Here is a 227,112-nt window from a genome sequence, read left to right on the forward strand (position 1 = left end):
GCAGCCCGACGGCGATCAGGATTGCCCACGGCGGCGTCGCGCGCAGCACGCCTTCGAGCGGCACCAGCACGTAGCGCAACAGCGCGGTGCTGAAGTCGTGGAAGCTGTCGCCGTACGCGGCGACGAACGATTGCACATGGTCGTTCACCCAGTCGGCGATCGACAGATGCAGGAAGATCGAATTCATGTTGAAACCCTCCGGTGCGTCATGACGCGTTGCTGCCGATATCAGCTGGCCAACGCGGCCTGAACCTTTTGCGCGACGTCGGTGGGCACCCACGCCTTCCACATGTCAGGGTGATCGCGCAGGAACTGCTTCGCCATCGTCGGGCCGTCGATCTTCTTGCTCGTCATGTCGAGGATGGTCTTGTTGAGGAAGTCCATCGGGAAGCTGACCTTCGAGTAGGTGTCCATCAGTTGCGGCTCGGCCTGATAGAACGGTGTCGACACACCGACCTTCAGATGCGACACGAGATACGACGATGCGCATTGCGACGTGCTGTTATCCGCGCGCAGCGTGTCCCAGCACTTCTGGTTGAACGCGGGCATCTTCAGCTGGACGAACTTGTACTTCGCCATCAGCGCCGCGGGTTCCCAGTAGTAGAAGAGGATCGGCTTGCCGCGCTGATACGCCGACTCGATCGCGGCGTCGAGCGCCGCGCCCGTGCCGGGGCGGAAGTCGGTGTACGAATCGTCGAGATTCAGCGTCTTCAACAGGCGCCGGTTCACGCGCTCGCAGTCCCAGCCCGACGGGCAGTTCAGGAAGCGGCCCTTGCCCGGCTCTTCGTCGTCTTCGAAGACGCCTTTGTATTTCGGCAGATCGTTCACCGACACGAGGTTCGGCGCGACGGGCTTGATGTTGCGCTTCGCGTCGCCCTTTACGACGTACTCGGGCACGAACCAGCCTTCATTGGTGCCGCCCGGCAGCGTGTCGCCGAGCAGCTTCACGTGACCGTCGGCCACCGCTTTTGCGATGATTTCCGAGCGGCCCGTCCACTGCTCGGACCACACTTGCAGATCGTCGCGAGACAGCGCCGTTTCCGTCGCGGCCGTGTTGCCGGGAATCGTGTCCGTCTTGCAGCCGTAGCCTTTTTCGGTGATGAAGCGCAGCACCTCCGACGTGAACGAACCGCTTTCCCACGTGACGCCCGCAAAGCGCACCGGCTTGCCAGCCGAGCACCAGGTGCCGGCGTGAGCGGCGGCGGGCCATAACGCGCCGGCGGCGAGCGCGACCGTGACGGTGCGCATCAGGGATCTGATCTGCATGGTGTGTCTCCGATTGTGATTGGATGTGTGGCGCTGTCGTCGAGCGCCTTTCGTGCGTTTCGTGTGTGCGGCGTCAGCCGTACGTGCTGCTGGAACCGAGCGTCGCGGCGAGGATGTCTTCGTCGATCGAAAGACCGAGGCCCGGCGCGTCTGACAGCGTGATCCAGCCTTCACTGTCGATATCGATCGGGTTCTTCAGCATGAAGTCACGGCGCGCGATCGACCATTCGGGCGGGTCGTACGGAAATTCGATGAACGGCGCGCTCGCGGCGCCCGCCGTCAGATGCAGGTTCGCCGCGAGCCCGATGCCGTTGCCCCACGTGTGCGGCGTGAAGACCTTGCCGTGTGCCTCGACGGCTTGCGCGAGCTTGCGCAGCCCTTCCATGCCTAGCGAGCACGCCACATCCGGCTGGAACACATCGAGACAATCGCGCGCGAGCAACTGATCGAACTCGTAGCGCTCGCGCGTCATCTCGCCGCCGGCGATACGCAATGCCGGCGACACCGCCTTGCGCAGCCGCGCCATGCCGTCGTAGTCGCCGCGATGCAACGGCTCTTCCATCCAGTAGACGTTGTGCTTTTCCAGTTCGCGTGCGACGGCGAGCGCTTCGTCGAAGGTCCACGGCGCGGCTGTGTCCCATGGCATGCGCCAGCCCTGATTGCAGTCGACCATCAGTTCGAGCCGGTCACCGACGGCGTCGCGCACGGCGGCGAGGACCGCGAAATCGTCTTGCAGTTGCGGACGCCCGAAGCGGATCTTGAGCGCCGGAAAGCCGCGTTCGACGACCTGCAGCGCCATGCGCGCCATGTCATCGGGCCGGCGATGCACGCCGCTCGACGCATACGCGCGAATCCGGTTGCTGCGCCCGCCCGCCATCTGCCAGCACGCTTCGCCGCGGATTTTCCCGGCGAGGTCCCACAGCGCGATATCGAGCGGCCAGGGACGGCCGGCATGAAAGCCGATGTTGTCGAGCACGGCGCTGTGGCGCGCGAGGTCGAGCGGATCGGTGCCGATGAACAGATGCTGATAGTCGGCGAAGCCGTACATCGCGTCGCCGGAGCCGATGCCGACGTGGCCGGCGTCGTCGTGAACGCGCACGATGGTCGCGGGAAATTTGCGGCGCGGCTGGCTATCCCACGAGGCGGGGAAGGGCGGCTCGAGCACCAGCTGATGGTGCGTTATGTCGATCCGGGTGATGCGGGCCTTTTGCGCAGTCCGGCGCACAGCCTCGCTTGCTTCACGATCCATCAGGCGTCTCCTCCTGAATTGACGCAGTGCGGCATTCAATGCGATGCGCAATGCGATTCGAATGGGATAAGAATGACGCCATGCTATGAAGGGGACGCAGGCAACTCAATCGCTTCAATAAAAGTAAATGACTGCATCCAATTCTGGGATATGCGTTGCGTATCATCCGAATGACACAACTCAACAAACTTCCGGAGACCGTCGCAACATGGCGATGAATGCCTGGCTGCCGAGAATCGAGGCGGGCAGCGAACCGAAATATCAGGTGATTGCGCGTGCGTTCGCGCAGGCCATCCTCAATGGGCAGTTGCCTGCCGGGGAGAAACTGCCGCCGCATCGTTCGCTGGCGAGCGAACTGAAGGTGACGACGGGCACGATCAGCCGCGCCTATGCCGAACTGGAGCGCCAGGGTCTCGCGAATGCGCGGGTCGGCGACGGCACGTATGTCGCGCAGGCGCGCTCGCGCGAGTTGCCGCCCGCGACCAGCGGTGGTTATGCGACGCTGCGACCCGGCGCGACCAGCGCGCCGCCGCTGATCGACCTCGGCCAGAACGTGCCGCAATCGACGGAAGAAGCGGCCGCGCTGTGCGCGACGCTCGCCGATATCGCCACCGACCAGCGCCTCGCAGCCGAACTGCTGCAATACGCGCCCGAAGCCGGCTCGATGCGCCATCGGCTCGCGGGCGCCGCGTGGCTCGGCCGTGCGGGCAGTCCGGCGAGCGCCGCGCGCGTGCTCGTCACGCAGGGCGCGCAACATGCGCTTGCGTCGGTGCTGCGCGCCGTCACGCGACCGGGCGACACGGTGCTGGCGGAGGTGGTCAGCTATCCGGGCATCATCGCGCTCGCAAGGCAACTGCGGCTGCATCTGGTGGGCGTCGAGATCGACCAGGAAGGGCTCGTGCCCGCCGCGCTGGAACTCGCGTGCAAGTCGCTGCATCCGCGCGCGATCTTCTGCGTGCCGACCATCCACAATCCGACCACGGCGACCATGTCGGCGGAACGGCGCGACGCCGTCGCGGAAATCCTGCAGCGTCACAGCGTGCTGCTGATCGAGGACATCGTTCCCGCCATGCTGATGGAAGCGCCGCCCGAGCCGCTCGCGGTGCGCATGCCGGAGCAGGCGTTTCTGATTGCGGGGCTGTCGAAGTCGGTGGCGCCGGGGTTGCGGGTCGGCTATCTGCAGGCGCCGAGCGCGTGGTGCTCGAAGATCGCCGCCGTGATCCGCAGCGACTGCTGGATGACGGCGCCGCTGATGGCCGAGATCGTGTCGCGCTGGATCGAAAGTGGCGAGATGGACCGGCTCAACGCGCTGCAGCGCGCGCGCATCGATGCCGAGCACGCGATCGCGGACGAAGCGCTGGAAGGCGTCACGTACCGCCACGCGATGACCAGCTCGCACTTGTGGCTGCCGCTGCCCGAGCCGTGGCGCGCGGCGGAATTCGCGGCGGCGCTGCGTCAGGAAGGCGTGCTCGTGAAAACGGCCGACAGCTTCGTGATCGGCCGCAACGCTGCGCCGCACGCGATCCGCGTGTGCATGAGCGGAGCGGTGTCGCTCGATGCGCTCGAGCGCGGTCTCGCGCTGATCCGCACGACGCTCGATCACGGGCTGGAAAGCGGCATGGCGTCGTCGTATGCGCCTTGATGCTGGCTTGCGGCACGTTGTCGTCTGACGGAATCACAGCGCAAGAAGCGGAGCGTAACGATCGGCTGAAACCGTGACGATGGGCTTTTCGTCATCGCGTCACGGAGGCTGCCGATGCGTTTTCCCTTGCCGTTCTCCTCGTCCCGCGCGACCTTGCCCGCGCCGTTCCAGCAGCTTGCCTGGTCGAACCTGGTCGCGCAATCCGCCGAGCAGATCAGTCTCGCCGCCGCGCCGCTCGTCGCCGTATTCACGCTCGGCGCGACCGCCCGCGATACGGGGCTACTGCAAACCGCGCAGACCTTGCCTTTCCTGCTGCTGTCGATACCGCTTGGCGTCTACGCCGACCGCCGCTCGCGCCGCGCGTTGATGGCGGTGTCGGAAGGCGTGCGCGCGCTGGCGATGGCGAGCGTGCTGCTGCTCGTGCTGGCGCATGCGTTGACGCTGCCGCTGCTCGCCGTGCTCGGCTTTCTCGGCGCGACGGGCACCGTGGCGTACAGCGTCGCCGCGCCGGCGCTCGTGCCTTCACTCGTTTCGCGCGATGTGCTTCCCGTCGCGAACGGACGCATCGAGCTGGCGCGCAGCGTCGCGTATTCGGCGGGGCCGGCGCTCGGCGGGTTGCTGGTCGGCTGGATTGGCGCCGGTTGGGCATATGGATGCGCGGCGGCCTTGTCGACGCTCGCCGCCGCGCTGCTGGCCGGCCTGCGCGAGCCGCCGCGCGCGACGACGGCCACTCGCCACTTCATGCTCGAACTGCGCGACGGCGCGCGCTTCGTGTTCGGCGACGCGCTGCTGCGTCCGATGCTCGCGACAGCCGTGTTCTTCAACATCGGCTTTTTCACGCTGCAGGCGGTGTATGTACCGTACGCGGTGCATCGGCTGGGTTTGAGCGCGTCGGCCGTTGGGGTCACGCTGGGCGCATACGGCATCGGCATGGTGTGCGGCGCGCTTGCGGCGCCATCTGTCGCGCGGCGCGTGACGTTCGGGCGCACGTTGATCGTCGGGCCGTTTTGCGGACTGGCCGCTTCGTTCGTGATGGTGGCGACGCTCGCCGTGCCGTCGTTCTGGCTCGCGGCGGCGAGCTTCTTCCTGCTGGGCGTGGGTCCGATTCTATGGACGGTCGGCTCGACGACGCTGCGTCAGGCGATCACGCCCGCCGGCATGATGGGGCGCGTGTCGGCGCTCAACAGCACGGCGACCTATGGCGCGCGGCCCATCGGTGCGCTGCTCGGCGCAACGATCAGCGCGCGCTTCGGCATGGATGCGTGCCTCGTCGCTGCCGCGCTCGGCTTTGCCGTGCAGGCGTGGATCATCGTCATTTCACCGGCGGCGCGGCTCGCGCGGATTCCGGACGGTGCCGCGGTGCTGTCGCCCTAAGGGGCGGCCTTTACCTTTACTCCTTGCCGAACTCCTTCGCTGCGCGGTCGATCGCATCCGCCGTCGCGCCTGCGTGCGCGACGGGCACCAGATGGCTCGACGGCGTCTCGACGATCGTCGCGCCGATCCGGTGTGCCATCCAGCGCTGGATTTCCGGCGACACGGCGCGGTCGCGCGACGTCACGATGTAGAACGACGGCTTGTAGCGCCACGCGGCTTGGGTCGCGTGTTCGTCGAAGGCTTTGGCGGCGATCGGCTGCTGCGCGGCGACGAGCACGCGCGTCAGGGTTTCGGGCACGTCGGCGGCGAAATCGCTGTGGTATCGCGCGGGGTCGAGCCACAGAAAGCCCGTGCTGTCCTTGATCATTGCCGAGCTGATGGGCATCTGCGGGCCGCGTTTGAGGATATCGACGGCCGACTCGCCGACGTCCGGCGCGATGGCCGCGACGTAGACGAGGCCGACCACCTTCGACGCGTCCGGTCCCGAGCCAGCCTCCGTGATCACGACGCCGCCCCACGAATGCCCGACCAGCACGGTTGGACCGGAAAGTTGAGCGAGCACCCGTTTGGTCGCGGCGAGGTCGTCGGCCAGCGACGTCAGCGGAATCTGCACCGACGCGACCCGGTAGCCCTTCTTCTGCAGCTTTGCGATCACGCCGTTCCAGCTCGAACCGTCGACGAATGCGCCGTGCACGAGCACGATGTTCTGGACCGGGCCGCTCGGTGGCGCGGCGACGGCGGCGGTACGGGGCGTGGGCGCAGGCGCTGCCGCGGGCGGCGGCGGTGCGGGTTCGGCCGCGGAAGGTGCGGGCTCGGCGGCTGGCGCGGGCGGCACATCCGGCGCCGCCGCTGGCGCAGGCTGTGGCGCGGGTTGTCCCGTCTGCGCGAACACGCCGGTGGTGGCGACGCAAGCGCCAAGGAGAACGGCATAGAGCAGACGTTTCGGCGACATGGCGACTCCATCGGCTGGACGGGATTCTGGGAACATACCGAACGCAAGCCAGGGTGACAACCGCTATCACACGGAGTTTTCGGACACGTTGCGCAACGGTTTGGCGGTTACGTGGAAATGTGTCGTGGCCGCGTCGATGCGGGCGCGGCGCGCTGCGACGCAGAATGCGCCGGGGCTGCCCGATAGGTGGGCACTGTGTCGAAGGGTACAATTTACGGTTTTTCCGGGCGGGTTCTGCCCGGGCAGTGCGTATTCAATGCAGTGGAGTGAGACATCTTGAACAACGGACAGCAGCATGACGGCCTGAAGCGTGGCCTGAAAAACCGGCATATCCAGCTGATCGCGCTGGGTGGTGCGATCGGCACGGGCCTTTTTCTCGGGTCGGCGGGCGTATTGAAGTCGGCGGGGCCTTCGATGATTCTCGGCTACGCGATCGGCGGCTTCATCGCGTTTCTGATCATGCGGCAACTCGGCGAGATGGTTGCGCAGGAACCCGTCGCAGGCTCGTTCAGCCACTTCGCGTACAAGTACTGGGGTGATTTCCCCGGCTTCCTGTCAGGCTGGAACTACTGGGTGCTGTATGTGCTCGTCAGCATGGCCGAACTGACGGCCGTCGGCACCTATGTGCACTTCTGGTGGCCTGAGGTGTCGGCGCTCGTGTGCTTCGTCATCGTCAACGCGATCAACCTCGCGAACGTGAAGGCGTACGGCGAGACCGAGTTCTGGTTTGCGATCATCAAGGTCGTGGCCGTGATCGGCATGATCGTGTTCGGCGGCTATCTGCTGATGAGCGGCCATGGCGGCCCGCAGGCGTCGATCTCGAACCTGTGGAGCAAAGGCGGGTTCTTCCCGTTTGGCTTCCACGGCCTCTTCATGATGCTCGCCGTGATCATGTTCTCGTTCGGCGGGCTGGAACTGATCGGCATCACGGCCGCCGAAGCCGACGATCCGCAGAAGAGCATTCCGAAGGCCGTGAATCAGGTGATCTACCGGATTCTGATTTTCTATATTCTCTCGCTGGTGGTGCTGCTGTCGCTGTACCCGTGGAATCAGGTGGCGGAAGGGGGCAGCCCGTTCGTGATGATCTTTTCGCAGATCGGCGCGGGTTTGACGGCGAACGTGCTCAACGTGGTAGTGCTGACGGCGGCATTGTCCGTGTACAACAGCGGCGTCTACGCGAATAGCCGCATGCTGTACGGCCTCGCCGAGCAGGGCAATGCGCCGCGTGCATTGCTCAAGGTCGACCGCCGCGGCGTGCCGTACATGGCGATCGGCCTGTCGGCCGTCGCGACGTTCGCTTGCGTGATCATCAATTACCTGATTCCAGCAAAAGCGCTCGACGTGCTGATGGCGCTGGTCGTCGCTGCGCTGGTGCTGAACTGGTCGCTGATCAGCCTCACGCATCTGAAGTCGCGTCGCGCGATGCTTGCGCAGGGCGAGACGCTTGTCTTCAGGTCGCTGTGGTTCCCGGTCGGCAACTGGATCTGTCTTGCGTTCATGGCGATGATTCTCGTGATTCTCGCGATGACGCCAGGACTGAACGTGTCGGTGCTGCTGGTGCCCGTGTGGCTCTTCGTGATGTGGGTCGGCTATATCGTGAAGCGCCGGCGCGCGGCTGCGCATCAACTGGCGGGTGCGGCGGGCGGGCGCTGAGCGCGCGCCGCATTTCTGACGCTATCGATGAACCAGAAGCCGGATTGGCCGTAAGGCGATCCGGCTTTTTTACGCGCCTGGCGCGCGGCCAGAAAACACAAAACCCGCGGCATCTAACGATGAACGCGGGTTCGTGTGAAGCAGAATTCTGGTGCCCAGGGCCGGACTCGAACCGGCACGCCTTGCGGCGGGGGATTTTGAGTCCCCTGCGTCTACCTGTTTCACCACCTGGGCTTGTGTTGCCGCCTTTGCAGGCTGTCTCGCACGGCTTTGACGCCACGCGAAGACGCAGATTATGGCGGAAAACCTCCCGGCGGGCAAGCCGGCCTGTGCTCGCGGGCTAGACCGTCCGCGAAAAGCGCTGCATGGCCTGCTGGCCGAGATAGCGGTCGAACACCATCGCGATGTTGCGTACGAGCATCCGCCCGGCGAGTTCCACATCGAGCCGCCGTGCGCCGATCTTCACCAGCCCGTCGTCCTCGAAGGCGCGTAACCGCTCCAGCTCCGGCGCGAACGCATCATGAAAGCGGATGCCGTACGCGGCCTCGAATTCATCGAAGCGCAGTTCGAGATTGCACATCAGTTGCGTGATGATGTCGCGGCGCAGCCGGTCGTCGGCGGACAGGCGCACGCCGCGTTTTATCGCCAGCTCGCCTTTGTCGATTGCTGCCGCGTAGCCCGCCAGGTCTTTCGCGTTTTGCGCATAGACATCGCCGACCTTGCCGATCGACGACGCCCCGAAGCCGATCAGATCGCATTCGGCGCGTGTGCTGTAGCCCTGGAAATTCCGATGCAGCGTGCGCCGCGCCTGGGCGCGCGCGAGTTCGTCGGTGGGCAGCGCGAAGTGGTCCATGCCGATGTACACATAGCCCGCGCCCGTCAGCCGCTCAACCACCAGCCGCAGTAGCGCAAGCCGCTCGGCAGGCGAGGGCAGCGTGGAAGCATCCATTTGCCGCTGCATCTTGAAGAGCTGCGGCATGTGTGCGTAGCCGAACACGGAGAGCCGGTCGGGCGCGAGTTCGAGCATCGTGTCGAGCGTCCTGCTGAAGCTGCTGACCGTCTGATACGGCAGCCCGTAGATCAGATCCACGCCGATCGAATGAAAGCCCGTTGCGCGCGCGGCGCGGATCACGCTTGCTGTCATCTCGAGCGGCTGGATGCGGTTGATCGCGCGCTGCACGACAGGATCGAAGTCCTGCACGCCGAGACTCAGACGGTTGAAGCCGAGATTGCGCAAATGCACGATGGTCTTCGGCGATGCTTCGCGCGGATCGACTTCGATCGAGAACTCGCCTTCGGCGTCGCTGCGCAGCAGGAAGTGCTCATGCGTCGTGGCCATCAGCTCGGCCATTTCGTCGTGCGACAGAAACGTCGGTGTGCCGCCGCCCCAATGCAGTTGCGACACAGGCCGCGCGGTATCGAACAGCGATGCCTGCAAGGCGATCTCGCGTTTGAGCCGCGCGAGATACCGCGCCGAGCGCGCGCGGTTCTTCGTCACGACCTTGTTGCAGCCGCAGTAGAAGCAGACGGTGTCGCAAAACGGAATGTGGAAGTACAGCGACAGGTCCGTCTCCATCGCGCCTTTGTCGGCGGCGGCGCGGCGATAGTCGTCGAGCGGGAAGTCGTCGCGGAACTGGAGGGCGGTCGGATAGGACGTGTAGCGTGGTCCGTTCGCGCTGTACCTGGCAAGCAGGTCGGGGCGGAACAGCGAATCCGCCGAGGGGAAGAGTGGGCCGGAGGGAGCGGTGTTCATCGGATGGGTCTCCAGACGCCCGCCGGACGATGCGCAAGCCGCTTGGGATGCGGCCCGTTCTGATGCTCGCGTCAACAGGGCAGGCGACACGCGAGAGTGGGTTTGAGCTCGAACGAGTGTACGGGAGCGCATGCGCGAGACGTTGCGTAAAAAGGTCACAACCCGTCAAATGGCACAATGTCGGTTGATGTGCGTCAAGTTTTTAGCGATTTGACGGCTGTCTCGAAGATTCGTATTCTAGGGAAGTGCGTTGTGTCCGTCCATTTATCCCAACCGCCGTCCGCCTCTGCGGATCACGCGTGCCGCCCGGATTGCGGCGCGTGTTGCATCGCGCCGTCGATTACCAGCCCGATTCCGGGCATGCCGAACGGCAAGCCTGCGGGCGTGCGCTGCGTGCAGCTCGGGGACAATGAACGCTGCAAGTTATTCGGTGACCCGCGGCGCCCTGCAGTCTGTGGCGGCCTGGCGCCGTCCATAGAAATGTGTGGCGCGAATCGCGACGCTGCAATTCAGTGGCTGGCAAGGCTTGAAGTGTTGACTGCGCCTTAAAGGTGCGGGCGTGTCGAAAGGCCCCAGTAGACCCAGCGGATTTGAACCGTGCGCCTTGCTGCCGATTTCAAGAAACAGGCAGTGGTATTGAATCAATCAAAGCGATTCTTCCAAAGCGCTGCCGCGCCGTGCAAACAATTTCTGGCGTACCCACCTGCTGACATTATCCGTTTGTTGCATGGCAGGTTTCTCGATAAATCGGAATGTCGTATAGCTAACAAAGACCAGGAGTGGGGTTGCCAATGAAATCACGAGCCAGTGTTCCAGAGGCGTAAAAAGCTTCGCATTTTGGATACCAATGACAAAATTAAAAAGTGCAAACAAAATAAATCCATGCAGGAGATAGATGCTGTAAGCGAGTTCCCCCAGCATGCGTGAGAGTTGATTGGTCAATGTGCCGAACAATGTGGCTCCGCCTGCGATCAAGGCAAAACTCAGGGAAAGGAGCGCAAACGGGATACGTGCATATGCCGTCGGAAACAGGATGAGTGCGACCGCGATTGCGGAGATTGCAATAAGCGACGCGCCCCTCGTTTCTGCGATCCGACGAAACCTGGCGTGACGACAAAGAAGTGCGGCAATTATTCCACTGAAAAATGGTCCAACGAATCTTAGATCCGTGTCGAGATGAATAAAATCGAGTGCGCCGATAAATCCGACTATCAGGACGGGAAGAACGGGGATGCTTCCCGTCGCAACCGCCAATAGAGGAAGGGATAAATAGAACGCCCATTCATAGGCTAGCGTCCATGGCACGCCTGCCAAAATGAGTTTGGTTTCCCCTATTCCATTTAAATCTGGTTCGCCAAAGCTTGCAAAACTCATCCATCTCAGGGCGGTGGCTGTCAGCGTTGCAGGTGATTGCGCCAATGTGAAATCAGACATCACAGCGACTGTGACGAAAAGCAGCAGCATGGCAAACAGATACAGCGGCGTAAGCCGCAGAATCCTGGAAACATAAAGTTTGATCCAATCAATTCCTTTTTTCTTTTCATTGATTATTTTTGTGAAAAACAGAAACCCGGTAATCATGAAAAACATGGACACACTTGCACGCCCAATATTTGCCATGAAGTTTGATGGAGGGGAATCAAATTGAGAGGTTCTGAGATAGAAATACCATATGCATGAATGGTGCAGAAAGACGAGAAAAGCCAGATATCCTCTCAGTCCGTCAATGGTGACAAAGCGCCCCTGAACTTTGGGAGCGCCAAATCGCCAGATCAAAACCTTCGACGTAGCGAGTGCCAGGAGTAACGCAAAAAAAACGGGGACGGGGCTGGTAGGGATTATCATCGGACTTTTGACCTGTTCATAAAACCAGTGTTTCGCCAGAGCAAAGTCAGCATAGCCCGTCCTTCCTTTCGAAAAGTCAGAGAGTTGCGGTGAAGTGTTGCCGAACGCTCATTGAATTTGAGCTGTATTCGAGAAACGGACGTGGTTGCCGGAGGCGGGCGAACCGGCAGCTATCCCATACACTACGCACAACGAGCCTGCGGGCGTGCGCTGCGTGCAGCTCGGCGACGATCTGCGCTGCGCGATTTTCGGCAAGCCGGAACGTCCGGCCTGCTGCTCGGGTCTACAGCCGCAGGCGGAAATGTGCGGCAGCTCGCGCGATGAGGCGCTCGTCTGGCTCGCGCGTCTGGAGGCCGACACGCGGCCGTGATCGCGGCGCAGGCTTCACGCAGCGCATCCGCTGAAAGACAGTCACTCGAATCCGTGCGCCGATACAGTCCGGAAAATCAACCGACACCGACGCGGCGCGCGCCGTTTCACAGCGGCCATCGTGCATGGCCGACAGGAGAATCCGCATGACCCGATCCGCTGCGCCCGCACGGCGCCGCTTTCTGATTTCCGCGTTGTCGGTCTGCGCGGCCGCGAGCATCACGGCGCCGCTCGCCGCGTGCGCAACGTCGACGTTTCCGTTTATTCCGGATCACTACACGTTTTCGCAGAAGCAGGTTCAGGAAGCCGTCCAGCGCAAGTTTCCGTATCAGCGCACGGTGTCACAGGTGCTCGATGTCGCGTTGAGCAATCCCGTCGTCGGCTTGCTGCCCGATACGAACCGCGTGTCGGTGCGGGTCGATGCGCGGCTCGCCAGTCCGTTCCTTCAGCAGCCCGTGAACGGCGTGCTCACGCTGTCGAGCCAGCTCGAATACGATCCGCAGAGCCGTTCCGTCGTGCTGCGCTCGCCCAATGTCGACAACGTGAGCGTCGACGGCAACGCGCAGCTCTACTCGCAGCAGATCAACGCGGCCGCTGCGCTGATGGCTACCCAGCTGCTGGCCAACTATCCCGTCTACACATTCAAGCCCGAGCAACTGCAATTTGCCGGAGTGAACTACGAACCCGGTACAATCACGGTCCTTACAAACGGCATACGCGTGCAGATCGTCGAAAAGTGACGCACGCGCGGCCGGACGGCCGCGCCATCCTGACTGACGCGGCCGCGCATCGCCTACCAACTCCAAGCGAAAAGGCCACGGATGGACTGGATACTCACGTTGAAGGCGCTGATTCTCGGCGTCGTGGAAGGCTTGACCGAATTCTTGCCGGTGTCGAGCACGGGTCACCTGATCGTCGTCGGCAGTGTGCTGAACTTCGATGTGCCGCAGGAAAAGACCTTCGATGTCGTGATCCAGCTCGGCGCCATTCTCGCCGTGTGCTGGGAGTTCCGGCAGCGCATCGTCGACGTCGTGTCGGGGCTCGGGACGCGCCCCGAGGCACGCCGGTTCACGCTCAACGTGATCATCGCGACGATTCCGGCAATCGTGCTGGGTCTGCTGTTCGAAAAGTCGATCAAGGCGGTGCTGTTTTCGCCCGTGCCCGTCGCGCTCGCACTGGTGGTGGGCGGCGTGCTGATCCTCTGGGTCGAGTCGCGGCAGCGCAACCGGTCGGACGTCCAGGCGCGCGTGCATTCGATGGACGACATGAGCCCGCTCGACGCGCTCAAGGTCGGCCTCGCGCAATGTTTCGCGCTGATTCCGGGCATGTCGCGCTCGGGCTCGACGATCATCGGCGGCATGCTGTTCGGGCTCGACCGGCGCGTCGCGACCGAATTCTCGTTCTTCCTCGCGATTCCGATCATCTTCGGCGCGACCGTCTACGAGCTGCACAAGGGCTGGCACGAACTGTCGACGGATGCGCTCGGGCTCTTCTCGATTGGCTTTCTGGCGGCATTCGTCAGTGCGTTTGCGTGTGTGCGCTGGCTGCTGCGCTACATCGCGGCGCACGATTTCAGCGCGTTCGCGTGGTATCGGATCGGCTTCGGCCTGTTGATCCTGCTGATCGGCTACAGCGGCGGGTTGAGCTGGGCGGATTGACGTTTCTCGCGCTTCTCTGAGTATCTGGCAGATGTGAAAACGGCCTGCGGTTTCCGAACCGCAGGCCGTTTCTGTTTCTGAAGCCGATGTTGCGCTTCAGCTATTCGGACGCCGTTTGTAAATCAGATCCCACACGCCGTGCCCGAGGCGCAGGCCGCGCTTTTCGAACTTCGTCACAGGACGATAATCTGGGCGCGGCGCGTAACCGTCAGCCGTGTTCTCCAAAACGGGCTCCGCGCCGAGCACTTCGAGCATCTGCTCGGCGTAGTTCTGCCAGTCGGTCGCGCAATGGATATACGCGCCCGGCTTCAGGCGCGACACCAGCAGCGCGACGAACTTCGGCTGGATCAGGCGGCGCTTGTGGTGACGCGCCTTATGCCACGGATCGGGAAAAAAGATGTGCACGCCATCCAGACTTTCCGGCGCGATCATGTTTTCGAGTACCTCGACGGCGTCGTGCTGGATGATGCGGATGTTCGACAGGTTCTGGTCGCCCATCAGCTTCAGCAGCGCGCCGACGCCCGGCTCGTGCACTTCGACGCCGAGAAAGTCGTCGTCGGGCCGGTGCGACGCGATCTCGGCCGTGGTGGCGCCCATGCCGAAACCGATCTCCAGAATACGCGGCGCGCGGCGGCCGAAGACGGTATCCCAGTCCGGCTGCTCGGGCGTGTAGGGCATGACGAAGCGCGGGCCGAGTTCGTCCATTGCGCGGCGCTGTCCCGTCGACACGCGGCCCGCGCGCGTCACGAAGCTGCGGATGCGGCGCAGGTGCAGCGCGTTGTCCGGCGCAGCGGGGTCGGCGGTTTGGGTCGGTTCGGGCAGTTCGTTGCTGGCAAGCCCGGAAGGATCGCGCGGCAGACCGGCTTCGTTCGGATCGTGAATCATCGTGATGAAGACAAGAGTGGCGGCGGGAAACGGCTGCGCGTGAGGGCGCGTCGTTCGAGCGTCGTTTGACATTCGCGGCAGGACGCACGCTATAAAAAAGCCGCCTTCAGGGAGGCGGCTCTCACGCTGGCTTCTCCGCCTGATCTCTCCGCCAGTGCGTGCTGCGGCAGAGGGAGCGGCTGAAAGTGGAGCGGGCGATGGGAATCGAACCCACGGCTCTAGCTTGGGAAGCTAGGGTATTACCATTATACGACGCCCGCAGAGCGCGCTATTTTACGCGGTTTCGGCGGCTTTGGGCAAATCGCCGGATGCGCTGGGCATCCGGCGCACCCGTCCGTTCAGATGCCGAACAGCGTCAGCGACACGGCCGCGCGCGTCACGACCATCAGCAGCACCTGGACGATCACGAACAGCAGTATCGGCGAAAGATCGATGCCGCCCAGGCGCGGCATGATCTTGCGCAGCGGATCGAGAAACGGCGCCGTCAGCTGGTACAGGATCGGCATGGCGGGCGAACGCGGGTTGAGCCACGACAGCAGCGCCATCAGGATGGTCAACCAGATCAGCAGATTCAGCGCCCATTTGATCACGGTCAGCAGCGCGACGATCAGCAGCGACGGCATCAGCCCGAGCGGATCGACGCCGACGATCGCGACCATCAGCACGACATACACGAGCGACGTAAGCAGCGTGGCGACGATGCTCGCCCAGTCGATCCCGCGCGTGCTGGGAATGATCTTGCGCAGCGGCAGCACGAGCCAGTTGGTCGCCTGCATCACCGCGCTCGACACCGGGTTGTACGGCTGCATGCGGATGAACTGGAGCCAGGCGCGCAGCAGCAGCGCCGCGCCGAACAGCGTGAAGATGGTATTGAGCAGAAAACGGGCGATATCGCCGAACATCGTGGGTCCTTTCCTTCAGAAAACGCCCCGTCGAGCGGGACGCATGGCGCCGGCGGGCCGGCGGACGGCTGACAACATCGAGCGCGCGACGTGCATTGCGCGGCTCGCCAGAATGCTTGTGCGTGCCGGTCGCGGCGCTAGACCGTGACCTTGACTTCGCTGATCAGGATCTTGCCGTTGCCGCCGTCCGTGTAATTCGGAATGTCGGCGAGCAATGTGTCGCTGGCGGGTTTGAAGACTTCATAAAACGCGTCGGCGGTATCGAACAGGAAATGCCCGGCCGCGACGAACGGCGGCGGCGAGCCCGGCGGCCCGGCGTTGATGCCGATGTCGACCGACCAGCCCTTGAGCGCCGCGCCGAAGAGCTTCGCGGCGAGCGGCATGTGCGTGCCGCAGTAATAGTCGACGTCGAAACGTCCGCCTTCTCGATACGGATAGAGGATGCTGACCTTGATCATTGTGCGTTCTCGTCGATTGGTCGCGATGCGCAGGAAGGCGTCGTGCGCCTGCTGCGTATCGTTGCCCGCGTGGTGGTCCAGCGTTGCCGGCGGGCCATGCGTGCCGCCGCGCCCCGTAAGGGACGGCAGCCCTAACGGCCTGCTCATGCCGGACGTCACATTATCACGGCTTACTCGGCGCTTGCACCTTTCGCAGCGCCTTTGAGCGTGCGGGTCAGCGAGCGCTCGACCGCCGCGCCGATGGCGTCGACGGCGGCGGGCGGCGTCGCGCGCTGGCGTGCGAGCGCGACCGCTCGCCGCGACATCAGTCCGAACAGCGCGCCATGGTCGCCGCCCAGTTCTTCCATCAGCGACAGTTGCTTTTCCACCACGCCCAGGTCGCCGCGCGAAACCGGTCCCGCGAGCGCGTTGGCGAGCCCCCGATCGCGGGCCGTTTCGAGCGTGCCCGCCATCATCGGGAGCAGCGCGCGCAGCGTGTCGCGTTCGTCGAAGCCGAGCCTGCGCCACAGGTCGACGTTCTCAGCCAGATTGCATAAGGCGAAACTCGCGGCGTAGTGGGCCGCCGCGTGATACAGCAGCCGTCCGCCGGCGGGAATCGACAGCGGATGGCAGCGCAGCGCGGCGGCGAGTGCCATCAGCGCATCCTTGAGCGCGCCGTCGGCTTCGATCGTCACCGAGCAGCCGGCGATGCGATCGACATCTGTCAAATCGCCGCTGAACAGGTAAAGTGGGTGAAAACCGCCGATCGACGCACCTTGGTCCCGAGCCGGGGCAAGCAGTTCGACAGGTGACGCGCCGCTGCAATGCACGACGGCCCAGGCTTCCTTGCCGGGCGCCGCGCGGGCCGGAAACGCGAGTGTGTTCGCTGTCGAACCGATGCTGTCATCGGGGACGGTTAAAAAGAGTATGTCCGCCGACTCGACGGCCCGCTGAGGGTCGTCATACGCGGCGCAGGATTCGATCTGACTGGCGAGCTGCCGTGCCGATTCCGGCGTGCGGCTCGCAATGGCCGTGACGGGATATCCGGCGCGTGCGAAGCCGAGCGCAAGACAGCGCGCAATCCGGCCCGCGCCGACGAAGCCGAGGCGCGGCAAGGAGGGCTGGGACATGGTTCCTGCTCCCGACGGGACTGAGGGCGGAAGCTGGAGTATCGCGCTCCAATAAATCCAGGGCGCGAACTGGCGGTTTTCGCAGGTGGTTTGGGCGCATGCAGACGCGCGTTTCGCGGTCAACTGATGCTTTCAGGGCCGCTCGCGAACGTGCGGGTGTGGCAACACGGGCAGACAGGCGCGAAAACTGCTTCAGCATTTCCGTAGGAGTGGATTGGCAGTCACCTTGGTTTTCAATGTCTCGCAGTCAGAATCGGGAGGTCACGATGAGCATCTTTGCTTACCGAAAGCACTTGCGGTTCCTCACGCATTCCCAACGCCGTCGCTGGTGGGATCAGAAGAAGCGCCTCACCCCACGGGTCAAGATCAGCGGCGCTTATGTGCCGCCTAACGTCACGCGCGAGTTCACGTACGTCAAAGTCGGTTGACGCCCGTTTCATCTCCGATCACGAAACGCCCGGCCACGCGCCGGGCGTTTTTCATTTGTGCGGCGCGTCTCGTTCAGCAGCGTGCTGATGCGCGCCAGCAACGCCAGTCGTGGAATTTGTAAATAAACATTACCGAAGCACGCGAAGCCCGGCGGACAACGGCGGTCAGGACGTCCGATTCGCATGGGATCGGCGGCCAAGCCCTTGATTTTGCCAATGATCCGCATCATCTGACCAATGTGTAATGAACGCCGACTGACGAATCGCTTTACGGCAATTGCAATTTGCAACAAATGCAGACAACGGCGTGCAGGCTTTTTCGTTACATTGAACTCAGAGCATGTCCGTCATGCGACCCGGTCGTGGTGGCCGAGCCGCCAGGAGAAATACAAGTGAAGAAGATCGTTCCGTTTATCGCTGCCGCCGCACTCGGGGTGGGTATGACCACTGCGGCGCAGGCTCATGTGTCCGTTGGCATCGGCATTGGCGTTCCTGTCGCACCCGCTTATCCCGTCTATGCCGCGCCGCCGCCCGCGTACTACGCGCCGCCGCCTCCGCCTGTGGTGTATGCACCGCCGCCCGTGGTCTATGCGCCGCCTGTCGTAGTCGGCGGGTATTACGGCTATCACCGGCCTTATTACCATCACGGCTATTACGGCCGTCCGTACTATCGCTATTGATGTTCTGGCTGCGTAGCGTTCAGGCGCTACGCGAGTCGAATCGAAAAACGGCGCAACGCCGGCATATCGCCGCGTTGCGCCGTTTGCATTTCGCGGGCCGATCGACTCGCGGGTGCGGCTTCTGTCAGTTCGCCGCGTGGGCCGTCTGCACGATCAGATCGTGGTAGCCGTTGGCAATCACGCTGTACGAGAAATAAGCGAACAGCAGTGCGGATAGCACGTGACAGAGGCGCAGCAGACTTGTGCCCGCGCGTTTGCGTCCGTGGCTCGCGAGGCCGCAGATAAACAGCGTCCAGCACAATCCGCCGAGAAAAAAGCCGCCGAGGAACACGGGCGCAGTCGTCACCGTCGTTGCGCCAGCCTTGGCGATCAGCGCGCCGCCGACAGCAGCGAACCACAGGATAGCGCTCGGCGACGAGACGGCGAGCAGCACGCCACGCAGGAAGCTGCGCGTCGGATCGAGATGCGGCGTCGACGCGTCGGCTTCGCCTTCGACGGGTGGTGCCGAGGCCGGAACCAGCGCCTCGCGCGCCATCTTCCATGTCAGAAAAAGCAGGATCGCCGCGCCGCCGATCCATACGACCCAGCGCACCGATTCGAATTGCAGCAGCGCAGCCATGCCCGCGAGCGCGAGCGCCGCATAGATGAGATCGCCGACACAGGAGCCGAGGCCGAGCCAGAATCCGGGCCTGAAGCCGTGTGACAACGTCAGCGAGATGATCGCGACGTTGACGAGACCGATATCGAGGCACAACGACAACGACAGAAAAAAACCGTCCGACAACATCGACAAGCTACGCATCTGTCCAACCGTGTTGATGATTTATTGTTATTGAAACCTGCGCGACTCACAGGCCGAGTTCGTTCCACAAGCCGTCGATGCGCGTCTTGACGGCATCGTCCATCACGATCGGCCGGCCCCATTCGCGGTCGGTTTCACCGGGCCATTTATTGGTCGCGTCGAGTCCCATCTTCGAGCCGAGACCCGCGACGGGCGACGCGAAATCCAGATAGTCGATCGGCGTTCGATCGACCAGCACGGTATCGCGCGTCGGGTCGATGCGCGTCGTGATCGCCCAGATCACTTCCTTCCAGTCGCGAATGTTGACGTCTTCATCCACGACGACGATGAACTTCGTATACATGAACTGCCGCAGGAAGCTCCACACGCCGAACATCACGCGTTTCGCGTGGCCCGGATAGCTCTTCTTCATCTGCACGATGGCCATCCGGTAGCTGCAGCCTTCAGGCGGTAAATAGAAGTCCGTGATCTCGGTGAACTGCTTCTGCAGCAGCGGCACGAACACCTCGTTCAGCGCGACGCCGAGCACGGCGGGTTCATCGGGCGGCTTGCCCGTGTAGGTGGAGTGATAGATCGCGTCGCGGCGCATCGTGATGCGCTCGATCGTGAAGACAGGGAACCACTCCTGCTCGTTGTAGTAGCCGGTGTGGTCGCCGTATGGGCCTTCGAGCGCGTGCTCGTAAGCGGCGCTCGCGCTTTTCGACGGACGCGGCGGTGCGCCATCGGGCGCCGGTGCCGGCGTGCCTTCCTGTGGGTAGATGAAGCCTTCCAGCACGATCTCCGCGCGCGCCGGCACCTGCAGCGTGTCGACGCCGGGCGTGATGCACTTCGCCAGCTCGGTGCGCCCGCCGCGCAGCAGGCCGGCGAACTGGTATTCGGACAGCGTGTCGGGCACGGGGGTCACCGCGCCCAGGATCGTCGCCGGATCGGCGCCGAGCACCACGGCAACGGGATACGGCTTGCCGGGGTTCTTCAGCGCGAACTCGCGGAAGTCGAGCGCGCCGCCGCGATGCGCGAGCCAGCGCATGATGACCTTGTTACGCCCGATCACCTGTTGACGATAGATGCCGAGGTTCTGCCGCGTCTTGTTTGGGCCGCGCGTGACTGTGAGACCCCAGGTGATCAGCGGACCCGCGTCGCCGGGCCAGCAGGTCTGGATGGGCAGCTTCGCGAGATCGACGTCGTTGCCTTCCCAGACGATTTCCTGGCAGGGCGGGGCGTTCACCGTCTTCGGCGCCATGTCCCACACCGCCTTCGCAAGCGACAGCAGCTTGCCCGCGTCCTTGAGGCCCTTGGGCGGCTCCGGCTCCTTCAGCGCGGACAGCAGACGCCCGACATCGCGCAGCGACTCCAGCGCCGCGCTGTCGCTGTCGGCGGCGCCTTGTACGGCGGAATCGATGCCCATGCCGAGCGCGACGCGCCGCGGCGTGCCGAACAGATTGCCGAGCACCGGGAACGCATGCGTCTGCTTCGACTCGAACAGCAGCGCGGGGCCGCCTGCGCGCAGCACGCGATCGCACAGTTCGGTCATTTCCAGGATAGGTGACACGTTTTGCGAGATACGGCGCAGTTCGCCGAGCGATTCGAGGCGGCTTGCGAAGTCGCGCAGGTCTTTGTATTTCATCGGTCCGGTCTGGCAGCCGCGAAGCGGCCATGCAAGGGCTGAAAACGGTGGCGAAGCGGGCGGCGCGGTGACGATCAACCGACCAACAAGCGGCCCGAACGGATTGTCGATTTTACCTGCGTTAGGAAGCGCACGTTGAATACCGAAATTGTCAATCGGCTGGAAAGGCCCTTGTGCAGGGGGATTGAGTGCGCTGAACAGTGTTCATTATTACAATTGGTTATAGATTTGACATCCTATAGTGTTGACGATCTATAAAACCCTGCTAGAATCCGGTCACATTGGTTGCAGGGAATTGATAGTTTTTACCACCGTCCCCCGGTCCTTCAGACGCTACGCGTCGCTCTTACCGCCCCTGCTCGGTATTGACGGTCAAATGTAGTCTCCACCAGCGCATTTCGACGCTGGTTTTTCGCGTGGGAGCCATCGTGTGCGTGCTTTTTTGGCATGCAGGCGGTTCTTTTCGAGATTTTGGCTCCCCAACGGTACTTTTTGCCGTTTCCCGACGTCGTTGTCGCCTTAACCAGAGCAGGCGGCGTCTTGGCTCTTTCGAACAGCAGTCCAGCCGGTCGTTTTTACGGTGTTCGCAAGATCCAGCAACATGGGAGATCTGAATGAACGCCTGGTTATCGTGGCGTCCCAACGAGCGGATCGCGCAAGTCATGCGCGGCGCGCTGCGTCAAGGGACGCGTGTAAGTCATCATCTTTTCAGCGTGGTTGGCGGGTTCGCAGTTCTGTTCGCGCTCACGCTGTGGCTGATGCCGAGCTGGCGCCTGACGCTGGCAACGCGGCTGATGCCCTTCATCACGGCCGCCGTGCAGGCTGGCCCCGCCCGTCTGCTTCAGGGCAACCCGCTGCCGTCGTTCGCGCCGCCACAGCGTAGCAACCCGGCACCGCAAGACGATACGCTGTCGAGCTCGTCCATTTCGTCGAGCCCGACGGACAACCCCAACACGGCGGCTGCCGCCGCTGACGCCGGCTACAACGTCGCCAGCGGCAACAACAGCTTCACCGCTCCGTCCGGCTCGGGTGTGAGCACGGGGCTTTCGTCGGCTGCGCTCAACGGTCTCGATCCGCGGACGCTGCCCAGCGTCGGCACGATTGCTTCGATGATTCCGTCGCAACGCGTGTCGCCTGACGCCCGTGACGACCGCGTGCTGGTTTCCACCCGCGAGCAGGACCTCGTCGCGACGTTCATCGCGCGGCGCTACCGCGTCGCTCAGGAGCCCGTCAGCGAGCTCGTGAAGGCGGCATTCGACACCGGCCGCGAAGTCGGCCTCGATCCGTTGCTGCTGCTCGCCGTGATGGCGATCGAGTCGGGCTTCAACCCGTACGCGGAAAGCGGCGTCGGCGCGAAGGGCCTGATGCAGGTGATGTCGACGGTTCACTCGGACAAGTTCCGGTACTTCGGCGGCCAGAACGCGGCGCTCGAACCGCTCGCGAACATCAAGGTCGGCGCGATCGTGCTGAAGGATTGCATCGCGCGCGGCGGTTCGCTGCCGGGCGGTCTGCGCCTGTACGTCGGCTCGACGTCGCAGGACGACGGCGGCTATGGCGCGAAGGTGATGGCCGAGCGCACGCGTTTGCGCGATATCGCACGCGGCCGCAAGGTGCCGATCAACTCGCCGCAGGCTCCGTCGACGGTGACGGCTTCGACGTCTACGTCCACAGCAGCGGCGTCGAATGGTGCGAACAAGCGCGTGCAGATGACGCTCGACGGCCATCCGCTGAGCGCGGCAACGCCGGCGAAGGGCGCGGAGCAGGATGACGCGAGCGCAAACGCGGTGAAGCACGTGGCGCAGCAGCCTGAACTGGGCGCCTGATCGCGCTTGGATTTGCAGATTGTGTAAAAGAAAAAGGGCACCTTCGGGTGCCCTTTTTCTTTGGGGTGGCGGTTTTTCCTACGACTTGAGGCTAGTTTTCCGGCGGCGCCGCGGCGGCAATCGCCGCCGCGTCAGCCCCCGCGACTTACCCGCCGAACAGCTTCCGCAGACGCTCGACGGCCTCTTCAAGCTTCGAATACGCAGTTGCATACGACAGCCGGATGTATTCGCGCGGCTGATAAGAACCGAAATCCATGCCGGGCACGAGCACGATGCCCGCGTCGTGCAGCATCGCGCTCGTCAGTGCGGCGCTGTCGCCAGCGGCCGGATGCGCGACGCTGCGGCAGTCCGCATACACATAGAACGCGCCGTCCGGCATGACCGGCACCGAAAAGCCCAGCGATTCGAGCGCGGGCGCAATGAAATCGCGACGACGCTTGAACTCCAGCCGGCGCGCTTCATAGATTGCGAGCGTATCCGGCTCGAAGCAGGCGAGCGCCGCGTGCTGCGCAAGCGCCGATGCGCAGATGAACAGATTCTGCGCGAGCTTCTCGAATGCGCCGACGAGCGCGGGCGGCACCACGAGCCAGCCCAGCCGCCAACCCGTCATGTTGAAGTACTTCGAAAAGCTGTTGACCGTGATGACGTCCTCACCGAACGACAGCGCCGACACGGGCGGCGCGTCGTAACTCAAGCCCTGATAGATCTCGTCGACGATCGTGAAGCCGCCGCGCGCGCGGACCGCCTCGACGATACGCTTCAGCTCGGCCGGTTCGATCGACGTGCCTGTCGGGTTCGACGGCGAGGCGAGCAGCACGCCGCGCGTGCGCGGGTTCCAAAGTCGCTCGACGTCGTTCGCCGTCAGCTGGAAGCGCTCCGCCGGGCCGCTCGGCACGAGCACCGGCTTGCCCTCGGCGGCGGCGACGAAATGGCGGTTGCACGGATAGCTCGGGTCGGGCATCAGCACTTCGTCGTCGCGGTCGACGAGCGCCGCGCACGCCAGCAACAGCGCCGCCGACGCACCCGCCGTCACGACGATTCGCGCCGGATCGATGTCCAGCCCGTACGCATGCTTGTAATGACCGGCGATCGCCTCGCGCAGCGGGTGAATGCCGAGCGCGCTCGTGTACTGCGTAACGCCGCTCCGCAGCGCGCGCGTCGCCGCTTCGATCACGGGTTCCGGCGCGGTGAAATCGGGTTCGCCGATTCCCATGTGGATGATGTCGCGCCCGGCGCGTTCGAGCAGCGCCGCTTCCTTCGCCAGTTCCATCACATAGAACGGCTGGATGGCGTCGACGCGGGCGGCCAGTTTCACGAGGGGTTCGGTCACGCTGTTCATTCAATCAGTCCAGTTCAATACAAAAGCGCGCGCACAGCGGCGCAAAAAACAAAGGCGGACCCGCGTAACGCCGGACCCGCCTGCATCGCCAACATCTGAAGCCAGCTACGCGCTTCGCGCGTGCTTACTGCTTGCGGCCGGCCGCTTGCGTTTCCGCCTCGCGCAGTTTCACCGACAGCTTGTCCAGCACGCCATTCACGTACTTGTAGCCGTCGGAACCGCCGAAGGTCTTGGCCAGTTCCACCGCCTCGTTGATGACCACGCGATACGGAATATCGACGTGATTCTTCAGCTCGTACGCGGCGACCAGCAGCACCGCTCGCTCGACGGGCGACAACTGGTCGATCGGGCGGTCGAGGCAAGGCGTGAGGTCCGCGGACAAAGCCTCCGAATCGCGGATCACGCCATGCAGGATCGCGTCCAGGTGTTCGTGGTCGGCCTTGTCGTAACCTTGGGCACCGCGCAACTGCGCGTCGATTTCACCTGCCGGCGAACCCGACAGCAGCCACTGGTAAAGCCCCTGCGTGGCCAGTTCGCGGGAGCGTCGGCGTGCGCTCTTCATGCCCGTTCCTCTTCGTCGTCCTCGTCTTCGTCTTCCTCGTCGTCGCCGCCGTCCAACTGCTCGAGCGCGACCGCGAGGTTTGCCATTTCGACAGCGGTGCGCGCTGCGTCACGACCCTTTTCGGTCATGCGGGCGACGGCCTGCTCGTCGTTTTCGGTGGTCAGCACGGCGTTCGCGATAGGCGTGCCGAAGTCGAGCGCAATGCGCGAGATGCCCGAGCCGCTTTCGTTCGACACGAGTTCGAAGTGATACGTCTCGCCACGGATGACCGCGCCGAGCGCGATCAGCGCGTCGAACTGGCCGCTTTCGGCGAGCTTTTGCAGCGCGAGCGGGATTTCCAGCGCGCCCGGCACAGTGACGAGCAGCACGTCTTCGCCCGTGACGCCGAGGCGTTCGAGTTCTTCGATGCATGCGTCCGCGAGGCCATTGCAGACGGGTTCGTTAAAGCGCGATTGGACGATGCCGATGCGCAGGCCGTCGCCGTCGAGATTCGGTTGGTATTGTCCGATTTCCATTTGAGATCCGTAGTGTGTTGGTTGAGCGCAGATAAGCGGAAACTGAGCGAAAACTGGCCGTGAAAACAGTTGATGCGTTCAGCAGTTCTGCGGCTTTTCGGCCGCGCTGCCCGGCATCGGTACGAAGCCGGTGACTTCGAGCCCATAGCCGGACATGCTGCCCAGCTTGCGGGGGTTCGACAGCACCTGCATCTTGCCGACACCGAGTTCGCGCAGAATCTGCGCGCCGATGCCATACGTCTTGAAGTCCACCGGGCGGCGCTTGAGCGCCTCGGCCCGGCTCTTTTCATCGAATGCCTTGAACACGTCGATCATGTGTTCTTTCGAGTCGCCGCAGTTCAGCAGCACGATCACGCCATGATCGCGCGCGGCGATTTCCTTCATTGCGGCGTCGAGCGTCCACGAGTGCGTGGACGTGCCGACCTCCAGCAGATCCAGCACGGAGAGCGGTTCGTGCACGCGCACCATGGTTTCGCGCTCCGGCGTGGGCGTGCCGCGCACCAGCGCCATGTGCGGCTGGCCGCTCGGCTGGTCCAGGTACATCACCGCGCGGAACGGGCCGTGCACGGTTTGCATGGTGCGTTCGCAGACGCGCTCGACGATCGATTCCGTGCGGCTGCGATAGTGGATCAGATCGGCGATCGTGCCGATCTTCAGGCCATGTTCTTCGGCGAACGTCAGCAGGTCGGGCAGGCGCGCCATCGTGCCGTCGTCCTTGATGATTTCGCAGATCACGGCAGCGGGCGTGAGGCCCGCGAGCGCCGTGAAATCGCATCCGGCTTCCGTGTGGCCCGCGCGAACCAGCACGCCGCCCGGCTGCGCCATGATCGGGAACACGTGGCCCGGCTGGACGATGTCCTCGGTGCGCGCGTTCGCCGCGACGGCCGTGGCGATGGTATGCGCGCGGTCCGCCGCCGAAATGCCCGTCGTGACGCCTTCGGCCGCCTCGATGCTGACGGTGAACGCCGTGCCGTACTGCGTGCCGTTGCGGTGCGTCATCAGCGGCAGGTTCAGCAGCCTGCAGCGTTCCTGCGTGAGCGTCAGGCAGATCAGGCCGCGGCCATAACGCGCCATGAAGTTGATCGCTTCCGGCGTGATGAATTCCGCTGCGATGACGAGGTCGCCCTCGTTTTCGCGATCTTCTTCGTCGACAAGAATCACCATCCGGCCCGCTTTGAGCTCGGCGATGATTTCAAGGGTGGAGGCGAGGGTCATGTTGGCGAGAAGTTTGGGAAAGCGCGTATTTTACGCCACGCCGCCCGGCAAGTCGCCCGTCCGAACGGCATATGCCGTCCGGACGAATGTTCAGCCGCGAAGAGACGCGCGAGACTACTTCGGCGCGTTGAGCATCCGCTCGACGTAGCGCGCGATCAGGTCGATCTCCAGATTGACCTTCGTCCCTTCCTTCAAGGCCTTGAGCGTGGTGACTTCAACCGTATGCGGAATCAGATTGATCGAAAACTCGCAGCCGTCGTCGCGGTCCGTCACCGAGTTCACGGTGAGGCTCACGCCGTTCACGGTGATTGAGCCTTTGTACGCCAGATACTTGCCGATGTCGCGCGGCGCGAGCACCCGCAGTTCGTGCGATTCGCCCACGCGCGCAAAGCGCGTTACCGTGCCGAGGCCGTCCACGTGGCCCGAGACGATATGGCCGCCAAGGCGATCGTGCGAACGCAGCGCCTTTTCGAGGTTCACTTCGCCCGTGTCGCCGAGGCCCACTGTGCGGTTCAGGCTTTCACGCGACACGTCGACGTCGAACGAAATCGGCGTCTTTTCGATCACCGTCATGCACGCACCCTGGATCGCGATGCTGTCGCCCAGTTGCACGTCTTCCATATCGAGGCCGCCCGCTTCGACGCTCAGACGCACGCCTGCGTCCGGCTCGTTGCCCAGCGGCTTGATCGCTGCAATGCGGCCGACCGCCGCGACGATTCCCGTAAACATCGTGTCGTGTCCTCTACTTATTGGTCAGTGCGCGGGCGGGTTCGGCAGCAGGCGCGCGAGAATCCGCACGTCACTGCCAATCCGGTCCACGGCATGAAACTCGAGTTGATGGCGCGCATCCAGCGAGCCGGGCGCGGCGAGATTGAACATGCTCATGGAGTCGTTGCCGAGCAGGCTCGGCGCGAGATAAACCAGCAGTTCGTCGACGCAGCCTTCGCGCAGCAGCGAGCCATTGAGCTTGTAGCCCGCTTCCACATGGAGTTCGTTGACTTCGCGCTTCGCGAGTTCTTCGAGCATGCGGGGCAGGTCGACCTTGCCGTTCTCATTTGCGAGCGGCACGATCTCGGCGCCGCGGTCATGCAGCACGGCGGCGCGTTCTTCGAGCAGCGGCGTGAGTGTGCTGCAGAAAATCAGCGTCGGCGCGCCCGCGAGAATCTGCGCTTCGGGCGGCACTTCAAGCTGGCTGTCGATCAGCACGCGGTGCGGCTGGCGTGGTGTATCGACGGCGCGTACCGTCATGCGCGGATTGTCTTCCTTCACGGTGCCGATGCCCGTCAGGATCGCCGACGCGCGGGCGCGCCACGCGTGCCCGTCGTTACGCGCCGCTTCGCCCGTGATCCACTGGCTTTCGCCCGACGGCAAGCCTGTGCGGCCATCCAGCGATGCCGCGACCTTCATCCGCACCCATGGCCGCCCGCGCATCATCCGCGAGACAAAGCCGATGTTCAGTTCGCGCGCTTCCGTTTCGAGCAGGCCGCAGCGCACTTCGATGCCCGCTTCGCGCAGCATCGTCAGGCCACGTCCCGACACGCGCGGATTCGGATCTTCCATCGCGGCGACCACACGCGCGACTTTCGCCTCGATCAGCGCGTTCGCGCATGGCGGCGTGCGGCCGAAGTGGCTGCACGGCTCGAGCGTCACATAGGCCGTCGCGCCGCGCGTATCGTTGCCGCGGCTGCGCGCGTCCTTGAGCGCCTGGATTTCCGCGTGATCGTGACCGGCGGGCTGCGTAAAGCCTTCGCCGATCACCTCGCCGTTCTTCACCAGCACGCAGCCGACGCGCGGATTCGGGTCGGTCGTGTACAGGCCGCGCCAGGCGAGGGCCAGCGCGCGCTCCATGTGGACGAAATCGTTCTGCGAAAACATCGGGTTCGGGTTATCCGTTCAGTGTTTCGTCGTGGTGGATCAGGCGAGCGACTTGAATGCGCCGCGCGCGGCTTCGATGGTGGCGTCGACGATCGCGTCGTCGTGCGCGCTCGACACGAAGCCGGCTTCGTACGCCGACGGCGCGAAGTACACGCCCGCATCCAGCATCTTGTGGAAGAACGTGTTGAAGCGCGGCACGTCGCAGCGCGAGATTTCCGCGAAGCTGCCCGGCACCGATTCCGAGAAGTACAGGCCGAACATGCCGCCTACGGAATCCGCCGCGAACGGCACTTTCGCTTCGCGCGCGGCTTCCGTGAGACCTTGCACGAGGCGGGTGGTCTGACGCGACAGCGCATCGTAGAAACCCGGCGCCTGGATCAGTTGCAGCGTCTTGAGGCCAGCCGCGACCGCGATCGGATTGCCCGACAGCGTGCCCGCCTGATACACGCCGCCCAGCGGCGCGAGATGAGCCATGATGTCGCGCCGTCCGCCGAAGGCCGCCGCCGGCATGCCGCCGCCGATCACCTTGCCGAGGCAAGTGAGATCCGGCGTGATGCCATACAGCTCTTGCGCGCCGCCCAGCGCGACACGGAAGCCGCACATCACTTCGTCGAAGATCAGCACGGCGCCGTATTCGGTACACACGCGCCGCAGCGCGCCGAGGAATTCCGGCGTTGCGCGCACGAGGTTCATGTTGCCCGCCACCGGCTCGACGATCACGGAAGCGATCTCGTTGCCGAATGCCTTGAACGCTTCTTCGAGCGCGGCGACGTTGTTGTATTCGAGCACCGTGGTGTGCTTGGCGATATCGACGGGCACGCCAGCCGAGGTCGGGTTGCCGAACGTCAGCAGGCCCGAGCCCGCCTTCACGAGCAGGCTGTCCGCGTGACCGTGATAGCAACCCTCGAACTTGACGATGCGGCTGCGATTCGTGAAGCCGCGCGCCAGGCGCAGCGCGCTCATCGTCGCTTCCGTGCCGCTCGACACCATCCGCACCTGTTCCATCGAAGGCACCAGCTTGCAGATTTCCTCGGCAATCTCGATCTCGGCTTCAGTCGGCGCGCCGAACGAGAAGCCGTTCGCCAGCACGCGCTGCACGGCCTCCAGCACTTCGGGATGCACATGGCCGACGATCATCGGTCCCCAGGAGCCGATGTAGTCGATATAGCGCTTGCCCTCGGCGTCCCAGAAGTACGCGCCTTGCGCGCGCTCGATGAAACGCGGCGTGCCGCCGACCGAACGGAAGGCGCGCACGGGCGAGTTGACGCCGCCCGGAATGGTTTTCTGGGCGCGGTCGAAGAGTTCTTGATTGCTGGACATGAGCGTTGGACCTGCTTGGGTTGGGCTCGCGCGTCGAACGGCTGTGACGGCGCGAATGCAGTACAAGGGCGGTATCGATGCGGTGCAAGCGCTCGCCACGAAACGGCGCAGCGTTTGCACGAGCCTGAGAATGACCTCGTGAAATTGTACCGGAGTCGTGTGGAGTCGGCCGCGAGCCGCGCCGGGGCGGCGACGCGCCGACGGTTGCGCTCAGGTGTCGCCGCTATTGCCTTCGCCGTCGCCGGGTGGGCTATTCGGGCGTTTGGGCGAACTGAAGTACATCGCGACCCGCGCCGCGCGCTTGCCGGCAGCGGCCTTGTTCGCGGCGCTCCATGCTTGCGAAGCTTGCTCTTTGGTCGATTTGGCGGGTGCGTCCGCATGCGGCGCGACAACGGGCCGCGCGCGCTTGCCGGTGCGTTCGATCCACAGCTTTTCGAGCGCGCCTTCGGCCATCGGCTTGATGGAGATGCCGGAGGTTTGGGCATCCCATGTCTGCACGGAGAACGGATGCTTGCGCAGTTCGTCGCGCGTGATCACGACTTCATGATGGGCGTCGACCAGATAGTCGTAGACGAAATCGACGCACAGCCGGTAACCGCGCTTTTTGGTCGCGTCGGGCACTTCGTACGGCGCGCGCGTCACGTAGCCCGACGCGAATACGCCCTTCGGCTCCAGCGTCACGCGATGAATGAACACGCGGTCGCCCGGCAGGATGCTGCGCGAGAAGCCGCAGCCCCAGACATCGGCGACGGCTTCGCCGGCCGCGACGCGTTTGGCGACGTCCGGCAACTCGGGCCATGGCCACTTCTTCGGGCTCCAGATCAGCAGAAAGGCAGTCATCTGGGTCGGCAATCGGTATCGAAAGAACGGACGGCCAGCTTAACCGATAAGGCGAGGAAAGCACGGCGAGGGGTGACATCGGGCAGGGCGATTGCGGGCGTCGGGTACAATCGGGGGCCGTATCCGCAGCGCGGCACGGTCCGCTGGGCCCAGCATCGGCCGGTCTTCGCGCGCTGCTTCTCAATGGAATTCCATGTCTCAGGACGTCAGATCCCGGCCGGATGCCCGGCTGATTCTGCTGCTCGGCGCGCTTGCCGCGTGCGGGCCGATTTCAATCGATATGTACCTGCCCAGCCTGCCGTCGATTACGCAGGCGTTCAGCGTCAGCGTCGGCGCAGCGCAGAGCACGCTGACCAGCTTCATGCTCGGGTTTTCGATCGGCATGCTGCTATATGGTCCGATGTCCGATGCTTACGGGCGCCGTCCTGTGCTGCTCGGCGGCATCATCATGTACACGATTGCGACGATTGCCTGCGCGTTGTCGCCGTCGATCGGTGCGCTCATCACGTTTCGCTTCTTGCAGGCGCTTGGCGCGGGCGCGGCATCGGTGCTGGCGCGGGCGATTGCACGCGATGCGCATGGGCCGAGCGACGCGGCGCGCGTTCTGTCGATGCTCGCTATCGTCACGTCGATCGGGCCGTTGCTTGCGCCTTTGATTGGCGGGCAGTTGTTGCTGCTCGGCGGCTGGCGTGTCGTCTTCATCGCGCTGACGATTTTTGGCGCGGTCTGCGCCGTTACTGCGTTCTTGCGTGTTCCCGAGACGTGGCCTCGCGAGAAGCGCGCACACGGCGCGGTGCTGCAATCATTTGCCGCGTACGGCACGTTGCTGAAAGACCCCGTTACGTGGGGGCACATGCTGTGCGGCGGCATGGCGTTCGCGTCGATGTTCGCTTACATCACCGCTACGCCGTTCGTGTATATCGAGTACTTTCATGTGTCCGCGCAGCATTATGGGTTTCTGTTCGGGCTGAACATCGTCGGCATCATGCTCGGGAATTTCATCAACACGCGCGTGGTTGGGCGGACTGGGCCGCTGCCTGTCATTTCCGCTGCTGCGACTATCAGCTTCGTTGCGTCGTTGTTCGTTGCGTTGATGTGTCTGACGGGGTGGGGCGGGTTGTGGTCTATTGTCGCCGGGCTGTTTTTCGTAGTGGGCGTGGTTGGGGTGCTGTCGGCTAATTGCACGACGGATCTCATGCATCGCTATCCGCGTAATGCCGGCGCGGCGGCGGCTGTGTTTGGGGCTATGCAGCTTGCGCTTGGGGCTTTGTCTAGTTTTGCCGTTGGGCTTTGGCATGACGGGTCGCCGCAAGGGATGGGGGTCACGATTGCTGTGGCGGGTACGCTATGCTTTGTTGGGAGGGGGTTGGTTTTGCGGTGGCATTCGCGGGTTTAGCGGCGCAGGCGTTGGTTTTGGTTTGCTCGTGTTTGCGCTGGCATCCGCGTTTTGTTTCTGGTTTGCAAGCGTTGCCCCGCACAGGGGCGACGCTAGCAGACCAAAGCCATAACGCGGATGCCAGCAAAGAGGCAAAAAAACCAACCAAACGCCGCAGGCATAAAAGAAACCTCAATCCCGCGGCGACGCAGCCGCCCCATGACTCAGCCAGTCGAGCACAGCCGACGTATCCTCATCCGAGCCCTTGCGGGCCTTCGTCACAGCAGCGCTGACCTCAGAAGCCGGCGCAGCCCGCCGAATCGCCACCCCCACCGCAAGAATATCGATCATCAACAAATGCAGAACGCGAGAAATCATCGACAGTTGCGACTCGCGAATCTCGATATGATCGGTCTCCAGCGCCACAGTCGCGCGCTTCGCCAGCGGCGTATTGCTCGACGTAATCGCGATCACCTTGGCGCCCGCCTGCATCGCCACTTCCAGCACGCGCAGCAACTCCGGCGCACGCCCGGACTTCGACACAGCGACAATCACATCACCCTTACCGAGCAATGCAGCCGACGCCGCCTGCATATACAGATCGCCGTAGGCAATAGTCGGAATGCCGAACCGGAAGAACTTGTAATGCGCATCCTGCGCGACGATGTTCGAATTGCCGAGACCATAGAACTCGATGCGCCGCGCGCTGTTCAGCAAATCGATCGCCGCCTCGACGTGCTCGAAATTCAAATGCTCGCGCAACTGCAAAATCGCCGACACCGTGTTGTCCAGCACCTTCGCGCCGAAATCCGTCGCCGTATCGCCAAGATGAACCTGGCTGTGCGAGACGGGAATCGTGCCCGTCAAACCCGTCGCGAGCTTCAGCTTGAAATCCGACAAGCCCTGGCAGCCCAGTGAACGGCAGAAGCGGATCACCGTCGGCTGGCTCACGTCGGCCTTGCGCGCGATATCGACGATCGGATCGTTGATGATCGAACGCGGATGATTCAACGCGAGATCCGCGACACGCCGCTCGGCGGGCGTCAGCGCATCGCGCATCTGTCGAATGCGTTCGAACACCGCCGACGAACTGCCGCCCGCGCGATTCGACAACTGCTCCGCGAGAATCGCCGACACACCGAGAAACGCCGGATACTCCGCCGTAATCACATAAGTCGGCACGTTCTTCAGATACGCCTCGAAGCGGCCCTTCGCCTCGAAGCGCTGACGGAACGACGAGCGTGCGAACACCTCGCCCAACCGCGGCACGACGCCGCCGCCGATATAGATGCCGCCCAGCGCGCCAAGCGTCACCGCGATATTGCCCGCGAAGGTGCCGAGAATGCCGCAGAACACATCGATCGTTTCGGCCGCGAGTGCGTCGCCATCAAGACCTTTCTTGACGATCTCCGATACTTCGAGCGTCGCGGGCACGCGCTTCTTGTCGCGCTGAGCCAGCGCGCGATAGATCACTTCGATGCCGGGGCCCGCCGCCACACGTTCGAACGACACATGCGACCACTTCTTGCGCGCGTACTGCAAGACCAGGTCTTCGCGTTCGTCCATCGGCGCGAACGTCGCGTGGCCGCCTTCGCTGCCGAGCGCGATCCAGCGGTCGTCAGCGGGAATCAAACCCGACACGCCCATGCCCGTGCCCGGGCCGAGCAAGCCGATCACGCTGTTCTGCCGGCGCGAGCCGCCGCCCACCTGCACGCGCTGCGCATCGGTGAGACCCGGCAGCGCCATCGCCAGCGCGGTGAAATCGTTGACGACCAGCAGCGTATCGAAGCCCAGCGCACGGCGCGTCGCTTCGATCGAGAACGTCCAGTCGTGATTGGTCATGCTCACCTGATCGCCATCGACCGGGTTCGCGATCGCAATCGCCGCATGATTCACGCGGCCGATCTTGCTGTCCTTCAGATACTTCTTGATGACCTCTGCAACACCCGGATATTCCGCGCAGGGATAAACCAGAACCTGCGTGATTTCGCCGGGACCCGTCTCAAGCGCAAAGCGCGCATTGGTGCCGCCGATGTCGGCAAGCAGCCTCGGTCCGTCGGCGTGCTGCCCCGCGCCGGGGACAGTCTTAGTTTGCACACCAGTAGACATCGAGTCTCACTCCCTTGTCGTTCGCCAACGTCGAGATGGCATTTTTTTGTTGGGCGGCTGCGGCGGCGTTGAGCACGTCGAGCTTTTTCTGACCGGCAATCAGCAGGAACAACCGGTCGATCTTCTTCAAGGCGGACATCGACCAGCTCACGCGCGCATGCGGTGCGGCGCCGGGATGCACGGCGACGAACGGCTCGGCCGTCGAGATCGCGTGGTCCCACTCGGGCGCGTCCGCAAAAATCGATGCTGTGTGGCCGTCTTCGCCCATGCCGAGCACGGCGATATCGGGCAACTGACGATCGCCGCTCGCGACTTCGCCATTCAGCGCGGCAACGTAGGCATCGAGCGATTGCGTCGTATCCACGAGCGGAAGGAAGGCTGCGTCGCGCGCGGCATGCTGCAGCAACGTTTCGCGCGCGAGGCGCGCGTTGCTGGCGTTGTCGGTCTCGGGTACCCAGCGGTCGTCGACGAGCGTCACCGCGATGCGCTTCCAGTCGAACGGCTGCGTGGACAGGGTTTGCAGAAACGGACGCGGACTCGTGCCGCCGGACACGGCAAGCGTCGTCGCGCGGGCGCGGGTCGCGCTCGCACGGGCGGCGAGCGACGCATGTAACGCGTCGCCGACCGCCTTCGCCAGCGCGTCGGATTGGGCGCGCGGGTCGTCGAAAGCGTGAAGCTCGATCACTTCTCCTCCATGCTGCTTTCTTTGTTTGATCTGAATTGCTGCGGGGCGACGACGGTTCTCGATAAAAACCGAGGTCGACATGTCCCGCTGCTGCCGCTACCAGGCCTTTGCGATCCAGGTCCGGTGCGGCGATTCATGCTGTGTTCAACCGGTACTTCATACGGCGCGCTGCGAGCCAGACATCGATCATCGCAGGACAAAACAAAACGCGCCGCTCAAACGCCTATCCGCGTCGGTTCAATTCTCTTCTTCGAGCCAGCAGGTACCGTGCTGCGCGAGCATCGCGCTCGCTGCGGCCGGGCCCCACGTGCCCGCCGCATAAGGCTTCGGCTTGCCCGACGCGGCCCATTCGTTGAGGATCGGTTCGACCCACTTCCATGCCGCTTCCTGCTCGTCGCGACGCACGAAGAGGGCAAGGCGGCCATTGATCACGTCGAGCAGCAGACGCTGATATGCCTCCATCTGGCCTTCCTTGAAGAACTGATCGAAGGCGAGATCGAGGTGGACGCTCGACAGGTTCATCCCTTCGCCCGGCTTCTTCGCGAGGCAATAGAGGCGAATCGTTTCGTTCGGTTGCAGGCGGATCACGAGACGGTTCGCGCCTGCGCGCAACGCCGACGCGCCGAGCGCGGAATGCGGCACCGCACGGAAGTTGACGACGATCTCCGCGACGCGATCGGCCAGGCGCTTGCCCGTGCGCAGGAAGAACGGCACGCCCGCCCAGCGCCAGTTCTCGATCTCGACCTTCAGCGCGACGAACGTTTCCGTCGCGCTGTCGGTCTTCACGCCATGTTCCGTCGCATACGCAGGCACGGACGTGCCGCGAATGACACCCGCGTGATACTGGCCACGCACGGCGACCTTGCTGATATCGCGCGGATCGATCGGTTTCAATGCGCGCAGCACGCGCAGCTTTTCATCGCGGACGGAATCGGAGTCCATCGAATGCGGCGGTTCCATCGCGACGATCGAAAGCAGTTGCAGCAAATGGTTCTGCACCATGTCGCGCAACGCGCCCGTGTTGTCGTAGAAGTCGCCGCGCGCTTCGACGCCGAGTTCTTCCGCGATCGTGATCTGGATGCTCTCGACCCACTCGCGGCGCCACAGCGGCTCGAATAGCGCATTGCCGAAGCGCAGCGCCAGCAGGTTCTGCACGGGCTCTTTGCCGAGATAGTGGTCGATACGGTAGATCTGTTCTTCGGCGAAGATCTCGCCGACGGCGTCGTTGATCGCGTTCGACGAACGCAGATCGTAGCCAAGCGGCTTTTCCAGCACGATGCGCGCGTTTTCGTTCAAGCCGACGGACGCGAGCGCATGGCATATGGGAACGAACAGCGACGGGCCCGTGGCCAGATAGAACACGCGCGTACCGGATTGATCCTGCAGCGCATCACGCAGCTTCACGAAGTCTTCGGCCTTGCCGAGATCGAGCTTCACATACTCGATGCGGTCGATAAAGCTCGCCCACGCGTTTTCATCGATGCCGCTCTTCGCGACATGCGCCTTCACGTGCTCATTGACCCATTGCAGATAACCCGCACGGTCTTCCTCATGACGCGCGACGGCAACGATCTTGCCGCTCGCCGCGAGCATGCCTGCACGGTGCGCTTCATACAGAGCCGGGAGAATCTTGCGCATCGACAGATCGCCAGTTCCGCCGAAGAGAACGAAGGTGAAGCTAGAGTCGGTTTGCATGCGTCTCCGTGGGATATCCGATGGGCCTGTAAGGCGCCCGTAGTCCGATAAAATATTTTTTGACACTGAATTGTAGTTTAACTACAATCCAAATCAAGAGGTAACGTGAATTCGATGAAAAAAGCGTGCGGGGCTTGTGAACAAGCGCCTTTTCGCGGGTGCACGTAGCTTCCCTGCATGTTAACGGACAACGCGTTCCGGCATGCGCCAGAGTGCCCTTTGAGCGCGGCGCAGCATGACGGAGACGGGCGTTTTCATTGAATGACGTGCGCGGACCACCTCGAGTCTGCAACGCGCCGCAGTCAGAAGGCGGAGCAGGCAAAAATCAAAAGAGGAGACAGTTCTTGCATCGCAAATCACTCATCTCTTGAGCGTCACGCGGCCGAACCTCGGCTCGCCGGCACAACACACACCAACATGTGCCTGTCCGACGCTCGACCGTCCAGCGCATTGCCTGTTTGACCAACCATCACACCCTGGTGACATCAGGGGCCACTCGTTTTTAGTTCAGGTGTCTGGAGGAGATAAGCAATGAAATTCCGTGCGATCATGGGCGCCCTGTGCGCCGCAGGTCTGATGTGTGGCGTCGCCACGGCACAGGCGGCCGAATCGGTTGAAGTGCTGCACTGGTGGACCTCGGGCGGCGAATCGAAGGCTGTCGGCGTGCTGAAGGACGACCTGCAGAAGCAGGGATACACGTGGAAGGACTTCGCGGTGGCAGGCGGTGCGGGCGCAGCGGCCATGACGGCACTGAAGACCCAGGTGATCTCGGGCAACGCGCCGAGCGCGGCTCAGATCAAGGGTCCGCTGATCCAGGACTGGGCGTCGCAAGGCGTGCTGGTGAACATCGACTCCGTCGCGGGTGACTGGAAGAAGAACCTGCCGCCCGAAATCGACAAGATCATCCACGCCGACGGCCACTACGTCGCTGCGCCGTTCTCGGTGCACCGCGTCAACTGGCTGTACATCAACAAGGCAGCGCTCGACAAGGCGGGCGGCAAGGTGCCGACCACGTGGACTGAGTTCTTCGCTGTCGCCGACAAGATGAAGGCCGCCGGCATCCAGCCGATCGCGATGGGCGGTCAGCCGTGGCAAGACCTGACGCTGTGGGAAGACGTCGTGCTGTCGGAAGGCGCGGACTTCTACAAGAAGGCGCTGGTCGACCTCGACCAGAAGACGCTGACCTCGGACAAGATGGTCCAGGTGTTCGACACGGTCCGCAAGATCCAGGGTTACTTCGACAGCGGCCGCACGGGCCGCGACTGGAACCTGGCAACGGCGATGGTCATCAACGGCAAGGCCGGCATGCAGTTCATGGGTGACTGGGCGAAGGGCGAGTTCGCGAACGCGAACAAGAAGTCCGGTTCGGACTACATCTGCGCAGCGGTTCCGGGCACGGAGAAGTCCTACACGTTCAACGTCGACTCGTTCGTGTTCTTCCAGCAGAAGGGCCAGAAGGCTGCAACGGCCGGTCAGCTCGCGCTTGCGAAGACCATCATGAGCCCGGACTTCCAGGAGCAGTTCAGCCTGTACAAGGGTTCTATCCCGGTTCGCCTGGGTGTGTCGATGGATAAATTCGACGACTGCGCGAAGAAGTCCTACGCTGATGAACAGACGGCCATCAAGTCGGGCGGCTATGTGCCATCGCTGGCCCACGGCATGGCTCAGCCGGACGCAGCAGCAGGCGCAATCTCGGACGTCGTGACGAAGTTCATGAACTCGAATCAGGACTCCAAGACGGCCGTTGCTGCACTCGCGAAGGCTGCGAAGACCAAGTAAGGCAGTCGTAGCACAGTTGTAGCAGAACGCCCGGCGCGCATGGCCTTGAATGATCCATGCGCGCCGGACGACGATGGTGCGATGCATGGTGCAATGCATCACCGCGCCTCTGCCGTTCCGGTGTCTTCCCCTGATGCCTGACGGCACAGTTCCAGGAGTCAAGTTGTGACTGCTTCTATTAGCGGAAACGCAAAAGGCACGGCGTCAACAGCACGCGTGTCGCCGATGGCGGCATTGGCCGACCGCTGGATGCCGAAGCTGGTGTTGTCTCCCAGCATTGTGATCAGCCTTGTCTTTGTCTACGGTTTCATTCTCATCACGGGTTATCTGTCGCTGTCGACGTCGCGATTGATGCCTCGTTACGATTTCGCCGGTTTCGACCGGTACGTCGAACTGTTCGATAACGACGTCTGGTGGACGTCGGCGGCGAACCTTGGCTGGTTCGGCATTCCGTTTATCGCGATCTGCGTCGGCCTGGGCCTGTTCCTCGCGATCCTGCTCGACCAGAAGATTCGCAATGAAGGCGCCTTGCGCGCGGTGTTCCTGTATCCGATGGCGCTGTCGTTCATCGTGACGGGCACGGCGTGGCAATGGATTCTGAACCCCGACCTCGGCTTCCAGAAAGTGCTGAACGACTGGGGCTGGACGAGTTTCTCGTTCGGCTGGCTGGGCGATCCCGACAAGGCGATTTTCTGCGTCGTGATTGCAGCGGTGTGGCAATCCACAGGCTTCGTGATGGCACTGTTCCTCGCCGGTTTGCGCGGCGTGGACAGCGAAATCTTCAAGGCTGCGCAAGTGGACGGCGCGACGCTGCCCACTATCTACCGCAAGATCGTGATTCCGAGCATGCGTCCGGTGTTCTTCTCGGTGCTGCTGATTCTCTGCCACATCACGATCAAGACCTTCGACCTCGTCGTCGCATTGACGGCGGGCGGTCCGGGCACATCGTCGTCGCTGCCCGCGATGTTCATGTACACGTTTTCGTTCAACCGTGGGCAACTGGGCGTCGGCGCTGCATCGTCGATGATGATGCTCGCAACCGTCGTGGCCGTGCTCGTGCCGCTGATGTATCTCGAATCGAGGAGCACGCGCAATGCAGCCTAAGATGAATTTCAGCCGTGCTGTCATCTACGCGGCGCTGATTCTGTTTGCGTTGTACTTCCTGTTCCCGCTGTACGTGATGCTGTCGACGTCGTTCAAGGACATCGACCAGCTGCGCAGCGGCAACCTGCTGACGCCGCCGACGCATTGGACCTTCGCGCCGTGGATCAAGGCGTGGAGCGAAGCGTGTACGGGCGTGCGCTGCGAAGGCATGCAACCTTTCTTCTTCAATTCGGTGAAGATGGTGATCCCGGCCGTGCTGCTGTCGTCGATCATCGGCGCGTTCAACGGTTATGTGCTGACGCACTGGCGCTTCCGTGGCGCGGATGCGTTCTTCACGATGCTGCTGGTCGGCTGCTTCATTCCGTTCCAGGCCATCCTGCTGCCGATGGCGCGTGTGCAAGGCTACTTCGGCCTGTCGAACACGATTGGCGGGCTGGTGCTGGTGCACGTGGTCTACGGTATCGCGTTCACGACGATGTTCTTCCGTAACTTCTACGTGAGCGTGCCGGCTGAACTGGTGAAGGCGGCGCGTATCGACGGCGCCGGCTTCTTCATGATCTTCACGAAGATCATGATGCCGATCTCGCTGCCGATTTTCATGGTGTGCCTGATCTGGCAATTCACGCAGATCTGGAATGACTTCCTGTTCGGTATCGTGTTCTCCGGCGTCGATTCGATGCCGATCACCGTGGCGCTGAACAACCTCGTGAACACGTCGACGGGCGTGAAGGAATACAACGTCGACATGGCGGGCGCGATCATCGCGGCACTGCCGACGCTGCTCGTCTACGTGATCGCCGGCCGCTATTTCGTGCGCGGCCTGACGGCGGGCGCGGTGAAGGGTTAATTTTTGTGTAGGCCGCTGCTTGCGTGTTGACGTGAGCGGCGGTGCTCAACGGTATTCGGCTCGCGTCGCCAGCTAGCGACGCATCCGCAGTACAGAGACTAGAGGATTCACAGCATGGCAAGCCTTTCCATCCGTGACGTGTACAAGACCTACCCGAACGGGGTGCCTGTCCTGAAGGGTGTCAATATCGACATCGAAGACGGTCAGTTCCTGATTCTCGTCGGCGGCTCGGGCTGCGGTAAGTCGACGCTGCTCAACATGATCGCCGGTCTCGAGACCGTGACGAAGGGCGATATTCAGATCGGCGGCAAGACGGTGAACAACCTGTCGCCGAAAGATCGCGATATCGCGATGGTGTTTCAGTCGTATGCGCTGTATCCGTCGATGACGGTGCGCGAGAATATTTCCTTCGGATTGAATATCCGCAAGGTGGCGAAGAGCGAGCAGGATCAGATCGTGGCTCGCGTTTCGAAACTGCTGCAGATCGAGCATTTGCTGGATCGGAAGCCGGGGCAGCTGTCTGGCGGCCAGCGTCAGCGGGTGGCGATGGGGCGTGCTTTGGCTCGCGATCCGGCGATGTTCCTGTTCGATGAGCCGTTGTCGAACCTCGATGCCAAGCTGCGGATCGAGATGCGCTCGGAAATCAAGCTGCTGCATCAGCGTTTGGGTACGACCATCGTTTATGTGACGCACGATCAGATCGAGGCTATGACGCTGGGCGATCGTATTGCTGTCATGAAGGATGGTGTCGTTCAGCAGTTTGGGGCGCCGCAAGAGATTTATGATTCGCCTTCTAACCTCTTCGTTGCCGGGTTTATCGGTGCGCCGCCGATGAACTTCATTCAAGGTAAGGTTGTTGAGCAAGGCTCGGGTGTTGGCCTTGAGCTTGATACGGGTGTGAAGCGGTCGGTGCTGAATCTGCCTTTCGATGGCGCAGTGAAGTCGCATATCGGGCAGGATGTGATTCTGGGGCTGCGTCCTGAACGTATCACCGATGCGCGTAATGCTCATAATGCCGACGATGCGAAGCTGCAAGCGATCGACGTTAAGGTCGATGTGATTGAGCCTACTGGGCCGGATACTTTGGTGTTCGCTCAGGTGAATGGGAAGCGCATCGTTAGCCGCGTTCACCCGAGTTCGAATCCGCTGCCTGATCAAAACATGGCGCTGATGTTTGATGTTTCTAAGGCGGTTCTGTTTGATCCTAAGACGGAAGAGCGGATTGCTTAATAGCAACGGTTAGCGATTTAGCAGCAAAAAGAAGGTCTCGGAGTAGTGCCCGAGACCTTTTTTGTTTTTTAGGCCAGCATAGAGCTATTGCGAGAACATGCTAGTCCCTTGGAGTATCGAAGAACTTGCGGAAACTTAATTTGTAGAATCGCGCGATCGCGTCGAGTACAGCAATTGGCACCTTAGGATTTCTTGCTGCGGCACGTCCCTCTGATGTCCAGATTCCTGTGTCGGTGACGTAAGTCGACAAAAGTCCCAACGAATCCGTATCGCAGTTGGATTTGAGACGGCCATAACTCCTCGCAATCAGATCACTTGGAAGCATGTCAACGCGCTGTGACCACGGAGGCTCAACAATGCCCGCGTCTGCGTCAACCACTCTCGTCACCAACATTTCTCGCCAGTTTTCTTCGGGACTGGTATCGGACGTGATCAAGTGGGCCAGCGCGCTGTATGGCAAGCCATAGTCGAACAGCGCTTTGCTCTGAGAAAAGCCAAAGTCGTTGGGCGACTTACCTTGCTTTGCAAAGCTGGCTCGCACTACTTTCAGCTCAATCGCCAACGTTTCAGAAATGATCAACTCGTCGTCGAAATATGGGATTACGAGGAGATCGATGTCGCCAGGGAAGGTGAGATCCGGGAAGATTTCTGTTGATGAAACGAAACTCGCAATCATCACTCCACGCTTGTCGTCTACGCGGTCAAAAAAACGAGGGGCAAGAGTGTGATAGCAATCACCAAATAGGCGTCGATTACAGACAAGCTTCGCGCCCATTGCTCTTTCGTCGCTTTTCTCTACAAGCCGTTTCGAAAGCACAGTCGCTATCTCGCCGTCGCGAATTCGTTTTGGACGGACGTTAAGTGGAATACGATATTCGCTCACGGGTGTCATCCTCGCACTTGCACGTTGGGCCGATTTGCGGTCGGTCGTCGACTGCGCCGCGTGTGAAGATGTGGCTCAGTGCGGTAATCTGACATCCAACTTAAACGTCACCAACCGCGCCACGAGAATAAACCCCGTAGCAATCAACACGCTATAGACCGTATCAAAGTTTATGTAATCCAGCAGCAGATAAAACCAACACCCAACCAACGCGCAAGTCGCATAGGGCCGCGAATCACGAAGAATGAGCGGCACCTCATTACAAATCACATCCCGAATAATCCCGCCGAACACGCCCGTAGCAACGCCCATCATCGAAGCCACGAACCACGGCATCTGAGCATCGAGCGCACGGGACGTCCCCGAGATACTAAACAGCCCTAAGCCAATAGCATCTGTGACGAGCAGCACGCGTTCATTGATCACGCGATCAAAAGTCCGAAGCACGAGTGGCGCGAAACAGCACAGCACAAAGATCACGATCGGATACCACTGATGCTCGACCCAGGAGAACGGTCTCCGATCCAGCAAGATATCTCTGACTGTCCCGCCGCCAAAAGCCGTCGCCATAGCGACAAGAAAAGTCCCAACCCCATCAAGCCGTTTCGTACGGGCCTCGACCAGACCAGAAATGGCGTACGAGAGAATAGCGATCGCTTCCATGATGGCAAGCGCGAGAGTGAGACGAGGATGCATCGTTGAAAAGCCTTCTCAGACTTTGCCGGACGACGAAGAGGAGGACCCGGGACCAACCGACCCAGGCTGCAACAACACCAGCACGGCACCTGCGCCACCATCATGCGCACGAGCTTGAGAAAATGCGATCACTTCTTCCTTCTGCACGAGCCACGCTCGAACCTTGCCTTTGAGCACAGGTTCTTTCCCAATCGATCCAAGCCCTTTCCCATGAATCACCCGCAAGCATCGCAATCCGCGCTTGCTCGATTCACGAATGAACTCAGACAGCGCCTCGCGTGCTTCCTCACGACGCATCCCATGTAAATCAAGCTGCGCCTGGACAATCCAGGCACCGCGCCGAAGCTTCTTAACGATTTCCTGGCTCACACCCGGCCGACAATAGGAAAGCGACTCATCGGTATCGAGCAGGACTTCAGGATCGAACTCATCGGAGATTGCCTCATGCAGCACGGCTTCTTCATCGAGTTTCGTCTGAACGGGAACCGGAGCTGGTGGCGTACGAGGCACGGTGGCGCGCGGTTTCGCGCCAAGCGGCGCGACTTCACCGATTTCACGCCGAAACAGATCAGCATCCGCAGCCGCTTCACGCGATGCTTGCGCCGCCGCGGCTTTCTGACGTTGAGCGCGTTGCGAAGCGCCTTTCAACGCATCGCGCAGACCACCAAGCCCAGCCAACCCGGCACCGGAGTCGACCAACGGCTTTTTCGACGAAGACGAAGACAACGACGAACCCGAGCCAGACAACGCCGACGAGTCAGCATTAGCAGGCGCAGCCGCCGCACTACGCGGCCGTTTCGGTTCGCTCGGATGGGGCAGATTCTTGGGCATGGCGATCAGACGTTGATTTGACGCGGACAACAGACAAACACCCTCAGCAAGCCGGGCAAAGAAAAAACAAAAAGGGCCGCCGGCATCCCGCCGCGGCCCTTCGAACTTCAACCATCTCAACAACCGCGGCAAGCAGATGTCTGCCGCTATTCTACCGATCCGCGTCCATCGTTCTACCGAAGACACAACCCGGCAAACCGGGACGCGTCAACAACGATCAACGCTCGGCTTCGGCGCTCATCGCGCGCTCGCCGATCGACTCATGGATGCTTTCCAGATAACGCTGCGCATCCAGCGCCGCCATACAGCCCGTGCCGGCGCTCGTGATCGCCTGACGGTAAACGTGATCCTGCACGTCGCCCGCCGCGAACACGCCCGGCACGCTCGTGCCCGTCGCATTGCCCGTCAGACCGCCATTCGTGATGATGTAGCCGTTCTTCATCTCCAGCTGGCCTTCGAAGATATCCGTGTTCGGCTTGTGGCCGATCGCGACGAACAGACCTTGCAGTTCGATATCGGTGGTGGCGCCCGTCTTCACGTCCTTGATGCGCAGACCGTTGACGCCGCCGTCATCGCCCTTCACTTCGTCGAGCGTGTGGTTCCACTTGATCTCGACGACGCCTTCCTTTTCCTTCTCCAGCAGACGGTCGATCAGGATCGGCTCGGCGCGGAACTTGTCGCGGCGGTGGATCACCGTGACCTTCTTCGCGATGCCCGCCAGATACAGCGCTTCTTCAACGGCCGTATTGCCGCCGCCGACCACGGCGACGTGTTGCTGCTTGTAGAAGAAGCCGTCGCAGGTCGCGCATGCCGACACGCCGCGGCCCATGAACAGTTCTTCCGACGGCAGGCCGAGATATTGCGCGGACGCGCCCGTCGCGATGATCAGCGAATCGCACGTGTACTCGCCAGAATCGCCGATCAGGCGGATCGGCTTCTCGTCGAGCTTGGCCGTGTGGATGTGGTCGAAGATGATTTCGGTGTTGAAGCGCTCGGCGTGCTCGAGGAAGCGCGCCATCAGCTCCGGACCTTGCACGCCGTTGGCGTCTGCGGGCCAGTTTTCGACGTCCGTCGTGGTCATCAGCTGGCCGCCTTGCGCGAGGCCCGTGACGAGCACGGGCGACAGGTTGGCGCGCGCCGCGTAGACGGCCGCCGTGTAGCCGGCAGGGCCGGAACCGAGAATCAGAACCTTCGCGTGTTTGGTCGGGGAAGCTGGCATGATCGAAATCCGTAAAAAGCGTCGGTCGGCGGCGAAAGATCGGCTGCCATGACCGGCGGTACTGGCGTCGAGCCGGAAAACCTGCTTGACACGTTAGTTGGGTATCAGCGCCGTATTATAAAGGGCAGGGCTGGCGGCTGCTTCATGAAGCTTTACGATGAAACCGATAGTCCATGCCAAACGCTTAACCCCATTTCAGCGCCAAAACCGGCCGAAAACGCGCGTGTTTTGCCCCAAAACGTATGGGAATTACGACATTCCTGGCCGTTCGGCCGACGTTACTGTCATTTACAGCCTTGCACGCAACAGTGCGTTTACAATAGTCGCCGACGAACGACAGGCGGCTTGCCGGCAGGATTCGGGTCAACGCGTCGGCACCTGGATTGATCCCGACGGTGAATCGAAGGGCAACGGGAACCGGCCGTGAGACCGGGAACCTGAAACCGCTGCAGGCCGCACACGCAACAGGCTCAATGGCAAAAGCTCCCTATTCCGCGAACGCGCAGGCATTGCCTCATCGCATGTCGCGCCTTTTCACCGAAATCCGCTGGATTCTTCAGGTGGCGCTCGGCGTTTTCCTCGTGATGGCGCTGATCAGCTACAGCCGCCGCGACCCAAGCTGGACGCATGCGGCGCAGGTCGATCACATTTCGAACTGGGCCGGCCGTGTCGGTGCCTGGACCTCTGACATTTTCCTTCTGCTCTTCGGCCTGTCCGCCTGGTGGTGGATCGTGCTGATCGCGCGCCGCATTTCGGCGAACTACAAGCGCATCACGCATCACGAAGAACCCGATGAAGACGCGCCGCGCGACCACAGCTGGCTCGCGGACGTGTTCGCGTTCGTGCTCGTGCTGCTCGCCTGCGACGGCATCGAGGCGCTGCGCATGTGGTCGCTGAAAGTGCAGTTGCCGCGTGCGCCGGGTGGCGTGGTCGGCGAGGCGGTCGCGAAGGGCGTCTCGCATGCGCTCGGCTTCACGGGCGGCACGCTGGCGCTGCTGATCGCGCTGGGCATCGGCTTGTCGCTGTACTTCCGGTTCTCGTGGCTGTCGGTGTGCGAGAAGGTCGGCGACTCGATCATCAACGGTGTCACGCTGGCCAAGCTGCGCCGCGAAGCGGGCCGCGACCGCAAGCTCGGCGAAGCGGCGGCCGTGAAGCGCGAAGGCAAGGTCGTACAGAGCCGCGTGAAGAGCGAGGAACACGAGCCCGTCGTGATCGTGCCGCCCGTGACGAAGCCGGAGAAATCGGAGCGCGTCGAGAAAGAACGTCAGGTGCCGCTCTTCGACAGCTTGCCCGGCGATTCCACGCTGCCGGCCATTTCGCTGCTCGACCCCGCGCCTGCATCGCAAGAAACCATTTCCGCCGATACGCTTGAATTCACCTCGCGTCTCATTGAGAAGAAGCTGAAGGATTTCGGCGTCGATGTGAGCGTGGTTGCGGCTTATCCTGGTCCCGTGGTCACGCGTTACGAAATCGAACCCGCTATCGGCGTGAAGGGAAGCCAGATCGTGAATCTGGCGAAGGACCTGGCGCGCTCGTTGTCGCTGACCTCGATTCGCGTCGTCGAGACGATTCCGGGCAAGAACTTCATGGCGCTCGAACTGCCGAACCAGCGTCGTCAGACGGTGCGGCTGTCGGAGATTCTCGGCTCGGCCGTGTATGCCGACGCCGGCTCGCCGCTGACGATGGGTCTCGGCAAGGACATCGGCGGCAAGCCGGTGTGCGCGGACCTCGCAAAGATGCCGCACTTGCTGGTCGCGGGTACCACGGGTTCGGGCAAGTCGGTCGGTATCAACGCGATGATTCTCTCGCTGCTCTACAAGGCGAGCGCGGATCAGGTGCGAATGATCCTGATCGATCCGAAGATGCTCGAAATGAGCGTCTACGAAGGCATTCCGCATTTGCTGTGTCCGGTCGTCACAGATATGCGCCAGGCCGGTCACGCGCTGAACTGGACCGTCGCCGAAATGGAGCGCCGCTATAAGCTGATGAGCAAGCTCGGCGTGCGTAATCTCGCGGGTTTCAACAACAAGATCGACGAAGCGGCCAAGCGCGAAGAGAAGATTCCGAATCCGTTCAGCCTGACACCGGACGAGCCGGAACCGCTGTCGCGTCTGCCGCACATCGTCGTCGTGATCGACGAGCTGGCTGACCTGATGATGGTCGTCGGCAAGAAGGTTGAAGAACTGATCGCGCGTATCGCACAGAAGGCGCGTGCGGCGGGTATTCATCTGATTCTCGCGACGCAGCGTCCGTCCGTCGATGTCATCACCGGCCTCATCAAGGCCAACGTGCCGACGCGGATGGCGTTCCAGGTGTCGTCGAAAATCGACTCGCGCACCATTCTCGATCAGCAGGGCGCGGAATCGCTGCTCGGCATGGGCGACATGCTGTATCTGCCGCCGGGCTCCGGCTTGCCGGTGCGCGTACACGGCGCGTTCGTGTCCGACGACGAAGTGCATCGCGTCGTCGAAAAGCTCAAGGAGCAGGGCGAGCCGAACTATATCGAAGGGCTGCTCGAAGGCGGCGTGTCGGGCGAAGGCGACGAAGGCTCGGCTGACGCGTCGGGAACCGGCGCGGCCGGTGGCGAGTCCGACCCTCTGTACGATCAGGCGGTCGAAATCGTCGTCAAGAATCGCCGCGCGTCGATCTCGCTCGTGCAGCGGCATCTGCGCATCGGCTACAACCGCGCCGCGCGTCTGCTCGAACAGATGGAGCAGTCGGGGCTGGTGTCGCCGATGTCGTCGAACGGCAACCGTGAAATTCTGGTGCCGGCGCGCGAGACGGATTGATCTCCGGCGCTTCATTCATGCGACTGATGACGGACAGCGGCACGCGTCGAGCGTAGCCGCTGTTTTGGTTCACACGCTTCGGTTTGGTTAAGGGAGAAAACAATATGCTGCAAATCGTTGGGTCTAAGACCCGTCTTGGCAGTCTGATGCGCACGCTGGCTTTCGGCGCATCGATGCTCATCGCGTCGCATGCGTTCGCAGGCGGCACGGATCAACTTAAGCAGTTCGTGTCGCAAGTGCATTCGGCGCGCGGCGAATTCGTGCAGACGGAAGTGCGCGCACCGAGCAACACGCAGCAACAGGCGAGTGGCGTGCTGTCGACGCAAAACGCGACGCAGAACAAGGTGTCGAGCGGCACGTTCACGTTCGCGCGTCCGGGCAAGTTCATCTGGGCGTATGAGAAGCCGTACGCGCAGCTGCTGCAGGCCGACGGCGACAAGCTCTACGTCTACGACAAAGACCTGAATCAGGTCACGGTGCGCAAGCTGGGCGGCGCGCTGGGCGCGAGCCCGGCGGCGATTCTGTTCGGCAGCAACGATCTCGACAAGAACTTCACGCTGAAGGACGCGGGCGTGAAGGCGGGCATCGACTGGCTCGAACTGATTCCGAAGTCGAAGGACACGCAGTTTCAGCGCGTCGGCATCGGCTTTCGCGACGGCAACCTCGAAGCGATGGAACTGCATGACGTGTTCGGCAACGTGACCCTGCTCAAATTCTCGAACATCCAGAAGAACCCGTCGCTGCCCGCCGACGCATTCAAATTCACGGTGCCGAAGGGCGCCGACGTGATCAACGGCTAATTACGTCGTTCACGCCTGAAGGCCGGGCGACGGATGCGCGGCCTTCATATCGTCGATAAACGCATCGACGATTTCCGTCCGATGCTGCCGCATGCGCGTGACCATGTGAAACGCGACGCGGTAGCCCATCTGCTGCGGGTTCAGCGCGGCGAGCAAACCTTCCTTCACATACGGCGCGGCGAAGTGCCCCGGCAGATAGCCGAGGTGATGTCCCGACAGCACGAGCATCGCGACGGCTTCCATGTTGTCGGCGACGGCCGTGACGTTGTGCGGCGTCGCCGACGCTTCGGCCTCGGGCAGCGGATAGCTGCGCCACGCCCATTCATGCTGGGCCGCTTCGACGGGCGCGACATTGCCTGCTTGAGCGAACAGCGGATGTCCCTTTGCGCAGTAAGCGAACTGTTCCTCCGAAAAAATCTCCGTGTATTCGAGCGACGGCACGCGATGCCAAAAATATCCGATGCCGATCTGAATCCGTCCGCTCAGCAGCAATTCTTCGAGTTCGCCCGGCGAGCGCACGAGAATTGAGAACCGCACGGATTCGTCCCGGGCGCGAAAGCGCGCGATTGCATCGCTGATTCGCGCACTTTCCGACACCGGCGTGTGTCCGATCATCCCGATTCCGAGTGTCCCGACCAGCTTTCGTCCGACATTTCGCGCCTGCGCGCCGAACGCATCGACGGCGGAAAGCAGCGCGCGCGCCGCTTCGACAAACTGCTCGCCTCGCGCGGTCAGGCTAAATCCGCTGCGGCCGCGTTCGCACAGCCGGTAGCCCAGACGGGTTTCGAGCGTCGATAGTTGGGTGCTGATCGTGGATTGACCTACATTCAAGGTAGCCTGCGCGGGCGAAACGCCGCCCGCGTCCACGATGGCGAGGAACACGCGGATCAGGCGAAGGTCTAGATCGGTGAGTTGCGAGAACATACGGCAGGATACATCGGTGCAAATCGATGTGAAGTTTTTTCTGTTGGCATTTTATCTTCGCCGGAACTGCACAAAAATAAGAAATGCCCCGGCGTCGTGCGCTTTGCGGCGGCTGGATTCAACGCTTTATCAAGACACTGTGCCTTTCATTGGCGAACCACGATGAATACTTCCTCGAATTTCATTTCCCCGGACCTGACGGAGCGGCCGCAGCCGTTGTCGGGCAACGCGATGCCGCGCTCGGGCGGGATCGCCACCATGATGCGGTTGCCGAATGTCGGGTCAGCGGAAGGGCTCGACGTGTGTTTCGTCGGTGTGCCGTTCGATCTGGGCACATCGAACCGCACGGGCGCGCGCTTCGGGCCGCGTCAGATTCGCGCGGAATCGGTGCTGCTGCGTCCGTACAACATGGCGACGCGTGCCGCGCCGTTCGACTCGCTGCGCGTCGCCGATATCGGCGACGTTGCGATCAATCCGTACAACCTGCTGGATTCGATTGGCCGGATTGAGCGTGCTTACGACGAAATCTTGCAACACGGCGCGAAGCCGATCACGCTGGGCGGCGATCACACGATCGCGCTGCCGATCCTGCGCGCGATTCATCGCAAATACGGCAAGGTAGGTCTGATTCACGTCGACGCGCATGCGGACGTCAACGACACGATGATGGGCGAAAAGATCGCGCATGGCACGCCGTTCCGCCGCGCGGTCGAAGAGGGCCTGCTGGATTGCGACCGCGTCGTGCAGATCGGTCTGCGCGGCACGGGTTACGCGGCAGAAGACTTCGACTGGTGTCGCGATCAGGGCTTCCAGGTCGTGCAGGCCGAGGCATGCTGGAATCAATCGCTGGTGCCGCTGATGTCGCGCGTGCGCGAGCAGATGGGCGACGGCCCCGTCTACATCACGTTCGATATCGACGGCATCGACCCTGCTTTCGCGCCGGGCACGGGTACGCCGGAGATCGCGGGTTTGACCGTGCCGCAGGCGCTCGAAATCATTCGCGGCGCGCGCGGCCTGAATATCGTTGGCTGCGATCTGGTGGAAGTCGCGCCGCCGTACGATCCGTTCGGCACGACGGCGCTGCTCGGCGCGAATCTCGCGTTCGAATTGCTGTGCGTGCTGCCGGGCGTCGAGTATCGGCCGGCGGGGCGCTAAACCCCGAAGCTGAATAAAAAACGCCCCGTGACCTGTGTCACGGGGCGTTTTTTCGTGCTTCGTTTATGCGTAAGCCTGCTTGCGCGGCGACACGAGCGCGAGATAACAGACCGCCCCAATGACCAGCGCCGGCAGCGTCGCGCCGAGATTCGGCAGCCACTGGTTGATGGCCTGATAGGCGGCGATGCCGACCGCCCACGCGATAAATGCGCTCACGTGCCAGCCGCCCGAGAAGCCATATCGGCCTTGCGTATCGGCGAGCGCGGCGGCGTCGATGCGGCGCTTGCGCACGATGAAATGATCGACCAGCACCACGCCGAACAGCGGTGCGAACACCGAACCGATCAGCAGCAGGAAGTTCTGGTACTTCGCCATCGGCACGATCAGCGCGATCAGCGTGCACAGCGCGCCGAATGCGGCGGATAGCAGCGGCACGCTCGCACGCGTCCAGAACGTACCCGTCGAGACAGCCGCCGAGTGCACGTCGGCGAACGCGTTGTCGATCTCATCGATCAGCACCAGCAGCAGCGCGAGGCCGCCGCCCGCTTGCGCGAGCGCCGTCGTCAGCAGCGCGTCGCCGCCGCCCGCCGCGAGTCCGTACACCGCGCCGAGCGCGTAGAACCAGATATTCGCAATGCCGTAGCCGAGAATCGTGCCGCGGAACGTCTCGCCCGCCTTGCGGCCGAAGCGCGTGTAGTCCGCGATCAGCGGCAGCCACGACAGCGGCATCGCAACGACCAGATCCACCGCGCCGCCGAACGACATCTCGCCATTGCCCGGACGGCGCATCAGCGCGCCGAGATCGTGCTGCGCAAGAACGGCATAGGTAAGCCACGCGGCGCCCGCGAGCAGCAGCCAGATGCCCCACGAGCGCAGAAAGCGCCGCACGAACGACAGCGGGCCGCTGATGGCCAGCAGCGTGGCCAGCACGCCGAAAATCAGCGTCCAGACGAGCGGTGCCGAGAAGCCGAATGCCTGTTTCGACAGCGCATCGGCGGAATCACGCATCACGATCACTTCGAACGAGCCCCAGCCGACCAGCTGGATCATGTTCAGCACGGCGGGAATCGACGCGCCGCGCACGCCGAGCGTCGGGCGCAGCGACGACATCGCGGCAAGCCCCGTGTCCGTGCCGATCACGCCCGCGAGCGCGAGCAGCACGACGCCGATCACGCTGCCGATCAGGATCGCCAGCAACGCATGCGGCAATGACAGGCCGGGTACCAGCAGCGCACCCGCCTGCGCGACCAGCAGCCCGATGCCGAGCGAAAACCACAGCGCGAATGCGTCGCTCGTTTTGAACGCGCGGCGCGAGTCCGGTACCGGCTTGAGCGGTGCGTAGGTCGAACCGGCTTCGCCGGCGATTGGTTCCTGAACCATCGAAATTTTCCTGTCTGTCTGTCGTTGTCGTGTCGGCCGTGCGTGCGGCCTTCTTGTTTGGCTCGTGCGGTACGCGCCTTGCGGACCGCTCATCAGAAACAGCCTATAACGTTTGCCGCGGGCCTCGCCGCGCGGCGGCTGTCATAATGCACAACTCTGCATGCGCCGCAGCCCGCCAGATGACGGTTTCGCGCGGTTGCATGCCGTTCAGGGCCAAGCCGTCGCGCGTCCGGTGCTGCATTCTGTGCATCGTGACGGTTTATACCCGAAAAGCCGAGATTATCCCCAAAACGCCATGTTCGAAGAAACCCGCGCCAATGTTCCGCTCGCCGAGCGCCTGCGGCCCCGCACCATCGACGATGTCATCGGGCAGAAGCATCTGCTCGGCCCGAACAAGCCGCTGCGCGTCGCGTTCGAGTCGGGCGAAGCGCACTCGATGATCCTCTGGGGCCCGCCGGGCGTCGGCAAGACCACGCTCGCGCGGCTGATGGCCGACGCGTTTCATGCGCAGTTCATCGCGCTGTCGGCGGTGCTGTCGGGCGTGAAGGATATCCGCGAAGCCGTCGAAACCGCGCAGATCCATCGCGCCAACGGTCATCAGACGCTGGTGTTCGTCGACGAAGTCCATCGCTTCAACAAGAGCCAGCAAGACGCGTTCTTGCCGCACGTCGAGTCGGGGTTGTTCGTGTTCGTCGGCGCGACGACGGAAAACCCGTCGTTCGAGGTGAACAGCGCGTTGCTGTCGCGGGCCGCCGTCTACGTGCTCAAGAGTCTCGACGCCGACGAGCAGCGCGAACTGCTGGACCGCGCGCAGAAGGAGCTGGGCGGCTATACCTTCACCGACGAAGCGCGCGACGCCTTGATCGGTTCGGCCGACGGCGACGGCCGCAAGCTGCTGAACAATATGGAGATCGTCGCGCGCGCGGCGGCGCAGCAGAAGAAAACGGATATCGACGGCGAACTGCTCGCCAGCGCGCTATCCGAAAACCTGCGCCGCTTTGACAAGGGCGGCGATGCGTTCTACGACCAGATCAGCGCCTTGCACAAGTCGGTGCGCGGCAGCAATCCGGACGGCGCGCTGTACTGGTTTTGCCGGATGCTCGATGGCGGCGCGGACGCGCGTTACCTGTCGCGGCGCCTCGTGCGGATGGCATGGGAAGACATCGGCCTCGCCGATCCACGCGCCGCGCGCATCGCGCTCGACGCCGCCGAAACCTACGAACGTCTCGGCACCCCCGAAGGCGAGCTGGCGCTCGCGCAGGCGGTGATCTATCTCGCTGTCGCGCCGAAGTCGAACGCGGGGTACAACGCGTACAACCAGGCGCGCAGCTTCGTCGGCAAGGACCAGTCGCGGGCCGTGCCCGTCCATCTGCGCAACGCGCCGACGAAACTGATGAAGGAACTCGGCTACGGCCACGAGTACCGCTACGCGCACGACGAACCCGACGCCTATGCCGCCGGCGAAACCTATCTGCCCGACGGGATGCGCGACCCGCACTGGTATCAGCCGACGCCGCGCGGGCTCGAAGGCAAGATCGGCGAGAAGTTGTCGCGTCTTGCCGACCTAGATGCGCAATGGCGCAGCGAGAACCGCAAGAAAAGCTGAGCCGCGCGTTGCGCCTGACCCGACAATGCCGCCGGCCAGCCGCGCCGGTGCGCTAAAATCGCCCATTCATACAACGAACTGTCGCCCCTTCCCATGCTTGACATCCAGCTGCTGCGCAAAGACATCGATGGCGTCGCGAAACGCCTCGCCGATCGCGGCTACACCCTCGACGTCGCGGCTTTCTCCGCGCTCGAAGCCGAACGCCGCGCCATCCAGACCCGTACCGAAGAGCTGCAGGCAAAGCGCAACAGTCTGTCGAAGCAGATCGGCGCGATGAAAGGGCGGGGCGAGGACACGTCGGCGGTGATGGCCGAAGTGGGCGGACTCGGCGACGAGATGAAGGCGTCGGCGGTGCAGCTCGAAGACATCCAGAAGCGTCTGTCCGACCTGCTGCTCGGCGTGCCGAACCTGCCGCACGAAAGCGTCCCCGTCGGCAACGACGAAGCGGGCAATGTCGAAGTGCGCCGCTGGGGCACGCCGCGTCAGTTTGATTTCGAGGTGAAGGATCACGTCGACGTCGGCACGCCGCTCGGCCTCGATTTCGAAACGGGTGCGAAGCTCTCGGGCGCGCGCTTCACGATGCTGCGCGGACAGATCGCGCGTCTGCACCGCGCGCTCGCGCAGTTCATGATCGACACGCACACGCAGCAGCACGGCTACACGGAAATCTACACGCCGTACATCGTCAATCCTGAAATCCTGTTCGGCACGGGCCAGTTGCCCAAGTTCGCCGACGACATGTTCCGTGTCGAAAAGGGCGGTGGCGAAAACACGGTCACGCAGTATCTGATCTCGACGTCGGAAATCTCGCTGACGAACACGGTGCGCGAGAGCATCGTCGATGCCAACGAACTGCCTATCAAGCTGACGGCGCACTCGCCGTGCTTCCGTTCGGAAGCGGGTTCGTACGGCCGCGACACGCGTGGCATGATCCGTCAGCATCAGTTCGACAAGGTCGAGATGGTGCAGGTCGTTGCGCCGGACACGTCGTATGACGCGCTCGAGCAGATGGTCACGCACGCGGAAACGATCCTGCAGAAGCTCGAACTGCCGTATCGCGTAATCACGCTTTGCACGGGCGACATGGGCTTTTCGGCGACGAAGACCTATGACCTCGAAGTGTGGCTGCCGGCGCAGAACACCTATCGCGAAATTTCGAGCTGCTCGAATACGGAAGCGTTCCAGGCGCGCCGGATGCAGGCGCGCTTCCGCAACGCGCAGGGCAAGCCCGAGCTCGTGCATACGCTCAACGGCTCGGGGCTGGCGGTCGGCCGGACGCTCGTCGCGGTGCTTGAGAACTTCCAGAACGCGGACGGCTCCGTGACGGTGCCGGCGGCATTGCGTCCGTACCTCGGTGGCGTTGAACGCCTCGAAGTGATGGCGTCGGCCTGATCGAATGGTTTGCTTCAGATCGGTCCAGGTCCTCTTCAAGTTTCTGCGAAAAAGGGCTTGGAATTCAAAAACAGGTGTTCTATAATCTTCGTCTCACGCAAGCAGCGACCCGCTTAGTGTGACGCGACAAGACCACTTGTTGGTAAGTCAAAGAATCTGGAAAGGTGGCAGAGTGGTCGAATGCGCCGGACTCGAAATCCGGTGTACAGTTATGCTGTACCGTGGGTTCGAATCCCACCCTTTCCGCCAGATGCAAGCGAACAGGCCCTTCGGGGCCTGTTTTCGTTTGTGCAGCTTTTTCAGCGTCGGCACTACTGACATCGGCAATACACCAGGTCGGGCTTCGTAATTTACAAAGCGTTCGCGTTACCCCCCACGTCTTTCTGCCTTTTCCGTTTCGCTTGCGAATGGCGCTTTAGCGCATGTTCTTGCTTACATCGCGTGTCAATCAGGCGTTGCGGGCACCTGACCATTCGCGAACGCATGCGCCCGACTTTATTGGTACGGTTGTTGCGCCATAGGGATCATCATCAACAGGATGGAGTCCACGATGACGAATCCCAAGGGAGAAGACAACGGCGACCCGAGAGATCCGGCCGAAATTCCGCCGAACGAGCTCAACAAGCCGATTGGCGACGCGATCCCCACGCCCGTCGAGCCGGGCCTCGATCAGCCATTGCCCGAAAAGCCAAAGACGGACGACAAAGATGCGGACGAGCCAATAGGCGATGACGATCCGCCGCCGGGCGTTCCAGCGCAAGGTCCGTCCGATTTTGCATAGACCTTAAACGCCCAGGTCAGATCTCAACAGAATCTCAAAGCAGCCCGAGATATTCAAAATAAACCGTCGATCATTTCGGGTTGCGCACCAAACCCCGCCATTAAAACGCTTGCTTCAATAAACATTGCCCTACGAGGGCAATGCGAAAACTGACGGTCGCGTGTAGTTTTTCGTGAAGGACCGCCGTGTACCTTTACTAAGCCTTACTTTCTGCATAGGATGAAGTTGCATTTTTTTCCTCCTATTGCTGCGGATGCGTAAAAAGTCGACCGCGATCATTGACTAAAAATGATATTAAATATTCGTAGTCCATATGAAGATTCGAGCGGTTTATCAATGGCAGGTTTATCGTCTTTTGTTTGCAGCAGATTATTAAACCCGTCGGTCGACGAGTTGCATCACAACAAGACGTTGTCACGGTTTCATGCGTAAAGGCAGAGGCGTCGCGCGCCCGATTCCCGCGCCGTCGCCCGGTTGCGTTGCTAACAACAACGAAGGCGCGCGCACGTGGTCGAGGCAGTTCGAGTGCGAACGTCTTGAGGAACGGTAAGCCATGCACATCGCTATTTCTGCTTTGACAGTCGCGGTGGCTGCAATCGTTGTCTGGTGGTCGCTGCATCCACGTCGCATCGCGTCGCAACGCGTAGGGCCTTCCGTGCATACGCGCAACGGCGTGTCCGTATCGATGATGCTCAATCGCGTGACGAATCAGCTTGCGCGTAGCCGAACGCTGCAAGGCGCAAGCGCGTTCTTCAGTTTTGCGCATCGGCGGCACGGCGCGATGAACGAACTGGCCGATGTCTTCGAATGCCTGCCCGTGGCGTCGGTCGTGTTCGACGACCATGGCGTGATCGTGCTTGCCAATGCGCAGGCCGAGCGTCTTTTCGACTATCCGCGCGGCGTGCTGGCAGGCGCATGTGTCGGCCTCGTGGCGCCGGCGCTTTCGCACGAGCACCGCGCGGGCGCCGCGCATCCGGGCCGCCCCGCCGGCACGCGCACGCGCAGTCTGCGCGCCCGCCGTCGCGACGGCAGCGAGTTTCCCGCCGACATCGCCACGAGCGCGATCCGGTATGAAGGGCGCGTCGCGACTGTCGCGTTCATCACCGACATGACGGAGCGCGTTGAACTCGAACGCAATCGCCGGGAACTGGCGCACCTGACGCGCATCTCGACCATGGGCGAGCTCGCCGCATCGCTCGCGCACGAACTGAACCAGCCGTTGACGGCGATCCTCAGTAACGGCCAGGCTGCGCAGCGTTTCATGGATCAGGCGCCGATCGATCTTGCCGAAGTGCGCGACATCCTGAAGGACATCGTCGACGACAGCGGTCGCGCAAGCGAGGTGATCCGCCGGATGCGCGCGTTCGTGAAAAAGGAAGAGCAGCAGCAACTGACGAGTCTCGATGTCGGCGGCTTGCTGCGCGACGTCGCGCTGCTCGTGCATGGCGATGCCGTCGCGCGGGGCATCCACGTGTCGCACGTGATCGACGATGGCTTGCCGCCCGTGCGTGGCGACAAGGTGCAACTGCAGCAGGTGCTACTCAACCTGCTGCTCAACGCATTCGATGCCGTCAGCGAGTGTGGCACGTCCGATCGCGCGGTCGCACTGTTTGCGCGACCCGACAGCGAAGGCGGGGTGCGCATCGCGGTGCGCGACCGCGGACATGGACAGGCGGCGGACAAGCTCGAATGCATCTTCAAGCCGTTCGTCACGTCGAAGCCACAAGGCCTGGGCCTCGGGCTGTCGATCAGCCGCTCAATTGTTCAGATACACGGCGGTCGCTTGTGGGCCGAGAACAATTTCGACCAGGGCATGACGTTCTATGTTGCGCTGCCCGCATCGCGCGATATGAGCAACGCTGGCGCTGCGCAGGTGGCGTCATGAACGAAGCGGCTGCACTCGTCTACGTCGTCGACGACGACCCGTCCGTGCGTCGCGCGCTCACGCGGCTCATCAGATCAGCAGGTCATGAGGTCGAGGCGTACGGTTCGGCGCGAGAATTCCTCGAGCATGCGTGTGGCGAGCGCACGCCAGCTTGCGTCGTGCTCGACGTGCAATTGCCCGATCTGAGCGGACTCGAGTTGCAGCGCGAACTCGATGCGCGTCTGCCCATCGTCTTTCTGACGGGCCACGGCGATATCGCGATGACAGTCGGCGCGATCAAGGCAGGCGCGACTGATTTCCTCACCAAGCCCGTTCGCGACGATGACCTGTTGCGCGCGATCGACCTGGCGCTGGCGCGTTCTGTCGAAGTGTCGAAGTCGATCCATGAACTGGAAGAATTGCGCAGCCGGGTCGGACGCCTGACGGTGCGCGAGCGCGAAGTGATGAATCTCGTCGTGCTCGGTCGCCTGAACAAGCAGGTGGCCTGCGAACTCGGCACGGTCGAGAAAACCGTCAAGGCGCATCGCGCGCGCGTGATGCAGAAGATGGAAGTCGGTTCGCTCGCGGAACTGGTGCGCATCGCCGACAAGGTGGCCGTCGCCAATCACGCCCACGCCGCGAATCATTTGCCCGAACCGCCGCACGTGCATTCCTCCGCCGATGCGAGCGAGCCAGCCTCCGGCCGGATACGGGACCAAGGTCCAATACCACCGACGCCCGCAGTCTCATAGTCTATTGCTGAGACGCCCACGCACCGTTTGCATGGACGTCGCGGCTCAATGGGCTAATCAGAATGGGCACAGACAAACCATTCGTCGTCGTGGTCGACGACGATGCGTCGGTGAGCAGGGCGATCAGGCGTCTGCTGCGCTCCGTTGGGATCGCGGCCGATACGTACACGAGTGGCGACGAGTTTCTCGACGTGCTGTCGGCGACGCCTTCGTATCGTCCCGACTGCGCGATCCTCGACGTGCAGATGCCCGGCGCCAACGGGATCGAGGTGCAGCGCCGGCTGGCCGGCAGCGCCGTGCCCGTCATCTTCATCACTGCCCACGACGACGCTGGCGTGCGTGAAGCCGCGCTCGCGGCGGGCGCCAGGGCCTATCTGCGCAAGCCCTTCAACGATGTGCTCTTCATCAGGACAGTGTGTGCCGTGCTCGGCATCGCTGCGCCGCTATGACGCAGCGACCTCGCTTATCCAGCAGAGCAGTCTCGCACGGCCACGAGCCTGTGTGCTTGCGCAAGATCATTGCCCCGATTGGCTTATTGGACCAAGGTCCAATTGTTTTCGACCAGGCCCGATTCCACACTGGACGCATCGGACTCACCAGGCCGGATGACGCGCATCTGGATTTGTCCGCCGCGCGATGCGCGCAATGAGCGCGACGGACGCAACCGTATCGCTTGGGAAGATTCATCATGAAACGAGCTCTTGGAAAGACGCTGATGTTCGCTACGACGTTGCTGCTGGCAGATGCGGCAGCGGCACAACAACCCATCTTCTATCCCGCCAAGGGACAAAGCCAGCAGAAGCAGTCCGACGACACGGCGCAGTGCCACAACTGGGCGACGCAGAACACGGGTGTCAATCCCGCTGCGCTCGCGCAGAACGCCGCGAATCAGCCGCCGCCGCCGGGACCGTCCGGACAGCGCCTGGGCGGCGCGGCACGCGGTGCAGCAGGCGGCGCGGCGATCGGTGCGATCGCGGGCGACGCCGGCAAAGGCGCTGCGGCAGGTGCGATCGCGGGCACGATGGCGGGCGGGGCGCGGCAACGCCGTCAGGCTGCCGCTGCCCAGGAGCAACAGCAAGCCACGCAACAGCAGGCATCGCAGCAGATGGCTACGTGGAACCGCGCGGTCGCTGCCTGCATGACGGGACGCGGCTATACGGCGCAATGACATGTCGATCGAAGGGAGCCGCGCGATGAACTGTCGATCGTACGTGGGCATGACCGGGACGGGGCCGGCTGCCGTGCTGCGCAGGGGCCGCGCTGCGGCACTTGCGTCACGCTGGCCGCTGGCGGCGGTGCTGGTGTCCATACTGTGCCTCACCGCCTGCAAGAAAGCCCCCACCGAACCCCCACGCCCGACTGTCGAAGTCACCGTCGTCACGGTGCGACAGCAGGAAACCCCTGTCGATTTCGAGTTCACCGCGCAGACGCAGAGTTCGCGCGAAGTGGAAATCCGTGCGCGCGTCGACGGCTTCCTCGAGCGGCGCATGTACACCGAGGGCTCACTCGTCAAGGACGGCCAGGTGCTGTTCGTGATGGACAAGAAGCCCTTCGAGGCCGCGCTGCAGTCCGCCAGGGGCGCGCTCGCGCAGCAGCAGGCCCGGTTACTCGTCACCAAGCAGAATCTCGCCCGCGTGATCCCGCTGGCCGCGCAGAACGCCTTGAGCAAGAAGGATCTCGACGACGCCACCGGCAACGAGAAACAGGCCGAAGCCGCCGTGATCGCCGCGCAGGGCGAGGTGCGTACGGCCGAGCTGAACCTGAGCTACTGCACGATCCGCTCGCCGCTGCAGGGGCTGTCGAGCTTCGCGCGCGTGCAGGACGGCAGCTACGTGACGCCGAACCAGTCGGGGCTGCTCACCTACGTCTACCAGCTCGATCCGATGTGGGTGAACTTCAGCATCTCCGAGAACGAACTGCTGCGCTACCGCGACCAGGTCGCCAAGGGCCTGCTGCGCTTTCCGCCCGACAACCAGTTCGACGTGACGGTCATCCAGGCCGATGGCTCGGTCTATCCGCAGCAGGGCCGCATCGACTTCACGAACCCCGCGTTCAGCCAGGACACGGGCACCTTCCTCGTGCGCGCGAGCTTCGCCAATCCGAAGGGCACGCTGCGCCCGGGGCAGTTCGTGCGCGCGAAGGTGTCGGGCGCGGTGCGCCCCAACGCGATCCTCGTGCCGCAGCGCGCGGTGCTGCAGGGCGCGAAGAGCCACTTCGTGTGGGTGCTCGACCAGGACTCGAAGCCGCATCAGCGGGTGGTCGAGGTGGGCGACTGGCACGGCGACGACTGGTTCGTCAACGAAGGGCTGAAGGCGGGCGAGCGCGTGGTGGTCGATGGTGCGATCCGCGTGTCGTCGGATGCGCAGGTCAAGGTGGTGAGTGCGCCGTCCGGCGGCGCGCCGGGTGCACCCGGTACGCCTGCCGCGCCCGCCTCCGCGCCGCCTGCGGCGAGTGCCGCCGCCGCGTTTGCGCCCGCCGCCACGCTGGCCCAGGCGCGCCCGGCCAGCGTCAGCCATGAGCCGATGACCCGATGACGAGCGACGCCATCCGGCGCACCCCGACCCGATGAACATCTCCCACTTCTGCATCGACCGGCCGATCTTCGCCTCGGTCATCTCGATCGTCATCACGCTGGGTGGCGCGCTGTGCATGCTCGCGCTGCCCACCGCGCAGTACCCCGACATCACCCCGCCGCAGATCACGATCTCCGCCACCTACCCGGGCGCCAGCGCCGACGTGGTCGCCAACAACGTCGCCGCGCCGATCGAGCAGCAGGTCAACGGCGCCGACAACATGATCTACATGAGCTCGTCGAGCTCCTCGACGGGCAACCTGACGATCAACGCCTACTTCCAGATCGGCACCAACCCCGAACTCGCCCAGGTCGACGTGCAGAACCGCGTGAACCTCGCGCTGCCGCAACTGCCGCAGTCGGTGACCAACCAGGGCGTGCAGGTGCAGAAGAAGTCGCAGGCGTTCATGATGGTGATCGCGATCTACTCGCCCTCCGAGCGCTACGACGCCACCTACATCGCCAACTACGCGAACGTCTACGTGCTCGATGCGCTCAAGCGCATTCCGGGCGCCAACCAGTCGAGCATCTTCGGCACGCCCGACTACGCGATGCGCATCTGGCTGCGCCCCGACCGCATGGCGCAGCTGGGCATCACGGCCGCCGACGTGCAGCGCGCGGTGGCCAACCAGAACCAGCAGTTCGCCGTCGGCCGGTTAGGCCAGTCGCCGACGGGCGCTCCCGTCGAACAGTCGTTCGCGGTCACGACCACGGGACGGCTGACCGAGCCCGACGAATTCGAGAACATCATCATCCGCGCGCAGAGCGGCGGCGCGGCGATCGTGCGGCTGAAGGACATCGGCCGTGCCGAACTCGGCCAGAAGGACTACTCGATCCGCAGCCGCTTCCAGGGCAAGCCCGCCACCGTGCTCGCCGTCTACCAGCAGCCGGGCGCCAACGCGCTCGATGTCTCGAAGCAGGTGCGCGCCACGCTCGCCGAGATGAAGAAGACGTTCCCCGAGGGCATCGACTACGAGATCGCGATGGACACCACCGAGTTCACGCGCGCCTCGATCACGGACGTCGTGCACACGTTCTTCGAGGCCGTCGTGCTGGTGGTGATCGTCGTGTTCGTGTTCCTGCAGAGCCTGCGCGCCACGCTGATCCCGGTGCTGGCCGTGCCCGTGTCGATCGTCGGCACCTTCATGGGGATGGAGGCGCTCGGTTTCTCGATCAACATGCTCACGCTGTTCGGCATGGTGCTCGCCATCGGGATCGTGGTCGACGATGCGATCGTCGTGATCGAGAACGTCGAGCGCAACATGACCGTGCACAAGCTCGCCCCGAAGGATGCCGCCAAGCAGGCGATGGACGAGGTGGCGGGCCCGGTGGTGGCCATCGTGCTGGTGCTGTGCGCGGTGTTCGTGCCCGTGGCGTTTCTGGGCGGCATCACCGGGCAGATGTACAAGCAGTTCGCCATCACGATTGCGATTTCCGTGGTGATCTCGGGCATCGTCGCGCTGACGCTCTCGCCCGCGCTCGCGGCGCTGCTGCTCAAGCCCGGGCATCACGAGAAGAAAGGCTTCTTCCGCTGGTTCGACAACCAGTTCGCGCGCATGACGGCGGGTTATACGCGCGCGGTGCGCCTGATCATCAAGCGCTTCGTGATCGCGCTGCTGCTGTTCGTCGGCATGATCGTGCTGGCCGTGCTGATGATGCGCGACATCCCGACGGCGTTCCTGCCGCCCGAGGACCAGGGCTATCTGCTGGGCGCCGTGATCATGCCCGATGCCGCGTCGCTGGACCGTACCGGCCAGGTGTCGGACCGCGTGTCCGAATACTTCATGAAGCAGCCGGCCGTGGGCAGCATCACGACGGTGGACGGCTTCAGCATTCTCGACAGCCAGAACAAGAACAACTCGTCGACGTTCTTTGTCGGCTTCAAGAGCTTCGAGGAGCGTTATTCGTCAGCCAATATCCGCACGCAGAATGCGCGCGCCGTGCTCGTCGATGCGTACAAGACGCTCTCGCAGATCCGCGAGGGCATCGTCGTGCCGCTCAATCCGCCGTCGATTCCGGGCCTCGGCACGACAGGCGGCACCGAGATGTGGATCCAGAGCAAGGGCGATGCGACGATCGCGCAGTTTGCGGCCGTGGTGGACGACTTCGTCGCGAAGGCCAAGCAGCGCCCCGAACTGACGGGCGTTACGTCGACCTTCAACGCGAACTCGCAGCAGCTGCTGGTCGACGTGGACCGCGACAAGGCCGAGACGCTCGGCGTGCCCGTGCAGGACGTCTACAGCGCGATGCAGACGATGTTCGGCTCGCTGTACGTGTCGCAGTTCAACCGCTCGAGCCGGCTGTGGCAGGTGATTTTGCAGGCCGAGCCGTCGTACCGGTTAAAGCCCGACGACCTCGCGCAGATCTTCGTGCGCAGCTCGAACGGCAGCATGGTGCCGTTGAAATCCGTGGTGACCTCGCACTACGTGACGGGTCCGGACCTGATCACGCGCTTCAACAACTTCCCGGCCGTGAAGATCACCGCGAACGCGGCGCCCGGCTACGCGTCGGGCCAGGTGATCACCGCGCTCGAAGAGGTGGGCGCGCAGATGCCCTCGGAGTACGGGGTCGCGTGGAGCGGCGAGGCGTTCGAGGCGAAGCAGTCGGGCGGCACCTCGGGGCTGGTGTTCGTGTTCGGCCTGATCATGGTGTTCCTGATTCTCGCGGCGCAGTACGAGAAGTGGAGCCTGCCGTTCGGCGTGCTGATGGCGGTGCCGTTCGCGCTCTTCGGCGCGCTGCTGGCGATCCTGCTGCGCGGGCTGAACAACGACGTGTACTTCCAGATCGGCCTGACGATGCTGGTGGCGCTCGCGGCGAAGAACGCGATCCTGATCTTCGAGTTCGCGGTGCTCAACCGCGAGTCGGGCAAGTCGGTGTTCGACGCGACGATGACGGCGGCCGAGGAGCGGCTGCGGCCGATCGTGATGACGTCGCTGGCGTTCATCCTGGGCTGCGTGCCGCTCGCGATCGCGACGGGGGCGTCGGCCAACAGCCGGCATTCGATCGGCACGGGGGTGATCGGCGGGATGCTGGGCGCGACGGCGATTGCGGTGTTCTTCATTCCGATGTTCTTCTATGTGCTGGAGACGATGTCGGAGCGCTCGGAGAAGAAGAAAGCCAAGAAGGCGGGGGATGTGCCGCCTTCTGCGCCGGGCTCGGGAACGGGCCCCATGTCTGGCGAGCCGTCCAAAGTGCCGCCGTCCGCGGGTGGTCCCAAGGTCGGCGGCGGCCCGACCACCAACCCGTCCGCACCGCGCGAGGGTGACTGACATGCGCCGCGCCCTCGTTCTCTGCGTGCCATGCGTTCTTGCCCTGAGCGGCTGCCTGCTCGGGCCGAACTACTCGCGCCCGCCGCTCGACGTGCCCGCGACGTACCGTTTCCCCGACAACTACGCGGCCGACATCGCCAACACCGAATGGTGGAAGCAGTTCAGCGACCCCGTGCTCGATGAACTGATCACCACTGCGCTGGCGAACAACAACGACGTGAAGGTCGCCGCCGCGCGCGTCGACCAGTTTCTCGGCCAGTTCGTGACGACGCGCGCGGCACTGTTTCCGCAGGTCGGCGCGGGCTTCGATGCCGAGCGCCAGCGCATCTCGACGTCGTCGTCACCGCTGCTCGCGAATGTGCAGAACCCCGTGTTCAATACCTACCAGCTGGCGCTGTCGGCCTCGTGGGACATCGACCTGTTCGGCCGCAACCGGCGGCTCACGGAATCGGCGCGCGCGAGCCTGCTGTCGACGGAAGAAGCGAAGCGCGGCACGGTGCTGACACTGGTGTCGGCCGTGGCGTCGTCGTATATCAACCTGCGCAGTCTCGACCGGCAGCTGGAGATCGCGAAGGCCACCACGGCCAGCCGCGCCGAATCCGTGCACGTGTTCGAGCTGCGCTTCAAGGGCGGCGAAGTCTCGCAGATGGAACTGGCGCAGAGCCAGTCCGAGTACGAGGCGTCGCGCGCGGTGATTCCGCAGATCGAGGCGCAGATCGCGCAGCAGGAAGACGCGCTGTCGGTGCTGCTCGGGCGCAATCCGGGCGACATCCTGCGCGGGCGTGCGCTCGCTGAACTGGCGGCACCTGCCGTGCCCGCCGGGCTGCCGTCGGATCTGCTCGAACGCCGTCCCGATCTGCGTCAGGCGGAGCAGGATCTGGTTGCGGCGAATGCGCAGATCGGCGCGGCCAAGGCGCTGTACTTCCCGCAGATCTCGCTGACGGGGCTGCTGGGCACCCAAAGCGGGCAGTTCTCGAAGCTCTTCACGGGGCCGTCGCGCGTATGGTCGTTTGCGGGCTCGATCGCGCAGCCGGTCTTCGAGGGCGGCGCGATCGTCGGACAGGTGAAGCAGGCCGAGGCGGTGCAGCAGCAGGCGCTGTACTCGTACCGCAAGGCGATCCAGGTCGCGTTCCAGGAAGTCGACGATGCGCTGATCTCGTCGCAGAAGCTGCGTGAACAGTTCGACGTGCAGGAGCGGCAGGTGGAAGCGCTGGCGACCTATGCGCATCTCGCGAGGCTGCGGTACGAAGGCGGCTACACCAGCTATATCGAGGTGCTCGACGCCGAACGCAGTCTCTTCAACGCGCAGCTGAACCAGACACAGACCCAGGCGGGCGTGCTGGTGTCGTATGTGAACCTGTACAAGGCGATGGGCGGCGGCTGGGTCATCACGGCCGACAGCATGACCACCCAGGCCGCGCAACACAGCGGCGATGCGGCCGCGCAGAGCGCGAAATGAGCGAGACGCCGTCCGCGTATCTCGGCCACGCGACGCGCACGCCAGTGATCGCCTGTCATGAATGCGATCTGCTCCAGCGCGAAAGCACCGTGCCGCCCGAAGGCACGCTGCGCTGTTGCCGCTGCCGCGCGACGCTGTACCGGCGTCACGCGAACAGCCTCGACCGCACGCTCGCCTATGCGCTTGCCGCCTGCGTGCTGTGGATCGTGTCGAACGCGTTTCCCATCGTCGGTCTGGCGGTGAATGGCGATCTCGTCGAAACGACGATGTTCGGCGCGGTGCGCGTGCTATACCGGGACGGTATGTGGCCGCTGTCGGCGCTGATCTTCATCACGACGATGCTGATGCCCGCGTGCCAGGCGCTCGGCCTCGTGTGGCTGCTGTTGCCGTTGCGGCTAGGACGCATGCCGTATCGCGCGGATGCCGTGTTCCGCTCGCTGCGTGTCGCGCAGGAGTGGGGCATGACGGAGGTGCTGATCCTCGGTCTGCTCGTCGCGCTGGTGAAGCTCGCGCATATTGCATCCGTGGTGACGGGGCCGGCGTTGTGGTCGTTCGGCGTGCTGATGCTGTTGCTCGCGGCCGCGGCCTCCGCGTTCGATGTGCGCGATCTGTGGTCGCGCCTCCAGGGCGTGCCCGATGCCGGCCCCGCGTTCGACAGCGACACGCCATTTCCTGCCGAAACAGCGGCGGCCTGCGGCCTCTGCGTATGCCACGACTGCGGCTTGCTGACTCGCCCCGCGCCCGCACAAACACGTGACGAACGCGATTACGCGAACGTGCACGCCGCCGTGCACGTGCCTGCGCATCCCGGGCATTGCCCGCGCTGCGGCGCGCATCTGCATCTGCGCAAGCCCGACAGCCTCGCGCGCACATGGGCCTGTCTGATCGCCGCGATCATTCTCTACATCCCGGCGAACATACTGCCCGTCATGGACACGAGTTCGCTGTTCGGCGCGCAGAAGGACACGATCATGAGCGGCGTCGTGTATCTGTGGACGTCGGGTTCGTGGCCGCTTGCGGTGCTGGTCTTTATCGCGAGCATCGCCGTGCCGATGCTGAAGATTCTCGCGATCGGCTTTCTCGCGATCTCGGCCAATTTCCGCTCCACCTGGCAGCCGGACCAGCGCGCGCGCATCTACCGGATCGTCGAGCTGGTCGGGCGCTGGTCGATGCTCGATATCTACGTGATCGCCGTGCTCACGGCGCTCGTGCAGTTCAATGCGCTGGCCACCGTGCGCGCCGGTCCTGCCGCCATCGCGTTCGGCGCGGTCGTCGTGCTGACGATGTTCGCCGCCATGTCGTTCGATCCGCGGCTCATCTGGGATGCGAGGAAAACGGAATGAGCCGGCCGCCCGACCTCCCCGACGCCGTCGCCGTGCCGCGCAAGCGCTGGCGCATCCAGTGGATCTGGCTGGTGCCCGTCGTCGCTGTGCTGGTCGGCATCTGGCTCGCGGTGCAGGCGGTGCTGTCGCAAGGGCCGACCATCACGATCAGCTTCAAGACGGGTGAAGGGCTCGAAGCGGGCAAGACCAAGATCAAGTTCAAGGACGTCGATATCGGCGTCGTGAAGACTGTTGCATTGTCGAAGGATTACAAGACCGTCGTCGCCACGGCCGAACTGACGCGCGACGCCACCGACATGCTCGTCGACGATACGCGCTTCTGGGTCGTGCGGCCGCGCGTCACGGGCGGCAACGTGTCGGGCATCAGCACGTTGTTGTCAGGCGCGTTCATCGGTATGGACATCGGCCGTGCAAAGCACGAGCGGCGCGACTACACCGGGCTCGAAGTGCCGCCCGTGTTCGCGAGCGACGTGCCGGGCCGCGAGTTCGTGTTGCATGCGTCGAATCTGGCTTCGCTCGATGTTGGCTCGCCCGTCTATTTCCGGCGGCTACGCGTCGGGCAGGTGACGTCGTACGAACTCGACAGGAACGGCGGCGGCATCACCTTGCATATCTTCGTGAATGCGCCGTACGACCGCTACGTGAAGGAAGATTCGCGCTTCTGGGAGGCGGGCGGCATCGATGTCGCGCTGGGCACGGATGGCGTGAAGATCAACACGCAGTCGCTGGTGTCGATCCTCATCGGCGGGCTCGCGTTCGAAACGCCCGCGGCGTCGCTGGCGCAGCCCGAGGCGGAGGTACGCACGTCGTTTACGCTGTTCGAGACGCGCGCCGATGCGATGAAGGTGCAGGACCGCATCATCGATACGTATGTGCTCAACTTCAAGGAGTCGGTGCGCGGCCTGACGGTGGGGGCGCCTGTCGATTTTCGCGGCATCGTGCTCGGCGAAGTGGCGGCGATCTATACGCGCTTCGATCCCGTCACGAAGCAGATCAGCATTCCTGTCGAGATCAAGTTCTATCCGGAGCGCTTCACGTCGCGCTATGCAACGGGCAAGTCGGCGGATGGGCGCGTCGTGCGCGATCCAAAGGAGATTGCAGATTTCCTCGTGTCGCGCGGCTTCCGTGGGCAGCTGAAAACGGGCAGCCTGCTGACTGGCCAGCTGTACGTCTCGTTCGATTTCTTCCCGCATGCGCAGAAGGCCAGCATCGACTGGAGCCGCACGCCCGCCGAGCTGCCGACCGAGCCGAGCGGCCTCCAATCGCTGCAGGAGTCGATCAACCGGATCGTCGCGCGTATCGACAAACTGCCGCTCGAGCAGATCGGCAAGAACACACAGCAGACGCTCGCCGATGCGAGCACGCTGATGCAAAGCCTCAATACGCAGGTGGTGCCGCAGGCGAAGAGCACCTTGTCGGCGGCGCAGGCCACGCTCAACTCGGCGAACAGCGCGCTTGCGCCCGATTCGACGCTGCAGCAGGACACGAGCGATGCGATCCGCGAACTCGCGCGCACGGCGGCGTCGTTCCGCGCGCTCTCGGATTACCTGCAACGCCATCCCGAAGCGCTGCTGCGAGGCAAACAGGAGGACGCAAAGTGAAGCGATCGATGCTCCCGCCCGGCGCATGCGTTTGCGTCGCCGCCGCCATGACCGTGCTGGCCGCGTGCAGCTCGCCGCACTCGAACTTCTATACGCTGAGTCCCGACACGACGCTCGAAAGCGCGGGCGCGCCGCTGTCGGTGTCGGTCGTGGTCGGGCCCGTGACGGTGCCAGACCTGGTCGATCGTCCGCAGCTCGTGACGCGCGTGTCGGGCAACGAGGTGAAGCTCAACGAGTTCGCGCGCTGGGGCGAGCCGCTCAAGAGCGGTGTGGCCGATGTGATCGCGGCCGATCTGGCGCGGCTGCTCGGCTCGCAGCGCGTGTCGGTGTCGTCGCAGACCGTGGCGGGCACGGAAGCGTACCGCGTCCGCGTCGATATCCTGCAGTTCGATGCGATGCCCGGCGAAGCCGTCGCCGTCGACGCGCTGTGGACCGTGCGCGTGACGGGCCGCACGGCCTTGCTGACGGGCCGCTCGACGATCCGCGAGCCGGTGCAGGGCGGGGACGACGCCGCGCTGGTCGCCGCGCACAGCCGGGCGCTCGCCACCGTGAGCCGCGACATCGCCGCGGCAATCCGGAACGCGCCGCCGGGTTGATCCGCCGGGTGGGACGGCGGAGCCGCTGCCGGGTCTGAGGCGGGCGCCCGGGCAGACTCTGTACAATGGCCTGATCGACAACCGCACGCATGGCTGCATGGCTTGCGCTGCGGGCCATCCCGTGCCAGGCGAGCTGCGCCAGATGCGCGCGATGCCCGCCCGGTCGCCCGTCGCACGACGATGTTGAACGCGACGCGCCATGCCTGCCGCCAACGCTTTACCGACATGGCCATCACCTACAAGACTCCCGAAGACATCGCGCGTTTGCGCATCTCAGGCCGGCTCGCCGCCGACGTGCTCGCCATGATCGGCGAGCATGTGAAGCCCGGCATCTCGACGGGCGAACTCGACGCGATCTGTCACGACTACATCGTCGACACGCAGAAGGCGATTGCCGCCAACGTCGGGTACATGGGCTTTCCGAAGACGGTATGCACATCGGTCAATTCCGTCGTATGCCACGGCATCCCCGATCGCAGCGAGATCCTCAAGGACGGCGACATCATCAACATCGACGTGGCCGTCATCAAGGACGGCTACTTCGGCGACACGAGCCGCATGTACACGGTCGGCACGCCGAGCCCCGTCGCGCGGCAACTGATCGACACGACGTATGAGGCGATGCTCGCGGGCATCCGCCAGGTCAAGCCGGGCGCGACGCTCGGCGACGTCGGCCATGCGATCCAGCAGATCGCGCAGCGCGAGGGCTTTTCGATCGTGCGCGACTACTGTGGGCATGGCATCGGCAAGGTGTATCACGAGGACCCGCAGGTGCTGCACTACGGCCAGCCGGGGCAGGGCGTGCGCCTGAAGCCGGGCATGGTGTTCACGATCGAGCCGATGATCAACGCGGGCCGCGCCGGCACGTCGGTGATGCGCGACGGCTGGACGGTCGTCACCAAAGACCGCTCGCTGTCGGCGCAATGGGAGCACATGGTCGCCGTCACCGACGACGGCTACGAGCTGCTCACGCCGTGGCCGGACGGCACGGGGAGCTACGAGGCGCCCTGATGCGCCTTGCCGAGCCATGAAGCGCGGTGGCGTGCGGGAGCGATCTGCAGGCTGACGGGCTGAAAGCGCTGGCGCGGCGCGGCGCAACGCAACGCGAACTGGCTGGGCCTCGCGTGTGCCGGTTTTGTGGATGCATGTCAACCCATGCGCGCTGGGTCGCACTGCGCCGAATTAAAGATTTGACTCACGCGTCGGTTCGGTTAAAGCTACGCGCTAGCGCTTTACCCGGATGACACAAGGGATTTAAGGGATTTTCGAACGCATGAGTCCTTCACTGACCGTTCGCCGTATCGCAGCCGATCAGGGCGTCGTCTTCCGCGAGCTTCGTACCGCCTCGCTGCGCGAAGCGCCTTACGCATTCGGCGAGACGCTCGAAGAAGCGCTGTCGGCCGATGCGTCCACGTTCGAAGAAACGGCCGCGCGGCACGCCGCATCGGCCACGTCGACATCGTTCATCCTGTACACGGAAGGGCATCCCGCCGGTCTCATCGGTGCGTGCTTCGAGGACGCGCCCTCGCATCGCGCGTTCGTCAGCGAGCTGTGGGTCGCGCCCGCCGTGCGGCATCTGCGCGGCGGCGAGCTGCTCGTCAACACGGCGAGCGGATGGCTGGCCGGAGCCGGCGCCACCGAAATCTACGCCTGGATCGCCGACGAGAACCGCAACGCAATGCGTTTCTACGAGCGCCTTGGCTTTGGCCCGACGGGCGAGCACGAGCGCATTGCACGCGCGCCGGACCAGTTCCAGACGCTGCTCGTGCGTCACGTGCCGCAAGAGTCGGCATCCGACGATACCGCTCGCGGGCAGGCCGGTTAAGCGCCCCCAGCCCCTTTTCAGCGTCTCCGATCGTTTCTCCGGGCGCGTGTCTCGCACGCTTTCTTCCCACTTTTTGTCGATCCGTCCAGCCCGGACCAGCACGCACGCGGCATTTTCCTGTCGCGTGAAGACTTATTGGCAAAAATGCTCACCGTTCGCCAGGACGCCTGTAAAATACGCAAAATTTTTTGCCGAACGCTATGTCGCCGAAGAAATCGCCATTTTTTGAACTGCGCAGTGGCGCGGTCGACACATTGCTGTTTGTCGTCAAGACGACCAACCTCGATGAGATGCGTGCCGAGCTGACCCGGCGCTTCGAGGCGACGCCCGAATTCTTCGCGAACGACACTGTCGCGATCGACGTGCGCCGTCTCGCGGAAAACGAGCGCGTGCCGCTCGCGGACATCGCGAAGCTGCTGGACAGCGTGCGCATGCGTCCCATCGGCGTCGTCGCCGACAGCACGCAACACGGGTGGGCGAACGAAGCCGGCCTGCCGCTGCTCGATGCGCGCGACGCTCGGGACGCGCGTGTCAGCAAGAGCAATGCGGACGCAGGCAGCGACGAAGCAAAGGCTGCCGCCACGGCGAAAACAGATGCGGCTCCGGCAGCGGATGCTGCCGAGCCGGAGCAGGCCGGGTCGGGTGCGGCTGAACCCGTGCGCATCGGCACCTCGTCGCAGACGATGGTGGTCGACAAGCCGTTGCGCTCAGGCCAGCGTATCTACGCGAAGGGCGATCTCGTCGTGCTCGGCATGGTGAGCAACGGCGCCGAAGTGATCGCGGAAGGCAACATCCATATTTACGCGCCGTTGCGCGGCCGCGCTCTGGCGGGCGTGCACGGCAATCACGACGCGCGCATCTTCTGCACGTGTCTCGAACCCGAACTGATCTCGATCGCGGGCATCTACCGGACGACCGAGAACCCGCTGCCTGCCGACGTGCACGGCAAGCCGGTGCAGATCTGGCTCGAAGATGAAAAGCTGATGATCGAACCGCTGCGGCTCACCTGACGCGTGCGCCGCGCATGCAGTGCGCGCGCTGCGCGATGGAACTCCCGCCGGACTCAATAGACGAATAGACGAACACAAGGTAAAGGGTAATGGCAAAAATCATTGTGGTGACTTCGGGCAAGGGTGGCGTAGGCAAGACGACCACGAGCGCGAGTTTCGCATCCGCACTCGCATTGCGTGGTTCGAAAACGGCAGTGATCGATTTCGACGTGGGCCTTCGCAATCTCGATCTCATCATGGGTTGCGAGCGCCGCGTGGTGTACGACCTGATCAACGTGATCCAGGGCGAAGCCAACCTGAACCAGGCGCTGATCAAGGACAAGAAGTGCGAGAACCTGTTCATCCTGCCCGCCTCGCAGACGCGCGATAAAGACGCGCTGACGATGGAAGGCGTCGAGAAGGTCATCAACGACCTGATCGCGATGGACTTCGAATACATCGTCTGCGACTCGCCGGCGGGTATCGAATCGGGCGCTCTGCTCGCCATGCACTTCGCCGACGAAGCGCTGATCGTGACGAACCCGGAAGTGTCGTCGGTGCGCGACTCGGACCGTATTCTCGGCATTCTGTCGTCGAAGACGAAGCGCGCGATCGAAGGCAAGGAGCCCATCAAGGAGCATCTGCTGATCACGCGCTACAACCCGAAGCGCGTGAGCGAAGGCGAGATGCTGTCGCTCACGGATATTCAGGAAATCCTGCGCATCGACCTGATCGGCGTGATTCCGGAGTCGGAAGCCGTGCTGCATGCGTCGAACCAGGGCTTGCCCGCTGTGCACCTCGACGGCACCGATGTCGCCGAAGCGTACAAGGACGTCGTATCGCGTTTCCTCGGCGAGCAGAAATCGCTTCGCTTTACCGATTACCAGAAGCCGGGCCTGCTGCAGCGCCTCTTCGGCACCAAGTAAGGGGGGCGCACGTGATGTCCATTCTTTCGTTTTTGCTGGGCGAGAAGAAGAAGTCTGCGTCGATAGCGAAGGAACGCCTGCAGCTGATCATCGCGCACGAGCGCGTAGGCGGCAAAGCGCCCGCCGATTATCTGCCCGCGTTGCAACGCGAACTCGTCGCCGTGATCTCGAAGTACGTGAAGATTTCGGACGACGATATCCGCGTCAATCTCGAACGTCACGACGACCTCGAAGTGCTCGAGGTCAAGATCGAGATTCCGCAGGCTTGAGCGGTCTGTAGCGTCTTTATCGCCTGACGCGCGTCACCATGAACGGGTGGCGCGCTTTTGCTGTGCTCCCGTTTTTCGTGCGCGAGTTCGCTGCGCACTTTCTCCCGTCGATTCCCCCGAAATAATCCGTTGCACTTGAGGGCATGCGGTAACACGTCCGCTGTCAGCCCTTTCGTCACCTCGCGCATTGAACGGACAACGCCGTCATTCGGTGCTGACACAAGAGGTGAAAACATGAACAAGTCGATTCGTCTGCTCGCTGCTTCCGCTGTGCTCGTAGTGTCCGGTCTGTCTGCCGCCGCTTCGGCGTCGGCTGCGGAAGTGATCGTCGTGGCGCCGTCCGCGCCGCCCGTCGAGCGCATCGAAGCCGTGCCGGCTCCGCGCGCGGGCTATGCGTGGGACAAGGGCCACTGGCGCTGGGAACATGGCCGCTATGCGTGGGTGCCGGGTCACTGGCAGGTCGAGCGCGTCGGCTATCACTGGGTGCCGGGCCACTGGGTCGCGCATGGTCCGAACTGGCGCTGGGTGCAAGGCCACTGGGCGTGATGCGAGGTTGAACCGGCGGGCTGGGATGGCGCGTGTTGACGGCATCGCGCGCGGTCATCCACCCGTCCTCCGAACGCGCCCAAGAGCGCGCTTTATCGCAACCATCAAGGGAGTCGTCACATGAGAAAAAGAACCTTGCTCGCGATCGCCGTGCTGGCGGTCACGTTGGCCGGTTGCGTCGTCGTGCCGGCTCGTCCGGTGTATTACCATCCGGTCGGCATCGTCGTGTACTGACGATTGTGGGGAGGTCGGGCGCATCACTGCGGGATGCGCCCGATTTTTTTAATAGCAATGGCGAAAGCCAATCTGCCGCGAGTTCATTCTTTTGCTTCGTTGCGCGTCGTCGGTTGTTCTTCGCTACGACTTTCTTCTTCGTCGACTGAAGGCGCAGCAGAAGCCGCAGGCGTCATATACCGGTTCGCCAGCGCCTCGTACAACGGCGGCGCAAACACGCTCGAAATCCGGCTCGACACGAGCGCCGTCGCCATCAGCGAAATCACGAGCGCGTGGCCGTTGATCATCTCCATCACGATCACGAACGACGTGATCGGCGACTGCGTCACGGCCGCGAGATAGCCGACCATGGCGAGCGCGATCAGCATCGGCAGCTGCATGTCGCTGAAGGCCATGTGCAGCACGTTGCCGAAGCCCGCGCCGATCGACAGCGACGGCGCGAAGATGCCGCCCGGAATGCCCGGCAGATACGAGCCGATCATCGACGCCATCTTCAGCAGCGGATAGAACACCGACAGATGCTCGGTGCCGTAGAGCAGTCCGCGTGCTTCCGCGTAGCCGCTGCCGAAGGTCGTGCCGCCCGACACGAGACCGGTTACCGCAATGACCAGACCGCACAGCGCGGCGAACGCGACAGGGCGCTCACGGTTCAGGCTGAGCAACGGCGCGGGAATCCAGCGCTCGGTGTTCAGCAGAAGCCAGCCGAACACGCCGCCCGCGATGCCCGTGACGATGCCCGTGATGACGACGGCCACCGCAAGGGAATCGGGGAAATGCGTGCCGATGTCGATCGTGCCGAAGTACGTGTAATTGCCGTTCAACCCGAGCGCGATGATGCCGGCAATGATGATGGCCGTGATCAGCACACCGCTGGCGCGCGCCTCGAAGCTGCGGGTCAGTTCCTCGATGGCGAAGACGATGCCCGCCAACGGCGTGTTGAAGGCCGCCGACAGGCCGGCCGCCGCGCCCGCCAGCACCAGTTGCCGTTCGATCAGCGCGTTCGAGCGCGGGTAGAGGCGGCGCAGGTTGAACATCAGCGCTGCGCCGACCTGCACGGTCGGCCCTTCGCGACCGATCGTGAAGCCGCCGAGTATCGCGAGAAACGACACCAGGATCTTGCCGAGCAGAATGGGGAAGGTCAGCAGCCGCATGCCGGCGGCGCTCGTGTTGGAATGCAGCGTCGCGATGACCTGCGGGATGCCGCTGCCTTCGGCGCCGCGAAAGAAGCGCCGCGTGAGCCAGACCGACGCCGCCGCGACGGCGGGCGTCAAAAACAACGTGAGCCACCGGTGCTCGTTCTGCAGATGGAGGAACGCGTTGTAACCGAAGTCGATCAGCCGCGCATAGAAGACGGCGGTGAGGCCGACGGCGATCGCGCCCAGCCAGAAAATGCCGTACTGACGCCACAGACGTCGTACGCGCCGGCCGATGCTCGAGGACAGCAGGAGTGTCCGTGACATGGGGAGTCGGGCTGGGAAATGGGCAAATTATAGTCGTCTGGCGGGCGGCGGCGAGGCGAAAACGGGCCGGATGTCTGCCGGAACGGCCGCGTCGCGCCCGGTGACCTGTCAAGGGAGGTAACGTCTGGTAACGACAGAACAGCTGCCGCAAGATTGGCCACTGCCCATTTTGCGGGCAATTATCGAGATGGTCGGCTAAAATTACAGATTGCGAGCGCGCAGCCAGCGCCGCCACAACCCGGGCCATCAATGAAGCGAATTCTCATCGTCAAAGTCACCTCCATGGGCGACGTGATACAGGCTCAGCCGATCGTATCGGATCTGAAGCGCGCGTTTCCCGGCGTCGAGGTCGACTGGGCAGTCGATGAATCGTTTGCCGAGATTGCCCGCTGGAATCCCGGCACCGACCGGGTGCTGTGCGCGCCGCTGCGCCGCTTCAAGAAGGCGCGCCGCTGGTCGGATTTCAGGGCGATCTGGCAGTCGATCGCCGAACTGCGCGCGCATCGCTATGACGTCGCGCTCGACATTCACGGCGTCTACAAGAGCGCGATCATCGCGTTCCTGTCCCGGTCGCGCAAGCGCCTCGGTTATCGCAACGAGCATCTCGGCGAGCGCGGCGCTGCATTCGCCTACACGGGCCGGTTCGCGCCGACGCGCGATCGCAATGCGTGGAGCGGCATGCGCGAGACGGTCAGCACGGCGCTCGGCTATCCGCTCGACAATCCCCCTGACTACAACCTCCATGTTCCCGCGCCGACTAGGCCGCTCGTCGATACGGGCGGACGCCGTCTGGCGATGCTGTTCCACGCGGCGTCCAAGGACGACAAGAAGTGGCCGGCGTCGCACTGGATCGCCATCGCGCAGGAGTTGGTGAGGCGGGGCTTCCATGTCGTCGTGCCGTGGGGGTCGCAGGCGGAGCGCAGCGAGGGGCTCGAGATCGTCGATCAGGTGGAAGGCGCGGAGCTGCTGCCGCAATTGAGCGTGACCGAAATCGCCCAGGTGATCGCGGCGTCGGACTTCGTGATCGGCGTCGATACGGGCTTCGTTCATCTGGCGCACGCGCTCGGCAAGCGCACGGTGATGATCTTCATCGCGACGTCGCGGGAAACGTTTGAGAACAACGTGCCGTTCCGGTCGGTTTCGATCGGGGACGGCAATTCGGTACCGCCCGTCGCCGAGGCGCTGGCCGCCATCGATCACGTGCACGCCGACCCGCTCGGTCTCGGCGGACAGGGCAAATCAGTCGCCGCGGCCTGAGGCCGGCAGGGAAAGCGGGCGGAGCGGGAGAAAAAAGAAAAGAGGCGCACGCGCAGTTCGCCCAAGTTCGGACGCCGTCGCGAGGCGCCTCTGAAAAGCCCGCGCCTGAAGCGCGCGGACCGAGAGGAAACCTGCAGAACAAACCTGTACAACATCCGTAGAGACCGCGCGGGTGTGAACAAGTTCAACCATTTTTGATTTTTTTCGAATTTTGCGGCGACGCTTCGTGTCGGCCCGGCGTCTGCCGTTTCCTTGTGGCATGCGGCGATAGATTCGCTTGATGCGCTCGCAATCGTCATTGCGTCCATTACACGCCTGTTAAAACTGTCGCTTTTCTTTTGGCTTTCGACGGCGCGTTTCGCACGCTTCGCCGACGCTCGCGGCGCCGCCAGCTCCCATTCTGTCGATGCCTTACCCGCAAAGGCTTGCCGGCCGGCCTTTCATGCGTTTTGAGTCATGTCCTCCCATACGACACGCCGTTCCTGGCGACGGTCCGTCGCGCCGTGGAACGCCTGCTGCCTGTAACACAAGCCCAGTCGATGCTTACAAATTGCAACGGTCGCGCCTGTCGGGTTCGTGTTCAATCGAGGTCATTCGGGGTTCGCTCGAATAAAACGATACTGACTCGAAAGGGAGAAAAAACGTGAAACGCTTGATCCTGGCTTTGGTGACGGGCGCGCTGCTGGCGGCATCGCTGAGCGGCTGTATCGTGGTGCCGGACGGTGGCTATCATCACCACGGCTACTACTACCGCTGATCGGGCAATGAATGCTGGTGGCCTTCAGGCCATCAGCATTTCGAAGGCGACGACGGCGGCGATCGCGGCCAGATTGGCGGCGACAGCTTCGACGACGATCGCCTTCCAGCTCGCCGGCTTGAAGCGCAGTGCGAGCAGCAGCGAGCCAAGCAGCGCCAGCGCGATGATGACGACGATATCCGCGTTGCCTAAATGAAAGTTCATCGATGCCTCCCCGTGCAGCATGGCCGCCTGCTTTGCATTCGAGTATAGGCATGTCAAAAACGGCGGCAAGCAGGGGAGTTCCCTCTTCTCGTTCGTCCGGACTCGAGCTTCTTCGACAGGCTGACAAAACAAAAAAGGCCCCGGCGCAGTGCAGCGCGCCCGGGCCTTTTCGCTTTCGGCTTTCGGCTTACGCCGACAGCCGAGGGATTACATCAGCCGTGCGTCGCGCGTCTCGCGCATGCACAGCACGCCGACGAGGCTCACCACGGCGGCGGCGGACACGTATAGTCCTACCCATGACAGGCCGCCCTTCGCGGCCAGCATCTGCGCGATATACGGCGCCACCGACGCGCCCAGAATCCCGCCCAGGTTGTATGCGACGCCTGCGCCCGTGTAACGCACGTTGGTCGGGAACAGCTCGGGCAGCAGCGCGCCCATCGGCGCGAACGTGACGCCCATCAGGAACAGCTCGATGATGAGGAACAACTGCACGAGCGTCATCGAGCCGCTGCCGAGCAACGGTGCCATCGTGAAGCCCGACAGGATCGCGGCGATGCAGCCGACGATCAGCACCGGCTTGCGGCCGAAGCGGTCGCTGGCCCATGCGGACAGCGGCGTCGCGAGCGCCATGAAGACGACGGCGACGCACAGCATGCCGAGGAAGCTCTGACGCGAGATGTGCAGTGCCGACACGCCGTACGACAGCGAGAACACCGTCGAGATATAGAACAGCGTGTAGCAGACGACCATCGCGAACGCACCGAGCAGCACCGGTCCGAGATGGCGGCTGAGCAGCGTTGCGACGGGCACGCGCACGCGCTCCTCGCGGTCGATCGCGGCCTGGAAGGCCGGCGTTTCCGCGATTTTCAGGCGCACGTACAGGCCGAGCGCAACCAGCACGGCGCTGACGATGAACGGCACGCGCCAGCCCCAGCTGCGGAACTGCTCGTCGGACAGCGACAGCGCGAGGCCGAAGAACAGCCCGTTGGAGGCCAGAAAGCCGATCGACGGCCCGAGCTGCGGGAACATGCCGAACCAGCCGCGCTTGCCGGCGGGCGCGTTCTCGGTGGCGAGCAGGGCGGCGCCGCCCCATTCGCCGCCCAGGCCAATGCCCTGGCCGAAGCGCAACACGCACAGCAGGATCGGCGCGAGGCTGCCGATCGAATCGTAGCCGGGGACGAAGCCGATCAGGGTGGTCGACAGGCCCATCACGAGCAGCGACGCGACGAGCGTCGACTTGCGGCCGATGCGGTCGCCGAAGTGGCCGAACAGGAACGAGCCGATCGGCCGCGCGATGAACGCGATGCCGAACGTGACGAACGCCGACAGTGCCTGAGCGGTCGCCGAGCCGTGCGGGAAGAACACCGGGCCGATGACGAGCGCGGCGGCCGTCGCGTAGACGTAGAAGTCGTAGAACTCGATCGCGGTGCCGATGAAGCTCGCGAAGATCACGCGCGAAGCGCTGCTCTTTCGGTCTGCGCCGGGCTGGGCGCTGGAAAGGGGCGATGTGGACATGCAGGGTCTCCAAATGTCGTGACGCAGCCGCGGGGCGGGCGGCGCACGTTTGTGTGTCTGTTTGTGCGTCTAATGGTGTGGAGCGAAGCGGGTGCCGCCGCAATTGTGCACACATCGTGGCGAACAGCGGTGCGGGCGAACCTGCTACGCGAGACGTTGCATGTGCAACGAGTCGACAGATTGCGCCGTGCCGACGGAGGTGCGCGCGGTGCGTTGCCGTCTGAACGGGCGAAGCGGCGCGAAAACGAGGCACGATGCAAACCGGGCGGACGCGCGCGCGGGTGGCGCGGCAACGTAACGGTCGTGCTGCACGAGGCGGGCGGGTGAGTCCGCGGCACGCAGCGATGGCCGGAGATTCCGGCAGATATTTAAAAAATTATAGCGAGGGCGGGCGGGGCACAGCAAGGCGAGCGCTGCGTGCCGTTGTTTGCGGCTTCGTTGCGGCGGTTCGGCTTGCGGTAGTGCTCGACTGGGTTTCGTTTCGATGCGCTTGGGTTCGCTTCGAAATGCGTTGGCGGCAGGCAGTCGAACGGCGGCGTCGAGCCCGAGCCGCCGCGTTCGCGGAACCCTCAGCGCATCGCGCGCGAATTCAATCGATCGTTTGTGCCTGCGGCGACGCGAACGTGCGCAACTGGAACTTGCCGTTGTCGTTGAAGAGCCAGTCTTCGAACATTTCCACCTGGCCTTTCGCGTTCAGCAGTTTCGGTGGCGGCAGCGGCAAGGGTGCCGAGCGACGCAAGGTCGCGAGCGCCGTGCTCTCCGCTTCGTCATCGCCGTTCGTGCGATAGACGTTCGATGCGACGATCTGGCCATTGCGATCCACTACGAACGACACGACGACGAGCGAGCGCAGCATCGCCTGCGGCGTGCCGCGCAGTACATATGACGGGTTGCGTTCGATGATGCGTTGCGCGACGACCGAGCGGTACTGATCGAGCGTCAGGCTGTTGATCGCCGCGGGCGGTGGGGTGACTTCCACGGGTCGCTGCGGCGGCGTGACGGTGAAGTTGCAGCCTGCGCAGAGCAGCGTGAAGGCGAGTGCCGCTGTTCGCCTGAATGCTGGATTGATGCGGCCGGGAAGCGAGAGGGTAGACATCGCAATAACTCGCACGCGAGATGTATCTTCATCGTAGACGATGCGTGTTGCGATTCAATGAGCGTTGCTACGGATGTGAGAGGTAGCGCGCATGCTCGTGGCATAGGCTCGCGTTTGTCGTGTCTTGACGAAGGTTTGCGAAGCGGTTGTTGCATCCTTCTGGAGCGAGAGACGACGACAGATATGTGCCGGCAAGATCGATGAGCATCCACGAGTCAGGAACGCCGCGATTCGAACCAGCGCAGCAGCTGCTTGCAAAGGCTGAACGATGGACCGATATCAAGCCGGGAGTCATGGTGCAGGATGTCTCAACGTGCGGGGCGAAACTTGTCGTTGAGTTTGACTCTTTGGAGATCGAGTCGCAGGCAAGCTGAAGAGAAAAATCTGGCGGAGGGTGTGGGATTCGAACCCACGGAGGCCGTAAAGCCTCGCCGGTTTTCAAGACCGGTGCATTCAACCGCTCTGCCAACCCTCCGAGCCCGAAATTGTAACCTGGAACGCCACGTCCTCGGGCAACAAACCGAACAAACCGCCACCCCGCTCACGAATCCTTCAAAAACAGCTCTTGAAGATCGTTGAGGAATGCCAAGCCGAGCGGCGTCGGCGCGATCTTTTCGTAGTCGCGCGTGAGCAGCCCGCGACGCTCCGCTTCCTGCAAGGCCGGTTCGATCGATGTCATCGGCAGACCCGTGCGCTCGATAAACCGATGCACCGGAAACCCTTCCACCAGCCGCAGCGCATTCAGCATGAACTCGAACGGCAGGTCGCGCGCACCGACTTCATGCTCCTCCTGCACCGCATTGCCCGAACGCGCTTCTTCGATGAACGTCGCCGGATGCTTGTAGCGCATCTGCCGCAGGATGCGGTTCGGAAACGACAGCTTCGTATGCGCGCCCGCGCCGATGCCGAGATAGTCGCCGAAGCGCCAATAGTTCAGGTTGTGCTTGCTCTGCCGATGCGGCTTCGCATACGCCGACACCTCGTAGCGTTCGTAGCCCGCTTCGCGCGTGCGTTCGTGAATCCAGTCCTGCATGTCGGCGGACGAATCGTCGTCGGGCAGCGGCGGCGGAAACTTTGCGAACAGCGTGTTCGGTTCAAGCGTCAGGTGATACAGCGACAGATGCGGCGGCGCGAACGACAGCGCCGTCTCGATGTCCGCCTGGCATTCGGCGAGTGTCTGCTTCGGCAGCGCGAACATCAGGTCGAGGTTGAAGTTGTCGAAGGTATTCGCGGCGACCTCGACGGCATGGCGCGCCTGCGCCGCATCGTGAATGCGGCCGAGCGCCTTCAGATGCGTCTCGTTGAAGCTCTGAATGCCGACCGACAACCGGTTCACGCCGCTCGCGCGAAACTGCGCGAACTTGTCGGCTTCGAACGTGCCGGGGTTTGCTTCGAGCGTGATTTCGGCATCGGCATCGAGCGGCAGCAGCGCGCGCACGTCTGACAGGAGACGATCGAGCCCCTTCGCCGACATCAGGCTCGGCGTTCCGCCGCCGATGAACACCGTATGCACCTGCCGTCCCCACACGAGCGGCAGCGCCTGTTCGAGATCGCTGCGCAGCGCGTCGAGGTAATCGTCTTCGGGAAACGCGCCGCCTTTCGATTCGTGCGAGTTGAAGTCGCAGTACGGGCACTTGCGCACGCACCACGGAAAGTGCACATACAGCGCGAGCGGCGGCAGCGAGGTCAGACGGATGCTGCCGGGCGATGTGAACGCCTTGATCACGCCGGCTCCCGTCGTCGATGCTTGGCTCACGATTCCTCCTTCAGACGCGCGAACAGCTGTTGCAATGCAATCGCGCGATGGCTGCTCGCGTTCTTCACCGCGGGCGCCAGCTCGGCCGCTGTCGCGTTCAGCGCGGGCAAAAAGAAGTACGGGTCGTAGCCGAAGCCGTTTGCGCCGCGTGGCGCATCGAGCATCTCGCCGTGCCAGCGGCCTTCGGCGATCAGCGGTTCCGGGTCGTCGGCGTGGCGCACGAGCGCGAGCACGCAGAAGTAGTACGCGCGGCGGTCGCTCACGCCGTTCAGTTGCTCGACGAGGCGCGCGTTGTTCGCCGCGTCGCTTTTCTCGCCGCCCGCGAGTTGCGCGTAACGCGCCGAATACACGCCGGGAGCGCCGCGCAAGGCGCGCACGCACAGCCCGGAATCGTCGGCGATGGCGGGCAGGCCCGTCAGCTTCGATGCATGACGCGCCTTCGTCAGCGCGTTCTCGACGAATGTCGGATGCGGCTCTTCCGCTTCGGGCACGTTCAGCGCGCCTTGCGGGATCAGTTCGATGCCCGCCGTGCCGAACAGCGCCGCGAATTCGCGCAGCTTGCCCGCGTTGTTCGACGCGAGCACGATCCTGCCCAGCGGGTTGTCTTTTCGATCAGTCACCCTTCAACTCCAGTGCTTCCTTTTGCTTCTCGATCAGCGTCCGGATTCCGGCTTGCGCGAGATCGAGCAGCTTGTTCATTTCGTCGCGCGAAAACGGCACGCCTTCCGCCGTGCCCTGAATCTCGACGAAGCCGCCGTCGCCGGTCATCACGACGTTCATGTCGGTGTCGCACTGCGAGTCTTCGTCGTAGTCGAGATCGAGCACGGGCAGGCCGTCGAACACGCCAACTGAAATGGCCGCGACGTAATCGTTGATCGGCGACGCCTCGATGCGACCCGTCGCGAGCAGCTTCGCGACGGCGTCGTGCGCGGCGACAAAGGCGCCCGTGATGCTCGCCGTGCGTGTGCCGCCGTCGGCCTGGATCACGTCGCAATCGATGTTGATCGTGCGCGCGCCGAGCCGTTCGAGATCGAACACCGAGCGCAGCGCCCGGCCGATCAAACGCTGGATTTCCTGCGTGCGGCCCGTCTGTTTGCCGCGCGCGGCTTCGCGGTCGCTGCGCGTGTGCGTCGCGCGCGGCAGCATGCCGTATTCGGCCGTCAACCATCCCTGGCCGCGGTCGCGCAGAAACGCGGGCACGCTTTCAGCGACGCTCGCCGTGCAGATCACCTTGGTATCGCCGAATTCGACCAGCACGGAGCCTTCCGCGTGCTTCGTGTAATGGCGCGTGATGCGCACGTCGCGCAACTGATCGGCGGCGCGGCCGCTGGGGCGTTTCGTGATGTCGTTCATCGTCGGAATTGGAGGAAATGAAGGAAGGGAGAGGGCGGAAGGAAACCGCAATTTTACCGCCGATCGTGTTGCCGCCGCCCGCGCCGTTCATTGCGCGGCGCGTTGGCGAATGCGCTGTGTGCCCGCACGCGAGCCGGCGGGTCCGGATCGCCGTCTGCCCGGGCTTACCCGAAGGCCGCTTCCGGCGGGTGTTCCCGGCAAAAATGGGATAATGCGCGTTCTCCGCCTCGCGTCTCGTAAACGCCGGGCGACTCGAATCCCTGGTCGTGCGATGCGATGTTCGCGCGACCACAATCGCGAGACCTATCATGATCTACAGTATGACTGGCTATGCGAGCGCCACGCGCGAACTCGCAGCGGCAACGGGCAATGGCGGCGTCAGCGTATCCGTCGAATTGCGCACGGTGAACTCGCGCTTCCTCGATCTCAACTTCCGCATGCCGGAAGACGTGCGCGTCTGCGAGCCGACGCTGCGCGAAATGCTGATGAACAAGCTGTCGCGCGGCAAGGTCGATATCCGTATCAACCTGCAGCGCAGCGAGCAATCGGCGAACGCAGGCGCGCTCAATCGCGACGCGCTCGCGCAACTCGCGTCGCTGGAACGCGCGGTGCTCGAATCGTTTCCGGATGCAGGCCGTCTGCGCACGGGCGAAATCCTGCGCTGGCCGGGCGTGCTGGCCGAGAGCGGCGTGTCGCCTGAAGTGCTGCGCGATGCCGTGCTCGAATGTGGCAAGCAGGCAATCGGCGATCTGATCGACGTGCGCGGCCGCGAAGGCGCGCAACTCGCGACGATGCTGCTGAACAACGTCAGCGAGATGGAAGCGATCGTCACGAAGATCACGCCGCTCGTGCCGGAGTTGATCGCGAAGCATCAGCAGAAGATCGTCGAGCGTTTGCAGGAAGCGCTTGGTATCGTGGCGCCGGACCAGTCGGCGACGATCGTATCGCGCGAAGAGATCGCCGAGCGCATCCGTCAGGAAGTGACGATGTACGGCATTCGCATCGACATCGCGGAAGAACTGTCGCGCCTCACCGCGCACCTGAACGAAACGCGTCATGTGATTCAAAAGGGCGGCAAGGTCGGCAAGCGTCTGGACTTCATGATGCAGGAGCTGAACCGCGAAGCGAACACGCTGGGCTCGAAAGCGGCCGCGAAAGAACTCGCGGATTCTTCGATGACGCTCAAGCTGCTCATCGAACAGATGCGCGAACAAGTACAAAACCTGGAGTAATACGGGAGTCTCACCAGCATGACCGAAACCAAACACGAAGGCAGCGCGCCGCGCAATCCGTACGCAGGCGTCTATCCCGGCAACCTGTTCATGGTCGTCGCGCCGTCGGGCGCCGGCAAGTCGACGCTCGTCAACGCGCTGCTTGCGCGCGACCCGGCGATCCGTCTGTCGATTTCGTACACCACGCGCCCGCCGCGTCCGAAGGAGCAGGACGGCGAGCACTATCACTTCACGACGGTCGAAGACTTCCTCCAGCGTCACGACGCGGGCGAGTTCCTCGAAAGCGCGGAAGTGCACGGCAACTACTACGCGACGTCGCGCGTGTGGATCGAAGAGCAGATGAAAAGCGGGCATGACGTGCTGCTCGAAATCGACTGGCAGGGCGCGCAGCAGGTGAAGAAGCAGTTCCGCAATGCCGTTGAAATCTTCATCTTGCCGCCGTCGCTCGAAGCACTCGAAGAGCGTCTGAAGAAGCGCGGCCAGGACGAACCGAATGTGATCACGCGACGCCTTCTTGCAGCGGGCAGCGAGATGGCGCACGCGGCGGAAGCGGAGTATGTCGTGATCAACGAAAACTTCGATCGCGCGCTCGCGGAACTGCAATGCCTCGTGTCGGCGACGCGCTCGCGCTTCGCATCGCAGTACGCGCGTCACACGGACCTCTTCATGCAGCTCGGCATTCACTTGCCGCACGCGTGATACGGGCGAGGTCGGAAGGACATAAGGTAGAATAACCAACATACAGAGAAGGAATTTTCAACATGGCCCGCATTACCGTCGAAGACTGTCTGAAACAGATCCCGAATCGCTTCGAACTGGCGCTTGCCGCGACCTATCGCGCTCGTCAGCTCGCTCAAGGCCACACGCCGAAAATCGAAAGCCGCGACAAGCCCACGGTGGTCGCGTTGCGTGAGATCGCGGCTGGCCAGGTTGGCGTCGAAATGCTGAAGAAGGTGCCCGTCTAAGGCACGCTTCAACGTTTGACGTCATGTAACTCAACCCAACGCGTGCAGACGGCACTATCGACACGGAGGCGACCATGAGCACCAACCCCTCGCCATCCGCTACGGAAGTGGACCACGCTGCCCACGAACACGATAGCGACTCGCCATCGTCTGCACGCAAGTACATCGACGCGGTCCTCGAACAATCGTTTCGCCATCTGTTCGGACCGACCGCCACGCCGGAGCAGCCGCGCCGGCATGATGTCGTCTCCATTGCCAAGCTGACCACTGCGCTTTCGGACTACCTGAGCCCGGAAGAGATCAAAGAGGTCAAGGCGGCCTTCCACTTCAGCGACGAAGCCCACCTCGGGCAATACCGTCAAAGCGGCGAACCCTACATCACGCATCCTGTTGCCGTCGCGGAAACGTGCGCGGCCTGGAAGCTCGACGCGCAGTCGATCATGGCGGCGCTGCTGCACGACGTGATGGAAGACCAGGGCGTGACCAAGACCGAACTCGCGGAGCGGTTCGGCCCGAAGGTGGCGGAACTGGTCGACGGGTTGTCGAAGCTGGACAAGATGGAGTTTCGCAGCCGCGAGGAAGCGCAGGCGGAGAACTTCCGCAAGATGCTGCTCGCGATGGCGCGCGACGTGCGCGTGATCCTCGTGAAGCTCGCGGACCGGCTGCACAACATGCGCACGCTCGGTGCCGTGCCGCCGGAAAAGCGCCGTCGCGTCGCACGCGAAACGCTGGATATTTATGCGCCGATCGCGCACCGGCTCGGCCTGAACAATACGTATCGCGAGTTGCAGGACCTGAGCTTCGCGAACTTCAATCCGCATCGTTACGCGACGCTCGAGAAAGCGGTGAAGGCCGCGCGCGGCAATCGTCGCGAGGTGGTCGGCAAGATTCTCGAGTCCGTGCAGCGGGCGATCTCGGACGCGAAGCTTGACGCCGAAGTGACGGGCCGCGAGAAAACCATCTTCAGCATCTACAAGAAGATGCGCGACAAGCAGTTGTCGTTCTCGCAGGTGCTCGACGTGTATGGCTTCCGCGTGGTCGTCGAGAATCCGCTCGAATGCTATACGTGCCTCGGGGCGCTGCATGCGCTCTACAAGCCGGTGCCGGGCAAGTTCAAGGACTACATCGCGATTCCGAAGGTCAACGGCTATCAGTCGCTGCACACCACGCTGGTCGGCCCGTTCGGCGCGCCCATCGAATTCCAGGTGCGCACGCGCAAGATGCACGAGATCGCGGAAGCGGGCGTCGCTGCGCACTGGCTGTACAAGAACGGTGGTGCGGACCTGAACGACGTGCAGAAGCGCGCGCATCAGTGGCTCAAGTCGTTGCTCGACATTCAGAGCGAAGTCGGCGATTCGAGCGAATTCCTCGAACACGTGAAGATCGACCTGTTCCCGGATGCCGTCTACGTGTTTACGCCGAAGTCGAAGATTATGGCGCTGCCGCGCGGCGCCACCGCGCTCGACTTCGCGTATTCGATCCACAGCGACCTGGGCAACCAGTGTGTCGCCGTGAAGATCAACAATGAACTGCTGCCGCTGCGCACGGAATTGAAGAGCGGCGATATCGTCGAAGTGATCACGGCGCCGTATTCGAAGCCGAACCCCGCGTGGCTCGGCTTCGTGCGCACCGGCAAGGCACGCACCGCGATCCGCCACTATCTGAAGACGATGCGCCTGAACGAGTCGGTGCAGCTCGGCGAACGTCTCGTCGATCAGTCGCTCAAGGGCTATGGGCTCGCGCTCTCGGATGTCACGCCGGAAGTGTGGGACAAGCTCGTGCTATGGACGGGCAACAAGAACCGCCAGGAAATCTTCGCGGATATCGGTCTGGGGCGACGCGTGGCTGCCGTGATGGCCAAGCGCATCGAAGTGCTGATGAACGGCCGCGAAGGCCATGAAGGCGACGACGATCATCCGCGCGAGCATGGCACGTCGACTGCGCCGCCCGTGGTCATCACGGGTACTGAAGGCATGTCGGTGCAGTTGTCGGCGTGCTGCCGCCCGATTCCCGGCGACGACATCATGGGCTATATCGGCATCGGCCTCGGCATGGCGATTCACACCACGGATTGCCGCGTCGCGCAGCGCATTCACCGGCGTGATCCGGGCCGCTGGATCGATGTCGCTTGGGCGCCGCAGCCGGGCCGCCTGTTCGATGTCGCGATCAAGGTGCTGGTCAAGAACACCAAGGGCGTGTTCGCGCGTGTCGCGGCGGATATCACGTCCGCCGACGCCAACATCGTCCACATTGCGATGGACGAAGACCAGTCGCAGGAATCGACGGTGCTGCGCTTCGTCATCCAGGTCAGCGACCGCGTGCATCTGGCCAACGTGATGCGCCGCGTGCGGACCAACCTCGACGTGATGCGCATCGCGCGCGAGCGGCCGAGCGAAGAAGGGCATCGTCATCACGACGGCGGCATGCGGATCGATCGCGAGCGCGCCGATTACTGAAATCGAAGTTGGGAGGCGGGCGCGTCGCTTGCACGGGGTTTTGCAGGATGACGCTCCGCCTTTGCCTGTCCACAGGAACAACGCGATGAACGTAGCTGATCTCTCCGATCTGGCGCTCGACTACTGGGTCGCGCGCAGCCTGCACGACTTCGTGCGCGAAATCTACTTTACTGACAGCGGACGCGTGGTCTCGGTACGCGGCAACGATCGCGGCCGTCCGTGGGATGGGCGCTTCACGCCGTCGACATCATGGGAGGCTGCAGCCGTCGTGCTCGAGCGCGCGCAGCGGCTCGAAGTGCGGGAACGCACGCGCGACGGCGCAGCACATTGCGTCGCGGACTTCGAGGGCGGGCATCGGACGGTGTCCGCGCATGGCGAATCGCTGCGTATTGCGCTTCTGAGGGCGTTCGTAAGCAGCCAGTTCGGCGATACCGTCGACGACGTGCTGCGGCAGCCTCAGTCGCTCTTCGGCACACGGGCGACACCGATCGGCGAGCAGACGGCGCCGCTGGGCGTCGAGAACGAACTGCCGAAACCGGACGGCGAGATCGGCGATATCAAGTCGGCGCCGCGCTGAATCGACTGGCTGTTCGTGGTTGGCAGGGAAGCCGCCGAGCATGCGAGAGAAAAGCGGGAAGGGAAAAGACAAAGGGCCTTCCGATTGGAAGGCCCTTCATGGGTGGCGCGGCTGGCAGGATTCGAACCCACGACCCCTTGGTTCGTAGCCAAGTACTCTATCCAACTGAGCTACAGCCGCACGCTAAACTTGAACCGCTCGGGCGACGCACATACCGCTTTGCGTACACCTCGGTGAAACGAAAGGGCCTTCCCGGAGGAAGGCCCTCGTAAAAAAGTGGCGCGGCTGGCAGGATTCGAACCCACGACCCCTTGGTTCGTAGCCAAGTACTCTATCCAACTGAGCTACAGCCGCACGCAGAAATGGGATTATAGCAAGGTCTCGGAAAAAGGGAAGGGGCGCCCGGGAAATTTGTGACAGTAGCCGTATCATGTAGGCTGGAGATCCGGATGTCCGCTTCAATGCTGAACCACCATGAATAAAGCCTTTGTCAAAGAATCAACTGACGAGAACGACGACGATCTCGAAGCCGCGCAACCCGACATGCCCGCGGGCGCGAAGAACTACATCACGCCCGCCGGCTATCGGCGGTTGCGCGACGAGTTGCTGCACCTGATCGACGAGGCGCGGCCGGAAGTGGTGAAACTGGTGTCGTGGGCGGCGTCGAACGGCGACCGCTCGGAAAACGGCGATTACATCTACGGCAAGCGGAGGCTGCGCGAAATCGACCGGCGTATCCGCTTTCTCACCAAGCGCATCGATCTCGCCGAAGTCGTGAACAGCAGCCGCCAGGAGAACACGGACCAGGTGTTTTTCGGCGCGACCGTCGAATACGCGACGGAAGACGGCGAGACGCATACCGTGAGGATCGTGGGCATCGACGAGGTGAATCTGGACGAGGGGCATGTCAGCTGGATTTCGCCCATCGCGCGTGCGCTGCTGAAAGCAAAGGTCGGCGATCAGGTGACGTTGCATACGCCTGCCGGGCCGCAGCCGATCGACGTGCTGGACGTGGCCTATCCGACGCGTGAGGAAGAGGAGGCTTAGGCCGGCGCCCGTCTGGGCGCTCGTCAGCGCGCGCGGCAGGCGCGACGTTCCAGAGAACGCCTCAGCCGAGACGAAAAAAAGGCGCCGCAAGCGGCGCCTTTTTCATGCTGCGAGTACTGCTGATGCTTAGAAGCGGTGACGCAGACCAGCCGTCACAGCAACTTGCTTCTCGTTCGCCGAAGCGTTCAGGCCATTGATGTTGGCGTTGACGATCGAGTTGTCGCTGACTTGCTGGTATTCGCCCTGCAGGTAGACGTCCGTACGCTTCGACAGCGCGTAAGCCGTTTGCAGGTTGAACTGGTTCCAGTGCGGGTGCTCGCCACCCAGGCTTGCCTTCGTGTACGTGTACGAACCAGCGATGCTGATTGCCGGCGTCAGAGCGTAGCGTGCGTTCGCTTCGTAGTTCTGGAAGTGACCGCTGTCGCCGCCGAAACGGTTTTGCAGGCCCTGGTTGCCCGATGCGCCCTGGTTGATGCCAGCCATCTTCGACAGGTTCGTCTGCGAGTACACGAGGCCGACCGTTGCCGGGCCGAACGTGTAGTTGCCGCCTGCGCCCCACGTCTGCTGGCGGCCTGCGAAGAACGTGTTGTCGCCGTTGATTGCACCGCCGCTGTTGAACGCAGCAGCTGCACCCGTCGCGCCGTTGCTGTTCAGTTGCAGGTAAGCAGCAGCGAGGTTGAAGCCTGCGAAGCTGTACGACGCGCCGGCGCTGTACGCACGGTTGTTCGAGAAGCCGTCAGCCTGGTTCGAGAAGCCGTACAACGCGCCGAACTTGAAGCCCGCGTAGTTCGCGCTCTGGTACTTGACCGAGTTGTTGACGCGGAACGAGTTGTTCAGGTTGTCGTTGTCGAACGGGTGGGCGAACTGCGTGCCGCCGTATTGCGTGCCCGTCAGCGACAGCGGACCGACGTAGTCGACCATGCTGTCATATTGACGGCCGAGGGTCACCGCGCCGAACTGGTCGCTTGCCAGACCAACGAATGCCTGACGGCCGAACAGACGGCTTTGCTGCTTGAGCGTGCCGTCATTGATGCCGAAGCCGTTTTCCAACGTGAAGATAGCCTTCAGGCCGCCGCCGAGGTCTTCAGCGCCACGCAGGCCGAAACGGCTGCCGTTCACCGAGCCGCTCGTCATCTGGACGTTGCTGTGACCTTGGCCGGGAGCCGTTGCCTGGTTGTTCGTGTAGGTGATGCCGGCGTCGATCAGGCCGTACAGCGTGACGCTGCTTTGAGCGTGCGCAGCGGTTGCGAAAACGCCCGAAAGGGCCGCGACCATGAGAGTCTTTTTCATCTTTGTAACTCCGAGAACAGGATGGGTTTTGGAAACCCAGGCTTGAAGGAAACTTCACGCGAGTGCTGCGAGAGGCAAAGTCGCGTGAACAACGCACGGTGACCGACGTGCGTTCGTTTCCGGGTAGGCAAAGTGTAGAGACGTGACCCGCCCGATGGCCGTTCCGAAATCAGCAATAAAGTATTACGGGATAGGAAATTATCGAGATGGAGCCTGAAAGCCTTATTGATAAAGGCTTTGCGGCCGATTGGTGCGTGCCAGCACCAGGTGTCAACCTTTGCGCGTTGTTCAATTACGACATGAAATGACGTGCGAAAACAACGCAAAAATAGCTGAATAGCGATTGTTGTCAGCTCTGCAATAGTTGATTGCGAGAGTCGACGCTAATCAAATTGACAACCGAAGCTATACTGAAATCTCTGCTTTTCGAAGCAGACTTTTTCGTTGACGAAAAAGATCTCCAAACCTTTGTCGGCGCGACTTCACAAGAGTCGCGCTTTTTTTTGCCCTTTTTGCTCCTGTTACCGCGCTAACTCATTGATGCTTTCCATCCGGGCCGACGGGGGCGAATTCGAGTCCCGGCGTCAGGGTCCAATCTTCGATCACGTAATGACGTGCGTCCATTGGGGAAGACAGCAGGTTCTGCCAGTGATCGCCGTGCCACATCGGGTCGAACTCCAGCAGGGACGGGCGTTGCGAGGTGGTTTCAGAGAGCGGTTCGCCCTTCGTGGAGTCGAACAGTTGTGCGGCGATGCGGCGAACGGTATCGAACAGCATGGCATTTCTCCGATTGCAAACTGCTGACTCAAATCTTCCGTTTGACAGTTCACCTTAACAAGTCGTGAAAACACTTACGAATGACACGTTTTGTTACACTGCGGTAAAGTTTTCTTCATCTTTTCGTCAGAGATACCGGTTCGGCAATTCAGACCGGTTCCAGTTATGAATCAGCTGAATAATTGCTGACTTTATGTTCGCTTTAACAGCGCATTTGACGTGCATCGCGCTTTCGATTTGAAACCGCTTGACGCCCATATCCGCTTCCCCTTATAAATGCTTTGCTGGATTTTCGATGGCGAAACCTGATTGTGCGTCGCGCATATATTTTCGGTTTGCGGAGTCGTGAATCGTAATCGGCATTAATGGCATTGCCTGTCTTATCAAATTGAGGAAAAGTGGAACATGGAAACTGGTATCGTCAAATGGTTCAACGATGCTAAGGGCTTCGGCTTCATCACGTCCGACGCGGGCGGCGAGGACCTCTTCGCGCACTTCTCGGAAATCCGCGCGGACGGCTTCAAGTCGCTGAAGGAGAACCAGCGCGTGTCGTTCGAAGTGAAGGCTGGGCCCAAGGGCAAGCAGGCTGCGAACATCCAGCCGCTGTAATACACGGCTGAGCCGCTGGCTCTTAGGATAAACCCTCGTTCGCGAGGGTTTTTTATTGCCTGCAATCCGGAGTTAATCCACGCAGTTAGAAAACGTCCGACAGTTTTCGAATGCACATCAATATGTCATATTCGTGTAATCCCTGATTGATGATTTATTTATGGTCAATCATTCGAATAAACATATTCCCGTCGACCTCGTCGACAATGGTGCGTCGTTTGCCGCTGCTCGCGATTGCCCGCGCAGCGCCCGCCGCCGATAGGGCATACTTGTGCAAAGTTATGTATTGCACAGTTTTCTCTCATGTCCGAACTGCTTCTGTCTGAACCGGCCCTCGATGTGCCGATCGTGTTTGTCGACCTGGAAACGACGGGTGGTTCCGTCGGCCAACACCGGATCACGGAAATCGGTGTCGTCGAGCTGGGGCCGGATGGCGCGTCCACATGGACCACGCTCGTCGACCCTGGTCAGCCCATTCCGCCTTTCATCCAGCAGTTGACGGGCATCACCGACGCCATGGTGCGTGGCGCGCCGACCTTCGAGTCGATCGCCGCCGATCTTTTTGCGCGGCTCGACGGCAAGCTGTTCATTGCGCATAACGCGAACTTCGACCGCGGATTTTTGCGCAGCGAGTTCCAGCGCGTGGGCTTCGCGTTCAATCCCGATATGTTGTGCACCGTGCGCCTGTCGCGCGCGCTGTTTCCCGCAGAAAAGCGCCACGGCCTCGACGCGCTGGTGGAACGGCATGCGCTGGTTCCGTCGGACCGGCACCGCGCGCTCGCCGACGCCGATCTGCTCTGGCAGTTCTGGCAGCGGCTGCACGGTCTCGTCCCTGTCGAGGTTCTGCGTGCGCAAATCGACAAGACCATGCGCCGGTTCCGGCTCGCGGGCGATATCACGGAAGATCTGCTCGATACCGCGCCCGCCGGCTGCGGCGTCTACGCGTTCTATGGCGAGAACGACGCGCCGTTGTACGTCGGCAGAAGCGTGCGTGTGCGCCAGCGTCTGCGCACGCATCTGACGGGAGAGCGCCGTTCGTCGAAAGAGTTGAAGCTGGCGCAGCAGGTACGCCGCGTCGAGTGGCGCGGCACGGGCGGGGAGATCGGCGCGCTACTTGCCGAAGCGCAGATGATCGCGGCACTCCGCCCGCCGCATAACCGCGTGCCTCGGATGAGCCGCGCCGATCCCGTCGACGCGCCCTGGCCTTACGACGGCGCGATCGCGTTCGAGGAACGTGACACTGTTGAGGGCTCGCGCGCTTTCCACGTCGTGGATCGATGGCACTATCTTGGACACGCACCTTCGCTGGCCGAGGCCGCGACCCTGCTCGCGGCAAGCGTGCCCGGCGCGTTCGAGTTGTCGACGTGGCGCGTTTTGCAGTCGCATCTCGCGCGCGGCCTGAGTGTGCTGCCGCTCAGCCGCCAGCCCACGGAGCCCGCTGCAAGCGCCATCCCCGCAGCGGCTCCCGTCGACGCAGCCTAACCCGTCGCTCCGACGCCGCCCGATTCGCACACGTGCCCAAGCGCGTGTGTCAGCGCTGCGTTGCGGGTGTTGTCGTAGCGGGTGAGCGACTTCCAGTTGTCGATGCCTCGCGCGACGCGCGTCGGGCAATCGTCCTGCGCACGCAGCGTCTGGACGCGCGCGAGCGCGCTGATCAGCGACTGCGTCAGCTTGTCCAGCTGCGGCCTGAGACTCGTCGCGAGGTCCGGCGCCGGGCCTTCGGGCGGGCGGCCTGCCCGCCACGTGTCGAAGAGTGCGTTCTGCACTTCCTTGCTCGCATCGATCTGATCCTGGAAGAACTCGTGCGCGAACGCCGGGTCCACACCCGCGCGCGCTGCACGCTTTTCGACGTCGGCGAGCAAGGCCTGCTCACGCGGGGTATCGGTGATCGGCTGTTGATGCGCCCACTTGTAGCGCGCGACAGGCTCGGCAAGCGACAGGCGCTGCGACACGAGTGCAATCAGATTCGTCAGCGCGGTGTCGTCGCCGTCGGCGCGGGCGGACACCGGCGTGAAGGCGAGGGCGGAAGCGAACAGGATCGCGCCAAGCGCGCCGATGAGATGCGGACGGGTCATTGAGCTTGATGCAGCACGTGGCCGCATAAGAGATAAAGGAAAAGACAGAAGAATAGACGAAGCGCGGGAAGATGCGCCACGCATGCGCAACCAGCGCAGACATAGCGAAGAAGCGAAGACGAAGAGAAGCGAGCGTTCAGGCGCGAGCACCCGCGACACAATGACGCGTCGTTAAGTGGCGCTCAGCAGAACGAAATCAGCGTCGAGCCAGGCCGGAACATCGGCGCGCGCCGACACCGCGCCTCAATCAATGAGCCGCGTAGTTGGGCATCGGCACGATGCGCATGCATCCGCTGCGCAATTTTCGATGCTGCAGTGCGCAAGTCGACAGTTACTTCGGCTCGCACATCTTGCGTTGTTCGTCAAAGAACGCGCGAACATGCTCGGGCAGTTCGGCGACCAGAAACTCAACGCCTGCAGGTTCCGGATCCGGGCTGAACACCTTGTCGGGGGTCGGAATCTTTGGCGGTCTGCTATCCATGATGGTTCTCCTTTACGAATTCATTATGTCCCTCAGCGCGCGTGGCACACCAGTGCTGCCGCATGCAGCCGATGTTTTGGCGCGTTCTTTGTTGCTTTAACGGCACACGCTCCCAGGGATTGAAGCGCCTTGTTTAAAATTTCACGATTGTCTGTATTGCAGTACGTCTAAAGACTGTCCCGCGGCTGCTTGCTATACTGCGCGCTCACTTTTTCAAGTAGCGATGACACGTTCGACACGCTGGATCAGTCTCGTATGGCTGGCGCTGGTACTCAATGTACTGTCGCCTGTCATCGGCTATGCGCGTGCTCCGGGCGCTCAAGGCCCGCTGTCCGTCGAGCTCTGTCACGCAGGCAGTGCGCAGAACGTCGTCATCGACCTCGATGGTTCGCACGACGACACGTCGAAGACGCACCTCGTCGTTCCCCACTGTGTCTACTGCCCGGGCTTTGCCGCCAACTTCGCGCTTGGCGGCAGCGTTCCGTTCGTTGCGCCTTCTGTCCGCACGCTTGCTTACGCGCAAGCCATCGAGCCGGAGGCCGTCTTTGTGCGCCGCAGCGTACGCGTCGCACAGCCTCGCGCACCACCTGTCCCGTCGATCTGAAGCCAGCTGTCTCAGCCAGTCCGCTTGCCCGCGTCTGACGTCGTCATGACGTAGCGGGCGGCGGGCCGCCATGCGCGCCTCGTTGTCCCGAGTGCTCTGTTCGCCCGCGTTCTTCTCGCGGCGCAGTGCTTCGACATCCGGCTCGGCATGGCGCCTTCGATCACGTCCACAGGATTCATATGCGCATCGTTTCCGCTGCGCTGTCCGCACGCACGCCCCTTTCGTTTGCGTGCGCGGCAGTGTTCGCCGTCCAACCCGCATGGGCCGACGATAGTACGACCGATCGTGCCGTCATCGACCGCTCCGCGTCCGATACTTCGGTCTCCCATCCTTCTGTAACGAACAACTCCGCGAATTCGTTGACGGAACCCGGCACGACATTGCAGGCCGTCAGCGTGACAGCCGCGCGCGCCGCGCCGGCATTCGCTCCCGATACGCCCGGCGTCGTCGAGACCGTCACGCGCGAGCAGATCGACGCACGCAACATCGTCAACACGGAAGACGCGCTCAAGTACGCGCCGAACGTGATGGTGCGCAAGCGCTTCACGGGCGACCGCAACTCGGTGTTCGCCGGCCGTGACTTCAACGAACTGCAGAGCGCGCGCGGCCTCGTCTATGCCGACGGGCTGCTGCTGTCGAACCTGCTGGGCTCGAGCTACGCGTATCCGCCGCGCTGGTCGCTGATCGCGCCCGACGACATCGCGCAGGTCGAAGTGCTGTATGGCCCGTTCTCGGCGCTGTATCCGGGCAACTCGATCGGCTCGACCGTGCAGATCACGACGCGCAAGCCGGAGAAGCTCGAAGCGTCGCTGGATACGCAGCTTTTCAACCAGCATTACGACGACGCCTACGGTTTCTCGAAGAACTTCGGCGGCAATCACGAGACGGCGCATATCGCCGACCGCGTCGGCCGCTTCTGGTATTCGCTGACGCTCGACCGTCTCGAGAACAACAGTCAGCCGATGCAGTACGCGAGTCCCGGCAGCACGTACAACGCCAGGCTCGGCGCGCCCGTCGCGGTGACGGGCGCGGCCTCGGACATCGGTCCGAACGGCCAGCCGCGCGTCATCGTGGGCGCGCAGACGATGGAGCGCACCGAGCAGATCAACGAGAGCGTGCGCATGGGCTACGCGCTCACCGATCACGTCGATGCGACGCTCACGCTCGGCCACTGGGAAAACCACTATAAGGATCGTTCGGATACGTTCCTGACGGACGCCGCGGGCAATCCCGTCTATGCGGGCAATGTGGCGATCGGTGGGAAGAACTACACGATCTCGCCGACGGCGTTCTCGCCCGCCAACGGCGATCAGGAGAACTGGCTCTACGCGTTCGGCCTGAACGGACGGCTCGATCCGGGCTGGAAGCTGTCGGGCATCGTGTCCGCGTACGACGTATCGCGCGACACGCTGCGTTCGTCGACGACCGCGCCGCCCGCCGCATACGGCGGTGGCCCGGGCACGATCTTCTATGGCGACGGCACGGGCTGGCGCACCTTCGACCTGAAAGCGGAATCGCCGTCGTACGCGGGCCATGCGCTGACGGTCGGCTATCACTTCGACAACTACTTCCTGCGCAACGAGACGTACAACACGCCCGACTGGCTGAACGGCTCGCCGTCGACGCTCGCCAGCACCTATCGCGGCGACACGCGCACGCAAGGGCTGTACGGCCAGGACGCGTGGCGTTTCGCGCCCGGCTGGCTCGCGACGCTCGGTCTGCGCTACGAGCGCTGGGATGCGTACGACGGCGCGCTCGGCAACGGTTCGTCGACCCTTGGCTACGCGGATCGCAGCGCGAACGCGCTGTCGCCGAAAGCGTCGGTGCAGTGGCAGGCGACGCAAGACTGGCTGTTCCGTCTGTCGTTCGCGACGGGCACGCGCTTTCCGAGCGTCGCCGAACTGTTCCAGGGGACGATCTCGAACAACGCGATCGTCAACAACAATCCGGGGCTGAAACCGGAAAAGGCGATCGACTGGGACTTCACGGCGGAACGCGACGTCGGCGTAGGCGTGGTGCGAGCGAGCGTGTTCCAGAGCGACCTGCGCGACTCGATCTACAGCCAGACGACTGTCAGCGGTTCGACGACCGTCACGAACATCTCGAACGTCGACCGGGTGCGTGTGCGCGGGGTCGAACTCGCTTTCTCCGGACAAAACGTGCTACTGAGCGGGCTCGACCTCGACGCGAATGTGACGGCGACCCACTCGAAGATTCTCGCCGACGCGGCGAATCCGTCGTATGTCGGCAAGCGCTTTCCGCGCATTCCCGTGGTGCGGGCCAACCTGCTCGCGAACTATCACTTCACCCAGCAGTGGCAGGGCAGCGTGGGACTGCGCTACTCGGGCCGCCAGTACAACACGCTCGACAACAGCGACATCAATCCCGACGTCTACGGCGGCACCAGTTCGTTCTTCGTGATCGACCTGAAGGCGCGCTATCAGGTCGGCAAGCACTGGCTCGCGTCGGTTGGCATCGACAACCTGACGGACCGCCGCTACTACGTCTTTCACCCGTATCCGGGCCGCACGTTCTACGGAGAACTCAAATGGATGCTTTAAGAAAATGGGCGGCCGTGTGGGCCGTCGGCTTCTCGTTGACGCAGCCGCTGATGGCGCATGACGCATCGGGCGATCCGCATGCCGCGCATGGCATGCAGATGGACATGGCGGGCATGAACGTGAGCGCCGCCGCGAAACCCGCGAAAACGCCGCTCGCGACAGGCGCCGCGTTCGATGCGAAACATCGGCTGTGGGTGGCGTGGGTCGAGGGTCAGCACGTCGTGGTCGCGCATTCGGACGATCGGGGCCGCACGATGTCGCCGCCCGTCACGGTCAATGCGATGCCGGAGCCGATCTACACGAGTGCCGAGAATCGCCCGAAGATCGCCGCGAGTCCCGACGCGAAGACGATCTACGTGACGTGGTCGATGCCGCTCGACGCGCCGTACACGGGCATGGTCCGCTTCTCGCGCTCGACGGACGGCGGCGCGACGTGGAGCGTGCCCGCCACCGTGCACGGCGACCGGCAGCCGATCACGCATCGCTTCGATTCGCTGATCGTCGACGGGCAAGGGCGCATCTTCGTCACGTGGATCGACAAGCGCGATCTGACGCTGGCGAAAAAGGCAGGCAAGCCGTACGACGGTGCGGCCGTCTACTTCGCGGTATCGACGGATGGCGGGCAGACGTTCCAGCCCGAGCGCAAGGTCGCCGACCATACGTGCGAGTGCTGCCGCATCGCGCTCGCGCTCGACAGCGAAGGCCGCGTGCAGGCCATGTGGCGCAACGTGTTCGAAGGCCAGATCCGCGACCACGCGCTCGCCGTGCTGCCCGTCGACGCGCAGCGGCCCGTCGTGCCGATCCGCGCGACGTTCTCCGGCTGGCATATGGAAGCGTGCCCCGAGCACGGCCCGGCACTCGCGATCACGCCGGACGGCGTGCGCCACATGGCGTGGTTCAGCGTCGTCAACGGACGCGCCGATGTCTACTATTCGCGCCTTTCCGCCGACGGGAAACCGATCGGCGAGCCGTGGGCGTTCGGCGACACCGGCAAGCCGGATGAGCAGGCGTCGCACGCTGCGATGATTTCCCGAGGCAAGACGTTGTGGCTCGCGTGGAAGGATTTCGACGGCGACACGATGCGCCTGATGCTGCGCCGCTCCGACGACGAAGGCGCGCACTGGAGCGCGCCGCGCACGCTCGCGCAGACGGCGGGCGGCAGCGACAACCCGCAACTGCTCGACGACGCCGGCCGCGTCTATCTGTCGTGGCGTACGCAGAACGACGGCTACATGCTCGTGCCCGTCGAGGAGGCACAGTAAATGAAGCGAATCTTCGTGGTGCTGGCGGCGTGGGTTACCGCCTTCAACGCATGGGCCGTCGATCTCAAGCCGCTGCGCGCGCCCGATGTCGAAGCGGTGCTCGCCGCTTCGCAAGGCAAGGCGCAGATCGTCGAAATCTGGTCTTTGGACTGCAGCTATTGCCGCGAGAACACGGCGCGCATCGTCGAATGGCAGAAGAAGCATCGCGACGTGCGCCTGACGATGATCGCGATGGATCCCATCGACGACAACGCGGCGGTGCTGTCGCAAGTGCTCGCGACGCTGCCGCTGCCGCCGCAAACCGCGCTCTATGCGAATGCCGAGGCGATTCCCGAGAAGCTGCGCCGTGCACTCGATCCCCACTGGCATGGCGAGATGCCGCGCACGCTGTTGATCGACGCGCATGGCGCGCGGCAGGCGTCGAGCGGGCTGCTACAGCCGGCTACGCTCGATGCGTGGCATCGCTAGCGCGCTATGTGAGTGGCGTCGTGCGGCGGCGCTTGCTCGCCGCCTTGTGCGTTTGTCCCGCGCGTTTTGCCAGCGCGGCGTCGACCGCGTCGCGCATGCATTGCGCGACGAGTTCCGATGCTTTCGTGCGCGACGCGCGCGCGGGCCGCGCAATCACGAGCGGCTGTCGAATCGTTTCTTCGCGAATGGGCCGCTCGATCGCGCCCGACGTTGCGGCCTGATCGCCCTGCGTAATCAGCAGCGACACGCCGAGCCCGTTCGCCACCATCCCGCGCACGAGCGCCAGCGACGTCGCCCGATAACGCACTTCGGGCGCGAGCCCGCATTGCCAGAACGGCGCCATCAGAAACTCGCGGCTGTGTGGCAGATCGATCAGGATCAGTGGCTCTTTTGCGAGGTCGTGCAGCGACAGCTTGCCTGCTTTCCTCGCGAGCTTCGATTCTGCTGGCACGAGCGCGTAGGGACGAAGTTCCGCGAGACATTCGCGTTCGATATCGGCGGGCAAGCCGACGTCGTACATCAGCGCAAGTTCGATACGGCTGCTGCGCAACGCATCTTCGAGCTGCATCAGGTCGCCTTCGATGAAGCGTATCGACAGACTCGGGAAACGGGCGCGCGCGATGCGCAGCAATTCGGGCAGATAAACCGGCGCGATCGTGCTGAATACGCCTAGCTGCACTTCGCCCGCTGCCGCGTCGCCGCTGTCGTCGGCCTCGAACGACGCGGCGGCGTTCAGCAGTTGATGCGCCTCCGCCAGCTTGCGCACGCCGAAGCGCGTCAATGTCATCTTTGCGCCTGATTCGCGGGTGAACAGTGTGTCGTCGAACAGCGCTTCGAGTTCACGGATCGCCACGGAAATGGACGGCTGCGATACGTTCAGCAGTTTTGCGGCCGCCGTGGTGCTGCCCGTCTCGGCCGCCGCAGTGAAATAACGCAGAAGCCGCAACGAGACACGCATCAGAAAATCCTATAGGTGCTAGTTTGATTCCATATTTTACTTGATAGGCTGGGCGGCCGAGAATCGTTGCATCTATGCTGAAAGGAGCGTTCGATGCAACGTCCGAATCTGCCGCTCGAAGGCCTGCGCGTGATCGACTTCTCACGCGTGCTGGCCGGCCCGTATTGCGCCGCGCTGCTCGGCGATCTGGGCGCCGATGTGATCAAGATCGAGCCGCCTTCGGGCGACGACTATCGCGGTGTCGGCCCATTTGCGGCGGACGGCGAGAGTGGTCTGTTCGGCGCGATGAACCGCAACAAGCGCAGCATCGTGCTCGATCTGAAAACGGAAGCGGGACGTGAACTGGCGCGCGCGTTGTGCGCGGATGCCGATGTCGTCGTCGAGAATTTCCGGCCGGGCGTCGCGGACCGGCTGGGCATCGGCTACTCGGATTTGAGCGCGGCCAACCCGGCGCTCGTGTATGCGAGCGTGTCGGGCTTCGGGCAGACGGGTCCCGAATCGCATCGCCCTGCCTACGACATCATTTTGCAGGCCATGTGCGGCCTGATGGACGCGACGGGTTCGCCCGATGGGCCACCGACGATGATCGGCGAGTCGGTGTCGGATGTCGTCAGCGGGCTGTTCGCGTCGTGGGGCGTGCTCGCGGCGTTGCTCGGCCGCGAGAAGAACGGCAAGGGTACGCATGTCGACGTGTCGATGTTCGATGCGACGCTCGGGCTGAGCGCGACGCTCGTCGCGCGCTACGCCGCGACGGGAATCGCGCCGCGCCGTGTGGGCAACCGGCATCCGTCGTCGGCGCCGTTTGGCGCGTATCGTGCCGCCGACGGCTTCTATGTCGTCGCAGTGCTCAACAACAAGCTCTTCGCGGCTTTCGCGCGTGCGATCGGCGCGCCTCATCTGGCCGACGATCCGCGCTTCGCCGGCGACGCATCGCGCTGCCTTCACGAAGCCGATCTGCGCGCGACGATCGAGGCGTGGTCGTCGGCGCTGACCATTGAAGAGGTCAATCGCATGTTAGGCGTAGCGGGCATTCCCGTCGCGCCGATTCGCAATCTTCAGGAGGCGCTCGAAAGCGATCACGCTGCGTATCGTGGGTTGCTTACCGAGGTGCGGCGAGACGACGGACATACAAAGCGTGTGCCGTCTCAGCCGGTGAAGTTTTCCGCGTACGGCGCCAATTGCGTATCGCCTGCGCCAGCGCTTGGCGAACACGCCGACGCGCTGTTGCAGCAACTCGGCTATGACGTGGACGACATCGCGTCGTTGCGCGAGCGCGGCGCGTTCGGCGTGCCTTCAACTCGCGAGGGTGAAGTCAGCAACGAGGAGCGAAATCATGCATAAGCGCCTTGGCGTCGAAGACAGTGACATAGAGATCGCCGATGCGATCTCGCGTTTCGCACAAAGCGAGCTCGCACCGCACGCCGCGCAAGTCGATCGCGACGAGCTTCCGACGACGCGCTATGTCGCGCAACTCGCCGAACTCGGCGTGATGGGCATGAATCTGCCGGAGCGGTGGGGCGGGGTGGAGGCGTCGCCGGTGGCGATCGTGCTGTCGCTGGTGGAGATCGCGAAGGCATGCGCGTCGACTTCATCGATGATCGGCGCGCACTACCTCGCGACCGATTCGATTCTGATCGGCGGCGACGATGCGTTACGCGATCGCTATCTGCCCGATGCAGCCAGCGGTAACAAGCTCGGCGCCTTCGCGCTGACCGAGCCGCGCGCGGGCTCCAATCCCGCCGACATGGCGACGCGAGCCACGCGCGAAGGTGACGGCTACCGGATCACGGGCGTCAAGCACTTCATCTCGAACGCCGATGCGGCCGGGTTCATCGTCGTGTATGCGAAGACCGATCCGGAAGCGGGCACGCGCGGAATCAGCGCTTTCGTGGTCGACCGGCATATGCCGGGCGTCGATGTCGCGCCGGCTGAAAAGCTGATGGGCATTCGCGGCGCGCCGGCGCACGAAGTGGCGTTCGACTGCTTCGTCCCCGCTGTGAACCGGCTCGGCGCGGAAGGCAGCGGCTTTCGCACGGCGATGAAAGTGCTCGACAACAGCCGGCTCGATGTGGCCGCAACGGCCATCGGGATTGCGGAAGTGGCGTTGTCGTCGGCGATCGGCTGGCTGAAAGAGCGGCGGGTTGGCGGCGAGCCGCTGTCGAACCGGCAAGGTCTGCAATGGACGATCGCCGACATGAAGACGCGGCTCGAAGCTGCATGGCTGCTGACTTTGCAGGCAGCCGCGAAGCGGGCGGCTGGAGAGCCGTTCACGCTGGATGCGTCGATGGCGAAGCTCCATGCATCGGAGATGGTTGCATTCGTCACCGATGCAGCATTGCAGATGCACGGCGGCTACGGCTTCACGCGTGAGATGCCACTGGAGCGGTATGTCCGCGATGCGCGGATCTTGCGTATTTACGAAGGGTCGTCGGAGATTCAGCGAACGGTGATCGCGCGGTCGGTGTTGGGATGAACCCTTCTTCGATTACGCAGGACACAGGTGAGCGGTAGAGAAAAGCAAAAAGCCCAGTCGCGAGGACTGGGCTTTTTTGAATCTGCTGGTGCCGGAAAGAGGAATCGAACCCCCGACCTTCGCATTACGAATGCGCTGCTCTACCGTCTGAGCTATTCCGGCGCCTTTGTTGCTTTCGTTTAGTTCGTCAGCAACGAAGAAGCAAGATTATAGAGTGCTCTGTATCGGCACGCAAGTGCTTTTCTCAACTTTTCTTTTCGAGATGGTAGCGGGTCACGCGATCGACCTCATTCTTCGAACCGAGGAACACCGCGACGCGCTCATGCAGGCTCTTCGGCTGAATGTCGAGAATGCGCTTCTCGCCATTAGTCGCCGCGCCGCCAGCCTGCTCGACGATGAACGCCATCGGGTTCGCTTCGTACATCAGGCGCAGCTTGCCGGGCTTCGACGGATCGCGCTTGTCGGCGGGATACATGAAGATGCCGCCACGGTTCAGGATACGGTGGACGTCGGCGACCATCGATGCGATCCAGCGCATGTTGAAGTCCGACTGACGCGGACCGTCCTTGCCTGCGTTCAGTTCGCCGATGTACTGCTGCACGGGCTCGAGCCAGTGGCGCTGGTTCGACGCGTTGATTGCGTATTCGCGCGTCTCGACGGGAATGCGCATATCGCTTTGCGTGAGCACCCACGAGCCCAGTTCGCGGTCGAGCGTGAAGCAGTTGACGCCGTTGCCCGTGGTCAGCACCAGCACGGTCTGCGGGCCGTACACTGCGTAGCCCGCTGCGACCTGCTGCGTGCCTTTTTGCAGGAACGACTGTTCAGTCGGTTGCTGGCCGTCGGGGCAGCGCAGCACCGAGAAGATCGTGCCGATCGACACGTTGACGTCGATGTTCGACGAGCCGTCGAGCGGATCGAACACAAGCAGGTATTCGCCCTTCGGATAGTTCGCGGGAATCGGGAAGAACTGTTCCATCTCTTCCGATGCCATGCCAGCCAGGTTGCCGCCCCATTCGTTGGCTTCGAGCAGGATTTCGTTCGACAGGATGTCGAGTTTCTTCTGCACTTCGCCCTGCACGTTTTCGCTGCCGGCCGTGCCCAGCGCATCGCCGAGCGCGCCCTTGCTGACGTGATAGCTGATGGCCTTGCACGCGCGCGCAACGACTTCGATCAGCAGGCGCAGATCGGCAGGCAGATTGTTGTTCTCGCGCTGCTGCTCGATCAGGTACTTCGTAAGGGTGGTACGACGTTGCAAAGACATTGCAGTACTCCGGAGAGGCTTGGGAATTCCCTGATTTTAACCTTTCGATGTGCGGGTTCCGTGACTTTAAAAAATCGATGCCCGCAGGTCGTGCATGACTGGCCGAATAAATGCGTCAACGCGAGGCTGCGACCCTGCGCGTCGCGGCCGCTGCGTCGTCTGCAGCTTTCAGCTGCTCGCGCGACAACTGCGGATGCTTCGGCCGGCGCGACGGCGGCAGCGGCTCGATCTCGCGCTTGATCTGCTCGCCCGATTCCGCAATGGCGACACGCAGGTCGTAGGCGATCTGAAGATTGAGCCAGAAGAGCGGACTATTGTTGAAAAAGCACGACAGACGCAAGGCGGTTTCCGACGAAATGGCCCGTTTGCCGCGCACGATGTCATTGATGCGCGGCGCGGGCACGCGCAGCGCGATGGACAGCGCGTGGGCCGACATGCCGAGCGGTTCGAGAAACTCCGTGCGCAGGATATCGCCGGGCGTTTCTTCGGGCATGCGCTCGCCGGTCGAAACGTCGGAGAAGTCGAGGTTGTCGAGTGCAGAGCGTTTGATAACCATGATGCTTTCCCGTGATTCAGTGATAGTCGACGATCTCGACATTGAGCGCGTCGCCGTCGATGTACTGGAAACAGATGCGCCACTGCGCGTCGATACGGATGCTCCATTGCCCGCTGCGCGCGCCTTGCAGCAATTCGAGCCGGTTGCCGGGCGGCACGAACATGTCCTCGACGCACTCTGCGGCATCGATCAACAGGTGCTTGCGGCGCGCAACGAACTGCACTTCGCGCGGCAGCGACCGCACGAACACGCCGTTGAAAACGGCTGCGGTTTCTTTGTCATGAAAAGTAGAGATCACGGGAAGTGTATAACGTGTCATGTTAAACGTAAACCATCAGATGAACACGTTCAGTGTGCCCGCGGCGCCGACGCGCAACCAGTCGGCGGGGTGGCATAGGCAAAATCGCACGCAACGAAACAGACGAAAAAAAGCCGGCACATGTGCCGGCTTTTTGCATACCGCAGAACCGTTGAGAATCAGGCCAAGGCCTTCTCGACGATTTCGCGCACGTCGCGCGATTTCGCCTGCGCGGCGACTTTTTCCAGCGCCGCGCGCATCTGGTCGCGCAGCGCCGGCGTGAAGCGCCGCCACAGTTCCAGCGCGCGGGCGAGGCGTGCCGCGACCTGCGGATTCAGCGCGTCGAGCGCGATCACCTGTTCGGCCCAGAACGCATAGCCCGAGCCGTCTGCCGCGTGGAACTGCGCCGGGTTAGCCGAGCAGAAGCTGAAGATCAGCGAGCGGGCGCGGTTCGGGTTCTTCAGCGTGAACGCGGGATGCGCCATCAGCTTGCGCACGATCTCGATCACGGGCCGCGCTTTCGTGCCGCGTTGCATTGCCTGCAGCGCGAACCATTTGTCGATCACGAGCGGCTCGTTCTCGAAACGTCGATAGAAGTCGCCGAGCGCATCGGCGGCCTCTGCGCCGCCCTTCGATGCCGCTGCCGTCAGCAACGCGGACAGCGCGGCCGCGCGATCCGTCATGTTGTTTGCCGCGTCGTACTGCGCTTTTGCGAGGCGCACGGCGTCGGCGGGGTCGTCGAGTTCGGCGAGATAGGCGAGCGCCAGATTCTTCAGCGCGCGATGCCCGCCTGCTTCGGGCGTCGGTTCGTAGGCGCCCGGCGTCTGATGCCGTTCGTAGACCGCGAGCCAGTCGCCCTTGAGCGCCGACGCGAGACGCTTGCGCACGAACTGCCGCGCGCTGTGCACGGCGGCGGGATTCGACTCGTCCATCTGTTCGGCAAGGTACGCTTCCGACGGCAGCATCAGCGCGAGTTCGCGGAACGCGGGCGACAGCGTCTCGTCGTTCAGCACGCGGCCAAACGCGGCGACGACGGTATCGTCCAGTTCCAGCGCGTTGCCCGTTGCCGCGTGCTCGGCGAGCGTCAGCAGCTCGCGCGTCGCGAGACGCTGGCCGGCTTCCCAGCGGTTGAACGGATCGCTGTCGTGTGCGAGCAGGAACGCGAGTTCGTCCGCCGTGTAGTCGTACTCGACGACGACAGGCGCCGAGAAATTGCGCAGCAGCGACGGCAGGGGTTTTTCGGCGACATCGACGAACGTGAAGCTCTGTTCTTTCCCTGTGAATTCGAGCACGCGCGTGGTCTGCGGCGACGCCGACGCCTCGCCTTCGAGGCGCAGCGGCATGTCGTTGCCGTCCTCGCCGATCAGGCCGATCGCGAACGGAATCAGCAGCGGACCCTTCTGCGTTTCGCGCGCCGCCGACGCGGCATCGCCGTAGCCCTGCGTGAGCGTCAACGTATAGCGTTTTTGCGACGCGTCATAGTGCGTATCGACGGTGATGCGCGGCGTGCCCGCCTGGCTATACCAACGCTCGTACTGGGCGAGGTCGCGGCCATTCGCGTCGGCCATCGCGTGACGGAAGTCGTCGCACGTCACGGCCTGGCCGTCGTGGCGCTTGAAGTACAGGTCCATGCCGCGCCGGAAGCCTTCGCGTCCGAACAACGTCTGATACATCCGCACGACTTCCGAACCCTTCTCATAGACGGTCATCGTGTAGAAGTTGTTGATCTCGACGTAGCTTTCCGGACGCACCGGGTGCGCCATCGGACCGGCATCTTCGGCGAACTGCATCTGACGCAGCACACGCACGTCTTCGATACGCTTGGTCGCACGCGCCGCCTGATTCTCGACCGTGCTGCCGCCGCTCGCCATATCCGCGGAAAACTCCTGATCGCGGAACACCGTCAGCCCTTCTTTCAGACTCAACTGGAACCAGTCGCGGCAGGTGACGCGGTTGCCCGTCCAGTTATGGAAGTATTCGTGGCCGACCACGGCTTCGATGTTCGAGAAGTCGGTGTCCGTCGCGGTTTCGGGATTGGCCAGCACGTACTTCGTGTTGAAGATATTGAGGCCCTTGTTTTCCATCGCGCCCATGTTGAAGTCGCTCACGGCGACGATCATGAAGCGGTCCAGGTCGAGCTCCAGGCCAAAACGCTCTTCGTCCCAGCGGATCGAGTGGATCAGCGAATCCATTGCGTGACGGGTCTTGTCGAGATCGTGCGGCTCGACCCAGACTTGCAGCAGCTTTTCCTTGCCCGAGCCCGACTTCACGCGCTCTTCCAGCGCGACCAGCTTGCCCGCGACGAGCGCGAACAGATAGCTCGGTTTCCTGAACGGATCTTCCCAGCGCGCGAAGTGGCGGCCGTCGGGCAGGTCGCCCTGTTCGAGCAGGTTGCCGTTCGACAGCAGCACCGGGTAGGCGGCCTTGTCGGCGCGCAGCGTGACCGTGTAGGTGGCCATCACGTCCGGACGGTCGAGGAACCACGTGATGCGCCGGAAACCTTCGGCCTCGCATTGCGTGAAGAAGTTGCCGCTCGACACATACAGCCCCGACAGCGTCGTGTTCGCCGCGGCATTGCAGATGCCCGTCAGCGTCAGTTCGAACGAATCGGGCACGTTGTCGACCGTGAGGCCGTGCTCGTGCGCGTGGACATTGGCATACGGTTTGCCGTCGATCGATGCCTCGACGAACTGCAGTGCCTCGCCCATCAGTTCGAGATGCGTGGCGCGCACTGCGTCAGGATTACGGCGGATGCGCATCGTATTCCTGACGACCGTACGCTCGGGCACGAGATCGAACTCGAGCGCGACGGTATCGATGAGAAAAGCGGGCGGCGCGTAGTCGGCGCGGCGGATCACTTGAGGCGTTTCGGTATCGGCCATGGTGTCGTGTCGGGAATAAGCTCGAAGCCGGCGCGTTATATACATACTGACAGACGTGCGCCGGGTGATCGGACCATTGTACAAAGCCTCGGCCGATCGTGCGGATAGAACTTTTTACCGTCTTGTCCGGTCAGCGTATTATCGGGCCGCTCGCGCGGCAGGCGCGAGCGACGATACCAACGAGGACGACCATGAAGCTCGACCGATTGACCCGCCGCGCCGCACTCGTGCTTGCGGCGTTCGCCACGATGCTGGCTGGCTGCACGACCTATGTGACGTCGCAGGTGACGGCCTTTTCCGACTGGAGCGGCAGCGACGCGACGCGCACTTACGCGTTCTCGCGTGCGCCTGAGCAGAAGAACAGTCTCGAGCAGGCCACCTACGAACAGATCGTCGCAAACGAACTCGCAACGCATGCGTTCCGGCAGACCGACGAGCGCGATGCGCACTATCTGGTCGGGCTCGCGTATGGCATGCGCTCGGATACGGTGACGGTCGCGCAACCCGTCTATTACTACAGCGCATGGCCCGGTCCGTATTACTGGGGCCGTCCGTTCGACCCGTGGGGGCCTTGGGGTCCGTGGGGTCCGTATTCGGGCGGCTACGTGAACCAGAGTTATCCCGTGTACACGCATCTGCTCGGCATCCGCATTACGGATCGCGCGACGGGCAAGGAAGTCTATAACGTGACGGCGCGCAACACGGACGAGCAATCTTCGCTGATCGCCGCGATGCCGTATCTGGCGCGCAGCGCGATGTCCGATTTCCCGATGGGCAACGGTGTGGTGCGCACTGTCAAGCTGCCCGTCGACGGGACGGGCGGGGTCGCGAACGAAGTGGCGGCGGGCAATGCTGCGCCGCCTGTGCCGACCTCGGCTGCCAAGACGGTTCAATAGGCGCGCATCGGGAAACGGTTCATTACGCGTGTCCCACGAAAAACGGCCGCATCGCGTGAGCGATGCGGCCGTTGCTTTTTGCCGTTAGCGATTGCCGGATGACCCGGCAGACCATCAGACGCCGATGCCCATCAGCGCCATCGCGCCGAGAACGACGAACATGACGGCGGCGATGCCGTGTACGAGTTTGGTCGGCAGCTTGTGCGCGAAGCGGTCGCCGAGCAGGATCGCCGGCACGTTCGCGAGCATCATGCCAAGCGTCGTGCCCGCGACGACACCGAAGAAATCGTGGAAGCGCGCGGCGAGTGCGACGGTCGCGATCTGCGTCTTGTCGCCCATTTCGGCGAGAAAGAACGTGACCACGGTTGCGCCGAACACGCCGAAGTGCGTGCGATTGGTGTTCGCTTCGGCATCGTCGAGCTTGTCGGGCACGAGAATCCACAAGCCCATGCCAATGAACGATGCCGCCAGCGCCCAACGCATCACGGTCGGCGTGACGAGCGAGCCGAGCCACGCGCCGAGTGCGCCGGCGCCCGCATGATTGATCAGCGTGGCGACGAGCACGCCGAGAATGATGGGCAGCGGCTTGCGGTAGCGGGCGGCGAGGACGAGCGACAGCAGTTGGGTCTTGTCGCCGATTTCAGCAAGCGCGACGGCGCCCGTCGAGATCAGAAAGGCTTGTTCCACGTTTTGATAGATTCCCCGGGCCGAGATGTGTGCGAGCGACGACCCACAACGCGCCGGGCCCTAAAGCGGCGGTGGTGGATCATCGGTCTCGCCAGGCCAGAGGCTGCGTCTGCCATGGCCATACGGCCAAGTCTGTTGACAGGCGCCCCCGCGGATCATGCGCGCTGCGCTCGCCGGCCAGAAGCTGGGCCGATGCGCGGGCATGAAGCAGGGCGGCTACTCCCCAATGAAGGGCCGGAGTATAGCACGGCAGCTTGCGCGAAAGCGAAGTTTTCGCGCTACTTGCGTTCTCCTTTGGTTCACTTACAGCAGGTCATTGCAAAATCGGGCGCGATTATCGTTTTTTTACGGATTCGTCGCGTGCAACCAACGTGAATGGAAGCGTTACAAACGGCGCGAATATCAGGCGCCGTGGGGCGCGGTCAAGCCGGGCGGAGGCCGTCCCGACGGGCCGCGCAAGGTCTGTGAACGCGTCCGTCGCGCGCAAGAGACGGATACAGATAGATACGTCTTTTCTGGCTGATTTCGGCCAGAATGCTCTGTATCATTTCGGGCGGTCAACGTAATGACCAGACGAAAACCCGTTTTGGCGTCCCGCCCCTAAATAATCACCGCTGCGTGCCGTTATTTGGGTGACTCCTTAAAATAAAAGTGGACTCACCGAACTGGCGTAGCGCCTCGCCCCGGAATTGCGCGCTTCACGTGCTGTCGATGGCGGGCGCGCCTCTGGCGTCAGCAGCCTTCACGCGCGAACACCGATATGCCCGATCTGCACTGGACTATTCCGGTTGCTCGCTGGTCTTCCTGGCCTGCCGTCGCAGCCGCCGCACCCGATATTGGCTTTATCGAGCCGATGGTGCGGCGTCGCCTGAGCACGCTGTCGCGTATCGCGCTCAAAGTTGCGCATGATTGCGTCGCCGACCGGCCGAACGTGCGGATCGTCTTCGCATCGCGGCACGGCGAGCTGCGCCGCACCACCGACATCCTGCGCAACATCAGCGCGGGCGAGCCGGTGTCGCCGACCGCGTTCAGTCTCTCCGTGCTCAACGCGATGACGGGCGTGTTCGGCATTTCGCGCGGCGACCGCACGGCCGCGAGCGCGCTGTCAGCCGGTGCGGAGACGCTCGGCTACGCGCTGCTCGAAGCGCACGCGCAATACGCCACCGACACTTCGACCCCCGTGCTGCTCGTCTACGCCGACGAACCGGCTGATCCCGGCTACGGCACGATCGAAGAAGAAGTGCAGGGCGGCGCGGTCGCGATTCTGCTGGACGAAGCCCCGGTGGGTCGCCTGTCCTGCTCACGCACGGCTGTCGACGACGGCAATGCGTCGCCTGAAGCGTCGCCCGAAGGCGCGGGCACTCTCTTTGCAACCCAGAGTCAGGCTGTGCATCACTGCCTCGACACGCGTGCGGCCGCGCAGTGGCGCGGCGAATATGCGGTCTGGGAATGGAGCTGGGATGAAGGCGTGGCTTGATTATCACTGGCGCCTCGTGGCGACGGCACTCGCATTCACGGCGTTCGGCGTCTGCGGGCTCGGCTTTTCGCTGATCCTGTTTCCGATCGCGTGGATATGGCCGCATCGCGCGTCGAAGCAGCGCGCGATCACGGCGATCATTCACGCATTTTTTCGCGCGCTCGTCGCCGTGCTGAAGTGGGCCGGCGTGATGGAACTCGATGCGCACGGCGTTGCTGCGCTGCGCCGCAAGGACAACGAGCCGGCCATCGTGGTCGCGAATCATCCGACGTGGCTCGACGTGATGGTGCTGCTGTCGCTGACGCCGCGCGCGTGCTGCGTCGTCAAGAGCTCGCACTGGGGCAACCCATTTTTCTGGGGCGTCGTGCGCGCGGCGGAATACGTGAGCAATGCCGATCCGCTCGATCTCGTCGAAGCGGGCGCGCGGCAGCTGGAGAGCGGCTACACGATGATCATCTTTCCGGAAGGCACGCGCAGCCCGGCGCGCAACCGGATGCATGCGTTTTCGCGCGGTTTCGCGCACATGGCGCTCAAATCCGGCGCGCCGATCCTGCCGGTATTGATGGACTGCGATCCACCTGCATTTACGAAGGGCATGCGCTGGTACAACGTGCCCGAGCGCGCGTTCCGCATGCGTGTCAACGTGCTCGAGCCGCTCGGCGCGGACGCGCTCGCGGCACACGACGAACCGCCCGCGCTGGCCGCTCGCACGGTGACGAGCGCCATCGAAGCACATATCACCCAGCACCTGTTCGACTATGGATTCTTTAAAGCTTGAAATCAAACAGCTTCTGATCGAAGCACTCGATCTGGAAGACCTGACGCCCGCCGACATCGACGACGATGCGCCGCTCTTCGATACCGACGGCGTCGGTCTCGATTCGATCGACGCGCTCGAAATCGGCATCGTGCTGCGCAAACACTATCAATTGACGATCGCGGCGAATGACGAACGCACGCGAGAGCACTTCCGCTCGATCAATACGCTTGCGGCGCTGGTGGCGAGCCAGCGCGAGCTTGCGCATGAATCGGGCGATACCACAAAGAAAGGGGAATGACCGTGACCGACACCGAGATCCTTGAGCGCATCCGCGCCATCTTCAAAGAGAACTTCGCGATCGAGCCCGAACGCGTGACGCCCGAAGCGCACCTGTTCGAAGAACTCGATCTGGACAGCATCGACGCCGTCGATCTCGCGATCAAGCTGCAGGAGATGACGGGCCGCCGGATCAAGCCGGAGGAGTTCAAGTCGGTGCGCACGGTCGGCGACGTGATCGCGGCTGTCGAGTCGCTGCTCGCGGCGCAGGGCTGATGCACACGCAACGTTCGCACGCGCAGGGCGCCCCGGACGATAGTCAGGCGCCGGGCGCAACGCAAGCAGCCACGCAGGCTGCGAACGACGGCGAGCGCCCGCGCAGCTGGGCGGGTTTCGCGCTGGGTGTGCTCGCAAAACTCGCGTATCCCGCTGTCATTCTGTGCGCGTGGTTCTGGGACGCGCCGCGTTTTGTCGGCTGCCTGCTGTTCGCGTTGCTATGGCTGCAGCGTTGCGCGGGCACGGGCGCATTCGGCGCGTCGCTGCGCAAGCTGACGCGCGTGGACTGGGCGGTGGCGTTCATGCTGAGCCTCGCTTCCGCAGCCATCGTGTGGACCAATAGCGAACTGCTGCTGCGCATCTATCCGTCGCTGGTGAATCTCGGCCTGCTGATCGCGTTCGGCGCGACACTCGTGCGCGGCCCGACGATGATCGAAAAATTCGCGCGCATCGGCACGCCCGATCTGAGCGAGCCGGCGATCCGCCACACGCGCCTCGTGACGCAGATCTGGTGTGCGTTCTTCCTCGCAAACGGCGGGTTCTCTCTGTACACCGCGCTTTACTGGTCGCGCGAGGCGTGGTCGCTGTATAACGGCGCGATTGCCTACGGCCTGATCGGCCTGCTGCTGGCTGGTGAAATCGCATGGCGGTATCTCGTGATCCTGCCGCGCGTGCGACGCTCGGAGGCGGCATGATCGCGCTGCACGATCTGCTGTCGTGCGAGCGTGCTGGAGACGTCCCTGTCTGCCGTGACGACGAAGCAAACCACACAATCGATTTCTCCGCGTTTCGCGCGCGCGTCTTCGCCATTGCATTGCAACTGCGTGAGACGCCGGCCCAACGGTACGCGCTGTGCATCGACGATCCCTTCGATTTCGCGTGCGCACTGTTCGCGCTGTTCGCCTGCGGCAAGACGCCCGTCATTCCGGCGAACGCGACGCCCGGCTATCTCGCCGATCTCGCCGATGCGTACGACGCCGTACTCACGGACGCCGACGTCCGAGCGCATGCCGCCACGCAGACAAGCGCTGAAGCGCCTTTAAAAATCGATCCCAACGCGCCGCTCACGCTCTACACATCGGGCAGCAGCGGCACGCCGAAGCCGATTCACAAGACGCTCGCGCAATTCGATGCTGAAGTGCATACGCTGGAGCGCGAGTGGGGCGAGTTCGTCGGCGATGCGACGATGCTCGCGAGCGTCCCGCATCATCACATCTACGGCTTGCTGTTTCGCGTGATGTGGCCGCTCGCGGCCGGACGCGCGTTCGATCGCGCCGTCTGCATCGAGCCGCAGCACGTACAGTCGCGCATCGAGCAGTGCGGCGCGGCCGTGGTCGTGTCGTCGCCCGCGCAACTGTCGCGCTGGCCCGCGATGCCCGGCTTCGCGGCATTGACGCCCGTGCCGCGCGCGTTCTTCTCGTCGGGCGGCCCACTGTCCGCCGAAGCCGCCGCTGAATACGCCGCCGCTTTCGGCAGCGCGCCGATCGAAATCTACGGCAGCACGGAAACGGGCGGCATCGCATGGCGTCGCCAGAACGAGACGTCGGCGTGGCGGCCGGTGAATGGCGTCGAGGTTCAGCGTGGCGAAGACGGCGCACTGAACGTGCGCTCGCCGCATCTGGGCCACGACGACTGGCATCGCACGGATGACGCCATCGTGTTCGACGACGATGGCCGCTTCCGTCTGCAAGGACGTCTCGACCGCGTGATCAAGCTCGACGGCAAGCGCGTGTCGCTGCCCGAAGTCGAAGCGCGCCTCGCGTTGCATCCCTATGTCGCGCAGTCGGCCGTGGTGCCGCTCGCGGGTGCGTCGCGCGAACGTCTCGGCGCAGTAGTCGCGCTCAATGATGCGGGTAGCGCGGCGCTGCGGACCGAGGGGCGCGTCGCGCTCGCGAAGACCTTGCGCCGCCATCTCGCCGCGTATTTCGACGTGGTCGTGCTGCCGCGTCACTGGCGCTTTCGCATTGCGCTGCCGTTCGACGCGCGCGGCAAGTTGCCCGTTGCCGCCGTCGCCGCTGCATTCGAGCCGCGCGACGAAGGCTTCGAACTGCTGTCCGAAGCGCGCGACGGCGACGACGTGCATTACGAACTGCGCGTGCCGCCGACGCTCGCTCATTTCGAAGGCCACTTTCCCGGCCTGCCGATCCTGCCCGGCGTCGTGCAGCTCGACTGGGCGATCCGGCTTGCCGCCGCGCACGTGACGGGCGTGCGCGAGATCGAATCCGTCGATCGCCTGAAGTTCACCGCGCCCGTGATGCCGGGCGCCGTGCTCGACCTGAAGCTGTCGCACGATGCCGCGCGGCGGCGCGTGCAGTTCGCGTTTCGCATCGATGGCCGCGACAGTTCGTCGGGCGTGATCGTGTATCGGGAGCGCGCATGAGCAACGCAGGGTTCAACGCGTGCATCGTCATTCCGATCTACAACCACAAGGACGCGATCGGGGGCACCGTCGAGCGTCTGGCCGTGCACGGCCTGCCCATCTTCGTCGTCGACGACGGCAGCGACGAAGCGACGCAAGCGGTGCTCGCGAAACTGGCTTGCCAGTATCGCGAGCGGATGACGCTGCTGCGGTTGCCCGTCAATGGCGGCAAGGGCGCGGCCGTGATGGCGGGACTGCGCGCTGCGAAGCGCGCGGGCCATACACACGCCTTGCAGATCGACGCGGACGGCCAGCACGACGCGAACGACGTGCCGCTGTTCCTCGCTGCCGCGCGCGCCGAACCGGGCGCCGTGATTCTCGGCCGACCCGTCTATGACGACAGCGTGCCGAAATCGCGTCTTTATGGCCGCTATCTGACGCATGTGTGGGTATGGATCGAAACGCTGTCGCTGACGATCCGCGACTCGATGTGCGGCTTCCGTCTCTATCCGCTCGACGCCGCATGCGCGCTGATCGACAGCGTCGATCTGCCGACGCGCATGGACTTCGACATCGAGATTCTGGTGCGTCTGTACTGGCGGCGTCTCGCGTTCCGCGCGATACCGACGCGCGTCACGTACGCGATGGACGGCGTATCGCACTTCGACGTGCTGTGGGACAACGTGCGCATCAGCGCGAGTCACACGCGGCTTGTCTGCGGCATGCTGCTGCGCCTGCCGATGCTGCTCGCGCACAAGTTCATGCCGCGCAAGTCCGCCGCTTCGAATTCGACCGGCGACAATGCGAAATGGTGGCGCATGGCCGAGCGCGGCAGCCGCCTCGGCATGACGCTGCTTGCGCTCAGTTGCAAGCTGTTCGGCATGCGCTTCACCGCGTTGTGGCTGCATCCCATCGTCGCGTACTTTCTGATGACGGGCCGCGCGGCGCGCGCTGCGTCGCGCACCTATTTCACGCATCTCGAACAGGCCGCGCAAGGTGAGCGCACGCCGCGTCCGGGCTGGCGTTCCGCTTACCGCCAGATGCTCGCGTTCGCGCAATCGGGCCTCGACAAGCTCGCCGCGTGGTCGGGCCGCATCGACTCCGACGACGTGGTCTTCGACGATCCGTCCGCGTTCGACGCGCTCGTCGCGAGCGGCCGCGGCGCGCTCGTGATCGGCGCGCATCTGGGCAACCTCGAAATGACGCGCGCGCTTGCCGCGAACGGCGGCCACGCGAAGGTCACGGCCATCGTCTACACCGAGCACGCGAAGCGCTTCAACAGCGTGCTGTCGACGGCGAACAGCGAGTTCGCGAAACGTCTCGTGCAGGTCAGCGACTTCGGACCCGAGACGTCGATGATGATGCAGGAGCGTATCGACGCGGGCGAGTTGCTGGTGATCGTCGGCGATCGCGTGCCCGCGCGCGAAACGGGCCGCACGACCGATGCGCAATTTCTCGGCGCGACGGCGCCGTTCGCGCAAGGACCTTATGTGCTCGCGCATGCGCTTGGTTGCCCGGTGTATCTGTTCTTCTGCCTGAAAGAGCGCGATGAACGCAATCGCGAGCGCTACCGCCTGTACTTCGAGCCGTTCGCCGAGCGCATCGACTTGCCGCGTCGCGAACGCGCGCAGCATATCGCCGCCTGGGCGCAGCGCTATGCGTCGCGTCTCGAGCACTACTGCCGCAAGGCACCTTATCAATGGTTCAATTTCTTCGATTTCTGGGCGCGTCCCCGAAAAACGATAACGGGTGGCATCCCACACGGAGACGCGAATGTCGGAACATGATCTGGTCGACGATGCGCACGCACGCGCTGCGCACACGGCAGCGCCGCGTACGGTGGTGATCGGCGGGCGCAAGCTGTCGATCGAAGAGGTCGTCGCGATTGCGAAAGGGCGCGCGAGCGTCGCGCTGAGCGGCGACCCAGCGTGGCGTTCGCGCATCCAGCGCGGCGCGGATTTTCTGCGCCGTCATCTCGCCGCGGGCGAAACGGTGTACGGCGTGAACACGGGGTACGGCGACGCGTGCGTCGTCGATGTGCCGATGGAACTCGTCGAAGCCTTGCCGCTGCAACTGACGCGCTATCACGGCTGCGGCATGGGCGCGTATCTCGACGATGCGCAAGCGCTCGCCGTGATCGCCGCGCGTCTGAACTCGCTCGCGTACGGCTTTTCCGGTGTGCGCCCCGTGCTGCTTGAACGGCTCGCCGATCTGATCAATCATCGCGTGCTGCCGCGTATTCCGTCGGAAGGCTCGGTTGGGGCGAGCGGCGATCTGACGCCGCTGTCGTATGTGGCGGCAGCGCTCGTCGGCGAACGCGATGTGATGTTCGACGGCACGCTGCGCGACGCCGCTGGCGTGTGGACGCAGCTGGGTCACGCGCCACTGACGCTCGCGCCGAAGGAAGGCCTCGCGCTGATGAACGGCACGGCCGTGATGACGGGCCTCGCGTGTCTCGCGTTCGCGCGCGCCAAACATCTCGCGCGTCTTGCATCGCGTTTGACGGCGCTGTCGACGGTTGCACTCGATGGCCGCGCCGCGCACTTCGACGCGATGATCTTCGAAGCGAAGCCGCACGCAGGCCAGGCCGAAGCCGCCGCGTGGATTCGCGCGGATCTTGCGGGCCGCGACGACACGCCGGGGCATCGTTTGCAGGATCGCTATTCGATCCGCTGCGCGCCGCATGTGATCGGCGTCGCCGTCGATGCCTTGTCGTGGGTGCGGCGCGACGTCGAAAACGAACTGAACAGCGCGAACGACAATCCGCTGATCGACCCGGACGGCGAGCGCGTGCTGCACGGCGGAAACTTCTACGGCGGTCACATCGCATTTGCGATGGACGCGTTGAAAACAGCCGTCGCGAATCTCGCGGATTTGATGGACCGGCAACTCGCGCTGATCGTCGACGACAAGTTCAACAACGGCTTACCGCGTAACCTGACAGGCGCGACCTCGGCGCGCGCGCCGATCAATCACGGTTTCAAGGCGGTGCAGATTTCGTCGTCGGCGTGGACGGCGGAAGCGCTGAAGCACACGATGCCCGCGAGCGTGTTCTCGCGTTCGACGGAAGCGCACAACCAGGACAAGGTCAGCATGGGCACGATTGCCGCGCGCGATTGCCTGCGCGTGCTCGAACTGACGGAGCAGGTCGCGGCCGCGCATACGCTCGCCACCGTGCAGGCGCTGAAGCTGCGCGTGCGCATCAACGATGAGACGAACGTCCCCGCGCCACTGCGTGCATTCGCTCAAGAGGTGGCCGCGATGTCGCCGTTCGTCGACGAAGACCGCGCGCTCGAAAGCGATCTGCGAGCGTTGACGGCGCGCATTGCCGATTGCGCGCTGATCGAAGGAGGCGCGGATCATGAATGAGCGTCACCCGGGCAAGACGTTGAAGGCGAGCGCGATCGTCGAGGTGCCGTTTCATGATGTCGACGCGATGAACGTCTGCTGGCATGGCCATTACCTCAAGTACTTCGAGATCGGCCGCGCCGCGCTGTTGCGCGCATTCGACTACGACTACCGCGAGATGCAGTCGTCGGGTTATCTGTGGCCGATCGTCGAGGCGCATCTGAAGTACGTGCGGCCCGCGACATACGGCCAGCGGATCGACGTGCGCACCGAACTGCTCGAATACGAAAACCGCCTGAAAATAGGCTATGAAATCGTCGATTGCGCGACGGGTACGCGGCTGACGAAGGGCTACACGATTCAGGTCGCGATTGAAGCCGCCACGCAGGAAACGCAATTCGTGTCGCCGCCTGTGGTGTTCGAAAAGCTGGAGCGCGCATGGGCACGTTGAGATTTCGCGCTGCGTTGATGGCTCTGTTGCTCGCGTCAAGCGCGGTGCCTTTAGCAACCGCGCAGGCTGCCTCGCAAGCGCAAGCGCAAGCACAAGCACAAACGCAAGCACAAACGCAAAACGGCAACGCCGCTCTCGTTTCGCAGGTCGCCTCGCGTCTTGCGCAGACCAAGGGCGTGCGTGCGCAGTTCACGCAGACGCAGACGCTGTCCGCGATGAAGCAGCCTTTGGTGAGCACGGGCACGCTGGTGTTCTTCCGTGAGCGAGGCGTGATCTGGCGGGTCGACACGCCATACAAGGCGATATACGTCATCACCGATGCAGGCGTGAGCGAAGTCGATGCAAACGGCAAGCGCGTCAAATCAAAGAGCGCGCAGGGCGTGCGCGGTGTCGCACAGGTCTCGAAGATGATGCGCGCGATGCTCGGCGGCGACCTGTCCGCGCTTTTTTCGCAGTTCGATGTGGACGCGCAGGGCACGACGTCGCAATGGAAGCTCGCGCTGAAGCCAAACCAGCCGCAGCTCGCGCAATCGATCAAGGGCTTGCAGATGACGGGCGGCGAGTTCCTGCAGTCGTTGCGCATCACGCTGGCGAATGGCGATGTCACGCAGATCGAGTTCACGAAGAGCGAAGCGGTCGACGATCTCTCGTCCGACGAGCGCACGCTGCTTGGAGCACAATGATGCTGATGGCGCGACAGTGGACCAAGACGCAGTTGTGGGGCATCCGGGCCGCATGGCTCGTGCTCGCGCTCGTCGCGTCGCTGTACTGCGTCTTTCGTTTCATGGGGCCGTCGCCGCTGGAGACGAATCTGCTCGCGTTGCTGCCCGCCACGGAAGCCGATCCTGTCGCCGAAAAAGCCGTCGATACGCTCGCGAACGCGCTCGGCGATCGCACGGTGTTCCTGGTGACGAGCAAGGACGACGCGCGCGCGAAAGCGGCAGCGAAACAATTCGGCGCGGCGTTGCAGAAAAGCGGCGCGTTCGCGTCGGTGACGGCGGAGTTGCCGCCTTTCGACATGTCGCAGATCGGCGGCTTGTACATGCCGTATCGCTTCGGCCTGTTGACACGCGACGACCGCGACGCGATCGCCAATGACACGGCATCGCTGCACGATGCGCTGATGCAGCGCCTCTACAACCCGGTGCGCGGTCCGCTCGCCACGCAGCTCGCCGATGATCCGTTCGGCTGGCTCGAACATTTTCTGAGCGGCTTGCCGCTCGCCACCTCGAATCTCGATCTCGAAGACAACATGCTCGTCGCGCATCGCGGCGACCTGACGAGCGTGCTCGTCGTCACGACGCTGCCCGGTTCCGCGTATGAATCGCAAACGCAGCGCGCGGTGCTGTCGGCCGTCGCGCAGGCGCAAGCCGCGCTGAAGACAGGCTATTCCGATGCGAGCGTCGCGCGTACGGGCGCCGTGTTCTATGCCGAATCGGCACGCAGCGCGTCGGAGCGCGAGGTGCATCTGATCGGCGTCGCGTCCGCGTGCGGCATCGCGCTGCTGATGCTGTGGGTGTTCCGTTCGCCGCGTCTGTTGCTGTTCGGCTTCGTGTCGACGGCGCTCGGTATTGTTTGCGCGCTCGCCGTCACGATGCTCGTGTTCGGCAAGCTGCATCTGTTGACGCTCGTGTTCGGCGCGAGCCTGATCGGCGAGGCTGTCGACTATTCGATTCAATACTTCGTCGTCTACCTCGGCGCACAGCGTGGCTGGAACGCGCGGCAGGGCGCGCGCTCGGTGCGGCCCGCGCTCAGTGTCGCCCTCGCGACGAGCCTGCTCGGCTACGCCATCCTCGCGTGGGTGCCGTTCCCGGCGCTCAAGCAGATTGCGTGCTTTGCGATCGTTGGTATCTGCACGGCGTTCGCGTCGGTGCTGTGGTTGCTGCCCGTGCTGCTGGTCAAGGGACCGAAGCATGCGCAGCGACGCCTCTTTCTGCGTGCCGCGGTGCTGCTCGAACGCTGGCACGGGGCCATCGGCGGGCGGCGCGCGTGGATCGTCGCGGGCGTGCTCGTGCTGATCGCGATTCCGGGCTGGCTGCGCCTCACCAGCGACGACGACATCCATCTGCTGATCCAGCGCGATCCCGCACTCGTTGCGCAGGAAGATCAGGTGCGCAACGCGATCGGCGTCGACAACACGGCGCAGTTTTTCGTCGTGCGTGGATCGTCGCAGGAAACCGTCCTGCAGCGCGCGGAAGCGCTCGGCGCGAAGCTCGATGCGTTGAGCGGCGCGCAAGCCGTGAATGGCTGGCAATCGGTGACGCAGTTCGTGCCGTCGGCGCAACGCCAGGCCGACACGCGCAACGTGCTCGCGCAGCACGTATTCAATGATCCCGCCGCGCTTCGTTCGATGCTGCTGCAAGCGGGCTTTCGCGACGAAGTCGCCGATGCGTGGCTCGCTTCGTATGCGAAGTCGAATGCAGCGCCTTTGACGGTCGAGCGCTGGCTCGCTGCGCCGTGGTCGCAGCCTTATCGTCACCTGTGGCTCGGTGCGGTCGATCAAGGCTACGCCGCCATCGTGATTCCACAGCGCGTGACGCCGCAAAACGTCGCCGCGTTGATCGACGCTGCGCATTCCGTCGACGGCGTCGTGTTCGTCGACAAGGCCGCGAGCGTCTCGAAACTGTTCGGCGCCTATCGCATCGACAGCGGCATCTGGCTCGCGGGCGCGCTGCTGCTCGTGCTGATTCTGCTGATGGTGCGCTACACGCCGCGCGGCGGCATCGCCACGACGCTGCCTGTGCTGCTCGCCATCGGCGTGACGCTCGCTGCGTTCGGCTATGCGCGCGTGCCGCTCAACCTGTTCAACTGTCTCGCGCTGATGCTCGTGCTCGGCGTCGGTGCAAACTATGCGGTATTCCTGCGCGAAGGTTGCCTGCGCGACCACGCCGATCTCGGCGCGGTGTGGACGGGCGTGCTGCTGTCGGCGGCGACCACGCTGCTGTCGTTCGGCATGCTCGGCCTGAGCGCGATGCCCGCACTGAAGAGTTTTGGCGCCACACTGGCGCTCGGCATTCTCGTTTCGGTGCTGCTCGCACCGATCGGCATGCCGCCTGGAAGAAGGAGAGTCGCATGACATTGCCACCCGTTTATCTGCATGCGCTCGGCATGGTCAATGCGCTCGGCGGCGACGTCGCTTCGATCGTGCCCGCGCTCGAAGCCGCGCAATCGCCCGGCATGGGATTGATGCACACGGGCATCGGCGACGCGTACGTCGGCCGCGTGTCGACGCCGCTCGACACGGCACTGCCCGCCACGCTCAAGCGCTTCGATTGCCGCAACAACCGCATGCTGCTCGCGGCGCTCGAACAGATCCGCCCCGAGATCGAGGCGGCACGCGAGCGCTACGGCGCGCATCGCATCGGCGTCGTGCTCGGCACGAGCACATCGGGCATCGATGCAGCCGAGGTCGCATTCGTGCACCAGGCGCAAGCGGGCCAGTTGCCGGAAGACTTCAACTACCGGCAGATGGAGATCGGCACGGCCGCGCCGTTCGCGGCCGCTGCGCTGAATGTGCAAGGCCCAGCGTTCACGATTTCGACGGCTTGCACGTCGAGCGCTAAAGCCTTCGTGTCGGCGCGCCGTTTACTGCAACTGGGCGTGTGCGACGCGATGATGGTCGGCGGTGTCGATACGCTGTGCGAGCTGACGGTGCAGGGCTTTGCGTCGCTCGAATCGACGAGCGTGACGCGTACCAATCCGATGAGCCGCAACCGTAAAGGCATCAATGTCGGCGAGGGCGCCACCGTGTTCCTGATGACACGCGAGGAAGGCGAAGTGCGCCTTGCGGGCGCAGGCGAATCGAGCGATGCGCATCATGTGTCGGCGCCGGACCCGCAGGGCATCGGCGGCGAGCTTGCGTTGCGCGCGGCGCTGAAGGACGCGGGCGTCGAGCCGTCGGCGATTGCGTACGTGAATCTGCACGCGACGGCCACGCGCAAGAACGACGACATGGAAGCGCATCTGATGTCGCGCGTGTTCGCGCACGGCGTGCCTGCGAGCGGCACGAAGCCGTTCACGGGGCACCAGCTCGGCGCGGCGGGCGCGACGGAACTGGGCTTTGCGTGGCTCACGCTGGCGCGCGACGACGTCGCGATGCCGCGTCATCGATGGGATGGCGAAGCGGACCCGGCGTTGCCCGAACTGGATCTCGTGCAGGACGAGCGGCGCATTCCACGCGACGGCGCGCAATACGTGATGAGCAATTCGTTTGCGTTCGGCGGCAGCAACGTCAGCCTGATACTGGCGCGCTGAACGGGACGGAAGTACGAAGCAATAAACATAACGACATGACGGCCACACCTGAGACCAACGAAGTGTTCCCGCCCATCGACACGATTCTGCCGCATCGCGGCACGATGCTGCTCGTCGACGGCGTGAGCGCATGCGGCGACGAAGCGTTGACTGCCTACGCAGCCGTGCGCGGCGACGCATGGTATGCGGACGAAAACGGCGCGATGCCCGCGTGGATCGGCATCGAACTGATGGCGCAGGGCGTGGCCGCGCATGTCGCGCTGCTCGCGATGCGCGCAGGTGGTCGCGCGCGTCCTGGCGTGCTGCTCGGCACGCGCAGCTACAAGGCACACGTGAGCGCGTTTGTGCGCGACGCGCGGCTGACGATCAGCGTGCAGGAAGTGCTGCGCAGCGACGCCGGCCACAGCGCCTACGAATGCACGATCGATCACGACGGCGCGCGTTATGCGGACGCCGTCATCAAGGTCTATCAACCGGGCGATTTTCAGACGTTCATCGAAGGGAGTATCAGTTCATGAGCCGGCGAGTACTGGTTACGGGCGCCAGCCGCGGCATCGGCCGCGCGATTGCATATCAACTGGCTGCGGACGGTTTTGCGGTGTCCGTGCATTGCCGCACGGGCCGCACGGAAGCCGAGGCCGTCACGGCGGGCATCGCCGCGCAAGGCGGCTCGGCGCGCGTGCTGCAGTTCGACGTGCGCGAGCGCGCCGTGTGCCGCGAAGTGCTCGAAGCGGATGTCGCTGCGCACGGCCCGTATTACGGCATCGTATGCAGCGCGGGCGTGACGCGCGACGCAGCCTTTCCCGCGCTCACCGACGAAGACTGGGACGTCGTGATCGAAACGGGTCTCGACGCGTTCTATAACGTGGTGCATCCGCTGACGATGCCGATGGTCCGCGCGAAGAAGGGCGGCCGCATCGTGACGATCGCGTCGGTGTCGGGCGTGATCGGCAACCGCGGGCAGGTCAACTACAGCGCGGCAAAGGCGGGGCTGATCGGCGCGACGAAGGCGCTCGCCGTCGAACTCGCGTCGCGCAACATCACGGTCAACTGCGTGGCGCCTGGCCTGATCGAAACGGGCATGCTCGACGACATGCCGCTCGAACACGCATTGAAGACCGTGCCGATGAACCGTGTCGGTCAACCGGCAGAAGTCGCGGCGGTGGTCAGCTTCCTGATGTCGGATGCGGCCTCGTACGTGACGCGCCAGGTGATCGGCGTCAATGGCGGGATGATCTGATGAAGCGCGTCGTCATTACGGGCATGGGCGGCGTCACGGCGCTGGGCAGCCGCTGGGACGAAATCGAAGCCGCGTTGAAAGCGGGCCGCAACGCGATACGGCGCATGCCGGAGTGGGACTACTTCGAGTCGCTGCATACGCGCCTCGCAGCGCCGCTGCCCGGGTTCGATCAACCCGCCGACTGGCCGCGCAAGAAGACGCGTTCGATGGGCGCAGTGTCGATGTACGCGGTGCGCGCGAGCGAACTGGCGCTCGCCGACGCAGGCCTCGCCAACGATGAATCGATCAAGGACGGCCGTATGGGCGTCGCGTATGGTTCGTCGTCGGGTTCCGTCGAACCGATCCGCGCATTCGGCACGATGCTCGAAACGGGTTCGATGGCCAATGTCACGTCGAACAGCTACGTGCAGATGATGCCGCACACGACGGCCGTCAACGTAAGCCTGTTCTGGGACCTGAAAGGGCGCATCGTGCCGACCTCGTCGGCGTGCGCGTCGGGCAGCCAGGCGATCGGCTATGCCTATGAAGCGATCGCGACAGGCAAGCAGACGCTGATGCTCGCGGGCGGCGGGGAAGAGCTGTCGGGGCCCGCTGTCGCCGTGTTCGACACGCTGTACGCGACCAGCACGCGCAACGACGAGCCGCATCTGACGCCGCGTCCGTTCGACGCGAAGCGCGACGGTCTGGTGGTGGGCGAGGGCGCGGCCACCCTCGTGCTCGAAGAATACGAACATGCGAAGGCGCGTGGCGCGACGATTCATGCGGAGATCGTCGGCTTCGGCTGCAATTCGGACGGCGCGCACATGACGCAGCCGACGGCCGCCACGATGGCGCGAGCGATGCAGCTCGCGCTGGAAGACGCGAAGCTCGACCCGAGCGCGATTGCGTATGTGAACGCGCACGGCACGTCGACGGATCGCGGCGACATCGCGGAAAGCCAGGCGACGGCGCAAACCTTCGGCGAGCGCATGCCGATTTCATCGCTGAAGAGCTACGTCGGCCATACGCTCGGCGCATGCGGCGCGCTCGAAGCGTGGTGGACCATCGAGATGATGAAGCGCAACTGGTACGCGCCGACGCTCAATCTCACCGAAGTCGATCCTGCTTGCGCGTCGCTCGATTACATCATGGGCGAAGCACGCAGCATCGACGCCGACTATGTGATGAGCAACAACTTCGCGTTCGGCGGCATCAATACGTCGCTGATTTTCGGGCGCGTTCGATGAGCCGTAGCCGTTCGCAAGGCTTGCAGCGTGTCGTCGTCACGGGCATGGGCATCGTGTCGTGCATCGGCAATACGCTCGACGACGTGAGCGCCGCGTTGCGCGAAGGGCGTAGCGGCATCACGCGTGTCGATGCGTGGCGCAAGCGCGGATTCGGCACGCAGGTGGCGGGCGTGGCGTCGGTGGCGGGCGAGCCGCCGTTCGAACGCAAGCTCGAACGCTTCATGGGCGACACCGCGCGCTTCGCCTGTCACGCGGCGCGCAAGGCGATCGACGATGCGGGCCTCGATCTCGCGTCGCTGCGCGCGCCTGATGTCGGCGCCGTGATCGGCTCGGGCGTGGGCACGATGTCGGCGTACGACGACGCAATGACGGTAGCGAATGTGCGCGGCGTCGAGAAAACGCCGCCTTATACGGTGCCGCAGGCGATGAGCAGCACGGCGTCGGCGAATGTTGCGCAGGTGTTCGGCATCGAGGGCGTCACGTATTCGCCGTCGTCGGCTTGCACGACGTCGGCGCTCGCAATCGGCCAGGCAATGCAGCTGATTCAGACCGGGCGTCAACAGGTCGTGCTCGCGGGCGGCAGCGAATGCCTGCACGACAACATGACGCTGATGTTCGACGCGATGCATGCATTGTCGCGCCATTTCAACGACACGCCCGCGCGCGCCTCGCGTCCGTACGATACCGCGCGCGACGGCTTCGTGATCGCGTCGGGCGGCGGCGTGCTCGTGCTCGAAGCGCTCGACCATGCGCTTGAGCGCGGCGCGCGCATTTATGCGGAGCTGACGGGCTTTGGCCATAGCACCGACGGCGCGGGCATGGTGACGCCGCACGCGCAGGGCATCGCGCGCGCGATGCAGGCAGCGCTGGACGATGCAGGCACGCGCCCGGACTACGTGAACGCGCATGCGCCGTCGACGCCGCTTGGCGATATCGAAGAACTGCGTGCGTTGCAAGCCGTGTTCGGCAGCGACATGCCGCCGTTTTCATCGACGAAGGGTTTGACGGGGCATCCGCTCGGCGCATGCGGCGCGCACGAAGCGATCTACACGCTGCTGATGATGCGCGACGCTTTTATCGCGGGGACCACGGGCATCGAGCATCTCGAACCGCTCGCGCAGTCGATGCCGCTCGTGCAGGCGACGCGCGAAGCGCACATCGATAGCGCGTTGTCGGTGTCGTTCGGCTTTGGTGGCAGTTGCGCGAGCCTGATGTTTGCAAGGATGTGACCGCCGCCTGTCGGGCTCAATCACAGGTAAACAGCAGTAGCAGTACGCAAAATAAACGACGAAAAAGGGAAGTCGACACAATGAAAACGAAAATCGCACTGGGGCTGGTGGCCGCTGTTGTCCTGACGCAGGCCGGTTGCACGACCAAGATCAAATCGCTGCCGATGCCGGCGGCAGTCAAGACGCAGAACGGGCAAGATGTTGCGCTCTACTTCGGCGAGCAGACGCATGCGCCCGTCAAGCAGTCGTACGGCAACAAGGAATTCGCCGTACGCGTGCTGCGCAAGGTGGAAAACAGCCCGGAGGCCAACTGCAGTATCGCGCTGGAGAAGGCAGTGCAGGAATTGCGCGACTATGCGCGCGCGCAGCACGCGAACGCCGTCGTCGACATCAGGACGCGCTTTCAGCATAACGAATCGGCTTCTTCGACCGAGTTCACTTGCGGTGCCAGCCTGAATGGATCGACACTCGCCGTGCGCGGCGATGTCGTGACGCTCGAAACGCAATAACAACGCCAACCACGAGGGGAATCACCATGAAGCGTCACCTGATTTGCGCAGCTGTCTTCGCATGCCTTGCCTCGCACGCGTTCGCCCGCGACAGTGTCGAGACCTATCCTGTTGCCAATGCGCTCGCTAGCGAGCCGGGCAAAGTCGGCGACGATATCCCGCTGTATTTTGCGGGGCAGAAGCATCCGATGGTCGTGAAGAGCTACGGCGAGTTCGCGACGAACAAGAAGACCAACGCATTCGGCAAGAGTGACGAGACGGCGTGCCAGCACGTTTTCCTGTCGGCCGTGATCGAGCTTCAGGATCGCGCGCGCAAGGAGGGCGGCAATGCCGTCATCAACATCAAGAGCAATTACAAGAACGAAGTGCGCGAGAGCGCAACGGAGTTCACCTGCGGTGCGGGCGCGGTGATTGCTGGTGTCGCGTTGAAGGGCGATGTGGTGACGCTGAAGAAGTAACGGCTTTGTGCCTGGGGCGGCTGCAGCGCTTACCTGCGATGCAGCCTCGCGGCACCATCAATCTGTCTTGACGGCGGCGACATTGACGAGCGTTTCGCGGCGCTTTCCGGGCTTCGGCGTATAGATGTGCAGACGTTCGAGCAGGCCGAAGTCTTTTGCGCGGCTCCACCACAAATACGGCAGCGAGACGTTGTGCGCGCCGAATGTGAAGCCACCGCGTCGGATCATGTCGAGATAGCCGTCCGCGCTTTTTTGCACGTGCATGGGGTGACGGAACAGCAGGCGGATCACCCACGACCGGATGTAAGCATCCGTCGATTCAGCGAACAGCAGCACGCCGCCCGGCTTCAGCACACGGCGAAACTCGGCGAGCGCGCGTTCCTGCTCGACGAGGTGGTGAAAGGTTTGATGGCAGAACACGATGTCGGCGCTTGCATCGGGCAGCGGCATGTTTGCGCAGTCGCCGTGCAGCACGTCGATTGCGGTTGCGCGCGTGTCGGCGTGCTGGCCGCACACTTGAGCGGACTGTTTGGCGAGTGCGAGCGACGGCTCATGAAAATCGATGCCGATGATGCGTTGCGGCTTGAACGTTTGCGCGAGCAGCCGGAACGAAATGCCCTGTCCGCAGCCGACGTCGACGATCACGGGTGCGGCGGGCAGCGGCGTATCGATCAGGCGGTGGAGGTCGTTGATCGCGACGCGCAGCACGTGATGTTCCCAGGTATAAGTACGCAGGAACCAGACGCCGAAGGCTGTCTCGGGCACGAACGGTACGCTGTCCGTCACGCTGGATGATTCGGTGGACTGCACGTTTTTCCCCGGTCGGAAATGGTCTTTGGATGGTTTTTGATCTTGATGATTGTGCGACATTGTAATCGCTGGTAAGGATGGAAAGCGTTGCGCGCGCAATACGCTATGTGAAGGAAGATCAATGAATATGGATTCGTCGATGAATACGTCAGTGGACGTAGCGATCATCGGAGCGGGACCGTCGGGCGCTGTCGCTGCGGCGCTGCTGCGCAAGGCGGGACGTTCCGTCCTTGTACTCGAGCGCCAGCATTTTCCGCGTTTCTCGATTGGCGAAAGCCTGTTGCCGCAGAGCATGGCGTACCTCGAAGAGGCGGGCATGTTGCAGGCGGTAGTCGAAGCGGGCTTTCAGTACAAGAACGGTGCGCATTTTGTCTATCGTGACCACGCGTGCGCGTACGACTTTCGCGACAAGCATTCGGCTGGCTGGGGCACGACGTATCAGGTCGATCGCGCGACGTTCGACGATCTGCTGATTCGCTGCGCGGCGCAGCAGGGTGCCAACGTGCGCTTCGGCCACACGGTGAACGCGATGAAGACGGGCGATGCGCCCGTGCTCGATGTATCCGACGAAGCGGGCAACGCTTACCAGGTGCAAGCGCGTTTCGTGCTCGACGCGAGCGGATTTGGTCGCGTGCTGCCGCGTTTGTTGAATCTCGAAGCGCCGACGCGTATGCCGACGCGTGCGGCCATCTTCACGCACGTGCGCGACGGGATTCCTGTCGATGCGCATGATCGCAACAAGATCACGGTAGCTGTGCATCCCGAGCATCGCGATGTGTGGTACTGGATGATTCCGTTGGCGAACGGGCGCTCGTCGGTGGGATGTGTCGCGGAGGCTGCGTTTCTCGATGTGCCCGAGGCTGAGCGTGAGGCGAAGCTACGCGCGCTGATCCAGAGCGAGCCGACGCTGAACCGCCTGATCGGCAACGCGCCATTTTTGATGCCTGTGCGGCATATTGGCGGGTACTCGGCGAATGTCGAGCGGCTGCATGGCCCTGGGTTTGCGTTGCTCGGGAATGCGGGTGAGTTTCTCGATCCCGTGTTTTCGTCGGGCGTGACGATTGCGCTGCGTTCCGCGCATCTGGCCGTCAAGACGCTGGAGCGCCAATTCGACGGGGAAACGGTCGACTGGCAGAGCGCTTACGATGTCCCGCTGAGAAAGGGCATCGACACGTTCCGTGCGTTCGTCGAACGCTGGTACACGGGCGAGTTGCAGGACATCATCTTCTATCCGCAACAGACGCCCGGAATCCGCCGGATGATTAGCGCCGTGCTGGCCGGTTATGCGTGGGACGAAACCAATCCGTATGTGGCGGACCCGGTCCGCAGGCTAAATACCCTCCATGAAGCGATTCGCGCGCAGCACTAGGGCGTCTCTGCATCACATGCGCTGAATGGCCAACCGGTCAATTGCTGAAATGGCATTGACCGGCCATTCGCCGCGCATGTCTCTATTGCAATCGTGTGAATGGTGCGCTGTAAAAATGACGAGTCATATTGGCAATATAGAATAATTTTCCGCTATGCAAAGCGCATTGAAGCGCGTTAATAATAAATAGCATGCGGAATTAACATTTTGCCCTGACCTTGTAATTGCAAACTCTATCCGTTTATCTGTACTATTGCGCGAGCGCGAAATGGCGCATTTAAAGCATAACGGGGCGGTATGGGGGCGCAAGACATAATCAGTGCATTGAGTGGAGGGCTGTCGCAACAGGAGCGGCTGCTGAAACTCGATACGCCGTCGTACGACGGGGTTCTATTGGCGCAAAGGCTGGTCGGCCGTGCGCGGCTCGGGCGGCATTACGAATTCACGGTCGACGCCATCTCGCCGTCCGGCGACGTCGAACTGAAAAAGCTGATTGCCCAGCCTGTTACGCTGTGGCTGCAGCAGACCGACAAGTCTTATCTGCCGCATCACGGTTATATCCATACCGCGCGCCGTCTCGGCTCGGATAGTGGACTGACGAGCTATCAGATCGCATTTGCATCGTGGCTGCATTTCCTGCGATTTCGAAAAGACGCCCGAATCTGGCAGGATAAAACGGCCGAAGAAATGCTCGTCGACGTCTTTAACGAACATCCTCAGGCGCACGGCGCATTTCGCTTTGCGCTTTCGAAGCCGCTGCCCGCGCGTTCTTTCTGCATTCAGTATGAGGACGACTGGAATTTCTGTCATCGCCTGATGGAAAGCGAAGGTCTGTTCGGTTATTTCGAACAGGCGAGCGACGGGAAATCTCATACGCTGGTCATCGCCGACGATATCGGCGCGCTTGAGGCGCTCCAGCCGCAGGCGGTGAGCTTTTATCGGGCGGGCACGAGCAGCGAGACGGACGCGCTCGTGCAGTGGAGCGGCTCACGCACGCTGCAGAGCACGATGCTGACCACCCGCACGTTCGACTACAAGCAGCCCTCGTCGACGTTCAATCCGAAGGGCACGTCGGTGCCGACGCATCCTGGCCAGGGCACACTGCCCGCGCAGGCGGAAGTCTACGAATACACAGGCGCCTACAGCTACGGCGACCAGTCGCGCGGCGATCAGCTCTCGACCCTACGCATGGAAGAGTGGGAGTCGCGCGCCAAGCGTTTTCACGGCGTGGGTGCCGTGCGCCGCATCGACGCGGGGCACTGGTTCGAACTGGACGGACACCCGGAGCACATCGGCAGCGTTCGCGCCGAGCGGCAGTTCGCGGTGATAGACGTCGCGTGGTTCATCGAGAACAATCTGCCCGTCGCCGCGCAGCAGCAAGCCTTCCCGCACAGTCTCGCGCCCCAGCTTGCGCAGGCGCAGGCGAGGCAGCGCGCGGCAGGCATTGCCGAGGTCACGCATGCGGACGGCAGTGTCGGCTTCGTGCTCATGGACATCGAGGCGCAACGCCGCTCGGTGCCGTTCCGCAGTCCGCTCGAACACCACAAGCCGGCCATGTCGCTGCAAACGGCGAGCGTCGTCGGGCCGGACAACGAAGAGGTGTACACGGACGAACTGAATCGCATCCGTGTGCGCATGCATTGGGATCGTCGCGCAGAAGACGGCCTGCAGTCTTCGTGCTGGATGCGTGTCGCCTTCTCCGACACGGGCAGCGGCTACGGCAGCGTGCACGTGCCGCGTGTGGGCGAAGAAGTGATCGTCGACTGGGTGGGCGGCGACTGCGACCGGCCCATCGTCACGGGCCGTGTGTACAACGGCGCGAAGCGCCCGCAGTGGCATTCGCACGGACTGTTCTCGGGGTATCGCTCGAAGGAATATCAGGGCAGCGGCTACAACCAGCTCGTGATGGACGACGCGACCGGGCAGAACCGCGTGCAGCTCTACAGCAGCAGCGCCAACTCGATGTTGCATCTCGGCTATCTGATCGACCAGAGCGGCAACTCGCGCGGCGCTTATCTCGGCGGCGGTTTCGATCTGAAGTCGGATGCCTGGGGCGCGGTGCGCGCGGGGCGTGGCCTGTATGTGTCGACACACGCGAAGTCGGCCGCGAGCCAGCCTCTGGACGTGTCGGACTCGCATTCGCAACTGGTGAACGCGCAGAGCGTGGTCGATGCCATGTCGCAGGCGAGCGAGACGCACCAGGCAGAGAACCTGCGCGATGCGCACACGTCGCTCAAGTCGTTCACCGACGCCACGCAATCGGGCGCGACGGGTGCGTCCAGCAGCGGCGGCCTGACGGCGGGCGGCGGCACGGGCAGCGCGAATACGTTCAGCGAGCCGGTGATGTTGTTTGGCAGCCCGTCGGGCATCGCGCTATCGACGCAGGCCACCGCGCAGGTGAGTGCGGACCAGCATGTGAACATCGTCGCCGGGAACAGCGTGCACGTCGCCGCGGGCAAGTCGCTGCTCGCGGGCGTGACCGAGCGCATCAGCCTGTTCGTGCAGAACGCGGGGATGAAACTGTTCGCGGCGAAGGGCAAGGTCGAGATTCGTGCGCATTCGGACAACGTCGAGCTGACGGCGCAAAAGAGCGTGAAGATACTCTCGGCGACGGACGCGATCGAAGCCGCCGCAAAGGAAGAGATTCTGCTGACCTCGGGCGGTGCGTACATTCGCATCAAGGGCGGCAACATCGAAATTCATGCGCCGGGCAACATTGATATTAAAGGCACGCAGCACGCATTTGCCGGACCGGCGAGCACCGCCTATGCACTGCCCGCGTTGCCCCAGGGCGAACTGGCGGGCATGCAGAGCCTGCGCTTCGCGACCTTCGGCTCGGACCAGCTTGCCGAGGACATCGGCTGGGTCGGCAAGCCGTTCAGCATCGTCGATGGCAACGGCGCGGTGGTGCAGTCGGGCCAGATTGCGAGTGACGGCCGCTTGCCGCGCACGATGCACGAGGGTTCCGAGGCGCTGACACTGAAGGTCGGTTCCGACGATTGGGACGCGCACCCTGTCGAATCCGCGCCGCCGGACGAGCCGCCCGAAACACCCGAACTGGCCGGGGACGACAACCCGTACGCGATCGCCGCGGCGGCGTCGCAGTTTCTCACGCAGGACGATCTGAGCGCACTTCTTCCATCCAATGTCCTTGCTCAGACGAGCCAGGGCGAAGCCTGACACAAAGAGCATGAAGCTAAATTTCCTTCGAAGCATCGCCGCAGCGTTGCTGATCGCGGGCAGCACGCTCGCGAGCAGCGGCGCGTGGGCCGAGCAATACGAAAGCGGCGTGACCCGCTGGGACGTCAAGGACGGCAAGCTGATGCTGGTCGCCGGCGTCCTGACCGACAACGCGCGCCTGTACTACCTCAACTATTCGTTCTATCTGGAAGGCCTCGACCACAAGCTGGTGATGATTCCCATCGTCAAGGACAAGGCGAAGCTCAACGACTACAACCTGAACTTCAGCACGTTCAACGGCGGCGACGACATCATCACCGACGCGATGGTGGTCGTGAAGGGCGGCAACACATGGCTCGTGACGGCGCACAAGAACGCGACGCACGGTTATGGCAGCCCGGGCCAAGTGACGACGCAGACCTATCGCCTGTTCACGGGAGAGGAGGTGCAATGGAAGTATTACTTCGCGCCCGTGGCCCACGGCGAATACACGGAGCAGCAGAACTACACGGTCGAGCGCGCGCTGGCCGAAACGGCAAAAGCGCTGCGTTGACCGTTCCGATGTTCATTTTGCTCATGCCTGCGACTGTGGTGCGACATGCCTAGATTCGTTTCCGCGACCCACGACAAGACCACGTTGACCGTCCAATACGTCGCCGACAACGGCGACATTCTGTTGCGCAGCGGCGGCACCATTGCGTGGCGATTCAACAATCCCGGCAACATGCGGCCGCCTTCGAAGTACGTGACGACGTCGATCGGCGTGGGCGATTCGAAGAGCGGCGAGTTCTTCATATTCCCTGACTACGACACGGGGCGCGCCGAGAAAAAAGCGCTGCTGCGCCGCAAGTACAACAACGAGACAATCGCATCGGCGATGGAAATCTACGCGCCGCGCAGCGAGAACGACACCGACGCGTATATCAAGTGGATCTGCGACCGTACCGGTTTTTCGCGCGACCGCCAGCTCAGTTCGATGAACGACAGCGAGCTCGACTCGATGATGAACGCGATGGAAAAGCGCGAAGGCTACTACGCGCGCCCCGAGACGCGTCACGAGAAATGGGTGAAGACGGCGGCTGTCACGCTGTCGAACGGCGCGCAGCCGATCCCGAATCAACCGGTCGTCGTGAAGTCGGGCGGCAAGCAGCAGACCATGCAGACCAACCTGCTCGGGCAACTGCCGCTGCTGCCGTTCGACAAGGCGGGCGAACAGATCCAGCTGCTGATGCACGACACCCAGGACGGCCTGAAAGAGATCGGTTCGATCACCACTCAGGCCGTCTCCTCGGCGCATGTGTTCTTTCGCGATCTGTTCGTCAGCAAGGCGGCGACGCAGACGCACTACGCGAAGGACTCGACGCGCGATGACGCGAAGACGCCGTTTCGCTACAAGATCGTCTCCGGCGACTCGCTTAGCAAGATCGCGACGAAGTTCAAGACGAGCGTCGATCAGTTGAAGCAGGACAATCATCTGAAGTCCAACCGCATTTTTGCAGGTGATTACCTGATGATTCATGGAGCGAAGCCGCAAGTGGCTGCGCTCGCGCCATCACCGTCCTCGCATGACAGCGCGGTGCGGGCGTCGAATACGGGGGCGCAGAGTGGCTCGCATGAGAGCCTTTCTTCGATCGCGCATGATGCTGCTTCGCCGGGTGGGGCTGCGACGTCGAATGCGAGTGGCTCGGGTGCCGCTGCCGCAGTGACGAAACCGATGACGACGGCTGTGTCGAGTGCTGTCCTGACGCCGACGCCCGTTCCAAAACCTGTTCCTGGTCTGGCCGCCCGGCCAGCAGCGGGCAATGCACCGGCATCTGCCGCGAGCGCGCCTGCCTCGGGTCCCTCTGCTGCCGCCGGGCTGCAAGGTGCCTCACAGGCGACCACGCCCGATCGCAGCAAGCAGGGGCAAGGGCATCCCCTCGCGTTGATCCCCGCAGTTTCGCCGCAGGCGCCATGGATGGAAAAGGCGTTGGAGCAAGCGAAGCTCTGGCACGGTCAGAAGGAAGACGTGATCACGAAGACGATCAACTATCACAAGGAAGTGGGTGGCAATCTGAAGTCGCTGGTGGGGAATGGCAATCCGTGGTGCGCGTCGTTTGCGAACTGGTGCCTGATGCAGGCGGGTTATCCGATCACCGCGACTCCGATGGATTCACAGTCGTTCCGGCACAGCAAGAACTTCGTGAAGATCGACAAGCCTGTGTTTGGCGCGGTGGCCGTCTACAAGCACACCAAGGGCGGCCACGCCGCGTTCGTTTATGCGAAGACGAAGGCGGGCAGCCCGATCTTGCTGGGCGGCAATCAGAGCGACGCGATCAACTTCGGCACGCAGAAAGCGACTGAACTGAAGGGCTTTTTTGTGCCGGCTAGCTATCTGAAGTTTGCGCAGGCTGAACTTGCGAAGGGTGCGGTACTCGAAACATCGACAGCCGAAGAATTGAATGACGCCTTCCACATCGAATTCAAGAAAAAGAAAGATCATGCAGATCGTTAAGACGCTGAACCGCGTGATGGTTTTGGGGCTGCTTGGGTGCAGCGTGGGTGCTTTTGCTGCCGGTTCTGCTGCGCCGAAGGCGGGTGAGTGTGTCACGCGTGCCGAGGTGAAGGCACTTGATGATGGCTTTTGGGCGCATTACCCATCGGCCGATGAGTTTGCGAAGTACGCGGCGCACGACATGAAGATTGTGTCGAATGTCGCGGATGTGGCCGATATCAACAACACGGAGAAATCGGGGCCTGCGCGTGCGGGCAAGCTGGCTTCGTTTCTTGGCGATCATCCTGAGTACTTTTCGGCTTTCAAGAGTACGCATGATGTGAGCTTTCTTTATTACCTTGGGCGGGATCGGCATCCGGATGCGGTGAAGGTTGTGTCTTCCTTCCCTGACGGGCAGTGCGTGTCGATGTTTCACTATGATCTGACGCAGGGGCAGTGTGTGGCGGGGCAACGCGTACGGGCGTTGGGCGTTTCGTTTGTCAAGGAGGGGGGGAAGGTTGCCCTGCGGGTGGTGCAGGTGGCGATGGAGGGGTGTTCCTGAGTTTTTCTCGGGGATAGATTTGCTGCGCGGTTTGATTTTGCTTTTTGCTGGCATCCGCGTGATGTTATTGGTTTGCTAGCGTTGCCCCTGTGCGGGGCGGCACCTACTTTTCTTTGCCGCCGCAAAGAAAAGTAGGCAAAAGAAAGCGGCTCACACCGCCAGTGCTTGTGTTTGCCTGAGGGCCCCCAAAGGTTCTTACACTTCACACGGCAACCACGTGACCGACGTTCGTTGCCAGCGCTCTTGCAGTGCGCCTCACCCGCTTCACGCTCCCGCACGACAGCAGGCCGCGCCAGACAGTCCACCGCCGCCCAGGTGGCAAACTGTGTGTAGGTTGTCGCGTCGTATAGGGTAGCGCTCTTACAGTGCGGGACGCGTGCGGTATCGTCCGTAGTGAGGCGTGTGGAGTACTTGGGCCTACACACAGTGTGCCACCTGGGCGGCACATACCATTCGCTGCCGCTTGCCCGAGTACGGGTATTCGAAGGGGGTGAGGCGTTCATTCGAAGCGTTGGCGACGAGCACCAGCCAGGGCGCTGCCGTGTGAAGGGTGGGGACGTTGGGGGGCCGTGGATAGGCACACGTGCTGGCGGTGTTAGCCGCTTTCTTTTGCCTACTTTTCTTTGCGGCGGCAAAGAAAAGTAGGTGCCGCCCCGCACAGGGGCAACGCTAGCGAACCAATGACATCACGCGGATGCCAGCGAAAACAAAAGCAAACCACCCCAGCGTCGCAGACGAAAAAAAACCTCAAGCAGCGATCCGCGCACTCCCCGCAACCCGTTGCCGGACATCATCCCGCCGATGCACGCGCTGCCCAGCCGCATAAGTCTCAAACACCGCGCGATCATCGCCCAGCAGCGCAAACGCGAACAACAGCTCCTCGAGCGTCTCAGTACGCTCAGTCCTACGAGCCAACAACGGCGTAGCCTTAGGATCGAGCACCACAAAATCCGCCTCAGCCCGAGGCTGCAAAGTCCCAACCCGATCGGCAAGATCGAGCGCCTCAGCCGCGCCAGCAGTCGCCAGCCAGAACATCCGCGTAGCGGTCAGATGATGCCCACCCAGCCGCGCAACCTTATGCGCCTCGTTCATGGTCTGCAGCATCGAGAACGACGTACCGCCCCCGACGTCAGTCGCCAGCGCCACAGGCATCCCCGATTCCCCAGCCTTGTCGAAATCAAAAAGCCCGCTGCCAAGAAACAGATTCGACGTCGGGCAATGCGCAGCAACCGCGCGAGTTTCCGCCATGCGTCGACGATCCTCGGCATCGAGATGAATGCAATGCCCATACACAGCACGCGGCCGCAACAGCCCGTAGTGATCGTAGATGTCGAGATAGCTGCGATGCCCCGGAAAGAGTCCCGCGACCCACTTCACTTCGTCATGATTCTCCGCAACATGGCTCTGAATGAACACGTCCGGATGCAGCTTGGCCAGCGCGCCCGTCGCTTCGAGCTGAGCTTCCGTTGAAGTCGGCGCAAAACGCGGCGTCAGCGCGTACATCTGACGTCCCTTGTTGTGCCAGCGTGCGATCAGCTCGGCGCTATCGTCGTAGCCGGATTGCGCAGTGTCGCGCAGGAACTCGGGGCAGTTGCGGTCCATCAGCACTTTGCCGCCGATCATCCGCACATTGCGTCGCTGCGCTTCGGTAAACAAAGCATCCGCCGACTGCTTGTGCACCGTGCAGTAAACGAGCGCCGTCGTCGTGCCGCATGCGAGTAGCTCATCGATAAAAAAGCGCGCCGTGTCCTGCGCGACAGCGGCATCGCTGAAGCCGCGCTCGGTCGGGAAGGTGTACGTGTCGAGCCATGGCAACAGTCCCGGCGCGGGCGACGCGATCATGTCCGTCTGCGGATAATGAATGTGCGTATCGATGAAACCGGGGACGATCAGCTTGTCGCGCATGTCGACCACCTGCGTGGCGGGCGCGAGCTGCGCTGCGACGGACGCATACGCGCCCGCCGCGACGACATGTCCGTCTTCGACGATCAGAAGGCCGTCTTCGTTGAAGACTGCAGCATTGGACGATTGCGCAGGATCGCCGTTGAACGTCAGCAGTTGCGCGCGATAAGCTGTTTGAGTCATGGTGAAACCGTCTCCGAACTATAAGATCAAGCGGGGATCAAGCGGATGCGCGCCAGTGCGCATCGAGTTTGGCGATCATCGCGTCGCGCTCCGCGGGCGTCACGAACGACGCTTCGAAGCTGTTGCGGATGATCGTGTACACCTCGTCGTCGTCGAGCTTGAGGGCATCGATCGTCGCGAGGTAGTTTTCGTTGACGTAGCCGCCGAAGTAGGCGGGATCGTCGGAATTGACGGTGACGGCGACGCCCTGATCGAGCAGCGCCTTCAACGTGTGTTTGGTCAGGTCGTCGAACACGCACAGCTTCAGGTTCGACAGCGGGCACACCGTCAGCGCGACGCGCGTGTCGGCAAGCCGCGCGACGAGCGCCGGATCTTCGATGCTGCGCACGCCATGATCGACACGGTCCACTTTCAGCAGATCGAGCGCTTCGTAGATGTACGACGGCGGACCTTCTTCGCCCGCATGCGCGACCAGCTTCAGACCCTTGTCGCGGGCCTTCGCGAACACACGCTCGAACTTCGACGGCGGATGGCCGCGCTCCGACGAATCGAGACCGACGCCGATAAGCCGGTGCTTGTACTCGTCGAACAGCGGCAACGCTTCGTCGAAGGTTGCGAGCGCATCCTCTTCGGACAGGTGCCGCAGGAAGCACAGAATCAGCTTGCTCGTGAGGCCGCGCGTTTCCGCTTCGGCCAGCGCGCGCTCGATGCCCGCGACCACGGTCGCGATCGGCACGCCGCGCTCGGTATGCGTCTGCGGATCGAAGAAGATTTCCGTATGCACGACGTTGTCCGCGAGCGCGCGCTCGACATAGGCCATCGTCATGTCGTAGAAGTCTTCTTCCTTCAGCAGCACGCTCGCGCCCGCATAGTAGATGTCGAGGAACGACTGCAGATCGGTGAACGCGTACGCGGCACGCAGCGCGTCGATCGAGTCATACGCGAGCTTCACGCCATTGCGTTCGGCCAGCTTGAAGATCAGCTCCGGTTCGAGCGAGCCTTCGATATGAATATGCAGCTCGGCCTTCGGTGCGCCGTTCGTCTTGTGAGCTAGCGGGGAAAGTGTGATTGTCGTCATGGTCGGTCGATGATTCGGGTTATCGGTTGATTTATTCAACGCCCGATGGCTGGTCGGACGTCCCCCAATGCGGAAGATGCGTGGTCGATACGCGTTCGATGTTCAGGCCGTTTATACCGCCTGCACCGCGTGTGCCGCGTTGGCCTCGACGGCCTGCAGCAATTGCGCAGCCGCCGAAATCGCAATGATCTCCGGCGACTTGTCGACGATGCCGTCCACGCCGAGCGGACATTTCATCCGCGCAACCGCGGCAGGATCGAAACCGCGCGCTGCAAGCCGGTGCTCGAACTGCTTGCGCTTCGTATGCGAGCCAATCATGCCGAAGAACGCGAAGTCGCCGCGCCGCAAAATGCGCTCGGCAAGATCGAGATCGAGCGCATGGTTATGCGTCATCACGATGAAGTACGTGCGCGGCGCGGCCTTGTCGATCGCTTCGTCGGGTGCGTCGTTCGCCTCGATCGTCACGTTCGTCGCGCCCAGTGTGTCGGGCGCCGGGAACTGCGCGTCGCGTTCGTCGACCCAGTGCACGTGGCAGGGCAGCGTCGCGAGCACGCGCACGAGCGCGGCGCCCACGTGCCCCGCGCCGAACAGCACGACGGGGAAGTCGCGCGGCGCGATGGTTTCGGTGAGCAGCGCGCTGCTGTCGTCGAAGCCGGCGCCGTCCCACAGCAGACAGTCGGCGCTTTCGACGCCCGGTTCCGGATCGGACAGCATCACCGCATCGGGTGCGGGGCCGAATGATACGCTACGCACCATCGAATGGCCCGCCGCCACGCGCTTGGCCAGCGACGTCACCCAGCCCAGGTCGGCGATATCGAGCCGCTCGAACGCGAGCACGACCGCGCCGCCGCAGCACTGGCCGAGGCTCGGTCCGAGCGCGAAACGTTCGAGTCGCCGCATGTTCGGCGCGCGCATGCCGTCGCGCAACACGCGGCGCGCGCTCTCGATCGCTTTCCATTCGAGATGTCCGCCGCCGATCGTATGGCGCGCGGAGTCGCGCGTGACGATCATCTTCGTGCCGGCATCGCGTGGCGCCGAACCTTCGGCGCGCGCGACCGTCACCAGCACGACGGCGTCGCCGTGCGCGAGCAGTTGCTGCAGATCGGTGAGCCAGGCATGCATCCGGCGGTTCTCCATACGAGGCCGCGCGGGTTGGCCGCGCAGCCGGTTGATCTTCTGTGCGTTGCGGTCGTGTCGCGCGGCACCTTTACACGTGTATCGCTATGCGGTCGTGCCCGCGCCCGCAGGCTCCTGCGACGTTGGACTGGCCGCTGCAGCGATTGTTGCAGCGGGCGTCGCAGGGTTCAGCGCATCGATCGCATCGAGGATGGCTTCGGGCGTCGCGGGCGCGCGTAGCGCCGGCGCGTGCGGTGCATCGGGCGCGGTGGCCGCGACGGCATCGCGGATCGCGAGAAACACCGAGAACGGCAGCAACAACGGCGGCTCGCCGACAGCCTTCGAGCGGAACACAGTCGGCTCAGCGTTCGGGTTGTGGTACAGCTTCACATTGAACGCGGCGGGCGTGTCGCTGACGGCGGGGATCTTGTACGTCGACGGCGCATGCGTCATCAGCCGGCCGTCGCGGTTCCACCAGAGCTCTTCCGTCGTCAGCCAGCCCATGCCCTGGATGAACGCGCCTTCCACCTGGCCGAGATCGATGGCGGGGTTGATCGACTGGCCGGCATCGTGCAGCACGTCGGCGCGCACGAGCTTCCATTCGCCCGTCAACGTGTCGATCACGACTTCGGACACCGCCGCGCCATACGCGAAGTAGTAGAACGGATGGCCCGTCAGCGTCTTCGCGTCCCAATGCACTTTCGGCGTCGCATAGAAGCCGTCGGACCACAACTGGATACGCGCCAGATACGCCGCGCCGACCAGTTGCGCAAACGGCATCGCCGCGCCGTTCGCGCGCACTTCGCCGTTTTCGAAGATCACGTCTTCCGCTTTGCCGCCGAGTTCTTTGGCCGCCAGCACGGCGAGACGTTCGCGGATCGCGTGTGCGGCGGCTTCGGCGGCCTTGCCGTTCAGGTCGCTGCCCGTCGATGCCGCCGTCGCCGATGTGTTCGCTACCTTCGACGTATCCGTGGCCGTCACGCGCACGCGCGAGAGCGGCAGGCCGAATGCGTTCGCGACCACTTGCGCGACTTTCGTGTTCAGCCCCTGGCCCATTTCGGTGCCGCCGTGATTCACGAGCGCCGAGCCGTCCTTGTAGACGTGCACGAGCGCGCCCGCCTGGTTCAGGAACGGCACGTTGAACGAGATGCCGAACTTCACCGGCGAATACGCGATGCCGCGCTTGAGCACGGGGCTCGACGCGTTGAACGCGGCAATCGCGGCGCGCCGCGCTGCGTAGTCGCTCGATTCGATCAGCTCATCCGTCAGCGGCGCGATGACGTTGTCTTCGACGGTCTGGCCGTACGGTGTCACGTTGCGTTCTTCGATGCCATAGAAGTTCGCGCGGCGCACGTCGAGCGGATCGCGCTTCAGTTCGCGCGCAATGCCGTCCATCATCACTTCCATCACGATCGCGCCCTGCGGTCCGCCGAAGCCGCGAAACGCGGTGTTCGACTGCGTATTCGTCTTGCAAGGCAGCGCGACGATATCGACGTCCGACAGGTAGTACGCGTTGTCGAAGTGGCACACGGCGCGCGTCGCGACGGCGCCCGACAGATCCGCCGAAAACCCGGCGCGCAGCGCGATCTCGACGCGCGCGCCGAGAATGCGGCCGTCGTCGTCGAAGCCGGCTTCGTATTCGTAGATCGCGTCGTGACGCTTGCCTGTGATCATGAAGTCGTCGTCGCGATCGGCGCGCAGCTTCACGGGGCGGCGTAAGCGGTGCGCCGCCAGCGACGCCGCGCACGCAAACAGCGCCGACTGCGATTCCTTGCCGCCGAAGCCGCCGCCCATGCGCCGGCATTCGCACATCACGCTATGCGTCGGCCAGCCGAACATGTGCGCGACGACGTGTTGCATCTCGCTCGGATGCTGCGTCGAGCTGTAGACGAGCATGCCGTCCATTTCCTTCGGCACCGCATACGCAACCTGGCCTTCCAGATAGAACTGCTCTTGCCCGCCGACTTCGAACGTGCCCGCGATCCGGTGCGGCGCCTGCGCGATCTTCTCGGCGGGCGTACCGCGCTTCAGGTGCAGCGGCGGCAGCACGTACTGCTTCTTCGCTTTCGCTTCGGCAGCGGTGAGCACGGCTTCGAGCGGCTCGTAGCGCACCACGTCGTCGCTCTTCGCGAGCGCCGCCGCGCGCCGCGCCAACTCATGACTCTGCGCAACGACGATGAAGACGGGCTGGCCGAGATACAGCACTTCGCCGTCGGCGAGAATCGGGTCGTCGTGCAGCACGGGGCCGCAGTTGTTTTCACCGGGGATGTCGTCGACGGTCAGTACGGCGACGACGCCGGGTGCCGCGCGCACGGCATCGAGATCCAGCGACACGATGCGCGCATGCGCATGCCGCGACAAACCGAGCGCCGCGTGCAGCGTCTGCGCAAGTTCGGGGATGTCGTCGGTGTAGGTTGCTTCGCCGCTCACGTGCAGCGTCGCCGATTCGTGCGGCAACGGCACGCCGATGGCAGCTTGCACGTCGTGTGTGGCCAGCGACGCGTGATGCACGAAGGCTTCCGTCTGCTTGTTCATGGCCTCTGCTCCTGCGCGCTCGCGGCTGCGTCGAATGCAAACGCGTTGACGTCGCACAGCGCGAGCGGATTGGCGTCGCGCGTTTCCAGATGGAAGCGCCACAGCAGATTGCGCGCGACTTTCAGCCGATAGGCGCTGGTCGCGCGCATATCGGTAAGCGGTTGATAGTCGGCGGCGAGCGTGTCCATCGCGCGTTGCGTGGTGGCGGCGTCCCACGGCGCGCCTTTGAGTGCGGCCTCGGCGTGCGGCGCGCGCTTCGACTTCGCGGCCACGCCACCGAACGCGATGCGCGCGTCGGCGATCACGCCGTCGGCGATGCGCAGCGCAAACGCGCCGCATACGGCCGAGATGTCCTGGTCGTAGCGCTTCGCGACCTTGTACGTGCGAAAGCGCAAATCCGGCGCGGGACGCGGCACGCGGATCGCCGCGACGAACTCGCCGGGTTCGAGCGCCGTCTTCTGGTAGCCGACGTAGAACGCATCGAGCGGCAGCGCGCGCGTCTTGCGCTCGCGCTGCAGCACGACGAGCGCATTGAGCGCGATCAGCGCCGGCATCGAATCGCCGATGGGCGAACCGTTCGCGACGTTGCCGCCGAGCGTGCCTGCATTGCGGATCGGCAGCGACGCGAAGCGCGTCCACAATTCGGCAAGTTCGGGATAGTCGGCGGTCAGCGCGGCGTACGCGTCTTCCAGCGATACCGCCGCGCCGATCGTGAGCGTCTGCGCATCGCGGTCGATCGTCTTCAGTTCGGCGACGTTGCCGATATACAGGATGTCGCCGAGATCGCGGAACTGCTTGGTGACCCACAGGCCGACGTCGGTGCTGCCAGCCAGCAGGCGGGCATGCGGATGCTGCGCGCGCAGCGCGGCAAACGCGTCGAGCGTGACGGGCGCGAAGAAGGCCGGGCTGCCGTAGTCGGTGCCGCGTGTGTCGGGCGCGCGGTATTCGAAGGTGTCGTTGCGCTGGATCGATTGCAAGGCCTTGACGACGGCGGCGCGGTCGAGTGCGACGCGCGGGTATTGCTGCTCGTCGAACATCTTCTGCGACGCTTCGACGATCGGCCGGTAGCCGGTGCAGCGGCACAGATTGCCGGAGAGGGCGGTGTTGATTTCGTCGCGCGTCGGCAGGCCGGCGCCTGCGGGCTGGTTCTCGTACAGCGCCCACATCGACATCGCGAAGCCCGGCGTGCAGAACCCGCACTGCGAGCCGTGGCAGTCGACCAGCGCCTCCTGAACCGGGTGCAGCACGCCGCTCGCGGCACGCAGGTCTTCGACCGTGAAGAGTGCCTTGCCGTCGAGGGTCGGCAGGAACTGAATGCACGCATTGACGGCTTTGAGCGCCAGTTGCCCGCGCGCATCGAGTTCACCGACGACGACCGTGCAGGCGCCGCAATCGCCTTCCGCGCAACCTTCCTTGGTGCCCGTGCAGTACAGGTCTTCGCGCAGGTGCTGGAGCACGGTGCGCGAAGCGGGCGTGCCGCTGATCTCGCGGACGGTCCCCTGGTGATAGAAGCGGATGGTTTGCGTTGTCACGGCGAATCCTGAAGACATTGCGGACCGGGCGCGCGTTACGCATGGGGTCGCGCCGTAGCCGGCCTCGCGCACGTAGATCGCCATCCATGCTCGAACATAACACCACTTTGTCCCAAAAATATTTCCCTGCGCGAATGGGGGTTATTCGGCGGGGCTCATAAGAGAGGGGGCGCAACGCGCCGAGATTTGCGCGAATTTCGTGCGGAGCCTTGTGGGGCGGGGGTTGGGGTTGGGTTTTTGCTGGCGTACGCGGGTTGATTCTGGTTTGCTGGTCTGCGATGCTGGGTGGTTTGTTTGTGCTTGTGCTTTTGCTGGCATCCGCGTGATGTTATTGGTTTGCTAGCGTTGCCCCTGTGCGGGGCGGCACCTACTTTTCTTTGCCGCCGCAAAGAAAAGTAGGCAAAAGAAAGCGGCTCACACCGCCAGCCCGTGTGCTTGTCCACGGGCCCCCAACGTCCCCATCCTTCACACGGCAGTGTTTTGGCTCGTGCCCGTTGCCAACGCTATGAATGTGCTCATCACCCGCGTCAGACTCCCGCACCAAGGCCAGCGGCAGCGAATGGTCGACGCCGCCCAGGTGGCAAACTGTGTGTAGGTTGTCGCGTCGTATAGCCTGGCGCTCTTACAGCGTGGGACGCATGCGCTACCGGTCCGGAGTGAGGCGTGTGAAGCACCAGGGGCCTACACACAGTTTGCCACCTGGGCGGCCGTGGACTGTCTGGGCCGGCGTGCTGTAGCGCGGGAGCGTGAAGCGGGTGAGGCGCATCGCAAGAGCGCTGGCAACGAACGTGGGTCACGTGGTTGCCGTGTGAAGCGTAAGACCCTGTGGGGGCCCTCAGGCAGGAACAAGGATTGGCGGTGTGAGCCGCTTTCTTTTGCCTACTTTTCTTTGCGGCGGCAAAGAAAAGTAGGTGCCGCCCCGCACAGGGGCAACGCTAGCGAACCAATAACATCACGCGGATGCCAGCGCAAAGCAAAATCAAACCGCGGACCAAATCCATCCCCGAGAAAAACCTCGAAAACCCGCTTACCGAGCGCGGCGATTCCGCCAAAGACTAAACGCCAGCGCAAGAAACGCGACCACGAACCCGATCAACGACCATCCGGGCAAGGAAATCCCAAGAATCGGCGGATACGGCGTCTCGCACAGGCCGGCGACCTTGAACACGCTCGGCAGCCAATGCGCCGGCGGCAAGCCGTCGACGATCGGCTGCAACGCATCGAACCCGCAGCTGAAGTTCGGATGCGACTGCACATACACGTGCCGGGCGGCCGTCAGCAGCCCGCCGAGCGCCGACAGCAGCGCGAGCACTTCGAGCAGCCTGACGCCCGTCCAGCCGCGCAGTCGCGCGCCGAGAAACGCGAAAATCGCGATCAGCAGGTAGAAATAGCGCTGGATGATGCACAACGGACACGGATCTTCGTGCTCGACGAACTGCAGATACAGCGCGCCCCCCACGAGCGCGAGACAGACGAGACCGAGTAGTACGAGCAGACTGCGCTCGCGGCGCAATGTAACGTTATCGATAATCATGATCCTGCTAGCGGTGGAAGTTCGGTAAAAGGGTGCGGCGATTCTAGCCGAAGCCCGCGGCGTATGCCGGTGCCTCCGCAAGCACCACACCGGGTGCGTCAGCGAATCGTATTCAATACCGCTTCGACGGCCCGTCCTATTCCCAGCAGCGCGTCGTCTGCGTGCGGCGCGGCAGCCAGCATCAGGCCGACGGGCGCGCTGCCGCGCGGATGGCACGGCAGCGAGATCGCGCACGCATCGAGGAAATTGAACGCGCTCGGGTTGCGCAGCACGAGGCCGTTGGCGCGGAAGAACGCCTCGTCGTCATCGACCAGGCCGGCGACGCGCGGCGGCACGATCGGCACGGTCGGCGCGACGACGGCGTCGAAGCGCTGCCACATCGTGCGCGCCTCGGCGAGCACGGCGGCGCGTTCGGCGAGCAGGTCGAGATAATCGGCGGCCGTCGCCGGCTGGCCCTTCAGGATGCGCGCGAGCACGCGCGGATCGTAGGCGTCGCGCTGAGCTTCGAGCAGCGGCCGGTGCCACGCGTAGGCTTCGATCGGCGAAAAGCCGAAGCGGTTGATCGTGGCGAGCCGGTCGAGCGGCGCAAAGCGCACGTCGCTGACGATCGCGCCCGCCGCCTCCAGATGCTTGAGGGCGGCGTCGTAAGCCTGCGCGACTTCCGGCTCGATATCGTCCGTCACGTAATGGTTCAGCACGCCGAGGCGCACGCCTTCGAGCGGTCGCGCCGCCGGAACGACAGGCTCCAGCCCCGCGAGAATCCGGTCGACGAGCGCGCAGCACGCGACCGTCGCGCCGATCGGACCGAACGCGTCGAGCGTCGGCGAAAGCGGCACGCCGCCTTGCTTCGGCACGCGGTCGGCGGTCGGCTTGAAGCCCGTCAGGCCGCACAGCGCGGCGGGAATGCGCAGCGAGCCGCCCGTGTCGCTGCCGAGCGCCACGGCCGCCATGCCGTCCGCCACCGACGCCGCCGCGCCCGACGACGATCCGCCCGACACCCGCTCGTCGCCTTTCACGCCGCGCCGGTACGGCGACAGCGGGTTGCCGTAGTGCGGATTGAGACCGAGGCCGGAGAACGCGAACTCGCTCATGTTCGTGCGTCCGACGATCACGGCGCCCGCGCGCTTGAGCCGCGCGACGGCGGGCGCGTCCGAGGTTGCGGGCGCGGCGTTCGCCAGCGCCGTCGAGCCGGCCCGCGTCACCTGGCCTTCGATGTCGAACAGGTCCTTCACCGACACGGGAATGCCCGCGAGCGGCGACAGCACGGTGCCCGCCGCGCGCAGGCGGTCGTGCGCGTCGGCGGTGGCGCGGGCGTTGCCGGCGTCGACCTGCATGAAGACGGCCGCGCCCTGGCCGGCGGGATCGGCGATGCGTTCGAGCGCGGCTTCGACGAGCGCGCGGCTGGTCGTGCGGCCGGCGGCGAGATCGGCGGCGATCTGGGCGAGCGGCGGGAAGGGCGTGGATTCGGGTGACGTGGCGGTGGTCATGGCGTGAGATCGAAGGTCGGCAGTCGGGAACCGTATTGTGACGCGTCGGGCGAGATTGGCGCGACTGCATGATGACCGCGCCGCGCCGCGCAAGTTTCACCGCAAGCTCGGGTTTGTATCCTTTCTTCGTGCTGCGCTAAATCGTTTTTAACCGTTCGTGCGTTACCATCGCGTTCTGGATTACTTTTTGTAAGGAACAAGACTATGCACCACGGCATCGGCTTCATTCAGGATCTGGCAGTCGTGATGGCGCTCGCCGGCGTCGTCACCGTGCTGTTCCATCGCCTGAAACAGCCGGTAGTGCTCGGCTATATAGCAGCGGGCGTGATCATCGGGCCGTACACGCCGCCGTTCCAGCTGATCCACGACGAGCAGACCATCCAGACGCTGGGTGAACTCGGCGTCGTGTTCCTGATGTTTTCGCTCGGTCTGGAATTCAGCCTGCGCAAGCTGTTCAAGGTCGGCGCGACGGCCATCGTCGCTGCGCTGTCGGAGATCGTGCTGATGCTGTGGATCGGCTATGAGATCGGCAGCGCGTTTGGCTGGAGTTCGATGGATTCGCTCTTTCTCGGCGCGATCCTCGCTATTTCGTCGACCACCATCATCGTCAAGGCGCTCTCCGAACTGGGCCTCAAGCGCGAGAGCTTCGCGCAACTGGTGTTCGGCATTCTGATCGTCGAGGACATTCTGGCCATCGCGATGCTCGTGCTGCTGTCGGGCATCGCGCAGACGGGAGAATTGTCGGCGGGTGTCGCGTTCGTCACGCTCGGCAAACTGCTGCTGTTCATGACGGTGTCGCTGGTGGTCGGCATTCTGGTCGTGCCGCGCGCGCTCAATTACGTCGCGAAGTCGCAGAGCGACGAGATGCTGCTCGTCTCCGTGCTGGGCTTCTGCTTCGCGTTCTGCCTGCTGGTCGTCAAGCTCGACTACAGCATCGCGCTCGGCGCGTTCCTGATCGGCGCGATCATGGCCGAGTCGCGCCATCTGCATCGCATCGAGCACCTGATCGCGCCGCTGCGCGACGCGTTCTCGGCAATCTTCTTCGTGACCATCGGGCTGATGCTCAACCCCGCCGTGCTGGTCGACTACGCATGGCCGATTGCCGTCATCACGGTCGCGGTGATTCTCGGCAAGATCGTCTCGTGCGGACTCGGCACCTTCCTCGCGGGCAAGGACGGGCGCACGGCGATGCGCGTAGGCATGACGGTGTCGCAGATCGGCGAGTTCTCGTTCATCATCGCGTCGCTCGGCCTCACGCTGAAGGTGACGAGCGCGTTCCTCTATCCGATCGCCGTCGCCGTCTCCGCGCTGACGACGCTCTTCACGCCCTACCTGATCCGCGCGGCCGACCCGCTCACGCAGCGCCTCGGCCGCGCGATGCCGCGCACGGTCGCCAATGTGTTCGGCATGTACGGGCAGTGGCTCGGCAGTCTGCGGCCGGCGTCAGGCGAGCCGACCGTCTTCGGCCTCACGCGTCGGATCATTCTGCAGATCGCGGTCAATCTCGCGATCGTCGCGGCGGTTTTTCTGGGCGCGTCTTATGGAGCGCCTTACGGCAGTGGATTCATTGAGAAATGGCTGCCGTCCGAACCGATGCAGCGCGTCGTGCTGTGGAGCGCGGCGCTGCTCGTCTCGCTGCCGTTTCTCGTCGCCGTCTACCGGAAGACCAAGTCGCTTGCGCTGCTGCTGGCCGAAATCAGCGTGCAGCCGGCGAAGGCCGGGCGCTTCACGAGCGCGATCCGCTACGCCATTTCGGACCTCGTGCCTGTCGTTTCGATGCTAGGCGTGTTCCTGCTCGTCGCGGCGCTGTCGAGCACGATCCTGCCGCCGACGGGCCTGCTCGTCGCCGTGCTGGTCGTCGCCGCGTTGCTGCTGACGCTGTTGTGGCGCTGGTGCGTGCGGATTCACGCAACCATGCAGATCGCGCTGCGCGAGACCTTCGATGAGCAGCCCGATCCATGAAGCGGTACGTCCGCGTCGGCCGATTGAGACACGTTCGCGCAAGGTTGCATGTTGTGTCCTGATGTGACGAATTGTGTGCTGGTTTGCCCCGCTGGGGCGCGAGGCGGATAATGAGATATGTCTAATCGTTCGCGCGCGAAGACGCGTCTGTCAAACAGTCATGAGCGAGAACAACTCCGATAACGCCGGCACACCCGGCACACCATCTCCTTCGACGAGCCAATCCGGCGCAGCCGGGTCGCCATCGTCACCGGCCCCTTCATCGATTCCCTCGGGCGCTTCATTGGGCCCAACGCCTACGCCCACTCCCGCACGCGAAGCCAAAGAAGCGGCTTCCACCGATTCCCCCGAAAGCGCCTCCAACGTGACGCCCGAGAACGCCGCCGCCGCACAGCGACGCGACGCCGAGCAGGCGCGCACGAGCGCCGCGCAGGCTAGCGCGCAGCAGGAAGCAGCGGCGCGAGTGCAGTCGGTGGTGTCGAACGCGGAACGGGCGGCCGCCACGGCCGCGTCGGCGAGCGCGCCGGCCGCGGGCGCTGCGTCAGGCGCGACGGCCGGTGCAGCGGACGCTCCCGCGAAAACGCCGGCGGGCGGCGAGCCGGATGGCACGCTCGGCGCATCGGGCAAAAGCGGCACGCCGCCGCCGGGCTTCGGCTCGGCGCCGGACTTCAGCGCAACCAATCCGCCACCGGCAAGCGCCTATCCGCCGGGGCCACCTGCGTATCTGAAGCACAACGATTCGGCGTGGTCCGTGTTCGGACGGATCATCGCGGCGCGCGCGCGGCAGATTTTCGACCGCGCGGGCCGCAGGATCACGCAGCGCACGTTGCGCATCGGCGTATCGGCGCGGATCTTTCACCCGGAGCCGGGCGCGAAGGGGCTGCGCGGCAAGACGCTGCAGTATCTGGAGGAGTCGATCGCGCACTGGGTGATGTCGCGCGACGTACTGGTCTTCATGATTCCGACCGTCGGCCATCAGGGGATGCTGCACCCGAGCAACATCCGCCTGCGTGACTACGCCAAGCATCTGGACGGTCTGCTGCTGCAAGGCGGCGCCGACGTGTCGCCGCAGTCGTACGCGGAGGTGGCGACGCGGCCCGAATGGCCCGGCGATCGCGTGCGAGACATGTACGAGCTGGAACTGCTGCATGAGTTCATCGAGTCGGGCAAGCCCGTGCTCGGCGTGTGCCGCGGCTGTCAGCTGATCAACGTCGCGTTCGGCGGCACGCTGTATCAGGACATCGCGACGGATGTGCCGACGGCGGGCATCCACGTCAACGAACACTACGACCAGCATCGTCACTCGATTCACTTCCCCGAAGGCTCGACGCTCGTCAACATGTTCCCGGGCCGGCGCGAGGCGATCGTCAACTCGATTCACCACCAGGCGGTCAACCAGCTGGGACGCGATCTGAACATCGAGGCGGTGTCCGGGACGGACGGCATCATCGAAGCCGTGCGCTACCGGCGCGCGCCGTTCGTGATGGGCGTGCAGTGGCACCCTGAGTTCCACCGGGCGGGCGGTCCCGAACTGCTCGATTGCACGCCGCTGCTCGACACGTTCCTGCGGGTCGCGCGCGAAACGCGTTTCTGATTGCCGCGTGGTTGGATCGAACGCGAGCGGGCCGCTGAGGCTCGCTCGCGTTTTTCACTTCTACTCGCTGCGTGTCGCGGCGCCTGGTTGCAAACGCATTTGCTTGAGAAACAACGAGCGTTTTTACGATGTTTTGCGATTGCGCATCGTATTGCTTAGTTGTCCGTTCATCTCGATTTAAAGTCCTGTCACGGCGCGTCAGAAAGGGCAGATTCCGCGCGATAATCCGAGGCTGTTTCCGGATACGCATGGAGTATCGACGTATGAAGTACCCCCTCGATCTGCGCCGCATGGCCTCACTCACGCTTGCTTGTGCGCTCATGCATGGCGGCGTCGCGCTGGCGGCCAGCAAGTCGGCGGCAGGAGCGGGCGTCGTGAGCGCGGGCGCGGCGAAAGTCGCATCAGCCGACGCGCCGGACACCCAAAGCGATGCAGGTTCCGCCGAGGATATGGCCAGCGCACCCGGCCTCGACCCGAATGCCGACACAGGTGGCAGCGTACAAGGCGATGTCGCCGATCTGATGCAACTGATCCACGACGGTGGGCTGACGGAAATGCGCACCACGTACAACGGCGGTTATGGCGCTTCGCTGTTCTTCCACGCGCAGAGCATGACCTATTACGTCGCGCTGTTTCAGGAGAAGCATTTCTGGCGCGTCATCAGGACGTCCGACCAGGGGCGTGCTGAATCGATCTATGCGGGCTTCGCGCGGCAAACGGCGCAACTCGCGGACGTCGAGATCCGCCGCACGCAGTTGCAGGCGCAGAAGGCGTCGATCGAGCGGGTGATCGGCGAATCACAGGCGCGCGCGCAGCGGCTGCAGGCGGATATCGAAGTGGCACGTGCCCAGGAAGCGAAGGTCGCCGACTATCAGCGGCAAACGCAGGACGAAACGCTCGCCTTGCGTGACGAGAAGGACAAGGCACAGGCGCAATTGCGTCAGTTGCAGCAGCAGGTGCTGCAGTTGCAGCGTCAGGCGGAGGCTGGGCTGCCGGGGAACCGATGACGGGGTTTGCTGCGTGGAAACTGCACGGCCTCGCGGCAGTGAAACGCAGTGGTGGTTGTGCGTGAATGAGCAAAGGGCTGAGTCCGGAATTCGTTGGACTCAGCCCTTTTTGTTTAAGGCTGGTTTGGATTCGCTGCCGCTCGCGGAGTTACTTCGAAAAGCTATCGGGGATCTCGGTGACCCGCCGCTGCGACATGTGGTTCATCCACTCTGTGCTGTTGGTTTTGACGCGGTCCTGGCGGATCGTGCTCGGTGCGATGTCCCGCACATGCGTGCCCGCCGACATCGTGACGGAATCGTAGTCGCCACTGAGGCGCGCCGACGGCGCGAGAGGCGAATAGTCGCCTGCGACAGACGGCAAGTGGCGAGCGCGATGTCCCGTCGAAAGCGGTGCTTCCGATGATGCTCGCAAAGCGTGACGCGACGCGACGTCCAGCGCGCGGGCCACCGCGTGTGGAACGCGACGCGCGCTCGTACTGGCAAGGTCGTTGCGCTCGCGCTTCGTCGAGCGGGCTTTGCGCATATCTCGCGCAGCGTTATCGATGGTGGATGGCTTGGCGCTCTTCGGCGGGACGCTTGCGTATGCATCGACAGTGCGCGGAGCGACGGGCGACGCGCGCTCCGTGGTGATCCGTGAAGCGGAAGCCGCGCTGGTCTCCGTCGATGCGGGCTCAGTAAGCTTGGATGAAACATGTCCGGCGTCACTGCCCGACGTGTTAATCACTCGGCTCCCGTCCGGTTTGCGCGCCGTCAGATCACTGCGCGCGCGATTCCACGCAAGGGGCGCATCGGCAGGGCGTTCGATATTGCCAGAACGGCTGCGCACGGTTCCTGCCTGATTCGCAGCGGGGTTGAGCGTCACTTCGGGCGCGGCGGCGAGCGTCGGCGACGCAGGCTGTCGCGGGTGGCTCGCCATCAGCCACGCAATCGCGGCTACGCCGCCGATCGCACATGCACTGCCCGCAAGCATGTTCCATTGCCGGCTCTCACGAATCGGCGAGTGCGTCGGATGACGCATGTCCAATGAAATCGTGCTGGGCGTGGCAGCATCCGGTGTGGCCGTCATGGCGGATTGCTGTCGCAGACTTTGTGGATCCCAGCGGCACATCGTACGAATGGCGTCCGCGCTCAGGCAGAACGTGCGCAGCATGGCGGCGTACAGCGCCTTCAGTTCCGTGCGAAAACTCACGTTGGGCGGCAGCAGCGACCATTCGCGGCCGAGAGAGCGCGACACCAGCTCAAGAGGGCGGAGGCGCGGCATTCTGATTTCGCCGACTACTAATGTGAGTGGGGGTGTCGACACGGCTTCGCCTCGTTGTTGTTCGCGATTTTTTAGCCTCGAAGCGGCAGACAACAGCAGACGAGAACGCGGCGCATGTCCACGGTGCCGTCGAGGCGTTGGGTCGCGGTATGTTGGCAGGCAAAGTGCCAATCAGACATCAGATCAATCTGAAATAGTTAGTTATCTTAATAATCTGTCGATTCGCGGTTCAGGCGATAGACATACCGCAACGCCGTGATGTCGACGCCACCCATCTGATCGGGCTCGGCGCCCGAAAACTGCCAGCCTTGCCGTTCATAGAACGCGATCGCGGGCGCATTGCCTTCCAGCACATACAGATACAGTTGCGCCTCGCCATGCTCGCGCGCCCAGTCCTGCGCGGCACGCATCAGCAGCTTGCCCGCGCCGATTCCCTGGTGCGCGGGCAGCGCGTGCAGATTGTCGAGCAGCACGCCCCACGGCGAATCCGGCTGGCGTTCGACGCACACGAAGCCGACCGGCTCGCCCGCACGCTCCGCGACCAGCACGATGCGTCGTTCGGCGCCGGGCGCCGACATCCGCGCGCGCCAGTACGACGCCCGCTCCTGCGTGACTTCGCCGTCGAGAAATGCATCCGGCAGCAGCCCGCGATAGGTCGCCTGCCAGCTCGCGCTATGGATGGCGGCGATGAGATCGGCGTCGGCCTCGGTCGCGGGGCGCAGCGTGAGGGACGAAAGAGCGGGCAGCGAAGCGGAATCGGACATTGCGGCGGTGGTGCGCGGTAGAAAGGAACGGGTCGGCCGTTGGCAGGCGGCAAAAGAGTCACAGAGAGTCACGATACGGCGCATGTCGCCCGGCGTCACCCTGGCGCGACTTGCCGGGAGAAAACCGCATCGGAAGAATTTTCTTGGAAGAGCGCGATTGTAAGCAGATTGTATTAAATGCACGTCGTTCGGAGTAACGTTATTATCACGTCAGGCACATGTTGTAAGCGAAATATCACGTTTACCCTGATATCTCGACAGCATTTGCCGCATGAGAATACCGCGCCCACGCAACGCGCCGCGCCCTGACGGGTGCAGACGCAACCCGGCCCAGCCGGACCGGGCATCCGCGCCGTTTTCGCGGATCGTTTGAACTGCCCAACGCTGTCTGTTCCTGCAGACAGCGGGCTCATTTCGAGAAGGTCATGGCAACTGCATCCCATGCTCATGTAGCGACGGACGAATCCAAGGTCCGCACCGTATTCCGCGTCGTCAGCGGCAACTTCCTGGAAATGTACGACTTCATGGTCTACGGCTATTACGCCGCGGCCATTGCGAAGACGTATTTTCCGAGCGGCAATGAGTTCGCATCGCTGATGCTGTCGTTGTCGGTGTTCGGCGCAGGCTTCCTGATGCGTCCGCTCGGCGCGATCGTGCTCGGCGCGTACATCGACCATCATGGCCGCCGCAAGGGCCTGATCCTGACGCTCGCGCTGATGGCGCTCGGCACGTTGACGGTCGCCGCGATTCCCGGCTACGCGACGATCGGCGTGCTCGCGCCCGTGCTCGTGCTGCTCGGGCGCTTGCTGCAAGGCTTCTCGGCCGGCGTGGAGCTGGGCGGCGTGTCGGTCTATCTGTCGGAGATCGCGACGAAGGGCAACAAGGGCTTCTATTGCTCGTGGCAATCGGGCAGCCAGCAGGTAGCCGTCGTGTTCGCCGCGCTGATCGGCGTGATCCTGAACCGCATGCTGCCCGCCGACCAGATGACGTCCTGGGGCTGGCGCGTGCCGTTCCTGATCGGCTGTCTGATCGTGCCGTTCCTGTTCATCATCCGCCGTTCGCTGAAGGAGACGGACGAGTTCCTCGCGAAGAAGCACCGTCCGTCGGTCAGCGAGATTTTCGCGTCGATGCTGCAGAACTGGGGCGTCGTGCTCGGCGGCATGGGCATGGTCATCATGACGACGGTGTCGTTCTACATGATCACCGCGTACACGCCGACCTTCGGCAAGGAAGTCCTGAAACTGTCGTCGATCGACACGCTGATCGTGACCGTCTGCATCGGCGTATCGAACCTGGTCTGGCTACCCGTGTCGGGCGCGATCTCGGACCGCATCGGCCGCCGTCCCGTGCTGCTGACGTTTACGATCCTCACGATCCTGACGTCGTATCCCGCTGTGCAATGGCTCGTCGCCGATCCGTCGTTCGCGCGCCTCTTGATGGTCGAACTGTGGCTGTCGTTCCTGTACGGCTGCTACAACGGCGGCATGGTCGTCGCGCTGACGGAAGTGATGCCGGCGGACGTGCGCACGGCTGGCTTCTCGCTGGCGTACAGCCTCGCGACGACGATCGGCGGCTTTACGCCTGCTATCGCGACCTATCTGATCCACTCGACGGGCAACAAGGCGGCGCCCGGCCTGTGGATGAGCGTTGCGGCCGTCTGCGGCCTGATCGCGACGCTCGTGCTGTATCGCACGCCGGAAGCGCGCAACCAGTATCGGACGGCGTAAGCGTTCGTCGCACCCGCCAAACAAAAACCCCCGCACGCGTGCGGGGGTTTTTGTTTCAGCGTCTGCTTTGGCGAAGCCTCGATCGTTCAACTGCGTAATGCCGCCGCCACCTCTTCGACGACTTCCGTCCACGCGCCGGGCCGCGGCTGCCGCACGAGCCGCGCGGACGGATACCACGGGCTCCGCGTATCGCGCGTGAACCAGCGCCAGTCGGCGGCGAACGGCAGCATCAGCCAGAGCGGCTTGCCGAGCGCACCCGCCAGGTGGGCGATGGCCGTGTCGACCGACACCACGCCGTCGAGCCGCTCGATGATCGCCGCCGTGTCCGCAAAGTCGCGGATGCGCTTGTCGAAGCGATGAATGTGCTTCGCGTTCGGATGTGCATCGAGCGCGGCGCGCTCGTCGTCGCTGAGCGAGGGCTGCAGCACGATCCAGTCGATGCCGTCGAGCGCGAACAGCGGTTCGAGTGCGGCCAGCGGCAGCGAGCGGTTTTCCTGACGCTGCGCGCGTCCCGACCACGCGAGACCGATCTTGCGTTTGGCCTGCCCACCGAGCGAGCCGCGCCAGGCGCGGCGCGAGGCGGCCGGCGCATTCAGATACGGCGTGCGCGCCTGAATCGTCTCCAGTTCGGTGCCGAGCGCGAGCGGCAAGCTCAACAGCGGGCATTGCAGATCGGCGCGAGGCCGCGGCGCGCCCTGCGCGATCAGCGTCACGCGCCATTGCTGCGCCGTCGGTTCGAGCAGCGACAGCAGCTGGGGCTGCACTTCGAGCACGACACGCCCGGCGCGCTGCGCCACCCGTTCGACGAAGCGCACGAATTGCAGCGTGTCGCCGAAACCCTGTTCGGCGTGCACGAGCAGCGTGCGTCCGGTAATCGGCTCGCCGTTCCAGCGCGGCAGAGGTGTCGCGTCAGGCGGCAACGCCGTGTTTTCCAGCCGCCATTCGTATTCGGGCAGACCGCGCTTGAAATCGCCGAGCGTGAGCAGCGTGACGCCGCGATTGGTGTGCGCTATCGCCAGATCGGGCCGTAGACGCAGCGCCTGCTCGAAAGCGCGCAAGGCGGCGTCATATGAGCCGAGCGCGTGATGCGCGGCGCCGAGGCTCAGCCACGCCAGCGCGAAGTTCGGGTCCAGACCGACGGCGAGTTCGAAGCGTGGCCACGCTTCTTCGTGGCGGCCGAGCGAGGCAAGCGCGTTGCCCAGCCCGAACAGTGCGGGTGGCAGGTTCGCCTGCAGCGCGAGAACGGCTTCGAACTCGGCGACGGCTTCGTGATGCTGTCCCGTCGCGTCGAGCGTATTGCCCAGGTTGAAGCGCGCGGCCACGAAGCGCGGCTCGATCCTGAGCGCCGCGCGGAAATGCGCGATCGCCTCGGTGGCCGAGCCGAGCGCATTGAGCGCCATGCCGATGTTGTTGTGCGCACCCGCATGGCGGGGCCGCAGTTCGAGCGCGCGCCTGAACGAATCGACGGCTTCGCGGTGCTGGCCGAGCGCATGCAGCGCATTGCCGAGATTGACGTGCGACGACGCGTCCATCGGCTGCAGGCGCAGCGATTTCTGGAACGCGTCGACGGCATCTTCGTGGCGCCCGGCGAGCGCGTACGCATTGCCGAGGTTGTAATGCGCCATCGGAAACGTCGGCGCGAGCGTCAGCGCATTGCGAAAGCGTTCGATTGCCTGGTCGAGCCGGCCGAGCGCTTTCAGTGCGTTGCCGAGGTTCAGTTGCAGCGCGGCGTCCTGCGGGCGCAAGTCCGCGGCGCGGCGCACGAGGTCGGCCGCTTCTTCGTGCTGGCCTTGCTGGTGGCGCAGCACGCCAAGCAGATGCAGCGCATCGACGTGGACGGGATCGAGTTCGAGCGTGGCGCGATAGTCGCGCTCGGCGTCGTCGAGGCGTCCGTCGCGATGCGCGCTGTAGGCGCGGTCGAAAACAGGGTGCATGACGCAGGCGAGGGTGTGATGCAGGAAAACCCGCATTTTCCCACACTCGGCGCACGCCCCCCGACTTGACGCGGAGAGTGTTGCTCAATAACATATGAACATCTGTTCAAATGTATGTATCGACGACCCTCCATGTCTACCGCGCTCTCTCTGAATGCCGACGACCGCGTCGTGCAGATCGCCGATCTGTTCCGCCTGCTTGGCGACCCGACGCGCCTGCGCATCGTGCTCGCGTGTGTCGACGAGCGGCGCGCGGTGGGCGCGATCGCCGAATCGCTGAATCTGTCGCCTTCGCTCGTGAGCCACCATCTGCGGTTGCTGCGGGCGGCGCGCATCGTGCGCGCGGAGCGGCAGGGCAAGCAGGTTTTCTACGTCGCCGCCGACGGCCACATCAGCGGCATGCTGACCGACATGCTCGAGCACGTCGCCGAACCCGTCAGCGAATCCGCCGCCGACCTCACGCAGGATCACGCATGAAATACACCGCTCATCAGACCAACGGCACCACGGCGCAGCATCAGCCGAAGTCCGACGCGCATGTGCACACGGATGCCTGCGCTCACGCAGGCCACGACCACGCGACGCACGATCACGCGCATGACCATGACCACGCGCCCGGCGAGGGCAAGAAGGCGTCGCATGCGCATCATCACGGCCACGGGCACGGCCATCACCACCATCACGCGCCCGCGTCGGGCCACGGACGCGCGTTCGCGCTCGCCGTCGCGCTGAATGTCACGATCGTCGTCGTACAGGGGATCTACGGCGTGCTCGCCAACTCGACCGCGCTGCTCGCTGATGCCGGACACAATCTCTCCGACGTGCTCGGCCTGCTGCTCGCTTGGGGCGCAACCTGGCTCGCGACGCGCCGGCCGTCCGCGCGTTACACGTTTGGCCTTGGCGGCTCGTCGATTCTCGCCAGCCTGCTCAATGCGGGGCTACTGCTGTTCGCGTGCGGCGTGATCGTCGCGGAAGCGGTCGGCAGGCTTTTTCATCCGTCGCCCGTCGCGGGGCTCGACGTGTTCATCGTCGCGCTCGTCGGCATGGTCGTGAATGGCTTCTCGGCATGGCTTTTCATGCGCGGCCAGGAAGACGACCTGAACATTCGCGGCGCGTTCCTGCATATGGTCGCCGACGCGGCCGTATCGGCCGCCGTCGCCGTCAGCGGCCTCGCCATCCTTTTCAGCGGCTGGACATGGCTCGATCCGGTGATGAGCATCGTCGTGGTCGCGGTAATCGTCTACGGCACGTGGGGCCTGCTGCGCGATTCCATCAAGCTCGCGCTCAACGGCGTGCCGCCCGGCGTCGACGTGCAGAAGATCCGCGAGTATCTCGCCGCGCAGCCCGGCGTCACCGACGTCCACGATTTGCACGTATGGGCGCTGTCGACGACGGGCAACGCGCTGTCCGCGCATCTCGTGATTCCGGACGGCCATCCGGGCGACGTGGTGATCGACGGGATCGTCGGCACGCTGCGCGCGGAGTTCGACATGCATCACGCGACGCTGCAGGTCGACATGGGCACGACGCAGCACCGCTGTTCGCTCGATCACACGCCGCACGCGCACTGAGCGTTATGTCGCACGGCTGATGCGGGCTTGATGCGCCGCGTCGTCGGCCGCACGTCAGCGAGCGGGACGCTCGGCGTACACTAGCGAGCATGTCCGACTGCGGAGGTCTGCATGACGGGTGCTTCCTTCGACGTGCCGCCCGTGCTGATCGTCGGCGCGGGACCGACGGGGCTGGCGGCGGCCATGAGTCTTGCTCGCGCGCAGGTGCCCGTGCGGCTGATCGACAAGGCGCTGCAAGCGGATCCGCATTCGCGCGCGATCGGCATCCAGGCGCGCACGCTCGAACTGCTGGAGCAACATCGCCTCGTCGAACGCTTTCTCGAACTCGGTCATCGCGCGCGCACCGCGAATCTGTATTCGAACGGCCAGCGGCTGACGCGGCTCGATTTCGATCCGCTACAAACGCGCTATCCGTATCTGCTGTTTCTCGATCAATCCGTTACCGAGCGCCTGCTGACGGAGCATCTCGCGACGTTCGGCGTGGAGGTCGAACGCGGCGTCGAGCTGACGATGTTCGCGCAGGGCTCGGCGGGCATCAACGCGACGCTGCAACGCGCCGACGGTCATATTGAAACCCTGCATCCGTCGTACATGATCGCCGCTGACGGCGCGCACAGCGCGATTCGTCACCGGCTCGGCATGAGCTTCGCGGGCAAGACCTTCGAGCAGACCTTCCTGCTTGCCGACATCGAAGCGGACACCGGCTGGTCCGACGACGAGTTTCATATCTTCGCGTCGGGCGCGGGGCTGGCGGCGCTCTTTCCGATGGGCAAGGGCCGACATCGGCTGATCGCCGATCATCCCGCGATGCCGGCGCGCGAGCCAGCCGAGGTTGCGTCGGGCGGCGACACCGCGATGCCGCTTGCGTCGATCCCCGCGCCCACGCTCGAAGAATGCCGGGCGATCGCGAAGAGTCGTATTCATCATCCCGTCGAACTGAGCAGCCTGTCGTGGTCCGGCTACTTTCATCTGAATAGCCGGATGGTCGAGCAGTTGCGCGCGCAGCGCGTGTTCCTGGCGGGCGACGCCGCGCATGTGCACAGTCCCGCGGGCGCGCAGGGGATGAACACGGGCATTCAGGAAGCGTTCAATCTCGGCTGGAAAATCGCGCGCGTGCTGAAGGGCGATGCGCCCGACCGGCTGCTCGACACCTACCATCTCGAACGTCATCCGATCGAACGCGACGTGCTGCGGCAGACCAGCTTCGTCACGCATATGGCGGAAGCGGACCACGGGCCGCTCAAGCTGCTGCGCGAGCGCGTGATGCCCGTGCTCGCCGCGCTGGGGCCGCTGCGCGATGCCGCGCGTCTCACCGTCAGCGAACTGGCGATCCAGTACCGGCGCTCGCCGCTGACGCTCGAACGCATACTGGACGGCGGCCCGCGCGCGGGCGAACGCGCGCCCGATGCGCTCGTGCATGTCGTCGATGGACCGTTGGGCCGGGTGCCCGGCATGGGCTGCATTTTCGATCTGCACGACCCCGCGTTTTTCTCGCTGTTTCTGCTCGTCGATCCGCCGGAGGAACCGGGGACGGGCAACGGCAAAATGCTGTCGCTGCATCGCAAGCCTGTGCGCGCTGCCGATCTCGACCGTTTCGTTGCCGCCGTCGAAGATTTGCTGCCGGGGGCGGTGCGAGTGTGGCGCGTGTCGGATGCGAATGGCGAGGACGGTGGGCCGTCGCTCAGTGAGTCGTTCGGGAGGACGCGGCCTTCGTTTTATCTGGTGCGGCCCGACGGATATGTGTGCGCGCGTGGGCGGCCGGGGTCTGATTTGAATGGGCTGCTAAGGCATTGCGAAGCGTGGTTCGCAAAGGGGGCGCCGAGCGAGCCGGCGGTGTCGTGATGAGTTGATGCGCACGTTCGTTGCGGGTTTGGTGTTTGTGGTTGAGCTGGCAGCGTCTGCGGTTTGGTTTTGCTTTTGCTTTTGCTTTTGTTTTTGCTTTTGCTGGCATCCGCGTGATGTTAGCGTGCTTCAGGCGTTGCCCCTGTGCGGGGCGGCACCTACTTTTCTTTGCCGCCGCAAAGAAAAGTAGGCAAAAGAAAGCGGCTCACACCGCCAGCACGTGTTCTCATCCACGGGCCCCCAACGTCCCCACCCGTCACACGGTAACGCGTTGTTCGTTGCCCGTTGCCAGCGCTTCGAACAATTGCATCACCTACTTCACGAACCCATACAGCGGCCAGCGGCAGCGAATGACTAGTGCCGCCCAGGTGGCAAACTGTGTGTAGGTTGTCGCGTCGTAATGGGTAGCGCTCTTACAGGGTGGAGCGCGTGCGCTATCGGTCCGGAGTGAGGCGTGTGAGCCACTACAGCCAACACACAGTTTGCCACCTGGGCGGCGGTGGACGATCTGGCTCGGCGTGCTGTAGTGCGGAAGCGTGCAGCGGGTGAGGCGCACTGCAAGCGCGCTGGCAACGGACGTGGGTCACGTGGTTGCCGTGTGAAGCGTAAGAACCTTTGGGGGCCCTCAGGCAAGAACAAGGATTGGCGGTGTGAGCCGCTTTCTTTTGCCTACTTTTCTTTGCGGCGGCAAAGAAAAGTAGGTGCCGCCCCGCACAGGGGCGACGCCTGAAGCACGCTAACAAACCGCGGATGCCAGCGAAAGCAAAATCAAACCGCGGATGCCAGCGAAAGCAAAACCAAACCGCCGATGCCAGCGAAAGCAAAACCAAACCGCCGATGCCAGCGAAAGCAAAAACAAGCAAACCCCCCAGCGTCGCAGACAACCCCAAAACCAAAAAAAAGCGTCCGCATCGCTTCCGACACGAACGCCCAACTGCTGTTGCTATTACATGAACGCCGACGCCAACGCGCCGCCAGGCAATTGAAACACCTTAAACCGCCGCAGCCTCCTTCGGCGTCAAATCCGCGCGATGCCTGACCAGCGCCTCACGAACCATCTCATGCAATTCCAGCTCGACACCTTCAGGATTCGCATGCAGCGTCGCCAGAATCGAGCGCCGCATACGCGGCTCCCAAAACCGCCGGATATGATCGGCAATATTGTCGATCGCCTCATCTCGGTCCGGCATCGACTCGAAGAAATCGCCGATGCGGTTCGCCATGTCGACCAGGTTATGTGCGTCCATTGCGTTGCCTCACTTGCCTGACGTGGTGGCCATCTCACGCTTGCTGAGATGCTCGAGCTGCTCGTTGTTGAAGCGCGAGTAATCCTTCTGCCATTGCGACGGTTGCTCGACAGGCATCACCTGCACGGCCGTCACCTTGTACTCGGGGCAGTTGGTCGCCCAGTCGGAGCTGTCCGTCGTAATCACGTTCGCCCCGGACTCGGGGAAGTGGAACGTCGTGTAGACCACGCCCGGCTGCATCCGGTCCGCCACCTTCGCGCGCAGCACCGTGTAGCCCGCGCGCGATTCGATGCCGACCCAGTCGTCATTCTTGATGCCACGGTCTTCGGCGTCGTGCGGATGGATCTCCAGACGATCCTCGTCGTGCCACAGCGAGTTCTCTGTACGGCGCGTCTGCGCACCGACGTTGTACTGCGACAGAATGCGGCCCGTCGTCAGGATCAGCGGGAACTTCTGGTTGACCTTCTCCGGCGTCGCGACGTACTTCGTGATGACGAACTTGCCCTTGCCGCGCACGAACTCGTTGATGTGCATCGTCGGCGTGCCTTCCGGCGCGTTCTCGTTGCACGGCCACTGGATGCTGCCCAGCTTGTCGAGCTTCTCGTACGACACGCCGTGGAAAGTCGGCGTGAGGCGCGCGATCTCGTCCATGATCTGCGACGGATGCGTGTAGTTCATCTCGTAGCCGAGCGCGCGGGCGAGCAGGATCGTCACTTCCCAGTCCGAGTAGCCGGCCAGCGGCGGCATCACCTTGCGCACGCGCGAAATGCGGCGCTCGGCGTTGGTGAACGTGCCGTCCTTTTCGAGGAACGTCGAGCCCGGCAGCAGCACGTGCGCATACTTCGCGGTTTCGTTCAGGAAGATGTCCTGCACGACGATACATTCCATCGACGACAGCGCCGCGCCCACATGCTGCGTGTTCGGGTCGGACTGGACGATGTCTTCGCCCTGGCAGTACAGGCCCATGAAGCTGCCGTGCAGCGCCGCGTCGAACATGTTCGGGATGCGCAGGCCCGGCTCCGGCTGCAGCGTCACGCCCCATTCGCCTTCGAACAGCGTGCGCGTCACCGTATCGCTGATATGGCGATAGCCCGGCAGTTCGTGCGGGAACGAGCCCATGTCGCACGAGCCCTGCACGTTGTTCTGGCCGCGCAGCGGATTCACGCCGACGCCTTCGCGGCCAATGTTGCCCGTCGCCATCGCAAGGTTCGCGATGCCCATCACGGTCGTCGAGCCTTGCGCATGTTCCGTCACGCCGAGGCCGTAGTAGATCGCCGCGTTGCCGCCCGTCGCGTAGAGGCGCGCGGCTTCGCGCACCTGTTGCGCCGGCACGCCCGTCACGCTTTCCATCATTTCCGGCGAGTTCTCCGGCAGCGCGACGAAATCGCGCCAGTGCTGGAACGCGCGCGTTTCGCAACGCTCGGCGATGAACGCCTCATTGAGCAGGCCTTCCGACACGAGCACGTGAGCAAGCGACGTGACCATCGCGACGTTCGTACCCGGACGCAGTTGCAGGTGATGCGTGGCTTTCACGTGTGCCGTATCGACGATGTCGATGCGGCGCGGATCGACGACGATCAGCTTCGCGCCTTCGCGTACACGTCGCTTCAGACGCGAGCCGAACACCGGGTGGCCGTCGGTCGGATTCGCGCCGATCACGATGATGACGTCGGATTTATCGACGGAAGCGAAGGTCTGCGTGCCCGCCGATTCGCCGAGCGTCGTCTTCAGGCCGTAGCCCGTCGGCGAGTGGCAAACGCGCGCGCAGGTGTCGACGTTGTTGTTGCCGAACGCGGCGCGCACCAGCTTCTGCACCAGATACGTTTCTTCGTTCGTGCAGCGCGACGACGTAATGCCACCGATCGAATCGCGGCCGTACTTCTCCTGGATGCGGCGGAACTCCGACGCGGCGTAGCTCAGCGCTTCTTCCCAGCTGACTTCGCGCCACGGATCGGTGATCTTCGCGCGGATCATCGGTTTCTTGATGCGATCCTTGTGCGTCGCGTAGCCCCATGCGAAGCGGCCCTTCACGCACGCATGGCCTTCGTTCGCCTGGCCATTCTTGTGCGGCACCATCCGCACGACCGTGTTGCCCTTCATCTCGGCCTTGAACGAGCAGCCGACGCCGCAGTACGCACAGGTCGTCACGACGGAATGCTCGGCCTGGCCCAGCATCACGATGCTCTTTTCCGACAGCGTCGCGGTCGGGCACGCGGCGACGCACGCGCCGCACGACACGCACTCCGAGTCCATGAACGGCTGGCTTTCGCTCGCGGCGACGCGCGATTCGAAGCCGCGGCCGGAGATGGTCAGCGCGAACGTGCCTTGCGTCTCTTCACACGCGCGCACGCAGCGGTTGCAGACGATGCACTTCGACGGATCGTACGTGAAGTACGGGTTCGACTCGTCTTTCTTGTCCTTTAGGTGATTCGCGCCGTCGAAGCCATACCGCACCTCGCGCAGGCCCGTGACGCCCGCCATGTCCTGCAGTTCGCAGTTGCCGTTGGCAGGGCAGGTGAGACAGTCGAGCGGGTGATCGGAGATGTACAGCTCCATCACGTTGCGGCGCAGACCTTGCAGGCGGTCCGTTTGCGTGCGCACTTTCATGCCCGCTTCGACAGGCGTCGTGCACGACGCGGGATAACCGCGCCGTCCTTCGATTTCGACGAGACACAGACGGCACGAGCCGAACGGTTCGAGCGAATCGGTGGCGCACAGCTTCGGGATATTGACGCCGGCTTCAGCGGCGGCGCGCATCACCGACGTGCCCGCGGGCACCGTGATCGACTCGCCGTCGATTTCGAGCGTCACGTCGACGTCGGAATGGCGCAGCGGCGTGCCGTAGTCGGTATCGTCCATCGGGCCGCGTTCGTTGCGCAGTGCGCCCGCCTTGCAGGCGCAGTTGCCGGAGCCGCAGCCGCCGGATTTGAAGGTGATCGGATCGGACATGTTGGGCTCCAGGGTCAGGCTGCCGCTTTCGGAATGGCGGTTTCGAGACCGAAGTCTTCGGGGAAATGGTCGAGGGCGGAGACGACGGGGAAGGGCGTCATGCCGCCCATCGCGCACAGCGAACCCGACACCATCGTGTCGCACAGATCGCGCAGCAGTTGCACCTGCTTCGTCGACGTATCGCCGTTGCGAATCCGCTGGATGACTTCGACGCCGCGCGTCGAGCCGATCCGGCACGGCGTGCACTTGCCGCACGATTCGAGTGCGCAGAAGTGCATCGCGTATTGCGCGAGATCGGCGAGATTCGACGTATCGTCGTGAATCACCAGACCGCCGTGACCGACGACGGCGCCGACCTTCGCGTATTCCTCATAGTCGAGCGGGATGTCCCACTGGCTCTCGGGCAGATACGTGCCGAGCGGGCCGCCTACCTGCACCGCGCGCGCCGGACGGCCGCTTGCCGTGCCGCCGCCGTAGTCGAACATCAGCTCTCGCAGCGTGCAGCCGAACGCGAGTTCGACGAGCCCGCCGCGCTTTACGTTGCCCGCGACCTGGAAGGGCAGCGTGCCGCGCGAGCGGCCCATGCCGAAGTCCTTGTAGAACGCCGCGCCCTTCGCGAAGATGATCGGCACGGTGGCGAGCGTGATTACGTTGTTGATCACGGTCGGCTTGCCGAACAGGCCTTCGAGCGCCGGCAACGGCGGCTTTGCGCGCACGATGCCGCGCTTGCCTTCGAGCGATTCGAGCAGCGCCGTTTCCTCGCCGCACACATACGCGCCCGCGCCCTTGGCGACGAACAGTTCGAAGCGATGCTCCGAGCCGAGCACGCTGTCGCCGAGCCAGCCGGCGGCGCGCGCCTTGACGATCGCGGCTTCGAGCGTGGCGATCGAATGCGGATACTCGCTGCGCACATAGATATGGCCGACGGTAGCGCCCGCCACGATGCCCGCGATGATCATCCCTTCGATCAGCACGAACGGATCGCTTTCCATCACGAGGCGGTCGGAGAACGTGCCCGAATCGCCTTCGTCCGCGTTGCAGACGATGTACTTCTGGTTGGCCTTCGCGGCGCGCACCGTGCGCCACTTGATGCCGGCCGGGAACGCCGCGCCGCCGCGGCCGCGCAGGCCGGATTCGATCAGCGCGTCGACGGCTGCGTCGCCCGACATCGCGAGCGCGTTGTACAGGCCGACGATGCCGCCATTGGCGATGTAGTCGTCGGTCGAAAGCGGGTCGGTGATGCCGATGCGCGCGAACGTCAGGCGCTGCTGCTTCTTCAGATATGGGATCTCTTCGACCACGCCGACATGCTTCGCGTGCGTCGCCTTGCCTTCGATGAAGCCCGCGTCGAACAGCGATGCCACGTCTTCCACTTCGACGTTCGCGTAGCCGATGCGGCCTTCGGGCGTCTGCACTTCGACGAGCGGTTCGAGATAGAGCAAACCGCGCGAGCCATTGCGCACGAGTTCGATATCGATGCCGCGCGCTTTCGCTTCATCGACGATGGCCGTGGCGAGCGCGTCCGCGCCGAGCGCCAGCGCCGAGGAATCGCGGGGAACGTAAATGCGCGTCATACCGTTTCCTCCACCCGTTTCATTGCCGCTGCGAGCAGCGCGTCGAACTTCTGCGGCGTTACTTTGGCGTGCAGCTCGCCGTTGATCATCATGGCGGGCGACAGCGCGCATTGACCGAGGCAATACACCGATTCGAGACCGACTGCGCCATCGCATGCATGGTCGTGGGCGTGTGCGTCGTGCTTGTGCGCGTCGAAGCGGCAACCCGTGCGCGCCTCGATATGCTGCGCGAGCGCTTCCGTACCCATGCTGCGGCAGGCTTCCGCGCGGCACAGCTGGACCGTGACGGGCGCGGCAGGCGACTGGCGGAAGTGGTGGTAATACGTGATGACGCCATGCACTTCGGCCCGCGACAGGTTCATCGTCCGCGCGAGCGGTGCGACGGTGTCGGGCGGCACGAAGCCGATGTCGTCCTGAATGGCGTGCAGCAGCGCAACCAGCGACATGCCGGGTCGTGCGTGACGTTGCACGAGTTCGTCTGGCGCAATGGCGTTCGGTCGATCCACAGTGGGGCTCCTCCAAAGTCGATATATGCACTTGTTATTCATAACCCGTGCATCTATGCTTTGCTTGTTTGATATATCAATGCGAACGATAGGCGGCTAGGTCGGCTTTCGCAATAGGAACTGCTAGAACATATATGATTCGAATCGAATGCCAGGCGCAACTGATTGTGCGGGACAGCAACGGCCAAACGTCCAGCCTGTCTGACGCTGTGCCGCTCCTGTCCCTCGTGGACCAGACGGGCAGCATCGCGCAGGCCGCTGCGCTTAAGGGTTTGTCCTACCGTCATGCATGGGGTTTGCTGCGCGCCATCGAAACTCAACTGGGCGGCGCGCTAATCGAGAAAGAGCGTGGCCGCGGCTCGGCGCTCTCGGAACTCGGACGGGCCGTGTTGCGCGCGCAACGACTTTGCGGCGAGCGTCTGGACGGCAACATGCAGGCGCTGGCAAGCGAAGTCGCCGCCGATCTGAACCGCTGGCTTGCGCCGCCCGCAGAAGACGTGCGCATTCATGCGTCGCACGGCTATGCGGTGGCCGCGCTCGTAACAGCGCTCGTCGCCGACGAAGTGCCCCTCGACATCAAATACCGCGACAGCGCCGAAGCGATCACCGCGCTCGCGCGCGGCGAGTGCGATCTGGCGGGCTTCCATCTGCCGCGCGGTGAGTTCCGTGCGGCATGCGCGGACAAGTATCGCCAGTGGCTCGATCCGCAGCGGCATGTGCTCGTGCATCTGACGCGGCGCAAGCAAGGGCTCTTTCTCGCGAAGGGCAATCCGAAGGGCATAGGCGGATTGACCGACCTCGCGCGCGACGACATCCGCTTCGTCAACCGGCAACACGGTTCCGGCACGCGCATGTTGATTGATCTCGCGCTGCGGCGCGTCGGTGTCGATCCGGATCGCGTGAACGGCTATGCGTCGACTGAACTGACGCATTCGGCGATCGCGGCTTTCGTCGCGAGCGGGATGGCGGACGTCGGCTTCGGTGTCGAACCGGCTGCGCATCACTTTGGGCTCGACTTCATCCCGGTCGTCGACGAGGACTATTACTTTGCATGCGATCGCGCGCGGCTGGAACGCGAACCGCTGACGACGGTGATGTCGGTGATGCGCGGCAATCCGTTCCGGCAGAGCGTCGCGCATCTGGAAGGCTACGATCCCGTCGATTGCGGGAAGCTGCTCGAACTGGAAGCCGGTCTGGAGGAGAGCGGGGCCTGAAATGCACGGCCGACGCGGTCGTCGAATCGCGCAGAGTAAGCGCCCGTAACAACGAAAGCAGGCTGCAGACGCTGCGCTGCACGGCGCTTTGCGCTAATCTCTACGCTTTCGTGATCCTGCCTCAGTTGCGCGGCGTCGTTTGCCGCATCGATTCGATATGAAATATTTCGTTCCCGCTTGCGCTGCCGCCCTCACGGCCGGCGCGTTGTTTGCCACGATGTCCGTTGCATTTGCGCAGAATTCGCCTGGCGTGCCGGGCGGTATCCTGACCGAAGAGTTCAAGCTGAACGAGCATCCGCAGATGCCGTTCGGCGCATCGGCACCGTCGAAGAAGTATCAGAGCGACAAGCCTACGAAACTGCGCAAGCGCGGCGACAACGGCGATCCGAACGGCTGCAACCTCAAGTGCCCTGACGATCAGTAAATGACGCGACACACGCGGCGCTTTGCGGCGTCGCGTGTGTCGTTGAAGCGGCGGGCTGAATTACGGCTTCGCTGTGTGCCACACGTCCTTAAAGCCGTCCCCCTTCATGTCGCCGGGCTTCTCGTCCTTCGCGAAGCGGTAGAGCGGCTTGCCTTTGTACGCCCACTGCTTCTGCCCGTCCGCGCCGTCGATCACGGTCCAGTCGCCCGAGGGCTTGTCGCCGGCTGCGGCAGCGGCCGCGGGCCATGCCGCTGCGCAACCGCCCGAGCAGGCGCTCTTGCCCGGCGTCGTGTCCTTGTCGAAGGTGTAGAGCGTGCGTCCCTGTTCGTCGACCAAATGTCCGTCCATGGTTTTCGGCGGCGCGGCGAAGGCGGCCTGTTGTACGGCGAGCGCGGCGATGAGAAGGAGAGTCTTGCGCATGATGCGGCTCCTGTTCTGACGTGTTGTGTATGGAGTGTATGCAATCGTTCGGCGGGTGCGCGCCTTAAATGCTTTGAATCTGCACGCATCGAATAAACGGCTGGCGCGCCTTGTTATTCCATGCGTCGTTGATCGAAAGCGCCCGTCGTATGCGTTCAGGAAGGCCCGTCGCGTTTGCGAACGGGCCTTTTTGTTTGCTGCCGTTTTGGTATGACGACGCTTTGGTCAACCCTGCCGTCAAAAAAGGGCGGGACCGCGGACGGTATAATTCCCCTGATCTATCAAGAGGCAATGCGAATTGCATTGCGCCGGCCTGCACTGTTCGACGCAGGCCGAGCGGCGAAGTCAAGCCCTCGCATACGGGGAAAGTCGAGAATGAAAATACTATTGACCAACTTCCACACCGGTCGTGGAGGCGGTCACGACACGTACGTCGTTTCTATTGCGCGGGCGTTGGCCGCGCGTCACGAAGTCTTCGTCGGTGCGCCGAAGACCAGCAGGCTGTTGCAGCATGCAAGCGGCGTTGCCAATATCCGCGCGTTGCCGATGGAGTTTCCCGCCAAGCTCAAGGAGCTTGGGCGCTTTGTCGGCGCGATCCGCGAACTGCGTGCGCTGCTCGAGCGCGAGCGCTTCGATGTGGTTCATGTGAACGGCTCGCCCGATCATCGGCTCGTGCTGCTGGCGACGCTGTTCGCCCCGTTCAAGCGGCCGTATTGTGTGTACACCAAGCACAACACGATCCGCGTCAAACGCGACTTCATGACGAAGCTCAAGGCGCGGCGCGCGACGCATCACGTGATCGCCGTGTCGAAGCCGGCGGCGCGATTGCTCGAAGGGTCGGTGTATGCGGATTGCGGGTTGTCGGTGATTCCGAATGGCGTCGATATCCATCACTACGCACCCTTTGACGACGCAGTGGCCGTGCGCAGGCGCGACGCGCTGCTCGGTGCGAAGCATGCCGGGAAGCTGGTGGTCGGCACGATTACCGGCTTCGACTGGTACAAGGGGACGATGGACATGGTGGCGGCCGTCGCCGCGTTGCCGGAGGATTTGCGCAAGCAGGTCGTGCTGGTGGTTGTCGGCACGGAGCCGAATGACGAGCAGCGCAAGGTCATCGACGCGCTGAACATGAACGAGCATCTGCTGATCAGCGGCTTCACGGACGACGTGCGTGACTATGTCGCGACGTTCGATGCCGGCTTCATGGTGTCGTACGCGGTGGAAAGCAGTTCCTTCGCATGCCGCGAGATGATGGCGATGGGGCGGCCGGTGCTCGTCACCCGCTACGCGAGCCTGCCTGAGAACGTCGACGATGGCATCGACGGCTGGATCGTCGAGCCGCGCGACACGCAGGCGATGACCGCGCAGCTGCGTGCGATGCTCGCGAACCGTGGCCAGCTACCCGCGATGGGGCGACATGCACGCGCCAAAGCCGAACGGGAGTTCTGCAACAGCAAGTTCATTCAGGAAACGGAAGAGGTGTACGTGCGCGCTGCGGCGTGACGGTTCTGGCTCCGTGAGCCTGGTGCGATCGACGCGAGGCCCGCGCGCAGTGTGATGCTGCCGCGGGCTTTGTGTTTGCGGGAAGGAGGTATCGCGTGTGGTTACGCGCGGACAAGCTTCGCGCCACAGGTCGTGATATCGCCGATGTACGCGATGCGCTTGCCGTTGTGCCGACGTCGCCCGCTAGCGATGATCGGATATTTACCGCCGCAGCGCGGACAGGCGACCAGGTGACCGTCGAGCGCAACGGCGATACCTTCATCGGTCAGATCCTGCGTCGCCTCGACGATCTTGCCGCCGTGGTCGGTGGCGTCACCGAGGCGGGCCATAGTGAGGTCGTCTGGGTTGCTCATTTCGTGCATCTCCCGTTTGGTTAGTTGTACTGGGCGGATAGGGCGTGCCGTCGAACTTGGAGACGGCCGCTCATTTGACGCCGGCGCAGCCCCAGTGACTATCAGAAAAGGTTGAAAAGAGGGCGCGAACGAATGCCGGATGCGCAAGCGCGCGCGTCTGGGAGGCCTGATACAGGCTGGCAGGCGGGGCCGACGGCAACAAAAAACCCGCAGAGCGCTTCGCTGTGCGGGTCTTCGTACTGCGGCGTACTACACCGTATTGAATATTGGTGGAGGCGGCGGGAATCGAACCCGCGTCCAGAAGTCCTCCACGACTAGTTCTACATGTTTAGTTCAGTCTTTTGATTTAACCGCAGCGACGCGAACGAACACGCTTCACTACGGCGATTCACTAAATTTTCGACCCGGACGTCGTGACGCCGCCAAGGCTTAACTGACGTATATGACCTCTGTCGGTATTGCTACCGGTCTTGCGACACTAGCCCGTCAGTGAACTAGGCAGAGGACGGCGGCCCTTAGGCTGCCAGTGCGAACGTATCGTCGTTTGCAGTTACGTTTTTCCCATTGATTAACGAGGTGACGGGTCCTCGACATGCCCTAGCCGCTTCGCAACCCCTGTCGAAACCAGGTCGCCCCCGCAGAAGGAATGAGCCACACGGGTGGCTCAACAGATCATTCTACAGTAGCGGCGCTCGCGAGTCACGGCGAAGCGCACGCGTGCTCCCGTAGGTAGCGCACGCGACCTTCAACTGATGTCGCGTAGCAGGTTATGCAGTTCGCCCGTCGACTTGACGACATGCTGTGCGTGCCATTGCGTCGGCGGAATGTCGTTACCGCAATAGCCATACGCCGCCGCGACCGTCACCATGCCGGCCGCAAAGCCTGCTTGCACATCGCGCAGATCGTCGCCGACATAGACGATCCGCTCCGGCGGCAGGTCCAGTTCCTTCGCGGCGTGCAGCAGCGGCGCAGGGTGGGGCTTCGAATGCGGTGTCGTGTCGCCGCTGACGACACAGCCCGCGCGCGCGCCCAGCCCGAGCTGGGCGACGAGTGGCTCCGTCAGCCGCGCGACCTTGTTCGTCACGATGCCCCAGCGCACGCCGCGTGCATCGAGGTCGTCGAGAATGTCGCCGATGCCTGGGAACAGCAGCGTTTCGATGCACAGATCCGCTTCGTAGTTCGCCAGGAACTCGTCGCGCATCGACGCGTAGTCATGATGGTCCGGGCCGATGCCGAACGCGCCGCCGAGCAGGCCGCGCGCACCCGCTGAGGCAAGCGGGCGCAACTGCTCAAGTGGCACCATCTCGAGGCCGCGCTCATGGCGCATCTTGTTGACGGCTGCGGCGAGGTCGGGCGCGGTGTCGGCAAGCGTGCCGTCGAGGTCGAACAGAATGCCCTGGCAAAGACCGACCGATGCTTCTTCGTCTTCGCGCTGGGGCAGGGGCGTGGGATCGCTCATTGAAGTAGGCGCTGGATCACGCTTCGCGACGGCACGCGAGCATGTAGTTGACGTCGGTGTCGTTCGACACGCCGAAATGGCGCGTGAGCGGGTTGTAGGTGATGCCCTTGATTTCGACGGTATGCAGGCCCGCCGCGCGCGCGAAGCCGGCAAGCTCCGACGGGCGGATGAAGCGCGCGTAGTCGTGCGTGCCCTTCGGCAGCATGCGCGCGATGTACTCCGCGCCGACCACCGCCAGCAGGTACGCCTTCACATTGCGATTGAGGGTCGAAAAGAACACCCAGCCGCCCGGCTTGACGAGCGTCTTGCACGCTTCCACGACCTTCGACGGATCGGGCACGTGTTCGAGCATTTCCATGCAGGTGACGACATCGAACGAAGCAGGTTCGCGGGCTGCCAGCGCCTCCGCGGCGATCTCTTCGTAATTTACCGTTACACCGCTTTCAAGGCTGTGAAGATCCGCGACGCCCAAAGCCTCATTGGACAGGTCGATTCCCTTCACATCGGCGCCCAAAGTCGCCATCGACTCCGACAGAATCCCGCCGCCGCAGCCGATATCGAGTACGCGCTTGCCCGCGAGATGCGCGTGCGAATCGATCCAGTTGAGCCGCACCGGATTCAGTTCGTGCAACGGTTTGAACTCGGCGTTCGGGTCCCACCAGCGATGCGCAAGATCGCTGAATTTCTGCAGTTCGTGGGGATCGGCATTGGTCATGACGGATGCGGCCTCGAGGGCGGGAAGGCGGGTGGATCGGAGAAACCCTGAGTATATAGGGCTGCGCATGGGGCGGCAAAAAGCGCCCGGTCGCGCTTGTCGCCCCGTCCCGCGCGTCGTGGTTGACGACGTGCAGACGGAGCATAAAAAAAGCCCCGCCGAAGCGGGGCTTGATACTGCGGTGTTTTGTAGCTTACTGCTTCGAAGTACCGACAACTTCGACTTCCACGCGACGATCCGGTGCGAGGCAGGCGATGAGTTGCTTGCGGTTCTTCTGGTTGCAGCCGGTCGTAACCGGGTTGCGCTTGCCCTTGCCTTCCGTGTAGATACGGTTGGCTTCGATGCCCTTGCTGACCAGGTATGCCTTGACAGCTTGTGCACGACGCAGCGACAGACGGTCGTTGTACTTGTCCGAACCGATGCGGTCGGTGTAGCCGGTGGCCACGACGACTTCCAGGTTCAGGCCTTGAATCTTCGATGCGAGATCGTCCAGCTTTTCCTTGCCAGCCGGCTTCAGGATTGCCTTGTCGAAGTCGAACAGCGTGTCAGCTTGATACGTGATCTTCTGGCTGGTGATAGCCGGAGCGACCGGAGCCGGAGGTGCCGGCGGCGTCGGTGCTTGTGCGACCAGTGCGCCATCGCACTTTGCGTTAGCCGTTGCCGGCGTCCAGAACGCGTCGCGCCAGCAAAGCTCATTCGTGCCGTTCATCCACACGTATTCGCCGGTGCCGTTCACCCAGTTGTCGTTGGTGGCTTGTCGCGACGCCGGCACCGACTGTGCCATAGCGGATGCAGCCATAACTGCGGTAGCTGCAATGAACGCGAGCTTTGAAAGTTTATTCATATTTCTCCTCTCGAAATTGAGATTACCGCAGGTTTACTGCGAGCCTGTTGACAAAGACCAGTCATACATTGCTCGAAGTATAACATCGGTGCGGAACAAAAGACGCTGTGCGTAGACTTCGAGCAGTGTCTAACTTTGTGCGTTGGCATTTTGCCATATCGTTCCCTTCTGACGATAAAAAAATCCGCCCCCTATTCATACGCCCGGTCGAATGTGGTGCATGCGCAACAAAAGGTGTCAAGTTCGTCAAGAGCCCGCCAGAGGCGGTTTCGGGCGGCTTGCGAGACAGCATTTTCCGGGCCCGGCCGCTACGCTCGCGAGACGCTTCCAGGTGCCGTTTTCGCGCGTCCCACTAATAGGTATACGCATGTCGCCGGGAGCGGATGCGGCGCATGGTAGAATCGCGTGATGCGCTGCGCTCGCAGATGCATAGGGGTAGGCCCAAGCGGTGAGGTGAAGAACGCGTTTCCCTCATCGTCTTCGCGCGTAAACGATACGGACAATGGATCAATTCGCCAAAGAGACTCTACCAATCTCCCTAGAGGAGGAAATGCGCCGCTCGTATATCGAGTACGCGATGAGCGTGATTGTAGGGCGCGCGCTTCCCGATGTCCGCGATGGTCTGAAGCCGGTTCACCGGCGCGTGCTGTACGCCATGCACGAACTGAACAACGACTGGAACCGGGCGTACAAGAAATCGGCGCGTATCGTCGGCGATGTGATCGGTAAGTACCATCCGCACGGCGACTCGGCTGTATACGACACGATCGTCCGCATGGCGCAGGATTTTTCGCTGCGCTATATGCTCGTCGACGGACAAGGCAATTTCGGGTCGGTCGACGGCGACAACGCCGCGGCGATGCGTTACACCGAAATCCGCATGGCGAAGATCGGCCACGAATTGCTCGCCGACATCGACAAGGAAACGGTCGACTTCCAGCCGAACTACGACGGCAGCGAAAACGAGCCGACCATCCTGCCCGCGCGCATCCCGAACCTGCTGATCAACGGCTCGTCGGGCATTGCCGTCGGCATGGCGACCAACATTCCGCCGCACAATCTGAGCGAAATCGTCGACGCCTGCCATCATCTGCTGAAGAATCCGGAAGCGACGATCGACGAGCTGATCGAGATCGTGCCGGCGCCGGACTTCCCGACGGCGGGCATCATCTACGGCGTCGCCGGCGTGCGCGACGGCTACCGCACAGGGCGCGGGCGCGTCGTGATGCGCGCGGCCACGCACTTCGAAGAGATCGATCGCGGCCAGCGCATGGCGATCATCGTCGACGAGCTGCCGTATCAGGTGAACAAGCGTTCGCTGCTCGAGCGGATCGCCGAGCTCGTGAATGAGAAAAAGCTGGAAGGTATTTCGGACATCCGCGACGAATCCGACAAGAGCGGCATGCGCGTCGTGATCGAACTGAAGCGCGGCGAAGTGCCTGAGGTCATTCTTAATAATCTCTACAAGGCGACGCAGCTCCAGGACACGTTCGGCATGAACATGGTCGCGCTGGTCGACGGCCAGCCGAAGCTGCTGAACCTGAAGGAAATGCTCTCGCATTTCCTGTCGCACCGTCGCGAAGTATTGACGCGGCGCACTGTATACGAACTGCGCAAGGCGCGCGAACGCGGCCACGTGCTCGAAGGTCTCGCTGTCGCGCTGGCCAACATCGACGATTTCATCGCGATCATCAAGGCGGCGCCGACGCCGCCTGTCGCGAAGCAGGAGTTGATGGACCGTTCGTGGGATTCGTCGATCGTGCGCGAGATGCTGCAGCGTGCCGAGACGGACAACGCTACATCGGGCGGCCGCACCGCGTTCCGTCCGGAAGGTCTGAACCCGGCGTATGGCATGCAGGCCGACGGGCTCTACCGTCTGTCGGACACGCAGGCGCAGGAAATTCTGCAGATGCGTCTGCAACGCCTGACGGGCCTCGAGCAGGACAAGATCCTCAGCGAGTACCGCGACGTGATGGCTCAAATCGCCGACCTGCTGGATATCCTCGCGCGTCCGGAGCGCATAACTTCCATCATCTTCGACGAACTCACCTCGATCAAGGGCGAATTTGGCGACGAACGCCGCTCGCGCATCGAGTTGAACGCGACCGAACTGAACACGGAAGACCTCATCACGCCGCAGGACATGGTCGTGACGATGTCGCACTCCGGTTACGTGAAATCGCAGCCGTTGTCCGAATATCGCGCCCAGAAGCGCGGAGGTCGCGGCAAGCAGGCGACACAGATGAAGGAAGACGACTGGATCGACACGCTCTTCATCGCGAACACGCACGACCACATCCTGTGCTTCTCGAACCGCGGCCGTGTTTATTGGCTGAAGGTTTACGAAGTGCCGCAGGGCTCGCGCAATTCGCGCGGCCGGCCGATCGTCAACATGTTCCCGCTGCAGGAAGGCGAGAAGATCACTGTCGTGCTGCCCGTCAAGGAATTCTCGGCCGACAAGTTCATCTTCATGGCAACGGCGCTCGGCACGGTCAAGAAGACGCCGCTCGAAGCATTTAGCCGTCCGCTGAAGAAGGGCATCATCGCGGTCGGTCTGGATGACGGTGATTACCTGATCGGTGCGGCGATCACCGACGGCGAGCATGACGTGATGCTGTTCTCGGATTCGGGCAAGGCGGTCCGCTTCGACGAGAACGACGTTCGTCCGATGGGCCGTGAAGCGCGCGGCGTGCGCGGCATGCAGCTCGAAGACGGTCAGCAGGTGATTGCACTGCTGGTCGCGGGCGACGAACAGGAGTCGGTGCTGACGGCAACGGAAAACGGCTACGGCAAGCGCACCCCGATCACGGAGTACACGCGCCACGGCCGCGGCACGAAGGGCATGATCGCGATCCAGACGTCCGAGCGCAACGGCAAGGTGGTCGCTGCGACGCTGGTCGACTCGGACGCGCAGATCATGTTGATCACGAATACGGGCGTGCTGATCCGCACGCGTGTGTCGGAAATTCGAGAAATGGGCCGTGCTACGCAAGGTGTTACACTCATCAGCCTTGATGAAGGTACCAAGCTTTCCGGTCTGCAGCAGGTTGCTGAAGCGGAAGCAGACGTGGACGGTGACGCCGACGCGCCTGCGGACGAAGCGGGCGGTGACGAAAGCGAAGCGTCGTGATCCGCAGCGAAGCTTCTCAAGTAATGCGTAAAGCCACGCGGGCATGTTGAGCGCATCGGGCCGATGCGCCGCCTGCGCGGCGAAGCAGTTAGGTTAATTTCTCTTAGGGAGTAGTGATGCAAAAACGTTTCAAGCAGTTGATGGTTCTGGCCGCTTTCGTCCCGACCCTCGCGATGGCGCAAGCGCTGCAAACGCAGCAGCCGGCTCCGGCTGCCCCGGCTGCTGCTGCTGCCCCCGTCGACCCGGCGAAGCAGGCTGCCATCAAGAATCTGCTCGACGCGATCGACGCACAGAAGCTGGTCGGCGCAATCGGCAACAGCGCGCAGATGCAGGCAAAGCAGCTGGTCCCGGCCATCCTGTCGGACGCGCTGTCGGAAAACAAGACGATGACGGACAAGCAAAAGCAGGCTTCCGTCCCGTCGCTGCAGAAGAACGCCGTGCCGAAGCTGGTTGACTCGGCAGGCCAGGTCTTCGCAACGGACGCATTCAAGCAGGACGCGATGCAAGCTCAGTACGACGCCTACGCGAAGTACTACAGCACGCAGGAAATCAACGACCTGACCGCGTTCTACAAGAGCCCGACGGGCCGCAAGTTCATCCAGGTTCAAGACCAGGTTGGCCGCGACGTCGTGAACGGTCTGATGCAGAAGTACATGCCGCAATCGATCAAGGCAACGCGCGACCAGGCTGACAAGGAAGTCGCTTCCGTCAAGCCGGCGAAGTAAGCAGGTCGAACGAGGCTGAACGGCGCTTGAGGCGCCTGTCACAGGTGGCGTGAGAGGGGATGTGTGAATTCCCTTGAAACGCCGGGGTTTGGCGGGTTTCGAGCGTCAATGCGATAATGGCCGTTTGCGCTTGCGCGCAGACGGCCATTTTCTTTCAGGCGCGGTTTTCGGCTCTTTCCCATGCCGCGTGCCTGCTTCCCAGGGTTCTCACGATGCGCGTCTTCAATTTCTCCGCCGGTCCTGCGGCCATGCCCGAAGAAGTGCTGCGCCAGGCAGCCGACGAAATGCTCGATTGGCGCGGCAGCGGCATGAGCGTGATGGAAATGAGCCATCGCGGCAAGGAATTCATGGCGATTCACGAAGAGGCGCTGACCGATCTGCGCGAATTGCTGCAGGTGCCGGCGAGCCATCAGATTCTCTTTCTGCAAGGCGGCGGTCTCGGCGAGAACGCAATCGTGCCGATGAACCTGATGGGCCGCAAGGCGAGCGCGGACTTCGTCGTGACGGGTTCCTGGTCGCAGAAGTCGTTCAAGGAAGCGCAGAAATACGGCGCGGCGCACATTGCTGCCAGCGGCGAAACGGCCGAAGGCTTCACGCGCGCGCCGGCGCGCGCCGAGTGGAACCTGTCCGACGATCCCGCCTACGTGCACCTGTGCACGAACGAAACCATCCACGGCGTCGAGACCTTCGAGATTCCCGACCTCGGTGATATCCCGCTCGTCGCCGACGCGTCGTCGCACATCCTGTCGCGCCCGATGGATATCGCCAAATATGGTGTGCTGTTCGGCGGCGCGCAGAAAAACATCGGCATGGCGGGCGTGACCGTCGTGATCGTGCGCGAAGATCTGCTCGATCGTTCGATGACCGTATGTCCGTCTGCATTCGAATGGAAGACGGTCGCGCTGAACAATTCGATGTACAACACGCCGCCCACGTACGCGATCTACATCGCCGGGCTGGTGTTCAAGTGGTTGAAGAAGCAGGGCGGGTTGACGGCGATCGAGGCACGCAACGTCGAAAAGGCGAAGCTGCTGTACGACACCATCGATTCATCCAGTTTTTATCTGAACAAGGTGGAGCGCAACGCGCGGTCGCGGATGAACGTACCGTTCTTCCTCGCCGACGAGTCGCGCAACGAAGATTTCCTGGCCGGCGCGAAAGCGCGCGGGCTGGTGCAGCTGAAGGGCCACAAGTCCGTCGGCGGCATGCGGGCGTCGATTTACAACGCGGTGCCGCTCGAAGGCGTCAAAGCGCTTGTCGAGTACATGAGGGAATTCGAACAGCGCAGCGCGTGATCTTTCCGGTCGCAGCGCGCGCATCCTCTCCGAACTGGCCCTATACAGGACTCGAAGCGGTCCTTTAGAAGCATGGACGACGAACTCAACTCTCAACTCAAACCGCTGCGCGAACGCATCGACGCGATCGACGCGCAGCTCATCGCGCTGCTGAATCAGCGTGCGGCGGTCGCACTCGAAGTCGGCGAGGTCAAGAAGCACTTCAACGCGCCCGTGTTTCGTCCGGAGCGCGAGCAGCAGGTGATTGCGCGTCTGCAGGACATGAGCGCAGGGCCGCTCGCGGGAGAGCACATCAGCGCGATCTGGCGCGAAATCATGGCCGCGAGCCGCGCGCTCGAAAAGAACATCACGGCCGCCTACCTCGGGCCGGCCGGCACGTATAGCGAACAGGCGATGCACGAGTACTTCGGTCAGTCGATCGAAGGGTTGCCCTGTTCGTCGATCGACGAAGTGTTTCGCTCGGTCGAAGCGGGTGGCGCGGAATTCGGCGTCGTGCCCATCGAAAACTCGACGGAAGGCGCGGTGTCGCGCACGCTCGATCTGCTGCTGCAAACGCAACTGCTGATCGGTGGCGAACTCGCATTGCCGATCCATCACAATCTGCTGACGCTCAACGGCGGGCTGGCGGGCGTGACGCGCGTGTGTGCGCACGCGCAGGCACTCGCGCAGTGCCAGCGCTGGCTGGCCACGCACGCGCCGCATGTCGAGCGCCAGGCCGTGTCGAGCAACGCCGAAGCCGCGCGCATGGCCGCGGAAGATCCGACCATCGCGGCCATCGCCGGCGACCGGGCCGCGACGCAATACGGTCTGCAGGTCGCGTACGCGCTGATCCAGGACGACCCGCACAACCGCACGCGCTTCGTGATGATCGGCAAGCAGCCGACGGGCGCAAGCGGCTACGACAAGACGTCGCTGATCGTGTCCGTCGCGAACGAGCCGGGCGCGATGTTCAAGCTGCTCGAACCGCTCGCGCGCCACGGCGTGTCGATGACGCGCTTCGAGTCGCGTCCGGCGCGCGTCGGCACGTGGGAGTATTACTTCTACATCGACGTCGAAGGCCATCGCGACGACGCGGCGGTTTCAGCCGCGCTTGCCGATCTCGGCAGGAAAGCAGACTTCCTGAAGATTCTCGGCTCGTATCCGCGCGCCCGCTGATCCGTCCGACATCGCTTCGCAACCATTTCGCAACCAATAAGCAAGTCCAGGAATTATCCGGAGATACACATGACAACGTCTTTCGGTCCGTCCTACGTTCGCGCGATCGCGCCTTATGTGGCTGGCAAGCCGATTTCGGAAGTCGCGCGCGAATTTGGGCTGGACGAAGCGCGTATCGTGAAACTGGCGTCGAACGAAAATCCGCTCGGCATGCCGGAATCCGCGAAAACGGCGATGGCGCAGGCGGCAAGCGAACTCGGCCGCTATCCGGACGCGAACGCGTTCGAGTTGAAGGCCGCGCTTTCCGCGCAATACGACGTGCCCGCCGACTGGATCACGCTCGGCAACGGCAGCAACGACATTCTCGAACTGGCCGCGCATGCGTTCGTCGAGAAGAACCAGTCCGTCGTCTACGCGCAGTACTCGTTCGCCGTCTACGCGCTGGCGACGCAAGGTCTCGGCGCACGCGCGATCGTCGTGCCGGCCGTGCAGTACGGCCACGATCTGGACGCGATGCTCGCCGCGATCAGCGACGACACGCGCCTCGTGTTCGTCGCGAACCCGAACAATCCGACAGGCACGTTCATCGACGGCCCGACGATCGAAGCGTTCCTGTCGAAGGTGCCGCGTCACGTCGCCGTCGTGCTCGACGAGGCGTACACGGAATATCTGAGTGCCGACAAGCGCTATGACTCGATTGCGTGGGTGCGCCGCTATCCGAACCTGCTGGTGTCGCGCACGTTCTCGAAGGCGTTCGGTCTCGCGGGTCTGCGCGTCGGCTTCGCCATCGCGCAGCCGGAACTGACTGACCTGATGAACCGTCTGCGTCAGCCGTTCAATGTGAACACGCTCGCGCAAGCGGCCGCGATCGCCGCGCTGAACGACAAGCCGTTCCTGCAAAAGAGCGCTGAACTGAATGCGCAGGGCTATCAACGCCTGACGCAGGCGTTCGACAAGCTCGGTCTCGAATATGTGCCGTCGCACGGCAATTTCGTGCTGGTTCGCGTCGGTAATGATGACGGCGCGGGCAATCGCGTGAATCTCGAACTGCTGAAGCAGGGCGTGATCGTGCGGCCGGTGGGCAGCTATGGCTTGCCGCAGTGGCTGCGCGTGACGATCGGCCTGCCGGAGGAAAACGAGGCGTTCATCGCGGCGCTCGAAAAGACGCTGGCGACGGCCTGAGCGTTTCAATGCAATCCACGCGCCTCGAAAACCGCGAGGCGCGTTTTTTCTGTGACTGACGTGGCAGCGTTCTCTTTCGACAAACTGGTGATTTTCGGCGTCGGGCTGATCGGCGGATCGCTTGCGCGCGCGCTGCGCGAACGCGGCGACGTGGGCGGCGAGCGGCGCGTGATCGGCGTGGGGCGGTCGGCTGCCTCGACGCAGCGCGCGCTCGAACTGGGTGTGATCGACGCAAGCGCCTCGCTCACAGATGATGCTGCGCTAGGCGCTGCGCTGAAAGACGCCGACGTGGTGCTGCTTGCCGCGCCCGTCGCGCAGACGCAGCCTCTGCTGGAACGCATCGCGCCGTTTCTCGACCCGTCGACGATCGTCACCGACGCCGGCAGCACGAAGTCGGATGTCGTCGCTGCGGCACGCGCGGCGCTCGGCGAGCGCATCGGCCAGTTCGTGCCCGGTCATCCGATCGCGGGCCGCGAATCGAGCGGCGTCGATGCCGCGCTGCCCGACCTGTACGAGAACCGCAACGTCGTGCTGTGCGCGTTGCCGGAGAACGCACAGGCATCGGTCGACCGTATTGCCGCGATGTGGCGCGCCACGGGCGCCAGCGTGCACGCGATGCCGCCCGATCAGCACGACCGCGTGTTCGCGTCGGTCAGCCATTTGCCGCACGTGTTGTCGTTCGCTCTAGTTGAGCAAATTCTCAATTCATCCGATGCCGCACTGAAGTTCTCCTTCGCGGCAGGCGGCTTCCGCGACTTCACGCGCATCGCCGCGTCGAGCCCGGAAATGTGGCGCGACGTCTGCGTGGCGAACCGCGTGGCGCTACTCGACGAAATCGACGGCTATACGGCTGTGCTGGCGCGTCTTCGCAGCGCGATCGAAGCCGGCGACGGCGCGACGCTCGAGGCTGTGTTCGCCCGCTCGCGTGCCGCGCGCAGCGAATGGCAGGAGCGCGCCACGCTCACGCAGAAAGCGTCGCCCGAACGCTCGGCCACCGACGACGCGTCGAAATAACTGGACACTGGAATTCACATGGAACATCTCGATCTCGGACCCTTTTCCCGCGCGTCCGGCACCGTCCGTCTGCCCGGCTCGAAGAGCATCTCGAACCGCGTGCTGCTGCTCGCGGCTTTGTCCGAGGGTGAGACGACGATCACGAATCTGCTCGATTCCGACGACACGCGCGTGATGCTCGATGCGCTGGAAAAGCTCGGCGTGAAGGTCAAGCGCGACGGCGACACCTGTGTCGTGACGGGTACGCGCGGCGCGCTACCGGCGGCGCGCGCGGATCTGTTCCTCGGCAACGCGGGCACGGCAGTGCGGCCTTTGACGGCGGCTCTTGCGGTGAACGGCGGTGACTACCGGATTCATGGCGTGCCGCGCATGCACGAGCGTCCGATCGGCGATCTGGTCGACGGGCTGCGGCAGATCGGCGCGAAGATCGACTACGAAGAGAACGAAGGCTTTCCGCCGCTGCGCATCCGTCCCGGCCAGATTTCCGTCGATGCGCCCATCCGCGTGCGCGGTGACGTGTCGAGCCAGTTCCTGACGGCGCTGCTGATGACGCTGCCGCTCGTGAAGACGGAAAGCGGCGAGACGATCGTCGAAGTGGCGGGCGAGCTGATCTCGAAGCCGTATATCGAGATCACGATCGCGCTGATGGCGCGCTTCGGCATCAAGGTCGAACGGCTCGGCTGGGAGCGCTTCACGATTCCGAGCGGCGTGCGTTATCAGTCGCCGGGCAAGATCATGGTGGAAGGCGACGCGTCGTCAGCCTCGTATTTCCTCGCGGCGGGCGCGCTGGGCGGTGGACCGCTGCGCGTCGAAGGCGTGGGGCGCGCGAGCATCCAGGGCGACGTCGGTTTTGCGACGGCGCTGATAAAGATGGGCGCGAACGTCACGATGGGCGACGACTGGATCGAAGTGCGCGGCGTCGGCAACGACCACGGCAAGCTCGACCCGATCGACATGGACTTCAACCTGATCCCCGACGCGGCCATGACGATCGCCGTCGCCGCGCTGTTCGCCGACGGCACGACGACGCTGCGCAACATCGCGAGCTGGCGCGTGAAGGAAACCGACCGCATCGCCGCGATGGCGACCGAGCTGCGCAAAGTCGGCGCGAAGGTGCAGGAGGGCGAGGATTTCCTCGTCGTCACACCGCCTGAAAAGCTGACGCCGAACGCCGCAATCGACACTTACGACGACCACCGCATGGCGATGTGCTTCTCGCTGGTGAGCCTCGGCGGCGTGCCCGTGCGGATCAACGACCCGAAATGTGTCGGTAAGACGTTCCCCGATTACTTCGAGCGCTTCCTCGCGCTCGCTCAACCCTGACGGGCCCTGACAATATCCGCCGCCCGTTCCGACGGGCGACTTTCCCGATGAAACCGACCCGTCCCTTTCACCAGACGCCCGTCATCACGATCGACGGCCCGACCGCATCCGGCAAAGGCACCGTGGCCGCCGTGGTGGCCGCCGAACTCGGCTTCCACCTGCTCGATAGTGGCGCGCTGTACCGGCTCGCCGCGCTCGCCAGCGTCCGCTACAACATCGCCGCCGACGATGCCGACGCACTTGCAAACCTGATCGGCGAGCTCCATATCACCTTCCGCGAGGGCATTGCGCAGCTGGATGGCGTCGACGTATCGACCGACATCCGCGCCGAGGAAGTCGGTAACCGGGCCTCGGCGATCGCCGTTCACGCGCCCGTTCGAGCCGCGCTGGTGGCCCGTCAGCGGGCTTTTCGCAAGCAGCCGGGACTCGTCGCGGATGGCCGCGACATGGGCACGGTGATCTTCCCGGACGCCGTCCTGAAGGTGTTTTTGACGGCCAGCGTCGAGGCTCGCGCGGCTCGCCGGCATAAGCAATTGATCCAAAAAGGATTTTCTGCTAATATGGATGACTTGCTCCGGGATTTGCGTGAACGCGACGAGCGCGACAGCAAGCGCACGGCCGCGCCGCTCAAGCCCGCGGCGGATGCACAGCTCCTCGATACCTCGGCGTTGTCGATCGACCAGGCGGTCGAACAGGTGACCCAGTGGTACAAGGCGCTGGTTCCGCAAAGCTGAACGCGGAACTCGTATCGAAGTGTTTTTTGTTGTTGTGTAGGTGCCTCGTGAGCAACACGAAGCGATCGTTTAACCCTTAACCCCGTATGGCTTTCGCTCCTTTGCCGTAGTGATGAACCGTGGTGGTTCACCTGACGCTGCGAGAACCATGCAAATTCAGATTTTTATGTCCGACCTGCAAACCTCTACCCCGAATACCGAATCTTTTGCGGCTCTGTTCGAAGAGTCGCTGACCAAGCAGGACATGCGCGCTGGCGAAGTGATCTCCGCCGAAGTCGTGCGTGTCGACCACAACTTCGTGGTCGTCAACGCTGGTCTCAAGTCCGAAGCCTACATCCCGCTCGAAGAGTTCCTGAATGACGCGGGCGAGGTAGAAGTGCAGGCGGGCGACTTCGTTTCCGTCGCGATCGACGCGCTGGAAAACGGCTATGGCGACACCATCCTGTCGCGCGACAAGGCGAAGCGTCTGGCTTCGTGGCTGTCGCTGGAAAAGGCCCTCGACAACAACGAACTCGTGACGGGCACCATCACGGGCAAGGTCAAGGGCGGCATGACCGTCATGGTCAACGGCATTCGCGCATTCCTGCCGGGCTCGCTGGTCGACACGCGCCCTGTCAAGGACACGACGCCGTACGAAGGCAAGACGCTGGAATTCCGCGTCATCAAGCTGGACCGCAAGCGTAACAACGTGGTGCTGTCGCGCCGCGCTGTGATCGAAGCGACCCAAGGCGAAGAGCGCGCAAAGCTGCTCGAAACGCTGAAGGAAGGCGCGATCGTCGAAGGCGTGGTCAAGAACATCACCGACTACGGCGCGTTCGTGGACCTCGGCGGCATCGACGGCCTGCTGCACATCACCGACATCGCATGGCGTCGCGTGCGTCACCCGAGCGAAGTTCTGTCGGTTGGCCAGGAAGTCACGGCAAAGATCCTCAAGTTCGATCAAGAGAAGAACCGCGTTTCGCTCGGTATCAAGCAACTGGGCGACGATCCGTGGGAAGGCATCTCGCGCCGTTACCCGTCGGGCACGCGCCTGTTCGGCAAGGTCACGAACATCACCGACTACGGCGCGTTCGTTGAAGTCGAGTCGGGCATCGAAGGCCTCGTCCACGTGTCGGAAATGGACTGGACGAACAAGAACGTTGCGCCGTCGAAGGTTGTCCAGCTGGGCGACGAAGTCGAAGTCATGGTTCTGGAAATCGACGAAGACCGCCGCCGTATCAGCCTCGGCATGAAGCAGTGCAAGCCGAACCCGTGGGACGACTTCAGCCGCAACTTCAAGAAGGGCGACAAGATCCAGGGCGCAATCAAGTCGATCACCGACTTCGGCGTGTTCATCGGTCTGCCTGGCGGCATCGACGGTCTGGTTCACCTGTCGGACCTGTCGTGGTCGGAAACGGGCGAAGAAGCTGTTCGCAAGTACAAGAAGGGCGACGAAGTGGAAGCGATCGTTCTCGGCATCGACGTCGAGAAGGAGCGCATTTCGCTGGGTATCAAGCAGCTTGAAGGCGACCCGTTCAGCAACTTCGTTGCAATGAACGACAAGGGTTCGATCGTTGACGGCGTGGTCAAGACGGTTGACGCGAAGGGTGCAGTGGTTCAGCTGACGGCGGACGTCGAAGGCTACCTGCGCGCTTCGGAAATCGCACAAGACCGCGTGGAAGACGCTCGCAACGTGCTGAAGGAAGGCGACAAGGTCAATGCGATGATCATCAACATCGACCGCAAGTCGCGTGGCATCAACCTGTCGATCAAGGCCAAGGATTCGGCTGAGCAACAGGAAGCGATTCGCGGCCTGGCAGCTGACACCAGCTCGGCAGCCAGCGGCACGACGAACCTGGGCGCGCTGCTGAAGGCCAAGCTCGACGGCCAGAACCAGTAAGCCTTAAGGGGTCTGCTGCAGTATGACCAAATCAGAATTGGTCGCCCAGCTGGCTACGCGATTTCCGCAACTTGTCCTCAAGGATGCGGATTTCGCGGTGAAGACGATGCTCGATGCGATGTCGGACGCTCTAGCGAACGGCCATCGCATCGAAATTCGCGGCTTCGGCAGCTTTGGCCTGAACCGCCGTCCATCCCGCGTCGGGCGCAACCCGAAGTCGGGCGAAAAAGTGTTGGTGCCTGAGAAGTACGTGCCGCACTTCAAGCCTGGCAAGGAGTTGCGTGAGCGCGTCGATCGTCGTGCGGGCGAGCCTTTGAAAGCCGAGTCCGCGGACGACGATCTTTAAGCTGGCTCTGTGTAGTATTCGCAGTTCAGGTTGAAGCTCGCCGTGGCTACGTCAGTCAGACGGCATTGACCAGAAAAAGCGCCTTTGGGCGCTTTTTTTTCGTCCGTCGCCGACGCCCCTTGTCGTCATTGAGCGTACGAGGACATGGTTGACACATCGCTTACCGCGTTCATAACGGCCTTGTGCGTTCCATCAGCCAACGAGAGGCAGCCAGCCGTCGATTGCGCACTATTTTTCAAGCCCATAAACGACAGTAAGGCATCGCGATCGGCACGGCTGTGCCAGTCGACATAGGCTTCATTTACAATACGGGTCACTTCGGCGCGGGCGAACACCGTGGCGCGACGCGTCATCAAGCCGGCGTCATCCCGCAACCGCCGTCAAGAGATCAATACATGAAATTTATCGTCTGGCTGATTCGCGTGCTGGTGTTCGTGCTGCTGCTGGTGCTTGCACTGTCCAATACGCAAAGCGCTACGCTGAATTTCCTCGCCGGGTATTCGTGGCAGGCGCCGTTGATTCTGATCGGCCTCGCGTTCTTCGTCGTGGGCTTGCTGGCCGGCCTCGTGTCGTCGCTGCCGGCAATATTCCGGTTGCGGATGGAAAACGGCAGGCTCAAGCGCGAACTGCGCGTGGCGCGCGAAACGCCCGCTGTCGTCGAAGAGCCGCCTATGCCGCCGCTCATCTAGCCTTTTCACGCCGCGCGCCACACGCGCGGCCTCTTTCGCACTCCGCACATTCGCATGGATCTAGATCTCTGGTGGCTGCTCGTCATACCCGTCGCGTTCGCGTTCGGCTGGGTGGCCGCGCGTTACGACCTCAAGGCGCTGCTGTCCGAAAGCGCCAATCTGCCGCGTTCTTATTTTCGCGGACTAAACTTTCTGTTGAACGAGCAGCCGGACCAGGCCATCGACGCCTTCATCGAAGTCGTCAAGCTCGATCCGGAAACGATTGAACTGCACTTCGCCCTCGGCAACCTGTTCCGCCGCCGCGGTGAGACGGATCGCGCGATACGCGTGCATCAGAACCTGCTCAGCCGCGCGGACCTGCCCGCCAACGAGCGCGATCATGCGTTGTACGAACTCGGCCAGGACTTCCTGAAAGCGGGCTTGCTGGACCGCGCGGAGGAGACGTTCAAGGCGCTGCAATCGGGCGACTACGCGCTCGGCGCACAGCGCTCGCTGCTCACGATCTATCAGATCGAGAAGGACTGGAACAAGTCGATCGATACCGCGCGCCGGCTCGAAACGATGGGCGCTGCGTCGCTCGATAAGGAAATCGGCCACTTTCATTGCGAGCTTGCGCAGGAAGCGCTGCAGCAGAAGAACCCGGACGAAGCCCGCCGTCAGCTGGATCTCGCATTGAAGGCGTACCCGCAGAACGTGCGCGCGACGATCCTGTTCGGCGACGTCGATGCGGCGGCCGGCGAGCACGAAAAGGCGATCGCGCAGTGGCTGCACGTGGAGCAACAGAATGCAGCGTATCTGCCGCTCGTCGCTGAAAAGCTGATGAAGGCCTACGAGGCGCTTGGCCGTCAGGAAGACGGCGCCGATCTGCTGACGTCGTGGGTGGACCGTTATCCGTCGAACGATCTGCTCGACGTCGCGTATCAGCATGTGTCGGCGCTGCGCGGACCCGAAGCGGCGCACGCGCTTGCGCGCACACAGATGCAGAAGTCGCCGAATCTCGCCGGCATGACGCGCCTGCTCGAAGCACAGCAGGCAGTGGCCGAGGAACCGCGCCGCAGCGAACTGGAGCTGATGCGCACGCTGATCCGTCAGCGCACCAAAAATCTGCCACGGTACACATGCCAGAATTGCGGCTTCCGCGCGCGGCTGTTCTATTGGCAGTGTCCGGGCTGCAGCGGTTGGGAAAGCTATGCGCCACGCCGCGTCGAGCCGATCACGGCATCGAGCTGACGTCTGGCGCGCGCATGATCGCAGGCAGCGAAGCCGTCGCACAGCATTGAAGCGTCGAACATTGAACCGGCACCATCTACCGGGAAGCGTATGAAAATCACCATTATTGGCACGGGTTACGTAGGGCTCGTCACGGGCGCATGTCTTGCCGAAGTCGGCAACGACGTTTTCTGTCTGGACGTCGATCCGCGCAAGATCGACATTCTCAACAACGGCGGCATGCCGATCCATGAGCCGGGCCTGCGGGAGATCATCGCGCGTTCGCGCGCGGCGGGACGCATCACGTTTTCGACGGATGTCGCGGCGAGCGTCGCGCACGGCGAAATCCAGTTCATCGCCGTCGGCACGCCGCCGGACGAAGACGGCTCGGCCGACCTGCAATACGTGCTCGAAGCGGCCCGCAACATCGGCCGCACGATGAACGGCTTCAAGGTGATCGTCGACAAGTCGACGGTGCCCGTCGGCACTGCGCAGCGCGTGCGCGCCGTGATCGCGGAGGAGCTGGAGAAGCGCGGTCTCGCCGACAGCGCGCAGCATCGGTTCTCGATCGTGTCGAATCCCGAGTTCCTGAAGGAAGGCGCAGCCGTCGACGACTTCATGCGTCCCGATCGCATTGTCGTGGGCGTCGACAATGACGAAGACGGCGACAAGGCGCGCGAGAAGATCCGCCGCTTGTACGCGCCGTTCAACCGGAATCACGAACGCACGTTGTACATGGACGTGCGCTCGGCCGAGTTCACGAAATACGCGGCCAACGCGATGCTTGCCACGCGCATCTCGTTCATGAACGAGATGGCGAATCTGGCCGACACCGTCGGCGCGGACATCGAAGCGGTGCGCCGTGGCATCGGCTCGGACCCGCGCATCGGCTATCACTTCCTGTATGCGGGCGTCGGTTATGGCGGTTCGTGCTTCCCGAAGGACGTGCAGGCGCTGATCCGTACGGGCAGTGAAATGGGCCACAGCCTGCGCATTCTCGAAGCCGTCGAAGAGGTGAACCACGAGCAGAAGGAAGTGCTCGTCCGCAAGATCACGGGCACGCTCGGCGAAGATCTGAGCGGCCGCACGTTCGCCGTGTGGGGCCTGTCGTTCAAGCCGAATACCGACGACATGCGCGAGGCGCCGAGCCGCCGCGTGATCGCGCAACTGCTCGCGCGCGGCGCGACGGTGCGCGCGTACGATCCCGTCGCGACATCGGAGGCAAAGCGTGTCTTCGCGCTCGATCTGGCCAGTACGCCCGACCAGCAGGCGCGCCTGCACTTCGCGAGCACGCAGGACGAAACGCTTTCGGGCGCGGATGCGCTCGTCATCGTGACCGAATGGAAGGAATTCAAGAGCCCGGACTTCACGCATCTGAAGTCCGAGCTCAAGACGCCGTTGATCTTCGACGGCCGCAATCTGTATGAACCCGAGGCGATGTCCGAGCTTGGCATCGACTATCACTCGATTGGACGTCCGTATGCACGACCCGCTGAACATTCATCCGACGCCGACCGTACCTGAAGGCGCGACGCTCGCGCCCGAAGTGGGCGTCATCGCGCGCGAGCGGCTGGCGGCGGCCCGCGTGCTGGTCGTCGGCGACGTGATGCTGGACCGTTACTGGTTCGGCGACGTCAACCGCATTTCACCGGAAGCGCCCGTGCCCGTGGTGCTGGTGCAAAAGCAGGAAGACCGGCTGGGTGGCGCGGCGAACGTCGCGCGCAACGCGGCGGCGCTGGGCGCACAGGCGGGTCTGCTGTGCGTGGTCGGCCACGACGAGCCGGGCGAGCGCGTCGTGCAACTGCTCGACGATAGCGGCGTCGCGCCGTATCTCGAGCGCGACCCGGAACTGCCGACGACGATCAAGCTGCGCGTGTTGTCGCGTCAGCAGCAGTTGTTGCGCGTCGACTTCGAAAAGGCGCCCGCGCACGAGGCGCTGCTTGCGGGCCTCGCTCGCTACGACGCATTGTTGCCGACCCACGACGTGATCCTGATGTCGGACTATGCGAAGGGCGGCCTCACGCACGTCACGCAGATGATCGCTAAGGCGCGCGCGGCGGGCAAGCCGGTGCTGGTCGATCCGAAGGGCGACGACTGGGAGCGCTATCGCGGTGCGACCCTGATCACGCCGAACCGCGCGGAATTGCGCGAAGTGGTGGGCCAGTGGAAGTCCGAAGCGGATTTGCACGCGCGCGTGGCGAAGCTGCGCGCCGAGCTCGACCTGAAAGCGCTGCTCCTCACGCGCTCGGAAGAGGGCATGACGCTCTTCTCCGACGAAGGCGTCTTGCACGCGGCGGCTGTCGCTCGCGAAGTGTATGATGTGTCCGGCGCAGGCGACACCGTGATCGCGACGCTCGCCGTGATGCTCGGCGCGGGCCTGCCGCTCGACGAAGCCGTGTCCCTCGCGAATCGCGCAGCAGGAATCGTGGTCGCCAAGCTCGGTACGGCCACCGTCGACTACGACGAACTCTTTCATCATTGATGCCGCGCGCGCCAGCGTGATCGCGCGGCGCGCGGTTCATCTCCGCATCCGTTGACTCTCATCACAGCAGGACGATCATGACACTCATCGTCACCGGCGCGGCTGGTTTTATCGGCAGCAATATCGTCAAGGCGCTCAACGAGCGCGGCGAAGACCGCATCATCGCCGTCGACAATCTGACTCGCGCCGACAAGTTCAAGAATCTCGTCGATTGCGAGATCGACGACTATCTCGACAAGACCGAATTCGTCGAACGCTTCGCGCGCGGCGACTTCGGCAAGGTGCGCGCGATTTTCCACGAAGGCGCCTGTTCGGACACGATGGAAACCGACGGCCGCTACATGATGGACAACAACTTCCGCTATAGCCGCGCGGTGCTCGATGCGTGTCTCGCGCAAGGCGTGCAGTTTCTGTATGCGTCGTCGGCGGCGACGTACGGCGGCTCGACGCGCTTCGTCGAAGAGCGCGAGGTCGAAGCGCCGCTCAACGTGTACGGCTACTCGAAGTTCCTGTTCGACCAGGTGATCCGCCGCGTGCTGCCCAGCGCGAAGAGCCAGATCGCCGGCTTTCGCTACTTCAACGTGTACGGGCAGCGTGAGGCACACAAGGGGCGCATGGCGTCCGTCGCGTTCCACAACTTCAACCAGTTCCGCGCCGAAGGCAAGGTGAAGCTGTTCGGCGAGTACAACGGCTACGCCGCGGGCGAGCAGACGCGTGATTTCGTCTCCGTCGAAGACGTGGCGAAGGTCAACCTGTATTTCTTCGATCACCCGGAAAAGTCGGGCATTTTCAATCTGGGCAGCGGACGCGCGCAGCCGTTCAACGATATCGCATCGACGGTCGTCAACACGCTGCGTGTGCTCGACGGCGAAGTCGCGTTGTCGCTGGCCGAGCTGGTGCAGCGCGGGCTGATCGAATACGTCCCGTTCCCCGATGCACTGCGCGGCAAGTATCAGTGCTTCACGCAGGCTGACCAGACGAAGCTGCGCGCAGCGGGCTACGACGCGCCGTTCCTGACGGTGCAGGAAGGCGTCGACCGCTACGTGCGTTGGCTATTCGGCCAGGTGTAAATCGTTCGTACACCTCTCTACACTGGAGTCTCCCGGTCGGTGATCGTCACCGGTCGGTGTTTCAGGGAGATTCCACATGTTCAAAAAAATCCTCGTCACGGCGGCCATGCTCGCCGCTTTCGGCCAGGCGTTCGCCTCGGTCGACGTCAACTCCGCTAACGAATCGGCGCTGCGCGGCATCAAGGGCATCGGTCCCGCCAAGGCGAAGGCCATTCTCGACGAACGCGCGGCGCATGGTCCGTTCAAGGACGCGGCGGATCTCAGCAAGCGGGTCAAGGGTCTGGGCGGCCATACCGTCGAGCGTCTGCAGGCCGAGGGCCTCGCGGTCGGCACGTCGGGCGCTGGCGCGACGGCTGTCGCTGCTGCTGGCGCACAGGCTGCGGCGCCGCACACGAAGGCCGCGCCCGCTGCGAAGAACGACACGGCCGTGGTGGTCAAGAAGTAGCCCTTTGATCTGAACGTATGAAGCGGGCGCCTGACGCGTATCACCTCACGCGCGGCGGGCGTTCGTCTCGACCTTCGACGATTTCTTCGCGGGAGTTGTCACAAACCTCCCTTCAGCCGTCATTCAGATGACTGGCTCCCCGCGGCAGATCCAGCCTGCCGCGGTTTTTTGCGCTTCTTCAGGCACGCTGCACGACGGAAAACGGGCGTCGACGCATCCATGCGCGCATCAGGGGCTGCCGGCAGTGGTGCGCCTGGTAGTTTAGAATCGCTGGATTCAAGACTTCGCGCACCGTCACAGCACGCACCGATATGGCTTACAAAACGATTGAAGACACGATCGGCAATACGCCCCTCATTCAGCTCGTCCGCCTCGTGGACGACGACATCCGCAGCCGCAACAACGTCGTGCTCGGCAAGCTGGAGGGCAACAATCCGGCCGGTTCGGTGAAGGACCGCCCGGCGCTTTCGATGATCAAGAAAGCGGAACAGCGTGGACGCATCAAACCGGGCGACACGCTGATCGAAGCGACGAGCGGCAACACGGGCATCGCGCTCGCGATGGCGGCGGCGATCAAGGGTTACAAGATGATCCTGATCATGCCCGAGGACCTGTCGCTGGAGCGCCGTCAGAGCATGGCCGCATATGGCGCGCAGATCCTGCTGACGCCCGTCACGGGCGGCATGGAGTACGCACGTGACCTCGCCGAGCAGATGCAGCGCGAAGGCAAGGGCATCATCCTTGATCAGTTTGCCAATCCGGACAATCCGCTCGCGCATTACGAAGCGACCGGCCCCGAAATCTGGCGCGACACGGAAGGCGGCATCACGCACTTCGTGTCGGCGATGGGCACGACGGGCACGATCATGGGCGTGTCGCAGTATCTGAAGGAACAGAATCCCGGCATCGAGATCATCGGCGCGCAGCCGGAAGAGGGCTCGCGCATTCCGGGCATCCGCAAATGGCCGGAAGCGTATCTGCCGAAGATTTTCGACCGTAGCCGCGTCGATCGCGTCGAGAACGTGAGCCAGGCGGCGTCGGAAGCGATGGCGCGCCGGATGGCCGCCGTCGAGGGCGTGTTCTGCGGCATTTCGTCGGCGGGCGCGTGCGAAGTGGCACTGCGCATCGCGCGCCAAGTCGAGAACGCGACCATCGTGTTCATCGTCTGCGATCGCGGCGACCGTTATCTGTCGACGGGTGTGTTCCCCGCCTGATGCGACCCGCCGCGCGCGGCGACGTCAGCAAAAGCAAAACGCCGGCGGAAGCCGGCGTTTTTGCATGGATTGAAAATGCGCGCGGCTATTGCGACGCGGCGGGCGTCGACGCATTGCCCGCTTCCGTCGCGGCCATCTGCGCTTTCACACGCTCGCCGAGCTGGTACACGGCCAGCGCATAGAAAAAGCTGCGGTTGTAGCGCGTCAGCACGTAGAAGTTCTTCAGGCCCAGCGTGTACTCCGTGGCACGTCCCGGCGACGGCAGATCGACCACGGTCACGGGCGTGCCCGCTTCCGCCGTCGTATCGAGCCCAGGCTGGTTCATCAGCATGCCCGCCTTCAGCAGTTGCTGCAGCGACCAGCGCGGCTCCGGCGCGCCCGTCGCGGCTGCTTGCGCGATGCCGAGGCTGCCGGTGTCGGTGGCGATATTCCACACGACGGGGCGCCCCGTCTCCCAACCGTTCTTGTTCAGATAGTTCGCGACGCTGCCGATCGCATCGGCCTGGCTCGTGCGCAGATCGATCCGCTTGTTGCCGTCGTAATCGACTGCGTACTGCACGATGCTGCTCGGCAAAAACTGCGGAATGCCGATTGCACCCGTGTACGAGCCGAGCACGGTGGTCGGATCGATTTGGGAATCGCGCGTCCACACCAGGTAGTCTTCGAGATTCTTGCGGAACGTGATCATCCGGTCTGCGCGATTCGGCGTGTTCGGATAGTCGAACGAGAGCGTGGTCAGCGCGTCGAGCACGCGGAAGTTACCCATGTAGCGCCCATAGATCGTCTCGACGCCGATGATGCCGACGATCACTTCGGGCGGCACGCCATATTGCTCATACGCGCGTTGCAGCGTCGCCTGGTTCGCGCGCCAGAACTTCACGCCCGCGTTGATGCGCACCGGGTCGAGAAAGCGCCCCTGATAGACGCGCCAGTTCTTGACCGACGGCGTCGGCGAAGGCGTTACGAGCTTCACGGCCGTCGCCGAGTAGCTGACGCGCGCGAACAGCGCGTGCAGCGCAGCCGGATCGAAGTCGTAGCGCGCGGCCATGTCGTTGATGAACGAATCGACATCCGCGTTGTTCGCATAGCGCTGCGGCACGATCTCTTCTTCGAACGTCTGTCCTTGCGCCGGTTGCTCGGGCTGCCCCTGCGCGAGCTGCATGCGCGGTTTGCTGACGGTCTGCGCCGAAGCCGGGCCGACTCCCGCGAACGCGCACCATGCGATGGACAGTGCGGCGGCTACAGTCGTTGCGCGTAGCCGATAGTGTGCGGACGGAGCAAGCTTGACGGTCATGGTGAACTGGATGTTGGCGGGCAAAAAAAAGTTACGGGGCAGTATACCCGACGGGGTTCGCGAAACTGTGCAGAAGCGTTGCGGCATCACGGTCCCGGGGCATCGTGTGGTAACTTCGTAGTATTCGCGCAACCTGCTTGCGTCAATGGACGGAGACATGCAGCGTGCTGTCGCACTTCGCGAGACGCGCTGCCCGAAATCAACACATGGCAACCGGTTTCTTTTCACACGCAGACTGTCTGCAACATGAGATGGGTCAATGGCATCCCGAATGCCCGGCCCGCCTGCAGGCGATCGAAGACCAGCTGATCGCAAGCCGCATCGGCGAGCTGATCGAGCGCGAGTCCGCGCCGCTTGCCGACGAAGCCGCGCTGTTGCGCGTGCATACGAAGGCGCACGTCGACTACATCCGTGAGCGTGCGCCGAGCGAGGGCTACGCGGAGATCGATCCCGACACGTCGATGAACCCGCATACGTGGAACGCCGCATTGCGCGCGGCGGGCGCGGCTGTCGCGGCGACGGATGCCGTGATCGAAGGCCGTTACGACAATGCGTTTTGCAGCGTGCGGCCGCCTGGCCATCACGCGGAGCCGGCGCGAGCGATGGGCTTCTGCTTCTTCAATAACGTCGCGATTGCCGCGCGGCACGCGCTCGAAGTACACGGGCTCGAACGCGTCGCGATCATCGATTTCGACGTGCATCACGGCAACGGCACCGAGGCCGCGTTTTCGAACGACTCTCGCGTGCTGATGTGCAGCATCTTCCAGCATCCGTTTTATCCGTTCACGGGTGCCGACAATCAGGCGCCGAACATGTGCAATGTGCCGATCGCCGCGCGCTCGAAGGGCATGGTGGTGCGCGAGGCCGTCGACATGATCTGGCTGCCGCGTCTCGAAGCATTCAAGCCGCAGATGCTGTTCGTGTCGGCGGGTTTCGATGCGCATCGCGAGGACGATCTCGGCAATATGGCGCTCGTCGAGGACGACTATGCGTGGATCACCGAGCAGATTCGCCAGGTTGCGGCGAAGTACGCGAAAGGGCGCATCGTCAGCTGTCTGGAAGGCGGCTACAACCTGTCGGCGCTCGGGCGCAGCGTCGTCGCGCACGTGCGGGCGCTCGCCGATATCTGAAGGCAGGCGGCGAGCATCGGAAGAGAGGCCACCACATCATGAACGCAGACGCAGCGGTTCAACCGATCGAAGTCACGCAAGACGCTTATGACCTGCGCGGCGTCGTGCGCCTCACGCTGAACCGGCCGGACGCATTCAACGCGCTCTCCGAAGCGCTGCTCGACGACATGCAGACGCATCTCGCCGATATCGCGAAGAGCGACGCGCGCGTCGTCGTGATTGCGGGTGCGGGCCGCGCGTTTTGCGCCGGGCACGATCTGAAGGAAATGCGCGCGGCGCCGTCGCTCGATTACTACCAGTCGCTGTTCGCGCGCTGCACGAAGATGATGCTCGCGATCCAGCGCCTGCCGCAGCCGGTGATCGCGCGCGTGCATGGCACGGCGACGGCGGCGGGCTGTCAGCTCGTGGCGATGTGCGATCTCGCCGTTGCTGCCGATACCGCGCGCTTCGCCGTGTCGGGCGTCAATCTCGGACTGTTCTGCGCGACGCCGTCGGTGCCGCTGTCGCGCAACCTGTCGCGCAAGGCTGCGCTCGAAATGCTGCTGACGGGCGACTTCATCGACGCGATGGCGGCGAAGCAGCAAGGCCTCGTGAATCGCGTGGTGCCGCTCGACATGCTCGATGCCGAAGTCGCCGCGCTCGCGAAGAGCATTTGCGCGAAGCCGCGTGCAGCGGTCGAAGCGGGCAAGGGCCTGTTCTACCGGCAGCTCGAAATGGGCGTCGAGGCTGCGTACCAGCTGGCCGGGCAAACGATGGCCTGCAACATGATGGACGAATCGGCGCTCGAAGGCGTGCAGGCGTTCATCGACAAACGGCCGCCCGACTGGCCGCACACATCCGGCCGCTAGGCCAGCTTATTCCGAACGTTTCAAAATCCACGCGACGAGCGCGTCGATCACGCGCTCGCGGTCGAGGTCGTTCATCGTCTCGTGATAGCTGCCTTCGTAGAGCGTCAGCGTCTTGTCGGGCGAGCCGGCATGCGCGCCGAAGTCGCGGCTGCCGTCGGGCTCGGTGAGCTTGTCGGCGGTGCCGTGCCAGATCAAAAGCGGCGTGCGCAGGCCCGCGCGTCCCTGTTCGATGCGCTGCATCGCAAGCAGCAGTTCGGCGCCCGTGCGCGCGGGAATCGCGCCGTGATGCACGAGGGGATCGTAGCGGTTCGCATCGACCACGCTCGCGTCGCGCGACAGCAGCGCGGCGTCGATCTTCATCGCCGGAAAGGTGGGCCACACGCGGCTGATCTTCTGGCTCAGCGCCAGCATCCAGCGCGGCACGTCGCGGCCCGGCGCGAGGGCAGGACTGGACAGGATCAACCCGTTCAGATGGCGCCGTTGCGCCGCCTGTTCTTCTATCGCGTAAAGCGCCGCGATCGCGCCGCCCATGCTGTGACCCATCAGGAAAAGCGGGCCGTCGTTGTGGGCCGCCTCGGCAAGGAGCGCATCGGCGTCGAGCAGATACTCGTCGAAGCGCTCGATCCAGGCGCGCCGGCCCGGCGCATCGCCATGCCCGCGCAGATCGATGGCGATCAGTTCGATTCCATTCGCATTGAGTGCCTGCGCGAGCGGCGCGTACCGTCCCGCGTGCTCGGCGAGACCGTGGATCAGCGCGACCGTCGCGCAGCGCAGCCCGGCCGCGCGCCACCGATAGAGCGGCAGTTCGAGGCCGTCGCGCGTCAGGGTCTGCGAGCGTTCGGGGTTCCGCGCGGCGGAAGTGGCAGCCTGGGAGGTCTCCATGGCATTTGTCCGATGTTTATAGATTGCGCTCGATCATAGCCGCATGCGCATGACCGTTCGTGTCTGGTCAAACGGAGCGATCCTCTAATTCCGCTGTGTTATGAAAGATCGCGAATTGATTATTAAAGGATATGACGCGACTGCGGTAAAATCGTCGGCTCAAATCCCAATAAAAGTCACGGCGGCCGGTGCCCGGGGCGTACAACGCTCGATGGCAGTCCGCCGTTTCGTTTTTCATGATCGAACTACGCAACCTATCGCAGCGTTTTCCGGGGCCACGGGGCTGGATCGAAGCGCTGCACAACGTCAATCTGTCGATTCCTCGCGGCGAGGTGTTCGGCATCATCGGACGCAGTGGCGCGGGCAAGAGCACGCTGGTCCGCACCATCAACCTGCTGACGCGCCCGACGGAAGGCAATGTCGTCGTCGACGGCAGCGATCTCACCACGATGCCCGCCGCGCAACTGCGCGAAGCGCGTCGCGAGATCGGCATGATCTTCCAGCACTTCAATTTATTGTCGTCGCGCACGGTGTACGACAACGTCGCGCTGCCGCTCGAACTGGCCGGCATGAAGCGCGCGGAAATCGAGGCGCATGTGCTGCCGCTGCTCGATCTGGTCGGCCTGTCGGCGCAGAAGGACCGCTATCCGTCGCAGATCAGCGGCGGGCAGAAGCAGCGCGTCGGCATTGCGCGCGCGCTCGCGAGCAAGCCGAAAGTGCTGCTCTCCGACGAAGCGACCTCCGCGCTCGACCCCGAAACGACCCGCGCGATTCTCGATCTGCTCAAGCGCATCAACCGCGAACTGAAGCTCACCATCGTGCTGATCACCCACCAGATGGAAGTCATCAAGCAGGTGTGCGACCGCGTCGCGGTGCTCGACAACGGCCGCGTGGTCGAAGAGGGCAAGGTCATCGACGTGTTCCTGCAACCACACCACGAAGTCACGCGCGCGCTGATCGGCGACGTGATCGCACAGGAGTTGCCGCCTGCGATGAAGGCGCGCGTCGCCGAGCGTCTGAAGACGGGCAGCGGCCATCTGCTGCGGCTCGCGTTCACGGGTTCAGGCGTCGATCAGCCGATTCTTTCGGAGACGATCCGCCGCTACGAGCTGGACTTCAACATCCTGCACGGCCAGATCGACGAGATCCAGGGTCAGGCGTTCGGCTCGCTCGCGGTGCTCGCGGGCGGCGAACCGACGAAGGTGGCGCAGGCGATGACGTATCTGCGCGAACAGGGCGTGGTGGTCGAGGAGTTGTCGTATGTTGAGTGAAATGTTCGATATGTTCGTGCAGTCGTTCTGGGAGACGCTGATCATGGTCGGCATCTCGGGACTGATCGGCGCGGCCGTCGGCCTGCCGCTCGGCGTGCTGCTCTATCTGACCGATCGCCAGGGCGTGCTGCAGAACATCGCCGCCAATCGTGCGATGGGCGTGGTCGTCAATGCCGTGCGCTCGACGCCGTTCATCATCCTGCTCGTCGCGGTGATTCCGTTTACGCGCCTCGTGGTCGGCTCGTCGATCGGCACGGCGGCGGCCGTCGTGCCGCTGACGATCGCCGCCGCGCCGTTCATCGCGCGGCTTGCCGAGACGGCGTTGCGCGAAGTCGATCGTGGCCTGATCGAAGCCGCCCAGGCAATGGGCGCGACCACCTCGCAGATCGTGTTCAAGGTGCTGCTGCCGGAATCGCTGCCGGGCATCGTCGCGGGTCTGACCATCACCTTCGTGTCGCTGGTCGGCTATTCGGCGATGGCGGGCGCGATCGGCGGTGGCGGTCTGGGCGATCTCGGCATCCGCTACGGATACCAACGCTTTTTGCCGGAAGTGATGTTGACGGTCGTCGTGATTCTGATCGTCTTCGTGCAACTGGTGCAGTCGTTCGGGGATTGGCTCGTGCGTCGTTTGAGCCACAAATAAACACTTTCAAAAAGACAAAGGTTTGGTCATGCAACGTCGTTTCATTCTGAAGGCCGCCGCCGTGCTGGGCGCGGCATCGCTCATCGGCTTCGGTACGTCATCGCTCGCATTCGCCGACGAATCGATCAAGGTCGGCGTGACGGGCGGCCCGCACGCGCAAATCATGGACGTCGTAAAGACGGTCGCGGCGAAGAACGGCCTGAACATCAAGGTGATCGAGTTTTCGGACTACGTGCAACCGAACGCGGCGCTCGCGGGCGGCGACCTCGACGCGAACAGCTATCAGCACGACCCGTATCTGCAGGCACAGGTGAAAGACCGCGGCTACAAGCTGATCAGGATCGCGGACACCGTGACCTATCCGATGGGCATCTATTCGAAGAAGGTGAAGACGCTCGCCGAACTGCCGGCGGGCGCGAAGATCGCCGTGCCGAACGATCCGACCAACGGCGGCCGCGCGCTGCTGTTGCTGCAGAAGCAGGGCCTGCTCAAGCTGAAAGCTGATGCGGGCCTGAAGGCGACGCCGCTCGATATCGTCGACAACCCGAAGAAGCTGAAGATCGTCGAACTCGACGCAGCACAGATTCCGCGTTCGCTCGGCGATGTCGACGCCGCCGCGATCAATACGAACTTCGCGATGGAAGCCGGTCTGAAGCCGAAGCAGGACGCCATTGCGATCGAAGATCCGAAGGGTCCGTACGTGAACGTCATTGCGATCCGCGAGGCGGACCGCAACAAGCCGTGGGTGGCGAAGCTGGTCGCGGCTTACCACTCGCCGGAAGTGAAGCAGTTCATCGAAAGCAAGTTTGGCGGCGCGGTCATCGCGTCCTGGTAATCCGGCGTGGCGCCGCATTACGTGGCGACGGGCGGCGTATGGGATCGTGCTGTCTGAAGAATCGGTAGCAACCCGGACTTGGCGTCCGGGTTTTTTTAGATATAGAATAGCACGACCGTTCGCTATTTCCGTCACACCGTCGGGGAGCGATATCCTCAACACCAAGCAATCCCGGACCGGCTGCCGCAGAGGCTGTCGCTATAATGTCCGTCGGGTTGACGTATTCGTAACTTTGGAGCGTGTGCATGAAAATCCTGGTGCCAGTCAAGAGAGTGGTTGACTACAACGTGAAGGTCCGCGTGAAGTCGGACAACACGGGTGTCGACATTGCGAATGTGAAGATGTCGATGAATCCGTTCGACGAAATCGCCGTCGAAGAAGCCGTGCGTCTGCGCGAAGCGGGCGTGGCAACGGAAGTGATCGCGGTGTCGGCGGGCGTCGCGCAATGTCAGGAAACGCTGCGCACGGCGCTGGCGATCGGCGCGGATCGCGCGATCCTGATCGAATCGAACGAAGAGCTGCAGCCGCTGGCTGTCGCGAAGCTGCTCAAGGCGCTGGTCGACAAGGAACAGCCGCAGCTGGTGATCCTCGGCAAGCAGGCCATCGACGACGATTCCAACCAGACGGGCCAGATGCTCGCTGCACTGGCCAATCTGCCGCAAGCGACGTTTGCATCGAAGGTTGTCGTAGCGGATGGCAAGGCGACGGTGTCGCGTGAAGTCGATGGCGGCGCGGAAACGCTGTCGCTGACGCTGCCGGCTGTCATCACGACCGATCTGCGCCTGAACGAGCCGCGCTACGTAACGCTGCCGAACATCATGAAGGCGAAGAAGAAGCCGCTCGAAACCGTGAAGCCGGAAGACCTGGGCGTCGATGTCACGCCGCGTCTGAAGACGCTGAAGGTCAGCGAGCCGCCGAAGCGCTCGGCTGGCGTGAAGGTGGCCGACGTGAAGACGCTGGTCGAGAAGCTGAAGACCGAAGCCAAAGTGCTTTGATCTACGGAGACGAATGAAATGACGATTCTGGTAATTGCTGAACACGACAACGCGGCGCTGAAGGCAGCGACGCTCAATACGGTTGCTGCCGCGCAGAAGATCGGTGGCGACGTTCACGTGCTGGTGGCTGGCCACAACGCGCAAGGCGCGGCTGACGCGGCGGCGAAGGTGGCAGGCGTGGCGAAGGTGCTGCTCGCCGACGCGCCGCAACTGGCAGCAGGCCTCGCGGAAAACGTCGAGGCGACGGTGCTGAATGTCGCGAAGGACTACTCGCACATCCTCGCGCCCGCTACGGCTTACGGCAAGAACATCGCGCCGCGAATCGCAGCGAAGCTCGACGTCGCGCAGATCAGCGACATCACGGCTGTCGATTCGGCCGATACGTTCGAGCGTCCGATCTACGCGGGCAACGCGATTGCGATCGTGCAATCGGCTGATCCCATCAAGGTCATCACGGTGCGTTCGACGGGCTTCGACCCGGTTGCAGCGGAAGGCGGCAGCGCATCGGTCGAGAAGATCGAAGCGGCAGCCGATACGGGCATCTCGCAGTTCGTGAGCCGTGAAGTGACGAAGCTCGACCGTCCGGAACTGACGTCGGCGCACGTCATTGTGTCGGGCGGTCGTGGTCTGGGCAGCGGCGAGAACTACACGAAGGTGCTGGAGCCGCTGGCCGACAAACTCGGCGCGGCAATGGGCGCATCGCGCGCAGCCGTCGACGCGGGCTACGTGCCGAACGACTATCAGGTCGGTCAGACGGGCAAGATCGTCGCGCCGCAGCTGTACATCGCGGTCGGTATCTCGGGCGCGATCCAGCATCTCGCAGGCATGAAGGACTCGAAGGTCATCGTTGCCATCAACAAGGACGAAGAAGCGCCGATTTTCAGCGTCGCGGATTATGGCCTCGTTGGCGATCTGTTCACCGTCGTGCCGGAGCTGGTGAAGGAACTCGGCTGATAAAGCGGCACGCCGCCTGACGGCAAACGACAGCAAAGCGAAGAGGCGCGAGGATGTTGAATCCAGCGCCTCTTTTTTCATCGGAGTCAGGGAGGAGACACACATGAGCTACACGGCACCCATCAAGGACATGATGTTCGCGATGCAGGAACTGGCCGGACTGGATGACATCGCAGCGCTGCCCGGCTTCGAGGACGCGAACGCTGAAACCGCACAAGCCGTGCTCGAAGAATCCGCGAAGCTGTGCGGCGAAGTGCTGGCGCCGCTGAACGTCGAAGGCGACCGCAACCCGAGCAGCTGGAAAGACGGCCACGTGACGGCGACGCCTGGTTTCGCCGATGCGTTCCGCCAGTTCGCCGCAGGCGGCTGGCAGGGCGTGCAGCATCCCGTCGAATACGAAGGCCAGGGCCTGCCGAAGCTGATCGCGACGGCGTGTATCGAGATGCTGAACGCGTCGAACCTGTCGTTCGCGCTGTGTCCGCTGCTGACGGACGGCGCGATCGAGGCGCTGCTGACGGCAGGCAGCGACGCGCAGAAAAAGACCTATGTCCCGAAGCTGATTTCCGGCGAATGGACGGGCACGATGAACCTCACCGAGCCGCAAGCGGGCTCGGATCTCGCGCTGGTGCGAACGCGCGCCGAGCCGCAGGGCGACGGCTCGTTCAAGCTGTTCGGCACGAAGATTTTCATCACGTGGGGCGAGCACGACATGGCGGACAACATCGTCCACCTCGTGCTCGCGCGCACGCCGGATGCGCCTGAAGGCGTGAAAGGCATTTCGCTGTTCGTCGTGCCGAAGTTCCTCGTCAACGAGGACGGCTCGCTGGGCGAGCGCAACGACGTGCACTGCGTGTCGATCGAACACAAGCTCGGGATCAAGGCGAGCCCGACGGCCGTGCTGCAGTTCGGCGACCACGGTGGCGCGATCGGTCATCTGATCGGCGAAGAGAATCGCGGCCTCGAATACATGTTCATCATGATGAACGCGGCGCGGTTTGCGGTCGGCATGCAGGGCGTGGCCATATCGGACCGGGCTTACCAGAAGGCGGTCGCGTACGCGAAAGACCGCGTGCAGAGCCGGCCAGTTGACGGTTCGGCGAAGCAGTCCGTGTCGATCATTCACCATCCGGACGTGCGCCGCATGCTGTCGACGATGCGCGCACTCACCGAAGGCTCGCGCGCACTGGCGTATGTCGCCGCTTCGCATAGCGATCTCGCGCACCGGCATCCTGACGAAGCGAAGCGTGCGGAGCATCAGGCGATCTATGAATATCTGGTGCCGATCGTGAAGGGCTGGAGCACGGAGCTATCCGTGGATGTAACGAGCCTCGGCGTGCAGGTGCATGGCGGTATGGGCTTCATCGAAGAGACGGGTGCGGCACAGTACTATCGCGACGCTCGCATCCTGCCGATCTACGAAGGTACGACGGCCATTCAGGCGAACGATCTGGTCGGCCGCAAGACGGTGCGTGACGGCGGCGCAGTGGCAAAAGCCCTGCTTGCCCAGATCGCGCAGACAGTCGAAGCACTGAAACAGCACAAGGGCGCAGCGTTCCAGTCAATGCAAAAACATCTGTCACTTGGACATGATGCGTTGCAGTCGACCGTCGCGTTCGTCGTCGCGAATACGAAGAGCGATCCGAACGCGGTATTCGCCGGCAGCGTGTCGTATCTGAAGCTCGCGGGCATCGTGCTGGGCGGCTGGCAGATGGCGCGCGCGATGCTGGCGGCGCAACAGAAACACGCGCAGGACCCGTCGTTCTACGGCGCGAAAATCGCGACCGCGCAGTTCTTCGCGGAACATCTGCTGCCGCAGGCGGTGGCGCTGGAAGCGTCGATTACCAGCGCGAAGGGCGGCGAGGGCGTGCTCGCATTGTCGGAAGATCAGTTCTGACGACGTCGAAGGCAGAAAAAACAACGGCGCCGCGAAGGCGCCGTTGTTGCATCAGGTGGAACCGAATCAGGCGTAAGCCGGACGAGTCTGCCCCGTCGTCTCGCCGAGATAGCGATGCACCGACAGATCGCCCGACTGGATCGCCGGACGCTTGCCCGAGATCAGATCGGCGAGCAGCTGGCCCGAGCCGCACGACATCGTCCAGCCGAGCGTGCCGTGTCCCGTGTTCAGGAACAGGTTCGGCACGGGTGTGCGGCCGACGATCGGCGTGCCGTCCGGCGTCATCGGACGCAGGCCCGTCCAGAACGTCGCTTTCGACGTATCGCCGCCGCCCGGGAACAGATCGTTGACACACATCTCGAGCGTCTCGCGGCGCGCCTGCTTCAGCTTCTTGTCGAAGCCCACGATCTCCGCCATCCCGCCGACGCGAATCCGGTCGTCGAAACGCGTGATCGCGATCTTGTACGTCTCGTCGAGCACCGTCGATACGGGCGCCGACCCGGCATCGACGATCGGCGCCGTGATCGAGTAGCCCTTGAGCGGATACACCGGAATCTTGACGATGTCCGACAGGAACTTCGTCGAATACGAGCCCAGCGCGACGACGAAGCTTTCCGCGCGCACCATCTCGCTGCCGCACTTCACGCCAGCGATGCGATCGCCTTCCATCGCGAGCGCGTCGATCGGGGTGTTGTAGCGGAACTTGACGCCCAGTTGCCCGGCGAGCGCGGCGAGGCGCGTCGTGAACAGCTGGCAATCGCCTGTTTCGTCGCCCGGCAGGCGCAGACCGCCCGTCAGCTTGTGCGACGTCGCGGCGAGCGCGGGTTCGGCACGCGCGAGGTCGTTCGGCATCAGCAGTTCGTACGGCACGTTCGCGTCTTCGAGCACGGCGATGTCCTTCGCTGCGCCATCGAGTTGCTGTTGCGTGCGGAACAGCTGCAGCGTGCCGCCCGTGCGGCCTTCGTACTGGATGCCCGTCTCGGCGCGCAATGCCTGGAGGCAATCACGGCTGTATTCGGCGAGACGCACCATGCGGCCCTTGTTGACGGCGTAGCGCGCGGACGTGCAGTTCTGCAGCATCTGCCACATCCATTGCAACTGGAATTGCGTGCCGTCGAGCCGGATGGCGAGCGGCGCATGCTTCTGGAACATCCATTTGACGGCCTTCAGCGGCACGCCCGGCGCCGCCCACGGCGCGGCATAGCCCGGTGAAATCTGGCCGGCGTTGGCAAAGCTCGTTTCGAGCGCAGGACCTGCTTCGCGATCGATCACGGTGACTTCATGACCGGCGCGCGCAAGATAATAGGCGGTCGTTACCCCAACGACGCCACTGCCCAGAACGACGACTCGCATAGCTGCTCCATAAAGGTCGGAAGGCCGCGGCGTGATGGAAAACCTCGTTTCTTCGTGCTTTTGTTCGATTGACGAGGTGATATGCCGAATGCCTAGTGTTAACCGCTATACTATTTGCGTCGTGGTAGGTTTTGTTATTGTATTTTTCAGATTTTCAGTAAAAACCATGCGTACACAGCGTCAGCCGATTCGAGCGCTCGACAAACTCGATCACAAGATCCTGAGAATCCTCCAGCAGGACGGCCGGATCGCGATGAAGGAACTGGCCGAGCAGGTGGGTCTTTCGGTGACGCCGTGTATCGAGCGCGTCAAGCGCATGGAGCGCGACGGCGTCATTACGGGCTATCACGCACGCGTGAATCCGGCGGAGCTTGGCGCGGCGCTGCTGGTGTTCGTCGAGATCACGCTCGATCACAAGAGCGGCAACATGTTCGACCAGTTCCGGCGAGAAGTGCAGAAGATTCCCGAGGTGCTCGAATGCCATCTGGTGTCGGGCGACTTCGACTATCTGATCAAGGCGCGCATCGGCGAAATGGCGGACTACCGGAAGCTGCTTGGCGACATCCTGCTGCAACTGCCGGGCGCGGTGCAGTCGAAGAGCTATGTCGTGATGGAGGAAATCAAGGAAACGCTGAACATTGCCGTAGGCGAATGACGCTTACGGCGGGGCTCCCTGGCGGTTGACCCGGCCCCGAAAGTCACGCTCGACAAACGCGGTAAACACTGTATATTTGTACAGTATTCAGCGTTGCTTCGACGTGTGCCGTGACAGACTACGACCGAGACATTCCCGAATTTCCAATCGCGCCGCCCGCTCCGCGCAAGGGGCGGGGCGCGGTCACGAATCTGCAGGGCCGCTACGAAGTCGATCAGCGCGAGGCCGTCGACGATGGCTGGATCGCGCCGTCGGAAGAGGAAAGCGGGCGTCCCGCGTTGCGCACGCAGATATTCGAAGAACGCGCGAAAAGCATCCTCACGCATAACCAGTCGCCGGATATTCCGTTCAGCGTGTCGCTGAATCCTTATCGCGGCTGCGAGCATGGCTGTATCTATTGCTTCGCGCGGCCTACGCACAGCTATCTCGGCCTGTCGCCGGGGCTCGACTTCGAAAGCCGGATCTACGCCAAGGTCAATGCGCCGGAACTGCTCGTGCGCGAAATGGCGAAGAAATCGTACGTGCCGGAACCCATCGCGCTGGGCGTGAATACGGACGCATGGCAACCCGTCGAGCGGGACCTCCAGCTGACGCGACGCGTCATCCAGGTCATGAGCGAGCACAACCAGGCGTTCGCCGCGATCACCAAGAACTCCCTGATCGAGCGCGATATCGATCTGCTTGCGCCGATGGCCGAGAAAGGGCTGATGATGGCTGCCATCACCATTACGACACTCGACGCCGACATCGCCCGCACGCTGGAGCCGCGCGCCGCCACGCCCGCGCGGCGCCTCAGGACGATCCGGACGTTGACCGACGCAGGCATACCGGTGGGCGTGAGCATTGCGCCTGTTATCCCGTTCGTCACGGATCAGGACATGGAGCGCGTACTCGAGGCCTGCGCGGAAGCGGGCGCGACGAGCGCGAGCTATATCGTGTTGCGTCTTCCGTGGGAAGTGGCGCCGCTCTTCAAGGGTTGGCTGGAAGCGCATTTCCCCGACCGCGCCGAGCGCGTGATGAACCGCGTGCGCGATATGCGGGGCGGCAAGGACTACGACGCGTCGTTTTCGACGCGCATGAAAGGCGAAGGGCTATGGGCCGATCTGCTCAAGCAGCGCTTTGCGAACGCGGTGCGGCGGCTTGGTCTCAATGCGCGCAATCACGGCATTCTCGATATGTCGCATTTCAAGCGGGTCGAGTTGCCCAAGCCGGTTAAACCGGCCGCACCCGACACGCCTCAATTGAGTCTTTTCTGAGCGCGACCTTATTGCGAGATCGCTTTTGCGGCCTCGACTTGAGATTCGAAGTAGGTCTGGAACGATAGCGCGAGTCCCGTCATCAGTAGGAATGCGCCGATCAGCAGCGAAAAGATCACGACGAAGATGACGGTCCAGCCGGAACGGCTCTGCTGGCCGGTGTGCGCGTTGAACTGGGCGTCCCATTTCTCATCTGGGCGCAGACCGTAGACGATCGCCGCGAGAAAGGCGGCCAGCATCGACACGGCGCCGGGGAACGCGAGAATCCAGCCCATGATCGCGGCGCGCTCGGTCGCGGCTAGCAGCATGAAGCCAGGAATCCCGATGATCGTTCCAACGAGGTGCGCCCAGCCCCACACGTCGCGCAAACCGTACAGATAGAAGCGGTGTGCGCCGAGTGTGCCGAAGAAGAAAGCGAGCGCGGCGGTAAGGGTCTTGGAGCGAAAGCGCGAGTTATGCGTAGCGACGGTGGCCATGAACGTGAGCGACAGGGTGACGGACGGCTTCGGCGGCTGCGGATCCCGCGCACAGCCGAGCGCATTCTACGCTGCCCGCATCTCGCGCGGCACGTGTGCAGACTTATGCCGGCATTCCGTGGAGGCCCTGCACGAAGTGGATGTGACACAGAAACGGTGGCGCAGCGTGGCATCCGCGCGACGGTGTCGTGAGAGATAGGTAAAACGGTGTCAGCGAGCGCTTCATGCCGCTCCCATGCCGCCTGCACAGACCGAAAAAGCCCGGCATCGAGCCCCGGCTGCGGCGTCGCGGCTCAGTTTATCCCGCTAAGTGTTTGTTGTGCTTTCGGTTTCCGGCTATAATCGCGTGTTTCAGTAGTTTCGAACCCCGGTTTTCAAGGATTCTAGTATGGTCATCATCCGCTTGGCTCGTGGCGGCTCGAAGAAGCGCCCTTTCTACAACATCGTCGCAACCGATTCGCGTAACCGTCGTGACGGCCGCTTCATCGAGCGCGTTGGTTTCTACAACCCGGTCGCTACGAAGGGCGAATCGCTGCGTATCGCTCAAGACCGTCTGACGTACTGGCAAGGCGTTGGCGCACAACTGTCGCCGACCGTGCAGCGTCTGGTGAAGGAAGCGCAAAAGGCGCAACCGGCTGCTTAAGTGCAGTTTTACGGTACATCGTCGGCTCGTGCGGCAGTCGTTCTGCGCGAGTCTGGGGTGTGCAGGTTTGACGTATGCAGGCTTGAGGTTCGCTGATGTCGGAGCGTGATTCGGGTAGTTCAGGTCGCGCAAAGGCGAAAACGGAGTCTGGCGCGCGAGCGTCGTTTGGCGCGTTTGTCCGCAAGCCGGTCGAACGGCCCGCGACGAATGTTGCAAAGGCTGACGCCGCGCAGGGAATGCAGGCTGAATCGGCGGAAAGCTGGCCCGACGACGCTGTCGAAGTCGGCGCAATCGTCGATGCATACGGTCTCAAAGGGTGGGTGAAGGTGGCCGCGCACGCGGACGCCGGTCAGGGCGGCGACGCCTTGCTCAGCGCCAAACGCTGGTGGCTCGAAAAAGGCCGCGAGCGCAAGTCGGCGCCCCGCCTGCAGTCGAAGGTTCATGGCGACAGTATCGTTGCGCAGCTGGGCGGCATTGCCGACCGGGATGCCGCGTTCGCGATGCGTGGTCATCGCGTCTACGTGCGCCGCAGCGATTTCCCTGCGCTGGGAACCGACGAATTTTACTGGGTCGACCTGCTGGGCCTCGATGTGGTCAACGAGGCCGGCGTCGAACTCGGCAAAGTGGCAGATCTGATCGACAACGGTGCGCAGTCGGTGTTGCGCATCGAATATCCGGCTACCGGCAAAGACGGCAAGCCGGTTACCGGCGAGCGCTTGATCCCGTTCGTCGGCGTCTTCATCAAAACGGTAGATCAGGCGGCGAAGAAGATCGTCGTCGACTGGGAAGCCGATTACTAAAACGTTCGCTTCACGGAGAGAGCGATGCAGTTCGATATCGTTACGCTCTTTCCTGAGATGTTTCGCGCGCTGACCGACTGGGGTATTACGAGCCGCGCCGCGAAGCAGGAGCGATACGGGTTGCGCACGTGGAATCCGCGTGATTTCACAACCGACAACTACCGCACAATCGACGATCGTCCGTACGGCGGCGGCCCCGGCATGGTAATGCTGGCCAAACCGCTGGAAGATGCGATCGGCGCCGCGAAAGCAGCGCAGGCGGAGCAGGGCGTTGGCGGCGCGCGCGTCGTGATGATGTCGCCGCAAGGCGCCACGCTCAATCACGACAAGGTCATGCGCCTTGCCGCTGAGCCTGGTCTGATTTTGCTGTGCGGCCGCTATGAAGCGATCGATCAACGTCTGATCGACCGCGTAGTCGACGAAGAAGTCAGCCTCGGCGACTTCGTGCTGTCGGGTGGCGAGTTGCCGGCCATGGCGTTGATCGACGCCGTCGTGCGTCATCTGCCGGGTGTGCTGAACGACGCGCAATCGGCAGTGCAGGACAGTTTCGTCGACGGTTTGCTGGATTGCCCGCACTACACACGTCCCGAGGAATACGACGGCGTGCGCGTGCCCGATGTGCTGCTCGGCGGCCATCATGCGGAAATCCAGTTGTGGCGGCGGCGCGAAGCGTTACGTAATACGCTGGTCAAACGGCCCGATCTGATCGTTCAGGCCAGAAAGAACAAGTTGTTGAGCCGTGCCGACGAGGCGTGGCTCGCAAATCTCGCCAAGGAAGCATCGAAGCATTGAGCTTCGTGCGACGAAGCGGGATCAAGGCGGAGCCGTCCATGCGTGGCCGGTTCCAGATGTGAACCCATCCTCTATCGGGGCCGTAGCCGAACGCGCGCAGCGCGAGGCAGGTACGAACGCCGACAAGATGGCACCAGGAGTCAGTCATGAATCTGATTGCAAAACTTGAGCAGGAAGAAATCGAGCGCGCGCTCGCAGGCAAAACCATCCCCGAATTCGCTCCCGGCGATACGGTGATCGTCAGCGTCAACGTGGTTGAAGGTAACCGCAAGCGCGTTCAGGCTTACGAAGGCGTCGTGATCGCGAAGCGCAATCGTGGCCTCAACTCGTCGTTCATCGTCCGCAAGATTTCGTCGGGCGAAGGCGTCGAGCGTACGTTCCAGACGTACTCGCCGCTGCTGGCAAGCATCGTCGTGAAGCGTCGTGGCGATGTGCGTCGTGCAAAGCTGTACTATCTGCGCGAACGTTCGGGCAAGTCGGCTCGAATCAAAGAAAAGCTGGTGTCGAAAGACCGCGCTGCAGCTGCTCAAGAGTAAAAGCTGTAAGAAAAAGCACCCTCCGCGGGTGCTTTTTTGTTTGCCAGGTCAAAATAGCGGTGTGTCCCACCAGCGCTCGTTTCGAGACTTCCATTGACCGCGCCTTCCCGTCCCTCTCGTCCCGTCTTTGATCCCGAAAGCTTGCCCGTCGAACCGGCTGATGTCGATCTGCCCGCTGTCGCGCCCGCGCGTCTGACGCCGGACGGCCTGCGCGCTCGCTTCGAGCAAAACGTGCCATGGGAGCAGGAGACGCGCGAAGTACGGTGGCGCGAAACGGGCGATCCGCGTGTCGCCGCGGTGCTGGTCGCGCTCGTCGTGCGCGACGGCGGACTGACCGTGCTGCTCACGCAGCGCACCGCGCATCTGAACGATCACGCGGGGCAGGTCAGCTTTCCCGGCGGCCGTCACGAACCTCACGACGCCACCACGACGGCAACGGCCTTGCGCGAAGCGCAGGAAGAGGTCGGCCTCGATCCGTCGCGCGTCGAAGTGCTCGGTACCTTGCCCGAGTATCTGACGGGCACGGGGTTTCGCGTGACGCCCGTCGTCGGTCTCGTGCATCCGCCGTTCACAGTTCAGGCGGACACGTTCGAGGTAGCGGAGATTTTCGAAGTCCCACTCAGCTTTTTGATGGACCCGAAGAATCACGAGGTGCGCGTGCTGAGTTGGGAAGGCGGCGAGCGTCGTTTTTTTGCAATGCCCTATCCACGCGGCGAAGTCGGCGGCGATTACTTCATCTGGGGTGCAACGGCGGGCATGTTGCGCAATTTCTATCGCTTCCTCGCGGCATGATGCGTAGCAGCGCGATCGGCACGCGGTCTCGCTGTATTACGTTTGTATTGCAGCCGCTCAGCCTCATCCGACCCTGTGCTATCGTTATGACCAATTCCGCTCATCGGACCGGATCGGCCGGCAAGAGCCGCCCGGAAAGAACTCGAATAGCACGGCGTCTCGCATGACTTTTTTCTCCGTATTGCTGGCCCTCATCATCGAACAGGTGCGCGCGCTGTCGCCGAACAATCCGGTGTCGGCACTCCTTCAATACCATGCGGAATCGACGGCGCACGGCTTCGACGCAGGCAAGGAGAAGCACGGCATCCTCGCGTGGCTGGTCGTCGTGCTGCCGTGGACGCTCGTCACCGGCCTGATCTATTTCGTCCTGTACGAGATTCACTTCGCGCTCGCGTTCCTGTGGAACGTCGCGGTGCTGTACTTCACGCTCGGCTTTCGCCAGTTCAGCCATTACTTCACGGACATCCATCTGTCGTTGAACAACGACGACGTGCCGCGCGCGCGTGAAATCCTCAATGAATGGACGGGTATCGATACCGTCGATATGCCCGTCAGCGAGATCGTCCGTCACACGTTGATTCATGCTGTCGTCGCGTCGCATCGGCATGTGTTCGGCGTGTTCTTCTGGTTCCTGATTCCCGTCGGGCCGGCGGGCGCGGTGCTGTATCGTACGGCCGAGTATCTGGCGCGCACCTGGTCGAAGCCTGTCGACGACCGGACGGCGGCGTTCTCCACTTTCGCGCAACGCGCGTTCTTCGTGATCGACTGGATTCCGTCGCGTTTGACGTCGATGGGCTTTGCGATCGTCGGCAACTTCGAAGACGCGATTTACGCCTGGCGCAATCACGCGCGCCAATGGCCCGACCCGAACGATGGCGTGCTGCTCGCCGCGGGCAGCGGCGCGTTGGGCGCGCGTCTCGCAGGACCGCTTGCCGAGGTATCGAGCCTCGACGCACTGGCAACGGGCGACGGCGGACCGATGCCCGTCGGCGACGACTGCACGCCGCGCACCCTGCAATCTGCGGTGGGGCTCGTATGGCGGGCCGTTATCCTGTGGATGATCCTGCTGCTGATGCTGACGATCGCCGTCTGGCTCGCCTGACAGCCGCGCTGCCCGCTAAAGAGCGATTCAGCCGTCCAGCGGATCGCGCGCCGTTCCGCAATTCCAGCACACGGTGAACTGCGCTTCGAGCACTTCACCGCAGTGCGCGCAACGCCAGCCGGGCGCACCGACGGCCGGCCCGCTGCGCGCCGCATCGATCAACTTCCTCGCCAACGCTTCGTCGCGCTCATCCATGAGCCACAACTCCGGCGCGCACTGATCAGCCGGAATCTCGCCGATCGCACCGCTCAGATAGCGGTTATGCAATTCGCACGCGATACCCGCGGCTGCCAGCACGTTGATCCAATGCTGCCCAATCACGACGTTGGGCGCGCGCATGAGCTTCATCATGATTGCCTGTCAGCGGACGATCTGGCTCGCCTCATGTACGAGCTGCGCATAAAGCGCATGCCTTTCCTTCGCGATACGGCCATCGGCGACCGCTTCGAGAATCGCGCAGCCGGGCTCATGCAGATGATGACAGTTGTAGAACCGGCAGTTCGGCAACAGCGGCCTGAACTCGGGAAACGCGCGTTCGAGCATGCCTTCCGTCAGATGATGCAGGCCGAATTCCTGAAAGCCCGGTGAATCGATCAGCGCGCCTTCGCCCGTAGGAAGGGGGTAGAGGCGCGTGAACGTCGTCGTGTGACGGCCGCTGTTGAGCGCCGTCGAGATTTCGCGCGTCGCCACTTCGGCATCGGGAATCAGCAGATTGACGAGCGTCGACTTGCCCATGCCCGACTGACCGAGCAGCAGCGTCGAATGGCCGCTCAGATGCGCTTCGAGCGTCTCGCGCGCGGCCTCCGGCTGCGCCTTGATCGACACTTCGAGCACCGTGTAGCCGAGCCCGCGATACAGGTCGAGGCGCTTGCGCGCGAGCGGCAGCGCGGCTTCGACGTCGATCTTGTTCAGCACGATCAGCGGCTTCAGCTCGTTCTCTTCCGCGGAGACGAGCGCGCGCCCGAGCAGGTCTTCGCTGAAATGCGGCTCGGTGGCGAGCACGATCAGCAACTGATCGAGATTCGCGGCGAACAGCTTCGACTTGTACTGATCCGAGCGATACAGCAGATTGCGCCGTTCGCCGATTTCGACGATGACGCCCTGATCGGCGGATGTCGGCTCGTACAGCACCTGATCGCCGACGGCGATCTCGCTGCGCTTGCCGCGCGGGAAGCATTGCAGGATCGCGCCGCCGTCCTCTGGCGCGACGATGTAGTGACGTCCATGCGCGGCGATCACGAGACCGCGCACGCGCTCCTGCGCGCGGTCGCTGACGGCGGCGGCGCGCAGCGCTTTCGGGGAGCGGCCGCTCATGCGTGACGCAGCAGGCGGTCGATCCGCTGCGAGGCAGGCGGATGCGAGTAGTAGAACGCGGTGTAAAGCGGGTCGGGGGTGAGCGTCGACGCGTTGTCCTCATACAGCTTGACGAGCGCGTTGACGAGATCCTTCGCGTCAGCCTGCGTCGCGGCGAAAGCGTCTGCTTCGAACTCATGCTTGCGCGAGCTGAGGCTGCCGAGCGGCGTCACGAAGAACAGGAACACGGGGACGGCGAGGAAGAACAGCACGAGCGCGAGGCCGTCGTTGCTGCCCGTCATCGACGGACGTACGCCGAGACCTTCGAAGAACCACGTACGCTGCGTGAGCCAGCCGAGCAGCGCGAGCATCGCGAGGCTGATCAGGAACGTGACGACCATCCGCTTGATCACATGGCGACGCTTGAAGTGACCGAGCTCGTGCGCCAACACCGCTTCGATCTCGCTGCCCGACAGGCGCGAGAGCAGCGTGTCGAAGAACACGATGCGCTTGGACGAGCCGAAGCCCGTGAAATACGCGTTGCCGTGCGCGGAGCGGCGGCTGCCGTCCATCACGAACAGGCCCTTGGCTGCGAAGCCGCAGCGCTTCATCAGCGCATCGATGCGCTGCACCAGCGCTTCGTCTTTCAGCGGCTCGAACTTGTTGAACATCGGCGCGATGAAGCTCGGATAGAGGATCAGCACCAGCATCTGGAACACGACCCACACGACCCACGTCCACCACCACCAGTACGTGCCCGCCTGATTCATCAGCCACAGCACGACGAACAGCAGCGGCAGACCGAACGCAGCGCCGAGCAGCACGCCCTTGATGCGGTCGGCGAAAAAGATGCGTTTCGTCATGCGGTTGAAGCCGAAGCGCTGCTCGATGCCGAACTGGCGGTAGTAGTCGAACGGCAGGTCGATTGCGCTCGTGATCGCGATCACGGCCGCCACCAGAAGGATCTGGCCGACGTAGCCATAGCCCACCCAGTCGCCGATGGCGAGATCGAGCGCCTGCACGCCGCCCAGCAGCGTGAGCGCGATCAGCACGGCGGCGCTGACGACGATCTCGATCATCGTGAGCCGCGTGCGCTCGACCGTATAGTCGGCGGCTCGCTGGTGCGCGGACAGGGCGATCGTGCCGGCGAACTGCTGAGGCACGCTTTCACGGTGCGCCGCAACGAAGCGGATCTGGCGCGACGCGAGCCAGAGCTTCGTGCCGACCATCGCCAGCACGGCGATCACGAACAGAACGGTGAAGTAGAGAGGAGGCATCCGGGGAATCCGTAGGTTCTATGCGAGAATTATATGTTTGTTCCCGCTCGTGGGCGGGAGCGCGCCATCTTCGGCGGGCGGCGGGTGTAACGTGATCCGCTCGCGCGGTCCCCAATCAAGGTTGCCTTCAATGACTGACATTATCGAATCCGTCGATCAGCCGCTCGTGCGCAGCGACATGAATCTCGTCTGGCTGGACATGGAAATGACGGGGCTCGATCCCGACAACGACCGGATCATCGAAATCGCCGTTGTCGTGACGAATTCGACGCTCGAAAGGCTGGTCGAAGGCCCCGTGCTCGCCATCCACCAGAGCGACGAAACGCTCGGCAAGATGGACGACTGGAACAAGAACACGCATGGCCGTTCGGGGCTGATCGACCGCGTGCGCGCGTCGACGGTGACGGAAGCCGACGCCACCGAGCAGATCCGCGCGTTCCTCGGCCAGCACGTGCCGCCCGGCAAGTCGCCGATGTGCGGCAACTCGATCTGCCAGGACCGCCGTTTCATGGCGCGCTGGATGCCCGAACTGGAAACGTTCTTCCATTACCGCAACCTCGACGTCAGCACGCTGAAGGAACTGTGCCGCCGCTGGCAGCCCGCGATCTACAAGGGCTTCCAGAAGCGCGCGATGCATACCGCACTCGCCGATATCCATGAATCGATCGATGAACTGCGCTACTACCGCGAGCATTTCCTGATCCCGGCCGCGAGCGCCTCGAACGCGGCCGACGCGCCGTCCGGCGACGCCAGCACGAAATAACGGTCAGCCTGGCCGCGGAGCGCGCATCGCGCTCTTCGGCCGGAACGCCGCCACGACGGCAGCGTTCGTCTCGATGTACGGGCCGCCGATCAGGTCGATGCAATACGGCACGGCGGCGAAAATGCCCGGCACTTTCACTTTCCCCGTTTCATCGCGCAAGCCCTCCAGCGTTTCCCTGATCGACTTCGGCTGCCCCGGCAGATTGATGATCAGCGCAGCGCGTTCGGCCGTCTCGCGGATCACCGCCACCTGGCGCGACAGGATCGCCGTCGGCACGAAGTTCAGGCTGATCTGCCGCATCTGCTCGCCGAATCCCGGCATTTCCTTCGTCCCGGCCGCGAGCGTCGCCTCGGGCGTCACGTCGCGGCGCGCGGGGCCCGTGCCGCCCGTTGTCAGCACCAGATCGCAGCCGGCTTCGTCGACCAGTTCGATCAGCGTCTTCGTGATGGTCGGCGCGTCGTCCTGGATCAGCCGCGTTTCCGTGCGAAACGGCGAGGTGAGCGCGCCGCCAAGCCACTCCTGCAGCGAGGGAATGCCCTTGTCCTCGTAGACGCCCGTGCTGGCGCGGTCGCTGATCGACACCAGACCGACGATCAGCTCGTCGGGATGATTACGCACGGGATTCGTCATCGTCGTCGTCCAGATCTTCGGAATCGTGGCTGTCTTCGTCGTCGTTGCCGGCGCCGTCCGCGTTCTTGATCCACTGGAACAGGTCGCGGAAGTAGCGCGGCGGCTTGCCTTGCTGCGCTTCCCTGCGCGCGTTGCGGATCAGTGTGCGGCCTTCCTGCGGGTCGGCGGCGGGGTGCTGGCGGATGAATTCGGTCAGCGCGGCGTCGTCGGCGAGCAGCTGCTCGCGCGTGCGTTCGATCCAGTGCAGGCGCGCCGTTTCGGCCTTGTTGACGCCTTTGTATTTGTCGAGCGCTTCGCGCAGCGCAGCCGTTTCATCGTCCGTCAGGCCGCGCATCACCTTGCCGACGTACTGCATCTGGCGGCGCTTGCCTTCGTGATCGGTGATGCGGCGTGCTGCACGCACGGCTTCATCGAGCGATTCAGGCATCGGCATGCGCTTCAATGCGTCTTTCGGCAGCGCGACGAGTTCTACGCCCAGCTCCTGCAACGCGTGCATTTCGCGCTTCAGTTGCGACTTGCTGGGACGGTCATACCCGTTGTCGTCGACGACGTCAGCGGGCTCCATGGGTTGAATGCGGGTTTTGCGTGTCATGCGCGATATTGTAGCGTGCCGGGCGGCGCCGGCCGGACGAGGTGCGGTCCGCGAAGGGCATACGCGCGAGGCACATGCGAATGCCAGGTACGCTCGCGTAGAGCTTGCTATGATCGCGGGATACGTCGGCGCACAGGCCGGCTGAATACAGCGCTTGCAACGACGAACTCTCGCGGGCTTCGGCCCGGACGGCACCGCAACTCAGGACGGCAAACGACAATGGCAGCAGACACGGAAGCCCGGCAACGATTTTTCCCGCATACGCAGGATGAACTGAAGGAAATCGCCTCCGACATTCTTCGTCACGCAAAGTCGCTCGGCGCGAGCGACGCGGCAACCGAGATTTCGGAAGGCGATGGCCTGTCCGTCTCAGTGCGTCGCGGCGAAGTCGAGACGATCGAGCACAACCGCGACAAGATGGTCGGCGTGACGGTTTTCATCGGCAACAAGCGCGGCAATGCGAGTACGTCTGACTTTTCGTCAGAGGCGCTGAAGGACACGGTGATGGCCGCGTACAACATCGCGCGCTTCACGGCCGAGGACGACTGCGCGGGTCTCGCGGAAGAAGAACTGCTCGAAAAGGATCCGCGCGATCTCGACCTGTATCACCCGTGGAATCTGGACGCGGACGAAGCCGTCGAACTGGCGCGCCGCGCGGAAGACGCGGCCTTCGCCGTGAGCCCGCAGATCAAGAACTCGGAAGGCGCGAGCGTATCGGCGCAGCATTCGCAGTTCGTGCTCGGCACGTCGCGGGGCTTTCTCTCGGGCTATCCGTACTCGCGTCATTACGTGGCGTGTGCGCCCATCGCGGGCAGTGGCCGCAACATGCAGCGCGACGACTGGTACACGTCGAAGCGCAGCGCAACCGAGCTTGCCGACCCCGAAGCCGTCGGCCGTTACGCCGCCGAGCGCGCGCTGGCGCGCATGGGGGCGCGTGGGCTCGACACGCGCAAGGTACCGGTGCTGTTCGAGGCGCCGCTCGCGGCGGGCCTGCTCGGCGCGTTCGTGCAGGCGACGAGCGGCGGCGCGCTGTATCGCAAGACGACGTTTCTGGTCGACAGCCTCGGCAAGCCGGTATTCGCACCGCATGTGCAGGTGGTCGAAGATCCGCACGTGCCGCGTGCGATGGGCAGTGCGCCGTTCGATGAAGAGGGTGTGCGGACGAAGCAGCGTTCTGTCGTGAAAGATGGCGTCGTGGAAGGGTATTTCCTGTCGACGTATTCGGCACGCAAACTCGGCATGCCGACGACGGGTAACGCAGGCGGTTCGCATAATCTCTCGCTGCGGAGTTCGTTGACGCAGGCGTCTGATGACTTCGAGGAGATGCTGCGCAAGCTTGGGACTGGCCTGTTGCTCACCGAGCTGATGGGGCAGGGCGTCAATTACGTGACGGGCGATTATTCGCGCGGCGCATCAGGGTTCTGGGTCGAGAATGGGAAGATTCAGTATCCCGTTGAAGAGATTACTGTTGCCAGTACGCTGCAGGAGATGTTCCGGCATGTCGTCGCTATTGGTGCGGACACGATTGTCCGCGGGACTAAGCAGACGGGCTCCGTTCTGATCGAGCGGATGACTGTTGCTGGGCAGTGATCGGTTTTTTTGGCCTGCGGCCGGCTTTGTGCTGGCATCCGCGTGATGTTATTGGTTCGCACGCGTTGCCCCTGTGCGGGGCGGCACCTACTTTTCTTTGCCGCCGCAAAGAAAAGTAGGCAAAAGAAAGCGGCTAACACCGCCAGTTCTTGTATTTGCCTGAGGGTCCCCACAGGGTCTTACACTTCACACGGCAATCACGTCATACATGCTCGCTGCCAGCGCTCTAATGAGCGCCTCACCCGCTTCGCACACCCGCATTACAGCATCCCGCGCCAGATAGTCCACGGTCGCCCAGGTGGCAAACTGTGTGTAGGCCGTAGTGCTCCACACGCCTCACTTCGGACCGATAGCACACGCGTCCTACCTGTAAGAGCGCTAACTTATACGACGCGACAACCTACACACAGTTTGCCACCTGGGCGGCACATACCATTCGCTGCCGCTTACCGTTGTACGGGTGCCTGAAGCGGGTGATGCGATTGTTCGAAGCGCTGGCAACGAGCATCGACCAGGGCACTGCCGTGTGAAGGATGGGGACGTTGAGGGCCCGTGGATAAGCACACGGGCTGGCGGTGTGAGCCGCTTTCTTTTGCCTACTTTTCTTTGCGGCGGCAAAGAAAAGTAGGTGCCGCCCCGCACAGGGGCAACGCTTGAAGCACCAATAACAAATCGCGGATGCCGCCGCAAAGGCAAGCAAACCACCCAGCGTCGCAGACAAAAAAAACCTACCGCGCTACACGCTGATAAACCACAAACGCATACTCAAAATCATTCGGCTCTTTAGCCCAATGCGTCTCGCGAGAAACCTCATGCCACACCGCCGGATCAGGCGCCGGAAACCTGGCATCGCCATCAAAATCGGCATGAATCTCGGTAACGATCATCTTATCCGCGCGAAGCGCACCTTCCTGATACAACTGCGCGCCGCCGATCAAAAACGCCTCAGCCGCCCCATCACGCGCCGCGAGCGCCAGCGCATCATCGAGATTGGTCACGGCATCGCAGCCGTCGAAACGCCGCTGAGCATCGCGCGTCACGACGATATTGCGCCGCCCAGGTAGCACCCGCCCGATCGATTCATGCGTCTTGCGCCCCATGACAATAGGCGCACCCATCGTCGTACGCTTGAAGAATGCGAGATCTTCGGGCAGCCGCCAGGGCAACTGGTTATCGCGGCCGATCACGCCATTGCGGGCGCGAGCGACGATCAGAGTCAGCGTCGTCATGCGAAAAGTGAAGCGGATAGAAAGCGGAAGCCGATTCTACCCGACCGCGCGCCGTCCGCCAGAAATCACCTCGCTCAAACACATCGGCGTCTGCCGACGAACTGCAAAGCGAAACCGCAAACAGAACAAAACATCACTCCCGCGATTCGTGGTCCCCGCCATACGCGCCCTTGCCATCGCCCTTCTCGTCGCCCTTGAACCCCGCCTTGTCTTCGGTCGACGTGTCGCGCAACCCATGCGTGCCCATCAGCCGGTAAAGCGTCACACGCGAAATCCCAAGGTCCGTGGCCGCCTCGTTGAGTCGGTGCCGGTGCCGCAGCAAAGCGACTTCGATCGCACGCTTCTCGGCGGCTTCGCGCGCCTGCGCGAGGCTCATCGTCTGCTGCTCGCTAAATTGCGCGAGGTCGAGATCCGCGGCGGAAATCAGCTTGTTCTCAGCCATCACGATCGCGCGGCGTACACGGTTGATCAACTCGCGCACGTTGCCCGGCCAGTGATAGTTGTACATCGCCTCGATCGCCGACGGCGTAAAGCCGCGAATCTTGCGCGCATTGTCCGTCTTGAACTTGCCGAGAATATGATGCGCGAGCAGCTCGATGTCTTTGCCCCGCGCGCGCAGCGGCGGCTCGTCGACGCGCAGCACGCACAGCCGGTGAAACAGATCCTGACGGAAGCGCCCGTCACCCATCGCGCCTTCCAGATCGACGTGCGTCGCGGAGATGATGCGCACGTCGACGGAAATCGATTCGTGGCCGCCCAGCCGCTCGATCTTGCCTTCCTGCAGAAAACGCAACAGGCTCGCCTGGCTTTCCATCGGCAGATCGCCGATTTCGTCGAGGAACAGCGTGCCGCCGTTGGCCGATTCGACGCGCCCGATCTTGCGCTGGTTCGCGCCTGTAAACGCGCCGCGTTCATAGCCGAACAGTTCCGACTGCAGCAGATGATGCGGAATCGCGCCACAGTTGATCGGCACGAAGGGCGCCTTGCGGCGCGGCGAGCGTTCGTGGATCGCCAGCGCCGTCAGTTCCTTGCCGGTGCCGGATTCCCCCGAGATGAACACGCTCGCGTCGGTGTTCGCGACCTTGCGGATCGTACGGAACAACTGCTGCATCGGCTCGCAGGTGCCGACCATCTCGTCGTCGCTCGCACCCGTCGTGTCGGGCGGCAGGTCGGCGTCGCACAGATTGACCATGCCGTACGCATGGCCGACCAGATAGTCGATCGTCGCGTTCGCCACGGGAATCTTCACGTAGTCGAAGCAGTAATGGCGGATCAGCCGCCGCACGGCCGGGTCCGCGAGCCGTTCGGGATTCGCCAGCGCGATCCAGCCGACCTGCTGCTGGCGCAGGCTCGCCTCGAGGCCCGGCAGATCGCGCACGGCGAAACTCGCCATGTCGACGATCCCCGCGCACATCGTCGCGGGTTTGACGAGCCGGCCGATCTCGTGCGCCGAGCGCGCAACCAGCACGCTCCAGCCGCGACTCTTCAGATGCTCGACGAGCGCCTCGTCGGGCGTGCGCGCGGCGTACAGCAGGATGCGCGCGCCGGGGTCGGGCGCGACGCCGCGCGGCGCGTCGACGTCCACGGGACGCGCAGCGGGCGTGTCGTTCCCGCGTGACACGGCAAGACGCAACCCGGAGCCGGCGAGCGGGGGAACAGAGCTCAGATGAGAAGTTTCGCGCACGATCTGCCTCGTATCGGTGTTACGTCAAAAGGTGTAGGGAAAGCGCACGCCGATCACATAGTTCGGCGCGTCGGGCGTCATGCCGAACGACACCGAACCGTTGATCGTCAGATGCTTGTTCACTACGTGGTTCAGGCCAAAATTCATCACCGCTGCCGTGGTCTCGCTGCCCGGCACCTTTACGTAATCGCCGCCGGGCGCCTTGGTCTTCGACGCGGGCTGCAGCGCGAGCGTGTACGAGATGCTGGCCGAGTCCTTGTCGGAGAACGCGAGCGCGACGCCCGCGCCAAGCTGGAAGATGTCGCCGAGCTTGACGGTCGCGGGCTGCGTCTGCCCGGCGATCGACGAGATGTCCGAGAAGGAGCGCGCGATGTTGTACGTGTAGGACAGGCTGCCGAACAGCACGACGGGGTCGTAGGTTTTCAGTACCGACAGGCCCGCCGTCAGGTTCCAGAAGCCTGTGCCCGTTGGCAGCTTCGACGGCGCGACGAGGTTCGTGTTGTCGGGCTCGAGCTGCACGACCTTGATGCCGAACGGCGAGGTGCCCGTCGGCGCTTTCACACGCAGGCTGCCGACCACGTCGGGGATGTTGTTGGTTTCCTTCAGGATCTGGTAGTAGAACCCGAAGTTCATGTCGCCCACCGAGCTCGAGTTGACGGACGCATCCGACAACGTATTCGCCGCGCCGCCCGCGCCGCCGACGATGAACTGGCTATGCCGGTAGACGTACGGCACGTCGACGTCGACGCTGATGCGGTCCGTGAGGCCGTAGCGCACGTCGAGATCGGCCATCACCTGGTGCGACTTGGTCTGTCCCAGGTTGATGTTGCCGAGGAAGATCGCGTCGAGCGCGAGGAAGCCCGACAGCTGCAATTGCCGGCGATCGTAGTAGGTGTCGCTGATACCCCAGTCCAGCGTCAGCTTGTGGTCGAACAGCGGCGCGTGTTCGCGCTGCACGACAGCCTCTTCGGCCTGGGTGCGCACCGGCTCGGCGGCTTTCTGCGTCTGGCCGACGGCGCCTTCCGGCATGCCGGGGCCGCTCGCCTGCGCATTCGGATTGCTGGTGCCGGGCGAGCCCGCCGCCGTCGAGCCTTCCGGCGCGGGCGGATTGACGGGCACGCCCGTCGCGGTGCCCGTTGCATTGCCCGGCGCAGGCGCGCCCGGCGTCACCTGGGCGAGCGGCGGCAGCGGCATCGGCAGGCCATCCGCGCCCGGCTGCTCGGCAACGGCTTCGCTGCCGGCAGGCGCGCCATAGCCCGGCGCGCCGCGGCCTCGCTGCGACATTTCCAGATTCGTTACCTGCCGTTCGAGCGAGTGAATCTGACGCTGCTGCTCGTCGACGACGCGCATCAGCGTGTTGAGCCGTTCTTCGAGCGACTGGTTGTTGATGGCTTGTGCGGAAACCCCCTGCGACAGCGCGAACAGCATCGCAGCAGCAGGAATAGCCGCAAGTCGGACTCGCGGCTTCCTGCCTGTTGTGTCAATCATCATTATTCTTCCCCCGGTGAATCTGGCAGCACTTGGCTGGTTCTTATGCTTCGTGCCGCCGCTTTCTGTCCTACTTCTCCTCCTGATGACGCCTGTTGACGGGTGGCGGCCCGCCTTATCTCCTTGCGTTTACTGCGTTTTGCAGGGCTTGTAGTACGCCGGCCTGGCGCAGCATCGAGGACGACATCGGCGTCGTCTGCAACGACAGCTGCAACTGGTTGGCGACTTGCTGGTTATTGCCTGCAATCTGCAGTAGTTGAGCAATCGCGCCGGCCTGTTGCGCGTTGCTGGGTGCAATGGTTTGCGATGCGATGCCGGCAGGCGTCTGCAGCGCGACGGTCACGCCGCCGTTGCCGAACGAGATGCCTGCCTTGACGTTGCCCGAGGCATTCGAGGCCGCTGCGCTCTGCGCATTCGTGCCGCCTGCCAGCAGTTGCGGATTGTTGTTGAAGTCGATCGTCGCCGTGTTGAAGCCGGCGTTGCGATCGCCCGCCACCTGCGTGACCTGCGATACGCCGTTGACCGCGATGCGCTGTCCGCCGATCGTCTGGGCATTCGGGTCTGCGCCCGGATTGCCGCGGCCGTCGGTGACGCGCGCGAGCGTGTTGACGTTGGCCGTCAGCGCGTTCGATGCATCGCGTGCAACGGAGAGGCTGCCTTGCGCGAGCGCGTTCGCGCCGTTCGGCAACTGCCATTGCGAAAGTACGTTCAATACGAAACCGGAGATCATTTGTCCGCCCGCGCCTTTTCCGGTCTGCTGGGCGAGCACATCATCCCCGACGCTTTGCCACTGGATCGCCGCCGGCGCCACGTCGCGCGAACTCGAAAGGTCGGCGGCGAAAGCGCTGGTGGCGAGGCCGCACGCCGTGGCGATCAATGTCGCGAGACAGGTGCGGCGAGGCGGGTTGAGGTAGTGCTTCATGGGTGGTCAGAACAGGTCTGCCTTGATCAAGCCGTATTCGACAAAGGGAGTCGCGGCCGTGCCGTTGGCGAGCGCGCGCTCGCGCAGCCGCAAGGCCAGCGACTCGTTGTCCTGCAACAGCGGGGAATCCTCCCTGAAGGGTTTCCCGACGACTGCAAATACGAGCCCATTCCATGTCTTCGCGAAGTCCTCCTCGAGCAATATCCGGTTGCCGAGAGCGGGGTCCGCGATGAAGATGCGACCGTCCTGCGCGTGCTTGACGATCACGAAATGCTCATAGCCGTCGAGGTTCATCAGAACCATGACGGGCACCTGGAGGTGATACAGCGCATCCGTGTTCACCCGGAATCCGCGGCCCCGCAGCCCGATCGTCTCGACGAACTTCTTCATGTCGAGCATCGAGAAGCCGTTCTTCACCACTACCTCGGGCGTCGAGAAAACCATCATCCGGCGGATCAGCTCCGTCTCGGGAATCTCGATGCCGTAGCCGTACTTGAGTAGGGTTGCGAGCGCCGCCGCACCGCAGCTGTAATCGAACTGCTGGCTGACGATGTGGCGGTAACGCAGGTCCCTCATCGAGTGCACCGTTTTGGTAAGCGGAATACCTGCGAGGGTAGACGTGTCGACGGTCGCCTGTGCGTTCACTCGCGCACACATAGTGCAAGTAACGAGCGCAACGCCAGTGGCGGCGAGTCGAAACGCCGGGAACCGGTCAAACCCGGACATGCTGGTCTCCTGCCAAGTCGCGCCGGCGGCTGCATTGGCCGCCGGCGCATCCCGTATGGCTGCCTGTTTCAGCTGCCTTCGTTAGCGGCTGGTGTTCATCGAAGCGATCGCGAGCCCGTTGTGCTGCACGTTGCCCGCGCCGCCCGCGATGTTCACGCCGATGTTGCCCGTCGCGTGGCTGAGCGCGCCTGCGCCGAGCATCGCCGTGCCTTCGAACGAGCCGCGGAAGTCGACGCCCGCCGTTTGCGACGATTCATCCGTCGCCACCATGGCCGCGCTGCCGTGGCTGCGCGAGACCGTCGATGTCGAGGCCGCCATGCTGTTGTTCTGCACGTTGCTGATGCCCGACGCGACGTTCACGCCGACGTTGCCCGATGCGTACTGCAGCGAGCCGTCGCCCACGGATGCGTTCACGTTGAAGTTGTTGATGCTGGCCTTGCCGCCGGAGCTCTGGTTGTTGAAGACCTGAGCGTTGCCGAACACGTTGCCGGCATCGACGGAAGCGAGCGCTGCGTCGTTGCTCTGCGCGTTGTTGACGCCTTCCGCGATGTTGACGCCGATGTTGCCGCTCACGTTCTGCGCGGCGTTGCTGCCCGTCGTCGCCGTCAGGTTGCCCGCCTTCTGCGTGTTGATGTGCTGCGTGACCGAGCCATACACTTCGACATCCGTCTTCGAAACCGACGAGCTGAAGCCCCATTGCGCAGCGACGCTGTCGTGGGTCTTCGATTTCTCGACTTCATAGCCGCTCGACTGCTCGCCATAGGCCACATAACCGGAGCCCTGCTTGGCCTGGTAGCCCCACACCTTGCCCTGGCCCGAGGCTTCGACTGCGCCGAACGCGCCGCCGACCTGCTCGCTGTTGCTGTAGCTCGATTCCTTGTAGCCAGCCGACAGGCCGCCCGAGATGCTGGTATGACCCGATGCGGTGCCCGTCCACGGGTTGTAGTGCGAAGCGGTTTCATAGCTGGCGCCTGCGTGTCCGCCCGCCGAGATGTGGCCGCCCGAGTTCTGGCTTTCATGGCTGAAGCTGCCGCCGATGGCCGCTGCCTGCGCGCTGAACTCGAAGCCGCCGCCCTTGACCGAGCTGCTCTGGCTGCCGTACGCGTAGCCCGCGGATGCCTGATGGCCCTGTGCGCTATACGACTCGGACGAGTGCGAGGTCGACAGCGAAGCCCACGCATTGCCGCCGCCGTTGATCGACTTGTAGCTGTTGTCGATCCGCGTCGTGACGGAGCCGGACGTGTAGGACTGCGCGTTCGGGCTGAGCGAGGCGTTCGCGTAGGCATGCTGCGTGTTGTTGACGACGGCGCCCGCCGTGCTGGAGACGCCGACGCAGCCGAACAGCGTGACGAACCCTTCGATCCCGACGGCTTCTCCGACCAGCGTCGCATTGAAGATGAACGGGTTCTTCAGCGGGCTCGCGAAGGCGCTGGTGGAAGCGGCTGCGAGGACGGCTGCTGCAATAAGAGTGCGCTTCATGGTTTCGCTCCGATACTAGTTGTGGTCAGTTAGAAAAGAGTGCCCGCCGGGGGACGGAGCACAAAACTGTTCGCCGTTGCATTACCGGCTCCGGCAGTCTGGTTGATCTGCACGATTCCATTGACGTTCTTGAACGCATCGCTGGAAATGCTGGTCTCGCGGACGCCTTGTGGTGCGACCGCTCGACCCTGACCGCCGTTGTTCGCGGCCGTCGCGGATAGCACCCCATCCGGGACGGTCTCGACCCCAGGCGCGGCAGTGCCGAGCAGCACACTGTTGCGCTGGAGATTCCCTGCGCCCGCAGACTGGTTCACCATCACCGCTCCGGACGAATTCGAAAATGCGTTGCCTTCGATCGACGCGCGCGCGCTCGGTACCCGCGCCCGCGCGGTGGCGCTCTGCATGCTCGCGTTGTCGTTCGCGACG

Annotated in this window: 205 protein-coding genes, 7 tRNA genes, 1 other RNA gene, 1 pseudogene and 1 riboswitch (2 of these 215 cut by a window edge); of the genes and pseudogenes, 123 read left to right on the forward strand and 91 right to left on the reverse strand. The window is 63.4% G+C overall.

Annotated features, from left to right (window positions below; all coding sequences use genetic code 11):
- The 3 genes from PPGU16_RS03300 to PPGU16_RS03310 form a co-directional block, all read right to left on the reverse strand.
- Positions 1-187, reverse strand: the beginning of a protein-coding gene (locus PPGU16_RS03300) for an ABC transporter permease (protein WP_180721694.1). Its footprint begins 803 nt before the window's first position; the window shows 187 of its 990 coding nt (coding positions 1-187); its start codon is at positions 185-187; the stop codon falls past the left edge of the window.
- Positions 188-228: 41 nt separating this feature from the next.
- Complete coding sequence (locus PPGU16_RS03305) at positions 229-1,266, reverse strand: ABC transporter substrate-binding protein (RefSeq protein ID WP_180721695.1); 1,038 nt, start codon at positions 1,264-1,266, stop codon at positions 229-231.
- Between the two features lie 73 nt (positions 1,267-1,339).
- Positions 1,340-2,515 carry a mandelate racemase/muconate lactonizing enzyme family protein gene (locus tag PPGU16_RS03310; RefSeq protein ID WP_180721696.1) on the reverse strand — a complete coding sequence of 392 codons (1,176 nt, stop codon included), beginning with the start codon at positions 2,513-2,515 and terminating at the stop codon, positions 1,340-1,342.
- Between the two features lie 208 nt (positions 2,516-2,723).
- Here PPGU16_RS03310 and PPGU16_RS03315 point away from each other — a divergent pair, with 208 nt between their 5' ends.
- Together PPGU16_RS03315 and PPGU16_RS03320 are read left to right on the forward strand one after the other, a co-directional pair.
- Entirely contained in the window at positions 2,724-4,157 is a 1,434-nt protein-coding gene (locus tag PPGU16_RS03315; protein WP_180721697.1) for an aminotransferase-like domain-containing protein, read from the forward strand.
- A 114-nt stretch (positions 4,158-4,271) separates the two neighbouring features.
- A complete protein-coding gene (locus PPGU16_RS03320) occupies positions 4,272-5,531 on the forward strand; it encodes an MFS transporter (protein WP_180721698.1) in 1,260 nt (419 codons plus the stop codon).
- Positions 5,532-5,547: 16 nt separating this feature from the next.
- On the opposite strand, the gene PPGU16_RS03325 is transcribed toward PPGU16_RS03320, so the two are convergent.
- Positions 5,548-6,483: an alpha/beta fold hydrolase gene (locus PPGU16_RS03325; protein WP_180721699.1), complete on the reverse strand. Its 936-nt coding sequence runs from the start codon at positions 6,481-6,483 to the stop codon at positions 5,548-5,550.
- A gap of 276 nt (positions 6,484-6,759) precedes the next feature.
- On the opposite strand from PPGU16_RS03325, the gene PPGU16_RS03330 reads away from it, so the two are divergent.
- Positions 6,760-8,136 (forward strand): amino acid permease, encoded by a 1,377-nt coding sequence (locus PPGU16_RS03330; protein ID WP_180721700.1) that lies wholly within the window; start codon positions 6,760-6,762, stop codon positions 8,134-8,136.
- A 149-nt stretch (positions 8,137-8,285) separates the two neighbouring features.
- Here PPGU16_RS03330 and PPGU16_RS03335 read toward each other — a convergent pair.
- Together PPGU16_RS03335 and hemN are read right to left on the reverse strand one after the other, a co-directional pair.
- Positions 8,286-8,370, reverse strand: a tRNA-Leu gene (locus PPGU16_RS03335).
- A gap of 106 nt (positions 8,371-8,476) precedes the next feature.
- Complete coding sequence (hemN, locus tag PPGU16_RS03340; protein ID WP_180721701.1) at positions 8,477-9,889, reverse strand: oxygen-independent coproporphyrinogen III oxidase; 1,413 nt, start codon at positions 9,887-9,889, stop codon at positions 8,477-8,479.
- A gap of 252 nt (positions 9,890-10,141) precedes the next feature.
- Between hemN and PPGU16_RS03345 the strand changes: the two genes are divergently transcribed.
- Positions 10,142-10,438, forward strand: coding sequence for a YkgJ family cysteine cluster protein (locus tag PPGU16_RS03345; RefSeq protein WP_238269177.1), 297 nt, complete (start codon positions 10,142-10,144; stop codon positions 10,436-10,438).
- 96 nt (positions 10,439-10,534) lie between these two features.
- Here the strand turns inward: PPGU16_RS03345 and PPGU16_RS03350 are convergent, their stop codons facing one another.
- On the reverse strand, positions 10,535-11,734 hold the full coding sequence (locus PPGU16_RS03350; protein WP_180721703.1) for an acyltransferase family protein: 1,200 nt from the start codon (positions 11,732-11,734) through the stop codon (positions 10,535-10,537).
- Positions 11,735-11,927: 193 nt separating this feature from the next.
- On the opposite strand from PPGU16_RS03350, the pseudogene PPGU16_RS03355 reads away from it, so the two are divergent.
- The 3 genes and pseudogenes from PPGU16_RS03355 to PPGU16_RS03365 form a co-directional block, all read left to right on the forward strand.
- A pseudogene (locus PPGU16_RS03355) lies at positions 11,928-12,104 on the forward strand (YkgJ family cysteine cluster protein); the annotation flags it as partial.
- 145 nt (positions 12,105-12,249) lie between these two features.
- Complete coding sequence (locus PPGU16_RS03360) at positions 12,250-12,843, forward strand: DUF1439 domain-containing protein (RefSeq protein ID WP_180721705.1); 594 nt, start codon at positions 12,250-12,252, stop codon at positions 12,841-12,843.
- Positions 12,844-12,924: 81 nt separating this feature from the next.
- The gene (locus PPGU16_RS03365; protein ID WP_180721706.1) at positions 12,925-13,761 is read left to right on the forward strand and encodes an undecaprenyl-diphosphate phosphatase; all 837 of its coding nucleotides are present in this window, start codon (positions 12,925-12,927) and stop codon (positions 13,759-13,761) included.
- A 96-nt stretch (positions 13,762-13,857) separates the two neighbouring features.
- On the opposite strand, the gene trmB is transcribed toward PPGU16_RS03365, so the two are convergent.
- From trmB to PPGU16_RS03390, 5 genes are all read right to left on the reverse strand, one after another.
- Complete coding sequence (trmB, locus tag PPGU16_RS03370; RefSeq protein WP_180722534.1) at positions 13,858-14,646, reverse strand: tRNA (guanosine(46)-N7)-methyltransferase TrmB; 789 nt, start codon at positions 14,644-14,646, stop codon at positions 13,858-13,860.
- A 186-nt stretch (positions 14,647-14,832) separates the two neighbouring features.
- Positions 14,833-14,906: transfer RNA gene (locus PPGU16_RS03375), tRNA-Gly, on the reverse strand.
- 78 nt (positions 14,907-14,984) lie between these two features.
- Positions 14,985-15,548: a YggT family protein gene (locus PPGU16_RS03380; RefSeq protein WP_035986104.1), complete on the reverse strand. Its 564-nt coding sequence runs from the start codon at positions 15,546-15,548 to the stop codon at positions 14,985-14,987.
- 137 nt (positions 15,549-15,685) lie between these two features.
- Positions 15,686-16,006: an EthD family reductase gene (locus tag PPGU16_RS03385; RefSeq protein ID WP_180722535.1), complete on the reverse strand. Its 321-nt coding sequence runs from the start codon at positions 16,004-16,006 to the stop codon at positions 15,686-15,688.
- Positions 16,007-16,176: 170 nt separating this feature from the next.
- A complete protein-coding gene (locus PPGU16_RS03390; protein WP_180721707.1) occupies positions 16,177-17,115 on the reverse strand; it encodes a Rossmann-like and DUF2520 domain-containing protein in 939 nt (312 codons plus the stop codon).
- Between the two features lie 266 nt (positions 17,116-17,381).
- On the opposite strand from PPGU16_RS03390, the gene PPGU16_RS03395 reads away from it, so the two are divergent.
- A complete protein-coding gene (locus PPGU16_RS03395; RefSeq protein WP_007735200.1) occupies positions 17,382-17,543 on the forward strand; it encodes a hypothetical protein in 162 nt (53 codons plus the stop codon).
- 8 nt (positions 17,544-17,551) lie between these two features.
- Here the strand turns inward: PPGU16_RS03395 and PPGU16_RS03400 are convergent, their stop codons facing one another.
- Positions 17,552-17,773, reverse strand: coding sequence for a hypothetical protein (locus tag PPGU16_RS03400; protein WP_180721708.1), 222 nt, complete (start codon positions 17,771-17,773; stop codon positions 17,552-17,554).
- A 162-nt stretch (positions 17,774-17,935) separates the two neighbouring features.
- Between PPGU16_RS03400 and PPGU16_RS03405 the strand changes: the two genes are divergently transcribed.
- Positions 17,936-18,223 carry a hypothetical protein gene (locus tag PPGU16_RS03405; RefSeq protein ID WP_180721709.1) on the forward strand — a complete coding sequence of 96 codons (288 nt, stop codon included), beginning with the start codon at positions 17,936-17,938 and terminating at the stop codon, positions 18,221-18,223.
- A gap of 124 nt (positions 18,224-18,347) precedes the next feature.
- Here the strand turns inward: PPGU16_RS03405 and PPGU16_RS03410 are convergent, their stop codons facing one another.
- Together PPGU16_RS03410 and PPGU16_RS03415 are read right to left on the reverse strand one after the other, a co-directional pair.
- Entirely contained in the window at positions 18,348-19,025 is a 678-nt protein-coding gene (locus tag PPGU16_RS03410; protein WP_180721710.1) for a LysE family translocator, read from the reverse strand.
- 46 nt (positions 19,026-19,071) lie between these two features.
- A complete protein-coding gene (locus PPGU16_RS03415; RefSeq protein WP_180721711.1) occupies positions 19,072-20,649 on the reverse strand; it encodes a UbiD family decarboxylase in 1,578 nt (525 codons plus the stop codon).
- 614 nt (positions 20,650-21,263) lie between these two features.
- On the opposite strand from PPGU16_RS03415, the gene PPGU16_RS03420 reads away from it, so the two are divergent.
- Entirely contained in the window at positions 21,264-22,472 is a 1,209-nt protein-coding gene (locus PPGU16_RS03420; protein WP_180721712.1) for a transglycosylase SLT domain-containing protein, read from the forward strand.
- Between the two features lie 145 nt (positions 22,473-22,617).
- On the opposite strand, the gene PPGU16_RS03425 is transcribed toward PPGU16_RS03420, so the two are convergent.
- The 8 genes from PPGU16_RS03425 to PPGU16_RS03460 all read right to left on the reverse strand — a co-directional run bounded on the left by PPGU16_RS03425 (position 22,618) and on the right by PPGU16_RS03460 (position 30,138).
- Positions 22,618-23,811, reverse strand: a complete 1,194-nt coding sequence (locus tag PPGU16_RS03425; RefSeq protein ID WP_180721713.1) for a pyridoxal phosphate-dependent aminotransferase — start codon at positions 23,809-23,811, stop codon at positions 22,618-22,620.
- Positions 23,812-23,935: 124 nt separating this feature from the next.
- Positions 23,936-24,373: a transcription antitermination factor NusB gene (gene nusB / locus PPGU16_RS03430; RefSeq protein ID WP_007749953.1), complete on the reverse strand. Its 438-nt coding sequence runs from the start codon at positions 24,371-24,373 to the stop codon at positions 23,936-23,938.
- Positions 24,370-24,888: a 6,7-dimethyl-8-ribityllumazine synthase gene (ribH, locus tag PPGU16_RS03435; protein ID WP_180721714.1), complete on the reverse strand. Its 519-nt coding sequence runs from the start codon at positions 24,886-24,888 to the stop codon at positions 24,370-24,372. Before ribH ends, nusB begins: the two co-directional genes overlap by 4 nt.
- A 78-nt stretch (positions 24,889-24,966) precedes the next feature.
- Complete coding sequence (gene ribBA / locus PPGU16_RS03440; protein WP_180721715.1) at positions 24,967-26,103, reverse strand: bifunctional 3,4-dihydroxy-2-butanone-4-phosphate synthase/GTP cyclohydrolase II; 1,137 nt, start codon at positions 26,101-26,103, stop codon at positions 24,967-24,969.
- 114 nt (positions 26,104-26,217) lie between these two features.
- The gene (locus PPGU16_RS03445; protein WP_180721716.1) at positions 26,218-26,832 is read right to left on the reverse strand and encodes a riboflavin synthase; all 615 of its coding nucleotides are present in this window, start codon (positions 26,830-26,832) and stop codon (positions 26,218-26,220) included.
- Between the two features lie 24 nt (positions 26,833-26,856).
- Positions 26,857-27,978, reverse strand: a complete 1,122-nt coding sequence (gene ribD, locus PPGU16_RS03450) for a bifunctional diaminohydroxyphosphoribosylaminopyrimidine deaminase/5-amino-6-(5-phosphoribosylamino)uracil reductase RibD (protein ID WP_180721717.1) — start codon at positions 27,976-27,978, stop codon at positions 26,857-26,859.
- 39 nt (positions 27,979-28,017) lie between these two features.
- On the reverse strand, positions 28,018-29,298 hold the full coding sequence (gene hemL / locus PPGU16_RS03455) for a glutamate-1-semialdehyde 2,1-aminomutase (protein ID WP_180721718.1): 1,281 nt from the start codon (positions 29,296-29,298) through the stop codon (positions 28,018-28,020).
- Between the two features lie 210 nt (positions 29,299-29,508).
- On the reverse strand, positions 29,509-30,138 hold the full coding sequence (locus PPGU16_RS03460) for a hypothetical protein (RefSeq protein WP_180721719.1): 630 nt from the start codon (positions 30,136-30,138) through the stop codon (positions 29,509-29,511).
- A gap of 193 nt (positions 30,139-30,331) precedes the next feature.
- Between PPGU16_RS03460 and PPGU16_RS03465 the strand changes: the two genes are divergently transcribed.
- A complete protein-coding gene (locus tag PPGU16_RS03465; RefSeq protein ID WP_180721720.1) occupies positions 30,332-31,534 on the forward strand; it encodes a Bcr/CflA family multidrug efflux MFS transporter in 1,203 nt (400 codons plus the stop codon).
- A 171-nt stretch (positions 31,535-31,705) separates the two neighbouring features.
- Here PPGU16_RS03465 and PPGU16_RS03470 read toward each other — a convergent pair whose 3' ends face one another.
- From PPGU16_RS03470 to zwf, 3 genes are all read right to left on the reverse strand, one after another.
- The gene (locus tag PPGU16_RS03470; protein WP_180721721.1) at positions 31,706-33,622 is read right to left on the reverse strand and encodes a bifunctional transcriptional regulator/glucokinase; all 1,917 of its coding nucleotides are present in this window, start codon (positions 33,620-33,622) and stop codon (positions 31,706-31,708) included.
- A complete protein-coding gene (gene pgl, locus PPGU16_RS03475; protein WP_180721722.1) occupies positions 33,600-34,307 on the reverse strand; it encodes a 6-phosphogluconolactonase in 708 nt (235 codons plus the stop codon). The genes PPGU16_RS03470 and pgl overlap by 23 nt, the downstream gene beginning before the upstream one ends.
- A gap of 237 nt (positions 34,308-34,544) precedes the next feature.
- The gene (gene zwf / locus PPGU16_RS03480) at positions 34,545-36,002 is read right to left on the reverse strand and encodes a glucose-6-phosphate dehydrogenase (RefSeq protein WP_180721723.1); all 1,458 of its coding nucleotides are present in this window, start codon (positions 36,000-36,002) and stop codon (positions 34,545-34,547) included.
- Between the two features lie 531 nt (positions 36,003-36,533).
- Between zwf and PPGU16_RS03485 the strand changes: the two genes are divergently transcribed.
- The 4 genes from PPGU16_RS03485 (at position 36,534) to PPGU16_RS03500 (ending at position 40,962) form a co-directional block, all read left to right on the forward strand.
- Entirely contained in the window at positions 36,534-37,781 is a 1,248-nt protein-coding gene (locus PPGU16_RS03485; protein ID WP_180721724.1) for an ABC transporter substrate-binding protein, read from the forward strand.
- Between the two features lie 165 nt (positions 37,782-37,946).
- Positions 37,947-38,885, forward strand: coding sequence for a carbohydrate ABC transporter permease (locus PPGU16_RS03490; RefSeq protein WP_054933974.1), 939 nt, complete (start codon positions 37,947-37,949; stop codon positions 38,883-38,885).
- Complete coding sequence (locus PPGU16_RS03495) at positions 38,875-39,732, forward strand: carbohydrate ABC transporter permease (protein WP_180721725.1); 858 nt, start codon at positions 38,875-38,877, stop codon at positions 39,730-39,732. The genes PPGU16_RS03490 and PPGU16_RS03495 overlap by 11 nt, the downstream gene beginning before the upstream one ends.
- 114 nt (positions 39,733-39,846) lie before the next feature.
- Positions 39,847-40,962 (forward strand): ABC transporter ATP-binding protein, encoded by a 1,116-nt coding sequence (locus PPGU16_RS03500; protein ID WP_180721726.1) that lies wholly within the window; start codon positions 39,847-39,849, stop codon positions 40,960-40,962.
- Between the two features lie 100 nt (positions 40,963-41,062).
- Here PPGU16_RS03500 and PPGU16_RS03505 read toward each other — a convergent pair whose 3' ends face one another.
- The 4 genes from PPGU16_RS03505 to trxB all read right to left on the reverse strand — a co-directional run bounded on the left by PPGU16_RS03505 (position 41,063) and on the right by trxB (position 44,591).
- Positions 41,063-41,845 carry a hypothetical protein gene (locus PPGU16_RS03505; RefSeq protein WP_180721727.1) on the reverse strand — a complete coding sequence of 261 codons (783 nt, stop codon included), beginning with the start codon at positions 41,843-41,845 and terminating at the stop codon, positions 41,063-41,065.
- A 75-nt stretch (positions 41,846-41,920) separates the two neighbouring features.
- Entirely contained in the window at positions 41,921-42,541 is a 621-nt protein-coding gene (locus PPGU16_RS03510) for a trimeric intracellular cation channel family protein (RefSeq protein ID WP_180721728.1), read from the reverse strand.
- 15 nt (positions 42,542-42,556) lie between these two features.
- Entirely contained in the window at positions 42,557-43,372 is an 816-nt protein-coding gene (locus PPGU16_RS03515) for a Smr/MutS family protein (protein ID WP_180722536.1), read from the reverse strand.
- A gap of 217 nt (positions 43,373-43,589) precedes the next feature.
- Positions 43,590-44,591 carry a thioredoxin-disulfide reductase gene (trxB, locus tag PPGU16_RS03520; protein ID WP_035986045.1) on the reverse strand — a complete coding sequence of 334 codons (1,002 nt, stop codon included), beginning with the start codon at positions 44,589-44,591 and terminating at the stop codon, positions 43,590-43,592.
- Positions 44,592-44,748: 157 nt separating this feature from the next.
- On the opposite strand from trxB, the gene PPGU16_RS03525 reads away from it, so the two are divergent.
- From PPGU16_RS03525 to lolA, 3 genes are all read left to right on the forward strand, one after another.
- Positions 44,749-45,018, forward strand: coding sequence for a hypothetical protein (locus tag PPGU16_RS03525; protein WP_180721729.1), 270 nt, complete (start codon positions 44,749-44,751; stop codon positions 45,016-45,018).
- A gap of 46 nt (positions 45,019-45,064) precedes the next feature.
- The gene (locus tag PPGU16_RS03530; RefSeq protein ID WP_180721730.1) at positions 45,065-47,380 is read left to right on the forward strand and encodes a DNA translocase FtsK; all 2,316 of its coding nucleotides are present in this window, start codon (positions 45,065-45,067) and stop codon (positions 47,378-47,380) included.
- A gap of 104 nt (positions 47,381-47,484) precedes the next feature.
- Positions 47,485-48,180, forward strand: coding sequence for an outer membrane lipoprotein chaperone LolA (gene lolA, locus PPGU16_RS03535; RefSeq protein WP_180721731.1), 696 nt, complete (start codon positions 47,485-47,487; stop codon positions 48,178-48,180).
- Between the two features lie 9 nt (positions 48,181-48,189).
- Here the strand turns inward: lolA and PPGU16_RS03540 are convergent, their stop codons facing one another.
- Positions 48,190-49,104, reverse strand: coding sequence for a LysR family transcriptional regulator (locus PPGU16_RS03540; protein WP_180721732.1), 915 nt, complete (start codon positions 49,102-49,104; stop codon positions 48,190-48,192).
- 162 nt (positions 49,105-49,266) lie between these two features.
- On the opposite strand from PPGU16_RS03540, the gene speB reads away from it, so the two are divergent.
- Complete coding sequence (speB, locus tag PPGU16_RS03545) at positions 49,267-50,259, forward strand: agmatinase (RefSeq protein WP_180721733.1); 993 nt, start codon at positions 49,267-49,269, stop codon at positions 50,257-50,259.
- Positions 50,260-50,322: 63 nt separating this feature from the next.
- On the opposite strand, the gene cytX is transcribed toward speB, so the two are convergent.
- The gene (cytX, locus tag PPGU16_RS03550) at positions 50,323-51,639 is read right to left on the reverse strand and encodes a putative hydroxymethylpyrimidine transporter CytX (protein WP_180721734.1); all 1,317 of its coding nucleotides are present in this window, start codon (positions 51,637-51,639) and stop codon (positions 50,323-50,325) included.
- A 295-nt stretch (positions 51,640-51,934) separates the two neighbouring features.
- Here cytX and PPGU16_RS03555 point away from each other — a divergent pair, with 295 nt between their 5' ends.
- The 20 genes from PPGU16_RS03555 to PPGU16_RS03650 all read left to right on the forward strand — a co-directional run bounded on the left by PPGU16_RS03555 (position 51,935) and on the right by PPGU16_RS03650 (position 73,429).
- A complete protein-coding gene (locus tag PPGU16_RS03555; protein WP_180721735.1) occupies positions 51,935-53,245 on the forward strand; it encodes a replication-associated recombination protein A in 1,311 nt (436 codons plus the stop codon).
- A gap of 93 nt (positions 53,246-53,338) precedes the next feature.
- Positions 53,339-54,637: a serine--tRNA ligase gene (gene serS, locus PPGU16_RS03560; RefSeq protein ID WP_180721736.1), complete on the forward strand. Its 1,299-nt coding sequence runs from the start codon at positions 53,339-53,341 to the stop codon at positions 54,635-54,637.
- Between the two features lie 158 nt (positions 54,638-54,795).
- Positions 54,796-54,886 (forward strand) — tRNA-Ser (locus PPGU16_RS03565).
- A gap of 301 nt (positions 54,887-55,187) precedes the next feature.
- A complete protein-coding gene (locus PPGU16_RS03570) occupies positions 55,188-55,418 on the forward strand; it encodes a hypothetical protein (RefSeq protein ID WP_180721737.1) in 231 nt (76 codons plus the stop codon).
- Positions 55,419-55,971: 553 nt separating this feature from the next.
- Complete coding sequence (locus tag PPGU16_RS03575) at positions 55,972-57,303, forward strand: sensor histidine kinase (protein ID WP_180721738.1); 1,332 nt, start codon at positions 55,972-55,974, stop codon at positions 57,301-57,303.
- Complete coding sequence (locus PPGU16_RS03580; protein WP_180721739.1) at positions 57,300-58,034, forward strand: response regulator transcription factor; 735 nt, start codon at positions 57,300-57,302, stop codon at positions 58,032-58,034. Before PPGU16_RS03575 ends, PPGU16_RS03580 begins: the two co-directional genes overlap by 4 nt.
- Before the next feature lie 62 nt (positions 58,035-58,096).
- Entirely contained in the window at positions 58,097-58,483 is a 387-nt protein-coding gene (locus PPGU16_RS03585) for a response regulator transcription factor (protein ID WP_180721740.1), read from the forward strand.
- Positions 58,484-58,722: 239 nt separating this feature from the next.
- Positions 58,723-59,202 (forward strand): glycine zipper family protein, encoded by a 480-nt coding sequence (locus tag PPGU16_RS03590; protein ID WP_180721741.1) that lies wholly within the window; start codon positions 58,723-58,725, stop codon positions 59,200-59,202.
- A gap of 49 nt (positions 59,203-59,251) precedes the next feature.
- Complete coding sequence (locus PPGU16_RS03595; protein WP_243460582.1) at positions 59,252-60,568, forward strand: efflux RND transporter periplasmic adaptor subunit; 1,317 nt, start codon at positions 59,252-59,254, stop codon at positions 60,566-60,568.
- Positions 60,569-60,599: 31 nt separating this feature from the next.
- The gene (locus PPGU16_RS03600; protein WP_180721742.1) at positions 60,600-63,875 is read left to right on the forward strand and encodes an efflux RND transporter permease subunit; all 3,276 of its coding nucleotides are present in this window, start codon (positions 60,600-60,602) and stop codon (positions 63,873-63,875) included.
- A gap of 1 nt (position 63,876) precedes the next feature.
- Positions 63,877-65,334: an efflux transporter outer membrane subunit gene (locus tag PPGU16_RS03605; protein WP_180721743.1), complete on the forward strand. Its 1,458-nt coding sequence runs from the start codon at positions 63,877-63,879 to the stop codon at positions 65,332-65,334.
- A complete protein-coding gene (locus tag PPGU16_RS03610; RefSeq protein ID WP_180721744.1) occupies positions 65,331-66,677 on the forward strand; it encodes a paraquat-inducible protein A in 1,347 nt (448 codons plus the stop codon). The genes PPGU16_RS03605 and PPGU16_RS03610 overlap by 4 nt, the downstream gene beginning before the upstream one ends.
- Complete coding sequence (locus PPGU16_RS03615; RefSeq protein ID WP_180721745.1) at positions 66,674-68,278, forward strand: PqiB family protein; 1,605 nt, start codon at positions 66,674-66,676, stop codon at positions 68,276-68,278. Before PPGU16_RS03610 ends, PPGU16_RS03615 begins: the two co-directional genes overlap by 4 nt.
- Positions 68,275-68,874, forward strand: a complete 600-nt coding sequence (locus PPGU16_RS03620; RefSeq protein WP_180721746.1) for a PqiC family protein — start codon at positions 68,275-68,277, stop codon at positions 68,872-68,874. Before PPGU16_RS03615 ends, PPGU16_RS03620 begins: the two co-directional genes overlap by 4 nt.
- A gap of 225 nt (positions 68,875-69,099) precedes the next feature.
- Positions 69,100-69,885, forward strand: a complete 786-nt coding sequence (gene map / locus PPGU16_RS03625) for a type I methionyl aminopeptidase (RefSeq protein WP_180721747.1) — start codon at positions 69,100-69,102, stop codon at positions 69,883-69,885.
- 262 nt (positions 69,886-70,147) lie between these two features.
- Complete coding sequence (locus PPGU16_RS03630; protein ID WP_180721748.1) at positions 70,148-70,699, forward strand: GNAT family N-acetyltransferase; 552 nt, start codon at positions 70,148-70,150, stop codon at positions 70,697-70,699.
- Positions 70,700-70,899: 200 nt separating this feature from the next.
- Positions 70,900-71,709 (forward strand): septum site-determining protein MinC, encoded by an 810-nt coding sequence (minC, locus tag PPGU16_RS03635; protein WP_180721749.1) that lies wholly within the window; start codon positions 70,900-70,902, stop codon positions 71,707-71,709.
- An 89-nt stretch (positions 71,710-71,798) separates the two neighbouring features.
- Positions 71,799-72,614: a septum site-determining protein MinD gene (minD, locus tag PPGU16_RS03640; RefSeq protein WP_007175863.1), complete on the forward strand. Its 816-nt coding sequence runs from the start codon at positions 71,799-71,801 to the stop codon at positions 72,612-72,614.
- A gap of 14 nt (positions 72,615-72,628) precedes the next feature.
- Positions 72,629-72,883 carry a cell division topological specificity factor MinE gene (gene minE, locus PPGU16_RS03645; RefSeq protein ID WP_007583338.1) on the forward strand — a complete coding sequence of 85 codons (255 nt, stop codon included), beginning with the start codon at positions 72,629-72,631 and terminating at the stop codon, positions 72,881-72,883.
- A gap of 234 nt (positions 72,884-73,117) precedes the next feature.
- Positions 73,118-73,429: a YXWGXW repeat-containing protein gene (locus PPGU16_RS03650; RefSeq protein WP_180721750.1), complete on the forward strand. Its 312-nt coding sequence runs from the start codon at positions 73,118-73,120 to the stop codon at positions 73,427-73,429.
- Positions 73,430-73,746: 317 nt separating this feature from the next.
- Here PPGU16_RS03650 and PPGU16_RS03655 read toward each other — a convergent pair whose 3' ends face one another.
- On the reverse strand, positions 73,747-75,123 hold the full coding sequence (locus PPGU16_RS03655) for a chloride channel protein (protein WP_180721751.1): 1,377 nt from the start codon (positions 75,121-75,123) through the stop codon (positions 73,747-73,749).
- A gap of 249 nt (positions 75,124-75,372) precedes the next feature.
- Between PPGU16_RS03655 and waaC the strand changes: the two genes are divergently transcribed.
- Entirely contained in the window at positions 75,373-76,380 is a 1,008-nt protein-coding gene (waaC, locus tag PPGU16_RS03660; RefSeq protein ID WP_180721752.1) for a lipopolysaccharide heptosyltransferase I, read from the forward strand.
- A 781-nt stretch (positions 76,381-77,161) separates the two neighbouring features.
- Here waaC and PPGU16_RS03665 read toward each other — a convergent pair.
- The 7 genes from PPGU16_RS03665 to rph all read right to left on the reverse strand — a co-directional run bounded on the left by PPGU16_RS03665 (position 77,162) and on the right by rph (position 83,061).
- A complete protein-coding gene (locus PPGU16_RS03665) occupies positions 77,162-77,341 on the reverse strand; it encodes a hypothetical protein (RefSeq protein ID WP_114221529.1) in 180 nt (59 codons plus the stop codon).
- A gap of 207 nt (positions 77,342-77,548) precedes the next feature.
- Complete coding sequence (locus PPGU16_RS03670) at positions 77,549-78,856, reverse strand: MFS transporter (RefSeq protein ID WP_180721753.1); 1,308 nt, start codon at positions 78,854-78,856, stop codon at positions 77,549-77,551.
- A 589-nt stretch (positions 78,857-79,445) separates the two neighbouring features.
- The gene (locus PPGU16_RS03675; RefSeq protein WP_180721754.1) at positions 79,446-79,952 is read right to left on the reverse strand and encodes an energy transducer TonB; all 507 of its coding nucleotides are present in this window, start codon (positions 79,950-79,952) and stop codon (positions 79,446-79,448) included.
- A gap of 385 nt (positions 79,953-80,337) precedes the next feature.
- Positions 80,338-80,427: transfer RNA gene (locus tag PPGU16_RS03680), tRNA-Ser, on the reverse strand.
- A gap of 66 nt (positions 80,428-80,493) precedes the next feature.
- The gene (gene hemW, locus PPGU16_RS03685) at positions 80,494-81,708 is read right to left on the reverse strand and encodes a radical SAM family heme chaperone HemW (protein ID WP_180721755.1); all 1,215 of its coding nucleotides are present in this window, start codon (positions 81,706-81,708) and stop codon (positions 80,494-80,496) included.
- On the reverse strand, positions 81,705-82,328 hold the full coding sequence (rdgB, locus tag PPGU16_RS03690; RefSeq protein ID WP_180721756.1) for an RdgB/HAM1 family non-canonical purine NTP pyrophosphatase: 624 nt from the start codon (positions 82,326-82,328) through the stop codon (positions 81,705-81,707). Before rdgB ends, hemW begins: the two co-directional genes overlap by 4 nt.
- Complete coding sequence (gene rph, locus PPGU16_RS03695; protein WP_079484463.1) at positions 82,321-83,061, reverse strand: ribonuclease PH; 741 nt, start codon at positions 83,059-83,061, stop codon at positions 82,321-82,323. The genes rdgB and rph overlap by 8 nt, the downstream gene beginning before the upstream one ends.
- 308 nt (positions 83,062-83,369) lie before the next feature.
- On the opposite strand from rph, the gene PPGU16_RS03700 reads away from it, so the two are divergent.
- The 5 genes from PPGU16_RS03700 (at position 83,370) to PPGU16_RS03720 (ending at position 88,291) form a co-directional block, all read left to right on the forward strand.
- Positions 83,370-84,293, forward strand: a complete 924-nt coding sequence (locus PPGU16_RS03700; protein WP_180721757.1) for a YicC/YloC family endoribonuclease — start codon at positions 83,370-83,372, stop codon at positions 84,291-84,293.
- An 18-nt stretch (positions 84,294-84,311) separates the two neighbouring features.
- Positions 84,312-84,992: a guanylate kinase gene (gmk, locus tag PPGU16_RS03705; RefSeq protein WP_180721758.1), complete on the forward strand. Its 681-nt coding sequence runs from the start codon at positions 84,312-84,314 to the stop codon at positions 84,990-84,992.
- Between the two features lie 62 nt (positions 84,993-85,054).
- Positions 85,055-85,258 carry a DNA-directed RNA polymerase subunit omega gene (gene rpoZ / locus PPGU16_RS03710; RefSeq protein ID WP_006025620.1) on the forward strand — a complete coding sequence of 68 codons (204 nt, stop codon included), beginning with the start codon at positions 85,055-85,057 and terminating at the stop codon, positions 85,256-85,258.
- Between the two features lie 74 nt (positions 85,259-85,332).
- The gene (locus PPGU16_RS03715) at positions 85,333-87,714 is read left to right on the forward strand and encodes a RelA/SpoT family protein (protein WP_180721759.1); all 2,382 of its coding nucleotides are present in this window, start codon (positions 85,333-85,335) and stop codon (positions 87,712-87,714) included.
- Positions 87,715-87,799: 85 nt separating this feature from the next.
- The gene (locus tag PPGU16_RS03720) at positions 87,800-88,291 is read left to right on the forward strand and encodes a phage protein NinX family protein (protein WP_180721760.1); all 492 of its coding nucleotides are present in this window, start codon (positions 87,800-87,802) and stop codon (positions 88,289-88,291) included.
- A 103-nt stretch (positions 88,292-88,394) separates the two neighbouring features.
- Here PPGU16_RS03720 and PPGU16_RS03725 read toward each other — a convergent pair.
- Both PPGU16_RS03725 and PPGU16_RS03730 read right to left on the reverse strand, forming a co-directional pair.
- Positions 88,395-88,471: transfer RNA gene (locus PPGU16_RS03725), tRNA-Arg, on the reverse strand.
- Positions 88,472-88,568: 97 nt separating this feature from the next.
- A tRNA-Arg gene (locus PPGU16_RS03730) sits at positions 88,569-88,645 on the reverse strand.
- 120 nt (positions 88,646-88,765) lie between these two features.
- Here PPGU16_RS03730 and greB point away from each other — a divergent pair.
- Entirely contained in the window at positions 88,766-89,338 is a 573-nt protein-coding gene (gene greB / locus PPGU16_RS03735) for a transcription elongation factor GreB (RefSeq protein ID WP_079484472.1), read from the forward strand.
- 126 nt (positions 89,339-89,464) lie between these two features.
- Here the strand turns inward: greB and PPGU16_RS03740 are convergent, their stop codons facing one another.
- Both PPGU16_RS03740 and PPGU16_RS03745 read right to left on the reverse strand, forming a co-directional pair.
- Positions 89,465-90,628: a porin gene (locus PPGU16_RS03740; protein WP_180721761.1), complete on the reverse strand. Its 1,164-nt coding sequence runs from the start codon at positions 90,626-90,628 to the stop codon at positions 89,465-89,467.
- Positions 90,629-91,162: 534 nt separating this feature from the next.
- Complete coding sequence (locus tag PPGU16_RS03745) at positions 91,163-91,405, reverse strand: hypothetical protein (RefSeq protein WP_180721762.1); 243 nt, start codon at positions 91,403-91,405, stop codon at positions 91,163-91,165.
- A gap of 405 nt (positions 91,406-91,810) precedes the next feature.
- Between PPGU16_RS03745 and PPGU16_RS03750 the strand changes: the two genes are divergently transcribed.
- Positions 91,811-92,014, forward strand: coding sequence for a cold-shock protein (locus PPGU16_RS03750; RefSeq protein WP_007578158.1), 204 nt, complete (start codon positions 91,811-91,813; stop codon positions 92,012-92,014).
- A 303-nt stretch (positions 92,015-92,317) separates the two neighbouring features.
- On the forward strand, positions 92,318-93,496 hold the full coding sequence (locus PPGU16_RS03755) for an exonuclease domain-containing protein (protein ID WP_180721763.1): 1,179 nt from the start codon (positions 92,318-92,320) through the stop codon (positions 93,494-93,496).
- Here PPGU16_RS03755 and PPGU16_RS03760 read toward each other — a convergent pair.
- Both PPGU16_RS03760 and PPGU16_RS03765 read right to left on the reverse strand, forming a co-directional pair.
- A complete protein-coding gene (locus tag PPGU16_RS03760) occupies positions 93,493-94,089 on the reverse strand; it encodes a chorismate mutase (RefSeq protein WP_180721764.1) in 597 nt (198 codons plus the stop codon). The two genes, PPGU16_RS03755 and PPGU16_RS03760, sit on opposite strands and share 4 nt — an antisense overlap.
- Positions 94,090-94,420: 331 nt before the next feature.
- The gene (locus PPGU16_RS03765) at positions 94,421-94,570 is read right to left on the reverse strand and encodes a hypothetical protein (RefSeq protein WP_180721765.1); all 150 of its coding nucleotides are present in this window, start codon (positions 94,568-94,570) and stop codon (positions 94,421-94,423) included.
- A 223-nt stretch (positions 94,571-94,793) separates the two neighbouring features.
- Here PPGU16_RS03765 and PPGU16_RS03770 point away from each other — a divergent pair, with 223 nt between their 5' ends.
- The 4 genes from PPGU16_RS03770 (at position 94,794) to PPGU16_RS03785 (ending at position 99,465) form a co-directional block, all read left to right on the forward strand.
- On the forward strand, positions 94,794-95,174 hold the full coding sequence (locus PPGU16_RS03770) for a DUF2946 domain-containing protein (RefSeq protein ID WP_180721766.1): 381 nt from the start codon (positions 94,794-94,796) through the stop codon (positions 95,172-95,174).
- A 179-nt stretch (positions 95,175-95,353) separates the two neighbouring features.
- The gene (locus PPGU16_RS03775) at positions 95,354-97,735 is read left to right on the forward strand and encodes a TonB-dependent receptor (RefSeq protein ID WP_180721767.1); all 2,382 of its coding nucleotides are present in this window, start codon (positions 95,354-95,356) and stop codon (positions 97,733-97,735) included.
- Between the two features lie 50 nt (positions 97,736-97,785).
- Positions 97,786-98,997: a sialidase family protein gene (locus tag PPGU16_RS03780; protein ID WP_434064413.1), complete on the forward strand. Its 1,212-nt coding sequence runs from the start codon at positions 97,786-97,788 to the stop codon at positions 98,995-98,997.
- Positions 98,998-99,465 carry a thioredoxin domain-containing protein gene (locus PPGU16_RS03785; RefSeq protein WP_180721769.1) on the forward strand — a complete coding sequence of 156 codons (468 nt, stop codon included), beginning with the start codon at positions 98,998-99,000 and terminating at the stop codon, positions 99,463-99,465.
- Positions 99,466-99,469: 4 nt separating this feature from the next.
- Here the strand turns inward: PPGU16_RS03785 and PPGU16_RS03790 are convergent, their stop codons facing one another.
- Complete coding sequence (locus PPGU16_RS03790; protein WP_180721770.1) at positions 99,470-100,423, reverse strand: LysR family transcriptional regulator; 954 nt, start codon at positions 100,421-100,423, stop codon at positions 99,470-99,472.
- Between the two features lie 93 nt (positions 100,424-100,516).
- On the opposite strand from PPGU16_RS03790, the gene PPGU16_RS03795 reads away from it, so the two are divergent.
- Together PPGU16_RS03795 and PPGU16_RS03800 are read left to right on the forward strand one after the other, a co-directional pair.
- On the forward strand, positions 100,517-101,764 hold the full coding sequence (locus tag PPGU16_RS03795; protein ID WP_180721771.1) for a CaiB/BaiF CoA transferase family protein: 1,248 nt from the start codon (positions 100,517-100,519) through the stop codon (positions 101,762-101,764).
- Positions 101,757-102,896, forward strand: coding sequence for an acyl-CoA dehydrogenase family protein (locus tag PPGU16_RS03800; protein WP_180721772.1), 1,140 nt, complete (start codon positions 101,757-101,759; stop codon positions 102,894-102,896). The genes PPGU16_RS03795 and PPGU16_RS03800 overlap by 8 nt, the downstream gene beginning before the upstream one ends.
- 86 nt (positions 102,897-102,982) lie before the next feature.
- Here the strand turns inward: PPGU16_RS03800 and PPGU16_RS03805 are convergent.
- From PPGU16_RS03805 to pepN, 5 genes are all read right to left on the reverse strand, one after another.
- Positions 102,983-103,058, reverse strand: a tRNA-Thr gene (locus tag PPGU16_RS03805).
- A gap of 82 nt (positions 103,059-103,140) precedes the next feature.
- Complete coding sequence (locus PPGU16_RS03810) at positions 103,141-104,157, reverse strand: class 1 fructose-bisphosphatase (protein ID WP_035989922.1); 1,017 nt, start codon at positions 104,155-104,157, stop codon at positions 103,141-103,143.
- A gap of 115 nt (positions 104,158-104,272) precedes the next feature.
- Positions 104,273-104,713, reverse strand: a complete 441-nt coding sequence (locus PPGU16_RS03815) for a HigA family addiction module antitoxin (RefSeq protein ID WP_180721773.1) — start codon at positions 104,711-104,713, stop codon at positions 104,273-104,275.
- A gap of 16 nt (positions 104,714-104,729) precedes the next feature.
- Complete coding sequence (locus PPGU16_RS03820) at positions 104,730-105,032, reverse strand: type II toxin-antitoxin system RelE/ParE family toxin (RefSeq protein WP_180721774.1); 303 nt, start codon at positions 105,030-105,032, stop codon at positions 104,730-104,732.
- Between the two features lie 158 nt (positions 105,033-105,190).
- Positions 105,191-107,893, reverse strand: a complete 2,703-nt coding sequence (gene pepN / locus PPGU16_RS03825) for an aminopeptidase N (RefSeq protein WP_180721775.1) — start codon at positions 107,891-107,893, stop codon at positions 105,191-105,193.
- A 191-nt stretch (positions 107,894-108,084) separates the two neighbouring features.
- Between pepN and PPGU16_RS03830 the strand changes: the two genes are divergently transcribed.
- On the forward strand, positions 108,085-108,789 hold the full coding sequence (locus tag PPGU16_RS03830) for a DUF4136 domain-containing protein (RefSeq protein WP_180721776.1): 705 nt from the start codon (positions 108,085-108,087) through the stop codon (positions 108,787-108,789).
- Positions 108,790-108,903: 114 nt separating this feature from the next.
- Here the strand turns inward: PPGU16_RS03830 and PPGU16_RS03835 are convergent, their stop codons facing one another.
- Positions 108,904-109,476, reverse strand: coding sequence for a TMEM165/GDT1 family protein (locus tag PPGU16_RS03835; protein ID WP_042313223.1), 573 nt, complete (start codon positions 109,474-109,476; stop codon positions 108,904-108,906).
- Positions 109,477-109,533: 57 nt separating this feature from the next.
- Positions 109,534-109,713, reverse strand: a riboswitch (yybP-ykoY riboswitch).
- A gap of 523 nt (positions 109,714-110,236) precedes the next feature.
- Between PPGU16_RS03835 and PPGU16_RS03840 the strand changes: the two genes are divergently transcribed.
- The 18 genes from PPGU16_RS03840 (at position 110,237) to PPGU16_RS03925 (ending at position 127,339) form a co-directional block, all read left to right on the forward strand.
- On the forward strand, positions 110,237-110,953 hold the full coding sequence (locus PPGU16_RS03840) for a beta-ketoacyl synthase chain length factor (protein WP_180721777.1): 717 nt from the start codon (positions 110,237-110,239) through the stop codon (positions 110,951-110,953).
- Complete coding sequence (locus PPGU16_RS03845; protein WP_180721778.1) at positions 110,937-111,731, forward strand: lysophospholipid acyltransferase family protein; 795 nt, start codon at positions 110,937-110,939, stop codon at positions 111,729-111,731. Before PPGU16_RS03840 ends, PPGU16_RS03845 begins: the two co-directional genes overlap by 17 nt.
- Positions 111,712-112,011: a phosphopantetheine-binding protein gene (locus PPGU16_RS03850; RefSeq protein ID WP_012400100.1), complete on the forward strand. Its 300-nt coding sequence runs from the start codon at positions 111,712-111,714 to the stop codon at positions 112,009-112,011. Before PPGU16_RS03845 ends, PPGU16_RS03850 begins: the two co-directional genes overlap by 20 nt.
- 2 nt (positions 112,012-112,013) lie before the next feature.
- Positions 112,014-112,265: an acyl carrier protein gene (locus tag PPGU16_RS03855; RefSeq protein ID WP_007578129.1), complete on the forward strand. Its 252-nt coding sequence runs from the start codon at positions 112,014-112,016 to the stop codon at positions 112,263-112,265.
- The gene (locus PPGU16_RS03860; RefSeq protein ID WP_180721779.1) at positions 112,265-112,960 is read left to right on the forward strand and encodes a COG4648 family protein; all 696 of its coding nucleotides are present in this window, start codon (positions 112,265-112,267) and stop codon (positions 112,958-112,960) included. Before PPGU16_RS03855 ends, PPGU16_RS03860 begins: the two co-directional genes overlap by 1 nt.
- A complete protein-coding gene (locus PPGU16_RS03865) occupies positions 112,957-114,645 on the forward strand; it encodes an ApeI family dehydratase (RefSeq protein WP_180722538.1) in 1,689 nt (562 codons plus the stop codon). Before PPGU16_RS03860 ends, PPGU16_RS03865 begins: the two co-directional genes overlap by 4 nt.
- Positions 114,642-116,411, forward strand: a complete 1,770-nt coding sequence (locus tag PPGU16_RS03870) for a glycosyltransferase family 2 protein (protein WP_180721780.1) — start codon at positions 114,642-114,644, stop codon at positions 116,409-116,411. The genes PPGU16_RS03865 and PPGU16_RS03870 overlap by 4 nt, the downstream gene beginning before the upstream one ends.
- Positions 116,398-117,993 (forward strand): HAL/PAL/TAL family ammonia-lyase, encoded by a 1,596-nt coding sequence (locus PPGU16_RS03875; RefSeq protein WP_180721781.1) that lies wholly within the window; start codon positions 116,398-116,400, stop codon positions 117,991-117,993. The genes PPGU16_RS03870 and PPGU16_RS03875 overlap by 14 nt, the downstream gene beginning before the upstream one ends.
- Positions 117,986-118,423, forward strand: a complete 438-nt coding sequence (locus tag PPGU16_RS03880; RefSeq protein ID WP_180721782.1) for an acyl-CoA thioesterase — start codon at positions 117,986-117,988, stop codon at positions 118,421-118,423. The genes PPGU16_RS03875 and PPGU16_RS03880 overlap by 8 nt, the downstream gene beginning before the upstream one ends.
- Positions 118,411-119,106, forward strand: a complete 696-nt coding sequence (locus PPGU16_RS03885) for an outer membrane lipoprotein carrier protein LolA (protein ID WP_180721783.1) — start codon at positions 118,411-118,413, stop codon at positions 119,104-119,106. Before PPGU16_RS03880 ends, PPGU16_RS03885 begins: the two co-directional genes overlap by 13 nt.
- Positions 119,106-121,499, forward strand: a complete 2,394-nt coding sequence (locus tag PPGU16_RS03890; RefSeq protein WP_180722539.1) for an MMPL family transporter — start codon at positions 119,106-119,108, stop codon at positions 121,497-121,499. The genes PPGU16_RS03885 and PPGU16_RS03890 overlap by 1 nt, the downstream gene beginning before the upstream one ends.
- Positions 121,496-122,677, forward strand: coding sequence for a beta-ketoacyl-[acyl-carrier-protein] synthase family protein (locus PPGU16_RS03895; protein ID WP_180721784.1), 1,182 nt, complete (start codon positions 121,496-121,498; stop codon positions 122,675-122,677). The genes PPGU16_RS03890 and PPGU16_RS03895 overlap by 4 nt, the downstream gene beginning before the upstream one ends.
- Before the next feature lie 35 nt (positions 122,678-122,712).
- Positions 122,713-123,195, forward strand: a complete 483-nt coding sequence (locus tag PPGU16_RS03900) for a hotdog family protein (protein WP_180721785.1) — start codon at positions 122,713-122,715, stop codon at positions 123,193-123,195.
- On the forward strand, positions 123,192-123,917 hold the full coding sequence (locus tag PPGU16_RS03905) for a 3-ketoacyl-ACP reductase FabG2 (RefSeq protein ID WP_180721786.1): 726 nt from the start codon (positions 123,192-123,194) through the stop codon (positions 123,915-123,917). Before PPGU16_RS03900 ends, PPGU16_RS03905 begins: the two co-directional genes overlap by 4 nt.
- Entirely contained in the window at positions 123,917-125,143 is a 1,227-nt protein-coding gene (locus PPGU16_RS03910; protein WP_180721787.1) for a beta-ketoacyl-ACP synthase, read from the forward strand. Before PPGU16_RS03905 ends, PPGU16_RS03910 begins: the two co-directional genes overlap by 1 nt.
- Positions 125,140-126,372 (forward strand): beta-ketoacyl-[acyl-carrier-protein] synthase family protein, encoded by a 1,233-nt coding sequence (locus tag PPGU16_RS03915; protein ID WP_180721788.1) that lies wholly within the window; start codon positions 125,140-125,142, stop codon positions 126,370-126,372. The genes PPGU16_RS03910 and PPGU16_RS03915 overlap by 4 nt, the downstream gene beginning before the upstream one ends.
- Before the next feature lie 80 nt (positions 126,373-126,452).
- Positions 126,453-126,881 carry a hypothetical protein gene (locus tag PPGU16_RS03920; RefSeq protein ID WP_180721789.1) on the forward strand — a complete coding sequence of 143 codons (429 nt, stop codon included), beginning with the start codon at positions 126,453-126,455 and terminating at the stop codon, positions 126,879-126,881.
- Between the two features lie 26 nt (positions 126,882-126,907).
- Positions 126,908-127,339: an excinuclease ABC subunit A gene (locus PPGU16_RS03925; protein ID WP_180721790.1), complete on the forward strand. Its 432-nt coding sequence runs from the start codon at positions 126,908-126,910 to the stop codon at positions 127,337-127,339.
- Positions 127,340-127,396: 57 nt separating this feature from the next.
- Here the strand turns inward: PPGU16_RS03925 and PPGU16_RS03930 are convergent, their stop codons facing one another.
- Positions 127,397-128,149: a class I SAM-dependent methyltransferase gene (locus tag PPGU16_RS03930; RefSeq protein WP_180721791.1), complete on the reverse strand. Its 753-nt coding sequence runs from the start codon at positions 128,147-128,149 to the stop codon at positions 127,397-127,399.
- Between the two features lie 121 nt (positions 128,150-128,270).
- Here PPGU16_RS03930 and PPGU16_RS03935 point away from each other — a divergent pair, with 121 nt between their 5' ends.
- The 5 genes from PPGU16_RS03935 to PPGU16_RS03955 all read left to right on the forward strand — a co-directional run bounded on the left by PPGU16_RS03935 (position 128,271) and on the right by PPGU16_RS03955 (position 135,733).
- Positions 128,271-129,518: an NAD(P)/FAD-dependent oxidoreductase gene (locus PPGU16_RS03935; RefSeq protein ID WP_180721792.1), complete on the forward strand. Its 1,248-nt coding sequence runs from the start codon at positions 128,271-128,273 to the stop codon at positions 129,516-129,518.
- A 297-nt stretch (positions 129,519-129,815) separates the two neighbouring features.
- Positions 129,816-132,698 (forward strand): type VI secretion system Vgr family protein, encoded by a 2,883-nt coding sequence (locus tag PPGU16_RS03940; RefSeq protein ID WP_180721793.1) that lies wholly within the window; start codon positions 129,816-129,818, stop codon positions 132,696-132,698.
- Between the two features lie 10 nt (positions 132,699-132,708).
- A complete protein-coding gene (locus PPGU16_RS03945) occupies positions 132,709-133,251 on the forward strand; it encodes a hypothetical protein (protein WP_243460569.1) in 543 nt (180 codons plus the stop codon).
- Positions 133,252-133,296: 45 nt separating this feature from the next.
- Positions 133,297-135,192: a TIGR02594 family protein gene (locus PPGU16_RS03950; RefSeq protein WP_180721794.1), complete on the forward strand. Its 1,896-nt coding sequence runs from the start codon at positions 133,297-133,299 to the stop codon at positions 135,190-135,192.
- Positions 135,179-135,733, forward strand: a complete 555-nt coding sequence (locus tag PPGU16_RS03955) for a hypothetical protein (protein ID WP_224032804.1) — start codon at positions 135,179-135,181, stop codon at positions 135,731-135,733. The genes PPGU16_RS03950 and PPGU16_RS03955 overlap by 14 nt, the downstream gene beginning before the upstream one ends.
- A gap of 747 nt (positions 135,734-136,480) precedes the next feature.
- On the opposite strand, the gene guaD is transcribed toward PPGU16_RS03955, so the two are convergent.
- The 7 genes from guaD to PPGU16_RS03990 all read right to left on the reverse strand — a co-directional run bounded on the left by guaD (position 136,481) and on the right by PPGU16_RS03990 (position 147,100).
- A complete protein-coding gene (gene guaD, locus PPGU16_RS03960) occupies positions 136,481-137,818 on the reverse strand; it encodes a guanine deaminase (protein WP_180721795.1) in 1,338 nt (445 codons plus the stop codon).
- A gap of 37 nt (positions 137,819-137,855) precedes the next feature.
- Entirely contained in the window at positions 137,856-138,896 is a 1,041-nt protein-coding gene (locus PPGU16_RS03965; RefSeq protein ID WP_180721796.1) for an adenosine deaminase, read from the reverse strand.
- A gap of 111 nt (positions 138,897-139,007) precedes the next feature.
- On the reverse strand, positions 139,008-140,018 hold the full coding sequence (xdhC, locus tag PPGU16_RS03970; protein ID WP_180721797.1) for a xanthine dehydrogenase accessory protein XdhC: 1,011 nt from the start codon (positions 140,016-140,018) through the stop codon (positions 139,008-139,010).
- Between the two features lie 99 nt (positions 140,019-140,117).
- Complete coding sequence (gene xdhB, locus PPGU16_RS03975) at positions 140,118-142,547, reverse strand: xanthine dehydrogenase molybdopterin binding subunit (protein ID WP_180721798.1); 2,430 nt, start codon at positions 142,545-142,547, stop codon at positions 140,118-140,120.
- Entirely contained in the window at positions 142,544-144,079 is a 1,536-nt protein-coding gene (gene xdhA, locus PPGU16_RS03980) for a xanthine dehydrogenase small subunit (protein ID WP_180721799.1), read from the reverse strand. Before xdhA ends, xdhB begins: the two co-directional genes overlap by 4 nt.
- A gap of 1,027 nt (positions 144,080-145,106) precedes the next feature.
- Entirely contained in the window at positions 145,107-145,613 is a 507-nt protein-coding gene (locus PPGU16_RS03985) for a disulfide bond formation protein B (protein ID WP_180721800.1), read from the reverse strand.
- A 98-nt stretch (positions 145,614-145,711) separates the two neighbouring features.
- Positions 145,712-147,100, reverse strand: a complete 1,389-nt coding sequence (locus tag PPGU16_RS03990) for an amidase (protein ID WP_180721801.1) — start codon at positions 147,098-147,100, stop codon at positions 145,712-145,714.
- Positions 147,101-147,304: 204 nt separating this feature from the next.
- Here PPGU16_RS03990 and PPGU16_RS03995 point away from each other — a divergent pair, with 204 nt between their 5' ends.
- The 3 genes from PPGU16_RS03995 (at position 147,305) to PPGU16_RS04005 (ending at position 151,663) form a co-directional block, all read left to right on the forward strand.
- Complete coding sequence (locus PPGU16_RS03995; RefSeq protein WP_180721802.1) at positions 147,305-149,062, forward strand: cation:proton antiporter; 1,758 nt, start codon at positions 147,305-147,307, stop codon at positions 149,060-149,062.
- Between the two features lie 160 nt (positions 149,063-149,222).
- Complete coding sequence (locus PPGU16_RS04000) at positions 149,223-150,656, forward strand: gamma-glutamyl-gamma-aminobutyrate hydrolase family protein (protein ID WP_180721803.1); 1,434 nt, start codon at positions 149,223-149,225, stop codon at positions 150,654-150,656.
- 263 nt (positions 150,657-150,919) lie between these two features.
- Positions 150,920-151,663, forward strand: a complete 744-nt coding sequence (locus PPGU16_RS04005) for a DUF2968 domain-containing protein (RefSeq protein WP_180721804.1) — start codon at positions 150,920-150,922, stop codon at positions 151,661-151,663.
- 148 nt (positions 151,664-151,811) lie between these two features.
- On the opposite strand, the gene PPGU16_RS04010 is transcribed toward PPGU16_RS04005, so the two are convergent.
- Together PPGU16_RS04010 and PPGU16_RS04015 are read right to left on the reverse strand one after the other, a co-directional pair.
- Positions 151,812-152,924: a hypothetical protein gene (locus PPGU16_RS04010; protein WP_180721805.1), complete on the reverse strand. Its 1,113-nt coding sequence runs from the start codon at positions 152,922-152,924 to the stop codon at positions 151,812-151,814.
- A 206-nt stretch (positions 152,925-153,130) separates the two neighbouring features.
- Positions 153,131-153,688, reverse strand: coding sequence for a GNAT family N-acetyltransferase (locus PPGU16_RS04015; RefSeq protein WP_180721806.1), 558 nt, complete (start codon positions 153,686-153,688; stop codon positions 153,131-153,133).
- A 425-nt stretch (positions 153,689-154,113) separates the two neighbouring features.
- On the opposite strand from PPGU16_RS04015, the gene PPGU16_RS04020 reads away from it, so the two are divergent.
- Positions 154,114-155,415 carry an MFS transporter gene (locus PPGU16_RS04020; RefSeq protein ID WP_180721807.1) on the forward strand — a complete coding sequence of 434 codons (1,302 nt, stop codon included), beginning with the start codon at positions 154,114-154,116 and terminating at the stop codon, positions 155,413-155,415.
- An 86-nt stretch (positions 155,416-155,501) separates the two neighbouring features.
- Here the strand turns inward: PPGU16_RS04020 and PPGU16_RS04025 are convergent, their stop codons facing one another.
- Positions 155,502-157,349: a tetratricopeptide repeat protein gene (locus tag PPGU16_RS04025; protein ID WP_180721808.1), complete on the reverse strand. Its 1,848-nt coding sequence runs from the start codon at positions 157,347-157,349 to the stop codon at positions 155,502-155,504.
- 132 nt (positions 157,350-157,481) lie between these two features.
- On the opposite strand from PPGU16_RS04025, the gene PPGU16_RS04030 reads away from it, so the two are divergent.
- The 3 genes from PPGU16_RS04030 (at position 157,482) to PPGU16_RS04040 (ending at position 160,762) form a co-directional block, all read left to right on the forward strand.
- Positions 157,482-157,826, forward strand: coding sequence for an ArsR/SmtB family transcription factor (locus tag PPGU16_RS04030; RefSeq protein WP_180721809.1), 345 nt, complete (start codon positions 157,482-157,484; stop codon positions 157,824-157,826).
- Positions 157,823-158,920 carry a cation diffusion facilitator family transporter gene (locus tag PPGU16_RS04035; RefSeq protein ID WP_180721810.1) on the forward strand — a complete coding sequence of 366 codons (1,098 nt, stop codon included), beginning with the start codon at positions 157,823-157,825 and terminating at the stop codon, positions 158,918-158,920. The genes PPGU16_RS04030 and PPGU16_RS04035 overlap by 4 nt, the downstream gene beginning before the upstream one ends.
- 111 nt (positions 158,921-159,031) lie before the next feature.
- Entirely contained in the window at positions 159,032-160,762 is a 1,731-nt protein-coding gene (locus PPGU16_RS04040; RefSeq protein ID WP_180721811.1) for an FAD-dependent monooxygenase, read from the forward strand.
- A 992-nt stretch (positions 160,763-161,754) separates the two neighbouring features.
- On the opposite strand, the gene PPGU16_RS04045 is transcribed toward PPGU16_RS04040, so the two are convergent.
- From PPGU16_RS04045 to PPGU16_RS04060, 4 genes are read right to left on the reverse strand one after another with little or no spacing between them, the layout of a single operon-like run.
- A complete protein-coding gene (locus PPGU16_RS04045; protein WP_180721812.1) occupies positions 161,755-162,009 on the reverse strand; it encodes a formate dehydrogenase subunit delta in 255 nt (84 codons plus the stop codon).
- 9 nt (positions 162,010-162,018) lie between these two features.
- Positions 162,019-164,958, reverse strand: a complete 2,940-nt coding sequence (gene fdhF, locus PPGU16_RS04050) for a formate dehydrogenase subunit alpha (protein WP_180721813.1) — start codon at positions 164,956-164,958, stop codon at positions 162,019-162,021.
- Positions 164,959-164,972: 14 nt separating this feature from the next.
- Positions 164,973-166,532 carry a formate dehydrogenase beta subunit gene (locus PPGU16_RS04055; RefSeq protein WP_180721814.1) on the reverse strand — a complete coding sequence of 520 codons (1,560 nt, stop codon included), beginning with the start codon at positions 166,530-166,532 and terminating at the stop codon, positions 164,973-164,975.
- Complete coding sequence (locus PPGU16_RS04060) at positions 166,529-166,978, reverse strand: NAD(P)H-dependent oxidoreductase subunit E (RefSeq protein WP_434064414.1); 450 nt, start codon at positions 166,976-166,978, stop codon at positions 166,529-166,531. The genes PPGU16_RS04055 and PPGU16_RS04060 overlap by 4 nt, the downstream gene beginning before the upstream one ends.
- A gap of 194 nt (positions 166,979-167,172) precedes the next feature.
- Here PPGU16_RS04060 and PPGU16_RS04065 point away from each other — a divergent pair, with 194 nt between their 5' ends.
- Positions 167,173-168,252, forward strand: a complete 1,080-nt coding sequence (locus PPGU16_RS04065; protein ID WP_180721816.1) for a substrate-binding domain-containing protein — start codon at positions 167,173-167,175, stop codon at positions 168,250-168,252.
- A 157-nt stretch (positions 168,253-168,409) separates the two neighbouring features.
- A complete protein-coding gene (locus PPGU16_RS04070) occupies positions 168,410-168,676 on the forward strand; it encodes a hypothetical protein (protein WP_042314497.1) in 267 nt (88 codons plus the stop codon).
- A gap of 60 nt (positions 168,677-168,736) precedes the next feature.
- On the opposite strand, the gene PPGU16_RS04075 is transcribed toward PPGU16_RS04070, so the two are convergent.
- Positions 168,737-169,096 (reverse strand): COG4315 family predicted lipoprotein, encoded by a 360-nt coding sequence (locus tag PPGU16_RS04075; protein ID WP_180721817.1) that lies wholly within the window; start codon positions 169,094-169,096, stop codon positions 168,737-168,739.
- A 375-nt stretch (positions 169,097-169,471) separates the two neighbouring features.
- Here PPGU16_RS04075 and PPGU16_RS04080 point away from each other — a divergent pair, with 375 nt between their 5' ends.
- Positions 169,472-170,599, forward strand: coding sequence for a glycosyltransferase family 4 protein (locus PPGU16_RS04080; protein ID WP_180721818.1), 1,128 nt, complete (start codon positions 169,472-169,474; stop codon positions 170,597-170,599).
- A 101-nt stretch (positions 170,600-170,700) separates the two neighbouring features.
- Here PPGU16_RS04080 and PPGU16_RS04085 read toward each other — a convergent pair whose 3' ends face one another.
- The 5 genes from PPGU16_RS04085 to ompA form a co-directional block, all read right to left on the reverse strand.
- Positions 170,701-170,952, reverse strand: a complete 252-nt coding sequence (locus tag PPGU16_RS04085) for a PAAR domain-containing protein (RefSeq protein ID WP_180721819.1) — start codon at positions 170,950-170,952, stop codon at positions 170,701-170,703.
- 267 nt (positions 170,953-171,219) lie between these two features.
- Positions 171,220-171,589: a transfer-messenger RNA gene (gene ssrA / locus PPGU16_RS04090) on the reverse strand.
- A gap of 108 nt (positions 171,590-171,697) precedes the next feature.
- Positions 171,698-172,411, reverse strand: a complete 714-nt coding sequence (locus tag PPGU16_RS04095) for an HAD family hydrolase (protein WP_180721820.1) — start codon at positions 172,409-172,411, stop codon at positions 171,698-171,700.
- A 16-nt stretch (positions 172,412-172,427) separates the two neighbouring features.
- A complete protein-coding gene (gene ubiG, locus PPGU16_RS04100) occupies positions 172,428-173,126 on the reverse strand; it encodes a bifunctional 2-polyprenyl-6-hydroxyphenol methylase/3-demethylubiquinol 3-O-methyltransferase UbiG (protein WP_180721821.1) in 699 nt (232 codons plus the stop codon).
- Positions 173,127-173,319: 193 nt separating this feature from the next.
- Positions 173,320-173,970: an outer membrane protein OmpA gene (gene ompA, locus PPGU16_RS04105; protein ID WP_007576432.1), complete on the reverse strand. Its 651-nt coding sequence runs from the start codon at positions 173,968-173,970 to the stop codon at positions 173,320-173,322.
- 502 nt (positions 173,971-174,472) lie between these two features.
- Here ompA and gyrA point away from each other — a divergent pair.
- The 10 genes from gyrA (at position 174,473) to PPGU16_RS04155 (ending at position 186,753) form a co-directional block, all read left to right on the forward strand.
- Complete coding sequence (gyrA, locus tag PPGU16_RS04110) at positions 174,473-177,100, forward strand: DNA gyrase subunit A (protein ID WP_180721822.1); 2,628 nt, start codon at positions 174,473-174,475, stop codon at positions 177,098-177,100.
- A 116-nt stretch (positions 177,101-177,216) separates the two neighbouring features.
- The gene (locus PPGU16_RS04115; RefSeq protein ID WP_180721823.1) at positions 177,217-177,825 is read left to right on the forward strand and encodes a DUF2059 domain-containing protein; all 609 of its coding nucleotides are present in this window, start codon (positions 177,217-177,219) and stop codon (positions 177,823-177,825) included.
- A 212-nt stretch (positions 177,826-178,037) separates the two neighbouring features.
- Positions 178,038-179,120, forward strand: a complete 1,083-nt coding sequence (gene serC, locus PPGU16_RS04120; protein WP_180721824.1) for a 3-phosphoserine/phosphohydroxythreonine transaminase — start codon at positions 178,038-178,040, stop codon at positions 179,118-179,120.
- Positions 179,121-179,192: 72 nt separating this feature from the next.
- Positions 179,193-180,275 carry a prephenate dehydratase gene (gene pheA / locus PPGU16_RS04125; protein WP_180721825.1) on the forward strand — a complete coding sequence of 361 codons (1,083 nt, stop codon included), beginning with the start codon at positions 179,193-179,195 and terminating at the stop codon, positions 180,273-180,275.
- Between the two features lie 69 nt (positions 180,276-180,344).
- The gene (gene hisC, locus PPGU16_RS04130) at positions 180,345-181,457 is read left to right on the forward strand and encodes a histidinol-phosphate transaminase (RefSeq protein ID WP_180721826.1); all 1,113 of its coding nucleotides are present in this window, start codon (positions 180,345-180,347) and stop codon (positions 181,455-181,457) included.
- A 51-nt stretch (positions 181,458-181,508) separates the two neighbouring features.
- Positions 181,509-182,471: a prephenate dehydrogenase gene (locus tag PPGU16_RS04135; protein WP_180721827.1), complete on the forward strand. Its 963-nt coding sequence runs from the start codon at positions 181,509-181,511 to the stop codon at positions 182,469-182,471.
- Positions 182,472-182,489: 18 nt separating this feature from the next.
- Positions 182,490-183,794 (forward strand): 3-phosphoshikimate 1-carboxyvinyltransferase, encoded by a 1,305-nt coding sequence (gene aroA, locus PPGU16_RS04140; protein ID WP_180721828.1) that lies wholly within the window; start codon positions 182,490-182,492, stop codon positions 183,792-183,794.
- A gap of 47 nt (positions 183,795-183,841) precedes the next feature.
- Positions 183,842-184,528, forward strand: coding sequence for a (d)CMP kinase (cmk, locus tag PPGU16_RS04145; RefSeq protein WP_180721829.1), 687 nt, complete (start codon positions 183,842-183,844; stop codon positions 184,526-184,528).
- 148 nt (positions 184,529-184,676) lie between these two features.
- The gene (rpsA, locus tag PPGU16_RS04150; protein ID WP_054934080.1) at positions 184,677-186,407 is read left to right on the forward strand and encodes a 30S ribosomal protein S1; all 1,731 of its coding nucleotides are present in this window, start codon (positions 184,677-184,679) and stop codon (positions 186,405-186,407) included.
- A 22-nt stretch (positions 186,408-186,429) separates the two neighbouring features.
- A complete protein-coding gene (locus PPGU16_RS04155) occupies positions 186,430-186,753 on the forward strand; it encodes an integration host factor subunit beta (protein ID WP_007576447.1) in 324 nt (107 codons plus the stop codon).
- Positions 186,754-186,878: 125 nt separating this feature from the next.
- Here the strand turns inward: PPGU16_RS04155 and PPGU16_RS04160 are convergent, their stop codons facing one another.
- Positions 186,879-187,109, reverse strand: coding sequence for a hypothetical protein (locus PPGU16_RS04160; RefSeq protein ID WP_180721830.1), 231 nt, complete (start codon positions 187,107-187,109; stop codon positions 186,879-186,881).
- Between the two features lie 39 nt (positions 187,110-187,148).
- Between PPGU16_RS04160 and PPGU16_RS04165 the strand changes: the two genes are divergently transcribed.
- From PPGU16_RS04165 to cysM, 7 genes are all read left to right on the forward strand, one after another.
- Positions 187,149-187,442, forward strand: coding sequence for a LapA family protein (locus PPGU16_RS04165; RefSeq protein WP_180721831.1), 294 nt, complete (start codon positions 187,149-187,151; stop codon positions 187,440-187,442).
- A 54-nt stretch (positions 187,443-187,496) separates the two neighbouring features.
- Complete coding sequence (lapB, locus tag PPGU16_RS04170) at positions 187,497-188,672, forward strand: lipopolysaccharide assembly protein LapB (protein WP_180721832.1); 1,176 nt, start codon at positions 187,497-187,499, stop codon at positions 188,670-188,672.
- 90 nt (positions 188,673-188,762) lie between these two features.
- A complete protein-coding gene (locus tag PPGU16_RS04175; protein WP_180721833.1) occupies positions 188,763-190,175 on the forward strand; it encodes a UDP-glucose dehydrogenase family protein in 1,413 nt (470 codons plus the stop codon).
- Positions 190,132-191,133 (forward strand): D-glycero-beta-D-manno-heptose-7-phosphate kinase, encoded by a 1,002-nt coding sequence (gene rfaE1, locus PPGU16_RS04180; RefSeq protein WP_243460570.1) that lies wholly within the window; start codon positions 190,132-190,134, stop codon positions 191,131-191,133. Before PPGU16_RS04175 ends, rfaE1 begins: the two co-directional genes overlap by 44 nt.
- A gap of 77 nt (positions 191,134-191,210) precedes the next feature.
- Positions 191,211-192,203, forward strand: coding sequence for an ADP-glyceromanno-heptose 6-epimerase (gene rfaD, locus PPGU16_RS04185; protein ID WP_180721834.1), 993 nt, complete (start codon positions 191,211-191,213; stop codon positions 192,201-192,203).
- A 76-nt stretch (positions 192,204-192,279) separates the two neighbouring features.
- Complete coding sequence (locus PPGU16_RS04190; RefSeq protein WP_007576458.1) at positions 192,280-192,648, forward strand: ComEA family DNA-binding protein; 369 nt, start codon at positions 192,280-192,282, stop codon at positions 192,646-192,648.
- Positions 192,649-192,959: 311 nt separating this feature from the next.
- Positions 192,960-193,862 carry a cysteine synthase CysM gene (gene cysM / locus PPGU16_RS04195; RefSeq protein ID WP_180721835.1) on the forward strand — a complete coding sequence of 301 codons (903 nt, stop codon included), beginning with the start codon at positions 192,960-192,962 and terminating at the stop codon, positions 193,860-193,862.
- A gap of 85 nt (positions 193,863-193,947) precedes the next feature.
- On the opposite strand, the gene mltB is transcribed toward cysM, so the two are convergent.
- A complete protein-coding gene (gene mltB / locus PPGU16_RS04200; protein WP_180721836.1) occupies positions 193,948-195,156 on the reverse strand; it encodes a lytic murein transglycosylase B in 1,209 nt (402 codons plus the stop codon).
- A gap of 206 nt (positions 195,157-195,362) precedes the next feature.
- Between mltB and PPGU16_RS04205 the strand changes: the two genes are divergently transcribed.
- Positions 195,363-196,286, forward strand: a complete 924-nt coding sequence (locus PPGU16_RS04205; RefSeq protein ID WP_180721837.1) for a histone deacetylase family protein — start codon at positions 195,363-195,365, stop codon at positions 196,284-196,286.
- A gap of 38 nt (positions 196,287-196,324) precedes the next feature.
- Positions 196,325-197,134, forward strand: a complete 810-nt coding sequence (locus tag PPGU16_RS04210) for an enoyl-CoA hydratase (RefSeq protein WP_180721838.1) — start codon at positions 196,325-196,327, stop codon at positions 197,132-197,134.
- Positions 197,135-197,140: 6 nt separating this feature from the next.
- Here PPGU16_RS04210 and PPGU16_RS04215 read toward each other — a convergent pair whose 3' ends face one another.
- On the reverse strand, positions 197,141-198,016 hold the full coding sequence (locus PPGU16_RS04215; protein WP_180721839.1) for an alpha/beta hydrolase: 876 nt from the start codon (positions 198,014-198,016) through the stop codon (positions 197,141-197,143).
- A gap of 236 nt (positions 198,017-198,252) precedes the next feature.
- Here PPGU16_RS04215 and PPGU16_RS04220 point away from each other — a divergent pair, with 236 nt between their 5' ends.
- The 6 genes from PPGU16_RS04220 (at position 198,253) to PPGU16_RS04245 (ending at position 204,608) form a co-directional block, all read left to right on the forward strand.
- The gene (locus PPGU16_RS04220; RefSeq protein ID WP_180721840.1) at positions 198,253-199,287 is read left to right on the forward strand and encodes a methionine ABC transporter ATP-binding protein; all 1,035 of its coding nucleotides are present in this window, start codon (positions 198,253-198,255) and stop codon (positions 199,285-199,287) included.
- On the forward strand, positions 199,277-199,930 hold the full coding sequence (locus PPGU16_RS04225; protein ID WP_180721841.1) for a methionine ABC transporter permease: 654 nt from the start codon (positions 199,277-199,279) through the stop codon (positions 199,928-199,930). The genes PPGU16_RS04220 and PPGU16_RS04225 overlap by 11 nt, the downstream gene beginning before the upstream one ends.
- Before the next feature lie 28 nt (positions 199,931-199,958).
- The gene (locus tag PPGU16_RS04230; protein WP_180721842.1) at positions 199,959-200,765 is read left to right on the forward strand and encodes a MetQ/NlpA family ABC transporter substrate-binding protein; all 807 of its coding nucleotides are present in this window, start codon (positions 199,959-199,961) and stop codon (positions 200,763-200,765) included.
- 245 nt (positions 200,766-201,010) lie between these two features.
- Positions 201,011-201,760 (forward strand): electron transfer flavoprotein subunit beta/FixA family protein, encoded by a 750-nt coding sequence (locus PPGU16_RS04235; protein WP_180721843.1) that lies wholly within the window; start codon positions 201,011-201,013, stop codon positions 201,758-201,760.
- A gap of 18 nt (positions 201,761-201,778) precedes the next feature.
- Positions 201,779-202,714, forward strand: coding sequence for an electron transfer flavoprotein subunit alpha/FixB family protein (locus tag PPGU16_RS04240; RefSeq protein ID WP_180721844.1), 936 nt, complete (start codon positions 201,779-201,781; stop codon positions 202,712-202,714).
- Between the two features lie 103 nt (positions 202,715-202,817).
- Positions 202,818-204,608: an acyl-CoA dehydrogenase gene (locus PPGU16_RS04245; RefSeq protein ID WP_180721845.1), complete on the forward strand. Its 1,791-nt coding sequence runs from the start codon at positions 202,818-202,820 to the stop codon at positions 204,606-204,608.
- Between the two features lie 66 nt (positions 204,609-204,674).
- On the opposite strand, the gene PPGU16_RS04250 is transcribed toward PPGU16_RS04245, so the two are convergent.
- On the reverse strand, positions 204,675-205,961 hold the full coding sequence (locus PPGU16_RS04250; protein ID WP_180721846.1) for a D-amino acid dehydrogenase: 1,287 nt from the start codon (positions 205,959-205,961) through the stop codon (positions 204,675-204,677).
- 166 nt (positions 205,962-206,127) lie between these two features.
- On the opposite strand from PPGU16_RS04250, the gene PPGU16_RS04255 reads away from it, so the two are divergent.
- Both PPGU16_RS04255 and PPGU16_RS04260 read left to right on the forward strand, forming a co-directional pair.
- Positions 206,128-206,616 (forward strand): Lrp/AsnC ligand binding domain-containing protein, encoded by a 489-nt coding sequence (locus PPGU16_RS04255; RefSeq protein WP_180721847.1) that lies wholly within the window; start codon positions 206,128-206,130, stop codon positions 206,614-206,616.
- A 110-nt stretch (positions 206,617-206,726) separates the two neighbouring features.
- The gene (locus PPGU16_RS04260) at positions 206,727-207,872 is read left to right on the forward strand and encodes a PA0069 family radical SAM protein (RefSeq protein ID WP_180721848.1); all 1,146 of its coding nucleotides are present in this window, start codon (positions 206,727-206,729) and stop codon (positions 207,870-207,872) included.
- 8 nt (positions 207,873-207,880) lie between these two features.
- Here PPGU16_RS04260 and PPGU16_RS04265 read toward each other — a convergent pair whose 3' ends face one another.
- Positions 207,881-208,348: an NINE protein gene (locus PPGU16_RS04265; protein ID WP_180721849.1), complete on the reverse strand. Its 468-nt coding sequence runs from the start codon at positions 208,346-208,348 to the stop codon at positions 207,881-207,883.
- 388 nt (positions 208,349-208,736) lie between these two features.
- Here PPGU16_RS04265 and rpsP point away from each other — a divergent pair, with 388 nt between their 5' ends.
- The 6 genes from rpsP to PPGU16_RS04295 all read left to right on the forward strand — a co-directional run bounded on the left by rpsP (position 208,737) and on the right by PPGU16_RS04295 (position 213,013).
- Entirely contained in the window at positions 208,737-208,991 is a 255-nt protein-coding gene (gene rpsP, locus PPGU16_RS04270) for a 30S ribosomal protein S16 (RefSeq protein WP_006476550.1), read from the forward strand.
- Between the two features lie 95 nt (positions 208,992-209,086).
- Positions 209,087-209,791, forward strand: a complete 705-nt coding sequence (rimM, locus tag PPGU16_RS04275) for a ribosome maturation factor RimM (RefSeq protein WP_180721850.1) — start codon at positions 209,087-209,089, stop codon at positions 209,789-209,791.
- A 24-nt stretch (positions 209,792-209,815) separates the two neighbouring features.
- Positions 209,816-210,583, forward strand: coding sequence for a tRNA (guanosine(37)-N1)-methyltransferase TrmD (trmD, locus tag PPGU16_RS04280; protein WP_180721851.1), 768 nt, complete (start codon positions 209,816-209,818; stop codon positions 210,581-210,583).
- A gap of 146 nt (positions 210,584-210,729) precedes the next feature.
- A complete protein-coding gene (gene rplS / locus PPGU16_RS04285; RefSeq protein ID WP_035990096.1) occupies positions 210,730-211,119 on the forward strand; it encodes a 50S ribosomal protein L19 in 390 nt (129 codons plus the stop codon).
- A 93-nt stretch (positions 211,120-211,212) separates the two neighbouring features.
- A complete protein-coding gene (locus PPGU16_RS04290; protein WP_180721852.1) occupies positions 211,213-211,911 on the forward strand; it encodes a CoA pyrophosphatase in 699 nt (232 codons plus the stop codon).
- A 163-nt stretch (positions 211,912-212,074) separates the two neighbouring features.
- The gene (locus tag PPGU16_RS04295; protein ID WP_180721853.1) at positions 212,075-213,013 is read left to right on the forward strand and encodes a CobD/CbiB family protein; all 939 of its coding nucleotides are present in this window, start codon (positions 212,075-212,077) and stop codon (positions 213,011-213,013) included.
- 27 nt (positions 213,014-213,040) lie between these two features.
- Here PPGU16_RS04295 and PPGU16_RS04300 read toward each other — a convergent pair whose 3' ends face one another.
- The 3 genes from PPGU16_RS04300 to PPGU16_RS04310 are packed head-to-tail and all read right to left on the reverse strand — an operon-like array spanning position 213,041 to position 215,583.
- The gene (locus PPGU16_RS04300; protein ID WP_042314526.1) at positions 213,041-213,361 is read right to left on the reverse strand and encodes a putative signal transducing protein; all 321 of its coding nucleotides are present in this window, start codon (positions 213,359-213,361) and stop codon (positions 213,041-213,043) included.
- Between the two features lie 12 nt (positions 213,362-213,373).
- Entirely contained in the window at positions 213,374-214,327 is a 954-nt protein-coding gene (gene rsgA / locus PPGU16_RS04305) for a ribosome small subunit-dependent GTPase A (RefSeq protein WP_180721854.1), read from the reverse strand.
- Positions 214,324-215,583, reverse strand: coding sequence for a M48 family metallopeptidase (locus PPGU16_RS04310; RefSeq protein ID WP_180721855.1), 1,260 nt, complete (start codon positions 215,581-215,583; stop codon positions 214,324-214,326). Before PPGU16_RS04310 ends, rsgA begins: the two co-directional genes overlap by 4 nt.
- Before the next feature lie 130 nt (positions 215,584-215,713).
- Here PPGU16_RS04310 and orn point away from each other — a divergent pair, with 130 nt between their 5' ends.
- On the forward strand, positions 215,714-216,346 hold the full coding sequence (gene orn, locus PPGU16_RS04315) for an oligoribonuclease (protein ID WP_180721856.1): 633 nt from the start codon (positions 215,714-215,716) through the stop codon (positions 216,344-216,346).
- Between the two features lie 3 nt (positions 216,347-216,349).
- On the opposite strand, the gene mog is transcribed toward orn, so the two are convergent.
- Positions 216,350-216,976 (reverse strand): molybdopterin adenylyltransferase, encoded by a 627-nt coding sequence (gene mog, locus PPGU16_RS04320; protein WP_180721857.1) that lies wholly within the window; start codon positions 216,974-216,976, stop codon positions 216,350-216,352.
- Entirely contained in the window at positions 216,957-217,568 is a 612-nt protein-coding gene (gene yjgA, locus PPGU16_RS04325) for a ribosome biogenesis factor YjgA (RefSeq protein WP_180721858.1), read from the reverse strand. Before yjgA ends, mog begins: the two co-directional genes overlap by 20 nt.
- A gap of 219 nt (positions 217,569-217,787) precedes the next feature.
- On the opposite strand from yjgA, the gene pmbA reads away from it, so the two are divergent.
- Complete coding sequence (gene pmbA, locus PPGU16_RS04330; RefSeq protein ID WP_180721859.1) at positions 217,788-219,158, forward strand: metalloprotease PmbA; 1,371 nt, start codon at positions 217,788-217,790, stop codon at positions 219,156-219,158.
- A gap of 728 nt (positions 219,159-219,886) precedes the next feature.
- Here pmbA and PPGU16_RS04335 read toward each other — a convergent pair.
- The 7 genes from PPGU16_RS04335 to PPGU16_RS04365 form a co-directional block, all read right to left on the reverse strand.
- Positions 219,887-220,387, reverse strand: a complete 501-nt coding sequence (locus PPGU16_RS04335; protein WP_180721860.1) for a dihydrofolate reductase — start codon at positions 220,385-220,387, stop codon at positions 219,887-219,889.
- A 133-nt stretch (positions 220,388-220,520) separates the two neighbouring features.
- Positions 220,521-222,071: a sigma-54 dependent transcriptional regulator gene (locus PPGU16_RS04340; RefSeq protein ID WP_180721861.1), complete on the reverse strand. Its 1,551-nt coding sequence runs from the start codon at positions 222,069-222,071 to the stop codon at positions 220,521-220,523.
- A gap of 24 nt (positions 222,072-222,095) precedes the next feature.
- On the reverse strand, positions 222,096-223,562 hold the full coding sequence (locus PPGU16_RS04345; protein ID WP_180721862.1) for a hypothetical protein: 1,467 nt from the start codon (positions 223,560-223,562) through the stop codon (positions 222,096-222,098).
- A gap of 112 nt (positions 223,563-223,674) precedes the next feature.
- Positions 223,675-224,481, reverse strand: a complete 807-nt coding sequence (locus PPGU16_RS04350) for a peptidase C39 (protein ID WP_180721863.1) — start codon at positions 224,479-224,481, stop codon at positions 223,675-223,677.
- A 6-nt stretch (positions 224,482-224,487) separates the two neighbouring features.
- On the reverse strand, positions 224,488-225,207 hold the full coding sequence (locus tag PPGU16_RS04355; protein WP_180721864.1) for a C39 family peptidase: 720 nt from the start codon (positions 225,205-225,207) through the stop codon (positions 224,488-224,490).
- Positions 225,208-225,288: 81 nt separating this feature from the next.
- Positions 225,289-226,686 (reverse strand): FapB/FapC family functional amyloid domain-containing protein, encoded by a 1,398-nt coding sequence (locus PPGU16_RS04360; protein WP_180721865.1) that lies wholly within the window; start codon positions 226,684-226,686, stop codon positions 225,289-225,291.
- 29 nt (positions 226,687-226,715) lie between these two features.
- Positions 226,716-227,112 carry the 3' portion of a FapB/FapC family functional amyloid domain-containing protein gene (locus PPGU16_RS04365; RefSeq protein WP_180721866.1) on the reverse strand. Its footprint extends 212 nt past the window's final position, so the window shows 397 of its 609 coding nt (coding positions 213-609); the start codon falls outside the window, past its right edge; it ends in the stop codon at positions 226,716-226,718.

It is taken from the genome of Paraburkholderia largidicola (genome assembly GCF_013426895.1).
GTDB classification, from domain to species: Bacteria; Pseudomonadota; Gammaproteobacteria; order Burkholderiales; family Burkholderiaceae; genus Paraburkholderia; species Paraburkholderia largidicola.

Coding starts and splice junctions, on each gene's coding strand:
- PPGU16_RS03305 (WP_180721695.1), bottom strand. CDS start 1,266: ATGCAGATCAGATCCCTGATGCGCACCGTCACGGTCGCGCTCGCCGCC.
- PPGU16_RS03310 (WP_180721696.1), bottom strand. CDS start 2,515: ATGGATCGTGAAGCAAGCGAGGCTGTGCGCCGGACTGCGCAAAAGGCC.
- PPGU16_RS03315 (WP_180721697.1), top strand. CDS start 2,724: ATGGCGATGAATGCCTGGCTGCCGAGAATCGAGGCGGGCAGCGAACCG.
- PPGU16_RS03320 (WP_180721698.1), top strand. CDS start 4,272: ATGCGTTTTCCCTTGCCGTTCTCCTCGTCCCGCGCGACCTTGCCCGCG.
- PPGU16_RS03325 (WP_180721699.1), bottom strand. CDS start 6,483: ATGTCGCCGAAACGTCTGCTCTATGCCGTTCTCCTTGGCGCTTGCGTC.
- hemN (WP_180721701.1), bottom strand. CDS start 9,889: ATGAACACCGCTCCCTCCGGCCCACTCTTCCCCTCGGCGGATTCGCTG.
- PPGU16_RS03350 (WP_180721703.1), bottom strand. CDS start 11,734: ATGATAATCCCTACCAGCCCCGTCCCCGTTTTTTTTGCGTTACTCCTG.
- PPGU16_RS03360 (WP_180721705.1), top strand. CDS start 12,250: ATGACCCGATCCGCTGCGCCCGCACGGCGCCGCTTTCTGATTTCCGCG.
- PPGU16_RS03365 (WP_180721706.1), top strand. CDS start 12,925: ATGGACTGGATACTCACGTTGAAGGCGCTGATTCTCGGCGTCGTGGAA.
- trmB (WP_180722534.1), bottom strand. CDS start 14,646: ATGATTCACGATCCGAACGAAGCCGGTCTGCCGCGCGATCCTTCCGGG.
- PPGU16_RS03380 (WP_035986104.1), bottom strand. CDS start 15,548: ATGTTCGGCGATATCGCCCGTTTTCTGCTCAATACCATCTTCACGCTG.
- PPGU16_RS03385 (WP_180722535.1), bottom strand. CDS start 16,006: ATGATCAAGGTCAGCATCCTCTATCCGTATCGAGAAGGCGGACGTTTC.
- PPGU16_RS03390 (WP_180721707.1), bottom strand. CDS start 17,115: ATGTCCCAGCCCTCCTTGCCGCGCCTCGGCTTCGTCGGCGCGGGCCGG.
- PPGU16_RS03395 (WP_007735200.1), top strand. CDS start 17,382: ATGAGCATCTTTGCTTACCGAAAGCACTTGCGGTTCCTCACGCATTCC.
- PPGU16_RS03400 (WP_180721708.1), bottom strand. CDS start 17,773: ATGATGCGGATCATTGGCAAAATCAAGGGCTTGGCCGCCGATCCCATG.
- PPGU16_RS03410 (WP_180721710.1), bottom strand. CDS start 19,025: ATGCGTAGCTTGTCGATGTTGTCGGACGGTTTTTTTCTGTCGTTGTCG.
- PPGU16_RS03415 (WP_180721711.1), bottom strand. CDS start 20,649: ATGAAATACAAAGACCTGCGCGACTTCGCAAGCCGCCTCGAATCGCTC.
- PPGU16_RS03420 (WP_180721712.1), top strand. CDS start 21,264: ATGAACGCCTGGTTATCGTGGCGTCCCAACGAGCGGATCGCGCAAGTC.
- PPGU16_RS03425 (WP_180721713.1), bottom strand. CDS start 23,811: ATGAACAGCGTGACCGAACCCCTCGTGAAACTGGCCGCCCGCGTCGAC.
- nusB (WP_007749953.1), bottom strand. CDS start 24,373: ATGAAGAGCGCACGCCGACGCTCCCGCGAACTGGCCACGCAGGGGCTT.
- ribH (WP_180721714.1), bottom strand. CDS start 24,888: ATGGAAATCGGACAATACCAACCGAATCTCGACGGCGACGGCCTGCGC.
- ribBA (WP_180721715.1), bottom strand. CDS start 26,103: ATGACCCTCGCCTCCACCCTTGAAATCATCGCCGAGCTCAAAGCGGGC.
- PPGU16_RS03445 (WP_180721716.1), bottom strand. CDS start 26,832: ATGTTTACGGGAATCGTCGCGGCGGTCGGCCGCATTGCAGCGATCAAG.
- ribD (WP_180721717.1), bottom strand. CDS start 27,978: ATGTTTTCGCAGAACGATTTCGTCCACATGGAGCGCGCGCTGGCCCTC.
- hemL (WP_180721718.1), bottom strand. CDS start 29,298: ATGTCCAGCAATCAAGAACTCTTCGACCGCGCCCAGAAAACCATTCCG.
- PPGU16_RS03460 (WP_180721719.1), bottom strand. CDS start 30,138: ATGACTGCCTTTCTGCTGATCTGGAGCCCGAAGAAGTGGCCATGGCCC.
- PPGU16_RS03465 (WP_180721720.1), top strand. CDS start 30,332: ATGTCTCAGGACGTCAGATCCCGGCCGGATGCCCGGCTGATTCTGCTG.
- PPGU16_RS03470 (WP_180721721.1), bottom strand. CDS start 33,622: ATGTCTACTGGTGTGCAAACTAAGACTGTCCCCGGCGCGGGGCAGCAC.
- zwf (WP_180721723.1), bottom strand. CDS start 36,002: ATGCAAACCGACTCTAGCTTCACCTTCGTTCTCTTCGGCGGAACTGGC.
- PPGU16_RS03485 (WP_180721724.1), top strand. CDS start 36,534: ATGAAATTCCGTGCGATCATGGGCGCCCTGTGCGCCGCAGGTCTGATG.
- PPGU16_RS03495 (WP_180721725.1), top strand. CDS start 38,875: ATGCAGCCTAAGATGAATTTCAGCCGTGCTGTCATCTACGCGGCGCTG.
- PPGU16_RS03500 (WP_180721726.1), top strand. CDS start 39,847: ATGGCAAGCCTTTCCATCCGTGACGTGTACAAGACCTACCCGAACGGG.
- PPGU16_RS03510 (WP_180721728.1), bottom strand. CDS start 42,541: ATGCATCCTCGTCTCACTCTCGCGCTTGCCATCATGGAAGCGATCGCT.
- PPGU16_RS03515 (WP_180722536.1), bottom strand. CDS start 43,372: ATGCCCAAGAATCTGCCCCATCCGAGCGAACCGAAACGGCCGCGTAGT.
- trxB (WP_035986045.1), bottom strand. CDS start 44,591: ATGCCAGCTTCCCCGACCAAACACGCGAAGGTTCTGATTCTCGGTTCC.
- PPGU16_RS03525 (WP_180721729.1), top strand. CDS start 44,749: ATGAAACCGATAGTCCATGCCAAACGCTTAACCCCATTTCAGCGCCAA.
- PPGU16_RS03530 (WP_180721730.1), top strand. CDS start 45,065: ATGGCAAAAGCTCCCTATTCCGCGAACGCGCAGGCATTGCCTCATCGC.
- lolA (WP_180721731.1), top strand. CDS start 47,485: ATGCTGCAAATCGTTGGGTCTAAGACCCGTCTTGGCAGTCTGATGCGC.
- PPGU16_RS03540 (WP_180721732.1), bottom strand. CDS start 49,104: ATGTTCTCGCAACTCACCGATCTAGACCTTCGCCTGATCCGCGTGTTC.
- speB (WP_180721733.1), top strand. CDS start 49,267: ATGAATACTTCCTCGAATTTCATTTCCCCGGACCTGACGGAGCGGCCG.
- cytX (WP_180721734.1), bottom strand. CDS start 51,639: ATGGTTCAGGAACCAATCGCCGGCGAAGCCGGTTCGACCTACGCACCG.
- PPGU16_RS03555 (WP_180721735.1), top strand. CDS start 51,935: ATGTTCGAAGAAACCCGCGCCAATGTTCCGCTCGCCGAGCGCCTGCGG.
- serS (WP_180721736.1), top strand. CDS start 53,339: ATGCTTGACATCCAGCTGCTGCGCAAAGACATCGATGGCGTCGCGAAA.
- PPGU16_RS03570 (WP_180721737.1), top strand. CDS start 55,188: ATGACGAATCCCAAGGGAGAAGACAACGGCGACCCGAGAGATCCGGCC.
- PPGU16_RS03575 (WP_180721738.1), top strand. CDS start 55,972: ATGCACATCGCTATTTCTGCTTTGACAGTCGCGGTGGCTGCAATCGTT.
- PPGU16_RS03580 (WP_180721739.1), top strand. CDS start 57,300: ATGAACGAAGCGGCTGCACTCGTCTACGTCGTCGACGACGACCCGTCC.
- PPGU16_RS03585 (WP_180721740.1), top strand. CDS start 58,097: ATGGGCACAGACAAACCATTCGTCGTCGTGGTCGACGACGATGCGTCG.
- PPGU16_RS03590 (WP_180721741.1), top strand. CDS start 58,723: ATGAAACGAGCTCTTGGAAAGACGCTGATGTTCGCTACGACGTTGCTG.
- PPGU16_RS03595 (WP_243460582.1), top strand. CDS start 59,252: ATGACCGGGACGGGGCCGGCTGCCGTGCTGCGCAGGGGCCGCGCTGCG.
- PPGU16_RS03600 (WP_180721742.1), top strand. CDS start 60,600: ATGAACATCTCCCACTTCTGCATCGACCGGCCGATCTTCGCCTCGGTC.
- PPGU16_RS03605 (WP_180721743.1), top strand. CDS start 63,877: ATGCGCCGCGCCCTCGTTCTCTGCGTGCCATGCGTTCTTGCCCTGAGC.
- PPGU16_RS03610 (WP_180721744.1), top strand. CDS start 65,331: ATGAGCGAGACGCCGTCCGCGTATCTCGGCCACGCGACGCGCACGCCA.
- PPGU16_RS03615 (WP_180721745.1), top strand. CDS start 66,674: ATGAGCCGGCCGCCCGACCTCCCCGACGCCGTCGCCGTGCCGCGCAAG.
- map (WP_180721747.1), top strand. CDS start 69,100: ATGGCCATCACCTACAAGACTCCCGAAGACATCGCGCGTTTGCGCATC.
- PPGU16_RS03630 (WP_180721748.1), top strand. CDS start 70,148: ATGAGTCCTTCACTGACCGTTCGCCGTATCGCAGCCGATCAGGGCGTC.
- minC (WP_180721749.1), top strand. CDS start 70,900: ATGTCGCCGAAGAAATCGCCATTTTTTGAACTGCGCAGTGGCGCGGTC.
- minD (WP_007175863.1), top strand. CDS start 71,799: ATGGCAAAAATCATTGTGGTGACTTCGGGCAAGGGTGGCGTAGGCAAG.
- minE (WP_007583338.1), top strand. CDS start 72,629: ATGTCCATTCTTTCGTTTTTGCTGGGCGAGAAGAAGAAGTCTGCGTCG.
- PPGU16_RS03650 (WP_180721750.1), top strand. CDS start 73,118: ATGAACAAGTCGATTCGTCTGCTCGCTGCTTCCGCTGTGCTCGTAGTG.
- PPGU16_RS03655 (WP_180721751.1), bottom strand. CDS start 75,123: ATGTCACGGACACTCCTGCTGTCCTCGAGCATCGGCCGGCGCGTACGA.
- waaC (WP_180721752.1), top strand. CDS start 75,373: ATGAAGCGAATTCTCATCGTCAAAGTCACCTCCATGGGCGACGTGATA.
- PPGU16_RS03665 (WP_114221529.1), bottom strand. CDS start 77,341: ATGAACTTTCATTTAGGCAACGCGGATATCGTCGTCATCATCGCGCTG.
- PPGU16_RS03670 (WP_180721753.1), bottom strand. CDS start 78,856: ATGTCCACATCGCCCCTTTCCAGCGCCCAGCCCGGCGCAGACCGAAAG.
- PPGU16_RS03675 (WP_180721754.1), bottom strand. CDS start 79,952: ATGTCTACCCTCTCGCTTCCCGGCCGCATCAATCCAGCATTCAGGCGA.
- rph (WP_079484463.1), bottom strand. CDS start 83,061: ATGAACGACATCACGAAACGCCCCAGCGGCCGCGCCGCCGATCAGTTG.
- PPGU16_RS03700 (WP_180721757.1), top strand. CDS start 83,370: ATGATCTACAGTATGACTGGCTATGCGAGCGCCACGCGCGAACTCGCA.
- gmk (WP_180721758.1), top strand. CDS start 84,312: ATGACCGAAACCAAACACGAAGGCAGCGCGCCGCGCAATCCGTACGCA.
- rpoZ (WP_006025620.1), top strand. CDS start 85,055: ATGGCCCGCATTACCGTCGAAGACTGTCTGAAACAGATCCCGAATCGC.
- PPGU16_RS03715 (WP_180721759.1), top strand. CDS start 85,333: ATGAGCACCAACCCCTCGCCATCCGCTACGGAAGTGGACCACGCTGCC.
- PPGU16_RS03720 (WP_180721760.1), top strand. CDS start 87,800: ATGAACGTAGCTGATCTCTCCGATCTGGCGCTCGACTACTGGGTCGCG.
- greB (WP_079484472.1), top strand. CDS start 88,766: ATGAATAAAGCCTTTGTCAAAGAATCAACTGACGAGAACGACGACGAT.
- PPGU16_RS03740 (WP_180721761.1), bottom strand. CDS start 90,628: ATGAAAAAGACTCTCATGGTCGCGGCCCTTTCGGGCGTTTTCGCAACC.
- PPGU16_RS03745 (WP_180721762.1), bottom strand. CDS start 91,405: ATGCTGTTCGATACCGTTCGCCGCATCGCCGCACAACTGTTCGACTCC.
- PPGU16_RS03750 (WP_007578158.1), top strand. CDS start 91,811: ATGGAAACTGGTATCGTCAAATGGTTCAACGATGCTAAGGGCTTCGGC.
- PPGU16_RS03755 (WP_180721763.1), top strand. CDS start 92,318: ATGTCCGAACTGCTTCTGTCTGAACCGGCCCTCGATGTGCCGATCGTG.
- PPGU16_RS03760 (WP_180721764.1), bottom strand. CDS start 94,089: ATGACCCGTCCGCATCTCATCGGCGCGCTTGGCGCGATCCTGTTCGCT.
- PPGU16_RS03765 (WP_180721765.1), bottom strand. CDS start 94,570: ATGGATAGCAGACCGCCAAAGATTCCGACCCCCGACAAGGTGTTCAGC.
- PPGU16_RS03770 (WP_180721766.1), top strand. CDS start 94,794: ATGACACGTTCGACACGCTGGATCAGTCTCGTATGGCTGGCGCTGGTA.
- PPGU16_RS03775 (WP_180721767.1), top strand. CDS start 95,354: ATGCGCATCGTTTCCGCTGCGCTGTCCGCACGCACGCCCCTTTCGTTT.
- PPGU16_RS03780 (WP_434064413.1), top strand. CDS start 97,786: ATGGCGCATGACGCATCGGGCGATCCGCATGCCGCGCATGGCATGCAG.
- PPGU16_RS03785 (WP_180721769.1), top strand. CDS start 98,998: ATGAAGCGAATCTTCGTGGTGCTGGCGGCGTGGGTTACCGCCTTCAAC.
- PPGU16_RS03790 (WP_180721770.1), bottom strand. CDS start 100,423: ATGCGTGTCTCGTTGCGGCTTCTGCGTTATTTCACTGCGGCGGCCGAG.
- PPGU16_RS03795 (WP_180721771.1), top strand. CDS start 100,517: ATGCAACGTCCGAATCTGCCGCTCGAAGGCCTGCGCGTGATCGACTTC.
- PPGU16_RS03800 (WP_180721772.1), top strand. CDS start 101,757: ATGCATAAGCGCCTTGGCGTCGAAGACAGTGACATAGAGATCGCCGAT.
- PPGU16_RS03810 (WP_035989922.1), bottom strand. CDS start 104,157: ATGTCTTTGCAACGTCGTACCACCCTTACGAAGTACCTGATCGAGCAG.
- PPGU16_RS03815 (WP_180721773.1), bottom strand. CDS start 104,713: ATGGTTATCAAACGCTCTGCACTCGACAACCTCGACTTCTCCGACGTT.
- PPGU16_RS03820 (WP_180721774.1), bottom strand. CDS start 105,032: ATGACACGTTATACACTTCCCGTGATCTCTACTTTTCATGACAAAGAA.
- pepN (WP_180721775.1), bottom strand. CDS start 107,893: ATGGCCGATACCGAAACGCCTCAAGTGATCCGCCGCGCCGACTACGCG.
- PPGU16_RS03830 (WP_180721776.1), top strand. CDS start 108,085: ATGAAGCTCGACCGATTGACCCGCCGCGCCGCACTCGTGCTTGCGGCG.
- PPGU16_RS03840 (WP_180721777.1), top strand. CDS start 110,237: ATGCCCGATCTGCACTGGACTATTCCGGTTGCTCGCTGGTCTTCCTGG.
- PPGU16_RS03845 (WP_180721778.1), top strand. CDS start 110,937: ATGAAGGCGTGGCTTGATTATCACTGGCGCCTCGTGGCGACGGCACTC.
- PPGU16_RS03850 (WP_012400100.1), top strand. CDS start 111,712: ATGGATTCTTTAAAGCTTGAAATCAAACAGCTTCTGATCGAAGCACTC.
- PPGU16_RS03860 (WP_180721779.1), top strand. CDS start 112,265: ATGCACACGCAACGTTCGCACGCGCAGGGCGCCCCGGACGATAGTCAG.
- PPGU16_RS03865 (WP_180722538.1), top strand. CDS start 112,957: ATGATCGCGCTGCACGATCTGCTGTCGTGCGAGCGTGCTGGAGACGTC.
- PPGU16_RS03870 (WP_180721780.1), top strand. CDS start 114,642: ATGAGCAACGCAGGGTTCAACGCGTGCATCGTCATTCCGATCTACAAC.
- PPGU16_RS03875 (WP_180721781.1), top strand. CDS start 116,398: ATGTCGGAACATGATCTGGTCGACGATGCGCACGCACGCGCTGCGCAC.
- PPGU16_RS03880 (WP_180721782.1), top strand. CDS start 117,986: ATGAATGAGCGTCACCCGGGCAAGACGTTGAAGGCGAGCGCGATCGTC.
- PPGU16_RS03885 (WP_180721783.1), top strand. CDS start 118,411: ATGGGCACGTTGAGATTTCGCGCTGCGTTGATGGCTCTGTTGCTCGCG.
- PPGU16_RS03890 (WP_180722539.1), top strand. CDS start 119,106: ATGCTGATGGCGCGACAGTGGACCAAGACGCAGTTGTGGGGCATCCGG.
- PPGU16_RS03895 (WP_180721784.1), top strand. CDS start 121,496: ATGACATTGCCACCCGTTTATCTGCATGCGCTCGGCATGGTCAATGCG.
- PPGU16_RS03900 (WP_180721785.1), top strand. CDS start 122,713: ATGACGGCCACACCTGAGACCAACGAAGTGTTCCCGCCCATCGACACG.
- PPGU16_RS03905 (WP_180721786.1), top strand. CDS start 123,192: ATGAGCCGGCGAGTACTGGTTACGGGCGCCAGCCGCGGCATCGGCCGC.
- PPGU16_RS03910 (WP_180721787.1), top strand. CDS start 123,917: ATGAAGCGCGTCGTCATTACGGGCATGGGCGGCGTCACGGCGCTGGGC.
- PPGU16_RS03915 (WP_180721788.1), top strand. CDS start 125,140: ATGAGCCGTAGCCGTTCGCAAGGCTTGCAGCGTGTCGTCGTCACGGGC.
- PPGU16_RS03920 (WP_180721789.1), top strand. CDS start 126,453: ATGAAAACGAAAATCGCACTGGGGCTGGTGGCCGCTGTTGTCCTGACG.
- PPGU16_RS03925 (WP_180721790.1), top strand. CDS start 126,908: ATGAAGCGTCACCTGATTTGCGCAGCTGTCTTCGCATGCCTTGCCTCG.
- PPGU16_RS03935 (WP_180721792.1), top strand. CDS start 128,271: ATGAATATGGATTCGTCGATGAATACGTCAGTGGACGTAGCGATCATC.
- PPGU16_RS03940 (WP_180721793.1), top strand. CDS start 129,816: ATGGGGGCGCAAGACATAATCAGTGCATTGAGTGGAGGGCTGTCGCAA.
- PPGU16_RS03945 (WP_243460569.1), top strand. CDS start 132,709: ATGAAGCTAAATTTCCTTCGAAGCATCGCCGCAGCGTTGCTGATCGCG.
- PPGU16_RS03950 (WP_180721794.1), top strand. CDS start 133,297: ATGCCTAGATTCGTTTCCGCGACCCACGACAAGACCACGTTGACCGTC.
- PPGU16_RS03955 (WP_224032804.1), top strand. CDS start 135,179: ATGCAGATCGTTAAGACGCTGAACCGCGTGATGGTTTTGGGGCTGCTT.
- guaD (WP_180721795.1), bottom strand. CDS start 137,818: ATGACTCAAACAGCTTATCGCGCGCAACTGCTGACGTTCAACGGCGAT.
- PPGU16_RS03965 (WP_180721796.1), bottom strand. CDS start 138,896: ATGACGACAATCACACTTTCCCCGCTAGCTCACAAGACGAACGGCGCA.
- xdhC (WP_180721797.1), bottom strand. CDS start 140,018: ATGCATGCCTGGCTCACCGATCTGCAGCAACTGCTCGCGCACGGCGAC.
- xdhB (WP_180721798.1), bottom strand. CDS start 142,547: ATGAACAAGCAGACGGAAGCCTTCGTGCATCACGCGTCGCTGGCCACA.
- PPGU16_RS03985 (WP_180721800.1), bottom strand. CDS start 145,613: ATGATTATCGATAACGTTACATTGCGCCGCGAGCGCAGTCTGCTCGTA.
- PPGU16_RS03990 (WP_180721801.1), bottom strand. CDS start 147,100: ATGACCACCGCCACGTCACCCGAATCCACGCCCTTCCCGCCGCTCGCC.
- PPGU16_RS03995 (WP_180721802.1), top strand. CDS start 147,305: ATGCACCACGGCATCGGCTTCATTCAGGATCTGGCAGTCGTGATGGCG.
- PPGU16_RS04000 (WP_180721803.1), top strand. CDS start 149,223: ATGAGCGAGAACAACTCCGATAACGCCGGCACACCCGGCACACCATCT.
- PPGU16_RS04005 (WP_180721804.1), top strand. CDS start 150,920: ATGAAGTACCCCCTCGATCTGCGCCGCATGGCCTCACTCACGCTTGCT.
- PPGU16_RS04010 (WP_180721805.1), bottom strand. CDS start 152,924: ATGCCGCGCCTCCGCCCTCTTGAGCTGGTGTCGCGCTCTCTCGGCCGC.
- PPGU16_RS04015 (WP_180721806.1), bottom strand. CDS start 153,688: ATGTCCGATTCCGCTTCGCTGCCCGCTCTTTCGTCCCTCACGCTGCGC.
- PPGU16_RS04020 (WP_180721807.1), top strand. CDS start 154,114: ATGGCAACTGCATCCCATGCTCATGTAGCGACGGACGAATCCAAGGTC.
- PPGU16_RS04025 (WP_180721808.1), bottom strand. CDS start 157,349: ATGCACCCTGTTTTCGACCGCGCCTACAGCGCGCATCGCGACGGACGC.
- PPGU16_RS04030 (WP_180721809.1), top strand. CDS start 157,482: ATGTCTACCGCGCTCTCTCTGAATGCCGACGACCGCGTCGTGCAGATC.
- PPGU16_RS04035 (WP_180721810.1), top strand. CDS start 157,823: ATGAAATACACCGCTCATCAGACCAACGGCACCACGGCGCAGCATCAG.
- PPGU16_RS04040 (WP_180721811.1), top strand. CDS start 159,032: ATGACGGGTGCTTCCTTCGACGTGCCGCCCGTGCTGATCGTCGGCGCG.
- PPGU16_RS04045 (WP_180721812.1), bottom strand. CDS start 162,009: ATGGACGCACATAACCTGGTCGACATGGCGAACCGCATCGGCGATTTC.
- fdhF (WP_180721813.1), bottom strand. CDS start 164,958: ATGTCCGATCCGATCACCTTCAAATCCGGCGGCTGCGGCTCCGGCAAC.
- PPGU16_RS04055 (WP_180721814.1), bottom strand. CDS start 166,532: ATGACGCGCATTTACGTTCCCCGCGATTCCTCGGCGCTGGCGCTCGGC.
- PPGU16_RS04060 (WP_434064414.1), bottom strand. CDS start 166,978: ATGTCGCTGGTTGCGCTGCTGCACGCCATTCAGGACGACATCGGCTTC.
- PPGU16_RS04065 (WP_180721816.1), top strand. CDS start 167,173: ATGATTCGAATCGAATGCCAGGCGCAACTGATTGTGCGGGACAGCAAC.
- PPGU16_RS04070 (WP_042314497.1), top strand. CDS start 168,410: ATGAAATATTTCGTTCCCGCTTGCGCTGCCGCCCTCACGGCCGGCGCG.
- PPGU16_RS04075 (WP_180721817.1), bottom strand. CDS start 169,096: ATGCGCAAGACTCTCCTTCTCATCGCCGCGCTCGCCGTACAACAGGCC.
- PPGU16_RS04080 (WP_180721818.1), top strand. CDS start 169,472: ATGAAAATACTATTGACCAACTTCCACACCGGTCGTGGAGGCGGTCAC.
- PPGU16_RS04085 (WP_180721819.1), bottom strand. CDS start 170,952: ATGAGCAACCCAGACGACCTCACTATGGCCCGCCTCGGTGACGCCACC.
- PPGU16_RS04095 (WP_180721820.1), bottom strand. CDS start 172,411: ATGAGCGATCCCACGCCCCTGCCCCAGCGCGAAGACGAAGAAGCATCG.
- ubiG (WP_180721821.1), bottom strand. CDS start 173,126: ATGACCAATGCCGATCCCCACGAACTGCAGAAATTCAGCGATCTTGCG.
- ompA (WP_007576432.1), bottom strand. CDS start 173,970: ATGAATAAACTTTCAAAGCTCGCGTTCATTGCAGCTACCGCAGTTATG.
- gyrA (WP_180721822.1), top strand. CDS start 174,473: ATGGATCAATTCGCCAAAGAGACTCTACCAATCTCCCTAGAGGAGGAA.
- PPGU16_RS04115 (WP_180721823.1), top strand. CDS start 177,217: ATGCAAAAACGTTTCAAGCAGTTGATGGTTCTGGCCGCTTTCGTCCCG.
- serC (WP_180721824.1), top strand. CDS start 178,038: ATGCGCGTCTTCAATTTCTCCGCCGGTCCTGCGGCCATGCCCGAAGAA.
- pheA (WP_180721825.1), top strand. CDS start 179,193: ATGGACGACGAACTCAACTCTCAACTCAAACCGCTGCGCGAACGCATC.
- hisC (WP_180721826.1), top strand. CDS start 180,345: ATGACAACGTCTTTCGGTCCGTCCTACGTTCGCGCGATCGCGCCTTAT.
- aroA (WP_180721828.1), top strand. CDS start 182,490: ATGGAACATCTCGATCTCGGACCCTTTTCCCGCGCGTCCGGCACCGTC.
- cmk (WP_180721829.1), top strand. CDS start 183,842: ATGAAACCGACCCGTCCCTTTCACCAGACGCCCGTCATCACGATCGAC.
- rpsA (WP_054934080.1), top strand. CDS start 184,677: ATGCAAATTCAGATTTTTATGTCCGACCTGCAAACCTCTACCCCGAAT.
- PPGU16_RS04155 (WP_007576447.1), top strand. CDS start 186,430: ATGACCAAATCAGAATTGGTCGCCCAGCTGGCTACGCGATTTCCGCAA.
- PPGU16_RS04165 (WP_180721831.1), top strand. CDS start 187,149: ATGAAATTTATCGTCTGGCTGATTCGCGTGCTGGTGTTCGTGCTGCTG.
- lapB (WP_180721832.1), top strand. CDS start 187,497: ATGGATCTAGATCTCTGGTGGCTGCTCGTCATACCCGTCGCGTTCGCG.
- PPGU16_RS04175 (WP_180721833.1), top strand. CDS start 188,763: ATGAAAATCACCATTATTGGCACGGGTTACGTAGGGCTCGTCACGGGC.
- rfaE1 (WP_243460570.1), top strand. CDS start 190,132: ATGCACGACCCGCTGAACATTCATCCGACGCCGACCGTACCTGAAGGC.
- rfaD (WP_180721834.1), top strand. CDS start 191,211: ATGACACTCATCGTCACCGGCGCGGCTGGTTTTATCGGCAGCAATATC.
- PPGU16_RS04190 (WP_007576458.1), top strand. CDS start 192,280: ATGTTCAAAAAAATCCTCGTCACGGCGGCCATGCTCGCCGCTTTCGGC.
- cysM (WP_180721835.1), top strand. CDS start 192,960: ATGGCTTACAAAACGATTGAAGACACGATCGGCAATACGCCCCTCATT.
- mltB (WP_180721836.1), bottom strand. CDS start 195,156: ATGACCGTCAAGCTTGCTCCGTCCGCACACTATCGGCTACGCGCAACG.
- PPGU16_RS04205 (WP_180721837.1), top strand. CDS start 195,363: ATGGCAACCGGTTTCTTTTCACACGCAGACTGTCTGCAACATGAGATG.
- PPGU16_RS04210 (WP_180721838.1), top strand. CDS start 196,325: ATGAACGCAGACGCAGCGGTTCAACCGATCGAAGTCACGCAAGACGCT.
- PPGU16_RS04215 (WP_180721839.1), bottom strand. CDS start 198,016: ATGGAGACCTCCCAGGCTGCCACTTCCGCCGCGCGGAACCCCGAACGC.
- PPGU16_RS04220 (WP_180721840.1), top strand. CDS start 198,253: ATGATCGAACTACGCAACCTATCGCAGCGTTTTCCGGGGCCACGGGGC.
- PPGU16_RS04225 (WP_180721841.1), top strand. CDS start 199,277: ATGTTGAGTGAAATGTTCGATATGTTCGTGCAGTCGTTCTGGGAGACG.
- PPGU16_RS04230 (WP_180721842.1), top strand. CDS start 199,959: ATGCAACGTCGTTTCATTCTGAAGGCCGCCGCCGTGCTGGGCGCGGCA.
- PPGU16_RS04235 (WP_180721843.1), top strand. CDS start 201,011: ATGAAAATCCTGGTGCCAGTCAAGAGAGTGGTTGACTACAACGTGAAG.
- PPGU16_RS04240 (WP_180721844.1), top strand. CDS start 201,779: ATGACGATTCTGGTAATTGCTGAACACGACAACGCGGCGCTGAAGGCA.
- PPGU16_RS04245 (WP_180721845.1), top strand. CDS start 202,818: ATGAGCTACACGGCACCCATCAAGGACATGATGTTCGCGATGCAGGAA.
- PPGU16_RS04250 (WP_180721846.1), bottom strand. CDS start 205,961: ATGCGAGTCGTCGTTCTGGGCAGTGGCGTCGTTGGGGTAACGACCGCC.
- PPGU16_RS04255 (WP_180721847.1), top strand. CDS start 206,128: ATGCGTACACAGCGTCAGCCGATTCGAGCGCTCGACAAACTCGATCAC.
- PPGU16_RS04265 (WP_180721849.1), bottom strand. CDS start 208,348: ATGGCCACCGTCGCTACGCATAACTCGCGCTTTCGCTCCAAGACCCTT.
- rpsP (WP_006476550.1), top strand. CDS start 208,737: ATGGTCATCATCCGCTTGGCTCGTGGCGGCTCGAAGAAGCGCCCTTTC.
- rimM (WP_180721850.1), top strand. CDS start 209,087: ATGTCGGAGCGTGATTCGGGTAGTTCAGGTCGCGCAAAGGCGAAAACG.
- trmD (WP_180721851.1), top strand. CDS start 209,816: ATGCAGTTCGATATCGTTACGCTCTTTCCTGAGATGTTTCGCGCGCTG.
- rplS (WP_035990096.1), top strand. CDS start 210,730: ATGAATCTGATTGCAAAACTTGAGCAGGAAGAAATCGAGCGCGCGCTC.
- PPGU16_RS04295 (WP_180721853.1), top strand. CDS start 212,075: ATGACTTTTTTCTCCGTATTGCTGGCCCTCATCATCGAACAGGTGCGC.
- PPGU16_RS04300 (WP_042314526.1), bottom strand. CDS start 213,361: ATGAAGCTCATGCGCGCGCCCAACGTCGTGATTGGGCAGCATTGGATC.
- rsgA (WP_180721854.1), bottom strand. CDS start 214,327: ATGAGCGGCCGCTCCCCGAAAGCGCTGCGCGCCGCCGCCGTCAGCGAC.
- PPGU16_RS04310 (WP_180721855.1), bottom strand. CDS start 215,583: ATGCCTCCTCTCTACTTCACCGTTCTGTTCGTGATCGCCGTGCTGGCG.
- orn (WP_180721856.1), top strand. CDS start 215,714: ATGACTGACATTATCGAATCCGTCGATCAGCCGCTCGTGCGCAGCGAC.
- mog (WP_180721857.1), bottom strand. CDS start 216,976: ATGACGAATCCCGTGCGTAATCATCCCGACGAGCTGATCGTCGGTCTG.
- yjgA (WP_180721858.1), bottom strand. CDS start 217,568: ATGACACGCAAAACCCGCATTCAACCCATGGAGCCCGCTGACGTCGTC.
- pmbA (WP_180721859.1), top strand. CDS start 217,788: ATGGCAGCAGACACGGAAGCCCGGCAACGATTTTTCCCGCATACGCAG.
- PPGU16_RS04335 (WP_180721860.1), bottom strand. CDS start 220,387: ATGACGACGCTGACTCTGATCGTCGCTCGCGCCCGCAATGGCGTGATC.
- PPGU16_RS04345 (WP_180721862.1), bottom strand. CDS start 223,562: ATGATGATTGACACAACAGGCAGGAAGCCGCGAGTCCGACTTGCGGCT.
- PPGU16_RS04350 (WP_180721863.1), bottom strand. CDS start 224,481: ATGAAGCACTACCTCAACCCGCCTCGCCGCACCTGTCTCGCGACATTG.
- PPGU16_RS04355 (WP_180721864.1), bottom strand. CDS start 225,207: ATGTCCGGGTTTGACCGGTTCCCGGCGTTTCGACTCGCCGCCACTGGC.
- PPGU16_RS04360 (WP_180721865.1), bottom strand. CDS start 226,686: ATGAAGCGCACTCTTATTGCAGCAGCCGTCCTCGCAGCCGCTTCCACC.